The organism is Micromonospora sp. IBHARD004, assembly GCF_052814115.1.
Genome location: NZ_CP199934.1, coordinates 4322534 through 4550879, shown reverse-complemented (window position 1 = coordinate 4550879; position 228346 = coordinate 4322534). Strand labels below are relative to the sequence as shown.

General features: G+C 70.7%; 209 protein-coding genes, 13 pseudogenes and 1 riboswitch. Of the genes and pseudogenes, 118 read left to right on the top strand and 104 right to left on the bottom strand.

Features of this window, described 5'->3' with window-relative positions:
- Positions 1 to 256 precede the first annotated feature (256 nt).
- The 3 genes from ACTWO6_RS22165 (at position 257) to ACTWO6_RS22155 (ending at position 2736) form a co-directional block, all read left to right on the top strand.
- The gene (locus ACTWO6_RS22165; RefSeq protein ID WP_446215726.1) at positions 257 to 604 is read left to right on the top strand and encodes a YciI family protein; all 348 of its coding nucleotides are present in this window, start codon (positions 257 to 259) and stop codon (positions 602 to 604) included.
- Entirely contained in the window at positions 598 to 1806 is a 1209-nt protein-coding gene (locus tag ACTWO6_RS22160; RefSeq protein WP_446215725.1) for an RNA polymerase sigma factor, read from the top strand. Before ACTWO6_RS22165 ends, ACTWO6_RS22160 begins: the two co-directional genes overlap by 7 nt.
- Before the next feature lie 462 nt (positions 1807 to 2268).
- Positions 2269 to 2736 carry a hypothetical protein gene (locus ACTWO6_RS22155; protein WP_446215724.1) on the top strand — a complete coding sequence of 156 codons (468 nt, stop codon included), beginning with the start codon at positions 2269 to 2271 and terminating at the stop codon, positions 2734 to 2736.
- A gap of 183 nt (positions 2737 to 2919) precedes the next feature.
- On the opposite strand, the gene ACTWO6_RS22150 is transcribed toward ACTWO6_RS22155, so the two are convergent.
- From ACTWO6_RS22150 to ACTWO6_RS22140, 3 genes are all read right to left on the bottom strand, one after another.
- Positions 2920 to 3594, bottom strand: coding sequence for a cytidylate kinase family protein (locus tag ACTWO6_RS22150; RefSeq protein ID WP_446215723.1), 675 nt, complete (start codon positions 3592 to 3594; stop codon positions 2920 to 2922).
- Positions 3595 to 3751: 157 nt separating this feature from the next.
- The gene (locus ACTWO6_RS22145; RefSeq protein ID WP_446215722.1) at positions 3752 to 4930 is read right to left on the bottom strand and encodes an ankyrin repeat domain-containing protein; all 1179 of its coding nucleotides are present in this window, start codon (positions 4928 to 4930) and stop codon (positions 3752 to 3754) included.
- Complete coding sequence (locus tag ACTWO6_RS22140; RefSeq protein WP_446215721.1) at positions 4927 to 5775, bottom strand: hypothetical protein; 849 nt, start codon at positions 5773 to 5775, stop codon at positions 4927 to 4929. The genes ACTWO6_RS22145 and ACTWO6_RS22140 overlap by 4 nt, the downstream gene beginning before the upstream one ends.
- On the opposite strand from ACTWO6_RS22140, the gene ACTWO6_RS22135 reads away from it, so the two are divergent.
- Positions 5776 to 6117 carry a hypothetical protein gene (locus ACTWO6_RS22135; RefSeq protein WP_446215720.1) on the top strand — a complete coding sequence of 114 codons (342 nt, stop codon included), beginning with the start codon at positions 5776 to 5778 and terminating at the stop codon, positions 6115 to 6117. It abuts the gene before it with no gap.
- Positions 6118 to 6290: 173 nt separating this feature from the next.
- Here ACTWO6_RS22135 and ACTWO6_RS22130 read toward each other — a convergent pair whose 3' ends face one another.
- Together ACTWO6_RS22130 and ACTWO6_RS22125 are read right to left on the bottom strand one after the other, a co-directional pair.
- Positions 6291 to 6593 carry a hypothetical protein gene (locus tag ACTWO6_RS22130; RefSeq protein ID WP_446215719.1) on the bottom strand — a complete coding sequence of 101 codons (303 nt, stop codon included), beginning with the start codon at positions 6591 to 6593 and terminating at the stop codon, positions 6291 to 6293.
- Positions 6594 to 6809: 216 nt separating this feature from the next.
- On the bottom strand, positions 6810 to 7694 hold the full coding sequence (locus ACTWO6_RS22125) for an aminoglycoside phosphotransferase family protein (protein WP_446215718.1): 885 nt from the start codon (positions 7692 to 7694) through the stop codon (positions 6810 to 6812).
- A 320-nt stretch (positions 7695 to 8014) separates the two neighbouring features.
- On the opposite strand from ACTWO6_RS22125, the gene ACTWO6_RS22120 reads away from it, so the two are divergent.
- Positions 8015 to 9103: a hypothetical protein gene (locus ACTWO6_RS22120; RefSeq protein ID WP_446215717.1), complete on the top strand. Its 1089-nt coding sequence runs from the start codon at positions 8015 to 8017 to the stop codon at positions 9101 to 9103.
- A 795-nt stretch (positions 9104 to 9898) separates the two neighbouring features.
- The gene (locus ACTWO6_RS22115; protein ID WP_446215716.1) at positions 9899 to 10258 is read left to right on the top strand and encodes a hypothetical protein; all 360 of its coding nucleotides are present in this window, start codon (positions 9899 to 9901) and stop codon (positions 10256 to 10258) included.
- 667 nt (positions 10259 to 10925) lie between these two features.
- Here the strand turns inward: ACTWO6_RS22115 and ACTWO6_RS22110 are convergent.
- The 6 genes from ACTWO6_RS22110 to ACTWO6_RS22085 form a co-directional block, all read right to left on the bottom strand.
- Complete coding sequence (locus tag ACTWO6_RS22110; protein WP_446215715.1) at positions 10926 to 12254, bottom strand: TolB family protein; 1329 nt, start codon at positions 12252 to 12254, stop codon at positions 10926 to 10928.
- A gap of 620 nt (positions 12255 to 12874) precedes the next feature.
- On the bottom strand, positions 12875 to 13207 hold the full coding sequence (locus ACTWO6_RS22105; protein ID WP_446215714.1) for a hypothetical protein: 333 nt from the start codon (positions 13205 to 13207) through the stop codon (positions 12875 to 12877).
- Between the two features lie 318 nt (positions 13208 to 13525).
- Entirely contained in the window at positions 13526 to 13864 is a 339-nt protein-coding gene (locus ACTWO6_RS22100) for a hypothetical protein (RefSeq protein ID WP_446215713.1), read from the bottom strand.
- A complete protein-coding gene (locus tag ACTWO6_RS22095) occupies positions 13836 to 14618 on the bottom strand; it encodes a hypothetical protein (protein WP_446215712.1) in 783 nt (260 codons plus the stop codon). The genes ACTWO6_RS22100 and ACTWO6_RS22095 overlap by 29 nt, the downstream gene beginning before the upstream one ends.
- A 108-nt stretch (positions 14619 to 14726) precedes the next feature.
- A complete protein-coding gene (locus ACTWO6_RS22090; protein ID WP_446215711.1) occupies positions 14727 to 15419 on the bottom strand; it encodes an ATP-dependent DNA ligase in 693 nt (230 codons plus the stop codon).
- Positions 15420 to 15422: 3 nt separating this feature from the next.
- Complete coding sequence (locus ACTWO6_RS22085) at positions 15423 to 15569, bottom strand: hypothetical protein (RefSeq protein ID WP_446215710.1); 147 nt, start codon at positions 15567 to 15569, stop codon at positions 15423 to 15425.
- Positions 15570 to 15775: 206 nt separating this feature from the next.
- Here ACTWO6_RS22085 and ACTWO6_RS22080 point away from each other — a divergent pair, with 206 nt between their 5' ends.
- Positions 15776 to 16396, top strand: coding sequence for a DinB family protein (locus tag ACTWO6_RS22080; protein ID WP_446215709.1), 621 nt, complete (start codon positions 15776 to 15778; stop codon positions 16394 to 16396).
- A 28-nt stretch (positions 16397 to 16424) separates the two neighbouring features.
- Positions 16425 to 17528 carry a phospho-N-acetylmuramoyl-pentapeptide-transferase gene (gene mraY, locus ACTWO6_RS22075; protein ID WP_446215708.1) on the top strand — a complete coding sequence of 368 codons (1104 nt, stop codon included), beginning with the start codon at positions 16425 to 16427 and terminating at the stop codon, positions 17526 to 17528.
- An 83-nt stretch (positions 17529 to 17611) separates the two neighbouring features.
- Here mraY and ACTWO6_RS22070 read toward each other — a convergent pair whose 3' ends face one another.
- The gene (locus tag ACTWO6_RS22070) at positions 17612 to 17848 is read right to left on the bottom strand and encodes a hypothetical protein (RefSeq protein ID WP_446215707.1); all 237 of its coding nucleotides are present in this window, start codon (positions 17846 to 17848) and stop codon (positions 17612 to 17614) included.
- Between the two features lie 159 nt (positions 17849 to 18007).
- Here ACTWO6_RS22070 and ACTWO6_RS22065 point away from each other — a divergent pair, with 159 nt between their 5' ends.
- Complete coding sequence (locus ACTWO6_RS22065) at positions 18008 to 19387, top strand: TolB family protein (protein WP_446215706.1); 1380 nt, start codon at positions 18008 to 18010, stop codon at positions 19385 to 19387.
- A gap of 192 nt (positions 19388 to 19579) precedes the next feature.
- Here ACTWO6_RS22065 and ACTWO6_RS22060 read toward each other — a convergent pair whose 3' ends face one another.
- A complete protein-coding gene (locus tag ACTWO6_RS22060; RefSeq protein WP_446215705.1) occupies positions 19580 to 20482 on the bottom strand; it encodes an aminoglycoside phosphotransferase family protein in 903 nt (300 codons plus the stop codon).
- A 284-nt stretch (positions 20483 to 20766) separates the two neighbouring features.
- Here ACTWO6_RS22060 and ACTWO6_RS22055 point away from each other — a divergent pair, with 284 nt between their 5' ends.
- From ACTWO6_RS22055 to ACTWO6_RS22030, 6 genes are all read left to right on the top strand, one after another.
- Positions 20767 to 21174: a VOC family protein gene (locus tag ACTWO6_RS22055; RefSeq protein WP_446215704.1), complete on the top strand. Its 408-nt coding sequence runs from the start codon at positions 20767 to 20769 to the stop codon at positions 21172 to 21174.
- A 323-nt stretch (positions 21175 to 21497) separates the two neighbouring features.
- On the top strand, positions 21498 to 22055 hold the full coding sequence (locus ACTWO6_RS22050) for a dihydrofolate reductase family protein (RefSeq protein ID WP_446215703.1): 558 nt from the start codon (positions 21498 to 21500) through the stop codon (positions 22053 to 22055).
- A 353-nt stretch (positions 22056 to 22408) separates the two neighbouring features.
- Positions 22409 to 23323 carry an IS5 family transposase gene (locus ACTWO6_RS22045; protein ID WP_446215702.1) on the top strand — a complete coding sequence of 305 codons (915 nt, stop codon included), beginning with the start codon at positions 22409 to 22411 and terminating at the stop codon, positions 23321 to 23323.
- Positions 23324 to 23556: 233 nt separating this feature from the next.
- Complete coding sequence (locus ACTWO6_RS22040; RefSeq protein WP_446215701.1) at positions 23557 to 24165, top strand: dihydrofolate reductase family protein; 609 nt, start codon at positions 23557 to 23559, stop codon at positions 24163 to 24165.
- Positions 24166 to 24218: 53 nt separating this feature from the next.
- Entirely contained in the window at positions 24219 to 24542 is a 324-nt protein-coding gene (locus ACTWO6_RS22035; RefSeq protein WP_446215700.1) for a YciI family protein, read from the top strand.
- Complete coding sequence (locus ACTWO6_RS22030) at positions 24539 to 25768, top strand: RNA polymerase sigma factor (protein WP_446215699.1); 1230 nt, start codon at positions 24539 to 24541, stop codon at positions 25766 to 25768. The genes ACTWO6_RS22035 and ACTWO6_RS22030 overlap by 4 nt, the downstream gene beginning before the upstream one ends.
- 235 nt (positions 25769 to 26003) lie before the next feature.
- Here ACTWO6_RS22030 and ACTWO6_RS22025 read toward each other — a convergent pair whose 3' ends face one another.
- Complete coding sequence (locus ACTWO6_RS22025) at positions 26004 to 26132, bottom strand: ATP-grasp domain-containing protein (RefSeq protein WP_446220731.1); 129 nt, start codon at positions 26130 to 26132, stop codon at positions 26004 to 26006.
- A gap of 22 nt (positions 26133 to 26154) precedes the next feature.
- Positions 26155 to 26394, bottom strand: a complete 240-nt coding sequence (locus ACTWO6_RS22020) for an ATP-grasp domain-containing protein (protein ID WP_446215698.1) — start codon at positions 26392 to 26394, stop codon at positions 26155 to 26157.
- 284 nt (positions 26395 to 26678) lie between these two features.
- On the opposite strand from ACTWO6_RS22020, the gene ACTWO6_RS22015 reads away from it, so the two are divergent.
- The gene (locus ACTWO6_RS22015; protein ID WP_446215697.1) at positions 26679 to 28040 is read left to right on the top strand and encodes an MFS transporter; all 1362 of its coding nucleotides are present in this window, start codon (positions 26679 to 26681) and stop codon (positions 28038 to 28040) included.
- A gap of 270 nt (positions 28041 to 28310) precedes the next feature.
- On the opposite strand, the gene ACTWO6_RS22010 is transcribed toward ACTWO6_RS22015, so the two are convergent.
- From ACTWO6_RS22010 to ACTWO6_RS21995, 4 genes are all read right to left on the bottom strand, one after another.
- On the bottom strand, positions 28311 to 28703 hold the full coding sequence (locus tag ACTWO6_RS22010) for a hypothetical protein (protein ID WP_446215696.1): 393 nt from the start codon (positions 28701 to 28703) through the stop codon (positions 28311 to 28313).
- On the bottom strand, positions 28703 to 30427 hold the full coding sequence (locus tag ACTWO6_RS22005) for an alkaline phosphatase D family protein (RefSeq protein WP_446215695.1): 1725 nt from the start codon (positions 30425 to 30427) through the stop codon (positions 28703 to 28705). The genes ACTWO6_RS22010 and ACTWO6_RS22005 overlap by 1 nt, the downstream gene beginning before the upstream one ends.
- Before the next feature lie 98 nt (positions 30428 to 30525).
- Positions 30526 to 30678 (bottom strand): hypothetical protein, encoded by a 153-nt coding sequence (locus ACTWO6_RS22000; RefSeq protein ID WP_446215694.1) that lies wholly within the window; start codon positions 30676 to 30678, stop codon positions 30526 to 30528.
- A 137-nt stretch (positions 30679 to 30815) separates the two neighbouring features.
- Positions 30816 to 31130 (bottom strand): hypothetical protein, encoded by a 315-nt coding sequence (locus ACTWO6_RS21995; RefSeq protein ID WP_446215693.1) that lies wholly within the window; start codon positions 31128 to 31130, stop codon positions 30816 to 30818.
- Positions 31131 to 31140: 10 nt separating this feature from the next.
- On the opposite strand from ACTWO6_RS21995, the gene ACTWO6_RS21990 reads away from it, so the two are divergent.
- Positions 31141 to 31380, top strand: coding sequence for a BON domain-containing protein (locus tag ACTWO6_RS21990; protein WP_446215692.1), 240 nt, complete (start codon positions 31141 to 31143; stop codon positions 31378 to 31380).
- A 144-nt stretch (positions 31381 to 31524) separates the two neighbouring features.
- Here the strand turns inward: ACTWO6_RS21990 and groL are convergent, their stop codons facing one another.
- The 3 genes and pseudogenes from groL to ACTWO6_RS21975 all read right to left on the bottom strand — a co-directional run.
- Positions 31525 to 33096: a chaperonin GroEL gene (groL, locus tag ACTWO6_RS21985; RefSeq protein ID WP_446215691.1), complete on the bottom strand. Its 1572-nt coding sequence runs from the start codon at positions 33094 to 33096 to the stop codon at positions 31525 to 31527.
- A 288-nt stretch (positions 33097 to 33384) separates the two neighbouring features.
- Positions 33385 to 33471, bottom strand: a pseudogene (locus ACTWO6_RS21980) (IS5/IS1182 family transposase); the annotation flags it as partial.
- A gap of 202 nt (positions 33472 to 33673) precedes the next feature.
- Positions 33674 to 34383, bottom strand: a pseudogene (locus ACTWO6_RS21975) (IS6 family transposase); the annotation flags it as partial.
- Positions 34384 to 34481: 98 nt separating this feature from the next.
- Here ACTWO6_RS21975 and ACTWO6_RS21970 point away from each other — a divergent pair.
- A complete protein-coding gene (locus ACTWO6_RS21970; protein ID WP_446215690.1) occupies positions 34482 to 34721 on the top strand; it encodes an integrase core domain-containing protein in 240 nt (79 codons plus the stop codon).
- 185 nt (positions 34722 to 34906) lie between these two features.
- Here the strand turns inward: ACTWO6_RS21970 and ACTWO6_RS21965 are convergent, their stop codons facing one another.
- From ACTWO6_RS21965 to ACTWO6_RS21955, 3 genes are read right to left on the bottom strand one after another with little or no spacing between them, the layout of a single operon-like run.
- Positions 34907 to 36646 carry a multicopper oxidase family protein gene (locus ACTWO6_RS21965; RefSeq protein WP_446215689.1) on the bottom strand — a complete coding sequence of 580 codons (1740 nt, stop codon included), beginning with the start codon at positions 36644 to 36646 and terminating at the stop codon, positions 34907 to 34909.
- Positions 36643 to 37095 carry a DUF6220 domain-containing protein gene (locus ACTWO6_RS21960; protein WP_446215688.1) on the bottom strand — a complete coding sequence of 151 codons (453 nt, stop codon included), beginning with the start codon at positions 37093 to 37095 and terminating at the stop codon, positions 36643 to 36645. Before ACTWO6_RS21960 ends, ACTWO6_RS21965 begins: the two co-directional genes overlap by 4 nt.
- Positions 37096 to 37104: 9 nt before the next feature.
- Entirely contained in the window at positions 37105 to 38094 is a 990-nt protein-coding gene (locus ACTWO6_RS21955) for a carboxymuconolactone decarboxylase family protein (RefSeq protein ID WP_446215687.1), read from the bottom strand.
- 144 nt (positions 38095 to 38238) lie between these two features.
- Here ACTWO6_RS21955 and ACTWO6_RS21950 point away from each other — a divergent pair, with 144 nt between their 5' ends.
- Positions 38239 to 39369: a sensor histidine kinase gene (locus tag ACTWO6_RS21950; RefSeq protein ID WP_446215686.1), complete on the top strand. Its 1131-nt coding sequence runs from the start codon at positions 38239 to 38241 to the stop codon at positions 39367 to 39369.
- Positions 39366 to 40028, top strand: coding sequence for a response regulator (locus ACTWO6_RS21945; protein ID WP_446215685.1), 663 nt, complete (start codon positions 39366 to 39368; stop codon positions 40026 to 40028). Before ACTWO6_RS21950 ends, ACTWO6_RS21945 begins: the two co-directional genes overlap by 4 nt.
- Positions 40029 to 40889: 861 nt before the next feature.
- On the opposite strand, the gene ACTWO6_RS21940 is transcribed toward ACTWO6_RS21945, so the two are convergent.
- The gene (locus ACTWO6_RS21940; RefSeq protein WP_446220868.1) at positions 40890 to 41144 is read right to left on the bottom strand and encodes a hypothetical protein; all 255 of its coding nucleotides are present in this window, start codon (positions 41142 to 41144) and stop codon (positions 40890 to 40892) included.
- Between the two features lie 188 nt (positions 41145 to 41332).
- Complete coding sequence (locus tag ACTWO6_RS21935) at positions 41333 to 42193, bottom strand: SAM-dependent methyltransferase (RefSeq protein ID WP_446220730.1); 861 nt, start codon at positions 42191 to 42193, stop codon at positions 41333 to 41335.
- Between the two features lie 758 nt (positions 42194 to 42951).
- Between ACTWO6_RS21935 and ACTWO6_RS21930 the strand changes: the two genes are divergently transcribed.
- From ACTWO6_RS21930 to ACTWO6_RS21890, 9 genes and pseudogenes are all read left to right on the top strand, one after another.
- A complete protein-coding gene (locus ACTWO6_RS21930) occupies positions 42952 to 44247 on the top strand; it encodes an ABC transporter substrate-binding protein (RefSeq protein WP_446215684.1) in 1296 nt (431 codons plus the stop codon).
- A gap of 104 nt (positions 44248 to 44351) precedes the next feature.
- Positions 44352 to 45335 (top strand): carbohydrate ABC transporter permease, encoded by a 984-nt coding sequence (locus tag ACTWO6_RS21925; protein WP_446215683.1) that lies wholly within the window; start codon positions 44352 to 44354, stop codon positions 45333 to 45335.
- On the top strand, positions 45332 to 46207 hold the full coding sequence (locus ACTWO6_RS21920; RefSeq protein ID WP_446215682.1) for a carbohydrate ABC transporter permease: 876 nt from the start codon (positions 45332 to 45334) through the stop codon (positions 46205 to 46207). Before ACTWO6_RS21925 ends, ACTWO6_RS21920 begins: the two co-directional genes overlap by 4 nt.
- 37 nt (positions 46208 to 46244) lie before the next feature.
- Entirely contained in the window at positions 46245 to 48560 is a 2316-nt protein-coding gene (yicI, locus tag ACTWO6_RS21915; RefSeq protein ID WP_446215681.1) for an alpha-xylosidase, read from the top strand.
- A pseudogene (locus ACTWO6_RS21910) lies at positions 48557 to 49299 on the top strand (family 1 glycosylhydrolase). Before yicI ends, ACTWO6_RS21910 begins: the two are co-directional and overlap by 4 nt.
- A gap of 47 nt (positions 49300 to 49346) precedes the next feature.
- Entirely contained in the window at positions 49347 to 50360 is a 1014-nt protein-coding gene (locus ACTWO6_RS21905) for a LacI family DNA-binding transcriptional regulator (RefSeq protein WP_446215680.1), read from the top strand.
- A gap of 254 nt (positions 50361 to 50614) precedes the next feature.
- The gene (locus tag ACTWO6_RS21900) at positions 50615 to 53566 is read left to right on the top strand and encodes a glycoside hydrolase family 3 C-terminal domain-containing protein (protein ID WP_446215679.1); all 2952 of its coding nucleotides are present in this window, start codon (positions 50615 to 50617) and stop codon (positions 53564 to 53566) included.
- Between the two features lie 239 nt (positions 53567 to 53805).
- Positions 53806 to 55404, top strand: a pseudogene (locus ACTWO6_RS21895) (beta-galactosidase); the annotation flags it as partial.
- A gap of 192 nt (positions 55405 to 55596) precedes the next feature.
- Positions 55597 to 56010 carry a DinB family protein gene (locus tag ACTWO6_RS21890; protein ID WP_446220729.1) on the top strand — a complete coding sequence of 138 codons (414 nt, stop codon included), beginning with the start codon at positions 55597 to 55599 and terminating at the stop codon, positions 56008 to 56010.
- A 137-nt stretch (positions 56011 to 56147) separates the two neighbouring features.
- Here ACTWO6_RS21890 and ACTWO6_RS21885 read toward each other — a convergent pair whose 3' ends face one another.
- Positions 56148 to 57077 carry an alpha/beta fold hydrolase gene (locus tag ACTWO6_RS21885; RefSeq protein ID WP_446215678.1) on the bottom strand — a complete coding sequence of 310 codons (930 nt, stop codon included), beginning with the start codon at positions 57075 to 57077 and terminating at the stop codon, positions 56148 to 56150.
- Positions 57078 to 57721: 644 nt separating this feature from the next.
- Here ACTWO6_RS21885 and ACTWO6_RS21880 point away from each other — a divergent pair.
- The 5 genes from ACTWO6_RS21880 to ACTWO6_RS21860 all read left to right on the top strand — a co-directional run bounded on the left by ACTWO6_RS21880 (position 57722) and on the right by ACTWO6_RS21860 (position 60223).
- Positions 57722 to 58753: a ScyD/ScyE family protein gene (locus tag ACTWO6_RS21880; RefSeq protein WP_446215677.1), complete on the top strand. Its 1032-nt coding sequence runs from the start codon at positions 57722 to 57724 to the stop codon at positions 58751 to 58753.
- A gap of 296 nt (positions 58754 to 59049) precedes the next feature.
- Positions 59050 to 59496 (top strand): ankyrin repeat domain-containing protein, encoded by a 447-nt coding sequence (locus ACTWO6_RS21875; RefSeq protein ID WP_446215676.1) that lies wholly within the window; start codon positions 59050 to 59052, stop codon positions 59494 to 59496.
- Positions 59496 to 59876 carry an ankyrin repeat domain-containing protein gene (locus ACTWO6_RS21870; RefSeq protein ID WP_446220728.1) on the top strand — a complete coding sequence of 127 codons (381 nt, stop codon included), beginning with the start codon at positions 59496 to 59498 and terminating at the stop codon, positions 59874 to 59876. Before ACTWO6_RS21875 ends, ACTWO6_RS21870 begins: the two co-directional genes overlap by 1 nt.
- On the top strand, positions 59822 to 59992 hold the full coding sequence (locus ACTWO6_RS21865; RefSeq protein WP_446220867.1) for a hypothetical protein: 171 nt from the start codon (positions 59822 to 59824) through the stop codon (positions 59990 to 59992). Before ACTWO6_RS21870 ends, ACTWO6_RS21865 begins: the two co-directional genes overlap by 55 nt.
- Positions 59993 to 60016: 24 nt before the next feature.
- Complete coding sequence (locus ACTWO6_RS21860; RefSeq protein WP_446215675.1) at positions 60017 to 60223, top strand: hypothetical protein; 207 nt, start codon at positions 60017 to 60019, stop codon at positions 60221 to 60223.
- A 236-nt stretch (positions 60224 to 60459) separates the two neighbouring features.
- Here the strand turns inward: ACTWO6_RS21860 and ACTWO6_RS21855 are convergent, their stop codons facing one another.
- The 6 genes and pseudogenes from ACTWO6_RS21855 to ACTWO6_RS21830 all read right to left on the bottom strand — a co-directional run bounded on the left by ACTWO6_RS21855 (position 60460) and on the right by ACTWO6_RS21830 (position 66095).
- Complete coding sequence (locus tag ACTWO6_RS21855; RefSeq protein WP_446215674.1) at positions 60460 to 60861, bottom strand: DUF805 domain-containing protein; 402 nt, start codon at positions 60859 to 60861, stop codon at positions 60460 to 60462.
- A 199-nt stretch (positions 60862 to 61060) separates the two neighbouring features.
- Positions 61061 to 61381, bottom strand: coding sequence for a hypothetical protein (locus ACTWO6_RS21850; RefSeq protein WP_446215673.1), 321 nt, complete (start codon positions 61379 to 61381; stop codon positions 61061 to 61063).
- A gap of 367 nt (positions 61382 to 61748) precedes the next feature.
- Positions 61749 to 61847, bottom strand: a pseudogene (locus ACTWO6_RS21845) (IS5-like element ISFal3A family transposase); the annotation flags it as partial.
- Positions 61848 to 62549: 702 nt separating this feature from the next.
- Entirely contained in the window at positions 62550 to 63344 is a 795-nt protein-coding gene (locus ACTWO6_RS21840) for an HAD family hydrolase (RefSeq protein WP_446215672.1), read from the bottom strand.
- A 589-nt stretch (positions 63345 to 63933) separates the two neighbouring features.
- Positions 63934 to 65622: an MFS transporter gene (locus ACTWO6_RS21835; protein WP_446215671.1), complete on the bottom strand. Its 1689-nt coding sequence runs from the start codon at positions 65620 to 65622 to the stop codon at positions 63934 to 63936.
- Positions 65623 to 65663: 41 nt separating this feature from the next.
- Positions 65664 to 66095 carry a MarR family winged helix-turn-helix transcriptional regulator gene (locus ACTWO6_RS21830; protein ID WP_446215670.1) on the bottom strand — a complete coding sequence of 144 codons (432 nt, stop codon included), beginning with the start codon at positions 66093 to 66095 and terminating at the stop codon, positions 65664 to 65666.
- Between the two features lie 431 nt (positions 66096 to 66526).
- Here ACTWO6_RS21830 and ACTWO6_RS21825 point away from each other — a divergent pair, with 431 nt between their 5' ends.
- The 9 genes from ACTWO6_RS21825 (at position 66527) to ACTWO6_RS21785 (ending at position 74660) form a co-directional block, all read left to right on the top strand.
- Entirely contained in the window at positions 66527 to 67288 is a 762-nt protein-coding gene (locus ACTWO6_RS21825; protein WP_446215669.1) for a DeoR/GlpR family DNA-binding transcription regulator, read from the top strand.
- The gene (locus ACTWO6_RS21820; RefSeq protein ID WP_446215668.1) at positions 67285 to 68229 is read left to right on the top strand and encodes a 1-phosphofructokinase family hexose kinase; all 945 of its coding nucleotides are present in this window, start codon (positions 67285 to 67287) and stop codon (positions 68227 to 68229) included. Before ACTWO6_RS21825 ends, ACTWO6_RS21820 begins: the two co-directional genes overlap by 4 nt.
- Positions 68230 to 68291: 62 nt before the next feature.
- Positions 68292 to 69476 carry a mannitol-specific PTS transporter subunit IIC gene (mtlA, locus tag ACTWO6_RS21815; protein ID WP_446215667.1) on the top strand — a complete coding sequence of 395 codons (1185 nt, stop codon included), beginning with the start codon at positions 68292 to 68294 and terminating at the stop codon, positions 69474 to 69476.
- Positions 69477 to 69481: 5 nt separating this feature from the next.
- Positions 69482 to 69790 (top strand): PTS lactose transporter subunit IIB, encoded by a 309-nt coding sequence (locus tag ACTWO6_RS21810; protein WP_109943748.1) that lies wholly within the window; start codon positions 69482 to 69484, stop codon positions 69788 to 69790.
- The gene (locus ACTWO6_RS21805; protein ID WP_446215666.1) at positions 69783 to 70250 is read left to right on the top strand and encodes a PTS sugar transporter subunit IIA; all 468 of its coding nucleotides are present in this window, start codon (positions 69783 to 69785) and stop codon (positions 70248 to 70250) included. The genes ACTWO6_RS21810 and ACTWO6_RS21805 overlap by 8 nt, the downstream gene beginning before the upstream one ends.
- The gene (locus ACTWO6_RS21800; protein WP_446215665.1) at positions 70250 to 71290 is read left to right on the top strand and encodes a zinc-dependent dehydrogenase; all 1041 of its coding nucleotides are present in this window, start codon (positions 70250 to 70252) and stop codon (positions 71288 to 71290) included. The genes ACTWO6_RS21805 and ACTWO6_RS21800 overlap by 1 nt, the downstream gene beginning before the upstream one ends.
- A 42-nt stretch (positions 71291 to 71332) precedes the next feature.
- Positions 71333 to 71614: an HPr family phosphocarrier protein gene (locus ACTWO6_RS21795; protein WP_446215664.1), complete on the top strand. Its 282-nt coding sequence runs from the start codon at positions 71333 to 71335 to the stop codon at positions 71612 to 71614.
- Positions 71607 to 73280, top strand: a complete 1674-nt coding sequence (gene ptsP, locus ACTWO6_RS21790) for a phosphoenolpyruvate--protein phosphotransferase (protein ID WP_446215663.1) — start codon at positions 71607 to 71609, stop codon at positions 73278 to 73280. The genes ACTWO6_RS21795 and ptsP overlap by 8 nt, the downstream gene beginning before the upstream one ends.
- Positions 73281 to 73607: 327 nt before the next feature.
- Positions 73608 to 74660, top strand: a complete 1053-nt coding sequence (locus tag ACTWO6_RS21785) for an FAD-dependent oxidoreductase (RefSeq protein WP_446215662.1) — start codon at positions 73608 to 73610, stop codon at positions 74658 to 74660.
- Between the two features lie 12 nt (positions 74661 to 74672).
- Here the strand turns inward: ACTWO6_RS21785 and ACTWO6_RS21780 are convergent.
- Positions 74673 to 74825: pseudogene (locus ACTWO6_RS21780) on the bottom strand (IS6 family transposase); the annotation flags it as partial.
- A 358-nt stretch (positions 74826 to 75183) separates the two neighbouring features.
- Here ACTWO6_RS21780 and ACTWO6_RS21775 point away from each other — a divergent pair.
- Positions 75184 to 77244 (top strand): NPCBM/NEW2 domain-containing protein, encoded by a 2061-nt coding sequence (locus ACTWO6_RS21775; RefSeq protein ID WP_446215661.1) that lies wholly within the window; start codon positions 75184 to 75186, stop codon positions 77242 to 77244.
- 148 nt (positions 77245 to 77392) lie between these two features.
- On the opposite strand, the gene ACTWO6_RS21770 is transcribed toward ACTWO6_RS21775, so the two are convergent.
- The 4 genes from ACTWO6_RS21770 to ACTWO6_RS21755 are packed head-to-tail and all read right to left on the bottom strand — an operon-like array spanning position 77393 to position 82540.
- Positions 77393 to 79492, bottom strand: coding sequence for an alpha-galactosidase (locus ACTWO6_RS21770; RefSeq protein ID WP_446215660.1), 2100 nt, complete (start codon positions 79490 to 79492; stop codon positions 77393 to 77395).
- On the bottom strand, positions 79489 to 80313 hold the full coding sequence (locus ACTWO6_RS21765; RefSeq protein ID WP_446215659.1) for a carbohydrate ABC transporter permease: 825 nt from the start codon (positions 80311 to 80313) through the stop codon (positions 79489 to 79491). The genes ACTWO6_RS21770 and ACTWO6_RS21765 overlap by 4 nt, the downstream gene beginning before the upstream one ends.
- Complete coding sequence (locus tag ACTWO6_RS21760; protein ID WP_446215658.1) at positions 80310 to 81248, bottom strand: carbohydrate ABC transporter permease; 939 nt, start codon at positions 81246 to 81248, stop codon at positions 80310 to 80312. The genes ACTWO6_RS21765 and ACTWO6_RS21760 overlap by 4 nt, the downstream gene beginning before the upstream one ends.
- Positions 81248 to 82540, bottom strand: a complete 1293-nt coding sequence (locus ACTWO6_RS21755; RefSeq protein ID WP_446215657.1) for an ABC transporter substrate-binding protein — start codon at positions 82538 to 82540, stop codon at positions 81248 to 81250. Before ACTWO6_RS21755 ends, ACTWO6_RS21760 begins: the two co-directional genes overlap by 1 nt.
- 146 nt (positions 82541 to 82686) lie before the next feature.
- On the opposite strand from ACTWO6_RS21755, the gene ACTWO6_RS21750 reads away from it, so the two are divergent.
- The 7 genes from ACTWO6_RS21750 (at position 82687) to ACTWO6_RS21720 (ending at position 88815) form a co-directional block, all read left to right on the top strand.
- Positions 82687 to 83445, top strand: a complete 759-nt coding sequence (locus ACTWO6_RS21750; protein ID WP_446215656.1) for an SDR family NAD(P)-dependent oxidoreductase — start codon at positions 82687 to 82689, stop codon at positions 83443 to 83445.
- 34 nt (positions 83446 to 83479) lie between these two features.
- Positions 83480 to 84193 (top strand): FadR/GntR family transcriptional regulator, encoded by a 714-nt coding sequence (locus tag ACTWO6_RS21745; RefSeq protein WP_446215655.1) that lies wholly within the window; start codon positions 83480 to 83482, stop codon positions 84191 to 84193.
- A gap of 51 nt (positions 84194 to 84244) precedes the next feature.
- Entirely contained in the window at positions 84245 to 85408 is a 1164-nt protein-coding gene (gene dgoD, locus ACTWO6_RS21740) for a galactonate dehydratase (protein ID WP_446215654.1), read from the top strand.
- Between the two features lie 293 nt (positions 85409 to 85701).
- A complete protein-coding gene (locus ACTWO6_RS21735) occupies positions 85702 to 86307 on the top strand; it encodes a hypothetical protein (RefSeq protein ID WP_446215653.1) in 606 nt (201 codons plus the stop codon).
- Positions 86304 to 86924 (top strand): bifunctional 4-hydroxy-2-oxoglutarate aldolase/2-dehydro-3-deoxy-phosphogluconate aldolase, encoded by a 621-nt coding sequence (locus ACTWO6_RS21730; RefSeq protein ID WP_446215652.1) that lies wholly within the window; start codon positions 86304 to 86306, stop codon positions 86922 to 86924. The genes ACTWO6_RS21735 and ACTWO6_RS21730 overlap by 4 nt, the downstream gene beginning before the upstream one ends.
- A complete protein-coding gene (locus tag ACTWO6_RS21725; RefSeq protein WP_446215651.1) occupies positions 86921 to 87910 on the top strand; it encodes a sugar kinase in 990 nt (329 codons plus the stop codon). Before ACTWO6_RS21730 ends, ACTWO6_RS21725 begins: the two co-directional genes overlap by 4 nt.
- Before the next feature lie 17 nt (positions 87911 to 87927).
- A complete protein-coding gene (locus tag ACTWO6_RS21720; RefSeq protein WP_446215650.1) occupies positions 87928 to 88815 on the top strand; it encodes an SMP-30/gluconolactonase/LRE family protein in 888 nt (295 codons plus the stop codon).
- 78 nt (positions 88816 to 88893) lie between these two features.
- Here ACTWO6_RS21720 and ACTWO6_RS21715 read toward each other — a convergent pair.
- A pseudogene (locus tag ACTWO6_RS21715) lies at positions 88894 to 89106 on the bottom strand (hypothetical protein); the annotation flags it as partial.
- A 2-nt stretch (positions 89107 to 89108) separates the two neighbouring features.
- Here ACTWO6_RS21715 and ACTWO6_RS21710 point away from each other — a divergent pair.
- The 3 genes and pseudogenes from ACTWO6_RS21710 (at position 89109) to ACTWO6_RS21700 (ending at position 91314) form a co-directional block, all read left to right on the top strand.
- Positions 89109 to 90151 (top strand): annotated as a pseudogene (locus ACTWO6_RS21710) (P1 family peptidase).
- Between the two features lie 7 nt (positions 90152 to 90158).
- On the top strand, positions 90159 to 90416 hold the full coding sequence (locus ACTWO6_RS21705; RefSeq protein WP_446215649.1) for an SAM-dependent methyltransferase: 258 nt from the start codon (positions 90159 to 90161) through the stop codon (positions 90414 to 90416).
- Positions 90388 to 91314: an acetamidase/formamidase family protein gene (locus ACTWO6_RS21700; protein WP_446215648.1), complete on the top strand. Its 927-nt coding sequence runs from the start codon at positions 90388 to 90390 to the stop codon at positions 91312 to 91314. Before ACTWO6_RS21705 ends, ACTWO6_RS21700 begins: the two co-directional genes overlap by 29 nt.
- Positions 91315 to 91493: 179 nt before the next feature.
- On the opposite strand, the pseudogene ACTWO6_RS21695 reads toward ACTWO6_RS21700, so the two are convergent.
- The 7 genes and pseudogenes from ACTWO6_RS21695 to ACTWO6_RS21665 form a co-directional block, all read right to left on the bottom strand.
- Positions 91494 to 92174 (bottom strand): annotated as a pseudogene (locus ACTWO6_RS21695) (class I SAM-dependent methyltransferase); the annotation flags it as partial.
- Positions 92175 to 92275: 101 nt separating this feature from the next.
- A complete protein-coding gene (locus ACTWO6_RS21690; protein ID WP_074308580.1) occupies positions 92276 to 92479 on the bottom strand; it encodes a cold-shock protein in 204 nt (67 codons plus the stop codon).
- 194 nt (positions 92480 to 92673) lie between these two features.
- Positions 92674 to 93093 carry an oxidoreductase gene (locus ACTWO6_RS21685; RefSeq protein WP_446215647.1) on the bottom strand — a complete coding sequence of 140 codons (420 nt, stop codon included), beginning with the start codon at positions 93091 to 93093 and terminating at the stop codon, positions 92674 to 92676.
- Between the two features lie 109 nt (positions 93094 to 93202).
- Positions 93203 to 94186: a glycine betaine ABC transporter substrate-binding protein gene (locus ACTWO6_RS21680; RefSeq protein ID WP_446215646.1), complete on the bottom strand. Its 984-nt coding sequence runs from the start codon at positions 94184 to 94186 to the stop codon at positions 93203 to 93205.
- Positions 94187 to 94247: 61 nt separating this feature from the next.
- A complete protein-coding gene (locus ACTWO6_RS21675) occupies positions 94248 to 95030 on the bottom strand; it encodes an ABC transporter permease (RefSeq protein ID WP_446215645.1) in 783 nt (260 codons plus the stop codon).
- Positions 95027 to 96268, bottom strand: coding sequence for a betaine/proline/choline family ABC transporter ATP-binding protein (locus tag ACTWO6_RS21670; protein ID WP_446215644.1), 1242 nt, complete (start codon positions 96266 to 96268; stop codon positions 95027 to 95029). Before ACTWO6_RS21670 ends, ACTWO6_RS21675 begins: the two co-directional genes overlap by 4 nt.
- The gene (locus ACTWO6_RS21665) at positions 96268 to 97026 is read right to left on the bottom strand and encodes an ABC transporter permease (RefSeq protein WP_446215643.1); all 759 of its coding nucleotides are present in this window, start codon (positions 97024 to 97026) and stop codon (positions 96268 to 96270) included. The genes ACTWO6_RS21670 and ACTWO6_RS21665 overlap by 1 nt, the downstream gene beginning before the upstream one ends.
- Positions 97027 to 97598: 572 nt before the next feature.
- On the opposite strand from ACTWO6_RS21665, the gene ACTWO6_RS21660 reads away from it, so the two are divergent.
- Entirely contained in the window at positions 97599 to 97871 is a 273-nt protein-coding gene (locus tag ACTWO6_RS21660) for a zinc-binding dehydrogenase (RefSeq protein WP_446215642.1), read from the top strand.
- Positions 97872 to 98043: 172 nt separating this feature from the next.
- Here the strand turns inward: ACTWO6_RS21660 and ACTWO6_RS21655 are convergent, their stop codons facing one another.
- From ACTWO6_RS21655 to ACTWO6_RS21645, 3 genes are all read right to left on the bottom strand, one after another.
- Positions 98044 to 98763, bottom strand: coding sequence for an RNA polymerase sigma factor SigF (locus ACTWO6_RS21655; protein WP_446220727.1), 720 nt, complete (start codon positions 98761 to 98763; stop codon positions 98044 to 98046).
- A gap of 608 nt (positions 98764 to 99371) precedes the next feature.
- Entirely contained in the window at positions 99372 to 100595 is a 1224-nt protein-coding gene (locus ACTWO6_RS21650) for a PP2C family protein-serine/threonine phosphatase (RefSeq protein WP_446215641.1), read from the bottom strand.
- Between the two features lie 68 nt (positions 100596 to 100663).
- Complete coding sequence (locus ACTWO6_RS21645; protein WP_446215640.1) at positions 100664 to 101470, bottom strand: alpha/beta fold hydrolase; 807 nt, start codon at positions 101468 to 101470, stop codon at positions 100664 to 100666.
- Between the two features lie 498 nt (positions 101471 to 101968).
- Here ACTWO6_RS21645 and ACTWO6_RS21640 point away from each other — a divergent pair, with 498 nt between their 5' ends.
- On the top strand, positions 101969 to 102661 hold the full coding sequence (locus ACTWO6_RS21640; protein WP_446215639.1) for an alpha/beta fold hydrolase: 693 nt from the start codon (positions 101969 to 101971) through the stop codon (positions 102659 to 102661).
- 60 nt (positions 102662 to 102721) lie between these two features.
- Here ACTWO6_RS21640 and ACTWO6_RS21635 read toward each other — a convergent pair whose 3' ends face one another.
- The 8 genes and pseudogenes from ACTWO6_RS21635 to ACTWO6_RS21600 form a co-directional block, all read right to left on the bottom strand.
- Positions 102722 to 103237: a sigma factor-like helix-turn-helix DNA-binding protein gene (locus ACTWO6_RS21635; protein ID WP_446215638.1), complete on the bottom strand. Its 516-nt coding sequence runs from the start codon at positions 103235 to 103237 to the stop codon at positions 102722 to 102724.
- Positions 103238 to 103338: 101 nt separating this feature from the next.
- A complete protein-coding gene (locus tag ACTWO6_RS21630) occupies positions 103339 to 104199 on the bottom strand; it encodes a zinc metalloprotease (protein ID WP_446215637.1) in 861 nt (286 codons plus the stop codon).
- A 297-nt stretch (positions 104200 to 104496) separates the two neighbouring features.
- On the bottom strand, positions 104497 to 105012 hold the full coding sequence (locus tag ACTWO6_RS21625) for a zinc ribbon domain-containing protein (RefSeq protein WP_446215636.1): 516 nt from the start codon (positions 105010 to 105012) through the stop codon (positions 104497 to 104499).
- 43 nt (positions 105013 to 105055) lie between these two features.
- Positions 105056 to 105313, bottom strand: a pseudogene (locus ACTWO6_RS21620) (hypothetical protein); the annotation flags it as partial.
- A gap of 176 nt (positions 105314 to 105489) precedes the next feature.
- Positions 105490 to 110991, bottom strand: coding sequence for an ATP-binding protein (locus ACTWO6_RS21615; protein ID WP_446215635.1), 5502 nt, complete (start codon positions 110989 to 110991; stop codon positions 105490 to 105492).
- Between the two features lie 533 nt (positions 110992 to 111524).
- Positions 111525 to 112082, bottom strand: a complete 558-nt coding sequence (locus ACTWO6_RS21610) for a hypothetical protein (protein ID WP_446215634.1) — start codon at positions 112080 to 112082, stop codon at positions 111525 to 111527.
- Entirely contained in the window at positions 112079 to 112921 is an 843-nt protein-coding gene (locus ACTWO6_RS21605) for an ABC transporter permease (RefSeq protein WP_446215633.1), read from the bottom strand. The genes ACTWO6_RS21610 and ACTWO6_RS21605 overlap by 4 nt, the downstream gene beginning before the upstream one ends.
- The gene (locus ACTWO6_RS21600; RefSeq protein WP_446215632.1) at positions 112918 to 113889 is read right to left on the bottom strand and encodes an ABC transporter ATP-binding protein; all 972 of its coding nucleotides are present in this window, start codon (positions 113887 to 113889) and stop codon (positions 112918 to 112920) included. Before ACTWO6_RS21600 ends, ACTWO6_RS21605 begins: the two co-directional genes overlap by 4 nt.
- Positions 113890 to 114065: 176 nt before the next feature.
- Between ACTWO6_RS21600 and ACTWO6_RS21595 the strand changes: the two genes are divergently transcribed.
- The 3 genes from ACTWO6_RS21595 (at position 114066) to ACTWO6_RS21585 (ending at position 117299) form a co-directional block, all read left to right on the top strand.
- Positions 114066 to 114743 carry a response regulator transcription factor gene (locus ACTWO6_RS21595; protein ID WP_446215631.1) on the top strand — a complete coding sequence of 226 codons (678 nt, stop codon included), beginning with the start codon at positions 114066 to 114068 and terminating at the stop codon, positions 114741 to 114743.
- Positions 114744 to 114792: 49 nt separating this feature from the next.
- Entirely contained in the window at positions 114793 to 116106 is a 1314-nt protein-coding gene (locus tag ACTWO6_RS21590) for a sensor histidine kinase (RefSeq protein WP_446215630.1), read from the top strand.
- A gap of 437 nt (positions 116107 to 116543) precedes the next feature.
- On the top strand, positions 116544 to 117299 hold the full coding sequence (locus ACTWO6_RS21585; RefSeq protein WP_446215629.1) for an AfsR/SARP family transcriptional regulator: 756 nt from the start codon (positions 116544 to 116546) through the stop codon (positions 117297 to 117299).
- Positions 117300 to 117372: 73 nt separating this feature from the next.
- Here ACTWO6_RS21585 and ACTWO6_RS21580 read toward each other — a convergent pair whose 3' ends face one another.
- The 3 genes from ACTWO6_RS21580 to ACTWO6_RS21570 all read right to left on the bottom strand — a co-directional run bounded on the left by ACTWO6_RS21580 (position 117373) and on the right by ACTWO6_RS21570 (position 124366).
- Positions 117373 to 120495 carry an efflux RND transporter permease subunit gene (locus ACTWO6_RS21580; RefSeq protein ID WP_446220726.1) on the bottom strand — a complete coding sequence of 1041 codons (3123 nt, stop codon included), beginning with the start codon at positions 120493 to 120495 and terminating at the stop codon, positions 117373 to 117375.
- Between the two features lie 105 nt (positions 120496 to 120600).
- Positions 120601 to 121080 carry a hypothetical protein gene (locus ACTWO6_RS21575; RefSeq protein ID WP_446215628.1) on the bottom strand — a complete coding sequence of 160 codons (480 nt, stop codon included), beginning with the start codon at positions 121078 to 121080 and terminating at the stop codon, positions 120601 to 120603.
- Between the two features lie 64 nt (positions 121081 to 121144).
- A complete protein-coding gene (locus tag ACTWO6_RS21570) occupies positions 121145 to 124366 on the bottom strand; it encodes an efflux RND transporter permease subunit (protein ID WP_446215627.1) in 3222 nt (1073 codons plus the stop codon).
- Positions 124367 to 124447: 81 nt separating this feature from the next.
- On the opposite strand from ACTWO6_RS21570, the gene ACTWO6_RS21565 reads away from it, so the two are divergent.
- Positions 124448 to 124600 (top strand): erythromycin esterase family protein, encoded by a 153-nt coding sequence (locus ACTWO6_RS21565; protein ID WP_446215626.1) that lies wholly within the window; start codon positions 124448 to 124450, stop codon positions 124598 to 124600.
- Positions 124601 to 124824: 224 nt separating this feature from the next.
- Here ACTWO6_RS21565 and ACTWO6_RS21560 read toward each other — a convergent pair whose 3' ends face one another.
- The 6 genes from ACTWO6_RS21560 to ACTWO6_RS21535 all read right to left on the bottom strand — a co-directional run bounded on the left by ACTWO6_RS21560 (position 124825) and on the right by ACTWO6_RS21535 (position 130479).
- Entirely contained in the window at positions 124825 to 125025 is a 201-nt protein-coding gene (locus ACTWO6_RS21560) for a hypothetical protein (protein ID WP_446215625.1), read from the bottom strand.
- A 7-nt stretch (positions 125026 to 125032) separates the two neighbouring features.
- The gene (locus tag ACTWO6_RS21555; protein WP_446215624.1) at positions 125033 to 125470 is read right to left on the bottom strand and encodes a hypothetical protein; all 438 of its coding nucleotides are present in this window, start codon (positions 125468 to 125470) and stop codon (positions 125033 to 125035) included.
- 386 nt (positions 125471 to 125856) lie between these two features.
- Entirely contained in the window at positions 125857 to 126942 is a 1086-nt protein-coding gene (locus ACTWO6_RS21550) for a glycosyltransferase family 2 protein (protein ID WP_446215623.1), read from the bottom strand.
- A gap of 4 nt (positions 126943 to 126946) precedes the next feature.
- Positions 126947 to 127492: a phosphotransferase family protein gene (locus tag ACTWO6_RS21545; RefSeq protein WP_446215622.1), complete on the bottom strand. Its 546-nt coding sequence runs from the start codon at positions 127490 to 127492 to the stop codon at positions 126947 to 126949.
- A gap of 744 nt (positions 127493 to 128236) precedes the next feature.
- Positions 128237 to 129547, bottom strand: a complete 1311-nt coding sequence (locus ACTWO6_RS21540) for a hypothetical protein (protein ID WP_446215621.1) — start codon at positions 129545 to 129547, stop codon at positions 128237 to 128239.
- Entirely contained in the window at positions 129544 to 130479 is a 936-nt protein-coding gene (locus tag ACTWO6_RS21535) for a glycosyltransferase family 2 protein (protein WP_446215620.1), read from the bottom strand. Before ACTWO6_RS21535 ends, ACTWO6_RS21540 begins: the two co-directional genes overlap by 4 nt.
- An 895-nt stretch (positions 130480 to 131374) precedes the next feature.
- Between ACTWO6_RS21535 and ACTWO6_RS21530 the strand changes: the two genes are divergently transcribed.
- The 9 genes from ACTWO6_RS21530 to ACTWO6_RS21490 all read left to right on the top strand — a co-directional run bounded on the left by ACTWO6_RS21530 (position 131375) and on the right by ACTWO6_RS21490 (position 140732).
- A complete protein-coding gene (locus tag ACTWO6_RS21530) occupies positions 131375 to 132598 on the top strand; it encodes a multidrug effflux MFS transporter (RefSeq protein ID WP_446220725.1) in 1224 nt (407 codons plus the stop codon).
- Between the two features lie 94 nt (positions 132599 to 132692).
- Positions 132693 to 132956 carry a hypothetical protein gene (locus tag ACTWO6_RS21525; RefSeq protein WP_446215619.1) on the top strand — a complete coding sequence of 88 codons (264 nt, stop codon included), beginning with the start codon at positions 132693 to 132695 and terminating at the stop codon, positions 132954 to 132956.
- 141 nt (positions 132957 to 133097) lie between these two features.
- Positions 133098 to 134447, top strand: coding sequence for an MFS transporter (locus ACTWO6_RS21520; protein WP_446215618.1), 1350 nt, complete (start codon positions 133098 to 133100; stop codon positions 134445 to 134447).
- Positions 134448 to 134979: 532 nt separating this feature from the next.
- Positions 134980 to 135702: an AfsR/SARP family transcriptional regulator gene (locus ACTWO6_RS21515; RefSeq protein ID WP_446220724.1), complete on the top strand. Its 723-nt coding sequence runs from the start codon at positions 134980 to 134982 to the stop codon at positions 135700 to 135702.
- A gap of 345 nt (positions 135703 to 136047) precedes the next feature.
- Positions 136048 to 136182 (top strand): hypothetical protein, encoded by a 135-nt coding sequence (locus ACTWO6_RS21510; protein WP_446215617.1) that lies wholly within the window; start codon positions 136048 to 136050, stop codon positions 136180 to 136182.
- On the top strand, positions 136179 to 138458 hold the full coding sequence (locus ACTWO6_RS21505; protein WP_446215616.1) for an FAD-dependent oxidoreductase: 2280 nt from the start codon (positions 136179 to 136181) through the stop codon (positions 138456 to 138458). Before ACTWO6_RS21510 ends, ACTWO6_RS21505 begins: the two co-directional genes overlap by 4 nt.
- The gene (locus ACTWO6_RS21500) at positions 138455 to 138775 is read left to right on the top strand and encodes a putative quinol monooxygenase (RefSeq protein WP_446215615.1); all 321 of its coding nucleotides are present in this window, start codon (positions 138455 to 138457) and stop codon (positions 138773 to 138775) included. Before ACTWO6_RS21505 ends, ACTWO6_RS21500 begins: the two co-directional genes overlap by 4 nt.
- On the top strand, positions 138772 to 139998 hold the full coding sequence (locus ACTWO6_RS21495; protein ID WP_446215614.1) for a cytochrome P450 family protein: 1227 nt from the start codon (positions 138772 to 138774) through the stop codon (positions 139996 to 139998). The genes ACTWO6_RS21500 and ACTWO6_RS21495 overlap by 4 nt, the downstream gene beginning before the upstream one ends.
- A gap of 80 nt (positions 139999 to 140078) precedes the next feature.
- The gene (locus ACTWO6_RS21490; protein WP_446215613.1) at positions 140079 to 140732 is read left to right on the top strand and encodes a TcmI family type II polyketide cyclase; all 654 of its coding nucleotides are present in this window, start codon (positions 140079 to 140081) and stop codon (positions 140730 to 140732) included.
- Positions 140733 to 140940: 208 nt separating this feature from the next.
- On the opposite strand, the gene ygiD is transcribed toward ACTWO6_RS21490, so the two are convergent.
- Complete coding sequence (gene ygiD / locus ACTWO6_RS21485) at positions 140941 to 142026, bottom strand: 4,5-DOPA-extradiol-dioxygenase (RefSeq protein WP_446215612.1); 1086 nt, start codon at positions 142024 to 142026, stop codon at positions 140941 to 140943.
- 169 nt (positions 142027 to 142195) lie between these two features.
- On the opposite strand from ygiD, the gene ACTWO6_RS21480 reads away from it, so the two are divergent.
- The 6 genes from ACTWO6_RS21480 to ACTWO6_RS21455 all read left to right on the top strand — a co-directional run bounded on the left by ACTWO6_RS21480 (position 142196) and on the right by ACTWO6_RS21455 (position 147949).
- Positions 142196 to 144271: a heavy metal translocating P-type ATPase gene (locus ACTWO6_RS21480; protein WP_446215611.1), complete on the top strand. Its 2076-nt coding sequence runs from the start codon at positions 142196 to 142198 to the stop codon at positions 144269 to 144271.
- 202 nt (positions 144272 to 144473) lie between these two features.
- Positions 144474 to 144875: a TOBE domain-containing protein gene (locus ACTWO6_RS21475; RefSeq protein ID WP_446215610.1), complete on the top strand. Its 402-nt coding sequence runs from the start codon at positions 144474 to 144476 to the stop codon at positions 144873 to 144875.
- 11 nt (positions 144876 to 144886) lie between these two features.
- Positions 144887 to 145654 carry a molybdate ABC transporter substrate-binding protein gene (modA, locus tag ACTWO6_RS21470; protein WP_446220723.1) on the top strand — a complete coding sequence of 256 codons (768 nt, stop codon included), beginning with the start codon at positions 144887 to 144889 and terminating at the stop codon, positions 145652 to 145654.
- Positions 145655 to 145693: 39 nt separating this feature from the next.
- Entirely contained in the window at positions 145694 to 146485 is a 792-nt protein-coding gene (locus ACTWO6_RS21465; protein WP_446220722.1) for an ABC transporter permease, read from the top strand.
- Positions 146482 to 147543: an ABC transporter ATP-binding protein gene (locus tag ACTWO6_RS21460; RefSeq protein WP_446215609.1), complete on the top strand. Its 1062-nt coding sequence runs from the start codon at positions 146482 to 146484 to the stop codon at positions 147541 to 147543. Before ACTWO6_RS21465 ends, ACTWO6_RS21460 begins: the two co-directional genes overlap by 4 nt.
- A gap of 118 nt (positions 147544 to 147661) precedes the next feature.
- Positions 147662 to 147949: a hypothetical protein gene (locus ACTWO6_RS21455; RefSeq protein WP_446215608.1), complete on the top strand. Its 288-nt coding sequence runs from the start codon at positions 147662 to 147664 to the stop codon at positions 147947 to 147949.
- Between the two features lie 15 nt (positions 147950 to 147964).
- Here the strand turns inward: ACTWO6_RS21455 and ACTWO6_RS21450 are convergent.
- Positions 147965 to 149653 (bottom strand): annotated as a pseudogene (locus ACTWO6_RS21450) (sulfatase-like hydrolase/transferase); the annotation flags it as partial.
- Positions 149654 to 149886: 233 nt separating this feature from the next.
- A pseudogene (locus tag ACTWO6_RS21445) lies at positions 149887 to 150612 on the bottom strand (CDP-alcohol phosphatidyltransferase family protein); the annotation flags it as partial.
- Between the two features lie 91 nt (positions 150613 to 150703).
- Between ACTWO6_RS21445 and ACTWO6_RS21440 the strand changes: the two are divergent.
- The 7 genes from ACTWO6_RS21440 to ACTWO6_RS21410 all read left to right on the top strand — a co-directional run bounded on the left by ACTWO6_RS21440 (position 150704) and on the right by ACTWO6_RS21410 (position 156400).
- Positions 150704 to 151681, top strand: coding sequence for a dehydrogenase (locus ACTWO6_RS21440; protein WP_446215607.1), 978 nt, complete (start codon positions 150704 to 150706; stop codon positions 151679 to 151681).
- Positions 151682 to 151684: 3 nt separating this feature from the next.
- Positions 151685 to 152083 carry a 6-pyruvoyl trahydropterin synthase family protein gene (locus ACTWO6_RS21435; RefSeq protein WP_446215606.1) on the top strand — a complete coding sequence of 133 codons (399 nt, stop codon included), beginning with the start codon at positions 151685 to 151687 and terminating at the stop codon, positions 152081 to 152083.
- Positions 152084 to 152086: 3 nt separating this feature from the next.
- Positions 152087 to 153124, top strand: coding sequence for a glycosyltransferase family 4 protein (locus ACTWO6_RS21430; protein WP_446215605.1), 1038 nt, complete (start codon positions 152087 to 152089; stop codon positions 153122 to 153124).
- Positions 153121 to 153933 (top strand): methyltransferase domain-containing protein, encoded by an 813-nt coding sequence (locus ACTWO6_RS21425; protein WP_446215604.1) that lies wholly within the window; start codon positions 153121 to 153123, stop codon positions 153931 to 153933. Before ACTWO6_RS21430 ends, ACTWO6_RS21425 begins: the two co-directional genes overlap by 4 nt.
- Positions 153934 to 154022: 89 nt before the next feature.
- Positions 154023 to 154994, top strand: coding sequence for a lysylphosphatidylglycerol synthase domain-containing protein (locus ACTWO6_RS21420; protein WP_446220721.1), 972 nt, complete (start codon positions 154023 to 154025; stop codon positions 154992 to 154994).
- Positions 154995 to 155060: 66 nt separating this feature from the next.
- Positions 155061 to 155714: a GTP cyclohydrolase II gene (locus tag ACTWO6_RS21415; RefSeq protein ID WP_446215603.1), complete on the top strand. Its 654-nt coding sequence runs from the start codon at positions 155061 to 155063 to the stop codon at positions 155712 to 155714.
- Entirely contained in the window at positions 155711 to 156400 is a 690-nt protein-coding gene (locus tag ACTWO6_RS21410; RefSeq protein ID WP_446215602.1) for a RibD family protein, read from the top strand. Before ACTWO6_RS21415 ends, ACTWO6_RS21410 begins: the two co-directional genes overlap by 4 nt.
- A gap of 7 nt (positions 156401 to 156407) precedes the next feature.
- Here ACTWO6_RS21410 and ACTWO6_RS21405 read toward each other — a convergent pair whose 3' ends face one another.
- The 6 genes from ACTWO6_RS21405 to ACTWO6_RS21380 form a co-directional block, all read right to left on the bottom strand.
- Positions 156408 to 157517 carry an FUSC family protein gene (locus ACTWO6_RS21405; RefSeq protein WP_446215601.1) on the bottom strand — a complete coding sequence of 370 codons (1110 nt, stop codon included), beginning with the start codon at positions 157515 to 157517 and terminating at the stop codon, positions 156408 to 156410.
- Positions 157518 to 157646: 129 nt separating this feature from the next.
- Positions 157647 to 158399 carry an amino acid ABC transporter ATP-binding protein gene (locus tag ACTWO6_RS21400; RefSeq protein WP_446215600.1) on the bottom strand — a complete coding sequence of 251 codons (753 nt, stop codon included), beginning with the start codon at positions 158397 to 158399 and terminating at the stop codon, positions 157647 to 157649.
- A complete protein-coding gene (locus ACTWO6_RS21395) occupies positions 158396 to 159193 on the bottom strand; it encodes an amino acid ABC transporter permease (protein ID WP_446215599.1) in 798 nt (265 codons plus the stop codon). Before ACTWO6_RS21395 ends, ACTWO6_RS21400 begins: the two co-directional genes overlap by 4 nt.
- Positions 159194 to 159229: 36 nt before the next feature.
- On the bottom strand, positions 159230 to 160087 hold the full coding sequence (locus tag ACTWO6_RS21390; protein WP_446215598.1) for an ABC transporter substrate-binding protein: 858 nt from the start codon (positions 160085 to 160087) through the stop codon (positions 159230 to 159232).
- 102 nt (positions 160088 to 160189) lie between these two features.
- Positions 160190 to 160321, bottom strand: coding sequence for a hypothetical protein (locus ACTWO6_RS21385; protein ID WP_446215597.1), 132 nt, complete (start codon positions 160319 to 160321; stop codon positions 160190 to 160192).
- Between the two features lie 32 nt (positions 160322 to 160353).
- Positions 160354 to 160465: riboswitch (SAM riboswitch) on the bottom strand.
- A 154-nt stretch (positions 160466 to 160619) separates the two neighbouring features.
- A complete protein-coding gene (locus tag ACTWO6_RS21380; RefSeq protein WP_446215596.1) occupies positions 160620 to 162170 on the bottom strand; it encodes an NAD(P)/FAD-dependent oxidoreductase in 1551 nt (516 codons plus the stop codon).
- 331 nt (positions 162171 to 162501) lie between these two features.
- Here ACTWO6_RS21380 and ACTWO6_RS21375 point away from each other — a divergent pair, with 331 nt between their 5' ends.
- The 3 genes from ACTWO6_RS21375 to ACTWO6_RS21365 are packed head-to-tail and all read left to right on the top strand — an operon-like array spanning position 162502 to position 166114.
- Entirely contained in the window at positions 162502 to 163779 is a 1278-nt protein-coding gene (locus ACTWO6_RS21375; protein ID WP_446215595.1) for a hypothetical protein, read from the top strand.
- A gap of 44 nt (positions 163780 to 163823) precedes the next feature.
- On the top strand, positions 163824 to 164396 hold the full coding sequence (locus tag ACTWO6_RS21370) for a PadR family transcriptional regulator (protein WP_446215594.1): 573 nt from the start codon (positions 163824 to 163826) through the stop codon (positions 164394 to 164396).
- Positions 164393 to 166114 carry an acyl-CoA dehydrogenase family protein gene (locus ACTWO6_RS21365; RefSeq protein ID WP_446215593.1) on the top strand — a complete coding sequence of 574 codons (1722 nt, stop codon included), beginning with the start codon at positions 164393 to 164395 and terminating at the stop codon, positions 166112 to 166114. Before ACTWO6_RS21370 ends, ACTWO6_RS21365 begins: the two co-directional genes overlap by 4 nt.
- 222 nt (positions 166115 to 166336) lie before the next feature.
- On the opposite strand, the gene ACTWO6_RS21360 is transcribed toward ACTWO6_RS21365, so the two are convergent.
- Complete coding sequence (locus ACTWO6_RS21360) at positions 166337 to 168880, bottom strand: hypothetical protein (protein ID WP_446215592.1); 2544 nt, start codon at positions 168878 to 168880, stop codon at positions 166337 to 166339.
- Entirely contained in the window at positions 168877 to 170211 is a 1335-nt protein-coding gene (locus tag ACTWO6_RS21355) for an SWIM zinc finger family protein (protein WP_446215591.1), read from the bottom strand. Before ACTWO6_RS21355 ends, ACTWO6_RS21360 begins: the two co-directional genes overlap by 4 nt.
- A gap of 224 nt (positions 170212 to 170435) precedes the next feature.
- Between ACTWO6_RS21355 and ACTWO6_RS21350 the strand changes: the two genes are divergently transcribed.
- A complete protein-coding gene (locus tag ACTWO6_RS21350) occupies positions 170436 to 170978 on the top strand; it encodes a GNAT family N-acetyltransferase (RefSeq protein WP_446215590.1) in 543 nt (180 codons plus the stop codon).
- 7 nt (positions 170979 to 170985) lie between these two features.
- Here ACTWO6_RS21350 and ACTWO6_RS21345 read toward each other — a convergent pair whose 3' ends face one another.
- Positions 170986 to 171390 carry a maltokinase N-terminal cap-like domain-containing protein gene (locus tag ACTWO6_RS21345; RefSeq protein WP_446215589.1) on the bottom strand — a complete coding sequence of 135 codons (405 nt, stop codon included), beginning with the start codon at positions 171388 to 171390 and terminating at the stop codon, positions 170986 to 170988.
- A gap of 78 nt (positions 171391 to 171468) precedes the next feature.
- Between ACTWO6_RS21345 and ACTWO6_RS21340 the strand changes: the two genes are divergently transcribed.
- Complete coding sequence (locus tag ACTWO6_RS21340; protein WP_446215588.1) at positions 171469 to 171879, top strand: type II toxin-antitoxin system Phd/YefM family antitoxin; 411 nt, start codon at positions 171469 to 171471, stop codon at positions 171877 to 171879.
- A gap of 46 nt (positions 171880 to 171925) precedes the next feature.
- Here the strand turns inward: ACTWO6_RS21340 and pgi are convergent, their stop codons facing one another.
- Complete coding sequence (pgi, locus tag ACTWO6_RS21335) at positions 171926 to 173560, bottom strand: glucose-6-phosphate isomerase (RefSeq protein ID WP_446220720.1); 1635 nt, start codon at positions 173558 to 173560, stop codon at positions 171926 to 171928.
- A 337-nt stretch (positions 173561 to 173897) separates the two neighbouring features.
- Here pgi and ACTWO6_RS21330 point away from each other — a divergent pair, with 337 nt between their 5' ends.
- The 3 genes from ACTWO6_RS21330 to ACTWO6_RS21320 all read left to right on the top strand — a co-directional run bounded on the left by ACTWO6_RS21330 (position 173898) and on the right by ACTWO6_RS21320 (position 176691).
- Complete coding sequence (locus tag ACTWO6_RS21330; protein WP_446215587.1) at positions 173898 to 174947, top strand: aldo/keto reductase; 1050 nt, start codon at positions 173898 to 173900, stop codon at positions 174945 to 174947.
- Positions 174948 to 175028: 81 nt separating this feature from the next.
- Entirely contained in the window at positions 175029 to 176102 is a 1074-nt protein-coding gene (locus tag ACTWO6_RS21325; RefSeq protein ID WP_446215586.1) for a hypothetical protein, read from the top strand.
- A gap of 49 nt (positions 176103 to 176151) precedes the next feature.
- On the top strand, positions 176152 to 176691 hold the full coding sequence (locus tag ACTWO6_RS21320) for an RNA 2'-phosphotransferase (protein ID WP_446215585.1): 540 nt from the start codon (positions 176152 to 176154) through the stop codon (positions 176689 to 176691).
- A gap of 62 nt (positions 176692 to 176753) precedes the next feature.
- Here ACTWO6_RS21320 and ACTWO6_RS21315 read toward each other — a convergent pair whose 3' ends face one another.
- The 4 genes from ACTWO6_RS21315 to ACTWO6_RS21300 all read right to left on the bottom strand — a co-directional run bounded on the left by ACTWO6_RS21315 (position 176754) and on the right by ACTWO6_RS21300 (position 179859).
- Entirely contained in the window at positions 176754 to 178055 is a 1302-nt protein-coding gene (locus ACTWO6_RS21315; RefSeq protein ID WP_446215584.1) for a molybdopterin-dependent oxidoreductase, read from the bottom strand.
- Positions 178056 to 178187: 132 nt separating this feature from the next.
- Complete coding sequence (locus tag ACTWO6_RS21310) at positions 178188 to 178703, bottom strand: NUDIX domain-containing protein (RefSeq protein ID WP_446215583.1); 516 nt, start codon at positions 178701 to 178703, stop codon at positions 178188 to 178190.
- A 40-nt stretch (positions 178704 to 178743) separates the two neighbouring features.
- On the bottom strand, positions 178744 to 179274 hold the full coding sequence (locus ACTWO6_RS21305; protein ID WP_446215582.1) for a DUF2199 domain-containing protein: 531 nt from the start codon (positions 179272 to 179274) through the stop codon (positions 178744 to 178746).
- Between the two features lie 18 nt (positions 179275 to 179292).
- A complete protein-coding gene (locus ACTWO6_RS21300; RefSeq protein WP_446215581.1) occupies positions 179293 to 179859 on the bottom strand; it encodes an NADAR family protein in 567 nt (188 codons plus the stop codon).
- Between the two features lie 119 nt (positions 179860 to 179978).
- On the opposite strand from ACTWO6_RS21300, the gene ACTWO6_RS21295 reads away from it, so the two are divergent.
- Positions 179979 to 180341: an ADP-ribosylation/crystallin J1 gene (locus tag ACTWO6_RS21295; protein ID WP_446215580.1), complete on the top strand. Its 363-nt coding sequence runs from the start codon at positions 179979 to 179981 to the stop codon at positions 180339 to 180341.
- Between the two features lie 38 nt (positions 180342 to 180379).
- Here the strand turns inward: ACTWO6_RS21295 and ACTWO6_RS21290 are convergent, their stop codons facing one another.
- From ACTWO6_RS21290 to ACTWO6_RS21280, 3 genes are all read right to left on the bottom strand, one after another.
- Complete coding sequence (locus tag ACTWO6_RS21290) at positions 180380 to 181021, bottom strand: SRPBCC family protein (RefSeq protein ID WP_446215579.1); 642 nt, start codon at positions 181019 to 181021, stop codon at positions 180380 to 180382.
- A complete protein-coding gene (locus ACTWO6_RS21285) occupies positions 181018 to 181380 on the bottom strand; it encodes an ArsR/SmtB family transcription factor (RefSeq protein ID WP_446215578.1) in 363 nt (120 codons plus the stop codon). The genes ACTWO6_RS21290 and ACTWO6_RS21285 overlap by 4 nt, the downstream gene beginning before the upstream one ends.
- A 274-nt stretch (positions 181381 to 181654) precedes the next feature.
- On the bottom strand, positions 181655 to 182023 hold the full coding sequence (locus ACTWO6_RS21280; RefSeq protein WP_446215577.1) for a peptidoglycan recognition protein family protein: 369 nt from the start codon (positions 182021 to 182023) through the stop codon (positions 181655 to 181657).
- A gap of 13 nt (positions 182024 to 182036) precedes the next feature.
- On the opposite strand from ACTWO6_RS21280, the gene ACTWO6_RS21275 reads away from it, so the two are divergent.
- From ACTWO6_RS21275 to ACTWO6_RS21260, 4 genes are all read left to right on the top strand, one after another.
- Positions 182037 to 182393, top strand: coding sequence for a hypothetical protein (locus tag ACTWO6_RS21275; RefSeq protein ID WP_446215576.1), 357 nt, complete (start codon positions 182037 to 182039; stop codon positions 182391 to 182393).
- 160 nt (positions 182394 to 182553) lie between these two features.
- Positions 182554 to 182904, top strand: coding sequence for a YciI family protein (locus ACTWO6_RS21270; RefSeq protein WP_446215575.1), 351 nt, complete (start codon positions 182554 to 182556; stop codon positions 182902 to 182904).
- Between the two features lie 18 nt (positions 182905 to 182922).
- Positions 182923 to 184134, top strand: a complete 1212-nt coding sequence (locus tag ACTWO6_RS21265; RefSeq protein WP_446220719.1) for an RNA polymerase sigma factor — start codon at positions 182923 to 182925, stop codon at positions 184132 to 184134.
- Positions 184131 to 184967: an SMP-30/gluconolactonase/LRE family protein gene (locus ACTWO6_RS21260; protein WP_446215574.1), complete on the top strand. Its 837-nt coding sequence runs from the start codon at positions 184131 to 184133 to the stop codon at positions 184965 to 184967. Before ACTWO6_RS21265 ends, ACTWO6_RS21260 begins: the two co-directional genes overlap by 4 nt.
- A gap of 115 nt (positions 184968 to 185082) precedes the next feature.
- Here the strand turns inward: ACTWO6_RS21260 and ACTWO6_RS21255 are convergent, their stop codons facing one another.
- Complete coding sequence (locus ACTWO6_RS21255) at positions 185083 to 185811, bottom strand: TetR/AcrR family transcriptional regulator (protein WP_446215573.1); 729 nt, start codon at positions 185809 to 185811, stop codon at positions 185083 to 185085.
- Complete coding sequence (locus ACTWO6_RS21250) at positions 185808 to 187022, bottom strand: acyl-CoA dehydrogenase family protein (RefSeq protein WP_446215572.1); 1215 nt, start codon at positions 187020 to 187022, stop codon at positions 185808 to 185810. The genes ACTWO6_RS21255 and ACTWO6_RS21250 overlap by 4 nt, the downstream gene beginning before the upstream one ends.
- A gap of 125 nt (positions 187023 to 187147) precedes the next feature.
- On the opposite strand from ACTWO6_RS21250, the gene ACTWO6_RS21245 reads away from it, so the two are divergent.
- The 8 genes and pseudogenes from ACTWO6_RS21245 to ACTWO6_RS21210 all read left to right on the top strand — a co-directional run bounded on the left by ACTWO6_RS21245 (position 187148) and on the right by ACTWO6_RS21210 (position 195019).
- Entirely contained in the window at positions 187148 to 187900 is a 753-nt protein-coding gene (locus tag ACTWO6_RS21245) for an SDR family NAD(P)-dependent oxidoreductase (protein WP_446220718.1), read from the top strand.
- Positions 187901 to 188124: 224 nt separating this feature from the next.
- Positions 188125 to 188952, top strand: coding sequence for an ABC transporter ATP-binding protein (locus tag ACTWO6_RS21240; protein WP_446215571.1), 828 nt, complete (start codon positions 188125 to 188127; stop codon positions 188950 to 188952).
- A 98-nt stretch (positions 188953 to 189050) separates the two neighbouring features.
- Positions 189051 to 189665, top strand: a pseudogene (locus ACTWO6_RS21235) (ABC transporter ATP-binding protein); the annotation flags it as partial.
- A gap of 28 nt (positions 189666 to 189693) precedes the next feature.
- Positions 189694 to 190572, top strand: a complete 879-nt coding sequence (locus tag ACTWO6_RS21230; protein WP_446215570.1) for a branched-chain amino acid ABC transporter permease — start codon at positions 189694 to 189696, stop codon at positions 190570 to 190572.
- Positions 190569 to 191699 (top strand): branched-chain amino acid ABC transporter permease, encoded by a 1131-nt coding sequence (locus ACTWO6_RS21225; protein ID WP_446215569.1) that lies wholly within the window; start codon positions 190569 to 190571, stop codon positions 191697 to 191699. The genes ACTWO6_RS21230 and ACTWO6_RS21225 overlap by 4 nt, the downstream gene beginning before the upstream one ends.
- 51 nt (positions 191700 to 191750) lie before the next feature.
- A complete protein-coding gene (locus tag ACTWO6_RS21220; RefSeq protein ID WP_446215568.1) occupies positions 191751 to 193022 on the top strand; it encodes an ABC transporter substrate-binding protein in 1272 nt (423 codons plus the stop codon).
- A 165-nt stretch (positions 193023 to 193187) separates the two neighbouring features.
- On the top strand, positions 193188 to 193814 hold the full coding sequence (locus ACTWO6_RS21215; protein WP_446215567.1) for a TetR/AcrR family transcriptional regulator: 627 nt from the start codon (positions 193188 to 193190) through the stop codon (positions 193812 to 193814).
- 251 nt (positions 193815 to 194065) lie between these two features.
- Complete coding sequence (locus ACTWO6_RS21210) at positions 194066 to 195019, top strand: DUF559 domain-containing protein (RefSeq protein WP_446215566.1); 954 nt, start codon at positions 194066 to 194068, stop codon at positions 195017 to 195019.
- A gap of 19 nt (positions 195020 to 195038) precedes the next feature.
- Here ACTWO6_RS21210 and ACTWO6_RS21205 read toward each other — a convergent pair whose 3' ends face one another.
- Positions 195039 to 195455: a MarR family winged helix-turn-helix transcriptional regulator gene (locus ACTWO6_RS21205; RefSeq protein ID WP_446215565.1), complete on the bottom strand. Its 417-nt coding sequence runs from the start codon at positions 195453 to 195455 to the stop codon at positions 195039 to 195041.
- Positions 195456 to 195533: 78 nt separating this feature from the next.
- Between ACTWO6_RS21205 and ACTWO6_RS21200 the strand changes: the two genes are divergently transcribed.
- On the top strand, positions 195534 to 197327 hold the full coding sequence (locus ACTWO6_RS21200) for an ABC transporter ATP-binding protein (protein WP_446215564.1): 1794 nt from the start codon (positions 195534 to 195536) through the stop codon (positions 197325 to 197327).
- Between the two features lie 54 nt (positions 197328 to 197381).
- Here the strand turns inward: ACTWO6_RS21200 and ACTWO6_RS21195 are convergent, their stop codons facing one another.
- Positions 197382 to 197855, bottom strand: a complete 474-nt coding sequence (locus ACTWO6_RS21195; protein ID WP_446215563.1) for a hypothetical protein — start codon at positions 197853 to 197855, stop codon at positions 197382 to 197384.
- 98 nt (positions 197856 to 197953) lie between these two features.
- On the bottom strand, positions 197954 to 198910 hold the full coding sequence (locus tag ACTWO6_RS21190; protein WP_446215562.1) for a hypothetical protein: 957 nt from the start codon (positions 198908 to 198910) through the stop codon (positions 197954 to 197956).
- Positions 198911 to 199007: 97 nt separating this feature from the next.
- On the opposite strand from ACTWO6_RS21190, the gene ACTWO6_RS21185 reads away from it, so the two are divergent.
- The 3 genes from ACTWO6_RS21185 to ACTWO6_RS21175 all read left to right on the top strand — a co-directional run bounded on the left by ACTWO6_RS21185 (position 199008) and on the right by ACTWO6_RS21175 (position 201016).
- Complete coding sequence (locus ACTWO6_RS21185; RefSeq protein ID WP_446215561.1) at positions 199008 to 199691, top strand: VOC family protein; 684 nt, start codon at positions 199008 to 199010, stop codon at positions 199689 to 199691.
- A 298-nt stretch (positions 199692 to 199989) separates the two neighbouring features.
- Positions 199990 to 200763, top strand: coding sequence for a VOC family protein (locus tag ACTWO6_RS21180; RefSeq protein WP_446215560.1), 774 nt, complete (start codon positions 199990 to 199992; stop codon positions 200761 to 200763).
- A gap of 127 nt (positions 200764 to 200890) precedes the next feature.
- Positions 200891 to 201016, top strand: a complete 126-nt coding sequence (locus ACTWO6_RS21175) for a hypothetical protein (RefSeq protein ID WP_446215559.1) — start codon at positions 200891 to 200893, stop codon at positions 201014 to 201016.
- A 45-nt stretch (positions 201017 to 201061) separates the two neighbouring features.
- Here the strand turns inward: ACTWO6_RS21175 and ACTWO6_RS21170 are convergent, their stop codons facing one another.
- Both ACTWO6_RS21170 and ACTWO6_RS21165 read right to left on the bottom strand, forming a co-directional pair.
- Entirely contained in the window at positions 201062 to 201352 is a 291-nt protein-coding gene (locus ACTWO6_RS21170; RefSeq protein WP_446215558.1) for a hypothetical protein, read from the bottom strand.
- Positions 201349 to 201549, bottom strand: coding sequence for a hypothetical protein (locus ACTWO6_RS21165; protein ID WP_446215557.1), 201 nt, complete (start codon positions 201547 to 201549; stop codon positions 201349 to 201351). The genes ACTWO6_RS21170 and ACTWO6_RS21165 overlap by 4 nt, the downstream gene beginning before the upstream one ends.
- A 23-nt stretch (positions 201550 to 201572) precedes the next feature.
- Here ACTWO6_RS21165 and ACTWO6_RS21160 point away from each other — a divergent pair, with 23 nt between their 5' ends.
- Together ACTWO6_RS21160 and ACTWO6_RS21155 are read left to right on the top strand one after the other, a co-directional pair.
- Complete coding sequence (locus tag ACTWO6_RS21160) at positions 201573 to 201731, top strand: hypothetical protein (protein WP_446215556.1); 159 nt, start codon at positions 201573 to 201575, stop codon at positions 201729 to 201731.
- Between the two features lie 50 nt (positions 201732 to 201781).
- Positions 201782 to 201970, top strand: coding sequence for a hypothetical protein (locus tag ACTWO6_RS21155; protein ID WP_446215555.1), 189 nt, complete (start codon positions 201782 to 201784; stop codon positions 201968 to 201970).
- A gap of 41 nt (positions 201971 to 202011) precedes the next feature.
- On the opposite strand, the gene ACTWO6_RS21150 is transcribed toward ACTWO6_RS21155, so the two are convergent.
- From ACTWO6_RS21150 to ACTWO6_RS21140, 3 genes are all read right to left on the bottom strand, one after another.
- On the bottom strand, positions 202012 to 203142 hold the full coding sequence (locus ACTWO6_RS21150; protein ID WP_446215554.1) for a hypothetical protein: 1131 nt from the start codon (positions 203140 to 203142) through the stop codon (positions 202012 to 202014).
- A gap of 46 nt (positions 203143 to 203188) precedes the next feature.
- Complete coding sequence (locus tag ACTWO6_RS21145; protein WP_446215553.1) at positions 203189 to 204094, bottom strand: hypothetical protein; 906 nt, start codon at positions 204092 to 204094, stop codon at positions 203189 to 203191.
- Between the two features lie 238 nt (positions 204095 to 204332).
- Complete coding sequence (locus ACTWO6_RS21140; protein ID WP_446215552.1) at positions 204333 to 206054, bottom strand: hypothetical protein; 1722 nt, start codon at positions 206052 to 206054, stop codon at positions 204333 to 204335.
- A 438-nt stretch (positions 206055 to 206492) separates the two neighbouring features.
- Here ACTWO6_RS21140 and ACTWO6_RS21135 point away from each other — a divergent pair, with 438 nt between their 5' ends.
- A complete protein-coding gene (locus ACTWO6_RS21135) occupies positions 206493 to 207254 on the top strand; it encodes a hypothetical protein (protein WP_446215551.1) in 762 nt (253 codons plus the stop codon).
- Positions 207255 to 207325: 71 nt separating this feature from the next.
- A complete protein-coding gene (pglW, locus tag ACTWO6_RS21130) occupies positions 207326 to 211753 on the top strand; it encodes a BREX system serine/threonine kinase PglW (protein WP_446215550.1) in 4428 nt (1475 codons plus the stop codon).
- Position 211754: 1 nt separating this feature from the next.
- On the opposite strand, the gene ACTWO6_RS21125 is transcribed toward pglW, so the two are convergent.
- A complete protein-coding gene (locus ACTWO6_RS21125; protein ID WP_446215549.1) occupies positions 211755 to 212639 on the bottom strand; it encodes a hypothetical protein in 885 nt (294 codons plus the stop codon).
- 137 nt (positions 212640 to 212776) lie between these two features.
- Positions 212777 to 213304 carry a hypothetical protein gene (locus ACTWO6_RS21120; RefSeq protein ID WP_446215548.1) on the bottom strand — a complete coding sequence of 176 codons (528 nt, stop codon included), beginning with the start codon at positions 213302 to 213304 and terminating at the stop codon, positions 212777 to 212779.
- 60 nt (positions 213305 to 213364) lie between these two features.
- Here ACTWO6_RS21120 and brig1 point away from each other — a divergent pair, with 60 nt between their 5' ends.
- Together brig1 and ACTWO6_RS21110 are read left to right on the top strand one after the other, a co-directional pair.
- Positions 213365 to 214252 (top strand): anti-phage DNA glycosylase Brig1, encoded by an 888-nt coding sequence (gene brig1 / locus ACTWO6_RS21115; RefSeq protein ID WP_446215547.1) that lies wholly within the window; start codon positions 213365 to 213367, stop codon positions 214250 to 214252.
- Positions 214249 to 215094: a hypothetical protein gene (locus ACTWO6_RS21110; RefSeq protein WP_446215546.1), complete on the top strand. Its 846-nt coding sequence runs from the start codon at positions 214249 to 214251 to the stop codon at positions 215092 to 215094. The genes brig1 and ACTWO6_RS21110 overlap by 4 nt, the downstream gene beginning before the upstream one ends.
- Positions 215095 to 215104: 10 nt before the next feature.
- On the opposite strand, the gene ACTWO6_RS21105 is transcribed toward ACTWO6_RS21110, so the two are convergent.
- Positions 215105 to 216139, bottom strand: coding sequence for an ADP-ribosylglycohydrolase family protein (locus ACTWO6_RS21105; RefSeq protein ID WP_446215545.1), 1035 nt, complete (start codon positions 216137 to 216139; stop codon positions 215105 to 215107).
- 276 nt (positions 216140 to 216415) lie between these two features.
- The gene (locus ACTWO6_RS21100; RefSeq protein ID WP_446215544.1) at positions 216416 to 216709 is read right to left on the bottom strand and encodes a DivIVA domain-containing protein; all 294 of its coding nucleotides are present in this window, start codon (positions 216707 to 216709) and stop codon (positions 216416 to 216418) included.
- Positions 216710 to 217024: 315 nt separating this feature from the next.
- On the opposite strand from ACTWO6_RS21100, the gene ACTWO6_RS21095 reads away from it, so the two are divergent.
- From ACTWO6_RS21095 to ACTWO6_RS21075, 5 genes are all read left to right on the top strand, one after another.
- Entirely contained in the window at positions 217025 to 217264 is a 240-nt protein-coding gene (locus tag ACTWO6_RS21095) for a winged helix-turn-helix domain-containing protein (protein WP_446215543.1), read from the top strand.
- Between the two features lie 72 nt (positions 217265 to 217336).
- On the top strand, positions 217337 to 220909 hold the full coding sequence (pglX, locus tag ACTWO6_RS21090; RefSeq protein ID WP_446215542.1) for a BREX-2 system adenine-specific DNA-methyltransferase PglX: 3573 nt from the start codon (positions 217337 to 217339) through the stop codon (positions 220907 to 220909).
- A 51-nt stretch (positions 220910 to 220960) separates the two neighbouring features.
- Positions 220961 to 222211, top strand: a complete 1251-nt coding sequence (locus ACTWO6_RS21085) for a hypothetical protein (RefSeq protein ID WP_446215541.1) — start codon at positions 220961 to 220963, stop codon at positions 222209 to 222211.
- Between the two features lie 122 nt (positions 222212 to 222333).
- The gene (locus ACTWO6_RS21080) at positions 222334 to 222573 is read left to right on the top strand and encodes a DUF7008 domain-containing protein (protein ID WP_446215540.1); all 240 of its coding nucleotides are present in this window, start codon (positions 222334 to 222336) and stop codon (positions 222571 to 222573) included.
- A 9-nt stretch (positions 222574 to 222582) separates the two neighbouring features.
- The gene (locus ACTWO6_RS21075) at positions 222583 to 224145 is read left to right on the top strand and encodes a hypothetical protein (protein ID WP_446215539.1); all 1563 of its coding nucleotides are present in this window, start codon (positions 222583 to 222585) and stop codon (positions 224143 to 224145) included.
- An 843-nt stretch (positions 224146 to 224988) separates the two neighbouring features.
- On the opposite strand, the gene ACTWO6_RS21070 is transcribed toward ACTWO6_RS21075, so the two are convergent.
- From ACTWO6_RS21070 to ACTWO6_RS21060, 3 genes are read right to left on the bottom strand one after another with little or no spacing between them, the layout of a single operon-like run.
- Positions 224989 to 225654, bottom strand: a complete 666-nt coding sequence (locus ACTWO6_RS21070) for a YdcF family protein (protein WP_446215538.1) — start codon at positions 225652 to 225654, stop codon at positions 224989 to 224991.
- Entirely contained in the window at positions 225644 to 227719 is a 2076-nt protein-coding gene (locus ACTWO6_RS21065) for a hypothetical protein (protein WP_446215537.1), read from the bottom strand. The genes ACTWO6_RS21070 and ACTWO6_RS21065 overlap by 11 nt, the downstream gene beginning before the upstream one ends.
- A gap of 16 nt (positions 227720 to 227735) precedes the next feature.
- Positions 227736 to 228104 (bottom strand): hypothetical protein, encoded by a 369-nt coding sequence (locus ACTWO6_RS21060; protein ID WP_446215536.1) that lies wholly within the window; start codon positions 228102 to 228104, stop codon positions 227736 to 227738.
- Positions 228105 to 228346: the final 242 nt, after the last annotated feature.

Sequence of the window (228346 nt, the reverse complement as noted above, 5' to 3'; positions counted from 1 at the left end):
CTTTTGAGCCCGCGCTTATGGGCGGGTGCACGCTTCTGCCGCGTAGCGCTCGTCACGCAAGGTAACCAGCTCAGGGGTGCACGCATCCGGACGTGCCGATGAGCGTGCACTATGCGCCTGTGTGAAGCGTGGACGATGATCGCCTACCGAACGGCCTTGCTCTGATCGGGGCCGGATCGAGTTTCGACGTCGAGGTGTCGATTTCGCGGCTCGCCGTTCGTCTTACTGCGAATCTGGTACCGACGAGGAGGTAGCGATGAAGTACGTCATGCTCATCTACCAAGGCCCGGCGCTCGAACGGCAGTCCGCGCTCACCGAGGAGGAGCAGAAGCAGGTCTACGCCGACTACCAGGGGATCAACCAGACACCGAGTGTCACCACCGTGCCGCCGCTGGGACTCGCCGAGAACGCGACCACTGTGCGGGTCGAAGGAGGCAAGACCCTGACGACCGATGGCCCGTTCGTCGGGATGAAGGAGGCCGTGGGCGGTCTGTTCATCCTCGATGCCGACGACATCGACGCGGCCATCGAGGTGGCCGCTCGCGTCCCGGCGGCACGTTATGGCGGAGCCGTCGAGATCCGGCCCTCGGAAGTGTATTGGTAACGGCACTCGACGAGATCTTCCGCGACGAGTGGGGACGCGTTCTGGCCACCCTCATCGGCGTCCTCGGCGACTTCGACCTCGCCGAGGACGCCGCGCAGGAGGCATTCGTCATCGCCGCCGATCATTGGCCACGCGACGGCGTGCCAACCAACCCGCGCGCCTGGCTGATCCGCACGGCGCGTAACCGCGCCACCGACCACATCCGCCGCGACCGAGCTTTCGCCGCCAGGCTCGGCCTGCTCGTCGCTGCCCAGGAGGTCGAGATGCCCGTGGACACCACCACGTTTCCCGACGAACGCCTGGAACTCATCTTCACCTGCTGTCACCCGGCGCTCGGCATCGAGGCGCAGGTCGCGCTCACGCTGCGTACCCTCGGGGGCTTGACTACCGACGAGATCGCCCGCGCCCTGCTCGTCCCGGAGCGCACCATGGCGCAGCGTCTCGTGCGGGCCAAACGCAAGATCAAGGCGGCGGGAATCCCGTTCCGGATCCCGCCGGATCACCTGCTCCGCGAGCGTCTCGACGCCGTACTCACCGTCGTGTATCTGATCTTCAATGAGGGTTACGGCGGTCGCGACGAGCTCGCGGCCGAGGCGATCTGGCTGGGACGTGCACTGACCGAACTGCTTCCCGACGACCCCGAGGTTCGCGGGCTCCTGGCGATGATGCTCTTGCACGACTCCCGCCGCGAGACGCGGTTCAACGACGGCGAATTGGTGCTGCTCGAAGATCAAGATCCGTCACGGTGGAACACCACGCAGATCGCGCAGGGACGCGCCGAACTCGACCAGGCGATCGCTTTGGGCGGCCGAGGGCCCTACGTCCTCCAGGCTGCGATCGCCTCGCTGCACGCCGAGATGCCGTGCGACTGGGCGCAGATCGCCGCCCTGTACGGCGAGCTCACCCGCCTGACCGCATCGCCGGTCGTCGAGCTGAACCGCGCCATCGCCGTCGCCGAGACCGAAGGACCACAGGCCGGTCTGCGTATCGTCGACGAACTCGGTCTGGATGACTTCCGCTACCTGCACTCAACTAGGGCCGAACTGCTGCGACGGCACGGGCGCACCGATGAGGCGCGCGACGCCTATCGACGTGCGAGGGAACTCACCGAGGACGGAGCCGAACGGCGCTTCCTCGAACGCCGGCTAACGGAACTTGCCAACAGAACAGATTCCGGTAGCGACCCGGCGGCACCGGAGTGAGTCCTGACCAGGGTCCTGGCCTAGCGCCAGTTGCCGACCAGCCCTACGCCCCCTTCCCGGGTGACCGGCGACATCGCCGCACCTGTGTCGGTGCGGCGTCGGATGCCCACCCTTGTCACCGAACACCCCGCGCCTCCCGGCCGGCCAAACCGGGCACCGCCGATCATCGCATCCGGATCTGCCGCCGACCGCGCGCGCCGCGATCGGCAGCGCTGCCGCCCTGAGCGCGATCGCAGAGGATGTACGCAACGGAGGAGACCGCGAGGAGTATGAGCTCTGCGGGATCTGGGTGCCGCCCACAGGACCAGCACGAAACCAGTTCTCGCCCCATCGCCGCGCCGTTTTTGTGCGGCCCATCAACGAGCCGGGAGAACTCGCGGCCGTAGATCACCCGGTGGGACTGCCGGTCGAACAGGTAGCCCAGCGCCCTCGGCCACCCTGATCTCCTGGCACTACCTCTCGTTGCGCCACACAGACGTGCCGGGCCTGCCAGCTTGGCCGGCCGACCGTGTCCACCTCGTCGGGATTCGGGCCACGTGCTCGTGGACCCTCCACGCAGGCATCGACGACTACGGCCGCTACCACAGCGAAGCCATCACGTACGACGAGCCGCCCGCCGCCGAGGAAGAGGAGACCTACCGCTCGCTGGAGGTACCCGGCTTTGGGTTGGGCTCGGTGGAACTGCGGCCCTACGACGCGGACCTCGTATATTGCAACGGCCACATCCAGATCACCCCTGGTGTTGTCGGCACTGCCGGCGGCCCGCCGATCGGCCTCTACGCGAATCCGTCCTGCCCCTCCTGCGGCCGGCTGATGTTCCACGTCGTCTCGGTCGAGAACCGGATCCGCGAGTACGGCGACGGCTGGCGCAGCCTTTTCATCTGCGAGGACTGCCAGACCGTGTCCTGCAACGCCACGGGATGGAACTGACCCCCGCCGTCATCGCGCGATTTCTGCTCCTTACGGCTGTCCCGTTCTTAGGTCAGGTGCACGGTTCTGCCGATGGTCGTACCTCGGCCAAGGTCAGGTGCACACATCTGCCGCGGAGCGGGCACTACGCAGCGTCACAGCCGTCTGCGCGACCGGCGCCCGGACGTGCCGAATTGAGTGCGGTCAGTGTGTTTGCGTCTCCCAGACCGGCTGCTGGGGCTCGTCGTTGTGCACGATGATGTCGACGTGATCGGTCGGGCGGGCCGTAGCGAAGTAGAGCTGTTGGGAGGGGATGTAACGCTCGCGCCAGCGCCGTTCGACTTCGGCCCGAGATGACACCTGGCGCTCTCGGATCACGGCACGCTTCACGGTCTTGTCGAGCGCGGTCGACACGAAGATGCGCAGGTCCCACCGGTCAATCAGTTCCGGGCGCATGAGGAAGACGCCGTCGAAGACGAGCACGGCGTCGGCGGGGGCAGTCGTGACCGGGGGGGACAGCGCGGTATCCGTGGTGCGGTCGTAGACCGCGTGTTGGAAGCGTCGATCTCCGCCTGGGCCGAGCGGATCGAGCAGAACCCGGTTCAGCGCGTCGTAATCGTGGGTGTCGAAGTAGCAGCCTTCGGCCGAGTACTCTCCGCGCGGATAGCGCTGTGCCCGGGGGAAGAGGAAATCGTCGATCGTCGCGCGGATGACGTCGCGGCCCTGTGTGCGCAAGACGACGGCCAGCTCGTCGGCGAGCGTGGTCTTGCCTGCGGCGGGCGGTCCGTCGATGGCAACCCGCGTCGGGTGTGCGACTGTGACGGACCCGACTGCCTCAGCCAGGCGGCCGAGCATCTCGTCGCGGGTGCCTTGGTCCATGTCCTGCCCCCCGCTCGGCCGACACCCGCGGGAAACCCGATGACCGTTTCCTGGACCCGCGTTCCTTCTGGAAGTCTGCGCCGGACCGTGCTCAGTTGATCCTCAGCCGTCAGCTCCTACCGACATCGAACTGCTGTAGATGGGGCCCTGGCCCGGGCTAACGCCCGAGCTGCCGGTTGAGTTCCTCAAGCAGATCGACGATCTCCAACCTGGTGGTAGCAGCGGGCAGGACCCGTGTGGTGCCGTAGGCTAGCTCGACCAACGCCGAGCGTGTGGCAGCGAGTTCGTCTGCGGTGACATCCAACTGGTACCACGATGCGTTGGGGGCCGGCACGACCTCGTTGCGCAGCCGCAGGGCAACGGCCCGCGCCGTATTGGCGTCGACGCCCGTGCGAGTTGCCCACTCGTCGTCGCCGAGGTCGTCGAGAACGATGACGATGACGTTCGCCAATTGGTGCAACATCTGCGGGTCACTGGTGAGCCGGACACTCGTCGGGAGGATCCGGACGACGGTGCGGGTGATCGGCACGTCGTCCAGGCCGGCGTGGTGCTCGCCCAGCATGAACTGGACGTTCTGGTGCTGCCAGCCGCGCGCCAGTTCCAGGGCGGTCGTGCCGTCGGTGCTGACCGTGTCGATGGCGGTGCCGGCCAACAGCAGGGCGGCGATGACCCGTTGTTCGTTGCGTTCGACCGCGTGCATCAACGCTGTCCGCCCTTGCTGGTCGCGGGTGTCCACGTCGGCGCCGGCCTGCAGGAGCACGTCCACCGCGGCATGATCTCCTCGCCGAGCGGCGATGACGATCGCTGGCGTGCCGTCGGACCGCTGCTGGTTGACGTCCGCGCCGTTCGCTAGGAGAAGGCGCAGGACCGCAGGTGCGACAGGTCGCATGACCGCGGTGATCAGAGGCGCCTCCTCGCCTGGGTGTGGTGTTGCCCCCGCTTCGAGCAGCACCCGAAGCGTGGCAAGGGCCGCCGGTCGAGGGCGGTGCCGTGTATAGGACACGGCCTCCGTCAAGATGCTCGTCCTTGTCGTGGATTCCGCCGGAAGGGCTCCGTGGGCGATGAGGTACTGCACCACGTCCGCGTGTGCTTCGAGCATGGCGACGCGCAGCGGCGTCACGTGAAAGGTACCGAAGGGTCCGATGCGGGCGCCGGCGTCCACCAGCAGGCCGACAACTCCCAGCCTGCCGCTGCGGGCTGCCTCGATGAGCACCGACCCTTGGTACCGGCTCACCGCGGCATTCGGGTCCGCCCCGTCAGCGAGGGCCTGTGCAACGGCCACCTCGTCACCGGCTTGCACCGCCTCGATGAGTTGCTGATCGGCAGCATGGTTCATCGATCATCACCTCCCGTCAGGTCAGCGAACGCGCGTAGGTGCAGTCGCGCCGCCACGTTGTCGGCGAACCAGACGAAGAAGTCGCTGGTCGAGTCGAGGCCCGCGCGGACCGTGTCGCACCAGTCGGGCCGGTCGAGCACCGTGAGGTACTGCTGCACGATGCGGTCACGCTGCTCGGTGGTGCACCCGCATCGGTTCGAGGGCTTGTCCGTCAGGTGGTCGGCGATGACCGCGGCGTCGACGTACCGGTTCACCGTCGGCGCCTGCCGGGCAAGGTGAGCCGCATGTGCAGCCAGGACGATGGGTGCCGGTGGATAGTGCTTGAGGGTAATGCCCATGCCACCGCAGTCAGCCATGACCTTCAGGAGTCGGCCGGTGTGGTCGACCAGGTCATCGTCGACCTCCGTGCTGGTAATCGCATCGTGCAGGTGGGCTGTGGTGGCGACCTGGCCAGCGAAATAGCCGTTGAGGAAGTCGCCGTCGCAGGCGTGGCGCAGCAGCCACGACCGCGAGGCATAGCCGCCGTGGCGGCATAGCGCCTCGACGATGTAGACCCGACCCCAGCCCGCGACACGCTTGGCCAGCCACAGCAACGCTTCCCCGCCTCCGCGGCGGCGTTGCAGCGCCTCGGCGGCCAACGCCCCGAATCGGTTCGACAGCAGGCCGATGGTTTGGATCAGCGGGATATCATCTTCCGCCCAATCCGTGGCCAGCAGCGCAAGCCCGACCGTCGCGGCGCAGCGATCCGTACTATGCCGCACCAGCCACCGGCCGGTCTGCCGCACTCGCTGCCGGTCCGCCCGCAACGCCGCAGCGGCGATGTGCTCGTTGCGGTGGATCGGCACGTGGACGACGTGGAACGCGTCGGCAAGTTCGCTTGGTGGCGCATCGGTCTTGGCGAAGTGCCTGTCGAGGATGGCGGCGACGTCGGCGCCATCGAGTCGCCGATCTTTCTGGGGCTGGGGTCGCGGCCGCCGACGGTGGAGCTCGTCGTCTGGATACGGCTCGCCGTCACGCGGCAGAACGCCGTCAGGATTTTGCTGATGGAGACGAAGGGCGTGAGCGAACAGAGTGGTCTGGGGTCCGAGCGGTCCGGGCTCGGTCGTCACGCTCACCGGCGGACGGAGGACTCGATTCTCGCGATCATGGCGGCGATGATGCCGCCCCAGACCCGCCTGAGCAAGTAACGCGCGCCGCGTCAAGCATCTTCGAGCCAGTGATTGACACCCGAGGAAAGTGCAAGTGACTGTGCGTAATGCTGATTATGGTACCGATCGCTGCGGAGATGTGCTGATCTGCAGCTGAGCGGGCACGCTGGCTAGGCGTCGTCCTCCTCGTCGAACGGCTCGTCACTCCACCGTCACCACGCCTCGTTACCGTCGATGTGGAGAAGGAATTCAGGGACCTGGCGACCCTCCGGGTGCCGAAGCGTCACTGCGTTCCGGATTGCCTCGTACGCACGCTCCCAGGACTCGACGTCCTCATCAATGCCATCGAGTAGCCGCAGTTCCTCAGCGAAGAGTGGTCGGACCTCCGCGAGCCCTTCCCTCGGGTCGACACGAGCGTTCAGCCACGGGAAGTCGCCGCCAGTCACGACGAGATCAGCAAGTACCCGGCCGTCGCGCTGGTGTAATGTCCATGTGCCGCTGTGATGATCTACCACGATGGCACATTAGCTACTGCAGGTCGCTGTGTAGTCGCGGCGCCCATTCCACCGGCTGTCGCGCAGCAGGCTGGCGCGGGCGACGGCCGGGGCCGCCCACTCGCAAGGTGGGCGGCCGCGCTGCTCGCCCAGCGTCAGCCGGCCCAGCTTCGCGGCCGGGCTTTCGACGCTGCCGTCCGGGGCGTCGCCCGACGGTGATCGCGTGGGCACCGCAGGTCAGTCGTGGCGGTGACGCACGATGTAGTCGATGTAGCGGATCGTGTCCTCGCGGTCGTCCTCGCTGATCGAGTCCCATAGGTCCTCCAGCCAGTAGAGCGAGCCCGACAGCATCCAGGCCCACCCGCGCACCCAAGTCGCCTCGTCGAACCCGAGCGCCTCCCGGTAGGCGGCCCGCGCGCGGGCATCGAACAGGCTCCAGCCCGGCCGCACCTCGACCGCCGGATCGCCGCGGCCGAGACCGCCGAAGTCGATCACCCCGGTGAGCCTGCCCCGGTCGACCAGCAGGTTGCCTTCCAGGAGATCACCGTGCAGCCATACCGGCGGTCCGGGCCACTCGTCCGCCGCCATTGCCTCGTCCCACGCCGCGGTCACCGCTCGCCCGTCGATCCGGTCGCCCAGCGCCGCGATCGACCGGCGGGTCAGCTCGTCCCGCTGCACCAGAGGTACGCCGCGCTGGATCCCCTCCTTGACTGGCCCGTCCATCGGGTCGATCGCGATCATCGCGCGCACGAAGCCGGCGAGGTCGACGGCGAGGCCGACGAGGTCCTGCCCGGCTTCCGGATTGCGCCCGTCCAGCCACGGGACGACCGTCCACGGCCACGGATAGTCCCCGCCCGGCCGGCCGACCGCGATCGGCACCGGCACCGGCACCGGCAGATGCGGTGCCAGCCGCGGCAGCCAGGTCGCGTCGGTCGCCACCTGGTCGACCGCCCACTGGGCCCGCGGCAGCCGTGCCGTCAGGGAATCACCCAGCCGGAACAGCGCGTTGTCGGTGCCGTTCAACGGCTGCGGAACGATCGGCAGGTCCGACCATTCGGGGAACTGCTCGTCGATCAGGGCGCGTACCTGCCCGACAGCGACGACGATCTCTCCAGGGCGCATCGCGCGACCGTAGAACCCGCTCGATCATCCTGCCAATCGAATTCGGACCACGCCGAACCGCGCGCCGGATCGATCGCTTGTACCGCGGCCTCGGCCTCGGCGTCGGCGGCGAACCCGCCGGGTCCGCCGTCGGTGTGCATCCGACCGGCGAACACCTCGGCTGCCTCGCCGTCGTACCGACGCGATGGAGCGGTGTCGAACAAAGGACGGTCGGGATGCCGGCGAGCCGGCTATTCATGTCGAGTTGACCTCGCTGCCGCGCGACACTTACCGAGTCATGATCAACTACGGGATTCGATTCGGGCTTCTATACTCGCCCGGTGATCGAGGGATGGTCGGTTGTCCCGGAGCGGGCGGCGGTGGATGCTGCCGGCCCGAACGCCGAGGTTGCGCATGGTGATGGGGTCACTTTCGCGTACGGGGCCGACGCTCTGGTCGTGATCGTCGACGCTGGAGACCGGCCCCATGGCAACGCTGTCGACGACGCGAACACACTGATGCTGCGGGAGCCGTTGCCCAGCGAGGCGACTGAGTGGATAAGTTCGAAGAACAAGTCCAATCAGCCGCTTCTGGGCTTTGTCAAGATGGCCGATGGCTGCCTGGCTCTCGGTGAGCTCTACCAGGCCACCAGCACCTACCGCGGGATGGACCCGTACACGGGGGAAGAGGGGTCCCTCGCGTCCGCCATGCTGACCTGGGACGAGCGGCTTCCCCCCGAACTGCTGGACACGGTGCGGCCGACGCCGGCGCTACCGCTACCCGGTATCGACTGGCTGGACGATGTGCCGCAGGACCTGACCCGGGCACTGCGGTCCTTCCTGACTGCTTGGTATGCCGATGTGCCGGTGGCACCGGCCACACCCCACCGTGCGGCTATGAAACTTCCGCCCCCGTTGCTGGCCTTCCACGACATCGCCGCTGGCCGCGAGGAGATCCTCGGCCGGCAGGACTTCATCGAGCCACTCGACGAGATCGAGTACCTCGAAGACGAGCCGCTGGTGGTCTTCGCGGCCGAGAATCAGGGCGTCTGGGTGGCGTTGATCGACCCCACCGAGGATGATCCGGTCGTTTGGTACGACGGCGGCCCGCAGCGGCTGCGCGAGCGGGAACGCCTCAGCGGCTTCCTGCTCCAGTTCGCCCTCAACGAAGCGGTGAGCACCTCACCGTTCACCGGCTTCGCCACGGTCACCCCGGAGTCGCTGGACCGGTTCGTCGAGGATCTGGTTCCCGTTCCGCTGCAGCCGATGCGGGTACCTGGCGACCCGACGCGCCATTGGGTGGCTCCCGGACTGGTCGCCATGGCCGCCGACTACGGCGAGAGTGGCATCTGGCTGAGCGTCGGCAGCAGGCAACGCTCAGCCCTGCGGCCCCTACGCTCTCGCCTCGACTGGGAACACTTCAACGGCTAGCCAACATCTGCTGGGCCATTTTCATCCTGAGTAGCCGGCGTCCTCTGCAGCTTGCAGGACAAGGATGACCTGCACGACAGGACGGCTAACGACCCGGACGAACGCGCAGCCGGGAGCGACAGGCGGCAACGGTCGCCAAACCGTCACGACGTTCGGGGCGGAGTAACTTCTCGCCGCAGATAACCGACGCAGGCCGACCGCGGCCGACTGCAAGAAGAGAACGCCCAGCACCGGCGCCCATCAGGCTGAGACGAGGCCACGGGCAATCGTCACCCAGCACGGCCAGCGACAGTCCCGGGGCGGCGGGACGCAACCAAGCCGTGTGCACGAGGAGTCAAAGCGGCGTTAGCGTGGGACACGTGTCGCAGGCCTCCTGGTTGGCGGAGCGGTTCCTAGACAGCTCCACTCCACAACCGGAGGCCTTCGTCGGTCAGGGCAGTACACCTAGGCGCCGCAGGCCGTCGATCGCAGGCTCGAACCGCACGTCCCCGCTGGTACGGCGGTTTCACGAGGGATGGACAAAGTCGGTCCATTAGCTCAGCGTTTGCCTGTCGGATCAGTGACAAGGTGACTACTCGCCGTTGACAGGGTGCTTCCGAGGTGACCACCGTCGATGGTGTTGGCGGGCATTCGCCCGGCAGGCCCCATCGATTGAACGTGCGCCATTCTTAGGGGCGCTTCGCCTCGCCGAAAAGGAGGCAAAGTCATTTCAGCCCACTGATTACGGCGATTCTCGTCGCTCCTGTGGGCGCCGTTGGCAGCGGTCCCGCCGACCACGAGGAGACTCTCCGGCTGTTGGACACCGGTGCCACCATCGACGCGTTCCTCAACGGGGGCGACCCGAGTCACACCGGCGACCGGGAGGTCTTCCGTGACACGCTTGTCTGGGCCAAGGATCAGAGTCCTGCGGGCAAGGCGGAAGGCCACTGCACAGTGATCGAAGCTTCCACCGCGACGACGACCTGCACGATCGTCACAACCTTGCAACATGGAACCATTACCACCGAAGGCGTTGGCATTTTCGTACCAGGCGCCACCAGCATCGCGGCGATAACCGGGGGCACCGGCGCCTACGAAGGCGCCAAGGGCCATGCCACCTTCCTGTTCAACCCCGCCGCTCATTCGCCGGTGACCTTCGTCCTGTCGCTGCGCTGACTGGGTTGTCACCGCGGATCGGAGTCCGGGCCGGCCCGCGGCTCCGCGCGCACATCGGCGCAGGTGCGGCACCGGATGACCAGGTGGCCGCCGCAGCGGCACGGCCACCAGTCGCGCACCGGGGTGGTCGCCGAGCCGCCGGCGTAGCCGTGCCCGTTGTGGCACTGCTGCGGCTCGTCGCCGACCAGCTCGCGGGCCTGGCGGGGTACGGGAAGGCGACCACGTGCGGGTCGGCGCGGGCCCGCGCGACCAGGCGGCGCAGGTCGGCGGGGGAGTCCACGACGTGCTCGACCACAGTCACACCGGCGGGCGAGTTGTCGGACCGATCCCAGCGGATCGTGAGGTGCCAGCGCGTTCGCCACTCCACGGGGCCAGGTTATCGAACAGGCGTTCGATCAGGTGGCGGCAGGGGAATCGTTGGGTCCTCCACGCGGAGACGCTGGAGCTTGGCCGGCAGGTCCAGCTCCAGCCTCTCTACACCAGCGGCGGCGGCTTTGGACGCGGGGTGTCCACGAGCATAGGTAGCAGTCGTGCGAGCGGTACTCCCGAATCCGGTCCGCGTACCGGCCGCCGAGACAGCTCCGGGGGCGTTCCGGGCGGCGAGGGTGCGCCGCCGCGTGGGCGGCGCACCCTCGTTGGTGCTGCGGGCGGCGCTTGGGCCGTGTCGTCAGGTACCGAGGTCTCGGAGGAAAACGTCGTTCGCGCCATTGGTGTCGTTGGGCACGAGGTTGGTCGCGACCCCGCCGAAGAAGATGAGCCGGCCGTTGGCGCTGATCGTCGGGCCGCCGGTCTGGCTGTCGCCCTGGGTTCCGGCGGTGGAGACGCTGATCCGGGTGGTGGTGCCAGCCACGCGGTCCCGGAGGTAGACGTCCCACAGGAACCCGTTGCTATCGCCGGCTGCCAGGTTCGTTGCTCCCGAGTCGAAGACGACGTAGCGGCCGTCCGCGCTGATCGCCGAGGTATAGCTGTCCAGGTTTGCTTGGGCGCCGCCGGTCGCGACACTGATCCTCGTCGTGGTGGCGGCGACTCGGTCCCGCAGGAAGATGTCATAGCGGCCGTTGGTGTCGCCGGCCACCAGGTTGGTGGCGTAGGAGTAGTAGGAGACGTACCGGCCGTCGGCGCTGATCGCGGGGCGGTAGCTGTCGCTGTTCGCTTCGGCGCCGTTGGTGGCGTAGCTCAATGCGCTGGTGGTGGCGGTGGCGAGGTCGCGGACGAAGATCTCGGAACCGTTGTAGGTGGGCGGCGTCGTCATGTTGGGCGCCGTTGAGGTGAACGCGACGTAGCGTCCGTTGGCGCTGATGGCGGGCTCGCGGCTCTCTCCATAGGGGTCGCCGCCTGTGGTGGAGACGCTGATTCGGGTCGTGGTCGCGGCGATACGGTCCCACAGCATGATGTCCGGGGACCAGTTGTTGTCGTCCGGCACCAGGTTCGTCGCCCACGAGGTGTAGGCGATGTAGCGCCCGTCGGCGCTGATCGTCGGCTCGTAGCTGGGGTAGTCGCCCTCGGCGCCGGCGGTGGAGACGCTGAGCCGGGTGGTGGTGCCGGTGGTGCGGTCGCGGAGGAAGACGTCGTCGGAGAAGTTGGTGTCGCCCGGCACGAGGTTGTTGGCGTCCGAGACGAAGGCGACGTAGCGGCCGTCGCTGCTGATGACCGGGTCGGTGCTGTTGCCGGTAAATTGGTCGCCGGTCGCCTGGGCGCCGCCGGTCGCGACGCTGACCCGTTCTGTGGTGCCGGTGGCCCGGTCACGGACGAAGATGTCCGAGCGGTCGTTGGTGTCGCCGGGGACCAGGTTGGTGGCCTGCGAGGTGTACGCGACGTAGCGCCCGTCGGGACTGATCGCGGGGCCCCCGCTGTGGTTGTTGGCCTGCGCCCCGCTGCTGGAGACGCTGATCCGGGTGGTGGTGGGCGCTGTGGCGGCCGCGGGGACGGCGTGGATTCCCACGAACGTCACTGTGGTGGTCGTCAGGATGGTGAGCCCGATGCGTAGATTCCTCATGTCGGCTCCAAGGACAAAATTTCCGATGTTCAAGGGGGCATGCTCTCGCCCTGTTCGTCCACCACGAAGCTGCCGTTGGTCTGGTCGTCCGTGGTCTTGTGCTTGTGCCTCTGCGTCGACATCTGGCGAGAAATTTTGGCCCCGCGTTCACAGATGGTCGAGTGTTCGGCGCACGCGCAGTAGCGATTGTCGGTGGCGTGGTTGCGGTCCAATCGCTATTCTTTGCGGGCCTTCAGTGCCCGGACGCAGGCCAGGATGGTCCTGCTGTCGGCGCAGGTCAAGGCCTATCCGACCCAAAATGAGGGGAGCGACAGCCGGAATCAGCATCTGACACAACGCCGTTTTCAGTCACGCGTCGGTGAGCGCCCGGAACCCCTTGTCCCGCAAGGGGTTCGCCAGATTTCCCGTCGCCACCACCGCTGTTCCAGGAACTCGATCAGGTCACTTTCGAATACCAATGCGGATTAGCGGATCTGTTGCGGCTGAAGAGCAAAGCGACGGATCCACATGTAGCCTGACTTGCCTAATGACATCATCATGTCGGATCACATCAGGCATTTATAGTGCGCAACTGTTGTTTTCGGCACGGGGCTAGTCCGTTGAGCGGACCAACCGTGGGGTCACGCCGGCTGCACCTGCACGGCGCTGCACATCCGGCAGAAGTGGACCAGGTGCCCGCCGCAGCGGCACGGCCACCAGTCGCGCACCGGCCGGGTTGCCGACCCGGCGAGGTAGCTGTGCCCCCGCCGGCAGCGGTCCGGCTCATTACCGACCAGCTCGCGGACCTGGCGGTACGGGAAGGCGACCACGTGCGGATCGGCGCGGGCGGCCTCGACCAGGCGGCGCAGCTCGGCGGGGGAATCGACGACGCGCTCGACGACGGTCACGCCGGCCGGGCTGTTGTCGGCCCGGTCCGAGCGGATGGTGATGTGCCATCGGGTGCCCCACTCCACCTGGCCAGGCTATCGAACAAGTGTTCGATCAATTGGTAGCCGGGGGATTCTCGGAGTCCTCCATGTGACGCTGGAGCACGGTCCTCAGGTCCAGCTCAGGCCATCCGCTTAGGACGCGGTGCCCCAGGAGGGAAGGGGGCCACGATGGCAATCGGCGACACCGGGTTGGAGCCCCTCATCAGCCGACACGGACCACCTGCTCACACCCACCATGGTGGTCAGCTCGCCGGGAACGGCCCAGCGCGTGATCGGCCGGCGCCTGGCGTGCTCCGCCAAGCGGTAGGCGCGCTCGTCAACGTCGGTGAGCCGCTGATCGGCTCAGCAGCTCCAGTCGCCCCAGCGCCAGACCTTCCACGTGGCCCTAGGCCTACCGTGATACTCGCAGCCAGCGCTGCCACCTCCTGTGCTGACTGTGCCGCCTGTGCCGTCGCCGCCCGGCTGGTCCTCGTACGGCTGCTGGACGTAGCAGAGGCCTGTCTTGCCAGAGCCGGGCTTTCCGTTCGGCGGCTCGCCGATAGCGTCGGTAAGTGTGCTCGATGCGTAGCTGCGGGCGCCGCCGGCATCATCCGGCCCGAACAGCGAGCTATCCCACTTCTCCACGTAGTAGTCGCGCGCCCGGCCAACGTCGTCATAGGCGTGCCACATGGCGACGTTCACGGGGTTGGCGTTTCGCGCCATCCGGCGCGGCCAGCGCCGCCTCCTCGTAGCTGGAGTGCGGAAGCGACACGAGCGCATCGGCGATCGCCTGCCCAGGATCGAACGCCTCAACCTCAGCCCACAGTGCGTCAGCCTGCGCCGTCCGCTTGGTGTTGTCGAGCGCAACGCCGTTCTTGTACTGGGTTCCGCGTAGATCGCTAATCTTGTCTCGCTTTGCCCCAAGTTGAATGAACACCTTGGCGTAGGTGGTGCACCACTTGGCCGGCGTCATCTTGTGCCCGGCCGGTATGGCTAGTGCCGTTGGCGCAGGCGCCGCCGCGGCCGGGGCGGAGGTGCTGGTGGTGACGGCCGGGATGTCGCTGCTGGCGGACACGTCGGTCTTCTTGCCGTTGTCGCTGGCCAGGCCGATCACCATCGACCCGCCGCAGCACAGCACGACGAACGCACCGACGCCGATGAGGGTGGGGATCAGCCAGGGCCGCTTGCGGGCAGCAGGCGCCGCCGGCGCGCCGGGTTGCTGCCATCCGCCGGGCCGCTGAGGGTACTGGCCGGGCCGCTGAGGGAACTGGCCGGGGGGCGGAGGGTACTGCCCGGCGGGCACCTGCGGGAACTGGGCGGTCGGCGGCATCGGCTGCTGGCCCGGAGCCGGCGGCTGGTTCTGGGCAGGGTCGTAGGGGTGGTCATTTTGGCGGTGGTCTCCCAGGTCTGCATTCGCGCTGCCCCGTACTGAGCGCAATGCTTCCAACGTTGTCATAGGGTCTCCACAGGCACAGTCCCGCGGCCGTCCCGTCGTATACGCCGGTCAGCTCGGCAAACACCCGATCTGATGATCCGGCGGTCGGACGTTGAGCCACCCGCATGTTCACGCCCCGGCCGCGGCGTCCCAGAACGGATCGGCCTCGTCGCCGAGCAGCAGCCGCACGTCGTACACCGACAGGTCCAGCCGCGGGCGCACGTACCACACCCGGTGGCGCCAGCGCCGGTGCTCGAAGGCGGTGTCCACTTCGATCTCAGCCACCACCGTCGGCTCCACCTGCAGGTAGCGCAGCGGCTCGGGTCGGTCCAGCTGCCCGCTCCAGCTCGCGGGCAGCGGCTGCGGCCAGGGGTGCGCGACGATGCCCCGGCGCTGCAGCCGGGGTGGGGACAGCAGCGGCGGGAGTTCCCGACGCTGGGGCATCGTCAGCGGGTGGGTGCGACAGGTGTAGCGCAGGTGTCCCCGTCGATCGAACCGGCCGAGGAGTAGGGTGCTCGGGTTGCCGAGGCTGCCGGTCACCCCGCCGACGATCGCCTCGGTCGCCGCGCGCACCCGGAACTTCTGCCAGCCGCGCCGGCCGGGCTCGTACCGGCCGTCCAGCCGCTTGACGACCACACCCTCGATCCCGGCCGCGGTGTAGGTGGTCAGCCACTCCCCGACCTCGTCCATGTCGGTGGTCTGCGGCGTGAGGGTCAGCTGCGCGGGCACGGCCTCGAGCAGCTCCGCCAGCCGGGCCCGTCGCTCGAACAGCGGCGCGTTGATCGCGACGTGGCCGCCGGCGTCGGCGAGCAGATCCCACATGACCTAGTGCGCCGGGTGTTCCCGCGCCATCATCAGCAGGCCCCGTCCGGCGGTGATCCGGCGCTGCAGCCGGGCGAAGCTGGTCCTCCTTCGCTCCCAGACGATCAGCTCGCCGTCCAGAATCACCCCCGGCGGGAAGGTGCAGCGCACCGCCCGGGTGATGTCAAATGGTGACGTCGGTTATCAGAACTGTCCGAATGCCTGTCGTATGGCTATCTCCGCGGCTTCGGACACAAGTTGAACCTCGGGCCTGGCGCTGCAAGATCGTCGTCGGATTCGGGTCGGCGAGTTACGAACCACGGCGCCGTGAGGTCCAGGGCTGCTCCGCCTGCCGTCGGATGGCAAGATCGTGTCTCGTGATCGATACTTTCGCTAAGGACTATCTGCACGGCCGGCTCAGGTCGATACGCCAGGCGCTGGTCTGGAAGCTCGAGGGCCTGTCCGAGTACGACGTCCGGCGTCCTTTGACGGCGACGGGGACCAACCTCCTTGGCCTGGTGAAGCACTTGGCGACCCTGGAGGCCTGGTATTTCGGTGAGGTCTTCGGCCGCCCGTTCCCGGAGCCGCTGGGGCGATGGCAGGACGCGGACGGCAGCGACCTGTGGGTGACCCCGGGCGAGACCCGCGAGCAGATCATCGACTTCTATCAGCGTGCCTGGGGGCATGCGAACGCGACGATCGAAGAGCTTCCCATCGACGCGCCTGGCCACGTGCCGTGGTGGTCGCGGCCGGACGTCAAGCTGTTCAACATCATGGTCCACGTCCTTCAGGAGACCACCCGGCATGCCGGACACGCCGACATCCTGCGTGAGCAGCTCGATGGCCGGACCGGGGTGATGGCTGAGTACGAGGAGCAGATCGACACGGCGGCCCGGGAGGCGTACTGGGCGAAGATCGAGCGGACTGCGCAGGAAGCGGCCGGCGGCTCGCATCATGCCGACCTATCCGACACGCATTGCGCGGTGGGGACGCCGTGAGAAATCCGGATCTCGTGGAGGTTCGCCCGTGAGGGCGGTCATCGTCGCGGCCGCGGTCGCGTTCATCATCTCCCTGTTCGGCACGCCGGTGGCGATTCGCGTCTTCACCGCGCTCAAGGCCGGCCAGCCGATCCGATCCATCGGGCTCGCCAGCAACCAGGGCAAGAAGGGCACGCCCACGATGGGCGGCGTCGTCTTCATCGTGGCGACCGTCTTCGCCTACGTCGCCGGGCATATCGCCCTGACCACCCTGCCCGAGCGGCAGATCGCGCAGGAGGGGCCGACCATGACGGCCCTGGTGCTGCTCGGGCTGTTCGTCTTCTGCGGCGCGGTCGGCTTCTTCGACGACTTCCTCAAGGTGCGCTGGCGCAACTCCGACGGACTGTCCGCCAAAGGCAAGCTGCTCGGCCAGGCGATCGTCGGCGGCGGGTTCGGCATCGCCGCGCTCTACGTGCCGAGCACCAACGGCCAGACCGTGGCCAGCGAGCACATCTCGCTCATCCGCGACATCAGCTGGCTGAACGTCGGCAAGGTCGGCGCGGTCATGGTCTTCGTCTTCGTGATCATGGCGATGTCGAACGGCGTGAACCTCACCGACGGCCTCGACGGCCTGGCCACCGGCGCGTCGATCCTGGTGCTCGGCGCGTACGCGCTGATCGGCTTCTGGCAGTACCGGCACTGGTGCGCCGACGACGCGTACGCCCGCGTGAACGACTACTGCTACCAGGTCCGGGATCCCCTGGAGATCGCCATGATCGCGGCGGCGGCGGCCGCCGCCTGCGTGGGCTTCCTGTGGTGGAACACGTCCCCGGCGCGGATCTTCATGGGTGACGTGGGCTCGCTCGGGCTCGGCGGCCTGATCGGCGGGCTCGCGGTGGCAACCCGCACCACGCTGCTTTCGATCATGATCGGCGGGCTCTTCGTCATCATCACGACGACCTGGGTGATCCAGATCGTCTCGTTCCGGACCACCGGTAGACGTGTCTTCCGGATGGTGCCGTTGCACCACCACTTCGAGCTGGCCGGATGGAGCGAGGTCAATATTGTGGTCCGGTTTTGGATCGTGGCCGGCGTCTGCGTGGCGGTCGGCCTGGGCCTGTTCTACTCGGATTTCTTGGCGGTCGTTGGATAAAAGCCACGCGACAAGCCTGTGTCGTGCCACCGACGGTGATCCGCCGGGCAGCCTGGTTCCCCACCTGGGTGCCAGCATCGCCGTCAGCGTTGGTCGGTGGGATCAACTCGTTGCGGACGTGAGCGGTTGCTGACGTCGGCGGCGTAGCTGGCCCAGTCGCCGGCGGAGATCTGTTGCCAGCGGACGGCGGAGTTGACGCTGATCCCAAGCGTTCGGGCGAGGATTGCTGCGGGGATTTCGGTGGCGAGTTGGAATAGTGCGGTGCTGCGGGCCTGGTTGGGTCGGATACCGAGCTGGTTCAGTCGCTGCTTGAGTTGCATGGAGCCACTACTCGCGTGACGCGTAGTTCAGCGGCGCACTGCCCCTGGGCGCGCGGTCTGCGGCAGATATGCGCATCCGATCAAGCAGCGAGATCGTTCCCTCTGGCGTTGTTGTCGAGATTGGGACGGCCTGCGAGGACGCCGCAGCCATGCTGCGGCGTGTTGCGGCAGCGGTTGGCCGCCGTAGTAGTTGATCGATACTGTGCGTCGGTGGCCCGTGCACAGCTCACCGCCGAGTTGGTGGTTGACGGTCGTGTTCCGCAGGCATTGGCGCTGTCGCCGGACGGCAAGTGGGTCGCCTACGTGGTCGCCCCGGTCGGGCGGGCTGGTGATCACCCCGTTAGCGAACTCTGGGTCGCCGCCGTCGACGGGACCGGGTCGCCGCGACGATTGACTTCGGGTGAGGCGTACGAATCGGCGCCGCGGTGGGCCGCGGATTCGCTGCTGGTCTACTTTCTCTCCGACCGGGCCGAGCGTGGCACGGCGCAAGTACACCGGGTCGGGCTGGTCGACGGTGTCGTGGAGGCGGTCACGTCCTGGTCCAGTGGGGTGTCAGGTCACCTCCCGCTGGCCGATCCCGACCTGGTCGTCGTGATCGCAGCCGATGAACCGTCCGCTGAGGACGAACGTCGGGACAGGGAGCGCGACGACGCTCGGGTGTGGGGTGAACGCGTACGCCCGGACCGGCTGCGGCTGCTCGACGTACGGAGCCGGGAGGTCCGGACACCGGATGCGTTCGGCGATCGCCATGTCGTCGAGGTGGCCCAGCGGCCCGACGATGGAACGCTGGCGGTCCTCACCTGGTCGACCCCCGACGTGGACCCGGGCCTTGTGGAGCCCGGTCTGCACCTGCTCGATCCGGACAGCGGCGTGACGCGGGACCTCGGACCGGCCGCGGCGGACGCGTCGTCGCTCGTCTGGTGGTCCGCCGACGACGGCTTGCACCTGGCATATGTCGCGAAGACCCCGCCAGCTCTGGTGGGCGGACACGCGGTTCTCGATGTCGCCGTACCGGTGAGCGGGCCGGTGGGCGAGCACCGTAACCTGACCGCCGGCACGACCGGCTGCCCGAGCAACCTGGTCCAGGTCGACACCGGTCCGCCGCTGGTGCTGGTCGCCGACGGGCTCGATACCGCGATCCACCGGCTCGATCCGGCCGGGCCCACCCTCGTCGAGGTGTCCCGAGTCGACGGCCTCGCGACGTCGTTGACCACGAACCGGCACGGTGACGCCGTCGCGGCGGTGGTCAGCACGTCCTACGAGCCCGGAAACGTCCACGCCGGCCCCACTTGCGGGCCGCTGACGAGGCTGACCGACCTCAGGTCCACGGCGGCGCAAGAAACCCTCGGTCCCGCCTTCATGTCCTACGTCCTCGTGCCCCAGGAGCACGACACGCGCTTGCTGCTCAAGGTCGTCATGCAGACCACCCGCTGGGCCGCCCTCGGGCTGTCCGTCGGCGACCTGATCATGGCTCGACGTCGGCTACTGAACCTGAAGCAACTCGCCGAGCGCCACCACCAGGGCACGGCCAAGGATTGAGGATCAGCCTCATCGGCATGTCAGTGCGCTGACGGCGCCGACTTGCCGCAACTGCGTAGCGCGCGGATCGCGGCAAATCCGCACGTCTCGATCGTGGTGCAGGGAAGTTGGGTTGGGTGCCCGACTTCCCAGGTCTCGAAGTGGGTGCGCGGGTCCGCCGAGCGCGCGTAGCCACTCGGCTGGCAGTGGCACTCACGCCAGTTCGGCGATCACTGCGCGGACCATTCGGCGGCCGTGCTCGGCCATTCGCGGGAAGGTATGCCGGTAGTAGTCGATGCCGGTCAGCGACGGTGCGAGGGCCCAGCCGCAGGCGCGGCGCCAGGTAGCGTCGTCGTACTCGATTGCCTCCCGGTAGGCTTCCCGGGCCGCGCCGGTGAAGGTCCATAGCGCCGGAGCCACGTCCGGCGCCGGATCGCCGACACCGAGTGCGCCGAAGTCGATGACCGCAGCCAGTCGGCCGCAGTCGGTGATCAGGTTGCCCGGCTGCAGATCACCGTGGATCCATACGGGGTCCCGGTCCCAGTCAGGAGCAGCCAGGCAGGCGTCCCAGGCCGCCTCGGCCGCGGTCACATCGAAGCCGTCGTCATGCTCGGCGAGCCGGGGCAGCACACGGCGGACGCCTTCATCGGCGTGGAACAGGGCGGACCCGCGGGAACCCGGTGGCTTGAACGGACCTCCGGCCGGATCCACCCCGTGCAGGGCGCGAACGAAGGCTGCCACATCGCGGGCCAGGAGTACGTCGTCGCAGCCAAGCCTGGGAGGCGTGCTCCCCACGACCCACGGCACCACGGTCCACCGCCACGGGTACCCCGCGCCCGGCTCGCCCACATGAAGCGGAACTGGAATCCGCACAGGCAGGTGGGACACCAGCAAGGGCAGCCACCGCGCATCAGAATCGGCCTGATCGACCGCCCCGGCAATCTTGGGCATACGGGCGACGAGTTCGTTGCCGATCCGAAAGAGTACGTGGTCGGTGCCCTCCAACTCGTCGGGTAGGGGTGTCACGGGAAGGTCCGCCCACTGCGGGCACTGGGCCGCCACCAGGCGGCGCACCTGCCCGACGGTGGCTCGGATCTCGTCATCATGGATGGGCACGGCGGGCACGGTAATGCGGTTAGGCGGTGTGGTGCCAACCGATTAGGTGTCCAGCACCGACGCACCCGAAGGACTACAGCGCTGACCGCGGTTCGCGGGTGCTAACGATCGAGCCACAAGGAGGAACCATCGGATCGTGCGCGAGGTAGGTCGGGCCCGCGACCGTCGAGGATCCCGGACCGCGACGCACTCAACTCGGCAGATCCGGTCGTTCAGCGACCGGTGAGCCGGCGCCCTGATCACGGCAGAAGCGATCGCCGACTCCCTGGAAGAACCCCGGCAGCGTGGGCGATATTCTCGCATTCTCGATGGACGTGCTCTGTCAGGATCGGCGCATGGCGAACGTCTGGTCCGGTGTCACGATCGACTGCCTTGACCCCGAGCGGGTAGCCCGATTCTGGAGCGCCCTGCTCGGTCGCGAGCCCGGCCCGTCGCAGGAGGGCTGGGTCTACCTCGGCGAGCGAGGTGACCCGCAGCCGCGGCTGGTGTTCCAGCCAGTGCCTGAGCTCCAAACAGGCAAGGTGCGGATTCACCTCGACATCTCCGTTGACGACATCGACGAGGCCATGACGGCGGTCATCAATCTCGGTGGCCGGTTCACCGGTGAGCGGCACGACTACGAGGAGGGTGTGGTCGTCGTCATGGCCGACCCGGAGGACCACGAGTTCTGCCTGGTCGAGTACTACGGCTAACGGCGGCGCGCGGACGCACGCTCATCGGCATGTGCGTATGCCGGCCGAGTCGGCACTCCGTGACGCCGCGTAGCGCGCGGATCGCGGCATGTGCGGACGACTAGGCCGTGTTTCGTAAGGCGCGCAGCCATTGGTTGATGGCGGCGATGGTGAGGGTGGCTTCGTAGCGGACGGCGAGTTGTCGTACCTGGTGGCCATGGCGCGGTGCTGTTTGAGCTGGTTGATGCCGCACTCGACAGCGTGCCGCTGCCGGTAGACAACGGGATCAAATGCGGGTGGGGCTGCACCTTACCGACCTAGAAATGGCGTTAGACTCGCCGGCCATGGGACTCCTCACCTTCAGCCTCAACCTCACCCTGGACGGTTGCATCGACCACCAGGAGGGGATCGCCGACGACGAGACGCACGCCTTCTTCACCCGTCTCATGGACGAGGGCGGGGCAATGCTGTGGGGTCGCGTCACCTACGAGATGATGGAGAGCTACTGGCCGGCTGTCGCCCGCGGCGACGAGGAGGCGCCGCCGGCCATGCGCGAGTGGGCGGTCAAGCTGGGGGCCAAACCCAAGTACGTGGTGTCGTCGACGCGCAAGGACTTCCCGTGGACCAACAGCCACCACATCGCCGGCGATCTGCGCGAGGGCGTGCAGAAGCTCAAGGACGCGACCCCGGCCGGGGTCCTCCTCGGAAGCGGCAAGCTCGCGACCGAGCTCGACCGGCTGGACCTGATCGACGAGTACAAGCTGCTCGTCCATCCCAGGATCGCCGGCCACGGCCCGACGCTGTACCAGGGCGGGCTGCCCGGCACGCGCCAGCTCGAGCTGCTCTCGGCGAAGCCGCTCCGCAACGGCGCGGTGGCCATGCACTACCGCCGCGCGCGCTGAATCACAGGAGTCCATCGCCGCCAGCTCACCGGCAGCGCGGCGTCCTCCTCGCGCTCGCCGCGCAGCGCCGAACGACTCCTCGAAGGCGAGGACGGCCACCCCCCCTGGACACGATCCACAGAATAAGCCCCGAGCAGGCCGGTACCCGAAACCGGCAGACCAGCCACGGCCCGTCCCGACCAGCGCCAACATCAGCTTCCATCAATGCGAGCCGTCATTGATCCGTGGATCTAGGCCGTGTTTTGTAAGGCGGCTGGTGTCGTCGCGGCTCGCGGCGTGGCGGTGATAGATAGCTGAAGAGGTCTCCGGTATGTGGTTCAGCGACCAAGCAGAACGTCATAACCGGAGACCCCGTGCCGAGCGTAGCGGCAGCGAAGCGCCACGACCTGACTGACTCGCAGTGGGCGGTACTGCAGCCGTTGCTGCCTGCGCAGGCAGGTCACGGGCGGCCGCGCAGATGGGCCAACAGACAGATCATCGACGGGATCAGGTGGCGGATACGCACCGGGTCACCATGGCGAGACGTGCCTGAGTTGTATCCGCCCTGGCCGACGTTGTATCGGTGGTTCCGCCGGTGGCAGCGCGACGGTGCCTGGGCTCAGATCCTCGCCTCGTTGCAGGCCCGCGCGGACGCCTGCGGGTTGATCGGCTGGACGGTCAGCGTCGACTCCACCATCAGCCGGGCCCATCAACACGCCGCCGGTGCCCGACGCGACGGCGACATGCAGAAGGAACCGCCGGGCGGGATCACGCGGGAACCGGACGATCACGGGCTCGGCCGCTCCCGGGGCGGCTGGACCACCAAGACGCACCTGGCCTGTGAACAAGGCCGCAAGCTGCTGGCCGGGGTGGTGACCGCTGGGCAGCGCGGTGACAGCTCGCAGTTCATCGCGGTCCTACGCAAGATCAGGGTGGCCAGGACCGGCAGCGGTCGGCCGCGGACCCGCCCTGAGATCGTGCTCGCGGACAAGGCCTACACGTCCAAGGCCAACCGCGGCCATCTACGCACGCGCGGCATCCGGGCCTGTATCTCGAGCAAGGCCGACCAGGACGCCCACCGCAAAGCGAAGGGATCCCAAGGCGGGCGCCCACCCGCATTTGATCCCGTTGTCTACCGGCAGCGGCACGCTGTCGAGTGCGGCATCAACCAGCTCAAACAGCACCGCGCCATGGCCACCAGGTACGACAAACTCGCCGTCCGCTACGAAGCCACCCTCACCATCGCCGCCATCAACCAATGGCTGCGCGCCTTACGAAACACGGCCTAGTCAGGATCTTCGTGATCGGTCGATCTGGTCCAGGAGCCCTTCCGCGCTGGGCGTGCTTGAGGAGGCGGAGCGCAGTCGCTGCGAAACTGTCGTGTTGTCGGAGCGATGACGACCGGCGTCCCGGAAAATTCTTCAAAGAAGTCCGGGAGGGGGTGTCGGATCGGGGCGGTGGTGTTCGTAGCTGGGGTGAGGCCGCCCACAAGGGGCGGCGCCAAGGCAAAGGAACCGCGATCATGAAGCTGACGACCATGACCCAGGTCACCCTCGATGGAGTGATGCAGGGAAACGGCGCCGCGTCGGATGACCGCAGGAACGGATTCGAGCGCGGCGGATGGGCCCGGGGGGCGGGTGACGACGAGACCAGGACGTTCATCACGCAGACCTACCAGCGCGCCGACGCGTTCCTGTTCGGCCGGCGCACCTACGAGTTGTTCGCCGGCTCCTGGGGATCAATCGACCAGATGCGCGCACATCCCATCGGCGTGGCCTTGAACGAGGCCCCCAAGTACGTTGCCTCGACCACGCTCACCGCGCCGCGTTGGGAGGACACGACCGTTCTCCGCGGTGACCTCCCGGCGGCCATCAGTGAGCTGAAGGCCAAGCCCGGGGGTGAGCTGCAGGTACACGGCAGTGGCGCCCTGACCCGGTGGCTGCTGGAGAACGATCTGGTCGACGAGATGACTCTGATCGTGATCCCGGTGATCCTCGGCCAGGGCGCGAGACTGTTCCCGGAGACCGGTCCGGATCTTGCGCTCGACCTGGTCGAGTCGCGGGTCGACTCGAAGGGCGTGACGATCCAGGTCTACCGGCCGGCCGGGCGCCCGCGGTATGCAACGGCCTGAAGTCCCTGACCGCCGAACCACGCTGTCTTGACACCAGAGGAGATGATCTTCAGATGCAGTACCTGGTTTCCGTGATCGATGACAAGAGCAATCCCGGCAGCACGGACAGGCGGCCTGCCATCAGCGCGTTCAACGAACGACTGATCGCCGAGGGCTACTGGGTTTTCGCGGGCGGACTCGCGGACACCGACGCGGCCACCGTCATCGACAACCGGGGCGAGCAGGCGGTGTTCAGCGACGGGCCTTTCGTGGAGTCGAAGGAGTACCTCGCCGGCGTCTGGGTGTGGGAGGTCCCCGATCTGGATGTGGCGCTCAATCTCGCCGCCGAGGCGTCGAAGGTCTGCGATCGGAAGATCGAGGTGCGGCCGTTCCAGTGAGCGACGTCGAGGAGGCGGTCACCCGGGCCCACCACGACGAGTGGGCCCGGGTGGTCGCCTCGCTGACCCGGCGTTTCGGTGACCTCGACATCGCCGAGGAGGCAGCGGCCGAGGCGTTCGCGACCGCCGTGGAGCGGTGGCCGGCCGACGGCGTACCCCCCAACCCCGGCGCCTGGCTGACCACCACCGCCGTTCGCAAGGCCATCGACCGGATCCGGCGCGAGAACAAGCGCGACGACAAGCACAAGGAGGCTCAGATGGTGTACGACAACACCCCACCCGAGCCTCTCGGCGCCATCGACGACGACCGGCTGCGGCTGATCTTCACCTGCTGTCACCCGGCGCTGGCGATGGAAGCCCGCGTGGCGCTGACGCTGCGCATGCTCGGCGGGCTGACCGTGCCCGAGATCGCCCGCGCCTTCCTGGTGCGGGAGACCACCTTGGAGCAGCGGATCACCCGCGCGAAGGCCAAGATCAAGGCGGCTCGGATCCCCTATCGCGTGCCGGCCGCCGAGGATCTCCCGGCACGCGTCTCCGGCGTACTCGCCGTGCTGTATCTCGTCTTCAACGAGGGCTACCTGGCGACCGGCCCCGACACCGATCCCGTACGTCACGACCTGACCGCCGAGGCGATCCGGCTCACCCGCCTGATCCGCGCTCTGCTGCCGGAGGACGGTGAGGTGGCCGGGCTGCTGGCGCTGATGCTGCTCACCGAGGCCCGCCGCACCGCTCGGGTTTCGGCCAGCGGCGAACTGGTCACCCTCGACGAGCAGGACCGTGGGGCCTGGGACAAGGCGCTGATCGCCGAGGGTCACCGGCTCGTGCGCGAGCGCCTCGCCGCTGCCGGGGTGGCTCCGGGCCGCTACCAGATCCTCGCCGCGATCAACGCCGTGCACACCTCCGCCCGCGACATCCGCGACACCGACTGGTCGCAGGTCGTCGCCCTCTACGACCAACTCGTCCACCTCGACTCCTCGCCGATCGTCGCCCTCAACCGGGCCATCGCGGTCGCCGAGCTCGACGGACCGGAGGTGGCGCTGGCGGCCGTCGACCGTCTTGAGGACAAGCTGGCCGGCTATCACGCCTACCACGCGACCCGCGCCGACCTGCTGCGCCGGCTGGGCCAAAGTCAGCAGTCGCGCGCGGCCTACGACAAAGCCATCGAGCTGGCCGGCAACACCGCCCAGACCGCCAACCTGACCCGCCGCCGCGACCAACTGCGGTAGCGCCCACGAATCCCGATCGAAACCCCGCGCGCAGCGCCGGCCGGCCCCGACGCAATCAGATCGGCCCGATACCCGCATGGGATCGTCAGCTTCGACGGTCGGCACTGCACTGTCATCGGCACAACAGGACGCCGACCCGACCAAGCATCGTGACGTTGCGTAGCGCGCGACTCGCGGCAGAAGCGGATGTTCTCGGGGCTGTCCGCTCACCTAGTCTCCCCGACCAGTGCCGCAATCATCGCGGATGGTTCGATGCCGGCGGGCGGTCGCTGACCTGCCCGTCACCCACTTCCACGACCCGCCACACCCCATCGGCGCGCAGCGCCAGGTCCGCCGTCACCAGCGGCAGGTCCAGTGCGGCGATCAGGGGGGCGAGCCAGCCCAGGTCAATCTCGCCCGGCGGGTGGTCCTGCGGTGTAGTCGGGGTGCGGCCCGACCAGGACGCAGCGACCGTCCAGCCACCAGTCGTTCACCTCGGTCGAGGTGAACGCCTCGAACTCGCGTAGCACGAGCCCGCCGACGAAGTCATCCTCGCGCAGCTGCCGGAGCCGGCAGGCGGCCCGCCGCGCGGCGTCCCCATCTGCGATGTCCGCGATGAACGCGGCCTCGTTCCGGTAGTGCTTCATCGACTTCGTCCGCTCGTTCGAGGTGGACTTGGTGACCGCAGTCCACGTGGCGCGACCTTGAGCCGTTCGCCCAGCGCCGCGCGACACGCCTTCAGGTACGACACCTCGACGGCGGACGAAGCAGCGGCGATGACCAGCATGGTCGGCGTGGTCGACGGCGGGGTCACGGCCGGCCGGGCCTGTTCGGAGTGGGCGGTCCTGGCCGCGGGGATGCTGTAGCGCCACCGCCGCCGCGCCGGAAAATCGCACGACAATTGTCGTGAGGTTCCGGAGAATCCCCGGTGATGTTCGCCGCCGTCCTCCGCCGAGCGCGCCCCCCGTCGCCTCTCGCCGGCCAGCTCGCTGCCCAGTCACTCCTCTTCGCCCTCGGTGAGGGCACCTTCATGACCGGATCGGCGGTGTTCTTCACCAAGATCGTCGGGCTGTCCGCCGCCCAGGTTGGTCTCGGCCTGACGTGCGCCGGCATCGCCGCCTTCCTGGCCGCACTGCCGATGGGCAAGCTGGTCGACCGCTTCGGGCCGAAGAAGATGTGGGCCGTCAGCGCGACCGGGCAGGCGGCGATGTTCGCGGTGTGGCCGCTCATCACCGACTTCAAGGGCTACATCGCCATGGCCGTCGGCATGGAGGTCATCGGTGCCCTCGGCAACGCGGCGCACGGCGCGTACACGATCGACGTACTGCCGCCGGACGAGCGGGTGAAGTCGCGCGCCTACATGTACTCCGCACTCAACGTCGGCTTCACCCTCGGCTCCCTGATCGGTGGCTTCGCGCTGGCGTTCCACTCCAACGACGTCCTCCACGCGCTGCCCTGGTTCACCACCGTGGTCTTTCTGGTCAACGCCGCCGCAATCAGCCGGCTGCCGCGGGCCTCGCACGACGACCGCACCCCGCAGGACCGCAAGGTGAAGATCGCCGGGCCCGGACCGCTGCGCAACCCCGGCTGGCTCCTCACGACGTTCTTCGGCGGGGTCTTCTGGACCAACCAGGTGCTGCTCAACATCGTGATTCCGCTGTGGCTGGTGGAGGAGACCGACGCCCCGCGGGTGCTGCTGGCCTTTCTGTTCGGAACCAACACGGTGATGTGCATCTTCCTGCCGATGGCGGCGGCCCGCGGAGTCGAGGACGTGCCGACCGCGCTGAAGGCGATTCGGGTGTCGTCCACCTTCTTCGTGCTCTCCTGTCTGATCACGCTGGCGACCCACGACACCGTCGGCTGGGTCACGATCTCGCTGGTCTGGCTGGGTCACGTCACCGTGACCGGGGCTGAGCTCTACCTCTCGGCCGCCAGCTGGTCGTTCGAGGCCGAGCTGATGGACCCACGTCAGCGCGGCGCCTACCAGGGCGCCGCCGAGCTGAGCAGCACCCTGGGCCGGGTATGGGCGCCGGCGTTGTACACCTTCCTCGCGATGAACTGGGGCGCCGTCGGCTGGCTGGTGATCGCCGGCATCATAGTGGTGGCCACCATCGGCGTGCACCCGTCGACCCGGCTGGCGCGGCGATTCCTCGAGCAGCACGTCCCTGCCGAGGTGTTGGCAGACGCCCGTGCCTCCAGCCGCGAGCCAGAGGAGGGCATCGCGGCCGGGCCGCCCTCGCTCATCAACACCGACGAGCCGCTGCCCGAGTCCACCGGTGGCCTGATCCGCTAGGCCACGCCCTAGCTGACTTGACCGATTCCCTGAGTCACGGGCGGCGCGCGCACGCGCCGACTCCCGAACGGCGCCCTGCTGGTGACCCTCCTCGACGACCCGGTCGTCGTAGACCCGCTGCACTAGGAGGACATCCATGGCCGCTGGCTCAGGGCGGCCTGAGCTCCCCGGGGCAGCAGCACCTTAGGGCGCGGTCGGCGGCAGTTGAGTGCGCGACCGAACGGGCGCGCCGCGACCTTGTGCGCGCGGAACGCGGCATGGTCGAACGCCTCACCGCGTCAGGTGGGGACGCCCTCCGCGACGTGGGCTCGCTATCGGGATGGCGGCAGCGGGATTGGTCAGCCTGGTGGGGATGGGGCTGGTAGGCGTGGTAGCGGCGAACTCGCCTGGTGTGGTCGAGGCCACCCAACCATCGAGACCGGTCTCACCGGCCGGCGGCACGACCGGTACGGCCTGTTCCCAGAGCAGGTCGAACATTTCGGTCAGCGCGTCCAGCAACGCGCACTGGTGGACCACGAGCGCGCTGTCGACCAGCTGGTCCATCGCCAGAGGCAGGAGCGCCACCGAACTGTCGAAGACCGCGAGCTTCATCGGCACCTGCGGGTGCACGCGCGACGTCTCACCGGCGTCGGCGGCGCTTGCCTTGAGCCGATCACGCGTCACTAGACCCTGATGGCCCCCGGCTGGCGGTCGTGGATCAAGAACGAGGCGAACGTCGTCGCGGCCGCGTCGGCCCGGCTGACCGTCGGCACCATCCGCAGGTCCGTCCGCCACTCGTCTGCGTTCAGCCGGCAGGTGACGTAGCCACGGCGGTCGCCGTCGAAGAACTTGATGTGCGGGTTCCACTTCATCATCGGACCGTAGTACGGCCCGTAGACCTCGTCGTCACCATTGGTGGTGATGGAGGTACCGACGAACTCCGTTGCCACGACCGGGGACTCAGGCCTGTCGAAGTCGCTCTTGATGTCGTTAACGAAAGTTGAGTGCCAGTCGCCGGCGACCATGACGGGGTTGCGCACCTTGGCCGAGGTGAACGTGTCGGTGATGGCCTTCCGCGAGACTGGGAAGCCGTCCCACGCGTCATGCCAGAGTATGTCGCCGGTCGGGCCATCGTGGTCAAGGCGCGCCATCATCACGCTCGTCGCGATGACGTTCCACCGGGCCTTCGACTCGCGCAGCCCGCCGAGCAGCCACTTCTCCTGGCTCTCACCGAGCATCGTGCCCTTCGTCGGGTCGTTGCCGGCGTCGCATGATGGCGCCTCGCCCCAGCCGCACGGCGGCGAGGTGCGGTACTGCCGCGTGTCCAGTACGTCGAGCTGGGCCAGGCGGCCCCAGTTCGACCGGCCGTAGAGCTTGAGCGAACCGTCCTTGCGCGGCAGCGATCGGCGGCGCACGGGCTGGTGCTCGTACCACGCCTTGTATGCCGCGGCCCGGTACGCGCTGATCGTGCCGTCGTACGCCCCGACGTAGTCGTTCTGCACCTCGTGGTCGTCCCACGTGACCAGCCACGGGAAGCGGGCATGTGCGCGCTGCAGGTCCGGGTCGGACTTGTACAGCGCGTACTGCATCCGCCAGCCGTCGAGGCTCTGCGGCCCGTTGCGCAGCACGTCCGGCGTCGCCGATTTGCGCATACCGCCATCGGCCGGAACCCCGTACTCGTACACGTAGTCACCGAGGTGGACCACCAGGTCGAGGTCCTCCTCGGCCATGCTCCGGTATGCCGCGTAGAAGCCGTGCGACCAGTCCTGGCAGGAGGCGAAGGCAAAACTCAACGACCCCAGCGGGCCCTGCTCGCGAGGCGCGGTGCGGGTGCGGCCTACATCGGAGACGTCGCCGCGATAGCGGAAGCGGTAGTAGTACTCCCGCCCCGGCAGCAGCCCGTCGACCTCGACGTGCACCGAGTGCGCCAACTCGGGCAGGGCCGACACCGTGCCGTGCTTGACAACTGTCCGCATGCCCGCGTCCAGCGCGACCTGCCAGTCCACCGGCACCGGGCGGCTCGGCATGCCGCCGTCGGGGCTGAACAGCTCCGGTACGAGCCGGGTCCACAGCACCACGCCCTCCGGCATGGGGTCGCCTGAGGCGATTCCAAGCTTGAAGGGGTACTCGCCGCTGCGGATGCGCGGCGCTGCGAGGGCGGTGCCCTCGAGCGGCACCTGGCTCACGGCGGCCAGCCCGGCGACGGCACCGATACCGACAAGGAAGCGGCGACGTTCCAGGCCCGACAGGGCGGAAGAGTTCGCGGTAGGGGGCATGTCGCTACCCCAACGGCCGCCGCCAACCGTCAGGCATCTCACGGGTAGCGCCGACGTGACAACTCGACAAAAGCGGACCAACGACGTTGGCCGGCCGGCACCGCCACGCGGCCGGCAAGCTTTCGACGACAAGGAAGACGAACTATGAGCCCACCAGCCATACCCATGCTCATGTCGCCGTCACCGGCGAGGTGAGGTGCTGCTCGACAAGATCTGCCGCCGCAACGGCATCACGCAGCGGCTGACCCAGCCCGCGTCACCGTGGCGAACCGGCCGGCGGGGGAGTCCTGCCGCAGCATCTCGGTCGCCCCGAGCGAGATCGCGAGGTCGGCCGTGGCGGCGCAGTCGTCGACGGCGAAGTAGACGCTCCACACCGACGGCATGGGGCCCCATTCGGGCCGGATCTGCATCGCCCCGGCAACCGGCCGCCCACCCGCCTCAACAAGCGTGGTAGAACTCGTCCCCGCCGCGGTTCCGGGAACTGGCCACCAACCTGGGGCCGCTGAACCTCTGACCGGTTTCAGTCGACGCGCAGGCTCACCAGCGCGCCGGTCAGCTCCTGTTCGGCGTACTGGCGGGGGTCCCGGTCGGCGACCATGACCAGGTAGGCGTCCTGCCCGGTCGGCACCCCGCGGACGGAGAACCAGAATCGACAGGTGCCGTCAGTGAGCGCGCGCGGGTCGGTCAGCCTCCCAACGGCCAACCCGCCTGTGGTCGTGATGAGCACCGGAGCACCGTCGGTGACGTCGGCGTGGGCGTCGGTGCCGGCGCAGCCGCCGTGGCCGTCCCTGGTGAAGGATGCGCCGTCGCCGAGCATCACTGCGCCGGAGACCACGAAGGTACCGGTGGTCGGCCGGCTCGTCGCGACCACTCCAGCGTCCGACGATCTGAAAGCCGCGATCGACGGGGCGATCCTGCGCAACGCCCAGCTCGACTCCCACCAGATCAAGGCTGATGTCAACGGCGCGGAAGTGACGCTGCGCGGATCCGTGCGATCGTGGGCCGAACGCCGTCAGGCCGAGAACGTGGCCTGGTCAGGTTCCGGCGTGACCAGCGTCAAGAACCATCTCACCGTCACCGCCTGATCCCGGGTCCACCCCCCGTCCCTGACGGCACTACAGCTCAATCCCTTGACGGGGCCGGCCAGTGCGGCACGCAGCCGCACTGGCCGGCCCCGGTCTGTGACAGCCCCGAAGGTCGTCGCTGCCCGGCAAGCCGACGCCGGGCGTCTATGGCTTGTCGGCGATGAGTACCTCGGTGGTCAGGAACAATGCGGCGATCGACGCGGCGTTCTGCAGCGCGGAACGGGTCACCTTGGCCGGTTCGACGATACCCGCTTTGATCATGTCGACGTACTCGCCGGTCGCAGCATCGAGGCCGTGGCCGGCGGGAAGTGAGTTGACCTTCTCTGCCACCACGGCGCCCTCAAGGCCGGCGTTGCTGGCGATCTGCTTGAGCGGCGCGGTCAACGCGACCCGCACGATGTTCGCGCCGGTGGCCTCGTCACCGGCAAGGTCGAGCTTGTCGAACGCCGTGACCGCGGCGTTGGCCAAGGCCACACCGCCGCCAGGGAGTAGGCCCTCTTCGATGGCGGCCTTGGCGTTGCGGACGGCGTCCTCGATGCGGTGCTTGCGCTCCTTGAGCTCCACCTCGGTGGCCGCGCCGACCTTGATCACCGCGATGCCGCCGGCCAGCTTGGCCAGCCGCTCCTGCAGCTTCTCCCGGTCGTAGTCGGAGTCACTGTTGTCGATCTCGGCGCGGAGCTGGGCGACCCGGCCGGCGATCTGCTCCACGTCACCGGCACCGTCGACGATGGTGGTCTCGTCCAAGGTGGCGACCACCTTGCGGGCCCGGCCGAGCATGTCGAGGGTGACGTTTTCCAGCGTGAGACCTACGGTGTCGCTGACGACCTGACCATTGGTGAGGACGGCAAGGTCGGCCAGCATGGCCTTGCGGCGGTCACCGAAGCCGGGTGCCTTGACAGCCAGCGACGTGAAAGTGCCACGGACCTTGTTGACGATCAGGGTTGCGAGAGCCTCGGCCTCGACGTCCTCGGCGACGATGGCCAGCGGCTTGCCCGCCTGCATGACCTTCTCCAGGATCGGGAGCAGGTCGGTCAGGTTCGAGATCTTGTTCTCGACGATGAGGAAATACGGGTCGTCGAGAACGGCTTCCATCCGTTCGGTGTCGGTGACGAAGTAGGGCGAGATGTAGCCCTTGTCGAAGCGCATGCCCTCGGTGAGCTCCAGCTCGAGGCCGAAGGTGTTGCTCTCCTCGACGGTGATGACGCCTTCCTTACCGACCTTGTCCATCGCCTCGGCGATGAGTTCACCGACGCTTGCGTCGGCGGCGGAGATGGACGCGGTGGCCGCGATCTGCGCTCTGGTCTCGACGTCCTGGGCCTGGTTACGTAACGCCTCGGTCACCGCGGCCACGGCCTGCTCGATGCCGCGCTTGAGCGCGATCGGGTTCGCGCCCGCGGCGACGTTGCGCAGCCCCTCCCGTACCAGGGCCTGGGCCAGGACGGTGGCCGTCGTGGTGCCGTCGCCGGCCACGTCGTCGGTTTTCTTGGCGACTTCCTTGACCAGCTCGGCACCGAGCTTCTCGTAGGGGTCGTCGAGCTCGATCTCCTTGGCGATGCTGACACCGTCGTTGGTGATGGTCGGCGCGCCCCATCTGCTGTCCAGCACGACGTTGCGGCCCTTCGGGCCCAGCGTCACCTTCACCGTGTCGGCGAGGATGTTCATGCCACGTTCGAGGCCGCGACGGGCGTCTTCACCGAATGCGATCAACTTGGCCATCTGCGTCGTCCTCTACTCGTCGTGCTGACATGCAGCACTGATCGGACCGACCTGCGATGACTTACGCGCACGCCCCACCAGAGGGCTCATCCCAATCGGCTAGCACTCGCACAGGGCGAGTGCTAACTACGGTTTAGCACTCGCCACCTGAGAGTGCAAGGCACACGAAGATCAACCTCCCCGTGGTCGGACCCCAACACCCGGTCGACCACTCCGACACGATGCGGGGCGTCGCCGCCCCGGCCGCCATCGACGAGACACACCCCGATCTGCCCTGACTTGGGCGCCCAGACGCTGCCACACGCCCGCGGCGTGCCGCTCGGCCAGCCGCCGCCAGCACGTCATGCCCGAACCGAACCCGAGTTCTTGCGGCAGGAGGACGTCGCGAGGGGCGGGTCTCGTCAACAGGGCGTTGCGACCGCAGAATAACGGGGTGACTTCGGAAGCCGCCCTCGACGAGGTGCTGCGCAGCGCCGCCCGAGTTCGGGTGACCGATGGCGGGGTGTCGGGTGGGCGCTGTTGCGTCGCGGGCCAAGGGAGATGGCGAGCCCGTTTCGGGTCCGCGGTCAGATCGGTGGGCCAGCTCGGTGAACGCGGCAGCGACCCTCTTCGCGGGCGGGACATCGCCGGAAAGTTCGTAGTGGCCGCGTCGTAAGTTCTGCATGAAGGCGTGTCCGGCGATGATCACTTGTGCGGTCTGGTCGGTCCGAGTCCGCGCATGGGTCGTAGCCGGTGTTTGAGCTGGCTGTGATCGGCCTCGATCGGATTGTTCGCGTGCCGCTCGACGTGGTGCCAGGCCGAGGGGATCCAGTCGTCGAGCACGGCGGGGTAGACCGGGGCGGCGTCGGTGACGACCTCGCTGGGCGTCACCTTCAGCATCCGCAGCGCCCGCTGGAAGAACCGCCGGGCCGCGGCGGCATCGCGGCGGGCCGAGACGAGCACGTCGATGACCTGCCGTGCTGGTCGATCGCGCGGTAGACGTACCGCCACACGCCGTTGACCTTGACGTAGGTCTCGTCGACGAACCACCGGTCACCAGGCGAGTGGCGGGCGAACCGGGCCACGTCGGCCAGCAGCGGCGTGAACCGCTGCACCCACCGGAACACGGTGACGGGGTCCGACGTCAACACCGCGTTCGATGAGCAGCTCCTCCACGTCTCGGTACGAGAGGCAGTACCGCAGGTACCACCGGACCGCGACGACGATCACCTCGGACGGGAAGCGGAACCCGGTGAACGCCGACTTCGGTGGCGAGGGCGACGAAGGCTGGACAGCGTCACCCGTCAAGCCTGCCTCGGCCCCTGGGATCCGGCAGCGCAACAGCGCCCCAATACAGCAGCGGCGCCTTCGCCGACGCCTGCCGCCACCACCGCATCCGCCGCTCCATGGGCCGGATCGGCTCGTCGTACGACAACGCCCTGGCCGAGGCGTTCTTCGCCACCCTCAAGCGTGAACTCGACGTCTACCGCCGACGGTGGGCAACCGAGGCCGCCGCCCGCCGCGACGTGTTCCGGTGGATCGCCTTCTACAACCACCGACGCCGCCACTCCGCGCTGAGCTACCTCAGCCCCGCCGACTACGAACAAACCTTCGCACCGACTACGCTGCACCAGATCGCGGCATAACCCGGTGTCCACATCCCCGGGGAACCTCACAAGATCAGCCGAACGCCGGTCGAGGACCTCAATGGGGTTTACTTCTGCCGCGGTGCTGTCTTGGAGCGGATAGCGAGTCTTCAGAATGGTCCTGGACCAGGTCCTGCCACGCCTTCGAGTCACCTGCAGCGGTCACCCGTGTTCACAACGGCGGATCACGAGTACATCAGGTGCAGCGTCATCCCGGCGTCGGCGTGCGCCAGGTTGTGGCAGTGGTTGGCCCAGGTTCCGGGGTTGTCGGCCCGGAACGCCACCTCCCAGACGTCGCCGGGGCGTATGTCGAACGAGTCCAGCCACAAGGGACTCCCGGTCGCCGGCGTTCCGCTGCGGGTCAACACCAGGACGTGATGCCCGTGCAGATGCCACGGGTGCACCACCAGTGATCGGTTCACGATCGTGAACTTGACGATGTCGCCGCGGCTTACGACCTGAGACGGGATGTCCGGATCGGCCGCGCCGTTGACGGTGTGGGCGTACCGCGGAAACAGTCCGTGAAGGTCGAGGCCGCGGTCGAGAACGAGGGTGAACTCCCTGTCAAACCGGGACCACGGCACCGGAGAACGGACGCCGTAGGTGAGCGGATCCAGCACCGGCCACGCGCCGGTCGCCGCTGACACCGGTCCGGTCGAGTAGACCGCCCGTCCGTCGACGAACAGCGCCACCGGCGTGGCGGGCGCGGTGAACACCAGGTCGTAGCGTCCCCCGGCCGGGATCAGCACGGCGGTGTCCACAAGCGAGGTCGGGCCCTGCAGGTCGGATCCGTCGATCGCGGCGACTCGGAACGGGGTCCCGGCCAGGGCATACCGGTGCGTCGTGCTGTCGGTGTTGATCAGCCGCAGCCGCACGGGCACCCCCGCCTCGACCGGCTCGGCTCGCGGTGCGGGCAACGGAAGGCCGGCCAGCGTGTGCACCGGCACCGTGACGTCGACGCCGGCCACCGGCGCCGGGCGCACCACCAGGACGCCGTAGAGCCCCATCCGCACGCCGACGTCGGATACCGCATGCGTGTGGTACCAGTACGTCCCGGCCTGATCGGCGCGGAACCGATAGACGAACTCCTGTCCGGGCAGCACCGCCGCCTGCGTCACGCCGGGCACCCCGTCCTGACTGTTCGGCACGTCGTATCCGTGCCAGTGCAGCGTGACGCCCCGCGCGATGTCCCGGTTGCGCAGCGTCACCTCAAGGACGTCGCCGACGGTGGCGGTCAGCTCCGGCCCGGGAACCTGCCCGTTGAACGCCCACGCCACGACGTCACGGCCGCTCACGCTCACCGTGGCGGTCCCGGCCGTCAGGGTGAACCGCCTGGTCGGTTCGCCCGCGGTCCGCGCATCCCGATATTCGTGATCATGCGGTACGCCGGGAGCAGCGCCCGGGGTGGCGGCCAGCCCGGTTCCGGTCACCAGCGCCGCGACCGCCACCGCGAGGGCCGTCCGGGACACCGTCGGGGACGGGCGCGCGCCGAGAACGCGCCACGACACCGCGGTCGCCGCGACGGCCCCGGCGACCGCGAGCAGCCCCGCGCCCGCCGACGCCGGGTAGCCGTGCAGGACCGTGACGAGCAGGCCGCCGCTAACGGCGTACCCGGCGAAGAGGAGCGGGACCGCGACGGACCGGATGTCGCCCGAAGCCCGCAGCAGCCGCGGCCCGGCGACGACCACCGCCGCGAGCGACAGCGGGGCGGCGATGAGGACCTTCTCCGCCGCGAACCACCAGCCGGCACGGGCGAGCGCGGTGATCGTGATCGCGCGGGCGAGCGTGGCGAGCAGCGCGAACGCGGCCAGCCCCAGTGCGAGCGGACGGCGCCGGGCAGCCGACCCGGCGCCGCCGCCCAGCCACCCGGCGGCCGCGAGGACCGCGATCACGAGGTCGGCCGCGAGCAGCGAGCCGACGGTCATGCCGGCTCCCCTTCCCGGACGGGCACGTGGGTGGCGCCGGTCGGCGCCGGGCGAGCCAGCTTTCGCGCTGCCTGGCTGACGCTGACCACGACGTGCACCGCGACGATTCCGATGAGGGCGTGCAGCCCGGCGATGGTGAGGCCGAACGGAGTACTGGCGCCCGCGGCGTCGGTGGACCCGTTCGCGAGCGCGGCGACGAGCGCCTGCACGACGACGAGGCCGAGCGGCAGCACCGCCAGTCCGACGAGCCGGCCCGGTGCCTTCGCCAGCACGGCGAGCAGGATGGTGAGCAGGGTGAGGACGGGGATGATCGCCATCCCGTTGATGCTGTGCAGGGCGTAGGCGCCGTCGCCCGCGGGCTTCGTGAACGCGCCCACGGCGGCAAAGAGGAACTGCAGGACGAACGAGACGAGCAGCAGAGTGCTGACGATGACGAAGGCCTTGCGCATGGTGACCTCCTAGAGATGAGCCGGGGTCAGTGCCCGGGCGACGTGATCGGTGGCCGTGATCGCGCCGTACGCGACCAGCCGCACCAGGTCGGCGTCGGCCGGATGGGAAAGCCGCCAGAGGGCGACGTCGCCGACGCTGATCGCACTGGGCGCGAACGCCGCCAGCAGCGCGATCCGCGTCCCGATGCGGTCCGCCCCGGGCACGTCCCGGACCAGATCGACGGCCCAGTCTGCGGGCCGGGCCGGGAACTTTCCGTTCTCCCAGCGCACGGTGGCCGTGACGGTCTGGCGAGCGACGTCGCCCAGCAGGTCGCCGCCTCGCATGGCGGCGTTCCGCAACGACGCGTACGCGACGCCGACCGGGCTGTCCCCGGCCCAGGCCGGTGGCGCCGTCGTGCCGGCGTCGAGAAGCGGCAGACCGCGGCCCGGCTCCTTCGGCTCTCGGGCCGCCTTGGCGTAGAGGCGGCCCCCGACCGACCGCACCGCGCGCGAGCGCTGCAGGCCGCCGGGCAGCAGATCCGGTTCGAGCAGCGCCGAGACGACCCGGTTGATGAAGTGGAAGGCGAGCAGGGTGCCGGTGACCTCCGGGCGGTACGGGCTGGTCCAGACGGCGGCTTTGGGGCTGCGGCTGGCCTCGGCCCAGGCGACGAGCTCGGCGTGCCTCGGCTCCGGTGGCGTCCCGCCCCGGGCGATGGCCTCGGCCAGCTCGTGCTCGCTCAGCGCGTGCAGCAGCATCACGTGGGCGTCGACGCAGAACCGGCAGCGGTTGGCCCGGGACACCGCCGACGCGACGACCTCGCGGTCGACCCGGGACGCGTCCCCGGCGAGCAGGGCCTCGCGCATCAGCGCCCAGGTCGCGGCCAGCACCTCCGGCACGGCCGAGAGCACCTGGAAGGTGGGCAACGGCCCGAGGAACTCGTCGCGCAGCTGTTGGTAGACCTCCGCGGTGAGACCGGTCGCCGCCTTCGCGGGAGTGGGGGTGAAGAAGCGGTATGTCATGGGCTCGATGCTTGCCTCGGCGGGCCGGGAAAACGTCGTGCCGCCGCAGACACTTGCCCCGCCGCCGATACCGCGTCCGCAGTACGCCTCATCTACTGCGCGCGCGGGATGCTCCGCTGACGACGGCCGTTCTACAGTGCGACCATGCGCCGCGATCTGCCGTACGCCCTCAGCGGTCTCGCCCTCGGCGTCCTCCTGCTCGGCAACGCCGTGCTCGCGCCGGACGCCGCAACGGTGCGGGCGCTCGACGTCGCCCTGATCCTGGTCATGGCGGCGGCCCTGGCTGCGTGCCGGCGGTACCCGGTGGTGGCGTTGATCGCGGTGACCGCCGCCATGCTGGCCCTCCACGTCCGGGTACACCCCGGGGTGTCCGCCGCGTTCCCCGTCCTCGGCGCGGTCTACCTCGCCGCCTGGCGGGGGCACCGTTCGGCCGCCGCCCTGGCCAGTCTGGTCTTCCTTGGCGGCTTCCTGGCCCGCGACATCTCGGTCGCGCCCGCCGGCCGGCCCGGCCAGCAGATCGTCGAGCGGACCGCGCTGCTGCTGGGCTGGTTCGTCGCGGCCAACGTCGCCGGTCTCGTCGCCCGGCAGCGCCGGGCGTACCTGGAACAGGTCGAACAGCGGGCGGTCGAGGCCGAACGCACCCGCGAGGAGATGGCGTTGCGTCGCGCCGGGGAGGAGCGCCTGCGCATCGCCCGGGATCTGCACGACTCGCTGACCCACAGCATCTCCGTGATCAAGGTGCAGGCCGGGATCGCCGTGCACCTGGCCCGCAAGCACGGCGAGGAACCGTCGGCCACGCTGCTGGCGATCCAGGAGGCCAGCAGCGCCGCGATGCGCGAACTGCGGGCGACGCTGGACGTCCTGCGCTCACCCGCCGACGGGGACTGCGTCGGGCTGGCCCGGGTGGGCGAGCTCGCCGAGCGGACCCGGACGGCCGGCGTACCGGTGCAGGTGACCGTCACGGGTCAGCCCCGGGACCTGCCCGCCGAGGTCGACCAGGCCGGGTACCGGGTCGTCCAGGAGGCACTGACCAACGTGGCCCGCCACGCCGGCCCCGCCACCGCGCAGATCCACGTGGGGTACGCCCCGGCACAGCTGACCGTCTCGGTGACCGACGACGGCCAAGCCTCGCCGGTCCGGCTGGTGACACCCGGCGTGGGCCTGCGCGGCATGCGGGAACGGGTCACCGGACTGGGCGGCACGCTGCACGCCGCCGCCCGCGACGGCGGCGGGTTCGCGGTACAGGCCACGTTCCCGCTGGACGGACCCGCGTGATCAAGGTTCTGCTCGCCGACGACCAGGCGCTGATGCGGGCCGGATTCCGGGCCCTGCTCGACGCCGAGGACGACCTGAAGGTCGTCGGCGAGGCCACCGACGGCGCTTCGGCTGTTGACCTCTCGCGACACCTGCGGCCGGACGTCGTGCTGATGGACGTGCAGATGCCGGGACTCGACGGCATCGAAGCCACCCGGCGCATAGCCGCCGATCCCGACCTCGCCGCGGTCCGCGTCCTCATCCTCACCAACTACGGGCTCGACTCCTATGTCTTCGCCGCACTCCGCGCGGGCGCCAGCGGGTTCCTCCTCAAGGACGCCGACCCCGCCGACCTGCTGCAGGCCGTCGCTGTCGTGGCTCGCGGCGACGCGCTGCTCGCCCCGGTGGTCACGCGTACGCTCATCGGCGAGTTCGTCGCCGGCCCGCCGCCGGCCGACCCGGCGGCCGGACGCGACGTGCTGACCGCCCGCGAACAGGAGATCGTCGAGCTGGTCGCCCGAGGACTGAGCAACAACGAGATCGCCGAGCGCATGGTGATCAGTCCGTTGACCGCCAAGACACACGTCAACCGGGCGATGACGAAGCTGCACTGCCGCGACCGTGCCCAGCTGGTCGTGTGGGCGTACGAGTCGGGGCTGATCACGCCGCGTCGCCGGTGACACCACATCGTCGTGCTCGGGCGACAACGGCGGTGCGACGGTATCGTCCGGTTCGGTCATATCCCCGTGCTGGCCGACGGCGTCTAACTCGTGGAAGAGGCCACGACGAACCTGTGATCCTAGGCCCGGTTGCACGCGCTTCTTTGGCGGATGACCTGCGGGACGAGCACGGCCGCGGCCGACCGGCACCAGCCCGGTGCCGGCTCCGAATGGGGGGAGCAGATTGGGAGCAGCCGGGTGCCCTGAACGGCTCCGAACGGCGTCCAACCGCACGGAACAGCACTCAACTGCACCCACCCCTACCAGCAGGTTCTCATTTCCGCAGGTCAGAGTCGGTGCAGCGTCCTGTTGAAGACCGAAGTGGTCAGGTTTCGCTGCTCCCAGGACGGCTCGCGCCAGCCGGTGTCTCGGGTCGCCTAACGCCGGGGCGGCAGGCGCGGTGTAGATCGATGTCTAGCGTTGTGGGCGGCCGTGCCGGAGTCGACGGCGGCTCCGTCATCTGAGACTCCGATCCCACGGGTACCGCACTGACCAGGCCCTTCTGGTTGGAGACCTCTTCGGCGGCTCCGAAGAGCTCACCCTGGTCGTTCTGCAACGAACCGCGTCGGACTGGGAGTCACAATAGGCGCCGCTTCGGCCGGTGCTTCGGTGGCGACCTGACAGCGTAGCGTTGATGCCGTGCCCCCGAGCGAAGAGTGGCTAAGGGCCTCACTGGGAAGAGCGATAGTCACGGCGTGTACGGCCGATGAGGGGTAGAGGTCGGCGGCGCCGCCGCGTACGGTCCGGTGCCCGTCGCCGGTGCGTGGCCGGGCGTCCGCCGGCGCGCCCGCGAAACCGGGGATCCACACGTCGGCGCAAATCTCATTCGCCGAGCCCGTCGCCGCCAAGCCGAACGCGTTTTCCCCGGCCCCCATCGGGAGGTGCAGCAGGGCGGCCATGAACGGTCGTTCGCTGGGGGAAAAGCCGCGGCCGGGTCTTGCCCAGCTGTCGCTCAAGGACCGTGATCTGGTGGCGCAGCGCCAGGACCTCCACGTACTTGTCCCGGTCGCTCATCGAAAGCAGGCGCAGTAACGCGAACGCGTTCGTCACACCGAGATAGGCCAGTCGAAGCAGCACAGCCGATCATCATGCCGCGGGTGGGGGAGAGACAGTCGGGAGAGGACCCGGCTCCTGCCGCCCCGTCAAGATCCGCTTACCGCTGCTCCCACCCGGGCGGATGAGGTTTTCGGCAAGGGCAACGCCCACCGCCGAGAGACCAGTTCAGGATGCCAACGAAGCAGCATCTCTCTGCGGTGCCGAGTCGGTCAGGGTTTGCGGGCGACGCCGCCGTAGACGGAAGCGTCGGCGGCGGACGGGCGCGGCTGCGGCTCGTTTTCGGCCCGCCACTCTGCCACCGGACCGATCCCCGGAGGCGCCAGCTCGAGCCCGTCAAAGAAGCGGGCGAACTCATCGCGACTGCGGAACCGGATCGGGCCGTGCCGGCCGCTGGTGGCAGCGGCGTCGGCCTCCCTCTTTTCCTCTGGCGGCATGAGATCGGTGGTCACGTTGGTGACAGCCAAATAACTGCCCGATGGCAGCGCGTCGAGCAGCCGGGTGACGATCCCGTACGGGTCCTCAGAGTCGACGATGAAGTGCGTGATCGCGATCAACATCAGCGCCACCGGTTGGGACAGGTCCAGGGTGCGCAGCAGGTCCGGATGATTGAGGATCTTCTCCGGCTCGCGCAGGTCGGCGTCGATGTAGGCGGTGGCGCCTTCGGGAGAGCTGGTGAGCAAGGCGCGGGCGTGGGACAGCACGATCGGGTCGTTGTCGACGTAGACGATCCGCGAATGCGGGGCGATGGACTGTGCGACTTCGTGAGTGTTGTTGGCGGTCGGGATTCCGGTCCCGATGTCGAGGAACTGCCGGATCTCCGCCTCTTCGGACAGGAAGGAAACGGCGCGGCGCAGGAAGTAACGGTTTTCCAACGCGGCGATGCGGACGGCGGGGAAGGCTGCGGCGATCGCGTCGCCGGACTCCCGGTCGACCTGGAAGTTGTCCTTGCCGCCGAGCCAGTAGTTGTATCGGCGGGCCGGATGCGCCACCGACGTGTCGATCCGCGATGACGCCAGCTCCGCGGCGACCGGCGAGAATCTCGACTCTTCGCTGCTCACAGGTGCCTCCATTGGCTCTGATGTCTGCCGAGCCGGACGCGGCGGTCCCGACCGGTCCACTTCGGCCACGCGCCCTCATCGTAGTGCCGACCCGTCCCACGGTGCCCACCCGCGGCTGCACCGCCCGCTGCCTCGCCGGTGGTGCGTCTCCCCGCCGGGCCCCCTTGGGTCAGGGCTTTCCGTCGATCGACCGGCCGAGGTGGTTCCGGCGGCAGGAGCCAGGTCTGGTGAACCTGGGTCGATGATTCCGGAGGGCTGCTTCAGCGCCGCGGTGTACCAGGCACGCAGCCGCTCGGGGTCGGTGCTGGCGAGCAACATGCTGTCCAAGCTGGGTGACGCCGTCGTTTCCTCCTTCGTGCCCCCGGCTCGGGACGTCGCTGTTGTGGGTGCTGTCACGTGTACGGACCACTCGCATCGTGAAAACCCATCGGGCGACCGAGTTGGGAGCCGAGCCGCCGGCAAGATCCTTTGTGGAAGCGTTCCCACACAATGTTTCCGCAGGTCAGTGCCGATTTCGATGCACTTTCGGGCAATCACTTGCGGGTGACCCCATTGTGTCCGGCATCACAGAGGCTTAACATTTGGCTAATCGAAGCGATTCGACGATGCGGTTCGACGGCACGCCCGATCCATACCCAGGGGAGGGAGTGCGATGTCAGCGACACCCCTATGCCTCCGGGTACGGGCGGCCGGCTCGGGGGAACCACAGGTGCCCGCAGGCTCTCGGGCGCGACCTGACGTGAGACTTCAGACCCCCTTGGAGGAACCCGATGTTCAAGAGAAGTAGGCGTGCGGCGCTGCTGGCGGCGCTCGCCGCGGGAAGCCTGGCGTTGACCGCCTGCGGCGGCGGTGACGACGGCTCGAGCGGCTCTGCCAAGGAGCTCAAGCTCTGGCACTACGAGGGCCCCGACAGCGCGATGGGCGTGGCGTGGAACCAGGCCATCAAGGAGTTCGAGGCCTCGCACCCCGGCGTGAAGGTCAAGTTCGAGGAGAAGGGCTTCGAGCAGATCCAGAAGACGGCGCCCATGGTCCTCAACTCCAAGGATGCTCCAGACATCATGGAGTACAACAAGGGCAACTCCACCGCGGGCCTGCTGTCCAAGCAGGGGCTGCTCACGGACCTGACGCCGCAGGTGACTAAGCGAGGCTGGGACAAGCTGCTCGGCCCGACCATTCAGACCACCGCCAAGTACGACGCGAAGGGCGTCATGGGCGGTGACAAGTGGTTCGGCATCCCGAACTACGCCGAGTACCTGCAGGTCTACTACAACAAGGACATGTTCGAGAAGAACAACCTCAAGGTCCCCACCACCTTCGACGAGTTCGTCACGGCGCTCGACACCTTCGCCAAGAAGGGGATCACCCCGCTCAGCAACGCGGGCGCGGAGTATATGGCGCAGCAGTACCTCTACCAGCTCGCGCTGACCAAGGCCGACCAGACCTGGGTCAACAACTTCGAGCGCTACACCGGCAAGGTCGACTTCCACGACGCAGCCTGGACCTACGGCGCGACCACCTTCGCCGACTGGGTGAAGAAGGGCTACATCGCCAAGAACTCGGTGAGCATCAAGGCCGAGGACGCGGGGACCACGTTCATCTCCGGCAAGTTCCCGATGATGTTCTCCGGCAGCTGGTGGTACGGCCGGTTCCAGAAGGAGATCAAGAACTTCGAGTGGGACACCTTCCTGTGGCCCGACACCAACCTGACCCTCGGCTCGAGCGGCAACCTCTGGGTGGTTCCGCAGGGCTCCAAGAACAAGGACCTGGCCTACGACTTCATCGACATCACGATGAAGAAGGGCATCCAGAACACGCTCGGCAACAACGGCGGCGTGCCGGTGGCCGCCGATGAGGCGGGCGTCACCGATGCCAAGAGCAAGGAACTGATCAAGAACTTCACCACCCTCACCGGTAAGAACGCCCTGGCGTACTACCCGGACTGGCCGGTGGCGGGCTTCTACGACACGTTCGTGACGCAGACCCAGAAGCTCATCAACGGCAGCGTGACGCCCGACAAGGTCCTGACCGACCTGCAGAAGGCCTACGACAGCGGCCTGCCCAAGTGACGGCCGACTACTAGAGATCTGAGAAGCATCCTCATGGGAGCAGTGCGCCCGCCTGCGCACTGCCCCTGCGAGGCGGCGAAAGGCCCTCTCGTGAAAGGCACGGCATGACACGACCAGCGAGCGCGACACCGGCGTCGCCACCGGTGGCGGGGCGGCGGCCGCCACCCACGCCACCGAAGCCCCCCCGGACCGGGCGATCGCGTGATCGCGCGGCGTACTGGCTCTACCTGCTCCCCGGACTGCTGCTGTTCGTCGGCGTCATCGGCGTGCCGTTCATCATGAACATCGGCATCAGCTTCACCGAGTGGCCGGGGATCGGCACTCCCAAGTGGACGCGCCTGGACAACTACAAGGCGCTGTTCTCGGACGGGGAGTTCTGGGCTTCCTTCCGCAACAACGTGGCGCTGATCATCGCGATGGCGATCATCCCGACGTGTATCGGGCTTGTGCTTGCGGCGGCGCTCACGGACTTCATCGGTAAGAAGTTCGGTCCGCGTACGGCCAGCGTGCTGCGCGCCTGCATCTACCTGCCGCAGCTGCTTCCCGTCGTGCTCGTCGGCATCGTGTGGAGCTGGCTTCTGGCTCCGGATAACGGCGCCGTCAACGAGATGTTCAAGGCCGTCGGCCTGGACTCACTCGCACACGACTGGCTGGGTGACCCCAAGACCGCCATATGGAGCGTGATGGTGGTCATGGTCTGGATCCAGATCGGCTTTCCCCTGGTCATCTTCATGTCGGGTCTTCAGCGGGTCGATCCCTCGCTCTACGAGGCGGCTGAGATCGACGGCGCGTCGTGGTGGCGGCGGTTCTGGCACATCACGATCCCGCAGATCCGGCCGGAGACCTTCGTGTGCCTGCTGTGGTGCACCATCGCCTCGCTGAAGGTCTTCGGGCACATCTACGTACTCACCAAGGGTGGGCCCGGCGGGGCGACGAACGTGCCGGCGTACTACTCGTTCCAGAACTTCTTTGACAAGACCGAAGTGGGCTATGGGTCGGCGATCGCCACCATTCTCACCCTGATCATCGTGGCGCTGACGGTCGTCTTCCTGCGCGTACAGAGCAAGGACCTGGGGGAGGAGCAGTGACCGCTACTTCGGTCGAACCACCAATCAAGGCGCCCATCAGAGCGAGGCGACGGCGTGACCCGTCGAATTACGTCGTCCTGGCGGCGCTGATCGTGCTCGTCCTCGTGATGCTGATCCCCTTCGTGATCGTTGTCTTCAACGCGCTGAAGACCCCCGAGGAGTACTCAACGAACGGTCCGCTCGCCGTACCCGATGGCATCCATCTGCAGGGCTTGAAGGACTTCTGGGAGCGCGTCGCTTTCGGCGAGAAGCTTCTCAACAGTGTCATCATCAGCGGCTCTGTCGCCGCCTTCGCGGTGATCCTGTCGGTTCTGAACGCCTACGCCCTCGGCATCGGCCGGATCAAGGGCCGGCTATGGATTCTCGTCCTGTTGCTCATGGCGAACACGCTGCCGCAGGAGGCGTTGGTATACCCGCTTTACTACCTGTCGAAGCAAGTGGGCCTCTACGACAGCCGCCTTAGCGTGATCATCATCTTCACCGTTATCCAGAGCGCCTTCGGGACCTATCTCCTGTCGTCGGTCCTCGGTTCCTTCCCGCGGGCGTTGCTCGAGGCGGCGCGGATGGACGGGGCGAGCACGTGGCAGGTGCTGTGGCGGATCGTCGTCCCGGTCACCCGCCCGACCGTCGCCGTGCTGCTGGTCTTCTTCTTCATCTGGACCTGGAACGAGTTCCTGATCCCGCTCGTGTTCCTGACTTCGAATGAGAACCAGACGGTCTCGGTTGCCCTGGGTGTTCTGCAGGGCCAGCGACTCATGGACGCCACGATGTCGAGCGCCTCGGCACTGCTCGGCATCATCCCGACGGTCATCTTCTTTCTGATCTTCCAGCGGACCCTGACCCGCGGCCTGACAGCGGGCGCGATCAAGTGAGCTCAGCCCCTTCGAGCGTGAGAGGTACTCCCCGTACATGAAGTTCACCGATGGCTACTGGCTGATGCGGGAGGGCGTGCATGCCGTCCACCCGGTCGAGGTTCTTGACGCGACGACCGGGCCCGGATCCCTGACGGTGCACGCGCCCGTCAAGCGGATCCAGCATCGAGGTGACCTGCTCGAGGGTCCGGTCGTCACGATCGCGTGCACGAGCCCCGTGCCGGAGGTCATCGGTGTCAAGATCACCCACTTTGCGGGAGAGGCGCGACGGCCGGAGTTCGAGCTGCAGGACGGGCCCGCCGAGGTGGAGATCTCGGTGGACGACGAGGCCGCTGTCCTCACCTCGGGTGAGTTGTCCGTACGGATCGACCGGGGCGACCAGTGGCGCGTCGACTTCCTGGCCGACGGTCGTACGCTCACCACGAGTGGATCGACGGCCATGGCTGTCATCGACACCGACGACGGCAAGCACTACGTGCGGGAACAGCTGGATCTCGGCGTCGACCACCACGTCTACGGGCTGGGTGAACGCTTCGGGCCGCTGGTCAAGAACGGCCAGGTCGTCGATGTCTGGAACGCCGATGGCGGCACCGCCAGCGAGCAGGCATACAAGAACGTCCCGTTCTTCCTCACCAACGCCGGCTACGGCATCTTCGTCAACCACCCCGGGCATGTGTCCTTCGAGGTCGCCTCGGAGGCGGTATCGCGGGTGCAGTTCAGCGTCGAGGGCCAGTCGATGGAGTACTTCATCATCTACGGTCCGACGCCGAAGGAGATCCTGCGCAAGTACACCGCGCTGACCGGGCGTCCCGCGCGGCTGCCCGTGTGGTCGTACGGCCTGTGGCTGTCCACCTCGTTCACCACGTCGTACGACGAGGCGACGGTGACCAGCTTCATTGACGGGATGGCCGAGCGGGATCTGCCGCTGTCGGTCTTCCACTTCGACTGTTTTTGGATGCGCGAGTTCAACTGGTGTGACTTCGAGTGGGATCCGAGGACCTTCCCCGACCCGCCCGGGATGCTCAGGCGGATGAAGGAGCGGGGACTGAAGATCAGCCTGTGGATCAACCCGTATATCGCGCAACGCTCGCCGCTGTTCGCGGACGGTCAGTCCAGGGGCTACCTGCTCAAGCGGCCGAATGGGGACGTGTGGCAGTGGGACCTGTGGCAGCCGGGGATGGCGGTGGTCGACTTCACCAACCCTGAGGCCCGGGAGTGGTACGCCTCGAAGCTGGACGCGCTGCTCGACATGGGCGTCGACTGTTTCAAGACCGACTTCGGCGAGCGCATCCCGACCGACGTGGTGTACTTCGATGGCTCCGATCCGGAGCGGATGCACAACTACTACACCTACCTCTACAACCAGACGGTGTTCGACCTCCTCCGTAAGCGCCGCGGAGAGGCCGAGGCGATCGTCTTCGCGCGTTCGGCCACAGCGGGCACCCAGCAATTCCCGGTCCACTGGGGCGGCGACTGCGAGTCCACCTTCAAGGCGATGGGTGAGAGCCTGCGCGGCGGCCTGTCGCTCGGGATGTCGGGTTTCGGCTACTGGAGCCACGACATCGGGGGCTTCGAGGGAACCCCTGACGCCGCCCTGTTCAAGCGGTGGATCGCGTTCGGCCTGCTCTCCTCGCACAGCCGGCTGCACGGCAGCCACTCCTACCGGGTTCCGTGGCTGTTCGACGACGAGTCCGTCGACGTGCTCCGGCTGTTCACCAAGCTGAAGCTGCGGCTCATGCCGTACATCACCGGAGCGGCGCGGCAGGCCTGCACCGAGGGACTGCCGATCATGCGGGCGATGGTCGTCGAGTTCCCCGACGATCCGGCGTGCACGCATCTGGAGCGGCAGTACATGCTCGGCGACGATCTGCTCGTCGCACCCGTGTTCTCCGAGAGCGGTGAGGTCTCCTACTACGTGCCCGAGGGGACGTGGACGCACTACCTCACGGGAGAGCAGGTCGCCGGGCCACGGTGGGTCCGCGAACGTCATGGCTTCGACAGCGTGCCGCTGCTCGTACGACCCGGTGCGGTGCTTCCGGTCGGCGCGGTCGACGACCGGCCCGACTACGACTACGCCGACGGTGTCACGCTGCGTGTGTACGAGTTGCCCGACGGTGCCCATGTCGCGACCGCGATCCCGGCGCCGACCGGGGAGACCGCTGCGACGTTCATGACCTCCCGCGAGGCGGACGTCGTACGGGTCGAGGCGACCGGCGCCGCAACAGGCTGGCGGGTCCTCCTCGTCCGTGTACGGTCGGTCGGGTCCGTCGAGGGGGGCACGGCCACCGAGCACGAACAGGGCGTACTCGTCCAGGCCGCAGAGGACACGCTTGTCGTCAGGGGGGTCGCATGAGCGCGAACACGAGCACGGTCTTCCCGGAGGGCTTCCTGTCGGGCGCGGCCACTGCCGCGTACCAGATCGAGGGCGCGGTGGAGGAGGACGGCCGGACCGCGTCGATCTGGGACACGTTCAGTCATACGCCAGGCAAGGTGCTGGCCGGTGACACCGGCGACGTGGCGACCGACCATTATCACCGGTGGCAGGAGGACGTCGAGGCGATGAGCGCCTTGGGCCTGGGCGCCTACCGGTTCTCGATCTCCTGGCCGAGGGTGCTGCCGCAGGCGGACGGGCGCGGCGACGGCACGGCCTCGCCGTGGGTGGGGTGTGACGACGTCGAGTTCGTCCAGCAGCCCGGGCCCTACACGGAGATGGGCTTGCCCATCGATGCGACCGGGGTGGAAGAGTTGCTGCTGCGGCTGCACCGCGACCACCGGGGCTGCCATTGATGATCACTGAGAACGGCGCCGCGTTCGACGACCGGGTAACCCCGGAGGGACGGGTGCACGACGGTCGCCGGGTCGCATATCTGCATGACCATCTTGAGGCGCTCGGCCGGTCCATCGACGCCGGAGTGGGTGTACGAGGCTATTTCGCCTGGTCCATGCTCGACAAGTTCGAGTGGGCGTACGGCTACTCAAAGCGTTTTGGCATCATCCATGCCGACTACGAGCCGCAGCGGCGCACGTGGAAGGACAGCGCCTTCTGGTATCGGGACATCATCTCCGCCCATGCCATTGTGTCGGAGGTGTGACCCGTTTAATATTCAGTTAATCGAAACGCTTCAAATAGGGGTGGTTCGTGGTCAAGATCACTGACGTGGCGCGCCATGCTGGCGTGTCGCCGAGCACGGTCTCCTATGTGCTGAGCGGCAAGCGTTCCATCTCAGAGGAGACCCGGCGCCGGGTGGGGGAGAGCATCCGGGAGCTGGGCTACCGCCCGCACGCGGGGGCCCGCGCGCTGGCGAGCAATCGCTCGAACGTGCTCGCGTTGGTGATCCCGTTGCGTTCCGGTATCCACGTCCCGGTTGTGATGCAGTTCGCGGTCTCCGTGGTGACCACGGCCCGTCGGCACGATCATGACGTGCTGCTGCTCACCCAGGAGGAGGGCGAGGAAGGGCTGCGCCGGGTCGCCGGCAGTTCCCTGGTCGACGCGCTCATCGTGATGGACGTCCAGATGCGCGACGCGCGCATCCCGTTGCTGCGCACCTTGGACCGGCCCGCGGTGCTCATCGGCTTCCCCGCAGAATCCGCCGGGCTCACCTGCATAGACCTGGACTTCAAGGCGGCTGGTGAAGTCTGTGTCGACCATCTGGCCGATTTCGGGCACCGCTGCGTAGGGCTAATCGGTTCACCGTCCGAGGTCTACGAGCGGGAGACCGGGTTCGCGCAGCGGACCGCGGACGGTTTCATGGCCGCGGCCCGCCGCTATGGCCTCACCTCGACGCTGCACCCGTGCGAGGCGACTCCCGACGCCGCCCGTGCGATGGTCGCGACGCTGCTCGACGAGCACCCTGACCTGACCGGGGTGGTGGTGCACAACGAGCCGATCGTCGCACCGATCGTGGACGCGTTCCGGCGGGCCGGTCGGCGGGTTCCCGACGACCTGTCGGTGGTCGCCATCTGCCCCGACGAACTCGCCGAGCACGCCGAGTTGCCGCTCACCTCGGTCGCCATCCCGGCCGAAGAGGTGGGGAAACGGGCCGTCGAACTGCTCATGGAAAAGCTGGACGGGCATGAGGTGCCGGAGGCAACGCTGCTGCCGCCACGCCTGACTCAACGCGCCAGCACCGCCCCGCACGTCAACGAAGTTTAAGGAGAACGGGACGAAATAATGTCTGTTATTGAGCGGATTCGAAACGCTTCGACTCTTGCGCTGATGACACACTTTGCCGATTGGTCGTCCGCATTAGATAACTGCTGACGGCCAACAGGAATATCGGGCGATGGGCTCAACAGTTTCAGTGAAGTGCTTCACCTATCGAGGAGGACACAATGAAACCCACCCATCGGGCGGCCCGTTCACCGGGCCGATTCCGCAGATCACTGGTACCGACCATGATCACGGCCGTGCTGGCCCTGGGTCTGGCCGCCCCGGCGAACGCCCAGGAGAGCTACCCCTTCCAGAACCCGGATCTCTCGTTGAGCAAGCGGGTCGACGATCTCCTCGGGCGACTGACCCTGGATGAGAAGATCTCGCTGCTGCACCAATACCAGCCGGCCATCCCCAGGCTGGGCATCAAGGCCTTCAAGACGGGCACCGAAGCGTTGCACGGCGTCGCATGGACCAGCGACGCCTCCGGCAACCAAGTGCTGGCCAAGGGCACGGTGTTCCCGCAGGCCATCGGGCTGGCCAGCACGTGGGACCCGGAGCTGATCAAGCAGGTCGGCCGGGCGACCGGTGTCGAGGCGCGCGGTTACCACGCCACCAACGATGAGCGGATGCTGTGGGGCCTGAACATGTGGGCCCCGGTCACCAACCTGCTGCGCGACCCCCGCTGGGGCCGCAACGAGGAGGGTTACTCCGAGGACCCGACGCTGACCGGCGCGATCGCCACCGCGTATGGCAAGGGCCTGCAGGGCGGCAATCCCAAGTACCTACTGACCGCGCCGACGCTCAAGCACTATCTGGCGTACAACAACGACGACGGACCCGCCGGCTCGGGGCTGGACCGGGACACCACCGACTCGCAGGTACCCGAGCGCGTGCTGAACGAATACGACCGGGAGGCGTTCCGGCCGACCCTGGCGGCCGACGCGGCGACCGGCGTGATGACCTCCTACAACCTGGTCAACGGGCGGCCCGCGACCGTCAGCGCGGACCTGAACACGGTGGCTCGCTCGTGGACCAAGAAGCCGCTGTTCCACGTTAGCGACGCCTACGCGCCCGGCGGCCTGAGCGAGTCGCAGAAGTACTACGCCAACGACACCGAGGCGTTCGCCGCCGTCGTCAAATCCGGCAACGACAGCTTCACCATCGGCAACGGCGACAACAGCAGGACGGTCAACGCGATCAAGAACGCCCTGGCGCAGGGGCTGCTCACCGAGGCCGACATCGACGCAGCGGTGCGCGACGCCCTCAGCATCCGGGTCCGGCTCGGCGAGTTCGACCCCGACGGCGGCCCGTACGCCAAGATCACCTCGTCGGTGATCGGCAACACCGCGCACAAGAAGCTGGCCCGGCAGACCGCCGCCGATGCACAGGTGCTGCTGAAGAACTCCGGGATCCTGCCCCTCGACGCGGCCAAGACCAAGAAGGTCGCCGTGGTCGGCCCGCTGGCCAAGGTCCTCTACCGGGACTGGTACTCCGCGGAGCTGCCGTACAAGGTCACCCCGGTGGACGGTATCAAGGAGCGGCTCGGCTCCTCCGGCACCGTGACCGACAGCGAGGGCGCCGACCGCATCGCGCTCAAGGACGTCGGTTCTGGTAAGTACGTCACTGCGGGGACCGGTGACGGCGGTGCGCTGCTCAAGGCGACTGCCGCCACGGCGGGCACTACTGAGCAGTTCGACGTCTTCGACTGGGGCCAGGGCATCGTCACCCTACGCGCCGTCGCCAACGGCAAGGTCGTCGGGCGCTACAACTGGGGCTCCAACTTCGCCAACGACCAGTCTGAGCCCAACGGCTGGTTCGTCCAGCAGATCTTCAAGCTGGAGAAGCAGGACGACGGCAACTACCTGCTCCGCTACGCAGGCTACGAGAAGGCCTACGGCTGGGCCGATCCGTCGACCGTCTACGCGAAGGTCGCCGACGACGGCACCTTGCAGCTCTCCACCAAGGCGGACGCCACCAAGTTCTCCAAGGAGGTGGTCAGCAGCGGTGTCGATGAGGCGGTCAAGGCCGTGACGGGTGCCGACACAGCGGTGGTGGTGGTCGGCAGCAACCCGTGGATCAATGGCCGTGAGGACCACGACCGGACCACCATGGCGCTCGCGGAGGGCCAGGAGGAGCTCGTCAAGGCGGTGCGTAAGGCCAACCCGAACACGATTGTGGTGGTGGAGAACAGCTACCCGACCACCCTCAACTGGGAGCAGGCCAACGTTCCGGCCATCCTGTGGACCACGCACGCGGGGCCGGAGACCGGGCATGCACTGGCCGACGTGCTGTTCGGCGACGTCAACCCGTCCGGGCGGCTGACCCAGACCTGGTACAAGTCCGACGCCGACCTGCCGAGCATGTTCGACTACGACATCATCAAGTCCAACCGGACCTACCTCTACTACCAGGGCACCCCGCTCTACCCGTTCGGGTCCGGCCTGTCGTACAGCACTTTCAGGTACGGCACGCCACGGCTGTCGGCCGGCCAGGTCGGTGCCGGCGGCACCGTCACGGTGAGCGTCGATGTCACCAACACCAGCAAGGTCGCCGGAGACGAGGTGGTCCAGCTCTACACCCACCAGCGGACCTCCCGCGACAAGCAGCCGGTCAAGCAGCTGCGCACCTTCGCCAAGGTGCACTTGGGCGCGGGCCAGACCAAGTCCGTGCAGCTCCGGCTGAAGGCGGCCGACCTGGCGCACTGGGACGTCACCCGCGGCAACTGGGTGGTGGAGTCGTCCTCCTATGACGTGCTCATCGGCTCCTCCTCCGCCGACATCCGCCAGCGGACGACGCTGCGGGTCAACGGTGAGAAGATCCCCGCCCGGGACCTGTCGAAGACGACCCAGGCGATTACATTCGACGACTACTCCGGTGCCAAGCTCGTCGACGAGTCCAAGGCGACCGGCACCGCAGTCGGCGGCGCCACCGGCGACTGGATCAAGTTCGCGGACGCCGACCTCGGCTCTGGACTGAAGGGCTTCAAAGCCCGGACGGCGAAGGCCGACGCGGGCGACGGGTCGGTCCAGATCCGGCTCGACGGCGCGAACGGCCCGGTCGTCGGCACCGTGAGCGTGCCGTCCACCGGAGACAAGTACACCTACCGGGACGTCACCGCCGCGGTCACCGGAGCCACCGGCCGGCATGACGTCTACCTCGTGTTCAGCGGAGACCTCCGGCTGAGCACGTTCTCCTTCACCAAGTAGTCGCAGACCGGTGCCCCGCCCCCCTCGGGGGTGGGGGCGGGGCGCCCCCATCGGCCCATCGAGAACCGGCGTCCTCGACCTGGAGTTCGTCCCCAGGTCGGCGACGCCACCATCTCCGCCATCACCGCCACTCAGATCCCCGCGCCAGTAAACGACAGGACCACTTCTGCAAGATCACCACCCAGTTGTCGTGATCTTGCAGGGGTACCCCTGGTCCCACCCTCGAAAGGAATGTAGGCGTGAGAGGTAGCTCCCGAAGATCGGTCTCGATCCTGCTCGCCATCATCACCGCGATCGCTGCTGTGCTGACGGTGACCGTCTCGGCGGCGACCGGGGCCACGGCGAAGGACCATCAGGTCACCTATGACAGGTACTCGCTGAAGGTCGATGGTCAACGAGTCCTGCTGTGGTCGGGGGAGTTCCACTACTTCCGGCTGCCCAGCCCCGATCTGTGGCGCGATGCCCTGGAGAAGATCAGGGCCGCCGGGTTCAACGGTGTCTCCCTCTACTTCCACTGGGGCTATCACTCGCCAAAGGCGGGAGTCTATGACTTCACCGGGGTGCGGGACGTCGACAAGCTGCTCAGCATCACCGAGGAGTTGGGCCTCTATGTCGTGGCACGGCCGGGGCCGTACATCAATGCGGAGACCACCGGCGGCGGCTTCCCGGCGTGGCTGAAGAACGTGCCGGGCCGGGCGCGCTCCAGTGATGCGGGCTACACCGCCGCCTACCGGGACTGGCTGAGTCATATCAACCCCATCCTCGCCAGGCACTAGATCACCCGCGGCGGCTCGGTCATCGTCTACAACGCGGAGAACGAGTACGCCGCCAACACCGATGCCGCCTATATGGAGGACATCCAGAACAAGGCGCGCGAGGACGGCATCGACGTACCGATCACGCACAACCAATGCTGCGACGCCTCCTGGACCCCCACCTGGGCCTCGGGGCAGGGGGCGGTACAGATCCCCGGAGTGGACGACTACCCGCAGGCCTTCAACTGCTGCACTCCGGACGTCTGGGGTACGTGGGGGCCGGGCATCACGGAGCGGCTCCGCGATGATGCCCCGGTCTACGCTGCCGAGTATCAGGCCGGGTCCATCGATCCGAACAACGCCGGATACGAGAAATGCCGCGAATTGACCGGGTCGAACTATATGAAGGTCTTCTACAAATCGAACCTCATCACCAGCGGCGCGACGATGTTCAGCTACTACATGGCCTTTGGCGGCACCAACTGGGGCTGGCTGCCCCAGCCCAACGACGTCGGCACGTCCTATGACTACGGTTCGGCGATCACCGAGAATCGCCAGCTCACCACGAAGTACGACGAGTTCAAGCGGCAGGCCTACTTCGTCACCTCGGTGTCGCCGCTGACGAAGACCGACCCGGCCACCGCGCCCGTCTCGGACAACGCCGCCGTGCACACCGAGGCCCGCGCCAACCCCGACACCGGCACCCAGTTCGTCCTCGTTCGCCACGCGGACCGTACGACGTCCGCCGACGAATCCGCCAACCTGGCGTGGACGGCGCCGGACGGCGCCTACACAGTGCCCGTGCGGGTGAAGGGCCGCGACGCCAAGGTCCTGGTGGCCGGCTACGACCTGGGCGGCCAGCGCCTCGCCGTATCCAGTTCCGAGATCCTGACCCACGCGTACATCGGCGGCCGGGACGTCGCGGTGCTGTACGGCACGGACGGCGTGGCCGGCACGGCGGTCCTGCGCTACTCCTCGGCGCCCACGGTCAAGGTGCTAGAAGGTTCCGTGGCGTCGTCGTACGACTCCGGCAACCTGAAGCTCGACTACACCCACAAGGGTCTGGCCAGGGTGTTGATCACCGGTGGTGGACGACGCCCGCTGCTGCTCCTGCTCGGCACCGATCAGGAGGCGGCGAAGTTCTGGCGGGCCGACACCGGAGCAGGCCCAGTGCTGGTCCGCGGCACCTCACTGGTGCGGTCGGCGAAGGTCTCGAGCGACATCGTCGACCTGCGCTCCTGGACCCTCAGCCGGCGCGGCCAGAGTTCTGCGCCGATGTCGATCGGCGCAGGCGAATTCACCTTGGACTACGCCAGCCCGCCACACGACCGCGCGCCGGTCACCACGATCGCCTGGCGGCTGGCGCACCTCATCGACGTGTTCGGGCCACCGACCGCACCCCACTTCGATGGCTCGCTTGCTGGTCACCGGGCCGTCGCCTACCCGGGCACCGCCGAGGCAGCACTGCGCCAGCTCGACGACGGGCACGATGCGTGGATCCGCGATGTCCGCCACCTCGGCGCAGCCGGATTAGCTCAGCCGCAAGGCGCCATCTCACCGCCGGAGTACGCGGATGCACCGATGGCGAAGCTCATCCTGCACGTACACCGCGAGGTCATTCACCACGGCGCCGAGGTATCCCTGCTGCGGGACCTCTATCTATGGAAAGGCAGCCGAGGTCACCTATGACGTCCCGGTAGTCGTTCCGATCTGGTGCACGCTCATGGCACCGCGATCAGCTCGCCACAGAGCGTGCTCGGGCCGCTGGGTGCCGGTATCCGCTCGTGCCGGGAGCAGTGCGACGCTGGCTGCGCAACCCGAGTTGGTCAACCGGCGGCCAGAACCTCTCGTAGCCTCGCTGCGAACTCTTCGGGCTTGCCGGCGTAACCGAACTGACCACCGAGGAAGCCGCCGTGATGGCTCGGGAACACCGTGGCTTCCTGGCCGAGCAGGGCCGCGGTGCCGACGGCCGTACGCGCGGTGTACGTTCCCGCCGACTCCTCGCCGACCGCGATCACGATCCGGGTCGGTGCCGCGGTGAGCGCCCCCGCGTCGGGGCGGTAGTCGCTGATCGCCCACGAGTTCTTCGACAGCAGCGGATCGTCGCGGGTGCCGTCGTCGTCGGTCGGCAGGCCGAACATCACCGGGTCGGGCTCGGGCTGGGCAAAGTAGGCGTCGGTGAACTCGCCCTGCCAGGACGTCATCGCGATGAACGCGGCCATGCCCGCGCCGGTGCCCTTCGCCTGGTACGCCTCGTGGAAGGCGGCCCGGGCGCGTTCGGCGGCCGCGGCGTCGGGTAGCACGGCGTTGATCGGCGGCTCATGCGCCACCAGCGTGACGACATCGCCAGGGTGGGTCGCGACCAGTTCGAGCGCGGTCACTGCACCGCCGCTGCTGGCGAACATGTCGACCGGACCGGCGCCGAGCGCCTCGACCAGAAGGTGCAGGTCGGCGGCCTGATGCTGCGGCGTGTGATCGGACCGGGCGTCCTTGCGGATGCTGCGGCCCAGGCCGCGCGGGTCGTAGGTGACGACCGTGCGGTCCGTGAAGTGGGCGGCGAGCGAGTCGAAGCCTTCCGCTGTCATCGGCTGGCCGATCATGACCAACGCGGGACGTCCGCCGACTGGTGGGAGCGGGCCGCGAACGTCGTAGACCAGGTCGACGCCCGGTAGGGCGAGGGTATGTGTCTGCGTCTTCGTCATGACGCTAAAACTACGGCCGGCGGTACTACACGCGCGGTAGCGACCGGCGATCATCCGCGGCGAATCAGTGCGCTGCCAGGGAACCCAAGATCAGGTGTACTTATCTGCCGCGATCAGGGCGCCGGCTCTCCGGTCGCTGAACGACCGGATCTAGCCGATGAGCGGGAGCGAAACGGCCTCCCAGCTTTTCCCGTCTGCGGCCGCCACCGAGGCCGAGTCCCTGCTGTCAGTTCTCGAGAGCAGCTGGCGGACCTTCGTCTGGAAGACGTCGGGTCTCGACGAAAGGTCTGCGCGCGACCACGGCTGCCAGTGCGATAACGCTCGGCGTTTCGTGAGGCATGTGGCCTAGGTCGAGGCGGACTGGCTTGCGGTCAAGCTCGCCGGCCAGGAGAGCGGAGCCCCTTGGGGCGCCGCTGATTAGCCGGAAACGCCATCTCCCACGCGGCCCGCGCCCGCGGGCGCCCACCCGAACAGCCATCGCCACCGCCCTAGTTGGCCAGCTACAGGCACCTCGCCGACGGCGTCGTACCCCTCCTTGCGGCCCTTCTTGAGGTCGGCACTGTCTGAATCGTGACCGATACGGAACCGCAGGTCCTACGTGCAGTGACAATTGCCCGGCGCGATGGGCGCGCCACGGGGGGACAAGTACGTCCAACAGGGGGTCAAGCATGGTACGAAGACGTTCACACGCGGCCGTCGTGGCCGTCGCGGCCATGGCGTTGGTGTTGCCTTCGGCGACGCCCGCGGCGGCCGCAACCGCATCCGCCCCGATCGTCGACGGGCTGGCCGGGCCGCTCCAGTTGGCGGTGGGTAGTGACGGGACGGTCTACGTCTCCCAGTCCTTCGCGGGGAAGCTGACGGCGGTGGGAAAGAAGGGTACGACCGACCTCGTGTCGACGCCCGGCGCGGAGATCGCGGGTGTTGCCGCGGACGGGCCGGGAACGGTGACCTTCACCACCAGTGGTGAGAGCGAGGACGGATTCTTCGCCGAGGTGAGGCGCGTTCTGGCCAGCGGGAAGGTACGGGCTCTCGGCGATGTCGGCGCGTATGAGGCAACCGCCAACCCGGACCAGGTCAACAGCTATGGCTTCCAGGGGCTCGCACCGGGGTGCGCGGAGCAGGTGCCGGCGGAGATCGGCGGCGATCCCTACCCCGGGATTGTCGAGTCCCACCCGTACTCCGTCGCGATCCTGCCGGACGGGTCGCGCATCGTCGGCGATGCGGCAGGTAACGATATCGTCCGCGTCGCACCCAACGGCAGAATCAGCACGGTCGCGGTGCTGCCGCCCCAGCCGTTCGTAGTCACCGCAGAGGTCGCTGCCGGCATCGGGCTGCCCGAATGCACCGTCGGCAAGACCTACAACTTCGAGCCGGTACCCACGGATGTCGAGCTCGGTCCGGACGGTCTGCTCTACGTGTCGAGCCTGCCCGGCGGCCCGGAGGATCCGAGCCTCGGCGCCCGAGGCTCGGTCTACTCGGTCAACCTCGCCACCGGTCACGTCGCGGAGGTCGCCGGGGGCTTCCTCACCGCGACGAACCTCGCCGTCGCTCCCGACGGCACCATCTACGTCGCGGAGATGTTCGGCAATCGCATCTCCACCGTCTCTGCTGGCGGTGCTGAGCCGTTTGCAGAAGTGCCGACCCCGGCCGCACTCGAGTGGGCCAACGGAAGGCTGTACGCAACCGTCGATGCCTTCGGTAACGGGTCGGTGGTGACCTTCACGCCCTGAGGTCGTCGCCCAGGGACTCGACGCCTTGCTGCTGACTGGATCGTGGCGGCAGCGGCGCGTGAGCAGACCCCGCCGCACATGCGGCGGGGTCTCGCATGTGGACCCGCGCCCTGCCAATTGACTTCGACGCCGACCCGGACTGGGAATGGCGTACCGGGGCGCTGGGTCGGTCCTGAAGTTGCTACGCGGTATGGCGAGACGCTGTCGAGCGGTCGCGCGAGCTGGTGGCTGAGGCCATTGAGGAGCGCGGGCTCCACGGACCGGCGTCCTTCACCTGGCCGGACGGTCGTACACCCATGGATCATGACGTCGTTCGGAGACTCGTCGATGCCGTGAACGCCGGCGATGATGCTGGCGTGGAAGAGGCCCTGACCCTTGGCGCCGACCCGAACGTCACGGCTGGCCGGTTCCGCGGGCCTGTGTTGTCCCTGGCCGCCGGCAGCGGCCACCTGCGAATCGTCCGCCTGCTGCTGGACGCTGGTGCCTCCGCCGGATCCACTGATCCGCATATGTGGTCCCCGCTGCGTGCCGCCGTATGCGAAGCCCATCCCGACGTTGCCGAGCTGCTCATCGAGCGCGGGGCGCTCGCGGCAGAGCCGGTTGTACGTGGCAGCGTGTTAGCCAATGCAGTCGCCTACGCCAGCACCGGCCACGGCCGGCGGCGCTTAAGACGCTGCGCCTGCTGTTGCGAACTGGGGCCAGCGCAGCGCCGGGCGAAGAGGCGCCCATCGTCGGCGCGGTGATGCGGCGCGCGGCGCCCGCGGTGCTACGGATCCTGTTCGATCACGGCGCAGACCCGAACCAGCGCCGTTCGGACGAAACCCCCGTCCTCGTCCTGGCTGCCCGCCGCGGCGACCACGCCGCCGTAGACGTTCTGCTGCAAGCAGGTGCTGACATCGATGCAGGCGACGCGCTGGGACGGACGGCGCTGATGCATGCCGTCGAGCGCGACGAACGAGCAGTCGTGGCCGTTCTCCGGCTCGCAGGCGCTGACACCGAAAGGGCAACACCGACGGCGCGACGGCCCTGGAGCTGGCCAGAGGCTGGCAACGGCAGAACATCCAGTTCATGTTGGGTGAGCGCATCGTCGGCATGGACGACGTACCCATCGCCCGCACCGTGATACGGCTCAACCCGACCGGCCACCAGCTACCGGGCGACCCCAGCATGTTCCGGCTGTGGGCGCAGGTGATTGAACACGTCGTGGACGACCTGGGGGACGACGAGTGGAACATATGAACCGGCACAGGCTCCGAGGACGCGTTGGGCTTCGCGAGACGGCTCCGCAACCAGCCGGTGCCGGCGTCTGGCGCCTCATGGCACATCCTGGATGTCACGTCTGATGAGCTTGCGACCGCGCGGGCAGCGCTGCTCGAGCTTGCCTACGGCACTCCAACATTGCCGGATGGGATCAGCCAAGACGAAATCACAGACCTGTTCGAGGAGCTCGAACGTCAACTCGGCCGGTGAACCCAGCCAATGCAGCGAGCTTGGCAGCTCAGTTTCGGGCAGCGAGTTAGCCAGTTGCCACGTCGGTCTGGCCGACACCGCCCGCGCCAAAACATCCTCATTTGCTGCAGATCGCGAGGCGGCGCCCGCCCGGTCCGCTCCGGGCAAGAGTTGGCTGGCCGGTGGTGAGGCAAACCGGCCAGCCTGCTCCACTCGAAGCTGGCAAGCGCCGCCAGGCGGTCAAGATTTTGGGATGGTCACGCGATGCTGGGCACGGGCAGCGGCCGCTCCTTGGGGTTGGCGCCGAAACGGTTCGTCCCGGGCGTGCTGTCCAACACAAAGAACACCAGCAGGACGATGGCGCCCACGATCGGCACCAGTCCGATCAGCAGCCACCACCCCGACCGGTCGGTGTCGTGCAAGCGTCGCACCCCGACCGCCAGCGTCGGCAGCAGCAGCGCCAGGTTGACGATGATGCCAATGACACCGGTGGACCCGCGCGACCCGAGAGTCGTTCCCAGCACACCATCCAGGATGGCAGCGGCAAGACCGACAAGGACGGTGAACAGGGCGAACCACCAGTACTCAGACCGGCGGGCCCGACCCGTGAAGCCGACGTACTGAGTAAGAACCGACCTGATCGCGGCAGTGAAGGACATAACTTTCTCCGGTCTCTCGAGTGGGAGTCGCAAGGTCGTCGCGGACGCAGCCAAGCAGATCGCCCCACCGGGGGTCAACGGCCGAGCAGCCGTCGACGAATAGAAGCCGCCACGCCAACAAGACGAACATCCGCATCTGCCGCTGCCAGCGCGTCCGAGACGACCGGATATGCCGAATTGAGGACGTTATGGCGGACGCCTAGCGGCAGGCGACAACGGGATCGGCTCTCGGCCAACGCTCGACGTCATCTCCTGCCCGCAGGTATGCCGCGTCCGGATCCGACGTTGAGAGCCAGAGCTCGAGTTCGCCGTTGCGATATCCGGTGTCGCGGGCATCATCAGGCAGGTCGGTGGCGATCGCCAGTTTGTCGCGAACCCCATAACCGATGACCCCGTCGGGGTCACGGATGAACTGGCGGATCTCGGCGGTCGACTGAGAGACGGTGCCCAGCGGCCACCCGAGGTGCATCATCACCGCGCTCTGCCAGTCGCAGTGATCCGGTCCGGCGATGCTGTTCAACTCCCGTCCGTCGACCGGACGGCTTCCCGTGGTCCACGTCGGGCCCGGGTAGGGCTGCGGAGGGGAGAAGTATTACGCGACCGACCCTCGCGTCGACGACGTGTCGTCACGTTCGTCTACAGCAGGTACGTGCGGGCGGACCTCGCGCTGACCCCCGCGGCCGGCGGGGCTGCAGGCAGTAAGCAGCACCAGACTCAGGCCGGCAGCGAGGAGACGCATCATTCCACTGTGACGGATCGCTGGCGACACGGGTTCCATCCGGCGGGGCGTGGCCATCCTGTTCTGCCGCTGACCGCGCAGTCGTGCCGAATTGAGTGTGCGGAGCCGCGCTGCCACCGGCGCGCACAGGTGGGCGGTCGGAGAAGCATCGCCGCCGGCCGTTGACTTTCTTGTTCGCGTCGTAGCCGCGGCTGGTTCGCGGTACGGTGTCGGCGCCCTTGACGCTATGGGAGTCGATGATCCCGGCCGACGCGTCTTCGGCTGTGCCCCTTACGTTGGGAGCAGTTTGGGAGCACCGGCTGTGGTGCTACGTGTGCCGGCTCGCGATGTGGTGGGTAGACGAGCTGCCGCGGCGTGGACGTTCCGGTCCGCCCAGCTTCGGAATTGTCGTTGTCCGGCTGTCTACTGGGTTGGTGGCCTGCTCTCGGTGGTCTCTCGTGGCCTCAGCTTGCCCCTGCTGTCCTGGCCCAACGGCACGCCGGGTCGCTCCCCACGACCGCCGGCGAGAGCGTCGCCGACCCCTGGCTTGCAAAGATCACGCGACCTGTCGGCAAGTGTCGGCCGCCCTCGCTGACCTGCACCGCGCGTCGGCCGGCGCCGCTCTCGTCCGCCGCTGGTCGGTGGGCTTGGCTGTACCGGTGGCTGTACGGCAGCATCTGAGCCGTAGATTCCCAGACCGCTTCCAGCACGTCCGGTGCGGTCCGAGATCCCGTTGTCGTCGCACGCTCGGCAAGTCACTGGGTTCGGTTTCGTCCGGCCCAGTTCGCCTCACTGGCTCCCACAACTGGGTCCAGGCGAAGACTTCTATGGTTCGTCAGGCCCGCCGTACGACGTCTCGACCTCGCTCGGCCAGGTTCGCCGGACCAGCTGCAGCCGGTCGCGGTGATCGGTGAACCACCCCCCGGGCAGGCGGAGAACAGGTCCATGCCCTGCCCAATGATCGTGGAGGTCAGCCCTCCGGGCCGATCACCCGCTCCCGGCGCAGCCAGTCGGCGAACCCGTCTCCGTCGACGCCGCCGGTGATGTCGCCCGCCGCCACGAGCACCTCCGGGTGCGCGTTCGCCATCGCGACACCGAGCCCGACGACGGCGAACATCGGCAGGTCGATCGGCATGTCGCCGAACGCGACGGCGCACTCGGGCGGCACATCCAGCGCGGCGAGGGCACGCAGCACTCCGCTGGCCTTGTCGATGCCGGCCGGCGCCACCTCGACGACCCGGTCGCCGGCTTGGCCGAAGGTCGCGACGACCGGCGTGGTGCCGACGGCGGAGAGCGCGGTGATCAGCGCGGGCGGGTCGAGACCGGGATGGCAGACCGCTGCCACGCACGCGTCGACTTGGTGCAGCCACCGGCGCTCCACCACCGCCCGCGGTCCGAAGTGGTCGGCTCCCCGGAGGGCCCGGTAGGCGGCGGTCATGAACCAGGCCCGGCCGTCGTAGACCGCCAGCTCCGCCTCCGGCAGCTGCCCAGAGAGGCGGTCGAGCAGCCCGGCGAGGGTCGTATGCGGCATCCGTTCCTGCCAGAGGAACTGGTCGCCGACCGGGTCGTACCCGATCGCGCCGGTGCAGCAGACGGCGACGGTGACCAGCGGTGCCAGGCTGCCCAGCGCGCGCATCCCCGCCGGAGTCCGGGCGGTGGCGGCCACCAGCGGGATCCCGGCCGCCCGCAGCGCCCGACAGGCCGCCAAGGTCGCCTCGCTCACCGTGCCGTCGGCCCGAATGACCGTGCCGTCCAGATCGGTCACCACGGCTCGTACGTCGCGTCGCCCGTCCACCATCCGAATCCTGTCACGTAGGCTCGCGAAACGGGTGCCCGCCGAGATGGCTCATTCGCCGTCGCGCAGATCGACCCTTGCAGTGGGCCGATCAACCCTGCCTACGGTGACCCCGGACTTCACCTCGGGGACCGCCGCCGTGCCCGGCGCCTTGCTGGCAGCGGTCGCCTTGATGGTCGGTTTTCGTTGGCGGGGGCAGCCGTCCCAGTAGGCCAACGCCACGCCGGCGGGGTCCAGGGCGGAGCGACTCCCCAACGATTTACGTGGAGGCGATTCGACGGGTGCAGCAGGAGGCGGCGGACCGGCTCGGCTGGTTCTGGGTTGTCACGTGACTCCCTTCGGGCTCGGTTATGGAGCGGTTGCTGTGTCGAAGAGTTGGACGGCCTGGGATGTAGTGGTCGATGTCAACACGGGGGCGCCGGCAGATGGTGGCGACTCGGCCGAGTGCGCCGGGCGGAATCGCACCGGTTGCTCGCGCTGCGATGCCGGGGCCTCGCTTGAGCCCATCGCCTGCCTCCGATTGTGCTTCTGCTGCGCAGCTCGTGCAGCGACGCCGCCGTCAAGCTGTCAACCGGTGCGGCGCTTTGCCGGGTTCAACGAGTACGACCGGGCGGGCTGCGGTGCGGGTCACCGCGGTGGTGAAGCTGCCGTCGGCGAACTGGGCCACCGGCCCGCGCGGGGACCGGCCGACCGCGATGACGCGCGCGTCGACGTCGTCGGCGTGCTGAGCGAGGACCCGACCTGCAGCGGCGTGGTCGCCGACGCTGGCGAGTACCTGACCGGTGGCGGCGATGCCCTGCGCGGCCAGCCGGTCGAGGTGGCCCAGGACCGCGGAGTGTGCCTGCTCGGCGTCCTCGGCGTCGATGGCCAGTTCCTCGACTACGGCGGTCTCGCGGACGTGGACAACCTCCAACGGGCGGCCGGCGTCGCGGGCGATTGCGGCGGCCGCGTTGACGATCTTGGCGGCGTCTTCGGTGGCGCCGACCGCGACGATGACAGGCTGGTACCCAGCCGGCGGTTCGGCCCCGACGCGCTGCAGGCTCGGGCGCACCGTCTCCCCCTCGACCATGCGCTTCTCGGCCGCGGCGACCAGCTTGTGGCCGGAGGCGAGAACGACGATGGCCAGGATGAAGGCGACGCCGCCGAGGTAGAAGGGGACGCTGAGGTTGGTGGCGTCGGCGAGCTTGCCCGCGGCGAGTGGGGCGAGGCCGCCGCCGATGAACCGGACGAAGCCGTACGCCGAGGAGGCGACCGTCCGCTCCACCGGCGAGACGAGCATGACCGCCTGGGTGGTCAGAGTGTTGTTGATGCCGATGAACGCGCCACTGACGATGACCGCGCCGATGACCGCCGCCGGGGTGTTCACGCCGATCGCGATGATGGCCATGACGATGCCGAGGCTGAGCAGGTTGACGTAGAGCACCGGCGCGGTGCCGAACCGCCCCTGCAGCCGCGGGGCGAAGAACACGCTGAAGGCGGCGACCAGCAGGCCCCAGCCGGTGAAGACCAGGCCGAGCTGGTGGGCGTTGAGTTCCATGGGGTACGGCGCGTAGCCGAGCATGGTGAAGAATCCCCAGTTGTAGAGCAGCGCCATGATGCCCATGGTCAGCAGGCCGCGGTGCCGCAACGCCTTGAGCGGCGCGGCCAACGATGTCTTGTGCTCTGGCTTCGGCAGGGCCGGGACGAACGCGACGGTCGCGACGAGGGCGATGAACATCAGCGCCGCGACGCCGAAGAACGGCCCGCGCCAGCTGATGCTGCCGAGCTCGCCGCCGAGCAGTGGCCCGACCGCGATGCCGAGACCTAGCGCGGTCTCGTACAGGATGATCGCCCCGGCGAAGCCGCCGCTGGCCGAGGCCACGATGACGGCGAGGCTGGTCGCGATGAACAGGGCGTTGCCCAGGCCCCAGCCGGCGCGGAAACCGACAATGCCGCCGATCGAGTTCGACGTGCCGGCGAGCGCGGCGAACACGACGATGAGGATCAGGCCGACGACCAGTGTGAGCTTGGCGCCGATGCGGCTGGATACCCAGCCGACTACCAGCATCGCGACCGCGGTCACGACCAGATAGCTGGTGAACAGCAGCGACACCTGGCTCGGCGTGGCGTGCAAGCTGTCGGCCAGTGCGGGCAGGATCGGATCGACGAGCCCGATGCCCATGAACGAGACGACACAGGCGAACGCCACGGCCCAGACGGCACGCGGCTGCTTGAACGGGCTCGGGGCCGTCCCATGTGATGCGGTCATTTTCAGGTTCTCCTGGCGGTGGTGTTTGTCGATGCGCGTATTCAGTCGGACGCCCGGGCCTCGACGAGCCGGGCGAGCGCGGGTAGTGCGGCGGCGATAGCGGCCTGATCCTGCGGATCGAGTCGGTCGAGCATGTGCTGCAGGGCGTCGGCGCGCTCCGCACGCCGGCGCCTGACGAGGTCGAGGCCAGCGTCGGTCGCCTCCACCAGCACGGCGCGGCGGTCGTCGCTGTTCGCGGTGCGGCGCACCAGGCCCTCGCGTTCCATGCGGGTAACCAGCTGCGTCATCCCTGGCTGGGAGACGCCCTGGGCGTGAGCCAGCTCCGTCAGCCTGTGGGGTCCGTCACGTCCGAGACGGTTCAGCGCGGACGAGGCTGCCGTGCTGAGACCGCCGGCGGTGGAGACCTGGCGGATGAGCGTCACGAGGTGCTCGAGCACCACAACCAGGTCAGTGCCGGAGGCATTCGAGTGCATAACCCCATTATGCATAACCTCCTTATGGATATAGCGAGCCGGCCTGCAAAAGTGACTTGGAACTCAGTTCCCGGGTCCTACGGCCGGGTCTTTCCCAAGGGCGAGCGGCCTAGTCCAGGTGGGGTGCGTTTGCGCAGGCAGTGGTAGCAGCCGTACGGACGGTCGCCTACTCCGCGAACGCCTCGTACCGGTGCGGCAAGTGATGCGGATCCTGGCGCCCGACCAGCGCCTCCAGGGCGCGAAGCGGCACCGGGATCACCCCATCTCGCCCGCAGCTCGCCAGTATGTGCCGAGATATATCGATCTGTTCCTTATCCGAGGTGCCGATTCGGTCAAGCTTGCGCAGTTAGCGGGTGAGACCCCTTGACGGCCCAACACGATCGGGCGTAAACACAGAGGAAGTCACATCGAAACGGCGGTGAAACCAAGCGATGTACGCCGAGGAACGGCAGCAGGAGATCCTGCGCAGAGCCCGGGCCCAGGGACGGGTCGACGTCATGGTGCTGGCCGAGGAACTGGCGGTGACCAGCGAGACCATCCGGCGGGACCTGACCGCGTTGGAGCGTGCGGGGGTGCTGCGCCGCGTACACGGCGGCGCGATCCCGGTCGAACGCCTTGGTTTCGAGCCGGCGCTCGCCGCCCGGGACGCGGTGCTGACCGCGGAGAAGGAGCGCATCGCCAAGGCCGCGCTCTCCGAGGTCCCGGAGGAGGGGGCGATCATCATCGACGCCGGCTCGACCACCGGGCGGCTGGCCCAGGTGCTGAACACGGAGCGCGAGCTGACCGTGATCGTCAACGCCCCGCCACTGGCCACCCTGCTGGCCGCCCGACCGAACCTCAACGTGATCATGCTCGGCGGCCGGGTCCGGAGCCGAACCATGGCGACGGTCGACGACTGGGCCATGCAGGCGCTCTCCCAGATCTACGTCGACGTGGCCTTCATGGCGACCAACGGCTGCTCGGTCGAGCGCGGGCTCACCACGCCGGATCCGGCCGAGGCCGCCGTCAAGCGGGCGATGATCGCCTCGGCCCGGCGTACGGTTCTGCTCGCCGACCACACCAAGTTCGGCGACGACTACCTCGCGCGCTTCGGCCGGCTCGCGGACGTCGACCTCATCATCACCGACACCGGGCTGAGCGCCGCCGCCGCAGGCGAGCTGCAGCACGCCGGTCCGGAGGTGATCCGGGCGTGATCCTCACCGTCACCCTCAACCCGAGCCTGGACCGGGCCGTCGCGATCGAGTCCCTGGTGCGGGGCGACGTGCTGCGCGCCGCACCCGCACACCTCGACCCGGGCGGCAAGGGGGTCAACGTCTCCCGGGCCCTGCTCGCCAACGGCGTGCCGTCACGGGCGGTCATCCCGTGCGGCGGCCCCGAGGGGGAGCAGCTGGTGCGGCTGCTGGCGGCGGAGGGCGTACCCATGATCGCCGTACCGATTGCCGGCCGGACCAGGTCCAACATCACGCTGGCCGAACCGGACGGCACGATCACGAAGATCAACGAGCCTGGCCCGGCGCTCTCCGGCGCCGAGCTGAAGGCGGTCGTCGAGGTGGTGCTTTCCGCCGCCGGCTCGGCCGACTGGGCGGTGGTCTGCGGCAGCATCCCGCCGTCCCTGCCGGTCGAGGAGTTCAGCGAGCTCTGCTCCCGACTGATCGACGCAGGCGTCCCGCTCGCAGTCGACACCAGCGGCCCGGCGCTGGTCGCCGCGGCGGCCGCGGGAGCGTCGCTGATCAAGCCCAACCGGGAGGAACTCGCCCAGGCCACCGGGCGGGCCGTCAATTCGACCGAAGACGTCGTCGTCGCCGCCCAGCAGCTGCGCGCCCTGGGTGCAAAGGCGGTGCTGGCCAGCCTCGGCGCCGAGGGCGCCGTGCTGGTCGACGAGGACGGCGTCGTCACCGGAATCGCACCCGTCGCCGAGCCCCGCAGCAACGTCGGGGCCGGGGATGCCCTGCTCGCCGGCTTCCTGGCCGGCGGTGCCGCCGGGGCAGAGGCGCTCGCCGAGGGCCTCGCGTGGGCCGCGGCGGCGGTCAGCCTGCCGGGCAGCCGGATGCCCCGGCCGGGCGACCTGCGCCGCGACCACGTCCACATCCACCACCGGCCGGACCTGGTCCGGCAACTGCTCACCCGGGACTGACTGACCCAACCCCCAACCCCCACCACCGGCAATTCAGCCGGCAGTCGAACAGGAGGTCTCCCATGGCCACGGATTACACCCCCGCCGTCACGGGTACCGGCATCAAGGCAGGGATTCAGCGGGTCGGCGGCTATCTCGCCGGCATGGTCATGCCCAACATCGGCGCGTTCATCGCCTGGGGTCTGATCACCGCGCTCTTCATCCCCACCGGCTGGATACCCAACGCCCACCTCGCCCAGCTCGTCGGCCCGATGATCACCGTCCTGCTACCGGTGCTGATCGGCTACACCGGTGGCCGGCTGGTGCACGGCCAGCGCGGCGCCGTCGTCGGTGCCGTCGCCACGATGGGCATCGTGGTCGGCAGCACGGTGCCGATGTTCCTCGGCGCCATGATGGTCGGCCCGCTCGCCGCGTACCTGGTCAAGCTCTTCGACAACGCCTTCGAGCACCGCATCAAGGCCGGCTTCGAGATGCTGGTCAACAACTTCTCGGCCGGAATCATCGGCGGTGGCATGGCGCTGGTCGGGGTCTGGGTGATCGGCCCGGTCGTCCGTTCCATCACCAACCTCGCCGGTCACGGTGTCGACTGGCTCGTCGGGCACAACCTGCTGCCGGTCGCCTCGGTCCTGGTCGAGCCGGCGAAGGTGCTCTTCCTCAACAATGCGATCAACCACGGCGTTCTCGGCCCGCTCGGTGTCGCGCAGGCGACCGAGACGGGCAAGTCCATCCTCTTCATGATCGAGTCCAACCCCGGCCCGGGCCTGGGGCTGCTCCTGGCCTTCCTGTTCTTCGGGCCCCGCACGCTGCGCCCGAGCGTGCCGGCCGCGATCATCATCCACTTCCTCGGCGGCATCCACGAGATCTACTTCCCGTACGTGCTGATGAAGCCGCGGCTCATCCTCGCGATGATCGCCGGTGGGGCCGCCGGAGTCACCACCTTCATGATCACCGGTGCCGGCCTGGTCGCCACCCCGTCACCGGGAAGCGTCTTCGCCTACGCCGCCGTCACGCCTCGTGGCGGCTGGTTCGGAGTCGTCCTCGGCATCCTCATCGCGGCGGCGGTCACCTTCTTCGTGGCGGCGGCGTTGCTCGGCTTCGGTCGACTCAACGGCGACGCCCAGGCGGAACAGCCGGGCACCGGGGACGCCGAGGCCACGGTCCCGCCGGGCGGCGAGGTGGCGGCCGCGCCGCGCCAGACTTCCGGGGCGGCCGCAACCGCTAACTCCACCGCAGTTTCGGAGGCGTGAAGCAGATGAGCACGATTCAGGGAAGCGACATCCACAAGATCGTGGTGGCCTGCGACGCCGGGATGGGCAGCAGCGTGATGCTGGCCAGCCAGCTGCGCAAACAGCTCAGCAAGCACTCGGTGGCCGTGGAGCACACCCAGGTCGATCACATCCCCGCCGACGCCGATCTGGTCGTTGTGCACACCGGGCTGGCCGCACGTGCCCGGGCGAACGCGCCCGAGAAGGTCATCGTGCCGTTCCAGGTGTTCATCGGCGACCCGGCGGTGGCGAAGGTTGTCGCCGCGGTCAAGAACGGCGGCGCGGTCGATGGCTGAGGTGGCAAGCGGGGACCTCGCCGCGCTGCTCGACCGCCGGGCGATCCGGCTCGACGAGACCGCCGCCAATCTTGAGGACGCGATCCGGCGCAGCGGTGCGGTGCTGGTCGAGATCGGGGCCGTCGACCCGTCCTACGTCGAGGCGATGCTGGCGCGGGAGCGGTCGGTCTCGACCTACATGGGGGAGGGGGTGGCGATCCCGCACGGCACGCTCGCCGGCAAGGACGCCGTACGCCGTGACGCGCTCGCGGTGCTCCGCTTCCCCGCCGGCGTGGACTGGGGCGGCGAGCAGGTCGTGCTCTGCGTGGCGATCGCCGCCCGCGGCGACGGTCACGTCGCACTCCTGGCCCAGCTGGCCGAGGTCCTGCTGGATCCGGAGCGGGCCCGGGCGTTGCGCGAGGCCACCGAGGCCGACGAGATTCTCCGGCTGCTCACGCCGGTCGACGAGGAGACAGACTGATGAAGGTTGTTCGCTTCCATGCTCCGGGTGATGTGCGGATCGAGGACGCACCCGAACCGACCCCGGGACCGGGAGAGGTCAAGATCCGGGTACGCAACTGCTCCACCTGCGGCACGGACGTCAAGATCTGGCGATTCGGCCATCACCACATCGACCCGCCGCGGGTGATGGGCCACGAGGTCGCGGGCGAGGTCACCGAGGTCGGCGCCGAGGTGACCGGCTGGCAACCCGGTGACCGGGTCCAGGTCATCGCCGCGATTCCGTGCGGGCGGTGCGACCAGTGCCGCCGCGGCCGGATGACCGTCTGCCCCAACCAGGAGTCGATCGGCTACCACTACGACGGCGGCTTCGCCCAGTACATGATCGTCCCGGCCAAGGTGCTCGCCGTCGACGGCCTGAACCGGATCCCGGACGGGGTCAGCTTCGCCGAGGCGTCGGTGACCGAGCCGTTGGCCTGCGTCCTCAACGGTCAGGAACTGGCCCGGGTCGGCGAGGGTGACGATGTCGTCGTCATCGGCTCCGGCCCGATCGGCTGCCTGCACGTACGGCTCGCCCGGGCCCGCGGCGCCACCCGGGTCACCCTGGTCGACCTCAACCGGGACCGGCTGGACATGGCGGCGGCGCTCGTCGCGCCCGACGCCACGGTCTGCGCTGCGGAGACCGACCCGGTCGACGCGGTCCTCAAGCTGACCGACGGCGCCGGCGCGGATGTCGTCATCACCGCGGCAGCCTCGGGGGCGGCGCAGGAGCAGGCACTGCAGATGGTCGGCCGCCAGGGCCGGATCAGCTTCTTCGGCGGCCTGCCCAAGGACAAGCCGGTCATCGCCCTCGACGCCAACCTGGTGCACTACCGCGAGCTCACCATCGTCGGCGCCAACGGGTCCAGCCCGGCGCACAACAAGGCGGCGCTGCAGCTGATCGCCAGCGGTGCGGTGCCGGTCGCGGATCTGATCACGGACCGGCTGCCGCTGGAGAACGCCCTCGAGGCATTCGACATCGTCTCCCGCGGCGCCGGCATCAAGGTCACCATCGAGCCCTGACCGGCTCGGATCCACCCGGATCCATCACCCCTAGGAGTCGTCATGCCCGAACGCACCGTCCCCGTCGGGTCGACCAGCGGGCTGCACGCCCGCCCCGCCGCCATCTTCGTTGCGGCCGCCGCCGCCCAGCCCGTCGCGGTCAGCGTCCGGCGGCCGGGCGGCCGGCCGGTTCCCGCCCGCAGCATGCTCTCGGTGCTGTCACTCGGTGCGACCCACGGCACCGAGCTGATCCTCGCCGCCGAGGGCGCCGGGGCGGAGGCCGCCCTGGACGCGCTCGCCGACCTGCTGCGCCGCAACCTCGACGAGGAGCCGGTCGATGCCTGAGCGGCTGACCGGCATCGGGGTCAGCCCCGGCGTGACCGCCGGTCCGCTGCTGCGGGTGGCCCCGGCGCCCCGGCTGCCGGAGCCGACCGCCGTCGCCGTCGCCGACGTCGAGGCGGAGCTGGCGCGGGCCGACTCGGCCCTCGCCGCGGTCGCCGCCGAGCTGCGCCGCCGCGCCGATGCGGCGCGGCGGCCGGAGGCGGCCGAGATCCTCCGGGCCCAGGCGATGATGGCCGAGGACCCGGTCCTGCACGAGACTATCGCCGACGTGATCCGGGGCGGTCGGGACGCGGCGCACGCGATCGCCGACGCCTTCGCCGAACACCGCCGGGCGTTCCAGGCGGCCGGCGGCTACCTCGCCGAGCGGGTCACCGACCTGGACGACGTCCGGGACCGCGCGGTCGCCGCGAGCCTCGGGCGGCCGATGCCCGGCGTCCCGGCCCCGGGTCACCCGTACGTGCTGGCCGCGCGCGATCTCGCGCCGGCCGACACCGCGGACCTCGACCCGGAGCAGGTGCTCGCACTGGTCACCGAGGCGGGCGGCCCGACCAGCCACACCGCCATCCTGGCCCGGTCACTCGGCCTGCCCGCGGTGGTCTCCTGCGCCGGCGCGCTGAGCGTGCCCGAGGGAACGGTGGTCCGGGTGGACGGCGGTTCCGGCGAGGTGCTCACCGATGTCGATGAGGCGCTCGTGACGGCCACTCGCGCCGCGGCGGCCGCCCGGCGCGATCGAGCCACCCCGAGCCGGGGACCCGGCCGCACCGCCGACGGGCACGCGGTGAAGCTGCTGGTGAACATCGGCTCGGCGGCCCAGCTGCGCGGCGACGAGGCCGCCGGGGCCGAGGGCGTCGGGCTTTTCCGTACCGAGCTGCTGTTCCTCGACCGCAGCACGGTGCCCGGCCTGGACGAGCAGGTTCGGGCGTACGCCGAGGTCTTCGCGGCGATGGCGGGCCGCCCGGTGGTGATCCGGACGCTGGATGCCGGCGCCGACAAGCCGCTGCCCTTCCTCGACCAGGCCGGCGAGCCCAACCCGGCCCTCGGCGTCCGCGGTCTGCGGGTCGCCCGACGCCGACCCGAGGTGCTCCGGACCCAGCTCGAAGCGATCGACCTGGCCGCCCGGCGGACCGGCGCCGACGTCCGGGTGATGGCGCCGATGGTGGCCACCGCCGCCGAGGCCCGCGAGTTCGCCACGATCGCGCGCGCCGCCGGCCTCAGCAACGTCGGCGTCATGGTGGAGGTGCCGGCGGCGGCGCTGCGCGCCCCGCATCTGCTCGATCAGGTCGACTTCCTCAGCATCGGCACCAATGACCTGAGCCAGTACGTCTTCGCCGCCGACCGGCAGTGCGGCGACCTGGCTGAGCTGCTCGATCCGTGGCAGCCGGCGCTGCTGCAGCTGATCGCCGCCTGCGCGACCGCCGGGGGCGCAGCCGGGAAGCCGGTCGGCGTCTGTGGTGAGGCGGCCGCCGATCCGCTGCTCGCGGTGGTGCTCGCCGGCCTCGGCGTGACCAGCCTGTCGATGTCACCGCGGGCCCTGGCGCCCGTGCGGGCGGCGCTGGCCGCGCACACCCTTGCCGACTGCGCCCGACTGGCCAAGCTCGCGCTGGCCGCCGAGGATGCCGAGCAGGCACGTGCCACCGTCCGGAGCGAGGCCAGGCCGGTGCCGGACTGATCCGGCAGCTCGCCGGAAGCAGTCGGAGATCTCCCGTGTGAGACGATCTCCGACGGCTGTCTTGGCCGGCCACCTGAAGCAGATCGCTCGATTCCGCTGCCGCAAGTAGCGCCGGACGTGACAGCCGCGTACGTGCTGGGATCCTGGAGCTGATCCGCCGCGACCCGGTCGAACTCGACCAGGTCGGCGCCGTGGTGGACGACGTCGACCGCCGAGTCGCCGCCGAGAATCGAGCGGGCCAGGGCCGGGTTCGGCGGGTACGTCCGGGCGGTGTGACATCCATCGCCCGTGGGAAGGCCCGGGTGAGCCTGAGACGTTGTCCGGCACATGCCGGAGACGGATGTGGTGGTTATCGGGGCCGGACAGGCGGGGCTGTCCAGCGCGTACCACCTGCGCTCCTCCGGTCTTGACTTCGCCGTGCTGGACGCCAACCCGGCACCCGGCGGGGCCTGGCAGCACCGGTGGCCGACGCTGCGCATGGCGACCGTGCACGGGATCTTCGACCTGCCTGGCATGCGCTTCACGCCTCCGCCGCCGGACGAACCAGCCGCCGACGCGGTGCCGGCCTATTTCGCCGCCTTTGAGAGGGAATTCGGCATCGACGTGCAGCGGCCGGTCGCCGTTACGGCCGTCCGGAACGCCCGCGACGGACGACTCCTCGTCGAATCCGACAACAGCACCTGGACCACCCGGGCACTGATCAACGCCACTGGCACGTGGACCCGGCCGTTCGTGCCGTACTACCCGGGACAGGAAACGTTCCACGGGCGGCAGCTGCACACCGCCCACTACCGGGGGCCGGCGGAATTCGCAGGGAAGCGGGTGGTTGTCGTCGGGGGCGGAACGTCGGCCGTGCAGCTCCTGGTCGAGATCGCCGACGTCGCGGCGACGACGACCTGGGTCACCCGCCGGCCGCCGGTGTTCCGGCACGGGCCGTTCACGCCGGACTACGGACGCGAGGTGGTCGCCAAGGTGGAGGCACGGGTACGGGCCGGTCTGCCCCCGGGAAGCATCGCCAGCGCGACCGAGCTGTCGTGGACACCCCAGCTGCTCGAAGCCCGGGAACGCGGTCTCCTCCTACGCCGGCCGATGTTCGACCGGATCGTCCCCGACGGCGTCCAGTGGCGCGACGGCGCGGCACAGGACGTGGACGTCATCCTCTGGTGCACCGGCTTCCGGCCGGCGCTCGACCACCTGGCCCCGCTGCGGCTGCGGGGGCCCCGCGGCGGCATCGTCGTGGACGGCACGCGGGTGGTCGCCGACCCCCGGATCCACCTGGTCGGCTACGGGCCGTCAGCGAGCACAGTCGGCGCGAACCGCGCCGGGCGGGCAGCGGTCCGCGAGCTGCGCGCGCTTCCACGTGACGCGGTCACCCGGTGAGTGGCGAGCGAACCGGGCGGCGTCGGCCAGCAGTGGGGTGAACCGTTGCACCCATCGGTAGACGGTGACGTGGTCGACCTCGACACCGCGCTCAGCCAGGAGTTCCTCCACGTCCCGGTAGGACAGGTTGTAGCGCAGGTCCCACCGGACCGCGACGACGATCACCTCGGATGGGAAACGGAACCGGGTGAACGCCGACTTCGGCGGCGACCAGGGACGACGAGGACTCGACCGCGTCACCCGTCAAGCCTGCCTCGGTCCCTCGACACGGGCAACGCAACAGACCCCGCGGCCCTGTCGCGTTCCTGTGTGCACGGGGAGGGACGACTCCCCAGGTAACTCATAATTTAGGAATTAATATTGACACGCGCCGGTAACCCGCTGCAGGATCCTGGAAACAACCACAGGCGCGCGGGCATGGCCGGTCCGGCGACCGGCGCACCCTCCAACATGGAGTGGTGTGGCACGTCCACGATCAAGACGGGCCGGCACGCCTGATCGCTCGGGCAGCAAAGGATCCGATGTGAAACGACATCTCACCGCCCTGATCGCCCTCACGGCCGGTCTGCTGGTCGTGCCCGCACCCGCCCACGCCGCCGGCACGCAGCCGGCGGCGCAGCAGGTGCTCAGTCCCACGCCCTACCAGGGTTGGAACACCTACTTCGGTCTCGGTGGCAACTTCTCGGAACAGTCCGTGCGGGAGGTCGCCGACGCCCTGGTCGCCCGCGGCCTGGCCAAGGCCGGCTACGACATCGTCTGGCTGGACGGCGGCTGGCAGGACCCGGAGCCACGTACGGCCGCCGGCGACCTGCAGGCCGACCGGTCCCGCTTCCCAGACGGGCTGAGGCCGCTGGTCGACTTCATCCACTCCAGGGGGCTGAAGGCCGGCATCTACACCGACGCCGGGCCGTACATCCCAGGGAAGTGCGGACTCGGCAGCTACGGCTACTACCAGCGCGACGCCGACCAGATCGCCGCCTGGGGGTTCGACGCGGTCAAGGTGGACTTCCTCTGCGGGATCGCCGCGAACCTCGACCCGAAGACCGTCTACACGGAGTTCGCGCAGGCGCTGCGGAACAACGCCAGCGGGCGCCCCATCGTCTTCAACCTCTGCAACCCGGTAACCTCCCCGGACTGGGGCAACTACCCGGCCGAGCAGCAGTCGACGTACTCCTGGAGCTACGCGCCGGCGATCGCGCAGTCTTGGCGGACCTACACGGACGTGGGTTTCGTCGGCGACATCAAGTTCAAGGACGTGCTGCGTAACTATGACGCGAACGCGCGGCACCCCGAGGTCGCCGGGCCGGGGCACTTCAACGACCCGGACTACCTCGGCCCTGAGCTGGGGATGAGCGACGAGGAATTCCGTACCCAGATGACGCTCTGGGCGGTGGCCGCCGCGCCGCTGGTGATCGGCAGCGATGTCCGCAAGCTCAGCCAGACCTCAGTGGACATCCTCACCGACTCCGACGTGCTCGCGATCAACCAGGATCGCGCGGGTGTCCAGGCCGTCCGGGTCGGGTCCGCCGGAACGACGGAGACATGGGTGAAGCAGCTGGCCGACGGCTCGCGGGCAGTGGTGCTGCTCAACCGCGGCGACACGCCGAAGATCCTGACCACGGAGGCCTCGTCACTCGGCCTGTCCGGGTCGCGGTTCACCGTGAAGAACGCGTGGACCAACGAGGTCACCGAGAGCGCCGGCACCATCAGCGCCGCGGTCGCGGCCCACGGCGCGGCGCTGTTCCGGATCGAGTCGAACCACGGCCTGCCCGGTGTTCCGCACGTGACCGCCGGCCTGCCGCAGGTGACGCAGGTCGGTGGCGAGGCGACGCCGGAGGGAACGGCGCCGGTGCTCGCCGGTGGCGACGTGGCGCGGGTCGAGGTCGCGCTACGCAACGACGGTCTGCTTCCGGTGCTGGCGCCGCAGGTCACGCTGGCGGTGCCCGCCGGGTGGTCGGTCCGCTCGCTCGACCGCGCGCCGGTCCTGTTGGCCCCGGGCAAAGCCGCCACCTCTGCCTTCTCGGTGACCCTTCCGGCCGCCGCCGTTCCCGGTGCCGCCACGCTGATCGCCACCACGTCGTACGACGTGATCGGGAAGGGACGGCTTCGGCAGGAGACGAGCACGGGGGTGGTAGTCGCGCCGGCGCCACCGGACGGCGATGTCGTACTGTCGCACCACACGTGGATCAGTGCCACCAGCGGGTGGATGAGCCCGACGGTCGACCTGAGCGTCGGTGGCTGGTCGCCGATCAGCATGCTCGGCCAGGTCTACCCGACCGGCCTCGGCGTGGCGTCGCCGTCAACGGTCCGCTACTACCTTGGCGGCGACTGCAGCCGGCTGACCGCGACCGTCGGCATCGACGACGCGGTGCGCAACGTCGGACCCGAGGGTGGGACGTCGACCTTCCAGGTGATCGGCGACGGCCGGCTCCTCTTCGACAGCGGCCTGCTGACCCGCGACGACATCCGCCAGTTCGACGTCGACCTGACCGGCGTCCGGGTGCTCGACCTCCTGGTCGGTGATGCTGGCGACGGCGGCTACAACGACCGCGCCAACTGGGCCGGCCTCAACGCCACCTGCTGACCGCGCTCGGCCGCACCCAGGTGATGCTCCACCTGGGTGCGGCCGACGTCCGCAGGCGGGGGCAGGCCGTGGCTACCCATCGTCCTGCCTTTCGCGGTGTGGTTGCGGCCCGGGGTGGGGAGATGGCTTGAGCGGCGGACAGAAGGCGTCAGGCGCGCCGGAGCACGACGAGTTCGGCGTCGTGCTCGGCGGTCCACCGCACCGGCAGGCCGACCGCGGTGAGGTGGCTGCCGGAGTAGCGCTGTTCGCCGTGCCGGTAGACGCCGGCCGGGTCGATGCCGGCAAGCGGCAGCCGGACCGGGCGGGACGGCAGCAGGCCGGTGCCGTCGAGTCGGCCGGTGTGCCAGGCGAGGACCACAACGGTATCGGCGTCGGGGGAGGTGTATTGCACAGCGCAGCGGGGGTGTCCCGGGTCTCCGATCAGATGCACGGTGCCGTGCGTGATGACGTTCCGGATCTCCTTGTACCGGGCGATCCAGATTGCCGCCTCCGTGCGTTGGTCCGGGGTCCAGTGCCGGATGTCGGCGCCGATGCCGAGCACCCCGGCCATCGCGAGGACGAACCGGAACGCCAACGACCGGGGACGCGGGTCGAACAGTCCAGGTGAGTCGGTGACCCACGAGCTGAGCAGGTGCGGGGCGTTGGCGTGCAGGAAGCCGTACTGGATGGCCAGTCGGTCCAGCGGGCCGGTGTTGTCGCTCGGCCAGAAGACGTCGGCGCGGGCCGCCATGGCGAGGTCGGTACGGGCGCCGCCGCCGGCGCAGGCCTCGATCAGCACGTGCGGGTGGTCGCGACGCAGTTGCTCGTAGATCCAGTGCAGGTTGGCGACGTGCGCGCCGTCGAGATCGACGCGGCCACCCGCCCCGGTCCCCGCCGCCCAGCCTCGGCCCGGCTCGGTACGTGGTCGGTTGAAGTCCCACTTGAGGTAGTTGATGTCGTGGCGGCGCAGCAGCCCGTCCACGGTGGAGTGGACGAACTCGGCCACCTCGGGCCGGCCCAGATCGAGCAGGTACTGATTGCGGATCGGGGTGAGCGGCCGTCCCTGGATCCCGTAGACCCAGTCCGGGTGCTCGGCGTAGAGCTTCGAGCGCGGGTTGACGCACTCCGGCTCGACCCAGAGCCCGAAGTTGAGCCCCAGGGCCCGGACCTCCTTGATGAAGGCGTCGAACCCGGCCGGGAACTTCGCCGGGTCCGGCGTCCAGTCCCCCAGGCCGCCGGTGTCATCGTTGCGGCCGACGAACCAGCCGTCGTCGACCACGAAGGTCTCCACGCCGATCTCCGCGGCGATGCGGGCGAGGGCGAGCTGGTTCTCCGCGTCGACCGCGAAGTACGTTGCTTCCCAGGAGTTGTAGAGCACCGGCCGCGGCGTGAGTCGGCCGCCGGCGAGCTGGCGCTGGTACCGGTGCCAGACCCGGGCCAGGCCATCCAGCCCGTCCGGACTGTAGGCGCCGGTGACCGCCGGCAGCGTGAGCCGGCCACCGGGCGGCAGGTCCAGCGACCCGTCGACAAGGCGCCGGCCGGCCCGCACCCGGGTCAGGCCGCCGGTGTCCCGCTCCGCGGTGATCTCCCAGGAACCGGTCCAGTCCAACGCCACACCCCAGGTCGAGCCAGCCGGCTCGGCCTGGTCCCGAACCGTCAGCCAGGGGACGTACGCGTGCCCCGGCACGCCCTGCGCGCTGCCGACGGTGAACACGCCGTGCTCGAGGTCGACGTGGTCGAGCTGGAACTCCTGGGCCCACTGTCCCCACTGGTAGCTGAGCCGGGCGCCATGCGCGGTCGGTACGCAGAATCCGGCGGAGCCGGCTCGGACGAGTCGCAGCGGCTCCGACCCGGCGTTGGTCAGCTCTACCCACCGCCGTACCACGTCGGTACCGGGCGGCACCTGGTAGTGCAGCACCGCACGCAGGCCGGTGACCGGGTCCGCGAAGGTCACGGCCAGTGCCCGGTCGTCGCCGTCCGCGTCGACGTAGCTGACGGAGACCCGGCGGTCGCCGGCGGCGGTTTCCACCACCAGGTCGGCGCCCGTGAACGGGCGGGCCGCATCCGTGGCGTACTCGATCGGGGCGGCGTCCCCGGCCGTCAGGAACGGAACGGGCCCGGTGTACTCCACCGGCGACGGGCCCTCGCTGACCCCGTGCGGACCCCAGGCCACCAGTTCGAGCCAGCGTCCGTGCTCCGGTACGGCCACCGTGTACTCGATGTGCGCGCCGCGCAGCGTCCACCGGGCGTCGTTGCCCGCGTCGCTCACTTGACTGCTCCGATTGCAAGGCCGGACACGAAGTGCCGCTGGAAGCGGAGGAACACCAGCACGGTCGGCACCGCCGCGATCACCGTGCCGGCTGCGATGACGTTCCACGAGGAGACGAACTGCCCTTGGAGGCCGAGCAGCGCGGGGGTGACCGGCATCCGGTCGTCGGTGCGCAGCACCGTGATCGCCCAGAGCAGGTCGTTGAAGATCCAGGTGAAGGAGAGCGCGCCGAGGGCGGCGAGCGCCGGCCGGGTCAGCGGGAGGACGATCCGCGCGAAGATCTGGGCCGGCCCGGCGCCGTCGATGGCGGCCGCCTCCTGGATCTCGTTCGGCAGGTCACGCATGAAGCCGTGCAGCACGAACGTGTAGAAGCCGAGCCCGAAGCCGACCTGCACGGCGATCAGCGCCCACAGAGTGTCGTAGAGGCCGGTCAGCTCGCTGAACTTGCTCACCGGGATGAGCAGGATCTGCGGCGGCAGCAGGTTGCCGGCGAGCATGAGCAGCAGGATGGTGCGACGACCGGGTATCCGGTAGCGGCCGAGGGCGAAGGCCGCGACCGCGGCCAGGGCCAGGCTGAGCAGCACCGACGGTACGGCGACCAGCATGCTGTTGATCAGCGCCTGCAGTTCCCCGCCGTCGGTCCACGCCTGTCGGTAGGTGTCCAGCGTGAACGAGTGCGGCAGGCTGCCGACGCCGTGGGCGGCGATGTCGTCGAAGGTGCGCGTCGACATGACCACGACCCAGAGGATCGGGGCCAGCCAGAGCAGCGCCACCAGACTCATTCCGACGTGGAAGGCGCCGGTCCGGAGTGCGCGGGTCATGCGTCGTCCTCCCGGAACGCACGGACGAGGTAGCCGAGGATGACGGCGAGCGCCAGGATGAAGATCACCACGGCGATGGCGGAGCCGTAGCCCAGCCGCAGACTCTGGAACGCGGTCGAGTACATGTACGTGCTGAGCAGCTCGGACGAGTGGTAGGGACCGCCCTTGGTCAGCGCCCAGACGATGTCGAACGACCGCAACGAGTCGATCACGATGATCGAGAGCACGACCGCGTTGACGCCGCGCAGTTGGGGGACGGTGACGTGCCAGAGCCGCTGCCAGTTGTTGGCGCCGTCGGTCCGGGCGGCCTCGTGCAGCGCCGGGTCGATCGCCTTGAGTCCGGCGAGGTAGAGCACCATGATGTACCCGATCTGCCGCCACAGCGCGGGCAGAATGACCGCGTAGAGCGCGGTCTGCGGGTCGGCCAACCAGGGGCGGACCAGCTGTTCCAGGCCGACCGCGCGCAGGATCTGGTCGGCGATCCCGTCGGGCTGGTAGAAGACCCGCCACACCAGCGCGGTAACCACCAGCGAGAAGACCACCGGCGTGAAGAGCGCGGCCCGGTAGAAGCCGATCCCCCGGCGCTCCCGCTGCAGCAGCAGCGCCATGCCGAACCCGCCGACGACCGAGAGACCGCCGAAGAGCACCAGCCAGATGACGGTGTTGAGCAGGGCTCCCCGGAAGACCTGGTCGCCGGCCAGTTCCCTGAAGTTGGCGAGGCCGATGAACTGCGGCGGCGTCATGCCGTCCCATCGGGTCAGCGAGAAGTAGAAGCCCTGCAGGGCGGGCCAGAAGACCCAGATGGTCTCGACCACGAACGGGACGAGTACGAACGCCACCAGCAGCGGCGACAGGCGCGTGGCCGGCCGCCGCCGCGGGCGGGTGTCCGCCGGGCGCCGCTGTTCGCGGGCACCGGCCGGGGCGAGTGCGGTCATCAGCCCTTGAAGACCTTCTCCGCGCTGGCCTGCCACTCGCTCAGGATCGCGTCGATCTGGTCCGGCTTGTCGATGAACTTGGTGAGCGCGGTGTCCGCGGTCGGCTGCAGCGAGTCGCTGGAGTCGCGGTTGAAAAACTGCGTCAGCTCCTGGGCGCTCTCCAGCATCGCCTTGCCCTTGGCGACCAGCGGCCGGTCGGCCGCCTTGGCCTTCGGATGCGTCGGGAGCACGATCCCCGCGCTGTTGGCGATGTACGCCTCCTGCGCCTCGGCCGAGGCCGCGTAGGTCAGGAAGGCCTTGACGCTGGTCGGGTTCGCCGTCTTGGCGCTGGCGAAGAAGCCGTCGGTGGGCGCCTCCTCGGCCACCGGCACCGCCGGATCGATGATCGGGAACCGGAAGAAGTCGATGTCGTCGATGGCCTCCGTGGACGCGGCGTCGGCGAAGAACGTGCCGATCAGGAACATGCCCGTCTTGCCCGCCAGCAGCGCGGTGGTCGCCTCCTGGAACGGGTACGCCTTGCCCTTCGGGTCGAAGTACGGCAGCACCTCGCGCCAGCGGGTGAAGACCGCCTTCACCTTCGGGTCGTCGAAGCGCTGCTTACCGGCGAGCAGTTCGCGGTGGAACGGGGCGCCGTTGATCCGGATGTTGAGGTAGTCGAACCAGGCCGACGCCACCCACGGGGTGTCGCCGAGGCCGATGCCGATCGGGGGGATGCCCTTGCCCTTCAGCGTCTGGCAGAGCGTGAGGAACTCGGCCCAGGTCTTCGGCTCCTGCACCCCCCACTTGGCGAAGTGGGACTTGCGGTAGAAGAAGCCCCACCAGTAGTTGGTCATCGGTACGAAGACCTGCTTGCCGGTGGCGTCGGTGGAGAGGGAGCGCAGTGACCCGGGATACTCGGTCAGCCCGTTCCAGACGTCGGAGACGTCGAGCAGCAGCCCCTTGCGGGCGTAGTCGTTGGCGACCGAGCCGGCGTACCAGGTGTACAGGTCCGGCGGATTCGCCGAGGTCAGGTAGGTCGGCAGCTGGGTGCGGTAGGTCTCGGAGGCGATGGTGTTGAGCGTCGCCTTGCCCTTGTTCAGCTTGTTGAAGTTTTCGACGACCTTCTCCATCGCCGTCTTGGCCTGGGGCGAGGAGAGGTTGGACTGCAGGGTGATCGCGCCGGCGCCGTTACCGCCGCTGGAGGTGCTGGCGGAACTGGCGCAACCGACCAGGCTCGTGGCGCCGAGCGCGCCGAGGCTGGCGAGGCCGATGTGCCCAAGGAACCGGCGACGACTGGGGTCGTGGTCGCTCATGGGAGTGTCCCTTCCTCATCGATACGATGCGTGACGGTCGCGGTGTGTCGGTCCTGTAAACGGTGTGAGCAGAGGTTGCATCCACGGGCGACAACTGTCAAGATTTCTTCGTAATTAATGTTTTGATCTGCGAGTTTCGGCGGGCGGTGAGTCAGCACGTGCGACGGCTGGAAGGCAAGGTTGCCCTGGTCACAGGCGCTTGTGGAGGTATCGGTGCGGCCACTGCGCGGCGTCTGGCCGCCGAAGGCGCGGCCGTCGGCCTGGCCGACATCCGCGACCCCGGACCGGTAGCCGAAGAAATCACCGCCAGCGGTGGACGGGCACACTCGGTCATTGCGGACGTCGCCGACGAGGCCGCCTGGTCCAGCGCCGTGACCGCGTTCCGGGAGCACCTCGGCCCGGTGGACATCCTGGTCAGCAACGCCTACTTCAGCGAGGTGGCGCCCGCCCACCAGACCAGCCGCGAATCGTGGGACCGCCAGCTCGCGGTGAGCCTGACCGGCGGCTTTCTCGGCGTCCGGGCGTGCCTGGACGACCTGCGCGCCGGCCGCGGCGCGGTCGTGCTCGTCTCGTCCGTGCACGCGCTGGTCGGACTTCCCGGACACCCGGCCTACGCGGCGGCCAAGGGCGGCCTGGTCGCGCTCGGTCGCCAGCTCGCCGTCGAGTACGGCCCCGAGGTCCGGGTCAACACCGTCCTGCCGGGCCCGATCTTCACCCCGGCGTGGGACCGAGTGTCCGAAGAAGACCGAGAGCGTAGCGTCGCGCAGACCGTGGCCGGCCGGTTCGGCACGCCGAATGAGGTGGCCGCCGCGGTGGCCTTCCTCGCCTCACCGGACGCCGCCTACGTGACCGGCGCCAGCCTGGTGGTGGATGGTGGCTGGACCGCAGTGAAAGCCTCGGCCTGACAAATCGAACCAACGGACGAAAAGGCGCAGAGCATTGGCACAGTACGCACGCCGCGGTGTCCACGGTCAGACCGTCGAGGTCATCGCCCGGCGCATCCTCGCCGGCGAGATCGCCGAGGGCGCCACCCTGAACCTCGCCGCCCTGCAGGAGGAGCTCGACGTCAGCCTCACGGCGTTGCGGGAAGCGCTCAAGGTCCTCACCGCCAAGGGCATTGTCGACGCCCGGCAGAAGCGCGGCACGTTCGTGCGACCCCGGACGGACTGGAACCTGCTCGACGGCGATCTCATCCGGTGGCAGTTCGCCGAGGGGGCCGGTCAGCACCTGCTCGACCAGCTGCACGAAGTACGCAGCATCGTCGAACCGGCGGCGGCGCGGCTCGCCGCGCTGCGGGCCACCGAGGCCGACCTCGCCGTCCTCGACAGCGCGCTGGACGAGATGTCGGCTGCGGCCGACCCGACCGCCAAGGTCCACGCCGACCTGAGCTTCCATCGTGCGCTGCTCGCCACCACCCACAACGAACTGCTGGAACGCATGGAGGTGGTGATCGAGACCGGGCTGGCCGAGCGGGACCGGCTGGTACACGGAGTGGCCCGGCACGACGACCCCGTACCCAGCCACCGGGCGGTGGTGGAGGCGATCCGGGCCAACGATCCCGGTGGCGCCGAGCAGGCCATGCGCGGCCTGCTGGACAAGGCGGTCCGGGACGTCCAAAAGGTACGCGAACGCAAACGAGGCGACAGCGAGTGAGCATCGGCCGTCTGCGGCCAGCGGAGCGCAGCGAGCCGGTAGCCGAGCAACATGGCAGAGAGGCACCTGGTGAAGATCGACCGAATTGAGACCTTCCTCATTCCGCCGCGGTGGCTGTTCTGTCGGGTGGAGACTGACGAAGGGCTGGTCGGGTGGGGCGAGCCCGTGGTGGAGGGCCGGGCCGAGGTGGTCCGCAGCGCCGTCGACGTGCTCGCCGAGTACCTGATCGGCGAGGATCCGCTCCGGATCGAGCAGCATTGGCAGGTGCTCACCAAAGGCGGCTTCTATCGGGGTGGGCCGGTGCTCTCCAGCGCCGTGGCCGGCCTCGACCAGGCGCTGTGGGACATCGCCGGGCAGGCGTACGGCGCCCCGGTGCACGCGCTGCTCGGCGGAGCGGTCCGCGACCGGGTCCGCATCTACTCGTGGATCGGCGGCGACGAGCCGGGCGAGGTGGCCGACGCGGCCGCCGCACAGGTCGCTGCCGGAATGACCGCGATCAAGATGAACGCCTCCGGTCGCCTCACCGCCATCCCCACGTCCGCCGAGGTCGCCGCTGTGGTACGCCGGGTCGCCACCGCGCGCGAGGTGCTTGGCGAGGAGCGGGACATCGCCGTCGACTTCCACGGCCGGGCCACTGCCGCGGCGGCCCGCCGCATCCTGCCGGAACTCGCCCCGCTGCGGCCACTCTTCGTCGAGGAGCCGGTCGTGCCGGAGCAGAGCCACCGGCTGGCCGACATCGTCACCGCCTCGCCGGTCCCGGTCGCCACCGGCGAGCGGCTCTTCGGCCGGCACGAATTCCTCGCTCCACTGCAGGCCGGCGTGGCGGTGGTCCAGCCCGACCTGTCCCACGCGGGGGGCATCTCGGAGGTCCGCCGGATCGCGGCGATGGCGGAAACCTTCGGTGCGGTGCTGGCGCCGCACTGCCCGCTCGGGCCGATTTCGCTCGCCGCCAGCCTGCAGGTCGCGTTCGCCACGCCCAACTTCCTGATTCAGGAGCAGAGCATCGGCATCCACTACCACGAGGGTTCGGACCTGCTCGACTACCTGGTCGATCCGGAGCCGTTCCGGTTTGTCGACGGGCACCTGCGCCGACCGGAGGCGCCTGGTCTTGGCATCACCATCGACGAGGCGGCGGTGCGTGCCGCCGCTCGCCAGGGTCATGCCTGGCGTAATCCCGTCTGGCGCCACGACGACGGCTCGTTCGCCGAATGGTGAGCCCGGTCGACGGCGGGTCTGTCCCACCCGCGGGGCAGGTGCCGTCGGGCACGGTCGATGTTCCGTTGCGGGTCGTAACTGACGACCGGCAGGGCGGACGGTGGACCAGCCTGGCCGGCGCCGGCCGCGAGTGGCTCTGGCGTGGTACCGCCACCGGTCGTGACCGAGTCAGCCCGGGCGATGCGTTCGTCGACGCGGGCGGCCTGGAAGAGTGTGTGCCAACGGTACGCGGCACGCCCGACCACGGGGCCGCTTGGTCCCGCCGATGGCGGTCGGTCGGCTCGGGCAGAGCCGTGGTCGAGTGCCCCGACTTCACGCTCACCCGGCAGCTCACCGAGCAGGCCGGGGGAGTGGTGGCCCGCTACCGGCTACTGGCCGCCCCGGGATACCGGTTCGTCTGGGCCGCGCACGCCCTGCTCGACCTGTCACCGGCAGCCCGGCTGCTCGCTCCGGCAGGCACCCCCACCCGGCTCTACCCGGAGGCGGACGAAGAGGTCGCTGACGGAACGTGGGCGGCCGGCAGTCGCTGGCACACCGCGCCCTGGCCCATCTCGCCCGGACTGCCGCTGGACCGGCTCGGCCCGGACGACGGCACCGCGCTCGGCGCCATTCTGGTCGGCTGCCCCGACGTGCAGGTGGTAGATGGCGCCGACACGCTACGGCTGCGTCTCGACTGTCCCGGCCAGCCTCGATCCACGGCGCTCTGGCGGAACCTGCGCGGCTGGCCGGTGCCGAGGCCGTACCGCAGCATCGGGGTCGAACCGATGCTCGGCGCGGTCTTCGACCTGGGCGAGGCCGACCCCGCCGGCGGTGACGCAGCGGTGGTTCCGGCCGGCGGCGAGGTCGACTGGCAGCTCACCATCTCCGCCCATCGATCGTCCGGAGGCGACCACCGTTGAACCTGCTCGACACCCTGCGCACCCACCGGCTGCTGGCGATCGTGCGTTCCGACGATCCAGACGCCGCCTTGGCCGCGGTGCTGACCCTGGCCGACAGCGGCGTCAAGCTGATCGAAGTGTCGTTCACCAGCACCGACGCACCAGGTGTGCTGCGCCGGGCGCGCGCCGCGCTCGGCGCCGACTACGGTCTGGGTGCCGGTACGGTGCTCACCGTCGACGAGGCCCGGCAGGCCGCCGCGGCCGGCGCCGGTTACCTGGTGACCCCGGCGCTGGCGCCGAGCCTCGCCGAGGCGGGTCGACTCGGGCTGCCGGTGCTGACCGGCGCGCTGACCCCGACCGAGGTGGTCCAGGCCAACACCGGGGGCGCGACGGCGGTCAAGCTCTTCCCCGCCTCGCTGGGTGGCCCGGATTATCTGCGTGCCCTGCGCGACCCGTTCCCGCGTACCCCGTTCGTTCCTGTCGGCGGCGTGGACGCCGAGTCCGCCCGCGGCTACCTCGACCGGGGCGCCATCGCGGTCGGCGTCGGCACACCGCTGCTCGGCGACGCCGCCCGCGGCGGTGACCTGAGTGCGTTGCGCGGGCGGGCCGCCGACTTCCTCGCGGCGGTCGCGGCATGACCGGCTACGCCCTCACCCCGGACCCCAGGTTCGACGGCGGTTCCGGCATCGACGTGGTGACGCTAGGTGAGACCATGGCGTCGTTCCGGGCCGCCACGCCGCTTCGGCTGGGCGGTACCGTCGGGCTCTCCGTCGCCGGCGCCGAGTCGAACGTGGCGATCGGCCTGGCCCGACTCGGCCACTCGGTACGGTGGATCGGCGTCACCGGCGCGGACGAGCTGGGCGAGTTGGTCCGCCGTACGCTGCGCGCGGAAGGAGTCGACCTGAGCCTGGCCCGGATCGACCCGGACGCCCCGACCGGGCTGATCCTGTTCGAGGCCCGGATTGGCGACATCAGCCGGGTCAGCTACTACCGGACCGGCTCGGCCGGCTCGCGGCTCGGCCCGAAGGATGTGGCGCCCGCGTTCGCGGCGCCCGCGCGGGTGCCCCGGATCCTGCACGTCACCGGCATCACCGCCGGCCTCGGCGAGCGGCCCTGTGCCGCCGTGCGGGCGGCGGTCGACGCGGCCCGGGCCGCTGGCGCACTGGTCTGCCTGGACGTGAACTACCGGCACCGACTCTGGCCCGTCGATCGGGCCGCCCTCGCGCTCCGCCCGTTGCTGCCTTCGGTCGACCTGCTCGTCGCCTCCGACGACGAGCTGTCCGTGTTGAGCGACGACCCGGATCCGGTCACGGCCCTGCGGGCGGCCGGCGTATCCGAGGTGGTGGTCAAGCACGGTGGGCAGGGCGCCACCAGCCACACCGCGCAGGGCAGCGTGCATCGACCGGCCCGTACCGTCCCGGTGGTGGATGCCGTCGGAGCCGGCGACGCGTTCGTGGCCGGCCTGCTCTCCGCCACGCTGGACCAGCTCGACGTTTCCGGCCGGCTCGACCGGGCCGTCACCACCGGGGCGTTCGCCGTCGCCAGTTCGGGGGACTGGGAAGGACTGCCCAACCGGGCCGAACTGTCGCTGCTCGACCACGCGCCCGGTACGGCCGTGCGCTGACGCCTTGGGAGGAATTGATGCGGCTCACCGAACCGACCCCGTGGAGCGCCGACCGGTTCGAGCTGGGCGAGGGTGCCCGCTGGGTGGACGGGCGTCTGATCCTCGTGGATCTGCTCGCCGGCCGGCTGCTGGAGACCACCGGCGACAAGCCCGGGCCGCTGCGCGAGCTGCGCCGGCTGGACGCGCCGCTCGGCGCGGTGGCGCCGGTTGCCGGGGCGGCCGGTGACTGGCTCGCCGCCGTCGGCACCGGCGTCGCGCTGCTCACCGGTGCCGACGGCTACCGGCCGGTGGCCGACCTGGAGAGCGGCAACGCGGCGCCGGCCCGGATGAACGACGCGGTCGCCGACCCGCACGGGCGCTTCTGGGCCGGAAGCATGGCGCAGGACACCACGCCCGGCGCGGGCACCCTCTACCGAATCGCCCGCGACGGCGTGCCCGTGCCCGCTGTGACCGGCTTGACCATCACCAACGGACCGGCGTTCGACGCCGAAGGGTGCACGATGTACCTGGCCGACACCGCCCGTGGCGAGGTGGATCGGTTCACTGTGGACCCGCGCACCGCCGAGCTTTCCGGCCGCGAGCCATTCCTGCGGCTGGCCGCCGCGGAGGGCGCCCCGGACGGGATGACGGTCGACGCGGCCGGTCACCTCTGGGTGGCACTGTGGGGTGGGTACGCGGTGCGCCGGTACCGCCCGGACGGCAGCCTGGAGCGCGAGCTGCGGCTTCCGGTGGCCCAGCCCACCAGCGTCTGCCTCGGCGGCCCACAGCTGCAGCGGCTCTTCATTACCAGCGCCCATTACGGGCTGGCGGCACGCGGGCCGCTGGACGGTGTCCTGCTCGCCATCGACGTCGACGTTGCCGGGACCCCCGCCCGTGCAGTTGACCCTTTCGAAAGACGTTCTTGATCTTCGGGCGGCGCCAGGCGCATGCCCCCAGACGTGGTCCCAGTGGCGGTGGGTGTAGACCAGCCGGCGTGGTGCCGGCAGCCCGGCCGCCTCGATCGCCGCACGTATCCGCCGGGCGACCGCGGGGCTGTTGCCGGCGTCGACCAGCACGCTGCCCGACTGGTCCGCGCTGACCGCGACCCCACCCTGGATGTGTCCTGGTCCTCGTCGTGCGGATACCACCACACCCGGCCGGCCAAATTCCGCAACGATCCTCGCATCGCCGGGCTGTAACAACGACGACAGGAGCATTCATGAACCCGCTTAGTTGCCGCGCCCGCGACCTCGGGGTCGTCGTCGGGCCGCTGCCCACCGGGCGGCACAACGCGATCACCGATGTCGCCGGGACCCTGGTCGGGCACACCACCATCGACGACGGCGTCGACCTGCACACCGGTGTCACCGCCGTCGTGCCGAGCCAACTCGGCCCCGGGCGGTGGACTCTGCCGGCCGCCGTGTACTCCGGCAACGGCTACGGGAAACTCGTCGGCTCAACCCAGGTGGACGAACTCGGCGTGCTGGAGTCGCCGATCGTCCTGACCGCTACGCTGTCCGTGTTCCGGGCCGCGGACGCGCTGCTGGGTTACCTGATGGACCGCCGGCCGGACGGCTTGTCGTTCAGCCCCCTGGTGGGCGAGACCAACGACGGCCACCTTTCGGACATCCGCCGCCGCCCGATCACCAGGGAACACGTGCTCGCCGCCATCACCCAGGCGTCCGGCGGACCGCCGGCGGAGGGCTGCGTCGGGGCCGGCACCGGCACCACGGCCCTGGGCTTCAAGGCCGGCATCGGCACCTCGTCGAGGACGGTGCGGGTGGCCGACCGTGCGGCGACGGTCGGCGCCCTCGTCCAGTCCAACTTCGGCGGAGTGCTGACCGCCCTCGGCGTCCCGCTGCCGGCCGACGAGCTGATCCCGGACGCCGACCGGACCGAGCCGCCCGGCAACTCGTGCATGATCGTCGTGGCCACCGACGCGCCCCTGGACGCCCGGCAGCTCGGACGGGTCGCCCGGCGGGCGGTCTTCGCGATGGGTCGGGTCGGGGCGTCGTACAGCAACGCAGCGGCGACTACGCGATCGCGTTCAGCACGGCACAGCCGGACCAGCCACCCATCCCCGACGGGGAGATCAACCCGGTCGTCGCCGCCGTCCTGGACTCCGTCGAGGAAGCGCTGCTCAACTCACTCTTCACCGCCGCCACCACCACCGGTGCGGGCGGTCGTACCAGTCACGCCATTCCACCCGGAGCGGTGATCCGACGGTTGTCGGCGGCCGGCCGGCTGGCGGCGCGAAGCTGATCCGGCGGTGACCGTGTCGTTGCTGCCGCCGGGCCCGGTTGCCCAGGACGTCGCGCCCAAGTCACCGATCGTCTACGTGGACAACGACCCGACGGTCCTCGTGCACGCCCGGGCGCTGCTCGGCAGCACAACCTCCGAGGGAGTCACGGCGCCGTCCCGAGGCGGACTGCTCGCCACGCCCGAGGGGGGATGTCACGCATCTACCCCGTCCCGGGAACAGCAACTAGCCTGCGCAGATGCGACACACCCTCGCACCTGGCGATAAAACCCTGCACGGCCATTTCTCCCCCGACTTCCCACCGGTGCTCACCATCGACCCCGGCGACACCGTCACCTACCGCACCCTGGACTGCTGGTGGTCGGCCGGCCCGTACCCCGGCGGGCGAAACCGGGAACGGCCCCGGGCACCGCAATACCAGCCCGACCACGGACACGCGCTGATCGGTCCGGTTGCGGTCCACGGCGCCCGCGCCGGCCAGACCCTCGAGGTACACATCGACGCGATCGTCCCGGCCACCTGGGGAACCACCGTGGCCGGCGGCTGGCCGAGCGGTTTCAACCAGCGGTACGGCGTCGAGGAGGAAGGGGTGGTGCACGCCTGGGAACTGGACCCGGTGGCCATGACCGGCCGCAACCAGCAAGGCCACACGGTCGCGCTGCGTCCCTTCATGGGGGTGCTCGGCATGCCGCCGGCCGAGCCGGGGCGGCACTCGACGGTCCCGCCCCGACCCTGCGGCGGCAACCTGGACTGCAAGGAATTGACCGCCGGCAGCACCCTGCTGCTACCGATCCCGATCGACGGGGCACTGTTCTCAGTCGGGGATGGGCACGCCGCGCAGGGGGACGGGGAAATCGGCGGTACCGCGATCGAGTGCCCGATGGACGAGGTGACCCTGACCTTCAACGTCCGCGACGACTTCCCGGTCACCGGCCCCGTGGCCCGAACCGCGGACGCCTGGCTGACACTTGGCGTCGGCGCGACCCTCGACGACGCCACGTTCATGGCCGTGAACTCGATGCTGACCCTGATGCAACGGTTGTACGACGTCAGCCGCCCCGACGCGGTGGCGCTGGCCAGCATCGCGGTCGACGTACGGGTGACGCAGATCGTCAACCAGACCGTCGGCGCGCACGCGGTGCTCCACAACGGCGCGCTGCGCTGAGCCGACACAACGGCCGGCTCCACCGATGCTCACCACTGTTCTCCATGCACACAGGCAGCCTGCAGCCCGCGCAGTTCCGCCGGCTGGTGCGCCTGGTCGCCGGGCGGGGCGGGGACGCCATCGCTGACGGCCGATATGCCGGGTGGCGATCCTGCCCGGTCGTCCACCTGGTCGCGTCGTGGCTTGAGCACGCTCGTCAGGTGAAGCTGCGCGTCTTCCGGAGCGCTGCTCACCGGCACCTCGTAGGTCGCCACCCGCTCCAGCCAGTCATGCGGCACGTGGCCCCGGTCCGGATCGCCGACGAGGACCTGACCGCCATTCGCCACGACACGGGCGAGGAACGGCAGCATCCGGGCCGCCACAGACGGGTGGTAGAGCGCGTCACCGGTCAACACCACATCCACGCCGTCACCGTCGCCGTCAAGCAGGTCACTCGACGACAGGGTCAGGTCGACGCCGTTGGCGTGGGCGTTGGCACTGATTGCCGCGATCGAGTAGGGGTCGATGTCGTTGGCGGTGACACCGGCGGCGCCCGCGATCGCCGCGGCGATGGCGACCAGTCCGGAGCCGGAGGCGACGTCGAGGACATGGCGACCGGCCACGGTGTCCGGGTGATCGAGGATGTAACGCGCGAGAGCCTGTCCGCCGGTCCAGGCCGACGCCCAGAACGGCGGCGGGAGGACGTGCCCCGCCTCGGCTTCGAGCCGGGCCCAGAGGACGATCGCGTCCTCGGCCATGACCAGTCGCACCTCTGGCACCAGCGGCACCGGGGCCAGCCGGAGCCGATCGATGCTGGCTGTCCCGGGCGCGCACTCGGGGGCGGACAGCGCGTACAACACCAGCGGTTCGAGGCCGGGCACGACCGCGGCGTCGGAACGGACCGGTATTCGCCGGGCCGTGGTCTTAGCCGCCGCCGTGGCGACGGGCGAGACCTCGTCGCCACGGCTCGGCGGAGTCAACGTCAGACCAGACGGATGTTAGCGGCCTGAAGCCCCTTCTGGCCCTGCTCGACGTCGAACTCGACCCGCTGATTCTCGTCCAGGCTGCGGAACCCGCTCGATGAGATGGCGGAGAAGTGGGCGAAGACGTCCGCGCCGCCGCCATCCTGCGTGATGAAGCCGAAACCCTTGTCCGCGTTGAACCACTTGACTGTACCGAAGGCCATGTCTTCTCCTCTGAGTAGTTTATGGAGCCACGTACGGCCCCGGTTGTCGCCGCTGCTCGTCCGGAAGAACCGGCAGAACAAATAGCGCCCGGCGGGTTGGATACCCACCAGGCGCTGGCAAAGTATGCGACAAACCAAAGCTTGCAACCCGCTCACGCTAGCACGGGCGCGCCGCCCGCCCGGTGTCCTGGCTGTCAGCGCTGACCGCGCCGGCTACCAACCCGAGTGCCGGAAGAGAACGCCGCCGCGCCCTGCGGCGCGGACGTGGTTTCCGAAGAGAGCTTCGACGTTTGGCTGCAGTCGATGGCGATTCCCGCCGACGCGGCGGACTCACCGCTGGAGTGGCTCACGGCCCTGGCGGTGAGTACGGCGAGGGCGCCAGCTCGGACATCCCGCCGACCAGCGCCCTCACGCGGCTGCGTTCCTTCGGTGATGATCAGTCCCGCGGAGGCGCGCTGACCGTAATGGGTCGCCGAGATCTGCTGCGGCACCTGACGCTCGCCGGCACGGTTGCGCGTCCGTGGTGCCATGGCGATCCGGTCGGCCAGTTCGAGCTTGCCGACCGTGACCGGGCTGAACAGGGTTGTCATCGTGTCCGCTGCGTCGGCCTCCATCGCGGTTCGCATCTCTTTTCTGGCCTGGCGGCGATCAGACCATCGACCTGGACGGCTACGACCGCGAGCGGCTCCCCGGGCCCGGGGAGCCGCTCGCGGTCGCGGGAGATCAGGCGATGAAGCCCTCTTCCTTCAACCAGTCCGCGGCGACCTGCGCCACCGGCTCGCCCTTGACGTCGACGCGCTCGTTGAGCTTGCGGATGGTGTCGTCGTCGAGCTTGGCGGTGATCGGCTCAAGGATCTTGGTCAGGCTCGGGTACTTGGCGGCAGTTGCGCCGTTGACCGTCAGCGCCGGGTTGTAGATCGGGAAGAAGTTCTTGTCGTCCTCCAGGACCACCAGGTCGAGGTTGCTGATCCGGCCGTCGGTGGTGAACACCTCACCGAAGTTGCAGGACTCGCCCTTCTTCGTCTCGGTGTAGACGACCCCGGTGTCGACGGTCCTGATGTTGGACCTCGGCACGTTCAGGCCGTACATCTTGGTCATGCCGGGCCACCCGTCGTTCCGCCCGGTGAACTCGCTCTCCAGGCAGAAGGTCGCGTCGGCCGGCTTGCTCTTGGCGAACGCGGCGAGGTCGGACAGGGTGCGGAGGTTCCACTCCTTGGCCTTCTCCGCGCGCACCGCCATCGCGTAGGTGTTGTTGGCCGGCGCGATGGGACCCCACACGACCTGGTTCTTCTCCTTGTCCTCCTTGACCACCGCGTCGTACTGGTGCTTCGAGTCGGGGATCGGGTCGGTGTGGTTCAGGTAGGTGATCCAGGCGGTGCCGGTGTACTCCCAGTACACGTCGACATCCCCGGCGAGCAGGGCCTTGCGGGCGTTGACCGATCCCTTGATGTTGGTCTGGTCGGTCACGTTCGCGCCGGCCGCCTTAAGCGCCTGCATGGCGATGTGGCCGAAGACGATGTTCTCGGTGAAGTCCTTGGAGCCGACCACGATCGTCTGGCCGGCGAGCGCGTCGTCCTGCTTGATCGACCCCGCACCGACAGCCACCTGCCCACCGGAGTCCTCCGTGGTGACCGAGCAACCGGCCAGTGCCAACGTGATGAGTGCGGTGCCGGCGGCCAGCCGGGAAAGGGGCATGCGGGTACGCATCAAGGACCTCCACGACGCACGGGGCGTCGATTGGGGAAAAGGGACGTGGATGATCTGTGGATCAGTCGAGCCCGGGCGGCCGGAGCAGATCGGCGATCACACCGCCGAGCCAGTCCAGCATCAGGGCGAGAGCGGCGGTGAGTACCGCACCGGTGATCAGGATGGGATCACGCTGAAGCTTGATTCCGGTCACGATCAATCCGCCGAGGCCGCCCGCGTCGATGAAGATGGCGAGCGTGGCGACCCCGACCGCGAGGACGAGCGCGGTCCGCACGCCGGCGAGAATCACCGGTACCGCCAGCGGCAGCTCGACCCGGAGCAGCACCGCGAGCGGGGACATGCCGATGCCCCGACCCGCCTCGATCAGATGTCGGTCGACCTGGTCGATCCCGGCGATCGTGTTACGCAGCACGGGCAACACCGCATAGGCCACCAGCCCGATCAGCGCGGTGCCGGTGCCGATGCCCAACCAGATGCTGAGCAGCACCAGCAGCCCGATGGCCGGCATCGCCTGGCCGATGTTGGCCAGAGCGGTGATGAACGGTGCGAGCCAGCGCAGCGCCGGCCGGGTGAGCAGGACGCCGGCGCTGACCGCGATCATCACTACCAGCAGGGTGGTGATCAAGGAGATCGAGACGTGCTGGCGGGTCACCTGGAACAGCTGCCCGGCGTTGAGCGAGCGTCGCTCGATGTCGTCCAGGGCAAGCGAGCTCACCCAGAGGTACGTGGCGAGCAGCACCGCCGCGAGCACCAGCGGCATGGTCGCGTGCCGGCGCAACAGGCCCCGCCACCGTGAGGGCGGGGCGTCCGCGAGCTGACCGGAGCCGACGGTGCCGACGCTCATGGCGTCTCCCGATCCGCCGCCGACCGGGCGCCACGGCGCTGCGCGGGCACCGCATCGGCGCTCGGCCCGTCCGCTGGCTCCGGCGCCTCCGCCACCGGCCGATCGCGGCGCCGCTCAGCCTCGCGCATCTCACTGATCGCCCGCATCAGCCGGTCGATGGTCACCGTGCCGCGGTACCGGCCGGCGTCGTCGACCACGACCGCAGCACCACTGCTGCTGCTGAGCATCGCGTCGAGCGCGTCGTGCAGTGTGGCACGAGGTTCCACCACGGTGGCCGGTCCGCCGATGCCGCGCAGGCTCTCCTGATGCGGATCCAGGTCCCGGGCGATGATCCAGTTCACCGGGCGCCGCTCGCTGTCGACGCTCAGTACGGCCCACTCGCCGGTCTCGTCCAGCCGGCGCAGCGCCGACGTCGGCGAGTCATCCAGCCCGACCAGCTCGGCCTCGTCCCAGTCGACCGCGTCGACCCGGCGCAGGTTGAGCTGTTTGAGTGAGGCGCCGGCACCGATGAACTGGGCGACGGTCTTGTCCGCGGGGTTGCTCAGCAGCCGCTCCGGGGTGTCGAACTGCCGGATGCTCGATCGGTCGCCGAGCACCGCGATGCGGCTGCCCATCTTGATCGCCTCGTCGAAGTCGTGCGTGACGAAGACGATGGTCTTCTGCAGCTTCTCCTGCAGCCGGAGGAACTCGTTCTGCAGCCGGTCCCGGGTCAACGGATCGGTGGCGCCGAACGGCTCGTCCATCAGCATCACCGGCGGATCGGCAGCCAGCGCCCGGACAACCCCGACGCGCTGTTGCTGGCCGCCGGAGAGCTGCCGTGGCAGGCGGTGCCGGTACTCGCCGGGCTCCAACCCGACGAGGTGCAGCAGCTCGTCGACCCGGGCGTCGATCCGCTTGCGGTCCCAACCGAGCATTTTCGGCACCAACCCGACATTGGTCGCCACGCTCATGTGCGGGAAGAGCCCCACCTGCTGGATGACGTAGCCGATGCGCCGACGCAGCTCGGTCGGGTTGAGCGAGGTGACGTCGGATCCGTCCACCAGGATCCGCCCAGAGGTGGGCTCGATCAACCGATTGATCATCTTCATGGTGGTGGTCTTGCCGCAGCCCGAAGGGCCGACCAGCACGACTATCTCGCCGCGCCGGATGGTCATCGAAACGTCTTCAACCGCAGGGGCCTTCTGTCCCCGGTAGAACTTGCTGACCTGTTGCAGGTCGATCATCACGTCAGCGGTCATCATTGACCTCCCTGGGTGGTGGACGGGGCCGCGACAGCCGGCGCGCCGGCGAGCGCCGCGACGGAGTCTGGCTGCCCGGCCGGGCGCGGAGCGCTCGACCTCGTGCGGGGCCACCGGGTGCCTCGACCGCTCCGGCTCAGCATCCCGAGCAGGCCCAGGCAGAGGTCCACGACGAGGGCGAGGACGACCACGCCGAGCGTGCCGATCAGGGCCTGGTTCAGCGAATTGACGCCGCCGAGGTTGGCCAGGCCCGAGAAGATCTGGTTGCCCAAGCCCGGCCCACCGACGTACGCGGCGATCGCCGCGATGCCCATCGTCATCTGGGTGGCGACCCGGATACCGGCCAGGATGACCGGCCAGGCCAGCGGTATCTCGACCGTGCACAGCGACCGTACCCGGCTCATCCCGATGCCGCGGGCGGCCTCGGTCAGCGCGGGGTCGATCTCGGTCAGTCCCACCACCGTGTTACGGATGATCGGCAACAGGGCGTAGAGGGTCAGCGCGACCAGCGCGGGGAGGTACCCCAGGCCCAGTGGAGTGATCAGCAGGCCGAGCAACGCGAACGAGGGAATGGTCAGCACAGCAGCGGCGACCGCGACGGCGATTCCCCGGGCGCGCCGGTGGCGGTAGGTGAGGACGGCGATGGAGGTGCCGATGAGCGTCGCCAGCGCTACCGCCATCAGCACGAGCGTGGCGTGCTCGATGGTCTGGGCGACCAGCAGGTCCCGGCGGCTTTCCAGGTATTCGAAGAAGGTCATCTGACAGGTCCTATCGGCGGCCGGCAGGCCTCCGGCCAGAGGTGGTCGCGACGGTGCTGGACCCGCCATGGCCGGACAATCATCACATTTCGGGCATAGACATTCGGCAATGGCCCTCCGTGTGGGACGTGGAATCGATGGGAGAAATCACCGGGGAGGTTCTGAGCGGCACGCCGACCGGCGACACGGGGTCGGACGCCCCCACCCACCTCGTCCATCTCCTCCTCGAGAGACGAACCTGCATAGATGCGATCATGCGGGGGGTGCAACGATACGTCACGGGCTGCGCGTCAGTTCGGCCGACCCGAGGCCGGGGCCTGCAATGATCTCTGCGGGAGTCCCTGACGAGCCACCCGACAGACCCCGCCCACTCGGCCGGACATACCGCGGACCGTTCTACCCGCCCCAGCTCTGTCTCGCCCGGCCCGTGGCCGCCGACCTGCGCCTGGCAACGCATCACCAGCCAGTACCCCAGGCGCTTCGCCCACTGCGCATGGGTCCGCACCGTCTGGCAGACAGGATGACAAGGGCTGGGTAACGACGTCAGCATCTCGGCCCTGCACTTTGGAGGCGTGTTCGTCCACTACGGCCGCTCCGGCGGGTCCATCCCCCCGATCAACCTGTGGGAGCAACCTGACGGGATCCACCTCGTCCGCGTCTTCGGCAACGCCGCGCACGAATCGATCGACCAGCGGCGCAGCCGCGCCCTACAAGTCATGAAATGGATCGAAGACGGCACCCTAGACATCCTCATCGACCGGACCTACCCGCTGGAGGACGCCGCCAGAGCGCATCGCGACCTCGAATCCCAAGACACAGTAGGAAAGCTTCTACTCTTGCCCTGAACACACACAGCGCAGTGGGACGAGGATCTCCATGTCAATCCCCTCGAAGTGTGGAGACTTCCGCTACGCGGCCGTGGAGCCGTTGGACTGGTTGTGCGCCGTGCTCCCGTGGCCGGGCCACCGGAAGGCATGCGGGCAGCGGTGGCGTCCGGGCTTACGGCGGGGCGGGTGGTCAGCAGGTGTCAGTGAGGTGCACCCGCAGCTTGGCCAGCGCCCGCGATAGCAGCCGGGAGACGTGCATCTGCGAGACGCCGATCTGCGCGGCAATCTCGCTCTGGGTGAGGTTGCCGTAGAAGCGCAGGGTGAGGATTTTCTGCTCGCGCTCGTCGAGGGTGGCGAGGGCCGGGCCGAGGGAAACGCGCAGCTCGGCGATCTCGAACTCGCCGTCCTCGCCGCCGAGCATGTCGCCCAGCTCGGTGGCCCGGTCGCCGTCGCCGGTCGGGGTGGACAGCGACACCGCATTGTAGGCGCGGGCACCCTCCAGGCCCTCCAGGACCTGCTCCTCGGTCAGCTTGAGGTGGGCGGCGATGTCGGCGACCGTCGGCGAGCGGCCGAGGGTCTGCAGCAGCGTGCTGTTGGCGTCGGAGATGGCCAGCCGCAGCTCCTGGAGCCGGCGTGGCACGCGGATGTCCCAGGTGCGGTCGCGGAAGTGCCGCTTGAGCTCGCCGACGATGGTCGGGATGGCGTAGCCAGCGAAGTCGACGCCGTGGGAGGGGTCGAACTTGTTGACTGCCTTGATGAGGCCGAGCGCGGCGGTCTGCACCAGGTCATCGGTCGGCTCGCCGCGGCCGCTGTAACGCCGGGCGAGGTGGTTGGCCAGCGGCAGCCATGCCTCGATGGCCCGATCCCGCATCGCGGCCCGGGACGGATGGTGGGCCGGCATCGTAGCCATGACCTGGATCAGCTCGTTGGCCGTGGACTCCGCCGGCGACGTGACCCTGCTGTGCGGGCTGACGGCTTGCTGCGTGACGGTGGTCATACGGATCCCTCCGAGTCTGTCCGGGCGATTCGAGGAGGTCGAGTCGCCCGCAGCAGCACGGTAGCCCGTATGGCCCTCAAAACCTAACCGAAAGGTTGATGCGCTTGTATCGCATGCTTTTTCTTGCCTCCGCCGCCCGGTCGTGCCAGTGGCCCGCGTTGGGGCCGCCGAGGGAAGGTTGAGGCATCGACGCCCTGTGGGGCCGGGAGTCGTGCGGGTGTGGCCGCCACGCTCGCTAACCGCCAGTGCCACTCCGATCAGCAGGTGGGTCAACGGTTGTGCCGACGGCTCCAGCACCGGCACTGGCCGGGCATGGCCAGGCCAACGGCGCAGCTGACCCGACATCCCGGACCGGGCCGGTGCCGATGGCCCGCTAACTCACCAATCCTCAGATGGAAGACGAGATCCAATCCCTCGCCGCCGAGGCCGGCCTACCGGGTCGATGAGGCAGCCCGGCGCCTGCGCTTACACCAGCCCGCCGTGACGCGGCCCGCGGCGTCCCTTCGCCGATGAGACGTCCCTCATGGACGGTTCGGTGCGGGCGCCGACTCTTTGTCAGTGGAATGACTGTGTGGGGCGCTGATGGCCATGACGGCGGTGTCGTCGGTGAGCCCGGCGCCGAAGGTACCGAGTAGGTCGATGACAGCGGCGACGGCGCCGGCGGCGTTGGTGGGTGCGAGATCGGCGGCGAATTGGGCGAGGGCTGCGGCTCCGTAACGGCCGTCGGAGGTTTCGCTGCTGGCGGTACGGGCCTCGGTGAGTCCGTCGCTGTAGAGGAGCAACGTGTCGCCGGGGTTCGCTACGACGGTGGTGTTGGTGTATTGAGTGGTCGGGAAGGCCCCCACAATGCGGCCCTTCGTGCGTTGGTAGTTGGCGGAGCCGTCGGCCTGTAGCAGCAGGGGTTCGGGGTGTCCGCCGCTGGCGATCACCGCGGTGAACCCGCCGATGGCCGGTGTGGGTGTGAGGATGCCGAAGACGACAGTGCAGTAGCGGGCGTCGGCGCGGTATTCCTGCCAGAGCACGGTGTTGAGGTTGTGCAGCACGGCGGCGGGGTCGGGGTTGTAGACGGTTGCGGCGCGCAGGGTGTAGCGGGCCAGCGCGGTGACGGCGGCAGCTTCGACGCCTTTGCCGCTGACATCGCCGAGAAAGAATCCCCAGCGGCCGTCGTCGAGGGGGAACAGGTCGTAGAAGTCGCCGCCGACTTCGTCGGTGGAGGCCATCCGGTAGTACGCGGCGGTTTCCAGCCCGGGCGGAGTTTGCAGAACGGCCGGGAGCAGGCTTCGTTGCAGTTTGCTGACGAGTTGCCGTAGTCGTTCGTCCTCGCGTTCGGCGGCCCTGCGGGCGCTGAGGAGCTCTCGTTCGTAGGCGCGGCGTTCTCTGGCGTCGAAGACGGTCGTCCGGATGAGCTGGGGTTGGCCTTCGCTGCCGGCCTTGACGATGGAGGTGACGAGGACCGGCATGCGTGAGCCGTCCTTGGTGCGAAGTTCGAGGGAGATACCGCCGATCTCGCCCTGCATGGCCAGCATGGGTGCGAAGTGAGTTTCATAGTAGATGCGACCCCCGCCGGTGAGCAGGTCACTGAAGCGGCGCCGGCCGACGAGTTCCTCGCGGGTGTAGCCGAGCCAGGCCAGCATGGTGCCGTTGATCTTCGCAATGGTGCCGTCCAGGAGGGTGGACAGGTTCCCGCAGGGCGCGTTCTCGTACAGGTCTTCGAGGTTGTCTTCCAGCAACGCGGGGAAGCCCACCTCGCTCGGCCCGGCGCTCCCGTCATCGCTTCGACCTCGGCGGTGAGGATCACGCCCGGTAGCTGCGGTCATCGGTAGGCGGCCCTGATGAACGACGTGATCGCTGCGGCCGTGGCCTCCGGCGCGCTCAACTGCGGGCAATGCCCGGTCGCGTCCAAGGTGACCAGCCGACTTCCGGCGATCTGCGCGTGCACGAACGCGCCGACTTCAGGCGGCGCGATGGCGTCCTGGGAGCATTGCAGGATCAGGGTGGGAACGCTCACCGCGGCGAGGTCGGCACGGTTGTCGGACAGGAACGTGGCCCGGGCGAACACCTGCGCCATTGCGGGGTCCGTCCGGCAGAAACTTGCCGTCAGCTCTTCCCCCAGCTCCGGCCGCTCCGGATTGCCCATGATTAGGGGAGCCATGCTCGACGACCAGCCGAGGTAGTTGCTGTCGAGCGACTCAAGCAACTCGTCGATGTCACCACGAGTGAAACCGCCTCGGTAGTCTCCGTCATCGATGTAGCACGGTGACGGGGTGACCAGGACAAGTGCGGAGAAACGGTCCGGTTCGCGGTTCGCTGCGAGAACTCCGATGCTCGAACTGACCGAGTGTCCGACGAAGATCGGCTGCTGAAGATCCAGGTCCTGGCAGATGCCCAGCACATCATCGGCGTAGCCGTCCAGGGAGGCGTACCGGTCGGCGTCCCAGGCCGCCGGATCAGCCTTGCCTGATCCGACGTGGTCGAATAGCACCACCTGGGCCCATTGTTCCAGTTCGCTGGTCACGTAGCGCCACATCTGCTGGTCGCAGCCGAAGCCGTGCGCGAGCACAACGGTGGGGCCGTCCTCGCGACCGGCCAACACCACGTTGTTGCGGTTCCGCACACGCATTCACCTATCTTCCATCACCGACACGTTGGGGCCAAGTTCCCGCTCACCTGGCAAACGTTGCGTGCGCAATAGGCTGCGAGCCGGGTGGGGACTGGCCGAACTTTGTCCTGTCGTCAACGCCGGCGGAAATTTGACCCCTCTGTTCTGCCCGGCCAGTGACCACGGCAGAAGGCGGGTCCCTGTGCCCGCGGCTGAGGCCAGCGAGCCGCGCCTGGCTGCCCCCATGATCCATCGGAGCGACGGAGGCGAGGTGCCGTTCACCGGTAGTCACGTCGCGGCCGTGGCACGCCGGGATCCAATAGGTTGACTGTGAATAGATCAACCCGAACGACCAGAGGCCCTGTGACTGAGGCCGCGTCGGTCCCGGGTAGTGATGGGGGATCGCAAACACGCGCGGAAGGCTGTAAGGCTGCCATGAGCTCTGCACGATCACCTTCAGAGCCCCTTTATTTCACCGAGCGCGGATCGGGGCCGCCCCTCCTGCTCGTGCATGGGTTGATGGTCACCGGCGAAATGTTCGAGCCGGTGACAGAGCACTTCGCGACCCGGCATCGCGTGATCGTTCCCGACCTGCGTGGCCACGGGCGGAGCCGGGACCTTCCGCCGCCGTACGCGGTCACGCAGCTTGCAGCTGACCTGTCCCAACTGCTCGACCATCTGGGCATCGACTCCACCGCCGTGCTCGGCTATTCGCAGGGCGGCGCGATCGCTCAGCAGTTGGTCCTCGACTTCCCCGAACGATGCGACCGCCTCGTGCTCGCTTGCACCTTCGCGTTCAACATGGCGACCTGTCGCGAAAAGGTGGAGGGCCACCTCCTGCCGCTGGTGCTCCAGATCCTCGGCATGCGGCTGTCGGCGAAGTTGGTCGTCTCACAGGCGACGCCGCAGCTCGGCAGGGCACGTGCCGACTGGCTCGCCGGGCTCATGGCGGACCAGGACCGCAAGTTGATGGTGTCCGCCTGGAGGGAGACGATGGCGTTCGACAGCAGGCGCCGGCTGGCGGAGATCGCATGTCCGACGCTCGTCATCGCCGCTTCGAACGATCAAGCGGTACCGATCCACCACGCGAAGATGCTCCACGACGGTGTGGCTGGTTCCCAGCTGGTCGTCATCGACGGTGCCGACCACGCGCTCATCTGGACCCACTCCGACGAGTTCGAGCATGTGACAGACGGTTTCCTCGCGACCTGATCGGGCCAGGTCCGCGGCCAGATGGGGTGCCTCATCGAGGGAGCGTATGACGCTGTGCGGCTACCGAGCGAGGGCCGCCTCGGCGTCGAGCCACGCCAGCTTGTGCGGGTTGAGGATCGCGTAGATTCGGGTGATCCGGCCGTTCTCGACGGTCAGGCTGACCGCGGCGGCGACCTCGCCGTCGATGTCGATCAGGGCGCCGGGCGCGCCGTTGAGCCACACCGGGGTGCTCGTGAGCTCCGCGGACACCTTGGTGGCTCCGAAGGCGAGGACCGCGGCGAGCTTGTCTGCGCCCTCGATCGGCTTCCGCGCGGCCGGCACCAGACCCCCGCCGTCGGAGACCAGGACGACGTCGGGCGCGAGCACAGCCATCAAGCCCTGCACGTCACCCGTGGTGAGCGCGGCGCGGAACTGCTCCACGACCTGCTGCTGCTCGGTGCGGCTCACCTCCATCCGCGGGCGCCGCGCGGCCACGTGTCGGCGCGCCCGGTGCGCGATCTGCCTGACCGCTGCGGAGGACTTGCCCACGGCCTCGGCGATCTCGTCGTGCGGCACGTCGAACACCTCGCGCAGCACGAAGACCGCGCGGCGGTAGCGCTTCGGTCTGCGTATACGAAAGGGTTGACGAGCCGCTGGCCGCGGCCCGTCAACCCCGACACGTGCCCACCAAGGCTTGGCTACTTGACGCCACCGGCCCGGAATGCAATCCAGGCGTCGCTCATCCGGTCCGCCTGTCCTGCGGTGAACATGTTCATGCAGGAGTCCTGCGTGTAGTCCATGAAGTTGTGGATCGGGTCCAGCCCGGGTGCCGTGCAGGTGTCCGCGCCCACCGGGCAGTTGAACTGCGGCGCCGCCTCCCGCGGAGTGTCCGCGACGTAGTCGCCGGAAGCGGAGCACCCGTGCGCGAAGGTGTGCTCCAGCATCAGCCAGTGCCCGACTTCGTGCGTCAGCGTGTCACCCAGGGCGTACTTGCCCGCCGTTCCGCCCGGCATCGACTCATCGAGCATCACCACGCCGTCGATGTAGTCCCGGCCGTTGTTGTAACCCTTCGGGAAGTACGCCCAGCCGAGGAGCCCGCCGCCGATGTTGGCCGCGTACACGTTCAGGGTGCGGGAGTCGCCGGTGTACAACGCCTGCTTCATGTCCCGCTCGTTCTTGCCCGGCACGACCGTGTACCAGTCGCTGTTCACCGTCCACGTCGTGTCGACGAGAGAGAAGCGGAACGGCGTGTCGGAGGCGTTCGCCGCCGTGCGGCCCGCGAACGAATCGTTGAGCACCGTCATCTGCGCCGCGATCAGGGTGTTCCACCTGTTCGTCTCGGCCGCGCCGAGGGGGTGGTCGGAGATCATGTGGAAGATCGTGGGCACGGTGGTGCTGCCGTTGGGCAGGCGCGGCGAATCCTTGATCACGCCGTAGGCGTTTGCCTCATTCTTGGAATACAGCTCCGGCTCCTGTGCGGTGGCGCCCTCGCTCACCCGCGCCGCGCTGTGCCCCTCGGCACCCGGCTCACAGGCCGCAACACCCGCGGAGGCGGTCACGGACGCTGCCGTACCCACCGCCGCGGAGGCTCCACCGGCCGCCAGGAATGTTGCAGCGGTAGCGGTCAGGGCTGCCAGTTGGAACGTCGATCTCCTGCGCATCGTTGCACCTTTCACATATGGGGGATGGATGGGTCACAGAGCGGAATGGACGAGGGTCGCCGCGACAAGGTCACCGACATCGTCGTCCCGTTATAAGAACACGCCATTGGCGTTGACAACAGGCCTCAAGATCGGGACCGCATCGCCAGATCCCGACCTCGCCGGAGCGCGCCCACCCCGCTAGTGCGGTGTCCACTAACGTTCACCGGGTTTCCGGTGGGTGTTGTGGATCCTCGCCTTGAGGGGCGAGCGACTCCCCACCGGTTGGTGGGGCGGGCCTCCGCGGGCCAACTGATCCTCGCGCCGCCCTGGTGGGCGGCGGGGGTCACGTCGGGACCGGCCGGCACCGGGGAGATGCCGGCCGGCTCGACGGTGCGTGACCACCTCCGGCAGCACAATCGCTGTCGGGGTGGTGGATCCGCCGCCCGGGACACGGGTGGCGATGCTGGCCGCCGCGACCAGGTCACGGTGCCCGGAGAATGCGCAGTGCGGGCAGGACAGGGTCCGCCCACGAGGTTTCGGTACACGTTTGCGGCAGGCGGGGCAGGTCGACGAGGTGCCGCGTTCGTCGACCAGCCGGACGGTGATCCCGGCCAGCGTGGCTTTGTCGGTGAGGACCTGCAGGAGCCGGCCGATCTGCCACTGCCGCAACCGCAGGTTGTGTCGCCGCCCGGCGGGGATGTCGAGCACCCCGCCGGGGATCCCCGACATGCAACACACCGACCCGCTGCTTTACCGCCCAGGAAACAACCGTGCGGGCGGCCTCATGCTGGGCCTGACACACCCGCCGCCGGTGCTGGCCCTCCACCCGACGGGCCCGACGCCGGTACTGCCGCCACCGCCGCGACCCCTTCTGGCCCGGCTTCGGCGCCCGCCGTGCCACGGCACGGCGGCGGGCCTTGGTGTCGGCCAGGTGCACGCGGTGCTCGGCGCGGATCGCCCGCCCCGACACCAGCAGTGCCTCCCCGTCGGGGCCGGCCACGGCGTAGGGGTGGATGATCCCGAGATCCACCCCGGCCACCCTGCCGGGGTCCGGTCCCTCACCCGGCGGGTAGACCACCACCGGCACCTCGGCGGTCACGTCGAGGAACAGGCGGCCACCTTCACACAGCAAAGCCTTGGCGGTGTCGGGGGTGCAGACCGCCCCGGCATCCTCCGCACCGACGCGCCTACGCGCCGACAAGCAGCTCAGGTCCTCCGCACCTCGCTTAGCCGAGGGCGGGGCAAACGTAGCCGGGACTCGATGGCCCCGATGATGCGCGGACGCAGTTCCGCGGCGCGGATGACGGCGTCCACGGAGCCGACCTCGACGGCGCGCTGGATGTTGTGAACCCGGTCGAACTCCGTGGCCACCTCGCCGAGCCTCTCCGCGCGGACCGACGAGCGGAGCTCGTCGAGTTCCGCGGTCAACGCGGCACGGTCGGCGCCGGAGGCGGCCGCAGCGCGGGCCTCCAGGTCCCGCACGCGGGGGTCGGCCGCAGTGCGGGCGTCGACGTCGCTGGAGAACACCACCGCGGCGGCGGGAGCACCGCCGAGCACCGAGGCGAACGAGCCTTCCAGCGCCAGCACGGTCATGTTGGGGTTCAGCGCCTTCGAGAACACCACGAACGCGCCGCCGTGGTATCGCGAGATCACGCAGAACACGATGGGCCCGCGGAAGTTCACGATCGCCCGGCCGATCTCGGCGCCGTACTCCAGTTGCAGCTTGCGCATCGACTCGGGTGAGCCGTCGAAGCCCGACAGGTTCGCCAGCACCACCAGCGGTCGGTTGCCGCTGGCCGCGTTGATCGCCCGCGCGGCCTTCTTCGACGACCGCGGGAACAGCGTGCCCGCGGTGTAAGTGTCCGGGCCGTCGGTGGGCGGGAACCCACGCCGGGGCACCGCCCGTGACTCGATGCCGAGCAGGCACACCGGGATGCCGCCGAGATGTACGTCCTGCACCACCGCGGTCTCCGCGTCGGCCATGCCCGCCCAGCGTTCCAGCACCGGGTGGTCCTGGTCGGACAGCGCCCGCATCACGGTCCGGATGTCGAACGGCTTCTTGCGGTCCGGGTTGGCCTCGGCGGAGAAGATCTCGCCGACGGTGGTGAAGTCGCTGCCGGCCACGGCATGCGGGAAGTCGGAGATGTCGCGGTCGGTGGCGTCGGTGGTGGTCGCCCGCCGCGGCACGTCCTCGCCGGGCGCGACGTACGTGTGGTCGTAGTGCGACATCAGCACGTCTCGCGCGGCGGGAAGGTTCGGCGCCCAGTACTGCGCCTGCCCGTTCGGGCCCATCACCCGGTCGTAGCCGCCGATGCCGAAGTTGTCTTCGGCGGACACGCCACCGGAGAAGTCGAGCGACTGCTTGCCGGTGAGCACCATCGCCGAGTCCGGCGTCATCACCAGGACGCCCTTGGTGTGCATGAGCATCGTCGCCTCGGCATTCCAGTACGGCTGCGCGCCGACGTTGATGCCCGCGACCACGATGTTGATCTCACCGCCGTCCTGGGTGAACTCGACGATCCGCTTGAGTGCCGCGGCCACCCAGTCCATGTTCTCCGTGCCCGACGTCATGGAGATCCGGGCGCCGGCGGACAGCGCGTACCACTCCAGCGGCACCCGCATCCGCCCGGCCAGGTCCAGCGCGGCGATCACGCGGCGGCACTCCGGCTCGGACAGGGCGCCGAGCGACTTCGTGGGGTCGCCGAGCAGCACGACCCGGGTGACGCCCTGCGGGTGCCGCGGGGTCGGCGTGGTGACCACGCCGGCGACGATCGCGGCGGTGTTGCGCCCCTTGGGCCGGTCGACCGGCACCAGCGCGTGGTCGTCGTCGAGGTCGTGCTCGACGAAGTGGCCGAGCAGGCCGGTCAGCTCGTACGGGTACACCGTGTTGCGGCTGCTCGCGCGCAGCACCTTCTGCCGGTAGTCGTCGAGCGGCTCGACCGGCTCGACCGGTGGCTCGCCGACGGTCAGCTCGGCGCCACCGGTGGCGCCGAAGGCGATTCGTACGGCGATCTTGGCCAGTTCGCCGGTGGTCCGGTCGCGCTGTCGCGCGATGAACAGGATCTCCTCCAGCCCGGCGCCCGCGGTCGTCGGGCGCACGCGCCCGGCGATCATCTCCATCTCCTCGCGGGTGAGTTCGCTCGGCGGCCAGACGTAGATCACGATCCGGTTGGTGTTGAAGCGTTTCCGCGACCCTCGCCGGGACTGCGCGCGGCGGATCGAGTCGAGGCAGGCGGCGACGGTGTCCTCGGTCGTCGGCAGCGCGACCAGCCGGCCGTCGTGCTCGCGCAGCTCGGTCAGGTCGCGCACCTGCGCGAAGGCGACGAGACGCTCGTCGGACGGGTTCTCCCGTGCCACGCACTGGAAGAGGTAGACCTCCTCGTCCGACGACGGGAGCCGGGTGAGGTCGAACTTGTGCAGCCGCTTCAACTGCATCCGCTGTGCGATGTACGGGTGCAGGCCGCGGATCAGCCGCTCCTCGGCCATCCCCGTGCTCGACGGGCGGAACGTGAAGTGGTGGTGCATCACCGCTCCGCCGCGGCCCGCGACGGTGGTCGTGACTCTGCGGACCTGGTGCGGCAGCGGGTGCGCGTTGATGACCTCGAGCAGCGCGGCCACCGTCGCGTCGAAGTCCTCCGGCTGGTTCTCCCAGGCGAGGTAGATGTCGGCGTCGATGGCGTCCTCGCCGCTTGCCAGCTCGGCGAGCCCGCGCAGGGCGCTGCCCAGCGCGTCGAAGCTCACCGCGGCGGAAACCACGCTCGAGTCGGCGCGCTCCGTGACCACGAAGGTGCAGCCCGCGACCTCGCGGCTGCGGACGCTGGTGAGCGCCTTGTTGCCGTAGTACCGCCGGGTCAGCACTTCCAGCATGACCGCGTTGTCGAGGTGGTCGTGGACGAGCCGCTGGCCGAGCAGCCGAACCAACGGCTCGGTGCTGCGTACCATCTCCGTGATGCGCTCGGCGCGGTCCGGCGCCTCTGGGTGCGCGTCCAGGTGGCGCAGGTGCTTGCGGACCTCGGCGTAGACGCGGGCGCGGTTGCGGCGCAGCAGCGGCTGGGCGAACCAGGCGAACACCACGCCGCGGGCGAGGTCGGCGACCACGGGGAAGCGGACCTGCGTCGCGGCCACCAGCCGCTCCAGCGCGAGGCCGGCGGGCTCGCGCAGCGTCTCGTCCGGCGGCGACTCCCGCAGCCACGCGCGCAGCAGCGTCGCGACGACCGTGGCGTCGGCGGACGCGCGTTGCTGGGCGAGGAAGATCCGGAACACGGCGGCTTCGAGCTCGGGGGAGCGCTCCAGGTCGGTGACACCGTAGTGCCCGAGCGCCTTGGCGAGCTTGGCCTGGAACGAACTCGGCAGTCCGGCCCGCTCGACGTCGAGGCTCTGCAGGTAGGTGTGGAAGTACTCGCGGGCGCTGTGCAGGTGGACGTCGTCGCCGCCGTCCTCGCCCGTGGGCCGGTTGCGGCTCAGCTCGGCGAGGTCGGCGAACACGTTGACGAGGTCGAGTTCCTCGGCGAGCGGCCGGTGGCCGTCCTCGGTGGCGGCCCGACGCGCGGCGAGGTAGTCGTCGAGCACCCGACGGTCGTCGTGCGGGTCGACGTCGAAGCCGAGCAGCAGCCCGCGCAGGTCCTCCTGGCCGCGCGTGGCGCGCTTTCGCGCGGGGATCTCCTCGGGCGCGGCGGGCAGGTCCAGCTCGACGGACGCGGCGGCCGGGCCGTCCGCGCCCTCGTCGGCCTCGTCGGCCAGCGGCTCCAGCCGCAGCAACGGTGCGCCGGCCTCCACCTGGCTGCCCACGGAGACGGCGCATTCCTTCAGCCGCGCCTTGAACGGCGCCCGCAGCACCGTCTCCATCTTCATGGCCTCCAGCACCAGCACCGGCGCGCCCGCCTCGACCTCGGCGCCTACCTCCAGCGGCGTGGCGACGACCAGCGCGGGCATGGGTGAGCGGACGACACCGCCCTCGTCGCGGCTGACCCGGTGCGTCACGCCGTCCACCTCGACCAGGTGGATCGGCCCGTGCGTCCCGGTGAGCAGGCGGTATCGGACGCCGTTGACGACGATCTGCCCGGTGTGCCGGTCGAAGCGGTCAAGCTCGACGTCCGCGGTGCGGACGGCACCGCCCGCTTCGATGCCGACGCGGAACCGGTGCGCGCCGACCCGCGCCACGCGCACGCGGTAGCTGACGCCACGCAGCTTGAGGTCCAGCGCTCGGCCACTCTTGTGCTGCACCTGCGGGCGACCGCCGAACGCCGTCGACAGCAGCCGCTGCCGCTCGACGCGTTCCTCCTCCTCGTACGCCTCGATGACGGCGGCCGCCAGCGCGACGGCGGAGTGCCGGTGCGCGACGAGCCTGCCCGCGCCGCGGACGCGGTCGATCCAGCCGGTGTCCGCGCTCGCGTCGATCACCTCGGGCTGGTCGAGCAGGTCGAGCACGAAACTCTTGTTCGTGGCGCCACCCTCGACGATCACCGTGGTGTTCGCCATCGCCCGGCGCAACCTGCCGAGCGCCTCGTCGCGGTCGCGACCGTAGGCGATGATCTTCGCGATCATCGAGTCGAAGTCGGCGGGGATGGTGTCACCCTCGCTGACGCCGGTGTCCACCCGGATGCCCGGTCCGGCGGGCAGGTCCAGCCGCGCGATACGGCCCGGGGAGGGCGCGAAGTCGCGGTCGGGGTCCTCGGCGTTCAGCCGGGCCTCGATGGCGTGCCCGCGCTCCACCGGCGGCTCGCCTTCGAGCCGCCCGCCCGCGGCGACGTGCAGCTGCGCCTTGACCAGGTCGAACCCGGTCGTGGACTCGGTGATCGGGTGCTCGACCTGCAGGCGGGTGTTGACCTCGAGGAACGCGAACAGCCGGTCGCCAGGGTGGTAGAGGAACTCGACGGTCGCCGCACCCCGGTAACCGACCGCCACGGCAAGCCGCTCGGCCGACGTCTTGAGCTCGGCGGCCTGCACCGGGCTGAGGACCGGCGACGCCGACTCCTCGATGACCTTCTGGTTGCGCCGCTGCACCGAACAGTCGCGGACACCGAGCGCCCACGCGGTGCCCTGTCCGTCGGCGATCACCTGGACCTCGACGTGCCGGGCACCGGTGACGAGGCGCTCCAGGAACACGACGCCGCTGCCGAACGCCCGCGCCGCCTCCTGGCTGGTGCGCTCGTACGCGTCGGCGAGCTCGGCCTCGTTCGTGATCACGCGGATACCGCGCCCGCCGCCACCCGCAGTCGCCTTCAGCATCAGCGGATAGCCGATCTCGGCCGCCGCCGCCAGGGCGGCGTCCAGGGTCTCGACCGCGCCACGGCTCCACGGCGCGACCGGCACACTGACCTCCTCGGCGATCAGCTTCGCGCCGATCTTGTCACCGAGCTTGCGCATGGCCTCCGCGCTCGGCCCGACGAAGGTGACCCCGACCTTCTCGCACAGCTCCGCGAACGCCGGGTCCTCTGCGACGAAGCCCCAGCCGACCCACGCGGCGTCGGCCCCGGTCTCCACCAACGCGCGCTCCAGGGCCTTCAGGTCCAGGTACGGGCGCGCGGACGCGGGACCGAGATCGTAGGCGATGTCCGCCTCACGCACGAACGTGGCGGTGCGGTCGACGTCGGTGTACAGGGCGACGGTCTCGATCCGGGTCCCGGTCTCCGCGGCCAGCTCTTGGACCGCGTGGATGAGCCGCATCGCGGCCTCACCACGGTTGACGATGGCGACACGGCTGAACACCCGACCGACCCCTCCGGTAGACCCACGATGTACGCGCCGCGAGACCCCGGCCTCCGGCAGTGATCACCTTTCCGCCTGCCCGCTGGCAGCACCATGTCGTAACCACCGAACCCTAGGCGGCACCTTTGTAGGAACCGAACAAAAATTTTTGGCCGCCCACGCCTCTGGTTAGGGCGGGTGCGAACGGCAGTGGCCCGTTTGGCTGCGGTCGATGTTGCTCGCCGTGCTCTTGAGCATCGCGGCGGTGATCTTCGCCGTCGCATCACCCGGCTGAGCTGGCAGACCGAACACGAACGGGTAAAGCCGTCGACTGGGCCTCCTCGTCGATGCGGCACCGGCGCCCGCGCGATCCCATCACCAGCGCCTTGACCGCGGCTTCTGGCTGGGTGACCTCTTGGGCGGCCTCGAAGAGGCCCGCCTGTCAGACGGTGCTGAAACCGGTCCTGGATGCGGCCGGACGCCCCACCGGCGTCGACCTCGCGCCGGGATAACTGCGGCTCGGCAACCCTGGATCCGAGGGTGAGTTCCTCCTGTCAACTCGTACGCCGAATGCGGTATCTGGCAGCTGCGGCCACCAGACCGAGCACGACCGGAACGACGATGGCAACCGGCAGCGAGCCCGCTGCGGTCAGGGTCCGCTTTCCGGCCACCGTCACGTGTACCGGCTGGCTCACCACCAGCGGGCCGGTACCCGCCGTGGAGTCGCCGCCGGGCATGAGCACGACGTAGACGTCGAAACTGCCGGTGTTGACGGCCTGGAACTGCCAGGACAGCGACGTGCTGCTGCCCGGCGCCACCGGCGGAACTTCCCGGGTCACGTCCGCCGACCAGTCCTCGAGGTCGACGTAGACGCCGTCCAGGCTCGCGACGTTGAGGTGGGCCACCAGCCGGTCGGTGGGTGCGCCACCAGAGTTGACCATGCGGGACTCAACCGTCAACCTCTCGCCAACGACGGTGTTGATCCGGCTCTGGTCCAACACCACCTCGACGGCGCCGGGCAGCGGCGGCGGAGCGGCTGCCGCCGAAGCGGCCAGGCCGACGGGAGCCGTCAGCGCCAGCAGCAGCCCGGCGAGTGCGAACCCTGTCTTCATTCTCCGCTCACCCCTCCATACAGCCGGACGATCCGGGCGCCGGCGGCAACCAGGACGCCCCCGGCCATCACCGCGGTGAGAAGCGGCGAGGCCACGTAGGACAGGTCCCGCGTCCAGGCGTGCCCGTTGACGAGCACAGCCGTCAGGTAGTGCAGCGCCGCGTCGACCGGGTTGAGCCGGACGAGGACGTCTCCGAACCAGCCCCTCGGCGTGCCGCCGGGCAACTGGGTCGGCGCGAAGAACGCCAACAGCAGGAACAGGCTTATTGCGAGGCTGACCTTGTTGGAACTCGAAATGGCACTGATCAGCAGACCGAGCGCGGTGAGCGCGACCGCCAGCAGCGTGCCGACGAGCAGGCCCAGCAGCAGCGCCTGCCCGACGATGGACACTCCGCGTCCGAGCACCCACAGGTACGGCACGCTCACGACGAAGGTCGCGAGCCAGAGCGACAAGGCGGCGGCCATCTTCCCCAGCACGATCGCCCGGCGGGAGACGGGTGCGAGCAGCAGGCTCTCCAGCGTGCCCCGCTCCCGCTCCCCGCTGATCGCGTCGGCGCTGACCACCAGCGTGACGAGGACGCCGATCGCCACCGCAACCTGCAGGGTGAGGTTCACCGCCTCACGCTGCTCGAGGAAGTTGAGCACCTGATTGGTACCGGCAAGGTAGGTCATGACGCTCAGGACGACGCTGAACGCGAAGACCAACATCGGGCCGCGCCCGCTCACCCACAGATCGCGGCACTCTTGTTCGGCGACGACCCGCCAACCCGGGCCATCGCCGCGAACCCCGCCCGCGCTGGGTTCGGCGTTCCGGACCCGCCCCCGCAGACCCGTCGTCATCGGACACCCTCCCCGGTCATAGCTAGGAAAGCGTCGCTGAGCCGCGCGCCTTCGACCTCGAAGGACAGGACCGGCACGTCGGCGCTCAGGACCGCCCGCAGTGCTGCGTTCATCCCGGTCTCCGTGCCGCCCTGGTCTGCGGCCGGCCGTCCGGTCAGGGTGATCCTGAGGATGTCGGGACGTTCGTCGGCGGGCTCTGTCGTCAGGTCGGCCACGCCCGCGAGCGCTTGCCGGGCTCGACCGATCAACTCGATCGGTACGCGCATCTGCGCGTACTGCTGGGTGGGGACGGCGCGGGTGACCTCGCCGAAGGTGCCGGAGACGAGGAGCTTTCCCTTGTGAAGGATCAGCACGCTCGTGCAGATCTCCTCGACGTCCGGAAGGGTGTGGGTGCTGAGGATGACCGTCGCTCCTCTGACCACCGCGATCTCGCGGACGATCGCCAGCATCTGACGTTGCCCGGCCGGGTCGAGCCCGAGCGTCGGCTCGTCGAGGAATACGACAGCGGGATCGTTGACCAGCGCCCGTGCGATACCCAGGCGCTGCCGCATGCCGCGGCTGTACGTGGAGATCCGCGACGAGCCACGCTCGGCCAGGCCGACCTCTGCCAGTAGCCGCTCGGCGACCCGCGCGGCGTCCGGACGGGCGTGGCCGAACAGCCGCGCGTGGTAGCGCAGGTACTCGTCGCCCGTCTGGTGTCCGGGATAGCCGCTGCTTTCCGGCAGCACGCCGATCCGCCGTCGAATCTCGCCCGGCCGGGTGCAGGGAACACCAGCCACCGAGAACTCCCCGCTCGTCGGCGCCAGCACCGTGGTGAGCAGTCGGATGGTGGTCGTCTTGCCCGACCCGTTCGGCCCGAGCAGTCCCACGACCTCGCCTTGTCGTGCCGTGAAGCTCAACCCGTCAACCGCCGTACGGTCCCCGAACCGCTTGGTGAGCCGCACCGCCTCGAGCTGCACGCTGGCCATGAGCGTCCCCTTCTCTCGCCGTGTGCGAGGTGGCGGCGCGCCACCCGCGGTCCGTTCGACCAGGACGTCATGGCGACTGTACGGCGGGTTGGCTGAAGACCGGCTGAACGCGGAAGCCGGCGGTCTGCGTCGGCGGCTTCAGCGGGCAGTAAGCCGGCGAGTGGCACACTTGGGGAGTGCGCATCCTCGTGGTCGAGGACGACAAGCACCTCGCCCGGTCAGTCAAGCGTGGCTTGGAGGCCGAGGGGTTCGCTGCTGAGGTCGCACTCGACGGCATCGACGGCCTCTGGCGGGCCACGGACGGCGACTTCGACGTCATCGTTCTCGACATCATGCTTCCCGGCAAGAACGGCTTCCAGGTGTGCGCCGAGTTGCGTGAGGCCGGCAACTGGACCCCGATTCTCATGCTCACGGCCAAGGACGGCGAGCTGGACGAGGCGGAAGCTCTCGATACCGGAGCCGATGACTACCTGTCCAAGCCGTTCTCCTATTTGGTCCTGGTCGCCAGAATTCGGGCGCTGCTGCGCCGGGGTTCGCGGGAGCGCCCGGCCACGCTGAATGTCGGCGACCTGCGGCTCGACCCCGCCGCCCACCGGGTCTGGCGTGGGGAAACGGAGGTCTCACTCACTCCGCGCCAGTTCGCCCTCCTCGAGTTCCTCATGCGGCGTCCGGGCGAAGTGCTTTCCAAGGGCACCATCCTCGACCACGTCTGGGACTTCGCGTTCGACGGAGACCCGAACATCGTCGAGGTCTACGTCCGGCACCTACGCAGGAAGATCGACGAGCCGTTCGGTCGATCCGCGATCCAGACCGTCCGTCTCGTCGGCTACCGACTGGACCCCGATGGCGGCTGAAAACCCCCGGCCTCGGGCACGCCTCACGACGATGCGCGCCCGTACCACCGTGGCCGCCACGATCGTCGTCGGTGTCGCCCTCGTGGTCACCGCCGTGAGCCTGGTGGTGCTTCTGCGTGGTTCGCTGGTCGAACGCGTCGACGACATCGCGAGGGTACGTGCGCACGACGTCGCGACCCTGGCCCGCCAGGGCACGCTCCCCACGGAGCTGGCCGTCGAAGGTGACGACGGCAGCATCGTCCAGGTCGTGGCCGGCGACGGCCGGGTCGTGGCCGCCACCGCCGGACTTCGGCGCGGTCAATCTCTCGCCCGGTTCCGCCCTCCCGGGGCGGGGTCCGAGGTGCGCACAGTCGACGGCCTTCCGTTCGGCGAGGGCGGCAGCTATCGGGTCATCGCGCTGCCGACGGCCACGCCGGAAGGACCGGCGACCGTCTACGTTGCCGCGAGTCTCTCCCCGGTCGATGACGTCGTCGATGTTCTCCAGGGCGCCCTTGCCACCGGTGCTCCACTGCTGCTGGCACTCGTCGCCGTCACGACCTGGACGGTCGCGGGTCGCACCCTGCGGCCGGTGGACGCCATTCGGGCCGAGGTCGCCGACATCTCCGAACGCTCCCTCGACCGGCGCGTGTCCGTGCCGGCCACGGACGACGAGATCAGCCGACTCGCGGGCACGATGAACATGATGCTCGACCGGTTGGACGCGGCTGTCGAGCGTCAACGTCGCTTCGTCGCGGACGCCTCGCACGAGTTGCAGACCCCGCTCGCCGCGGCGCGCACTGATCTGGAGGTCGCGCTCGCCCACCCTGACCGCACCAAATGGAACGAAACCGCCGCCGACCTGCTCGCGGCGAACCGTCGCATGGAGCGGCTGGTCCGGGACCTGCTGTTCCTCGCACGGGCGGACGCCGGCGTTCCCCGCCCCCCAGCCCGTCCCGTCGACCTCGACGACATCGTCCTGGCCGAGGCGGCCCGGATCCGTGGCAGCGGCCACCTGCGGGTCGACACCGGCGCGGTCTCGGCGGCTGCCGTCGACGGCCGTCGCGACGACCTGACCCGGGCCGTACGCAATCTGTTCGACAACGCCGAGCACTATGCCTCGTCCCTGATCAGGGTCGAGCTCGGCAGCGACGACCGCCGGGTCACGTTGATCGTCCACGACGACGGGCCGGGGATTCCGCCCGCGGACCGGAAGCGCGTCTTCGAGCGATTCACGCGCCTCGACGATGACCGGAGCCGTCGCACGGGCGGCACCGGTCTCGGTCTGGCCATCGCGAGAGAGATCATCGACGCACACGGAGGCTCGATAGACGTCGAGGACGCGCCTCGCGGTGCACGGTTCGTCACCCGCCTACCTGCGCGCTAATTGACCGCCTTGCTGGGAAAAACCCGGCGAATCCCCCTTTATGGCAAAAGCACTTTTGTGAGGAGGGCAAGGCGGGGCACGTGTACTTGCCTGTTGCGGAAATGCGCGTCTTGGTAGGCAATGAAATTGTGGTGCTGGTGACCCGAATTCTGATGATTACTCGCTTTTACCCGCGAACACAGAGTGAATCGGCCTCTAATGTCACAAATTAGCTTAAACCTTGACATTCATATGCATATTCTGTTATATCCTAGTTTAGGTGCGTTCGTTCGGCTGGCTTGGCGAGTGCACACCACTTGTGAGTTGGTGTCGACGGAATGCAGAGAACGGGGCCAATCGACCGATCAACCGTTTCATCACAAGCATCGACGGCCTGGATCCGAGACCCTGCGCAGCGAGGCGGAGGAGGTGTAGACGCATCACGGGGGGAGGGGGTTGTGGACTTCCGGCTCTTGGGGGCAGTGGAGGCATGGGCGGGGGATCGACAGGTCGATCTCGGGCCACGCCAACAGCGGCTCATGCTGGCGATCCTCGCGCTGAACGTGAATCAGCTTGTGCCGCTCGACCGCCTCGTTGACCTGACATGGCCTGAATCGCCGCCACAGACCGCTCGTCATGCGATCCACGTCCGCGTCTCGCAACTGCGCACCGTCCTGGCCATGGCCGGTGCGGACCGTGAAGGCGTAAAGATCACCACGCGCGGCCCGACCTATGTCCTGCGGGCCGACCCGATGAGCGTGGACGCCCACCGCTTCCGCGCCCTGCTCGCCGGGGCTCGTCTTGAGACGGACGACCTGGAGAAGGCGGCGATGTTGCGGCGCGCGCTCGATCTGTGGCACGGACCCCCGCTGGCCGACGTGGCGACCCCGCGAGTCGAAGATCTGTGCCGGGGGCTGGAGGAGGCGCGGTTGACGGCTGTGGAGGAATGGTTGGACGCGCAGTTGCGGCTCGGCGGGCACGAGGCCGTCCTCGACGAACTCGCCGAGTACGCCGGGCAGTATCCGTACCGGCAACGACTGCTCGCGCAGCTCATGCTCGCCCTGTACCGCGCCGGCCGCGCCGCCGACGCGCTGGTCGCTTACCGGCTCGCGCGGAGCCGGCTCGTCAACGAACTCGGACTCGACCCATCGCCGCAACTGCAGCGGCTGGAGAGAGCGATACTTCGCGGCGATCCTGCGCTTGACCTGCCATGACCGCAGCGGCCCGGCGGACCCGTCGGCAACCACGGCGATTCGTCGTAGCTGGGCCGAGAGTCCGCCGGACCGGTCAGGCATGGGACCTTCCGGACCGCAGGGCCGTGGGCCATACCCGCCCTGCAAGCGGCCGGCGCGTGGACGAATCCTTGGGTCGGCCGAAACGCAGATAGAGCGACGGGAGGACAAACAGGTTCAGCAGCGTCGAGGTGAACAGGCCACCCAGAATCACCACCGCCATCGGGTGTTCTATCTCGTGACCGGGCAGGCTGCCCTCGATGGCCAGGGGAACCAGGGCGAGTCCGGTCGCCAACGAGGTCATGAGGATCGGCGAGAGTCGCTCCCTCGCGCCACGGAGGACGAGGTTTCGGCCGAAGCTTTCCCCTTCCTCCCGCTCGAGATGCTGGAAATGGTTGATCATGAGAATGCCGTTGCGCGCGGCGATGCCCAGCACGGTGAAGAATCCCACGAGCGAGCCGAGCGAAAGGATGCCGCCACCGACGTATGCCGCGAGGATCCCGCCCACCAGAGCCATGGGCAGCGTGAGGAGGACGAGGAACGACAGCCGCCAGCTGTTGAAGGCGGTGGTCAGCAGGAAGAGGATCCCGATCACCGCGACGCCGGCGAAGAGCCGCAGCCGGTCCTGGGCGCTCGTCGCCTCCTTGTACTCACCGAGCAGTTGTGGGTGGTAGCCGGGCGGGAAGTCCACCGTCGCCAGGCGGCGCTCAACCTCGGCCGCGACGTCGCCCAAGGCCTTCCCCGCGGCCACATTGGCGCCCACATTGATGTACCGCGATCCATTTTCCCGCAGGACCTGGTTGGGCGTGGGCACCATCTTGACCTCGGCCAGCTCGCCCACGGGGACCTTGCTCCCGTCCGCAGCGTCCATCAGGAGGTTACGGACGCTCTCGATGCTGTACCGGGCACTCGGCACGCTCCACACGTGCACCTCGGTGTTCTTGCCGTTCCGCCAGATGTCGCCCGCCTCCTCGCTGGCGATGAACGTGGCGGCCGTTCGGCGTACGTCGCCGGGCTTGATCCCGTACCGGGCCGCCTTGGCCAGGTCGACCTGGACATCCACCTGAGGAACCGAGGTCTGCAGCGTCACGTGTTCGTCGATGATGCCGTCGATCCCGGCGATGAGGTCCTTGACCTCGTTGGCCTTGTTGCGAAGCACGTCGAGGTCGTCGCCGACGATGCGGACGATGATGGAGTCGCTGGAGCCGGTGAGCACCTCCTTCGTGCGCTCCTTCAGATAGGTCTGCACATCGCGCTGCAGGCCGGGATAGCCGTCGACCACCTTCTGCACGGCGTCATGTGTCTTGTCGTAGTCGACCTTCGGGTCGATGCTGATCCAGTTCTCGGTGAAGTTCAGGCCGACGACCTCGTCGGCCAACGTGCCCTGCCCGATGTGGGCGCCGAAGTTCCGGACCCCGGGGATCGCCCGCAGTTCCCTGCTGACCTGTTCCGTGATGCGGACACTCTCCTCACGCGAGGTGCCGGGCTGGGTCACCCAGTGCATCAGGAAGTCCCGCTCCTTGAACGCGGGGAACAGGTTCTGTCCCAGCATCGGTACCACCATGACGCCGCCCGCCAGGACGAGTACGACGGTCGCGTAGGCGACGGCGGGACGCGGGATGATGCGTGCCAGCACCGCCGCGTAGCCGCGCTGGAGCCAGCGCACCAGCGGCGATTCCCGCCGCTCGACCGGTGACCGGGCCAGCAGCATCAGGGCGAGCGCCGGGATCACCGTCAGGGCCACCAGCAGCGAGGCCAGGATGGCCAGCCCGTAGGCGAACGCCATGGGCCGGAAGAACGAGCCGGTGAGCCCGGTGAGCAGGAAGATCGGGACCGTGCTGACCAGGATGATCATCGTGGCCTGGACGATCGGACCACGGACCTCCACCGACGCGTCGAGGACGATGGCGGCGGTCGACTTCGTGCTGCCCGCTCGCCGGTGCTGGCGGATGCGGCGGACGATGTTCTCAACGTCGATGATGGCGTCGTCGACGAGCACGCCGAGGGCGATCACCAGCCCGGCCAGGATCATGGTATTTATGGTGGCCCCGGTCCAGTGCAGGACGAGTCCCGCCGCGACGAGGGAGAGCGGGATCGAAATGGCGCTGATCAGCGCGACCCGCCACTCGAAGAGGAAGAGCACCAGGATCAGGACCACCAGGATGAATCCGATGACCATCGCCCGACCGAGGTTCTCGACCGAGGTCTCGATGAAGGTCGCCGGCCGGAAGATCTCGGTATCGACGTCGAGGCCCTGCATGCCGGGCGCCATCTCCTTCAGCGCCGCCTCCACCCCGCGGGTCACCTCGAGGGTGTTGCCCCAGGGCAGCTTCTCGACGATGAGCATGAGGCCGGGGCCGTCGTTGATGACCGCGTCCCCCGTGAGCAGGGACGGCGGCATGATGTCGTCCGTGATGTAGGCGACGTCCTTCAGGTAGACCGGCTTGGCGCCCCTCGGCACCTCGATGGGGATCTCGGCCAGTTGCTGCCCGGTCAGGGCGGGCAGTTGGTGCTGCACCTGGAGCCGCTGGTTGGCGGTGTCGACCCACCCGCCGGTGCCGATCTCGAACCCGCCGTTGAACTTCAGCTGACCCACGTCCACCGCGTCTCCGGCGGCCTCCATGACCTGGGCCAGCGTGACGTTGTGCTGCTTCATGAGCTCGGGATCGACGAGGGCCTGCTTGACGTGCCACCGATCGCCCCAGATGGCCACGTTCGCCACCCCGGGTACCCGCATCAGGCGGGGCCGGACCGTCCAGTAGGCCTGCAGCGCCATGTCGACGTGGGCGGCGTCGGACTTGTCCGCCTGGGATATCCCGATCTTCATCACCCGGCTGGTCGACGACAGCGGTTGGATCATGAAGGGGGCGTTGGCCCAGCGCGGCAGTCTGGGAGTGATGGCGGTGAGTCGCTCCTGGATCAGCAGGCGGGCCGCCATCAGGTCGGTCCCGGGCTTGAAGATCAGGATAATCGAGGAGAGCTGGGAGACCGACTTGGAGCGCATCACGTCCAGGCCCTCGATCCCGGTGAGCCCCTGCTCCAGCGGGACGGAGACAAGCTCCTCGACGTCCTGCGCGGACAGTCCGATGCAGATCGTCTGTATCTCCACCCGGGGCGGCGCGAACTCGGGGAACGCGTCGACGGGCATGTCGCGAATCTGTAGGACGCCGAAGAACATCAACATCGAGGCCCCGACAACCACGAGGAACCGGAGCTTCAGACTCGTTCCAATGATCCAACGCATCATGGTGTGGGGTCCCTACCCTCGTAGCGACTGGATGGACTACTTGCCGACCCCGAGTTCGGCGCCCCAGAGTTCGATAGCGCCGGTGGTCACGATCGTGGTCCCCGCCGGCGGTGCCTGCGCAAGGAACGCGTCGGTCCCGCGCGCCCCGCCCACGGTCGCCACCACGACCTTCTCCCGGACGTAGGTCAACGGCTGAGGAACCGTGTAGACCCAGGCCACGCCGTTCGGGTCGTAGAGCACTGCTGAGTACGGCACGACGGTCGCCGGCGTGCCTGCCGACGGGCTCGGCCCGACCGGCGACGGGGTCGGCCCGACCGGCGGTGCGGTCTGCGCCGCGCCGATCGTGACCGTCGCGATGCCCACCCGGCGCGCCGCCTGCTCGGTCAGCGTCACCTTCTTGACGTCCTTGCCCGGCATCGCCTCGACCCTGGCCGGGCTCTCCTTGTGGCCACCCGAGGTGTTCGAGGCGGGCGTCGCGCAGGCCGCCAAGCCCAGCGTGATCAGGATCGCTGCCATCCACCGACCACTGTGTCGCATGTGGTCGCCTCCTTGTCTGTGCATGGGACTCTCCTGGTTCCGATCAGGCCGGAGCCGGGCTTGAAGGGGTTACCTTGCCCGTCGCACCGGGTTCTGGCCTGGGCGCGGGTATCGATCCGGCCCGAGGCTCCGACCCGGCCACCGATGGAGACCGGACGGCGAACCGCAGATACAGCACGGGTAGGACGAGCAGGTTCAGCAGCGCGGTCGTGACCAGGCCACCAAGGATGATCAGGGCGAGCGGGCTCACGATCTCGAGGCCGGAGACGCCGCCGTAGATCACCATGGGAAGCAGAGCCAGCCCCGCCGCCAGGATGCCCGTCACGGCCGGGATGAACTGCTGCCGTGACCCGCGCTCGACCAGCTCGGCACCTGGCGGGTGGCCTTCCTCTTCCAGCCGCTGGTACCGCATGATCTGCAGCGTGCCGCCCCGAACGGCCATGGCCAGCACGGTGAGCAGCCCCAGCAGCGCGACCACCGAGACGGCCGACCGGTCGATGGCCGCCAGCAGCAATCCGCCCGCCAGTGCCGTCGGCAGGAGCAGGAAGTACAGCGACGCCACCCGCCAGCTACCGAAGCCGGCCTGCAGCAGGAAGAAGATCAGGATCACGGCGCCGATCACGAAGGCCCACACCCGGAGGTCTGAACTGGCCCGTGCCTGCCCCTCGCCGAGCACCTCCAGATGGTGCTCACGGGGGAAGGTCACCTGCGCGAGCCGGTCCTTGACCTCGCTCGTGACGGCACCCAGACCACGCCCGCGCACGTTCGCGACGACGTCCATGCTGCGGGAGACCTGGTCGTGTGTGATGACCTCCGGCTTCGCCACGATCCTCACGTCGGCGACGTCAGCCAGGCGCACCTGGGTCGGGCCGCCGCGCGGGCCACCGACCGGCGCGTCGATCAGCAGGTTCTGGATGGTGGACATGTTCTGGCGCACCGCGGGGACGCCCCACACGACGACCTCGAACACCTTCTGGTCGTCGAAGAGGTTGCCCGCGACCGTGGACGAGACGAGGGTGGCGGCCGCCCGGCGCACGTCGCCCGGCTTGAGGCCGTACTTCGCGGCCTTGGCGACGGAGACCTCGATCTCCACCGTCGGCGCGACCTCTGCGGTCCGTACCCGTGGTTCGGCGACGCCGTCGATGGCGGCGATGATGCCGAGGACCTCCTGGGCCTTCTCGTTGAGAACCGCGTAGTCGTTGCCGTAGACGCGCACGATGAGGTCCTCCGTGGCACCGCGGGTCACCACCTCCCGGATCCGCTTGTCCGAGTAGGTGATCACGTCGCTTTGCACCCCGGGATAGCCGTCCACCACCTGCTGCACGGCGGCCAGGGTCCGGCCGTAGTCGGCCCCCGGGTCGACGCTGAGCCACACCTCTCCCGAGTTCATGTTGACGACCTGGTCCGACGCCAGTGCCCGCCCGGCGTGCGCGCCGACGTTGCGTACTCCCTGGACGGCCCGCAGTTCGGCACTGAGCGCACCCGTGATCCGGTTCATCTCCGGTCGGGACGTGCCGGGCGGCGCCTCCCAGGTGATCAGCAGGTCCCGCTCCTGAAGCGTCGGGGACAGCGGCCGCGAGCCGAGGAACGGCAGCGCCGCCAGGCCCGCCACCACGAGGAGGCCGACCACGGCATAGGACCAGACCGGCCGGCGGAGCAGCCGGGGCAGCAGCCCGCCGTACGCCCGCTCCAACGCCCGGGCGAGCGGCGACGGGCCGTGCTGCAGTGACGACCGGGACAGCAGGAGCGTGGCCAGCACGGGGGCGACCGTCAGCGCGACCACCAGCGAGACCACCGTGGCGGCCAGGAAGCCCTGGGCGACCGGGGTGAGGAACGCGCCGCGCACCCCGTCGAGGATGAAGAGGGGCACGACCGAGATCGCGGCGATCAGGGCTGCGACCAAGAGCGGGCCGCGTACGTCGAGGATGGCTCCCCGGATGGTGTCGGAGAGGGGCTCGTCGGAGCCATCCTCGCGGCGCTGCCGCAGCCGTTGCCTGACGTTGTCGACGGCGATCACCGCGTCGTCCACGATGATGGCGAGGGCCATCACCAGCCCCGCCAGGGACAACATGTTGAGGGGTACGTCGAACCAGGACAGCACGAGCACCGTAACCGCCACGGAGGCTGCGATGGTCACGAGACTGACCAGCGCGGTGCGCCAGCTGAACAGGAAGGCACCGAGCACCAGCAGCAGGAGGATGGCGCCGAGGATCAGGGTCGTGGTCAGGTTGTCGACCATCTTCTCGATGAAGGTGGCCGGCCGGTACACCGTCGTGTCGATCTGGACGTTCGGCATGGCGGGTCGCAGCTCGTCGAGTGCCGCCTCCACGTCCCGGGTCACGTCCGCGACCTTGGCGCCCGGGAACCGCTCCACCACGAGCATGAGGCTCGGAGCGTCCTTGACGACCGCGTCGCCGATGAGGAGCTGGTGGTCCTCGACGATCTGGGTGACGTCACCCAGCAGCACCCCGCGGTCCTCGGCGCCCTGAACGGTGACCTTGCCGAGATCCGCGGCGGTCTTGATCGGCTGGTTGTGCTGGATCTCGATCCGCTGGTTGGCGGTGTCGATGAAACCGCCCAGCCCGGGTGTCGAGGCCTCCACGAAGGTCAGCGGCGAGACCCACAGCGCGTTGGCCGACGTGCGCAGGACCTGGTCCAGCGTGACGCCGTTCTGCATCAGCTTGGCGGGATCGACCTGCACCTGCAGCTGCCGGTCGCGGAACCCCCAGATGGCCACGTTGGCCACGCCGGGGACGCTCAGCAGGCGGGGCACGATCGTCCAACGCGACAGCAGCGACATGTCGATCAGTGAGCGATCCTGGGACGACAGACCGATCATCATGAGCCGACCGGTCGACGAGAGGGGCTGCACCACCAGCGGCGGCCTCGACGAGGCGGCAGGCAGCATGGCGACCATGGTCAGGCGCTCCTGCACGACCTGCCTGGCCCGGATCGGGTCGGTGCCCGGCTCGAACGTCATCTCCATCGACGACAATCCCGGGAGCGTGCGGGACTCGAGCTTGGCCAGCCACGGGATCCCGTTGAAGAACTCGTTCTCCATCGGGTTGGTGATCAGATTCTCCACCTCCTCGGCGGAGAGCCCGAGCGCCTCGACCTGCACGTCCACCCGCACCGGCCCGAACTCCGGCAGGGCCTCGACCGACGTGTTGCGAAGCTGTACGAACCCGACGGCCATCAGGGCGACGGCGATGGCGAGCACCAGCCGTTGATATTTGACGCTTGACCCGACGATCCACCGCATCATGGCCCGAGACCTCTCAGTTGGAGTTCATCGGTCTGCCGACCAGGGTCAAGATTGACGCCGCCCGCTCACGCTCTGCTCACAGTGGGCTCACACGTCCCTCAGGCTGACCGGCCCGACCTGCTCACCGACGAGCTGGACCATCGGGCGGTCGGGGTGGTCTACCACCCGGAGCGGGAACGGCTGGGCAACTACGTGCCGACCGTTCTGGGTGACCGCTACGACGCCTTCTGCTGATTCGACGCCACCCAGGGAGTGCGCCCCCTGCACCGGCGCCACGGTGATGTAGACGAGGACGCTCACCGCCCGCAGGATGCTCGGCCCGTCCCAGACGACGAGGGCGAGGACGCCGTCGCCGGCGAGGAGCGTCACCAGCGCCGGCCACGGCGTACGCGACGGGGAGTCCGCCGGCGAGGAGGCGGCCCGTGGATCGGCATCGATCTCAAACTCGACGACTTCGGTCACTGGTCGCCCCTTCCGCTGTTACCGAGGACGTAGATCCTCGCCTCCGGATTGGTGTAGACGAGCCGGAACTCTCCTGAGTCGACGATCTGGCGTTCCAGGTCCGGGCCCCATCCCCGCGGCTTGCCCAGGAACGACTCCGCGAAGACGTACCGCCCCTTCGTCATGATCAGGTAGGCGCCCTTCGGGTTGCGTCGCATCTCTTCCTCAATGGCGGGGATCGTGGTCGGCCCGAGGTCCTCGCCGATGGGTCGGTACCGGTACCGTCCGATGCCCTGCGCCCGCCAGGGGACGTTGGAGGTCACCGAGACGAACGAGACCGCCTGCCGGGGCGTGCGCGTAGAGCCACTCGACGGCCCGATGGTCGGCCGGCCGTACCTGCTCGAAGGCCTCGTTCCCGTACCGGGCGCCGAAGAACGCGCCGATGAGGACGGTGCTCAGCGAGCCCGCCGTCAGGGCCGCGAGGACGCGACGCCGCGCCGGCCACACGGGGACCAGCAGCGCGGCCAGGAGGATCGCCATGAACGGCAGGGCGAAGGCGTAGACCCGAAGTAAGATCTCGCCGCCGTAGCTCTGCATCGCCAGGAGGAGGAACGGCGCCCCGGCGAGCGTCAGGAGCCCCAGGTCGCCCTGTCTCCGGCGCATCCGCCGCCACGCGCCGACGGCCGCCAGCCCCAGACCGACACGGTGAGGACGAGTCGCAGAGGCGGGCGGCGAGCGCCCAGTACGCGATGCCGAGCAGCGAGCTCACCGCCGTGTTGAGCATCAGCGCGTAGACGTTGCCGTTCAGCGGGTCGCGCAGGTGCTGGCGCAGCCGTACGCCGATCGGTTCGGCGACGGTGCCGACGCCGGGAGCCGCGCGACCGACCGACGCGTCGGCGGTCCCGGCTCGTTGGGCGCTCACGAGGGTCACCCTCCTCCCCGTCCCTGGTGCGCTCTCCCTGCCGTCACGAGGTCGGCTGACTCAGCCGCGGACGCGCGCTGTGCACCAGGTGGCGGGCCCGTCGGTACGCGCGCCAACCCCGGGTGCGCTACCGGGTGCCGTCCGGGCCACCCGTGTCGGGCACGTCGGGCAGTCCCTCGGAGAGCTCGACGGTGAGCACCCGTACCGGCACCGGACCCGCCGGGCGCCGGGGGGCGGGCCCGCCGACCGCCTGGGAGGCGCGCAGGGCCTGGGCCGAGACGTAGCCCGCGGCGGTCACGAGCAGCCCGGCGACGATCGCCCCGGACCGCAGCAGCCCGGCGCGGTCGCCGGCGCGGACCTGACGCAGCCCGCGCCGTACCCCTGCCGGGAGCGTGCGGCGGGTGTACGTGCGCTCCGTGGCGAGCCCGGCGTCGCTGCCCACCAGCCGGGCGACGACGGCCTTGGACCGCCCCTCGGAGAAGCAGCGCTGCCGGAAGTAACGCCAGGTCGCCCGGTCGACGGTCACCCGGTGCCGGACCCGGGCCGCGGGCTCGTAGAGCACCACGCCGTCCGGTTCGAGCTGCCGGATGCGGATGCAGAGCTCCGTCTCCTCGCAGCCGACCGGCGTCCTGCCGACCCGACCGAGTGCCGGGTCGAAGCCGGCGGTGCGGTCCAGGACCGACCGGCGGAAGGACATGTTGCACCCGATCACGTTGCGGACGGGGGCGACCTCCGTGGGCTGGCCGGTGAAGCTGCACCCGACGACCCAGTCGAACTCGGCGGGCAGCCAGCGCGGCCGTTTCTCCTCCCAGGCCGGTACGGCGTGGCCACCGACCGCCAGCACCCGCTCGTCCCGATAGTGCGGCAGCAGCCGGGCCAGCCAGTCGGGCTCGGCCTCGGCGTCGTCGTCGAGAAAGGCGACGATCTCGCCGCTCGCCTGGGCCAGCCCGGTGTTGCGGGCAGCCGAGAGGCCGCGCGGGCCGGTGCTCGGCACGACGGTCAGCTCGGGGAACGTGGCGCGCACCCGCTCCAGCAGCGCCGGGTTGTGGTCGACGACCACGACGACCTGTGCCGCCGGTACGTCCTGCACCAGCGCGGAGCGGACCGCCCGGACGATCTGCGGCCACCGCCGCTCGGTGTAGACGCAGATGACGACGGTGACGGTCAGCGCCACCTCGGGCCCGGCCGGCGCCTCGGGTTCGAGGACGGCCACCAGCTCAGACGTTGACGAGGACGCGTTCGACGTTGCCGCGGATCCAGCGTGGATCGTCATGGTCACCTTCCGAGTCGATGAAGAGCAGGATGTGGCGCAGCCAGTAGAGGAGCAGGGCCGGTCGTGGCGGGATGCCGTCCAGCCAGGCGGCGGCCTCGCCGGCGGGGACGTCGAGCGTCCGGGCGATGCCGTGCCGCAGCGCGTGCACGACGATCTCGCCGAGTTCCTCGCCGCGGGCCAGCCGGCGGGCGAGGACGTGCAGGTGCAGCAGGTCGTGCAGGGGGAGCTGACGGGCCGAGGCGCGGTCCCAGTCGACGATCCCGGTCACCTGCCCGTCGGGCGAGGTGGCCAGCAGGTTGCCGGGCCAGAAGTCGCCGTGGATCCAGCAGGTGTGCACGGTGCGGCCGACGAGGGCGGCGACGAGTTCCTCCCGCAGCCGCCGGGCCGTGTCGAGGAGCCGGTCGCGTTGGGGGTGGGTGGCGGCGTGCCGAGGAGCACGACGATCGCGGCGACCGGTCGCCCCTCGTGGTATGCGGCGTAAATCCGGCAACGGGAGCCCAGCGTGGCCGAGACGGTGCGCAACTTCCGGTGCGGCTCCCGTCGGGCCGCCAGCGGCCGGGCGAGCGGGAGCGGGAGACGGTCCCGCCGCGCCCAGCGGTCGACGGACTCGCTGTAGAGCTGGTGGAAGCGGCGACCAGACGGCCCTCGGCGTCACGCTCCACGACCACGCCGGCGCGCTCCGCCCGGCGGATCTGGTTGCGGGTGTCGCTGCGGAACCGCTTGCGCCAGACCTCGTCGAAGCCGCCGTCGAGGAAGAGCGTCTGCGTCATCCGCTCCTGGCGCAGCACGCTCGCCGGCACCACCGCGTCCCGGGTCCCGGCCGTCGCCGGGTCGGGGCGGACCAGGGTGCTCAGCACGCGCCGCTGCGCCAGGTCGGCGACCACCATGCGGACGTCATCCGGGCCGACCTCACCGCCGTCGCAGACCAGCCCGCCCGGTCCCCAGCCGACCGGGAGCCCGAAGTCCGTCGCGAGGATCGGACCGAGCCCCGGGCGTCGTACGAGCGGAAGGTCAAGGCGCCTTCCGTCGACGGTCTCGTAAAGCCGCGAGACGCCCTCGTAGCCTTCGACCGTGCACACGCAGCGGAGCCAGGTCGGCGTCTGGCTGGGCAGGGCGGTCGGTGCGGAGGCGAGCACCTGCTCCCACACGTCGACCGGGGCTGGACTCGTCACCCGCGGCGGCCGCGGGTCGCCGGGGGCCGGCCCGAGGCGGGGCTCGAGGCTGGTCCCCGCGCTCACGACGTGCCCAGCCGGAGGTCGGCGTGCCAGTAGCGCTGGGTGGCGTCGTTGCTGGCCATGACCACCATGCCGGTGGCGCTGGTGACGTCCTGCTTGGTGGTCGTCACATTGTTCAGGTTGGGTGACGTGGCGTCCCTGATGACCGGGGTGCCGCGGCCTTCGGAAAAGGCGATGGCGTCCATCGGGGAGCTCTTCATGAAGATCGTTCCCGGGTAGCCTGAGTAGGGACAGCCACTGTCCGGCGCGGTCATGAAGACGTACAGCGTCTGCTGTTCGGAGTCGAGCAGCAGGACCGGCCGGGTGTGACAGTCCCTGATCCGCCCGACCGGATAGCTGGACCAGTCGCCGGTCGACGGGTCCCGGGCGAGCAGCATGATCAAGGGCGCCGAGGACGTGGCGGCGTCGTCGTCGAGCCCCGTCTTGACGGCCGCGAAGACCCGTCCGGAGCCGTCGGCCTGCAGTGCCTTGAGGTTGATGTGATCGTCGGCCCTGTTCGGGCCCTGGACCGCCGTACGAGTGACGTCCCAGGTGGAGCGCGACGTGCCGTCGGTGTGCTCGGCGAAGTACATCGCCGACGCCGCCTGGTTGCTCCACATCACGCCGGTGCGGCCGCCGCCGAAGGTCACCACCGCCGAGATGTCGTCGCTGGACAGGTTGGCGGCCGCGGCGACCGGAAGCACAAACGGGGTGCCCCAGACCGCGTCCCCGCCCGTCGTGTTGTTCACGTAGACCTTCGAACCCTGGGTCCAGGTCGCCCAGAGCACGCCCGTCGAGTCCTTGTCGATGGTCAGGGTCTCACTGGAGTAGTTGGTGATCTGCACCGGGAAGCCGGTGTCACGGGTGTAGGTCTTCGTCGCGGCGTCGTAGCTGAAGCGGTAGAGCCGGGCCGGGTTTCCGGACGCCGCGCCGGTCGAGGAACTGGCGCGCACGTGCGAGGAGACGTAGAGCCTGGTGCCGTCCCACAGCACGTCGGAGCGGGTTTTCGGCCGGTTGTCGACGATGGTCCCGGTGTCGACCCACTGCTGCGTGGAGCGATCCAGCCGGAAGATGTGGTGGGTCTGGCTGCTGGTGTGGAACAGCACCGCCCACCAGGCGCCGTCGTTCCACCACAGCTTGCTCTCCGGCTTCTCGCCGGTCGCCGCCGAACCGTCGCCGGAGGTGGCCGGACCGACAAAGCCGATGTCGCCGGGGGCGGCGCCGGCCGGTGTGGAGAGCCCACCGGGAACGGGTGCGGCACCGAACAGCACCCCGGCCAGCAGGGCGAGGGCGAAGCTGCCACGCGTCACCCGGGCACGCGGACGCATCACGAGCTGGTCACCTCACTGAGTGCCGGACCGGCCGGCTTGGTCGTCAGGGGCTGCCACCGGTGCAGCACCCGGTGGTCGATCGGGTCCACCACCGGTCGAGGGCGCCGTACGAGCCGCTCCCGGACCAGGGTCCGGAGCACCCGCTGACCGTCCCGGAAGGTGCGCAGGTTCGAGGTGCCGCAGCGGCGTGGGAGTTCGTTGCTCGGCACCTCGGCGATGCGCAGGTTCGCCTTCAGCGCGTGGACCACGAGTTCGGTCTCGATCTCGAAGCCGTGCGCGGTCAGGGCGAGCGCCGGCAGGCAGTCGCGGCGGAACGAGCAGAAGCCGTAGCACAGGTCGGTGAAGTGGACGAGGAACAGGCTGTTCGTCAGCCGCACCAGCATCTGGTTTCCCGTCCGGCGCAGCGGGGTCAGGTCGGTCGATCCGCCGCCCGCCAGGAACCGGGAGCCCTTGACGAAGTCGTAGCCGTTCATGAGCGGGGTGACGTAGCAGTGGATCTCGGCGGGATCCATGCTGCCGTCAGCGTCGATCATCACGATCAGGTCGCCGGTGGCCGCGGCGAACGCCACCCGCGCCGCGTCACCCTTGCCCCGGCAGTTCTGCGTCACCACCACGATGTCCGGCCGGACGGCGCGGGCGACCTCGACGGTACGGTCCGACGAGTGCCCGTCGACGAGGACCACCTCGTCCACGGTCGGCGGCATGCGCTCGAGCACCCACCTGATGTTCTTCTCCTCGTTGAGCGTCGGGATGACCACGCTCACGGTCTGTCGTTCGGGACCGACGTTGCCGACCGCGGTGTCGCTCTCCGGGCGTTCCCGCATCCGCAGGATGCTCAGTGGCCGGTCATCATGGCCCGGCGGTGGCGCCGTGAGTGGCGGCGCGGACAGCAGGCTGGGGACGTGCGTGTCGATGTCCCGGTTCAGTGTCACCGGATCCCCCTTCCCAGGGACGCCGCGAGACCGTTCCGTGGTGGCGAAGTCGGTCTTCCTCGTACCGCCAGCGGTGACATTGGATGTGCCTGCCATCAGCCCCTCTTCCCCCCGTGAGCCCGCGCATGGTCGGGCCATGTAGTACGAAAATGTCCGAATTGCCCGCCCTCTTGGACCGGGATGAACAGGAGGTAAACCTAACATCGGGCAGGGGTGAACACGCCGGACTTATGTGATGAATCGGTGGATTCCGGACGACGCTTCGGGCGGATGGACCCAACGGCACCCTCGCCTAGGTCCGGCTCCGCGTCTTCCCAGCTCAGAGGTGGTTTTAGCGCCCGCTTCAGCCAACCGCACGCGGCATTGAACGGCAGTCAACGGCAATCTATATCGCCTGGTAGGGGGCTATCCGCAGGTCAGCGCGACGAGGAACTGGCGGGCGTTCAGGCCTTGCTGGTGGGTGCAGCTTCGCGAGGTGGTCACCGCGTCTGAATCGCTCACCCGGCCCGGGCGGTCAATGAGGCTCCGACCAGCAACGATGCGGACGCTCTGGTGGCCGTGACCGCCCAGCGGGTAGCGCTGCTGCCGCTCCGGGCGTTGGCTGCGCCTGCGGGAAGATCCCCACCGAGGGACTGCGAGGGCGCTGGCGCCACAGGCGGCTGAGGATGCTCCGCTGGTCGGCCTGTCAGGGCCATCGCACCGCCGCCGCTCGACTGTGACCTGAGATACCTCCCGGTTGACGGGGAATCAGCTCACCGGATCCGGGCTTGGAGCCGAATGTGACTCCTGCACTGTTCTCCGCCCGGCTGCGCGACGAGCAGTCGGCGGCGACCCGATGACCGCCACCGTCGACGCCCCTGAGGGTCCGGCAGCTCCGCTGACGCCGGGCGACCTGATGAGCCCCCGACAACGCCTGCGGCTCGTCCTCGTGCTCGGGTCGCTGATCGCGGTGGGTCCGCTGACCATCGACATGTACCTGCCCGCGCTTCCCGCGATCGTCGCCGATTTCCAGACCACCTCGGCGGCGGTCCAGCTGACCCTCACCGGCACGCTGGCGGGCCTCGCCCTCGGCCAGTTGCTGATCGGTCCGCTGTCCGACGCCGTCGGCCGGCGCGCGCCGCTGATCGCCGGCATCGCGCTGCACGTCGTGGCGTCGGTGCTCTGCGTCATCGCACCGAACATCGCCGTTCTCGGTGGATTGCGGGTGGTGCAGGGCCTCGGCGTCGCGGCGGCCTCGGTGGTCGCGATGGCCGTGGTCCGCGACCTGTTCAGCGGCGCGGAATTCGCCAGGCTGCTCTCCCGGCTGCTGCTGGTCATGGGGGCGGCGCCGGTCCTCGCTCCGACCCTCGGCGGCTGGCTGCTGCGCTGGACGGACTGGCGCGGCGTGTTCGTGGCCCTGGCCGCCTTCGGTGTGCTGCTCGTCGTGGTGGCCGCGCTCGGCCTCCGCGAGACGCTGCCGGCCGATCGGCGCCAGCGTGGCGGGGTGGTCGCGACGGTGGTCGTGTACGGCTCGCTGCTGCGGGACCGTACGTTCGTGGGCCTGGTTCTGGTCGCCGGGCTGGCCATGGCGGCGTTGTTCGCCTACGTGGCCGGGTCGTCGTTCGTCCTGCAGCAGCAGTACGGGCTGGACGAGCAGCAGTTCGGGCTGGCCTTCGGCGCGGGCGCGGTCGGGCTGATCGCGGCGACCCAGTTCAACGTACGGCTGTTGCGCCGGCACTCGCCGCAGCGCATCCTCGTCTCCGCCCTGGGCGTGGGAACCGCGGCCGGTTTGGCGCTGCTCGCCTTCGCCGCGACCGGGCTCGGCGGGCTGCCGAGCCTGCTGGTGTCGTTGTGGGTGGTGCTCGCGGCGGCGGGCCTCGCGATGCCGAACGCGCCGGCCCTGGCCCTGTCCCGGCACGGGGAAGCGGCCGGTACGGCCTCCGCTCTGCTCGGCGCCGTCCAGTTCGGCGTCGGCGCGCTGGCCGCGCCCCTGGTGGGCGTGCTGGGCACCGGCGCGGTGGCCATGGCCCTCGTCGTCGCCGGTGGCATGGTGGCGGCGATGGCGGTGCTGCTCGTGGTGGTGCGGCCGGCCCGGCTCGCCGACCTCGAGCCGGACGCGGTGATCGTCGCAGCGCACTGAGGATCGTCACGCCTCCCAACGGGCCGCACACGCCGCCGCCAGGGTGGCCGGCTCTCCGCTGCCGCTTCAGGGCGGCCGCCGCGCCCGTTCGTCAGTGACCGTCGCGAAGCACTTCCTGGCGTCCGGCGGCGGTCCGGGGAGGGTGGCCACAGCCACTAGGAAGCACACCGCGCTCGCGGTAGTGCGCTCGCAAGGGCTCGGCCGTTTCCCGGTGGTGCTGAAGCAACTGCGGGAACTGCCGGCGTCGCTCGATCGTCCAGTGCGTGGTCACCACTGTGTCGCGACCCCGATCGATCTCGTGCTCGGTCAACGTCACCTCAATCACCGCGTTGGGCTCATGACCGTGTCGTTCCAGTAGCTCGGCTTGGACGAGCTCGAGAGTCTCCTTCGGCTCCGGTCCGCGCCAATCCTCAAGGCGCCCGATGGGTTGGCTTCGTCACGCGCAGGCAGATGATGGGACCGGTGGCTGCCGGTCCCACGCCGGGCGGAGGTGTTGGTGGTGACGCAGACGGACGCTCGGCGGGAGGCGCCCGGTGACGGTCGGTTGGTGGTTGCGTGGCATGCCGTAGCGCCGTACCGGCCGCTGATGGCGCTGATGCTGGTCAGTTCGACGGCGTCGTTCGCGGCACTCGGTGTGCTGTCGTTGTTCGCGCGGGACGAGTTGGGCGCCTCGGACACCATGGCGACGATCAATTTCGCCGTCGTCGCCCTGGCCGGCATGGCCATGATGCTCACAACGGGCCACGTCTCCGACCGGGGCGGCGTCCGGCGCGTGATCATCTCGGCGAGTCTCGCGTGGCTGGCCACCGGCTACGCGATCCTGGCGAGCGTGCGGTCGTACCCGGCCATGCTCGCCGTCGGGGTCGTCTTCTTCTGCGCGGTCGGCGTCCCCAACGTGCAGCTGATGGCCTACACCCGGGACCTCGTTGAACGCCGGAACGACACCGCCACCTCCACCGCTGTGATCGCCGCGATGCGCATCGTGCTGTCCATCGGTTCGTTCACCGGCTTCGGCATCGGAGGTCTCGGTCTGGCCTATCTCGGGCCACGCCCGCTCTTCCGGGTCGTTTCGGTCGTCTGCCTCGGCTGTCTGGCGCTGTCGTGGTACCTGCTGCGAGGGGGCGACACCATCGCCGCCGCGACACGGCGCCCGGTCACGGGTGAGGACATCGGCGACAGGGATGGTGTCCGGACGGGGACGGCCGGTGGTCAGCGGCTACTGCTGATTCTCGCGGTCGTGATGGTGCTGTTCTCCAGTGGACGCATCATGCTGCTGTCCCAGTTGCCGATCCTGATGCGCGTATCCCTGCACGCCCCGCTGCAACTGACCGGGCTGGCGCTGGCGCTGCCACCGCTGTGCGAGCTGGTACTCATGCCGATCATGGCGTACGCGGCCGTGCGGTGGGGACGCGGCAAAGTGTTCCTGGTGGGCGGTGCCGCGAGCGTGGCCTACTACGGCGGCCTCGTCGTCATCACCACACCCGGGCAGCTGATGCTGCTGCAGATCGGCTACGCGCTGTTCGGCGCGGCCACGGTCATGGTCGGCATCGACCTCGCGCAGCGGCTGATGGTGGGGCGTGCCGGCACGGCGACGTCGATATACCTCAGTCACGAGAACGTGGCGGCCATCAACGGCAGTCTCGTGGCGACCGTGTCGGTTGCCACGCTGGGACACCAGGTCGGCTTCCTCGTCCCGGCAACGCTGTGTCTGGTCGCCCTCGCGCTCGCCGCGTGGGCCTTCGCCCGACATCCAGCGGCGTTCGACCTTCGTCGCAGGCCACCACCGCTGCCTGGCACCGTCTCCCAGGCGCAGCGAAGTCGTCCGCATCACGACGAAGAACTTCGCTAGATTCAGAGCCCGCAAACCACACGCCGCGCGCCGGGAATCAGACAGGGAGCGTGCGGAGCACTGCCAGACAGACCAGCCGACGCGCCCATCGACGTCGCCCAACAGGAAACCGTTGTCTCCAGCACGAACGTCGCGGAGGGCGACCCGAGTCCGGCGGCGGGACGCGGGCGTCAACGGGCCGTCACCGGAAGCGCATCGGCGTCGGCGCACGATGACGCTGGAGTGACGCCGATCCCGCAGACTCCCAGCTGAGGCGAGCGGTCCTCGGGCAGCTCACGCTCCATCCCATCGGTCCGGGCGGCGGTCGGACGGCCGACCGCGCATCGACGCGGTGTGGTGACGATGACGACGTTCGTCATCCTCAACGCGATGTCGTCCGCGGTCCGGGCGCCAGCGGGCCGCCCGACAGTGGCGTCGTGGACCCGCCACTCCGCCAGGGCGGCTCTCGCCGACCAGGGTCCCGGTGCAGGGGGGTTCGATCGTGACCGCTGAGGAGAGGTTGTCCACGACAGGCAGCACCCGACCACAGCCGGTGTCCGACGTCCAGCCGAGGGTCCGCCTCCTGCTGCTCGGCGGCTTCCGGCTGCTGCACGGCGGGCGGGCCGTGGTGGTGCCGCGCGGCCTGCAACGCAGCATCGCCCTGATCGGGCTGCGCCCGGGGGCCAGCCGTACCCAGCTGGCGGCCCTGCTGTGGCCGGAGGTGTCGGAGGAGCGCGCGCTCTCCTCGTTGCGGACGGCGCTGTGGCGGCTGCGCCGGGATCCGATCTGCCCGGTGGTCACCGTCGGCGACACCGTCCGGCTGCACCCGGTGGTCGACCTGGACGTCGACGAGCTGGCCAGGGTCGCCGCCCGGGTGAGCCAGGGTGGTGACCCGCGCCCGGCTGCGGCGGTCCTCGCCGCCGGGCGTCACGACCTGCTGCCCGGCTGGTACGACGACTGGGTGCTGGTGGAGCGGGAACGGCTCAGACGGTTGCGGCTGCACCTGCTCGACGAGCTGGCCCGGGCCCACCTGCGCGGCGGTGAGCACGGCGAGGCGTTGCAGGCCGCGCTCGAGGCGATGGCGGCCGATCCGCTGCGCGAGGCGCCGCACCGGCTGGTGGTCGCGACGCACCTGGCGGAGGGCAACGCGTACGAGGCGCTGCACGCCTTCCTGGCCTACCGCGATCTCCTGCTGCGCGAGCTGCAGCTCGAACCGTCCGCGGCGATGTGCGCGCTGATCAGCGACGTGCTCGCGCCGGTCCACGTGCCGGCGTAGCGGCGCCGGCCCGGCCCGTCGCGGACCGTCCCCGGCCCGGTCGGACCCGCCTGTCGCGCGCCGCCGGAACCGCTGGTGGCTGCCACCGGGTGTCCTCCCAGGACGGAACCGCCCCGCTCCCGGCGATGACGACGCTCGATGCGTTGCCGCGGGACTCCACTGTGCCCGGGCCCGTCCCCGCGGCGTCAACGACCGTGGACTCGACACCGGTCGCCGGTGACGGCGGCGTGACGCGTCGTCCGGCAGGGTCGCAGCACGACGTGGTCGTGGTCCGGGCGGCACCGGTGGGGGCCCTTGCCGCACCAGGAGAAAGCACCTCCGCGGGGATCAGGAAGGAGATCCGTGATGATCCGCAAACTGCTGCTCGTCGTTCGCGAGTCCTGCCGGATGGCTGTCGACGTCTTCCTGGTCAGTGCGCGCGGCCACGGCGGGTTCATCAGCCCGATCGTCTCCCGCAGGCGATCGAAGGAGAATCCATGATCAGGGCGATGGCCCGGCTACGGGTGGGCCCGGGGTGCGAATCCGCCGTCGAATCCGCGTGGCGAACGGCCGCCGGTCAGATCGGCCGGCTCGCCGGCAGCCTCCGGCGGGAGCTGCTGCTCGACGCCAACGATCCGCGCTCGTTCGTCGTCGTCACCGAGTGGGCCGACGAGTCCGCGCTGCACGACTACGAGAACGGACCGGTGGCCGCGCGCTTCGCCGAGGCGATCCGCCCCCTCCGCGAGCCATCCGGGGCGGAGAGCTACCGGGTGATGCGCAACCCCGACGGCACGGGATCGAAGATCTTCGTGGACGTCGAGCTCACCGTGCCGGCCGACCGGCTGGCCGAGTTCGAGCGCGGGTACGCCGAGGTCACCGCACGGATGGCCGAGGTGCCGGGGTACCTGCGCGAGGACCTGCTGCGCGAGCCCGGTTCGAACGTCCACCACATCTTCGCCGAATGGCGCGGCGAGGCGGAGTTCCACCGCTGGATCGGCAACCCGGCACACGCGCAGCAGGAGGCCGGGCCGATCGCGCCGTTCCTCCTGGACATCCGGCGCCGCCTCTTCCACGACGTGGCCCATCCCGAGAACAGCCGAGAACCGAGCACGGGCAGGGAGATCGACGTGCACACGACAACGGACGTACTCATCGTCGGAGCAGGGCCCACCGGGCTGACCGCCGCCGTCGAGCTGGCCCGGCGCGGCATCGAGTGCCGGGTGATCGAGAAGCAGGCCACCCCGCCCGCCCAGGCCGACAAGGCGATCGGCATCCACTGCCGCACGATGGAGATCTGGGCGGACCAGGGCATCGTGCGGGAGGCGATGGACGCCGGGATCTGGCTGACCGGGAACATGGTGTTCGTCAACGGCGTGCAGACCCATCGGATGAGCTGGGAGCTGCCAGAGCTGCCGTACGCGCACCTCGGCCTGCCCCAGTACGAGACCGAGCGCATCCTCACCGAACGGCTGGCCACCCTCGGCGTGCGCCCGCAGCGCGGCGCCGAGCTGATCGCGTTCACCCAGGACGACGACGGCGTGCTGGCCACCGTCGCGACCGCCGGCGGCGGCGCGGAGACGGTACGCGCGAAGTACCTGGTCGGCTGCGACGGCGCGCACAGCAGGGTCCGCGAGCTGCTCGGGCTGACGTTCTCGGGTGGGCTGGGCCGGTTCCCGCAGCTGTTCATGCTCGGTGACGTGGACGTGGACTGGGACATGCCGGAGGGCCACCTGCTCCGGTTCATGCACGAGACCGACGGCCGGATGGACGGGATGCTGGTCTGCGTCCCGCTGCGCGGCGAGTCCCGGTACCGGATCGCGACGCTGGCGCCGCCCCGGTTCTTCGCCCAGACCGGCGGGAAGGACGCCCCGCCGGGGTTCAGCGAGGAGCTCGCCGAACCGACCCTCGCCGACATCCAGGCCGCGATCGACCACCTGGCCCCGCCCGGCACCCGCGCGTCGAACCTGCGCTGGTCGTCGGTCTTCCGGATCAGCCACGGGATCGTGGACCGGTACGGCGCCGGCCGGGTGTTCGTGGCCGGCGACGCGGCGCACCTGCACCCGCCCGCGGGCGGTCAGGGCATGAACACCGGGATCCAGGACGCCTGGAACCTGGCGTGGAAGCTGGCGCTGGCGGTGCGGGGGATCGCCGCGCCCGGGCTGCTGGACAGCTACGAGACCGAACGGCGCCCGGAGGGCGAGGAGATCGTCGGGCGCGCGGTGCGGATGGCCTTCACCGACGAGCTGGACCGCAACGACCTGAAGCGGCAGTTCCTGCAGGAGATGTCCATGTTGCTCAGCTACTCGGACAGCCCGCTCGTCGGCGAGTCGCTCTCCGCTCCGGACGCCCTGCGGGCCGGCCCGGGGCCCGGCGACCGCGCTCCCGACGTCGGCGGCCTGCAGCGGCGGGGCGTCGGGCACCCGCTGCGGCTGCACGAGCTGACCCGCGGCACCCGGCACACGTTGCTGGTCTACGCGGACGGCTCAGCCGACGAGGGGACCGTGGCCGCGGTGGGGAAACTGTGCGCCGACGTCCGCCGGCAGACGTCCGGCCAGATCGACGTGAACCTGCTGCTCAGCCCGGAAGCCCGAGCGCCGTGGCTGCTCGACCCGCCGGTGGTGCGGGACGCCGGGGGCGAGTTCCGGGCCGCGTACGGCGTCGCCGGCACCGCGCTGTACCTGGTTCGCCCGGACGGGCACGTCGGGTTCCGCAGCCAGCCGATCGACGCCGACGCGCTCAGCAAGAACCTGCAACTGGTCTTCGGAGGCGGGCGATGACGACCGTACGGACCGTGCTCGCGATGCGTACCAGGGCGGGCTGCGAGGAACGGTTCGAGGCGGAGTGGCTCTCGGCGGCCGAGGAGATCCGCACGCTGGACGGCTGCCTGCACCAGGACCTGGTCCGCGACGCCGACGACCCGCGCAGCTACCTGATCATCAGCGACTGGGCGGACCGCGAACGGCTGGACGCCTTCGGCCGCAGCGAGCACCGCGACCGGCTGCTGCGCATGATCCGCGAGCTTCGCGAATCCGCGCAGCGGCACACCTACCAGGTCCTGCACAGCGTGCGGAGCGAGCCCGAGGAGTCGCGATGACCGATGATGCCGTACCCGCGTCGGAGCTCTACACCGACGAGTTCGCCGCCGACCCCTACCCCGCGTTCGCGCGGCTGCGCGCCGACAAGCCCGTGTGCCCGGTCAGCTCGCCGCGCTTCGACTCGTACCTGATCACCCGCTTCGACGACGCCAAGGCGGCGCTGACCGACCCCCGGCTCTCCAAGGATCTGTACGGCCCCGACCAGCACTACCTCCGGATCTTCGGGCCGAACTCGGAGGGGTTGAACAAGAACATGCTCAACTCGGACCCGCCGGAGCACACCAGGCTGCGCCGGATCGTGTCGCAGGCCTTCGCGCCGCGCCGCATCGAGGCGCTGCGACCCCGGGTGGCGCAGACCGTGGACGACCTGCTCGACAAGATCGTCCCGCAGGGCCAGTCCGAGCTGATGCACGACTTCGCGATCCCGCTGCCGATGAGGGTGATCGGCGAACTGCTCGGGATCCCGGAGACCGACCACGACCGGGTCCTGGACTGGACCCAGGTGATCAGGACGTCCGGGTCGTCCGGCCGTAGTCCCCAGGAGGACCGGGCGGCCGTGCAGGAGGCCCAGCTGCGGCTGCACCACTACTTCGCCGACCTGGTGCAGGCCAAGCGCGCACACCCCGCCGACGACATGATCAGTGCGCTGATCGAGGCCTGCGACCACGACGGGAAGCTCTCCGAACCGGAGCTCGTCACCACCTCGTTCCTGTTGCTGTTCGCCGGGCACCAGACCACCGCGGACTTCATCGGCAACGCGACGGTGGCCCTGCTGACCAGTCCCGACCAACTCGAACTGCTCCGCGCCTCACCGGAGTTGCTGCCCTCGGCGATCGAGGAGCTGCTCCGGTTCGACGGCCCGTTGCCGGTGGCCAGCCCCAGGATCGCCACCGAGGACGTCGAGTACCAGGGCGTCCACATCCCGCGCGGGTCGATCGTCGGCGTGGTGATCAATTCGGCGAACCACGACCCGGCGCACTTCGCCGACCCGGACCGGCTGGACATCTGCCGCGAGCGCGGCCCGCACATCGGCTTCGGTCACGGCGTCCACTACTGCCTGGGGGTCTCGCTGGCCCGGATGGAGGCGCAGATCGGCATCGGGGCGCTGCTGCGCCGGCTACCGGACCTGCGCCTCGGGGTGCCGGTCGCCGAGCTGCGCCGGCTACCGGCGGCGTCGCCGTTCCGTGGCCTGCTGGAGCTTCCGGTCCGGTTCACCGCCTGACCCGCCAGAGCGGCCGCTCCGTTCGCCCACAAGAGATCACTGTCCACTCAGTCACCGTCAAACTCATCCGAGGAGCAGTCATGGTCTTCCGAAACGTGATCGTCTGTCACATGGTTCCGGGCAGTGAGGGCATCGTCGGCGATGTCTTCGGCTACTACGACAAGACGACCCGGCCGCAGGACCTCGGGGTGATCGGGCGGATCCTGCTCTCCCACGAGGACCTCTACATCCACGTCATCGAGCGCGACCAGGACCCCAAGGTGTCGGGCCAGACCCGCGGGCTGCCCGCGTTCCAGAAGATCGCCGAGGCCATCGCCCCGTACGTGACGCCGTACCCGAGCTACTGGAAGAACCCCTCCGACTCCGTCGCCAAGGAGTTCTACCGCTGGGTGCCGGACGGTGAGGCGTCGGTGGAGACGACGCTGATCGTGATCATCGGCCGGATCAAGCCCGGCGCCGAGCCCGACGTCGCGCGGATCTTCGCCGAGTCCGACGCCGGGTCGCTGCCGGTCCAGCTGGGCATCACCGGGCGCTGGCTGTACTCGATCGACGACGTCTACGTCCACCTCCTGGAGCAGGACGCGTCGATCGCCGAGGCCGCTCGGGAGAACCACGACAAGAAGCCGGCCTTTGCCAAGATCATGGCGGACCTCAGCCCGTTCATCAGCCCGTACAACCCGGAGGCCTGGCGCGGCCCGGCCCGGGAGTTCTACCGCTGGCGCGCCGACAGCTGACCGCCGCGACCCGCGGGCTCCGGGTCGCCAGGTCGGCTTTCCAACACGTCGACACCGTGCCGTCGCCGGCGGCATCGTGCTGCGCCGATCAGGCCGGCGATCCGGTGGCCGCGGCGGCCGTCTCGGCCGAACTGCACCGGCTCGGCGCCGGGCCGGTGCAGCGGTGAAGCCCGCCGCCGACGGCGCCGGCGGCTCGTGCGGGCCGCGGTCAGATGTTCGCCGAGTCCGCCGGCACGTCGGCCGGCAGCGAGGGCGCGCCGGTCGCCGGCGCCGCCGGCCGGCAGCTGAGCCCCACGGTGTACGCGGTCATCGAGAGCGATCCGTACGCGTACCCGTCGACCAGCACCTCCGGGCGGCCGGCGGCGGTGTCGGCCAGCCCGGCCAGGTACAGCAGCGGGATGAAGTGGTCCGGCGTCGGGACGGCCAGGTCGTAGTCGCGGTGGCCGTCCAGCCGGGCCGCCTCGGTCGGCGCGCCGAGCAGGATCTCCCGGGCCGCGTCGTCGAAGCGCCGCGCCCAGTCGAAGCCCTCGTCGGTCAGCCGCGGGTCCACCCCGCCCAGGTTGTGCACCACGTTGCCGCTGGCCACGACCAGCACCCCGCGCTGTCGCAGCGGCGCGAGCCGGGCCCCCAGGTCCAGGTGGTAGTCCAGCCCCTTGAACGCGTTGATGCTCAACTGCACCACCGGGACGTCCGCGTCGGGGAAGGCGTGCGTCAGCACCGACCAGGTGCCGTGGTCGATGCCCCAGGAGTCCACGTCGGCGCCGACCCAGGTGGGGTGCACGGCATCGCTGATCTCCTCGGCCAGCTCCGGCAGCCCCGGTGCCGGGTACTCCAGGTCGAACAGTTGCCGCGGGAAGCCGTAGAAGTCGTGGATGGTGCGGGGTCGCGGCATGGCCGTGACGGCGGTGGCGCCGATGTACCAGTGCGCGGAGACGACCAGGATCGCCCGGGGTCGCGGCACCGCCCGCCCGAAGTCCCGCCACGCGGTGGTGTACCGGTTGACCTCGAGCGCGTTCATCGGGTTGCCGTGGCCGAAGAAGGCCGCGGGCATCACCGTCTCCGTCGTCTGGCTGCTCATGCCGCTCCCCGGGGCCGACCGTGCCCCGAGGCTAACCCGGACCGCCCGCCGATGTCCCGGCGACGGAGGGCTCTCCGGGGTGACCAGCCGGGGGCCGAAGACCCGGTCGGCCCAGGCGGCCGCGCCGGCCGTCCCGGCGAGGCCGACGGTCGCGGCGGGACCGGCGAGCAGCCGCCGCCGGTTGACCCCGGGTGACGCCGCCCGCGGAGTTCCCATCGCCGTCTCCTTCCGTGCTCCCGACCTCGACATTGCTCCGGTCCGGGCCGGTCGGACACGGAAGGATGGCCGTTGACCAGGGGTCGAAGTTCACTACCCCACGGGGGTACCCCGGAAGCATTGTCTTATACCCCTAGGGGGTATATGGTGCCCGTGGAGGTGGAGTTCGATGGAACACGAACACCGGACGCCCGAGCACCAGGACGCGGTGAAGGGCGGGCCCCACGGCCACGGCGGCGGGCACGACAAGCACGCCGGGCACGATCCCGAGCAGTTCCGGCGCAAGTTCTGGCTGAGCCTGGCGTTGACGCTGCCGATCGTGGCCACCAGCCACATGGTGATGGAGTGGTTCGGCTACTCGATCGACTTTCCGGGCATCAGGTGGGTCGGCCCGGTCCTCGGTTCGGTGGTCTTCTTCTACGGCGGCTGGCCGTTCCTCGTCGGCGGCGTCCGGGAGGTGCGGGACCGCACGCCCGGGATGATGCTGCTGATCTCGGTGGCGCTCGTGGTGGCGTACGCCGCCTCCGTCGCCACCACTCTGGGCGCCTTCGACCTGGACTTCTGGTGGGAGCTGGCGGCGCTGGTGACCATCATGCTGCTGGGGCACTGGCAGGAGATGAAGGCGATCGGTCAGGCGCAGGGCGCCCTGGCCGCCCTCGCGGCCCTGCTCCCCGACGACGCGGAACGGGTCGACGACGGCGAGGTCCGGCGGGTGCCCCTCGCCGAGCTCCGGGTCGGTGACGTGGTGCTGGTCCGCTCCGGCGGCCGCGTCCCCGCCGACGGCCGCATCGTCGACGGCGCCGCCGCACTGGACGAGTCGATGATCACGGGGGAGTCCCGGCCGGTGTCGCGCGCCGTCGGGGACCGGGTGGTCGCCGGCACCGTCGCCACCGACTCCGCCCTGCGGGTACGCGTCGAGGCCGTCGGCGAGGACACCGCCCTCGCGGGCATCGGCCGGCTGGTCGCGCAGGCGCAGGCCTCCAGCGGGCGCGCCCAGGTGCTCGCCGACCGGTTCGCCGCGCTGCTGTTCTACGTCGCCGCGGTCGCCGCGGTGGTCACGTTCCTCGGCTGGGGGGTGGCCGGCAACCTCGACCAGGCGGTGGTGCGGACGGTCACCGTGCTGGTGATCGCCTGCCCGCACGCCCTCGGGCTGGCCATCCCGCTGGTGATCGCCCTGTCGACGGCGCTGTCCGCCCGGGCCGGCATCCTGGTCAAGGACCGTCTCGCCCTGGAACGGATGCGGACGGTCGACACCGTGCTGTTCGACAAGACCGGCACCCTGACCAAGGGCACGCACACCCTCGCCGGCGTGGCCGCGGCCGACGGGCTCGGCGAGGACGAGGCGCTGCGGATCGCGGGAGCGGTCGAGGCCGACAGCGAGCACCCGCTGGCCCGGGCGCTGGTGCAGGCCGCGGAGGACCGCGGCCTGCGGTCCCGGGCCCGGGACTTCCGGTCGCTGACCGGCCGGGGCGTCCAGGCGGTCGTCGACGACGCCACCTGGGCGGTCGGCGGCCCGGCCCTGCTGCGGGAGCTCGGGGTGGCGGTCCCCGACGAGCTGACCAGAGCGGCGGAGGGCTGGTCGGCGCGGGGCGCCGCGGTGCTGCACCTGGTCCGGCTGCCGCAGGGCGGCCGGCCGGAGGTGGCCGCCGGCTTCGCCCTAGAGGACGAGGTCCGGCCGGAGGCCCGCGCCGCGATCGCGGAGCTGCGCGAGCAGGGGGTGAAGAAGCTCGTCATGATCACCGGAGACGCCCGGCCGGTCGCCGAGGCGGTCGCCGCCGACCTGGGCTTCCGCCCCGGCGTGGACGAGGTCTTCGCCGAGGTGCTCCCCGCCGACAAGGACAAGGCGGTCGCCGACCTCCAGGCCCGTGGCCTCATCGTGGCGATGGTCGGCGACGGCGTGAACGACGCCCCGGCGCTGGCCCGCGCCGACGTGGGGCTGGCCATCGGCGCCGGCACCGACGTGGCGATCGAGTCGGCCGGGGTGATCCTGGCCTCCTCCGACCCGCGCGCCGTCACCGGCGTGATCCGGCTGTCCCGGGCGTCGTACCGGAAGATGCTCCAGAACCTGGCCTGGGCCGCCGGCTACAACGTGGTGGCCATCCCCCTCGCCGCCGGCGTGCTGGCCTGGGCCGGGATAGCGCTCAGCCCGGCGATCGCCGCGGTGCTCATGTCCGCCTCCACCATCGTGGTCGCGCTCAACGCGCAGCTGCTCCGCCGGGTCCGCCTGACCCCCGATTCGCAGTGACGGCGGGGACGCCGGGGCCCGGTCCGGGCCCCGGCGTCGCCGACTCCGCCCGCCGCCCACCGGCCGGTACGGCGTCGACCCGCCCCACCGGCGGACCTCCGGCCGCCGCCCGCAGGCGCGGTCCATCCTGGGTCTGCCGGCTTGAGGATGCCAGGGATCAAGCGGCTTCCTCATCGCAGGTGCGGTCCGTTAGGGTGACCGCGTGACGGTGTTCCGGATCGGCGAGGCCGCCGAACTGCTCGGCGTCAGTTCCGACACGGTCCGCCGCTGGATCGACGCCGGCCGGCTGGCCGCCAGCCGGGACGACCACGGTCACCGGGTCATCGACGGCGTCGACCTGGCCGCGTTCGTCCGTGCCCCGGGGCACCCGGAGCTGTCGTCCGCCCGCAACCGGCTGCGCGGGATCGTCACCGCGGTCGTCAAGGACACGGTGATGGCGCAGGTCGACATCCAGGCCGGGCCGTTCCGCATCGTGTCGCTGATGAGCCGCGAGGCCGTCGACGACCTCGACCTGACGGTCGGATCGGTGGCCGTGGCCGTGATCAAGTCGACGACCGTCGTGGTGGAACGCGCCACCGCCCCCAGGGGAAGGACCAGCCCGTGACCGTACGGTGGATCCGTGCCGCCCTCGCCGGGGTGGCCGCGCTGACCCTGGGCCTGGCCGGCTGCGGCGGTGGCGGCGCGCCCGCCGGCAAGGCCGGCGGCGGGCGGGTCACCGTCTTCGCCGCCGCCTCGCTGACCGAGACCTTCACCCGGCTCGGCAGGGACTTCGAGGCCGCCCACCCCGGCACGACGGTGACCTTCAACTTCGCCGGCAGCTCGGCGCTGGCCAACCAGATCACCCAGGGCGCCCCGGCCGACGTCTTCGCCGCCGCCTCACCCGCCACCATGCGAACCGTGACCGACGCCGGCGAGGCCGCGGAGAGCCCGGTCATTCTTGCCCGCAACCAGCTCGTCATCGCGGTGCCCCGGGGCAACCCCCGCCGGATCAGCGGCCTGGCCGACCTGACCCGGCCCGGGGTGAAGGTCGCGCAGTGCGCCGAGCAGGTGCCGTGCGGGGCGGCGGCGCGTACGGCGCTCGACGCGGCCGGCGCCCGACTCACCCCCGCCACCCTGGAGCAGGACGTCAAGGGCGCGCTGGCCAAGGTGAAGCTCGGCGAGGTCGACGCCGCGCTGGTCTACCGCACCGACGCCCGCGCCGCCGGGTCCGACGTGGACGCGGTCGAGTTCGCCGAGTCGGCACGCGCGATCAACGACTACCCGATCGTCGTGCTCAAGCGGGCGGGCGACCCGGCCGCCGCCCGCGCCTTCGTCGACCACGTCCGTTCCGACGCCGGCCGGGCGGTGCTCACCGCCGCCGGATTCCAGCCCCCGCAGGCGTAGGTGCCGGCCCGCGACACCGCCGCTCGGGCGGCCCGCCCGATGCGGCGGCCCCGGCGCCGGGTGCCCCTTGCGCTGCTCCTGCCCGCCGGGCTCGGGCTGCTCTTCCTCGTCCTGCCGCTGGTCGGGCTGCTCGCCCGCGCCCCGTGGACCACCCTGCCGCAGCGGCTGGCCCAGCCCGGCGTGCTCACCGCGCTGCGGCTCTCCCTGCAGACCGCCACCCTCGCCACGCTGCTCTGCGTCGTCCTCGGCGTGCCCCTGGCGTGGCTGCTGGCCCGGCTCGAGTTCCCCGGCCGACGCCTGGTCCGGGCACTGGTCACCGTCCCGCTGGTGCTGCCCCCGGTGGTCGGCGGGGTGGCGCTGCTGCTGGTGTTCGGCCGCCGCGGGCTGCTCGGTTCCTGGCTGGACGCCACCTTCGGGGTGACCCTGCCGTTCACCACCACCGGGGTGGTGCTCGCCGAGGCGTTCGTCGCCATGCCGTTCCTGGTCATCGCCGTCGAGGGCGCGCTGCGCGGCGCGGACCCGCGCTACGAGGAGGCCGCCGCCACCCTCGGCGCCGGCCGCTGGATCACGTTCACCCACGTCACCCTGCCGCTGGTCGCCCCCGGCGTCGCCGCCGGGGCGGTGCTCTGCTGGGCGCGGGCCCTCGGCGAGTTCGGCGCCACCATCACCTTCGCCGGCAACTATCCCGGCCGGACGCAGACCATGCCGCTCGCCGTCTACCTCGCCCTGGAGACCGACCTGCCGGCCGCGATCGTGCTCAGCCTCATCCTGCTCGCCGTCTCCGTCGCCATCCTGGCCGGGCTGCGGGACCGCTGGGTCGGCGCCCCGTGACCGCCCCGCCCCTGCTGGACGCGCACCTGGTCGCCGACCGGGGGGCCTTCCACCTCGACGTCCGGCTGCGGATCGCCGGCGGCGAGGTCGTCGCGCTGCTCGGCCCGAACGGCGCCGGCAAGACCACCGCGCTGCGGGCGCTGGCCGGCCTGGACCCGCTCACCGACGGCCACCTCACCCTCGGCGGTGTCGACCTCGACCGCCCCGACCGGCGGCGCTGGGTTCCGCCCGAGCGGCGCCCGGTGGGCGTCGTGTTCCAGGACTACCTGCTCTTTCCGCACCTCAGCGCGCTGGACAACGTCGCGTTCGGCCCCCGCCGGCACGGCGCCGACCGGCGGGCCGCGCGCGACCGGGCGCAGGGCTGGCTGGCCCGGGTCGGCCTGGCCGAGCAGGCCCGCCGCCGGCCCCGGCAGCTCTCCGGTGGGCAGGCCCAGCGGGTCGCCCTCGCCCGGGCGCTCGCCGTCGACCCGACCCTGCTGCTGCTCGACGAGCCGCTCGCCGCCCTGGACGCGGGCACCCGGCTGGACACCCGGGCCGAGCTCCAGCGGCACCTCGGCGGCCACTCCGGCGCGACGCTGCTGGTCACCCACGACCCGCTGGACGCCTTCGTGCTCGCCGACCGGCTGCTCATCGTCGAGCACGGGCGGGTCGTCCAGGAGGGCGACGCGGCCAGCGTCACCGCCCGGCCGCGCACCGACTACGTGGCCCGGCTGGTCGGGCTCAACCTGCACCGCGGCCGCGCCGACGGGCACACCGTCCAGGTCGGCGAGCTGACCCTCACCGCGGCGGACCGGGTCGTCGGGGACGCCTTCGTCGCCTTTCCGCCCGCCGCGGTCGCCCTGCACCCGGCCCGACCCGACGGCAGCCCCCGCAACGTCTGGCCGGCCACCGTCGGCGGGGTGCAGCGGCACGGCGACAACCTGCGGGTCCAGCTCGACGGCCCGATCACGGTCGCCGCGGACGTCACTCCCGCCGCGGCGGCCCACCTGCGGCTCGCTCCCGGCCAGCCGGTCTGGGCGGCGGTCAAGGCCGCCGAGACGCACGCCTACCCGGCGTGACCGGGGGCGACGGCCCGGCGTGACCGCCGTCTCGTGGACGCCGCCGCCCCGCTGAGGGAGGTTTGACCTGGTCCTGACGGGTCAGTCAGACAGAGAGCGACGACGAGAGGGGTTCGGCGTGCCCGACACGACACAAACCCGGTCCAGCCGCGACGCCGTCCTGCCGGACGACGTGACGGACCCGCTGCTGTGGCGGGCGGCGTACGACGTCGCCGCCGCGCACGAGCCGGACGAGGAGGGCCGGTGTCCCAGCCTGCTCTGCGGCCACCAGAGCGCCCCGTGCGAGCCGATGGTCAACGCCCGGCGGGCGATGCGCCTGGCCCGCGCCGGCACGTCGGCCGGCCGGGGGTCCGAACCCCGGGAGACGCCGGCGCGGCGGGCGCGGGACCGCCGCGCGGCGGCCTGACCGGCGCCGGACCGGTCACCGGGCGCCCTGCGGGCCGAACGCGGTGAGGAAGCGGTCCCGGAAGGTGTCCATCCGCCACACCGGGGCCCGCGGCCCGGGCCGCAGCCCGTCCTGCCAGCCCCAGCCGGCGATCCGGTCGAACACCTTCGGGTCGTGCGCCACCACGGTGATCGGCACGTCCCGGCTGGCGCCCTCACCGGTGACCGCCGCGGCCGGCTGGTGGTCGCCGAGGAAGACCAGCACCAGGTCGTCCCCGCCGTACGTCAGCACGTAGGAGACCAGGGTGTCGAGCGTGTACTCGATGGAACGCCGGTAGTCGGCGCGGATCTGCCTGGCGTCGCGCTGCACCACGTCCCGGCTGCCGCCCGTGCTGGTGGCGGCGTCGTGGAAGATCGAGCCGTCGCCGACCGCGTCCCAGCCGACCTGCTTCGGGATGGCCGACCAGGGGGAGTGGCTGGAGACCAGCGGGATCTCCGCCATCAGCGGGGCGTGCGGCCGGTCCCGCTCCAGCCGCTGGAAGGTGGCGAGGGTGTACTGGTCGGGCATCGGCGCGTAGCTGAACTTCGGGCCGCGGTAGGCCAGCTTCTCGGCGTCGTAGTAGCGGTCGTACCCGAAGAACTTCCCCTCCGGCCAGGGCTGGGTGGCCGCCGGCATGACACCCACCGTCTGCCAGCCGGCCCGGTGGAACGCGCCGTTGAGGGTCAGCCGGTCCCCGGCCAGCAGGTCCCGGTGGCGCTGGTCGTTGTCGATCCAGAGCCCGGAGAGCAGCGTGGCGTGGGCCAGCCAGCTCCCGCCGCCGAAGGTGGGGGAGGTGAGGAAGCCGCTGCGGGCGTCGTATCCGGCCGCCCGCAGCCGGCGGTAGCCGTCGTCGAGCACCGCGTCGACCTGCGGGGCGAACTCCGGGTCCTCGACCGCGTCCCGGCCGTAGCTCTCCACGAATGCGACCAGCACGTCCTTGCCGCGCAGCCCGGTCAGCAGCCCGTCGCCGGGGACTTCCCGGAAGGCGTCGGTGGCCGCCTCACCGGCGAACGCCTCCCGGTCGTGGAGGCCGGCCCGCACCTGGCCGGCGTGCGCCGCGACCAGCGTGGTCGCCTCCCGGTCCGCGACCGGCACGCCGGGGGCGAGCCGCACCCCGAACACGGCGCCGACCAGCCAGAGCACGGCCAGCGCCGCGACGGCGCGGACCGTGGCGGGGCGGTGCCGGACCACCAGCCGGGTCAGCCGCAGCACCGACAGGGTGAGCAGGACGAACAGCGCGGCGGCGAGGAGCAGCACCCCGGCCGCCGCGGCGACCGCGCCGCCCCGGCCGACCGAGTCGGTGAGGAAGCCGAAGCCGTCGTCGAAGAGTCCCCAGTCGAGCAGCACGTCGAACGGCCGGTCGCGGGCCACGAAGAAGCCCATGTCGAGCAGCTTGAGCACGGTCAGCAGGCCGAGCGCCAGACCGAGCGCCACGGCCACCGGCCGGCGGGCCCGGGCCGGCAGGACGAGCAGCAGCGCGACGGCGACCAGCGCCTCCACCGGGATCCGCAGGAACGCGCCGGGCCGGAGCCGGCCCAACTGGTCCGGTGCCACGAGCGCGGCCAGCACCAGCACCGCGGCGAGCCCGGTGAGGGCGCCCGCCACGACGCGGCGGCCCCGGGTTGCGACCACCGTCGAGGGGGCGCCGTCGTCGTCCGCCGGTGCCACTGCCGGTCGGCGGAAGCGCGTGAAGAGTGACAATCTCGGTCCTTCCTGCGGTGCCCGGCGTGCTGGCTGTCGTGCCGGTCGGCTCAGACCGGCTGGTGGGCCGTCCACCGGGCCGCGGCCGGCTCGCCGGTGGCGGCGACGTGCGTGGCGCGGGTGACGGTGACCCGCATGGCGCGCGGGACGGTGACGGGCCGGACGGGCACGTGCCGGACGGTGACGTGCCGGACGGGCACGTGCGGCACGGTCACGTGCGGAACCGGGACGGTGGCCGGCGGGACGGGGACGGCGGCGGGGCGGTGCCACCACAGCCAGGCGACGTCGTGGCCGAACGACTCGACCAGCATCGCCAGCGCGCCCGCCACCAGCACGGTCGTCGCGGCCGGGGGCAGCGCGGCGGCGGACGCGGCGGCCAGCACGACGCCCTGCGCGGCCGCGACGACCTTGCGCCAGTAGCGCGGTGGCAGCGCGCCGCGCATCCAGGGCAGCAGCCAGCCCGCGACGACGAAGGCGTACCGCATCCCGCCGATGGCCAGCACCCAGCCGCCGACGGCCGGCGCCAGGTGGACGCTGAGCACCAGGATCAGGAACGCGTCGACCTCCATGTCGAACCGCGCGCCGAGGTCGCTCGCGGTCCCGGTGCGCCGGGCCACCCGGCCGTCGACCGCGTCGAGCGCCAACGCCACGGCGGTGAGCGGGACCAGCACCGCCACCGGCGCCGGCCGCGACCAGGCGTCCACCGTCAGGGCCAGCACGCCGCCGACCAGGACCGCCCGGGTCAGGGTCACCCGGTCCGCCGGGCCGAGCGCGTCCGCGCCGGCCGCCCGCAGGCCGCGCAGCAGCAGGCCGCACAGGGTCGCGCCGTAGGCGAGGCCGGCCAGCCAGCCCGCCGCGCCGAGCCCGACCGTGCCGGCCAGCCCCGCCAGCAGGACGAACTGGGCGATCAGCCCGAGTACCGGGCCATTTCGAACCGTGGACACCCTGCCTCCGTGTCTATGATCGACAACCCTGCCACTCAACACGGGAAATTCGGCCGTCCGGTTCGGTCCGGATGCGGAAAGAGGGAAATTCGTGACTCGCGACGCCCGCGCCTTCTGGCTCCGCGCCCCCGGCGAGGGCGAGATCCGGTCGGTGACCCTCCCCGCCCCCGGCCCGGACGAGGTCCTCGTCCGCACCCGCTACTCGGGCGTCAGCCGGGGCACCGAGACCCTGGTCTTCGCCGGCCGGGTCCCCGCCGATCAGTACGCCACCATGCGCGCCCCGTTCCAGGAGGGCGACTTCCCGGCCCCGGTGAAGTACGGCTACCTCAGCGTCGGGGAGGTCGAGGAGGGGCCCGACGCGCTGCGCGGGCGGACCGTCTTCTGCCTCCACCCGCACCAGAGCGCGTACGTCGTGCCGGCCGACGCGGTGGTGGTCGTACCGGAGGCGGTGCCGGCGGCCCGGGCCGTGCTGGCCGGCACGGTGGAGACCGCGGTGAACGCGCTCTGGGACGCCGCGCCGCTGGTCGGCGACCGGGTCACCGTGGTCGGTGGCGGCATGGTCGGCTGCTCCGTCGCCGCCCTGCTGGCCCGCTTCCCCGGGGTCCGGACCGAGCTGGTCGACGCCGACCCGGCGCGGGCCGGGGTGGCCGCCGCGCTCGGCGTCGACTTCGCCCTCCCCGCCGACGCCGCCGTCGGGCGGGACCTGGTGGTGCACGCCAGCGCCAGCGCCGACGGCCTGCAACGCTCGCTGGAGCTGCTCCGCCCGGAGGGCACCGTGCTGGAGCTGAGCTGGTACGGCGACCGCCCGGTCACGCTCTCCCTCGGCGGGGCGTTCCACTCGCGACGACTGCGCATCCAGAGCAGCCAGGTGGGTACGGTGTCGCCGCGGCGGGCCGACCGGAGCTACGCCGACCGGCTGGCGCTGGCCCTGGACCTGCTCGCCGAGCCGACCTTCGACGCGCTGCTCACCGGCCGGTCCCGCTTCGCGGAGCTGCCCGACGTGCTCGACCGACTGAGCACGGGCCGGCTGCCCGCGCTCTGCCACCTCATCACCTACGACGGGGAGTGATCCGTGTTCAGCGTGACCGTCCGTGACCACATGATGATCGCCCACAGCTTCACCGGCGAGGTCTTCGGACCCGCCCAGCGGCTGCACGGCGCCACCTTCGTCGTCGACGCCACCTTCCGCCGCCCCGACCTCGACGCCGACGGGATCGTCGTCGACATCGGCCTGGCGACCGAGCAGCTCAAGGCCGTCCTGGGCGAGCTGACGTACCGCAACCTGGACGACGAGCCCGACTTCGCCGGGGTGAACACCACCACCGAGGTGCTGGCCCGCACGGTCGCCGACCGGCTCGCCGAGCGGGTGCACGCCGGCCGGCTCGGCGACGGCGCGCGCGGCCTGGCCGGCATCACCGTCACCCTGCACGAGTCGCACGTCGCCTGGGCCAGCTACGAGCGGTCGCTGTAGCGGATGGCCACGGTGCACGTGGTGCTGCCGGGCGACATCGACGATCCGGCCACCCCCAGCGGCGGCAACGGCTACGACCGCCGGGTCTGCCGGGGGCTCGCCGCGGCCGGCTGGACCGTCCGGGAGCATCCCGTGCCCGGTGGCTGGCCGCGACCGGGGGCGGGGGAGCGGGCCGCCCTCGCCGGGGTGCTCGCGGGGCTGCCCGACGGCGCGCTGGTGCTGCTCGACGGGCTGGTCGCCTCGACCGTGCCGGAGGTGCTGGCGCCGCAGGCCCGCCGGCTGCGCCTGGTGGTGCTCGTGCACCTGCCGCTGGAGACCGACGCCGAGGCCGAGGCCCTGGCCGCCGCCACCGCCGTGGTCACCACCAGCGAGTGGACCCGCCGCCGGCTGCTCGACCGGTACGCCTTCCCGGCCGGTCGCGTCCGGGCGGCCCCGCCCGGGGTGGACCCGGCGCCGGAGGCCACCGGCTCGCCGGCCGGCTCGGCGCTGCTCTGCGTCGCGGCGGTCACCCCGCACAAGGGCCACGACGTGCTCGCCGCGGCGCTGGCCACGGTCGCCGACCTGCCCTGGACCTGTGACTGCGTGGGCGCGCTGACCCGGGATCCCGGCTTCGTCGACCGGCTGCGCGGGCAGCTCACCGGCGCCGGCCTCACCGGCCGGATCCGCCTGGCCGGCCCCCGCACCGGCGCGGCCCTGCACGACGCGTACGCCCGGGCCGACCTGCTGGTGCTCGCCTCGCGGGGGGAGACGTACGGGATGGTGGTCACCGAGGCGCTGGCCCGGGGCGTACCGGTGCTGGGCACCGACGTCGGCGGGCTGCCCGAGGCGCTCGGGCGCGCCCCCGACGGCAGCCGGCCCGGCCTGCTCGTGCCGCCCGACGACCCGGACGCGCTGGCCGGCGCGCTGCGCCGCTGGCTCACCGACCCCGCGCTGCGGGCCCGGCTGCGCCGGTCCGCCCGGGACCGGCGGGACACCCTCACCGACTGGGCGGTCACCTCGACCCGCCTGGCGGCCGTACTCAAGGAGGCGACGGCGGCATGACCACACTCCCGCCCGACTTCGCGGGCTGGCTGCGGCTGCGCGAGCCCGCCGACGCCGCGGCCCGCGCCACCGGACTGGTCGACGTGCTCCGCCGCCGGCTGACCGGTGACCGGCCGCTGGTCGTGCACGACCTGGGCACCGGGACCGGCTCGATGGCGCGCTGGCTGGCGCCGCTGCTGCCCGGGCCGCAGCACTGGATCCTGTACGACCGGGACGCCGGCCTGCTGGACCGGGCCGCCGCCGACCTGGTCGACGCCGCCGCCGACGGCAGCCCGGTCACCGCCGAGACCCGGCGCGCCGACATCACCCGGCTGACCGCCGCGGACCTCGCCGGCGCCGGCCTGGTCACCGCGTCGGCGCTGCTGGACATGCTCACCGCCGAGGAGGTCGAGCGGGTGGTGGCGGCCTGCGCCGGGCATCCCACGCTGTTCATGCTCACCGTGGTCGGCCGGGTCGAGTTCACCCCGGCCGACCCGCTGGACGCCGAGTTCGCCGCGGCGTTCAACGCGCACCAGCGCCGTACCGTCGACGGCCGCGCCCTGCTCGGGCCGGCCGCGGTCGAGGCCACCCGGGCGGCGTTCACCGGGCGGGGGATCGAGGTGCTGGTCCGGCCCAGCCCGTGGCGGCTCGGCCCGGAGCAGGCGGCGCTGACCGCCGAGTGGTTGGCCGGCTGGCTCGACGCGGCCGTCGAGCAGCGGCCGGAGCTGGCCGCCGCGGCCGGGGCGTACCGGCGGCGGAGGCTGGCCGAGGCGGCCCAGGGCCGGCTGCGGGTGCTGCTGCACCACGCCGACCTGCTGGCCGGCGGGTGAACCGGACGGCCCCGCCGTACGTGACACCAGGTGGACTGAGGGAGGACCGCTTGTCGCACGCGACCATCGCCGCGCCCGTCGTACCCCCGGTGGCGACCGCCGCGTCCCCGGCCGCGCCGGCGGCGAGCCCCGCGGCCCGGTCGCCGTGGGCCTGGGTCCGCACGCTCGGTGGGCTCGGGGTGCTCGCCGCCCTGGTCTGGTGGGTGGGCACCGGGCCGTTCCTCGACGGGCTGCGGCTGATCGACGGCCCGGCGCTCGCCGCGGCCCTCGCCATCGGCCTGGTCACCACCGTCTGCTGCGCCTGGCGGTGGGCGCTGGTCGCGGGCGGCCTCGGCGTGCGGCTGCCGATGGGCGCCGCGGTGGCGCACTGCTACCGCGCGGTCTTCCTCAACTCGACCCTCCCCGGCGGGGTGCTGGGCGACGTGCACCGCGCGGTGCGGCACGGCCGGGACGCCGGCGATGTCGGCCGGGGCATCCGCGCGGTGGTCTGGGAACGCACCGCCGGACAGGTCGTCCAGCTCGTCATCGCCGTGGTGGTGCTGGCGGCGCTGCCCTCGCCGGTCCGGCCGTACCTGCCGGCGGTGACCGGCGCGCTGCTCGCCGCCGGGCTGGGCCTGGCCCTGCTCGCCCGGGCGGCGCCCCGCTCCGGCGCGTCCCGGTGGGGGCGGGCGCTGCGCACCGCGGTGGCCGATGTCCGGTCCGGCCTGCTTGCCCGGCGCACCTGGGTGGGCGTGGTGGTCGCCTCCGCCGTGGTGGTCGCCGGCCACCTGGCCACCTTCGTGGTCGCGGCGCGCACCGCGGGCGCCGACGCGCCGCTGTCCCGGCTGGTGCCGCTGACGCTGCTGGCCCTGCTGGCGATGGGGCTGCCGGCCAACGTCGGCGGGTTCGGCCCGCGCGAGGGGGTCGCCGCGTGGGCCTTCGCCGCCGCCGGCCTGACCGCCGCGCAGGGCGTCGCCGCCGCCATGGTGTACGGCGCGCTGGTGCTCGTCGCGAGCCTGCCCGGCGCGGCCGTGCTGGTGGTGCGCCGGTTCCGGGCCACGGCGGCCAGCACCGATCGCTGACCGCGCCTACCGTGGACCTTGGTGTGCGCTGCCGGCGCGTCCGGCCGCGCCGGACGGAGGAGAGCAATGGACGAAGCGCTGCCGGTGGCGACGGTCCGGAACCAGGTCACGGTCCCCCTGCGGTTCCCCGACGGGTACGTCACGACCGCCCGGGTCTTCTCGTTCGACGGCCTGGTGGACGGCCGGGAACATCTCGCGTTCGGCCTCGGCGACTGGGCGTCGACCGTGGACGGGCAGGCCACCGGTGGGCCGCCGCCCCTGGTCCGGCCGCACAGCGAGTGCCTGACCGGGGACGTCTTCGGCAGCCAGCGTTGCGACTGCGGCCCGCAGCTGCGGGAGGCGGTCGAGCGCATCGCCGAGGCCGACGGCTTCCTGCTCTACCTGCGCCAGGAGGGGCGCGGCATCGGCCTGTACGCCAAGCTCGACGCGTACGCCCTGCAGGACGCCGGCCTGGACACGTACGAGGCGAACCTGGCGCTGGGCCGGGGCGCGGACGAGCGCGACTACACGGTCGCCGCGCAGATGCTGGCCGCGCTGGGCGTGGCCCGGGTCGCCCTGCTCAGCAACAACCCGGGCAAGGCCGACCAGCTCGACCGGCTCGGCGTGACGGTGGCCGAGCGGGTGCCGACGGGCGTGCACCTCTCCCCGGCCAACGCCGGCTACCTGGCGGCGAAGGCCAGCCGCGGCGACCACGCCCTCGACCTCCCGTTCGTGCCGTGACCGGCCGGCCGTACGTGCTGCTCAGCTGCGCGATGTCGATCGACGGGTACATCGACGACGCCTCGGCCGAGCGGCTGCTGCTGTCCAACGCCGACGACCTGGACCGGATCGACGCGGTCCGGGCCGGCTGCGACGCCATCATGGTCGGCGCGAACACCGTCCGGCTGGACGACCCGCGGCTGCTGGTGCGCTCCGACCGGCGCCGGGCCGAGCGGCTGGCCCGGGGCCTGCCGCCGTCCCCGGTGAAGGTCACGGTCACCGCCAGCGGGGACCTCGACCCGACGGCCCGCTTCTTCACCATGGGCGAGGCGACCAAGCTGGTGTACTGCCCGAGCGGCGCGCTGGAGAAGACCCGGGAGCGGCTGGGTGAGGTGGCGACCGTGGTCGACGCCGGCGAGCCGGCCGGCCCGGGTGCGGTGCTGGCCGACCTGGCCGCGCGGGGCGTACGCCGGCTGATGGTCGAGGGCGGCGGCGCCGTGCACGCCCAGTTCCTCAGCGCCGGCCTCGCCGACGAGCTGCACCTGGTGGTCGCGCCGTTCTTCGTCGGCGACGGCCGGGCGCCGCGCTTCGTCGGGGACGGCCGGTTCCCCTGGCACCCCGGCCGGCGCGCCCGGGTGCTGGAGGTTCGCCAGATCGACGACGTGGTGCTGACCCGGTACGCCCTCTCCGACCGCTGCGGCGGGTGAGCGCCGGTCAGACCGCCGGCAGGCCGAGCGCCTCGTCGACCCGGGTGAGCACCGCGACGTCGTCCTCGCCCACGCCGCGCAGCAGGTCGATGGCGGTGGCCCGGATCTGCCCGACGATCATCACAACCGGGAGCGGTGGGTCGGAGTCGAGCAGCTCGGCGCCGATGCGGACCGCCTCCAGGGCCGCCTCGTCGGCCCGGCCGACGTGCCGGTCGGCGTCGTCGTGGCCGGTCAGGTCGGTGGCGAGCGCCGCGCCGGCGGCGCGTACCGCCTCGGCGAGCGCGCGGATCGCGGCGCCCAGCTCCGGCGGCGTCGCCGTGTGCAGCCGGGTCAGCGTGCTGGCGTTGCGGGCCAGCACCCGGATGTTGCGTACGGCGTAGTCGAGCTGCCGGGTGGTGGCCTCGACCTCCTCGATCTGGCCGAGGTGCCGGCGGCGGCGGACCCGCAGCCGCAGGGTCTCGCCGCAGGCCTGGACGGCCTTCCGCAACCGCTCCACGCAGCCGTCCACCTGGCGGGCGCGGTCCAGCGCGGCCTGGGCGGCCGTCTCGTCGCACCGGTCGAGGGCGTCGTCGATCCGGTCGAGCAGCTCGGCCAGGTCGGTGAAGGTCTGCCGGGCCTCGGTGACCAGCGGCGCGAGCGGGTCGCGGGCCGTCACGAGCTGGCTCGCGGCGAGCGCCACCGCGCCGCCGATCAGCGCGTCGACGAAGCGGAACGGCACGAACTCGCCCTTCGGGGCGGCCACCACGACCAGGTAGAGCGCGGAGACCGCGGTCTGGATGACCAGCGTGCTGCTCGCCCCGGCGGCCACCGTGATGCCGAGGGTCAGCAGCAGCACGATCAGCATGGTCCCGGTGCCCGGTCCGAGCGCGTGCACCATCAGGTCGGCGATGAGCACGCCGCCGGCCACGCCGAGGATCAGCTCGATGGTCTGCCGGATCCGCTGCCCCCGGGACTCGCCGAGGACGATCAGCGCGGCGCTGGGCGCGAAGAACGGGTCCGGGTGCCCGATCAGCCGCGCCGCGATCAGCCACGCGACGGTCGCGGCGAGCGCGGCCTCGACGACCGGGATCCAGCCGTCCCGCAACCGCCCGACGGCGGCCTTCCACCAACCTCGCACTGTCCGCACCCTCTCCAAGCGGACCGGCGCACCACCGGACCGACGATTCCGGCCACCCGGGCTTCTACCCGGGAAGTTGATCGTCGTAACGGGACAGACGCTTTCGCGGCCGGCGAGTGGAGGGCGGGGTCAGAGCACCTGGGAGAGGAAGCGGCGCAGCCGGGGGTGCTCCGGGGACTCGAAGATGGCGGCCGGCTCGCCGGCCTCGAGGACCACGCCGTGGTCCATGAAGGCCACCGTGTCGGCGACCTCGCGGGCGAAGCCCATCTCGTGGGTCACCACCACCATGGTCATGCCGCCGGCGGAGAGGTCCGCCATCACCCCGAGCACGCCCTTGACCAGCTCCGGGTCGAGCGCCGAGGTTGCCTCGTCGAAGAGCATGACCTGCGGTTGCAGGGCCAGGGCGCGGGCGATCGCCACCCGCTGCTGCTGACCGCCGGAGAGATGCGCCGGCCGGGCGTCCGCCTTGCCGGCCAGGCCGACCAGCTCCAGCTGGGTCCGCGCGAGCTGCACCGCCTCGTCCTCGGGCAGCTTCTTGAGCCGGCGCAGCGCGAGGGTGATGTTGCGCAGCACGGTCATGTGCGGGAAGAGGTTGAACTGCTGGAAGACCATGCCGATCAGCTGCCGCAGGGCGTCCGGGTCGTCGCTCAGCACGCTGCGCCCGTCGAGCAGGACGTCGCCCCGGTCCGGCTCGATCAGCCGGTTGACCGTACGCAGCAGAGTGGACTTTCCGGAGCCGGACGGCCCGATCACGCACGCCGTCGCGCCCCGGGGCACGTCCAGGTCGACGCCGCGCAGCACGCGGTTGGCGCCGAAGGCGAGGTGGACGTCGCGGACGCCGAGGCTGACCGAGGTGGCGGTGGTGGTGGTGGTGGTGCTCATCGGGGGTCCTTCCGTCCGCTCGTGGGCAGCGCGGCCTCGCCGGCCAGCGCCAGCCCCGCGTCGTCCTCGGCGTCGTCGGGCGCGGCGGTCGCCCGGCCCTGGCGCAGGCGCCGGTCGATCGCGTTGACGGCGTGGGTCAGCGGGATGGTCAGGGTCAGGTAGAAGAGGCCGGCCAGCAGCAGCGCCGACTCGTTGCCGGTGGTCGCGGCGTGGTCCTGTCCGATCCGGAACAGCTCCCGCTGGCTGGCGACCAGACCGAGGAAGTAGACCAGGCTGGAGTCCTTGATCAGCGCGATCAGCTGGTTGACCCAGGCCGGCAGGACCCGGCGTACGCCCTGCGGGATGATCACCAGCCGCATTGCCTCGCCCCAGGGGAGGCCGAGCGCCCGGGCGCCCTCCAGCTGCGCCGCCTCGACGCTCTGGATGCCGGCGCGGAAGATCTCCCCGATGTAGGCGGCGGCGATCAGCGACAGCGCCAGGATCCCCAGGGGATACGGGTTCGGCCCCCACGCCTGCATCCCGAGCGGCGCCAGGCCGACGCCGATCAGCAGGATGGTCGCCGCCGCCGGCAGGCCGCGGAACACATCCGTGTAGACCCGAGCCGGCCACCGCAACCAACGGGTACGCGAGATGCCGGCGACGGCCAGCAGCATGCCCAGCATCGAACCGAGCAGGGCGGCGGTGATCGCCAGGATCAGCGTGTTGGGCAACCCGACCGTCAGCATCTCCGGCAGCGCCTGCCGCATGGAGTCCCAGTCGAAGAAGGTCTCCCAGAGGGTGCTCAGTGGATCCATGTCACCGTCCGCCCTGCTCGTGTCCGTCGCTCGGGATCAGGAAGCCGCCGAGGCCGACGGCGCCGGGACGCTGCCGCTGCCCGGCTTGAAGTCGGCCGGGACCGGCCGGCCCGGGTAGTACTGCGCCTGGAGCTCCGTCCAGGTGCCGTCGGCGATGACCTCGTCCAGGCCCTTGTTCAGCGCCTCGCGCAGCTTGTCGTTGCCCTTGGCGAACGCGTACGCGGTCGGCGCGGGACTGAGCTGCTTGGCGGCAACCGTGATCTTGCCGCCGCTGTCCGCGGCGGACTTCTCGCCGATCTCGGCGGGGGCGATCCACGCGTCGGCGGTGCCGGCCTTGAGCTGGTTCAGCGCCCCGTTGTAGTCGGGCACCCGCACCGGGTTGAGGTTCTTGCCGGTGGCGTAGTCGTCCTGCACGGTGCCCTGCACGACCACCACCCGCTTGCCGGCGAGCTGGTCGAAGCTGGTGATGGGGGAGCCGGCCGGCACGTCGAGTCCGAAGTAGCCGAAGTCGTAGCCGTTGCCGAAGTCGACGGTCTTCTGCCGCGCCTCGGTGATCGTGATCGACGAGCTGCCCACGTCGAACTTGTGGTTGTTGACCTGCGACAGCAAGGCCGAGAAGTCGGTGCCGACGAACTCCACCTTCAGGCCCGCCCTGGCGGCGACCGCGGTGAGCAGATCGTTGTCGAAGCCGGTGAACTTCCCGTCCTTCAGGTACACGTTCGGCGGGGCGTCGGTGAGCGTGCCGGCGCGGAGCACACCGGGCTGGAGCAGGCCGTACGGGTTGGCGGCCTCGCTGGTGGCGGCGTCGTCGCCGCAGGCGGTGAGGCCGGTCGCGGCGAGCACGGCGGCGGCGCCGAGCGCGGCGACTCGGGTCAGGGCAGGAAGGAATCGCACAGGTGTCTCCAGGGTCGCGTGGCGGCGTGGACGCACGCCGCCGACGGCACGCCCGGGGCGGGCGAGCCGGAGTGGGTGGTTCGAGGAAGGGGGTGGTGGCGCTCAGCGCGCGTCGGCGCGGCGACAGCGGTCGCTGCACACCCGCATCAGGTCGACGTGCCGGCGCTTGACCAGCGCGAAGCCGGCCGGGTACGCGACATCGTCGGTGAGCGGGGCGCGAGGATGAGCAGACATGGTTCCCTCGGGTCGGTGATGACCTGGGTACCAGGCCACGCTTGCACCGGCGTGCTGCCGGTGCCTGGTCTTCACCCGGGGCACCCCACCGCGGAGGAGGGTTGCCGGCCAGCGAGCCGGGGCTTGACGCTGGCGCTCATGACCTGCCGAGAAGGCTAGCAGCAGCGCCGCCCCGATCGTCCAGTCGTTATGACCACGCTCACGTGCGCTCGTTACCGGCCGCCGGATCGGCCGGGGCGGACGCGGGATGCCCGTCGGGCGACGGCCCGCGCAGGGAAGGCCGGCGGGTGCCCTCGGCTCAGGGCCGGCGCGCCGCCACGGGCCTGGCCGTCGCGGTCTTCGTGACCCGTCCGTGCCCGACCGGGTGGGCGGGCACGATCGGCGCGTCCCGTCCGCTGCCGTGCCGCCCGTCCGCGCTGGGCGTGGCGGCCCTCTGCTCGTGGTAGTCCTGCTCCACGTTGACCGTCCAGACGTCGTGACCGGCGCCGTGGGCGATGTTCTCGGCGGTCAGCATCGCGGTCAGCATCGAGTGGTCCTGGTTGTTGTACCGGTGCATGCCGTTGCGCCCGACCGGGTGCACGTTGGGCACCTCGCGGGCCAGCCAGCCCCGGATGACGTCCACGTTGTGCTGGTACCGCTCGTCGTACACCGGGTACGCCTTCGGCATCCGGACGACGTGGCCGGCCTCCACGCAGCCCGGCCGGACCAGGCCGAGCCGCTCCAGCTCCGCGGTGGCGAGCGCGATCAGGTCCGCGTCCGGGGTACGCCACATCTCGTCGTCCTCGAAGACGAAGTACTCCAGCCCCAGGCAGGTCCGCCCGTCCTTGACCAGGTACGGCGACCAGGAGCCGAAGTTCTGGATCCGCCCCACCTTCGCCGCCGGGTCGTGCACGTAGATCCAGTTGTCCGGGAACGAGAACTCCTCCGGGACGACCAGCGCGACGGTCAGGAAGTCCCGGTAGCGCAGGTCGTCGGCGGCGGCCAGCACCACCGGCGGGGCGGCCGGGCGCATCGCGCGGACCAGCGCGGAGATCGGCATCGAGGAGATGACGTGGTCGGCCGGCTCGGTCCGCTCGCCGTCGGCGTCGGCCACCGTCACGCCGGTGGCGCGCCGGGCCGCCGGGTCGCGGTGCACGGCCGTCACCCAGGTGCCGGTACGCACCGAGCCGCCTCGCTTCTCCACCTGCTCGGTGCAGCGTTCCCACATCATCCCCGGCCCGTGCTTCGGGTACTGGAACTCCTCGATCAGGCTGGTGACGTCCTTCCGGTTGCGCCGGGGGAGGAGGGCGTTGAGCACCGCCTTGGACAGCGACAGGTTCTTGATCCGCTGGGCGGCCCAGTCGGCCTGCAGCTGGTCGGCCGGCATTCCCCAGACCTTCTCCGTGTACGTCTTGAAGAAGATCGAGTAGAGCCGCCAGCCGAACCGGGCCGACACCCAGCCCTCGAAGTGCGACTGGTCCTTCGGTGGCCGCAGCCGGGCCCGACCGTACGAGCCGACGCAGCGCAACGCCTCGACGATGCCGAGGTTGCGCAGCGCGTTGCCGGCGTTGAGCGGGTAGTCGTAGAGCGCGCCGCGGTAGTAGATGCGGCTCATCCGCGGCCGGAGCAGGAAGTCCTCGTCCGGCAGGATCTCGTGCCAGAAGTCCTCGACCCGGGACACCTTGGTGAAGAACCGGTGTCCGCCGATGTCGAAGCGCCAGCCGTCCCGCTCCACCGTGCGGCTGATTCCGCCGACCACGTCGTCGGCCTCGAAGACCCGGACCGGCTCGCCGTGCCGGAGCAGCTCGTAGGCTGCGGTGAGCCCCGCCGGCCCGGCGCCGATGACGACGGTGCCGTTCTTCTCGCCCATGCTCTCCGAGCCCTCCGCCGCCGTCCGGTCAGTTGCGGCAGCGCGGTTACCCGGTCTGCCCAAGATCTCACCTGCCCGTGCGGCGCGATTCTCGCCGCTCCCCGGCCCGTCCGCCGCCCCGCCTCCGCCGCCCGCGCCCGTCCCGGTCCTCCGCGAGATCGACGCCGGCTCGCCGCCATCGCGCCATCAGGCGCCGCCGGACCCCGCAACGTCGGCGACGTGCGGACGATCGCCGCCCGAGGGCAGGTGTCAACGGTCGGGGAGCGGGAATGCGGGGCGACGGTTCGCGCCCCGGGGGGCGGTCGCGGGCGGGGCGAGGCGTGGGGGACGGATGGTGGACGGGCGAGCGGCCGGCGTGGCCGGCGGTCCCGCCACGGAGAGGCCGGAGCTCCGGGTCCGGGTTCGCCGCGCTGGCCGAGGCCTGTCCCGGCTCGCCGCCCGGGTGCCCGCGCCGTGGGGCTTCGTGCTGGCGGTCTTCGTCGGGTCGAAGGTCGTGCTCAGCCTGGTCGGCGTGATCGCGCTGAGCGCCTGGGACGGCGTGCCCGGCGCGCCGCCCGCCGACGAGATGATGATGCGGGACCAGCAGGACGCCGTCTCGCCGTACCGGTGGGTCTCGCTCTGGTTCGCCTGGGACTCGTTCCTCTACGACCACCTGGCCCGGCTCCCGCTGGACCGGCCGTGGCGGGACTTCGGCTTCCCGCTGCTCTACCCGTTCCTGGCCCGGCCGGTCGCGCCGCTGCTGGGCGGGCACACCGCGTGGGCCCTGCTGCTGATCAGCAACCTCGCCCTGATCTTCCAGCTCTACTACGCCCACCAGCTCGGCGCCCGGCTGCTCGGCGCCGACGCGACGGGCGGCGATGACCCGGCGGCCGGTCGGCGGTTCGTGCGGTACCTGCTGCTGCTGCCGACCGCCTTCCTGTTTCAGGCGGCGCTGACCGAGTCGCTCTTCCTCTGCCTCGCGTTGGCCGCCTTCTGGTACGCCGAGCGGCGGCGCTGGCTGCTGGTGGGGGTCGTCGGCTATTTCCTGGCGCTGAGCCGCTCGGTCGGCTTCCTGGTGGTCGTCCCGCTCGCCCTGGTCCTGCTGCGCCAGCACGGCTACCGGCTCGACCCCCGTACGCTCCGGCGCTACCTGCGTCGGGGCTGGCCGCTGCTGCTGGTGCCGGCCGGCTGGCTGACCTTCATGGCGTTCTGCCGCTGGCAGTCCGGCGACTGGTACGCGTACAAGCACACCCAGGAGCGGGGCTGGGGGATCAGCGTGCAGAACCCGTTCCGGGTGGCGTACGCGGCGCTGACCGGGGAGAACAGCGCCGACGCCCTGCGGGTCTGGTGTGCCGTGGCCGTCCTGGTGGTCGTGCTGGCCGGGCTGCGCCGGGCCGAGCTGCCGTACCTGGTCTACACGGTGATCGTGGTGCTGGTGCCGCTGTCGATGGGCCCGCCGGTGCACAAGAGCCTGCTGCGCTACCTGCTCGCCGCGTTCCCGGCCGGCCTGGTGCTGGCCCGCTGGGCCCGCCGGGCCACCCTCGACACCTGGCTGACCGCCGCGCTCGCCGTGCTCCAGGGGGCGCTCTTCGTGGTCTGGCTGACCTACTGGACGCACTTCGTCATCTGAGCCCTGTCTTGCTATGCAACGAGTTGCATAGCAGGATGCTCGGCATGTCGTTGGAGCACGCCATCCTGGTCTCGCTGCTGGAGCGGCCCGCCTCCGGGTACGAGCTGGCCCGGCGCTTCGACCGCTCGATCGGCCGCTTCTGGACCGCCACCCACCAGCAGATCTACCGGGTGCTCAAGCGGATGGCGGCGGACGCCTGGATCGTCGGCGAGGAGATCGGCCAGGACGGGCTGCCGGACAAGAAGGTCTGGTCGGCGACGCCGGCCGGCCGGGCCGCGCTGATCACCTGGCTGCGCGCCCCCGTGCAGCCGGAGGCGGTCCGGCACGAGCTGGCCGTCAAGATCCGCGGGGCCGCGTTCGACGACCCCGCCGGCCGCGCCGCGCTGGTCGCCGAGGTCGAGCGGTACCGCGCCGACCACGAGGCCACCCTCGCCGGCTACCTGGCCGGCGAGCGCCGCGACTTCCCGGACCCCGACGCGCTGGACGCCCGTGGGTCGCTCCAGCACGTCGTGCTGCGCGGCGGCATCGCGTACGAGCGGATGGTGCTGGCCTGGCTCGACGACGTCCTCGCCACCCTCCGCGACCTCGACCCCCCGACCAGGAAGGCGACCCCGTGACCGACCCGCTGCTGCTCAACCCGCGCACCTACGACCCCGCCCACCTCGACGAGCCCTCCCGCCGGCTGCTGCGCGCCACCGTCGACTGGTTCGAGCAGCGCGGCAAGCAGGCGCTCGTCGACAGCTACAACCGGCGCGACTGGTACGGCGACTTCCTCGACTTCGCCGCCAAGGAGGGCCTCTTCGCCACCTTCCTCACCCCGGCCGCGGACGGCGGCGGCGACCCGGACAAGCGCTGGGACACCGCGCGCAACGCGGCGCTCAGCGAGATCCTCGGCTTCTACGGCCTCGGCTACTGGTACACCTGGCAGGTCACCGTCCTCGGCCTCGGTCCGGTCTGGCAGAGCGGCAACGCCGCCGCCCGGGCCCACGCGGCCGAGCTGCTCGACCAGGGGCACGTGATGGCGTTCGGCCTCTCCGAACGGCCGCACGGCGCCGACATCTACTCCACCGACATGGTGCTCACCCCGGACGGCGCGGGCGGCTTCCGGGCCACCGGCGGCAAGTACTACATCGGCAACGGCAACGTCGCCGGGCTGGTCTCCGTCTTCGGCCGCCGGGCCGACGTCGAGGGCCCCGACGGGTACGTCTTCTTCGCCGCCGACAGCCGGCACCCGGCCTACCACCTGGTGCGCAACGTGGTGAACGCGCAGATGTACGTCAGCGAGTTCCGGCTGGAGGAGTACCCGGTGCGCGCCGAGGACGTGCTGCACACCGGGAAGGCCGCCTTCGACGCCGCGCTGAACACCGTCAACGTCGGCAAGTTCAACCTCTGCACCGCCTCCATCGGCATCTGCGAGCACGCCATGTACGAGGCGGTCACCCACGCCCACAACCGGGTCCTCTACGGCAGGCGGGTCACCGACTTCCCGCACGTCCGCCGGGAGCTGACCGACGCGTACGCCCGCCTGGTCGCGATGAAGCTGTTCAGCGACCGGGCGGTCGACTACTTCCGCTCGGCCGGCCCGGACGACCGGCGGTACCTGCTGTTCAACCCGATGACCAAGATGAAGGTCACCACCGAGGGCGAGAAGGTCATCGACCTGCTCTGGGACGTGATCGCCGCGAAGGGATTCGAGGCCGACACCTACTTCGACAAGGCCGCCAAGGACATCCGGGGGCTGCCGAAGCTGGAGGGGACGGTGCACGTCAACCTGGCGCTGATCCTCAAGTTCATGGCGAACTACCTGTTCCAGCCGACCGGCCACCCGCCGGTGCCGACCCGTCACGACCCGGCCGACGATGAGTTCCTCTTCCGGCAGGGCCCGGCCCGCGGCCTCGGCGCGATCCGCTTCCACGACTGGCGCGCCGCGTACGACGCGCATGCGCAGGTGCCGAACGTGGCCCGGTTCCGGGAGCAGGCCGACGGGCTCTGCGCGCTGCTCGCCGCGCACGCCCCCGACGAGGCGCAGCAGCGCGACCTGGACTTCCTGCTCGCCCTCGGCCAGCTCTTCGCCCTGGTCGTCTACGGCCAGCTGATCCTCGAGCAGGCCGAGCTGACCGGCCTCGACGCAGACCTGCTGGACGAGATCTTCGACCTCCTGGTCCGGGACTTCTCCGGGTACGCCACCGAGCTGCACGGCAAGGCGGCCACCACGGAGGAGCAGGCCGCCTGGGCGCTGGCCCACGTCCGGCGCCCGGTGCGGGACGCCGAGCGCACCGCCCGGGTCTGGGAGCGGGTGGCCGCGCTCTCCGGGACGTACGAGATGCGCCCCTGACCGATCCGCCTCACCGCCCGGTTCCTGTTCTTCCCGCTACGAACCTGATGACGTGAACGGATCAACTCGGCGCGATCCGTTCACGTCGTCAAGTTCGTAGAGACAAGCGGGGATCCGGTCGTCCGGCCCGGCCGACCGCCCCGACGCTTTGCGCCCGCTCTGCCGGGCCGGCCCCGGAGTGCACGCCCGCGTCCCGGCTCGGCCGGCCCGCGTCGCGGCCCGTCAGCCCAGCGCGGTGGTGAGCCGGCGGGCCTCCGTCACCAGCCGGCTCCCGCCGCCCCGCGCCACCACGTCGGCCAGGCCCGGCACCTCGATCCGTACCCCGGTCGCGGTGGCGGTCTCCGCGGCCAGGGTGAGCAGGTCCGGGGTGCCCCGGGGCGGCGTCGGCGCGGCCAGCAGCGCCGGCAGCGCCGCGGCGAGCAGCCGCCAGGTGCTCAGCCGGGCACCGGCCGCGACCGCGTCGCGCAGCGGGGTCGCCGCCCGGGCGGGCGTCACCTGGCCGTCCGCCGCCAGCGCGCCGAGCTGCACGCCCACGGCCGGCGCGTCCAGGTCCCCGGCCGCCGCCAGCATCAGCAGGGCGTCGAGCGTGGCGACCCGGTCCACCTCGTGCCGGGCGCACAGCCCGTACGCCAGCGCCAGGTCGAGCGCCGGGCCGCCCGCGCCCGTGCACTCGGCCAGCACCGGCAGGACCGTGGCACCCTCCCGCAGGTCCTCCTGCGCCGCCTTCGCGACCTCGGCCAGCAGATGCGCGGCGACCAGCCCTCGGTCCCCGGGCAGCAGGGCCGGCCACAGGTCGCCCCAGCCGCCGTGCCCCCGTCCGACCAGGTGCGCCGGCACGGTGAGCAGCCCGAGCGGGTCGGCCACGCCGTCGGGTGGGGTGGTGGCGACCACGGTCCGCCGTTCCGGCATGCGGTCGTACCGGAAGTCGTAGTCGCCCATCCGCTCCCGCCGGCCGACCGTCACCACCCGGTGGACCGGTGCCGGGAGGACGTCCCCCCGAAGCCAGCCGGCCAGCTCGGCGCCGGCCGGCGTGCCGAGCGACGCCGCCCGCGCCGCCAGCGCCTCGTCCACCCCGGCGGGCAGCCGCAGCAGCGCCTGGGTGAGGTCCCACCGCCAGACCGGGCGGCCGCCGAGGGCGGCCAGCCGGTCGTACAGCGCGGTCGGGTCGAGGGCGCCGGTGGCCGAGGTGGGCACGGCGAGCAGGCCGGGATCGTCCCGCCCGTCCAACCGCTGCCCGATCTCGGCGAGCCGGGCGCAGTACACCTGCGCCAACGCGGACCGGCGGGGCGGCTCGCCGGCCGGCCGGCCCCGGAACGGGCGCAGCGCCCGAGGGCGGGACTCGGTGAGGATTCCGGCCCACTGGTCGCGGCGGGTCGCCGCCTCGGCCGGGGCGGCGGCGGCCAGCAGGACCCCGTGCAACTGGGCCGACAGGTTGAACACCGCCCACGGGTGGTCGAAGGCGCCGACCTGGTGGCGTTGCAGCACCGGCAGCAGCGCGGGCTCCAACCGGTCCCGGTCGGTGGTGCCCAACCGGACCAGCCCGTCGAGGACCCGCTCGACCGCCAGCGCCGGCCAGCGCCGGCCGAGCAGCGCCGACACCTCCTCGACCAGCTCGTCCACCTCGGCGATCGGGGGCGGGACGGCCGCCGCCGGCGCCGGGGGAGGCAGCTCGTCGCCGGCCACCGTCACCGCGACGGAGCGGACCGGCCGGTGCCCGTGCCGCTGCGCCAGCGCCACCGCCCGGTCCCGCAGGTCCGCCGCCGGGTGTTCGGCGGCCACCGCGAGCGCGGCGGCGATCTCCGCCGCCCGGTCCGGCTGCTGCCGGGCGAGCTTGTCCAGCCAGGACAGCTGCGCCCGCACCAGCGCCTTCTCCGGCCGGGTCAGCACCGCCCGGGCGGCGTCCAGCAGGGACTCCAGCTCCAGGGCGTCGCCCGGGTCGCGCAGCGTCCGCAGCGCCGTCGTGGCGACCGGCCCCGGCCCGTCGGCGAGCAACCGCAGGTACGCGCTCGCCCGCGCCGCCACCTCCTCCGGGGTCGGCGTCAGCAGGTCGTGCAGGGCCAGGAACGGGCGCAGCGCGACCGGCCGGTCCCCGCGCAGCAGCCGACCGAGGACCCCGTCCAGCAGGACCGCCCGGTCGACCCGCCCCTCCGCCGCCAGCGCGGCCAGGGCCCGGGGTGCCGCCTGCCGGTCGCCGCCGAACGTCAGGTCGGCTCCGACGCCGTCCACCTCGAACAGCCGGGGCAGCAGCACGTCCAGGAACGGGTCGGCGCGCAGCCGGTCGAGCAGGGGTGGCTGCTGCTGGCCGGAGGGCCGCTGCCACCACATCGCGTACGCCCAGCCGGCGACGAACGCGTCCCCGGGCGGCGGCGCCACCTTCTCCGCCAGCAGGAGCCCCGCCGTGAAGTGCCAGCCTTCCCACGGCTCGCTGCGGCGCATCCGGTCGGCCAGCTTGTACGCCAGGTCGGCCAGCCAGGTCACGCCCCGCTGCCGGGCCACGGCGACCACCGGCTCCGGGTCGGCGTCCCGCAGCATGACCGACCGCCGGCCGAGCAGCGCCGCCGCCTTCGTCGCGGTGCTGAGCGTGCCGACGGCCGCCAGCGCCAGCGCGGTCGCCTCCTTCCCCCACCACCAGTTGTCGCGCCGCCGCCGGACGTGGGCGACCAGTTCGTCGCCGAGCGCCCGGCGGGCCGGCTCGTCCAGCCCGTTCAGCACCGACCGGACGGCGCGCACGTCGCCCCGGATCAGGGACTCGAAGAAGTCCGTCACGCCCCCACCTCCGCCGGCGCCGCCACCATCGACACGGCCAGGGCGTGTTTGCAGGGCCCGCGCTGCCCGCGGTGCCGCCCCCACCACCGGCAGGAGCAGGTGTACGCCCCGTCCGGCAGCCGACGCACCCGGTAGACCTCGTCGCCGCTGCGTACCGTGGCGTATTCGCCCTCCCGGGCGACCGCGCCGCGCTCGACCAGCACCCGCGCGCCGACCAGGCGCGGGTTGTCCCGCTCGGCCCGCCCCGCGTCGTACGGCATGACCCGGTGGAAGTGCCCGCCCTCGGCCACGTCGTAGCCGACCCGCCCGGCGGTGCCGAGCTGGGCCAGCGCGGCGCGGACCCGGTCGTCGGGCAGCCCGGCCGCGTCGGCGAGCGCGGCGACGTCGATCGTCGGGTCCCAGGAGAGCAGGGCGCCGACCAGCTCCGCGTCGTCGACCACCTCGTCACCGGCGAGCGCGAGCAGGGCTGCTCCCTCACCGGAGAACCCCCGGTACGGCTCGGGGGAGAGGGTCAGCGACAGCCGCAGCGCCCCGGTGTCCAGCACCCAGGTGCTCGGCACGGCGGGGGAGCCGGCCCGCACCGGCGGCCCGTACACCCGCAGCGTGCCCGCGTGCCGGAGCAGGCCGCGCAGCGCCGCGAGCCGGCCCGCGCCGGCCAGGCAGACGGCGCCCGGCACGGGTCGCGAGGTGAGCCGGAGCGTACGCCCGGCGGGCACCGCCCAGAGCACCGAACGGGCGGTGCCGCCGGGTAGCCGGCGCAGGAAGGCAGCGGCCCCCGCGGCGGGGATCTCGGCGCGCGGCTCGAACGCCGCGGTGAGCACCTGCACCTCGGCGAAGCCGCGCAGCCAGCGCCCCGGTAGCGGGACCTTCCGCTCCACCACCGCGCCGTCCATCGTGGACATCGTCAGGTCGTCCGGGCCGACGGCCACGTGCAGCGGTTCGATCCCGCCGACCCGGGCCAACGCCTCCCGCAATGGCGGGTTGACGTCGACGTTGGTGGTGCCGTGCCCGACGACCTCGCCGTCGAAGCCGGCCGGTAGCACGTCCATCCGGGCGTACACCCCGCAGCAGCCGGAGAAGGACTCGAAGCGCAACCGGTCCCGGCTGCCCGTCACCACCGGGTCCAGGCTCGCCGGGCTGACCGGCTGGTGGTAGCGGGTGCGAGCCACCTCGGCGACGGCGAGCAGCCCGGCGGCCGCCGCCGCGGGGGTGGTGAGGAACCCGGAGAAGAAGCGCGGGTTGGCCGCCGGGCCGCCGCAGGTCTGGAGGTCGAGACCGGCGGCGCGCAACGCGGACGGCTGGAGGTATCGGTACGTCTGGACGGCGTTCACGGCGCACACGGTAGGACGACCGACCGACATCCCAACACCGTTCCTTTCCAACAGCAGGAGTGCTCCGACGCCGACGGACGGTGGCGGGTGTCCGCCCTGCCCGCCAAGCCGACCACCGTCCGGCTGTGGGGCGGACGTGCGACTTACCGCCGGCTGACCGCAGGCCCGCCGGTGCTCCGGATATCCGGTGTGCGCGTCGGCGGAAAGCGCATTAGGTTGCTCGGATGTTCGCTCTTCCCCTGACCGACGGCGCCGAGCTGCGGCCGCTCGAACCGTGGCGCTCCGACGAGTTCCTCGCCAACCTCGACCGGTGCCGGGAGCACATCTCCCCCTGGGTGGGGGCGTCCTTCGTGGCCACCGACGCCGATTCCGCCCGCAAGGTCCTGCAGAACTACGCCGACCGGTGGGCCCGCGACGACGGCGGGATCTGGGGCATCTGGCAGCGCGGCACCCTGGTCGGCGGCGTTCTCTTCGTTTCCTTCAACACCACCGCCGGCGTCTGTGAGGCCGGCTGCTGGCTGGAGGCCGGCGCCGAGGGGCAGGGCCTGGTCACCCGCGCTGCCCGCGTGATCATCGAATGGGCGATCCGGGAGCGCGGCATCCACCGGGTGGAGTGGGTGACGAAGGCCGGCAACGACCGCAGCATCGCCGTCGCCCGGCGGTTGGGCATGCGCCGCGACGGTGTCCTCCGCGAGGCGGCCCCGGGGCCGACCGGCCGGGCCGACATGGAGGTCTGGTCGGTGCTGGCCCCGGAATGGAAACCCTGACGCGCTGCTACACCGTCTCGCCGGCGTCGGTCGCGGCCCGGAGCACCGCCAGGCACCCGTCGACCGGCGTGGAGTCCGGCCCGTCCGGATGCCAGGTGCCGGTCAGCACGCCGAGCGCGTCCGCGTCGCGCGGCTCCCCACCGGGGGTGAGCACCCGACGCAGCTCGATCCGGACCGACTCCGCCGACAGCGGGTCCGCCGAGAGCCGCCGGCCGCGCGCCTCAGCCGGGCCGACCCCGCGCTTCCCGCTCGGCTCGGAGACGCCCCCGGTCGCCACCAGTCGCAGCAGCTCGGCCACCCACACCGGGTCGGCGGTGGCATCGTGGATCCAGCGGGTGCCCAGGACGCTGTGCCCGGCGGTGGCCACCAGCGCCGCGTCGTCGAACGGCGTGTCCCGGTAGGTCAGCGGCACCTGGTACAGGGTGGACCGGACCTTACCCGCTGCAGTACGCGGCGGAATTCTGTCGTACCCGGACGTGAACATGTGTCCATGGCTGCCCCCGCACTGGCCGACCGGTCCCCCCAGCCGCGCGCCCTGCCGCTGCGCGAGGTCCGCACCCGGCTCACCCAGCTCGTCGCCCTGGCCGAGCTGACCGACACGGTCACCGTGGTCACCCGCGACGGCGACCCCCGCCCGATCGCCGCGATCGTGCCCGCCTCCGCCGCCCGCACGGCGACGCAGACCCGGGCCGACTCCGAGCGGATCGCCGCGATCAGCGCCGGCTGGTCCCGTCGCCTGGAGGAGCAGCACCGGCAGAGCAGCCGGCGGCACGCCGCCGAGCGGCGTGCGCTCGTCGACGCCCTCGCCGAGGTCTGGGCCGAGCTGGACCGCCGCGCCCCGGCCGGCGACCCGGCGCTCGCCCGGCTCCGCGCCGCCCACGCCGACCTGCTGCGCGACTGAGCCGGCGGCGGCGACCCCGACCCCGGGGCCGCCGCCGGCGTACGCGTCAGTCCCGGCCGCGCTGCGCCCGGTAGCGGCGGATCAGCGCGGCGGTGGAGGAGTCCACGTCGCCGAGGTCCGGGCCGGTCCCGGTGAGCTTCGGCGCGAGCTGGTTGGCCATCACCTTGCCCAGCTCGACGCCCCACTGGTCGAACGGGTTGATGTTCCACACCGTGCCCTCGGTGAAGACGATGTGTTCGTAGAGGGCGATCAGCTGGCCGAGGGTGGCCGGGGTGAGCTTCGGCGCGATGATCGAGGTGGTCGGGTGGTTGCCCGGCATCACCCGGTGCGGCACCACCTCGGCGGGAGTGCCCTCCGCCTCGACCTGCTCCCGGGTGCGGCCGAAGGCCAGCGCGGCGGTCTGCGCGAAGAAGTTCGACATGAACAGGTCGTGCATGTCGCCCAGGTCGTGGTTGGGCTGGCTGAACGCGATGAAGTCGGCCGGGATGAGCAGCGTCCCCTGGTGGATGAGCTGGTAGAAGGCGTGCTGGCCGTTGGTGCCGGGCTCGCCCCAGAAGATCTCCCCGGTCGGGTACGTGACCGGCCTGCCGTCGACGGTCACCGACTTGCCGTTGCTCTCCATGGTGAGCTGCTGGAGGTACGCCGGGAACCGGTGCAGGTACTGCGAGTACGGCAGCACCGCGTGGGTCTGCGCGCCGAGGAAGTCGGTGTACCAGACGTTGAGCAGGCCGAGCAGCGCCGGCAGGTTCCGCTCGACCGGCGTGGTGCGGAAGTGCTCGTCGACGGCGTGGTAGCCGGCGAGCATCTCCCGGAACCGGTCCGGTCCGACGGCCAGCATGACCGACAGGCCGACGGCCGACGGCAACGAGTACCGGCCGCCCACCCAGTCCCAGAAGCCGAACATGTTCTCCGGGTCGATGCCGAAGTCGCGGACCCGCTGCTCGTTGGTGCTGACCGCGACGAAGTGCCGGGCGATCGCCGAGTCGTCGGCGTCCAGCCCGGCGAGCAGCCAGCGGCGCGCCTGGTCGGCGTTGGCGAGGGTCTCCTGGGTGGAGAACGTCTTGCTGACCACGATGAACAGCGTGGTCGCCGGGTCCAGGTCGGTGGTCTTGTCATGGATGTCGGTGGGGTCGATGTTGGAGACGTACCGGCAGGTGATGCCGGCGTCCCGGTAGGCCTTCAACGCCTCGTACGCCATCACCGGGCCGAGGTCCGACCCGCCGATGCCGATGTTGACCACGGTGGTGATCCGCTCGCCGGTGTACCCCCGCCAGGTGCCCGAGCGGACCCGTTCGGCGAAGGCGGCCATCCGGTCGAGCACGGCGTGCACCTCGGCGACCACGTCCTGCCCGTCCACCACCAGCTTCGCCTCAGGCGGCAGCCGCAGCGCGGTGTGCAGGACGGCCCGGTCCTCGGTGGAGTTGATGTGCGCGCCGGAGAACATCGCGGCGATCCGGTCGCTCAGCCGGACCCGCTCGGCGAGGGCGGTGAGCAGGGCCAGCGTCTCGTCGGTGACGAGGTTCTTGCTGTAGTCGACGTGCAGGTCGGCGACGTCGCCGGTGAGCCGCTCACCCCGCTGCCCGTCGGCGGCGAACAGCTCCCGCAGGTGGGTGCCGCGCATCGCCTCGGCGTGCTTGCGCAGGGCCTGCCATTCGTCCGTGTTGGTGACGTCCACAGCCATCGGGTCGATCTTCTCCTTCACGACGGGTCTGTCAGCGGGTCGTCATCGCGCCCGCTGCCGGCGACTCCACCAGCCTGCCACCCGGGGCGGGCCGGCGCGACGCGACCCGACATCGCCCACCCCGTGGAATCTTCCGCGGGGTTGCCCGGGCGACACGCGGTCGGGACGCCTGTTCGACACGCCGATGTTCGAGCTGCAGGCCGCCGGCTACCTGGCGGGGGCGGGCGACGCCACCGGCTGACCAGTGCCGCCTTGACCTCGAGTGCACTCGAATTCCTAGGTTGGCCGGACCGGCCCCGCCGCCCGGCAAGCGCGGCGCATTCCCTCGGGAGGACTCATGCGTTACCGCGTGCTCGGCGGCACCGGCATCGAGGTGAGCGTCCACTGTCTCGGCACGATGATGTTCGGCGCGGTCGGCAACCCCGACCACGACGACTGCGTCCGGATCGTCCACGCCGCCCTCGACCAGGGGATCAACTTCGTGGACACGGCCGACATGTACTCCGCCGGCGAGTCGGAGGCGATCGTCGGCCGGGCGCTGCGCGGCCGGCGGGACGAGGTGGTGCTCGCGACCAAAGTGCACTTCCCGATGGGGAAGGGGCCCAACCGGGGCGGCAACTCCCGGCGCTGGATCGTCCGGGAGGTCGAGGAGAGCCTGCGCCGCCTGGACACCGACTGGATCGACCTCTACCAGGTGCACCGGCCGGACCACACCACGGACGTCGAGGAGACCCTGGGCGTGCTCAGCGACCTCGTCCGGGCCGGCAAGATCCGGGCCTTCGGCTGCTCCACCTTCCCGGCCGAGGAGATCGTGGAGTCGCACCACGTCGCCGAGCGGCGGGCGCTCGGGCGGTTCCGCACCGAGCAGCCGCCGTACTCGATCCTGGCCCGGGGGATCGAGAGCGCGGTCCTGCCGGTCTGCCAGCGGTACGGCATGGGGGTCCTGGTCTGGAGTCCGCTCGCCTCGGGGTTCCTCTCCGGCCGCTACCGTCCGGGCCGGGCGGTCGACCTCACCGCCGGCCGGGCGGCCCTCACCCCGGCCCGGTTCGACCCGGCGATCGCCGGCAACGCGGCGAAGTACGCCGCGGTCGAGGAGTTGCTCGCGCTCGCCGACGAGGTCGGCTGCACGCTGCCCGAGCTGGCGGTGGCGTTCACCGTGGCGCACCCGGCGGTCACCTCGGCGATCATCGGCCCGCGCACGATGGAGCAGCTGGAGGGGCTGCTCAAGGGCGCTGCGCTCACCCTCAACGACGCCGTCCTCGACCGGATCGACGAGATCGTCCCGCCGGGGGTGAACCTCTACCAGCCGGACGGGGTCTGGGCGCCGCCGGTGCTGACCGACCCGGCCCGTCGCCGGCGTCCGCTGCCGGACCGCGCCGCTGCCTGAGCCGGCCGGACGCGCCGCCCCGGCCGCCGGGTGGCGCGGGACGCTGGACGCCGCCGCCGGTCCTCGGGCAGGATCCCCGGGATGCCCCAGCCGACGTTCCGCCGCGCCGGCGTCGCCCTGGCCGCCCTGGCCGTGCTCGCCGCCGGCTGCACGACGCCGGACCGTACGCCCGTCGCCGCGCCCGGGACGGCCACCCCGGCTCCGACCGGGGCGGTGGCCGGCACGCCGGCCGCGCCGACCCCGGCCGGCTCCGGGCGGGTCGGCTTCGGCGGCCGGCCGCGTCCGGTGGCGCGGGCCTGCCCGGTGCTGCCGGCCGACAACGTCTGGCACGCCGACGTCTCCCGGCTGCCCGTGCACCCGCGGTCGTCGGCGATGGTCGGCGCGATCGGCGCCGGCGCCACCGTTCACCCCGACTTCGGCTCGGGCAGCTGGGCCGGAGCGCCGATCGGCATCCCGGTCACCGTCGTCCCCGCCGGGCAGCGGCGGGTCCCGGTCACCTTCTCCTACGCCGCCGAGAGCGACCCGGGGCCGTACCCGATCCCGCCGGACGCGGCGATCGAGGGCGGGCCGCGCGGCGACGGCGACCGGCACGTCATCGTCTGGGACCGGACGGCCTGCCGGGCGTACGAGCTCTTCGACGCGCACCCGGCCGGCGGCGGCTGGCGGGCCGGCTCCGGGGCGGTCTTCGACCTCCGGTCGAACCGGCTGCGCCGGGCGGGCTGGACCTCCGCCGACGCGGCCGGGCTGTCGATCCTGGCCGGGCTGGTCCGGTACGACGAGGTCGCCGCCGGCCGGATCGACCACGCCGTCCGGGTCACCGTGCCGCGTACCCGCACCGGCTGGACGTGGCCGGCGACCCACTCCGCCTCGGACGCGTCCGACCCGGCGCTGCCGCAGCTCGGCCAGCGGCTGCGGCTCAAACGGTCGGTGGACGTCTCCCGGCTGCCCCGGCAGGCCCGGATCGTCGCCGAGGCCATGCAGCGGTACGGCCTGATCGTCGCCGACCACGGCTCGGCGTGGTTCCTCTCCGGCGCGCCGGACGAGCGTTGGGACAACGACGCGCTGCGGACGCTGGGCGGCCTGCGCGGCAGCGATTTCGAGGTGGTCGACGCGTCCGGGCTGATGGTCGGACCCACCTCGGGCGCCACGCGCTGACCGGCGATATCCGTCGACTGGCGCCACGCGTGTGGGCCACACTGTCGCCGTGGATCATCGCGACCTGGTCCGGGTGAGCAAGAAGATGTCCCTGGCGCTGCGGCACCGACCGGACCGGTTCGGGCTGGCGCCGGACCCGGCCGGCTGGGTGCCGGTCACCGACCTGCTCGCCGCGCTGCGGATCAGCCGCGCCGTTCTCGACGAGGTGGTGGCCGGCAACGACAAGCAGCGCTTCGCCGTCGAGCGGGGCGCCGACGGAGTCGACCGCGTCCGGGCCAGCCAGGGGCACTCGATCCCGGTCGACCTCGGGCTGGCCCCGACGCCACCGCCGGACCGGCTCTACCACGGCACCAGCGCCGCGGTCGTGCCGTCCATCATGGCCGAGGGCCTGCGTCGCGGCGGCCGGCACCACGTCCACCTCTCGCCCGACGTGGAGACCGCCCGCCGGGTGGGCGCCCGGCGGGGTGGCCAGGTGGCGATCCTCACCGTCGACGCTGCGGCGGTGGCCCGGGACGGTCACCTCTTCTACCGCAGCGCGAACGGCGTCTGGCTCGCCGACGCCGTCCCCGCCGCCTACCTGACCGGCTGACCTCGCCCCGCCCGCCCGAAGCGTTGCCGCGGCGGCGCGCCGGACGGGCGGCGGGTCGCGGGTCAGGCCACCGTCACCGGGTGCCGGACCACGCCGTCGAAGAGGTACCCGAAGTCGTTGTGAGCGGCGGTGTCGGGCTGGCCGGCCCCGGTCACGTCGGTGGCCCGGGCGCGCAGCGTCCAGCGGCCGGGGGCAGGCGGCCGCCAGACGGCGGTCCAGCGCTGCCACGCCCCGCCCTGGTCGGCGGCGACCAGCTCGGTGGGGCGCCACTCGTCGTCGCCGGTGCTGACCTCGACCCGGGCGATCGGCCCGTTGCCGGACCAGGACCGGCCGTGCAGCAGCACCTCGGCGCCGGCCGGGATGCGGGCGTCCCAGGCCAGCTCGAAGGCGCTCTTCACCGACTGGGCGGCCAGCACCCCGCCGCCGTCCGGGTGCCCGGGGCCGAACATCCGGTAGAGCTGGGTGTTCCAGGGCGAGAAGAGGGGAGTGGCGGAGACCTCGACGGCTCCCACCCACTTGATCGAGGAGATGCCGATCCAGCCGGGCACCAGCACCCGCACGGGGAAGCCGTGGTCGGCGGGGAGCGGCTCGCCGTTCATCTCGTACGCCAGCAGCACGTCGTCGAGGGCCTTGCCGACCGGCAGCGGCCGGCGTACCCGGCCGAGGTTCACCCCGCCGGTGACGTACTCCGGGTCCAGCCCCTCCGGCATCACGTCGACCGCCGCGTCGGTGAGGCCGGCCAGCCGGAGCACGGTGCCCAGTCGTACGCCCCGCCAGCGCGCGACGCCGACCCCGCCGAGGCCCCAGGCGACCCCGGGGGAGGCGGCGCCCTGCTGCTCGATGAAGAAGCGGCGCCCGTTGCCGGCGCACTCGACCAGCGCGGTGCCCTCCTCGGCGGGCAGCCTCCGCAGGTCGGTGAGGCTGAACTCGATCGGGTCCCGCCGGGTCGGCGCGCCGCGCAGCCCGGTGCCGAAGAGGCGCAGCCGCCAGGTCTCGGCGTCCAGCCGGGGCGTCACGGTGTGGTTGCGGACGAAGAACCGGTCGTTGGGGACGACGTGCCCCTGCCCGGCCATCGCCTCCCACCGCATCTCGGCGTTGGTCTCCAGCCGGCGGAACAGCTGCGGCGGCAGCGGCTTGGCGATGGGCGCCGCGGCGGCACCGGCTCCGGGGTCGACGCCGACCGGGGCGGGGGTGACGGCGACCGGTTCCCGCTCCTCGGCGGCGGCGGTGACGGCGGCCATGGCCGTGCCCAGCTCCAGCAGCTCCTGGCGGGAGACCCCGTCGCAGCGGGCCTCCCCGGCGAGCCACTGCCGGGTCCGGTGGGCGTCGTGCTCGATTTCGTCCGGGGAAAGCGGGCGTGACACGGGGCACCTCCGGGCTCGGCGACGTTGCATTCCTATTCAATCAGTGGAAATAGCCGTCGATCAGAGCGGTGGTGGCCCCTCAGGTCGCGCCGATCAACATCACCACCCCGGCGGTCACGGAGCGGGACGGGATCAGACCGGGGGCTGGCCGGCGAAGAAGTCGGCCAGCGCCCGGGTGTGGGTGGAGAAGGCCAGCTCGACCGGCTCGGTGAGGACCAGCCACTCGGTGGCCTCCTCGGTCGGCGCGGACGGCGGCAGCTCCCCGGCCGCCCGCTCGGGCAGCACGCCGAAGACCATCATGGTGCCGCCGGCGGGCGCCCCGTGCACCGCGAAGAGCCGCGCCTGCGCCGGCTCGGCCAGCAGGCCGGTTTCCTCGCGCAGCTCCCGGACCAGCGCCTCCGACCACTCCTCGCCGTACTCGATGAACCCGCCGGGCAGCGCGAGCTGGCCACGGGCCGGCTCGATGTCGCGGCGGACCACCACCACTCCCAGGCCGGTCGCCGTGCGTACCGGCAAGATTGCCACCGCGACCGGCAGCGGGTTGCGCCAGACGGTCTGGCCGCAGTCCGCGCAGACGCGCGGCCAGCCGGCTCCGGCCGGGTAGGCCGTGCCGCAGTACGAGCAGTGCGAGTGCGGTGCGCCGGTCACGCCGCAGCACGTTACCCGCCGGGCCGGCGGAGCGCTCCCGTCACCCGGCCGGCTCGGGGCGCGTCTCCGGGTGCCGGAGCTGCTCGGCGATCCGCTGGACGTCCGCCATGGTCATGCCGGTCCGCTGCGCCACCGCGAGCGGGTGGTCGGTGGGCTCGACCTCCACCGCCGGCTTCTCGCCCACCGGCCGGGTGTGCACGTGGGTCTTGAGCTCCAGGGTGCTCACCCCGTAGAGCGGCAGCTCGGTGGAGAGCCAGCCGAAGTAGGGCGGCTCCGACTCCCGGCCCGGGGTCTCCCACAGCTGCACGGTTCGGCCGAAGTTGGCGGGGCTCAGCGAGACCCAGACTCCCCAGGAGAACGTCCCCTCCGCGTCCCGCAGGGGGATCTCGAGGCTGCCCTGGACGAAGAAGTGCTCGCCGCGGATGACGCAGAGGTCGGGGGTCAGCTCGCTGTCGTCGGCCGCCGCCAGCTCCTCGGACCAGAACGCGGGCGCCTGGGTGCGGTAGGAGAGCGGCAGGTCGTCGTGCCGCCGGCCGCAGGTGACGCAGGTGTATCCCGGAGTGTCGTGCACCGGCCCGACCCTAGCCGATCACTCCCGGCCGCGTCGGTCGCGCAGGACGGCGCGTGCCTCCATCAGCGCGAAGCCGAGCAGGTTCGCGCCCCGCCATTGGGTCGGGTCGTCGGCCCGCGGGTCGTCGGCGGCCAGGCCGACGCCCCAGACCCGGTCCACCGGACTGGCCTCGACCAGCACGCGGTCCCCGGTGCCGAGCAGGTACGCCGCCAGCTCGTCGTGTTGCCCGAACTTGGCGACGCCGCCGGCCACCACGATGTCGTAGCGGTGCGCCACCCAGGTCGCCTCGTCGAAGCCGAGCACCTGCCGGCCGAGGGACTTGACCCGGTGCGGGTGCGCGGTGGCGAGGATCCGCTCGGCGATCCCGGTGTCCCCGAAGAGGGTCGCCTTGTGCCACATCATCCAGTGCTCGGCGGTGGCGTACGTCCGGCCGCCCACGGCGAACGGCGCCGGCCACCACTGGCTCAGGCAGCCGGCGCCGACGCTGCCGTCGCGCTGCGGCCGGTGCCCCCAGAAGTGCAGGTACTTCACGCGCCGTCCACCCTGGACGGTCTCGACGAGGTCGGCGACGGATCGTGGCGACATGGCCGACAGTCTGCCGGAGGGCATCGACAACCCGCCGCCGCGTTTCCCGCCGGGCGAAACGGTTGGTGAGGCGGCGATCCCAGCCGGTAGCGTGCGTCGACCGAGGGGAAGGGGAGACGATGGAGACCACCACGCTGTGGCGGCCGACCGGGCCGCAGGAGCTGGCCCTGGTCGAGGCGTCCGGGTGGCGGGCCTGGCCGCCCCGGCTGCCGGACCAGCCGGTCTTCTACCCGGTGCTGAACGAGGCGTACGCGGTCATGATCGCCCGGGACTGGAACGTGCCGGCCTCGGGCGTCGGCTACGTGACCCGCTTCGAGGTGGAGCGCGACTTCGCCGCGCGTTACCCGGTACGCCAGGTGGGCGGCCGGGACATCCTCGAACTCTGGGTGCCCGCCGAGGAGCTGGAGCTGTTCAACCGGCACATCGTGGGCCGGATCGAGGTCGTCCATGAGTTCCGCGCCGACCCGGCCACGTCCGGCTGAGCGGGGCGCCCGGGTCACCGGGCGCCCCGCGCCGCGGGTCAGGAGGCCGGCACCCCGGTGTACGCGGCGGTGGTCCGCTGCGCCGCCGCCCGCGCCTCGTCGGCCGGGGTGCCGGCCGCCACGCTCGCCTCGCACCAGCGCTCGCTGCTCAGCGTCATGAACCGGCGGCCCTCGTCGGAGCCCATCCAGGCGGCGGCCTCCGCCGGGCCGACCCCGCTGCCGTCGGCCGCCAGGTGGGAGGCCAGGCCGAGCAGGCCCATGTCCCAGCCGACGCCGGTGGCGCCCGGCCCGAACTCGGCCCAGCGCTCGTCGTCCACGTGCGCGACGTGCTCCAGCTCGAACCGGGTACGTCCTTCGCCCGCCGGGCTGAGCCGCACCTCGATCCAGCTCACCTCGCCGCCGTACTCCCAGGTCGCGGCGAAGCCGTGCGGCGGGTCGCAGCGCTCGACGGTGCCGCCCGCGTTGCCCTCCAGCTGGTAGCGGCCACCCAGCCGCAGCTCGCCGGAGATCGGCAGGAACCAACGCGGGATCCGCTCGGCGCTGGTGCAGGCGTCCCAGACGTCCTCCAGCGGCGCGTCGTACGTCTGACTGATGATGCTCACGCGCGCCTGCCCGGCGGGCAGCGTGCGGCTGCCGACGGTGCGTTCGACGGAGCTGATCTGTCCGGTCACGTCGATCATGGTGTTCTCCTCTCGTCGGGGCCGCCCTCGCGCAGCCGCCGCTCCCGCCGGCCGCGGGCCAGTTCGGTGGCGAGCGCCTCCAGCGGTGGGGTCCAGAACCGGCGGAAGTTGTCCAGCCAGGCGTCGACCTGGCGGAGCGGCTGCGGGTCCACCGCGTAGAGGCGGCGGGTGCCCTCGGGTCGTACGGTCGCGAAGCCGTTGTCGCGCAGCACCCTGAGGTGCTGCGACACGGCCGGTTGGGAGATGCCGAATTCCTGTTGGACAGCCGCGCTGAGGCTGCCGGCGGTCTGCTCGCCCTCGGCGAGGAGTTCCAGGATCCGGCGGCGGACCGGGTCCCCGAGGACGTCGAAGGCGTGCACGACCTCTTTCTATCAGATGCAGCTTATATAAGCGAGCAGTGGCAGTCACCCTGGTCGGCAGGTGGGGGCGGGCGGCAGGGGAGCGGGGTGGGTCCGGACCGCGCTACGAAGCTGATGACGCAGCTGAATCACCACGGCCGCGATTCGTTCACGTCATCAGCTTCGTAGCGTCGGCGACGTGCCACTGCCGCGCCGCATCGGCGGGTCGGCCCGGGCTGGCCGCCCATCGCCGTCGCGCAGCTGCGCCGACCCAGTGCGGGCACGCCGGCCGTGGTCAGCCGAGCCGGGCGGCCACCGCGCTGCGCAGCTCGGGGAGCCGGTCGTGCAGCAGCCCCGGGCACTGGGTGTTGTTGAAGTCCTTGTGGCCGTAGATCTCGGTGGCCTGGATGGCGTACTGCTGGCAGGTGAACGCGCAGAAGAGCACCAGGCTGTCCCAGAGCGCCTGCGGCGGCTGCACGTCGAGGTAGATGCCCTCGTTCTCGATGCCGATGGCCTGGCTGTTCTGCCCGACGCAGTGTGCGCCCTGGACCATGGTCTGCCCGTGCAACAGCGCGTAGAGGCTGCCGTGCCGGCCCTCGGTGAGGTACCCGCCGCGGCTGTTGGTGAAGTGCTGCCCGGAGTCGAGCCAGCCGCTGGTGTCCATGTGCAGGTCCTGGATGTCCCGGGAGTTGGCTCTGCACCACGGTCACCGCCGACGACGGCGGCCGGGCGCCCCAGGTGGCGCAGTTGGCGATCACCGGCTGGTCGACGCGGGTGGCGACCGCCCGGGCGCTCCGGTCGCCGGTGAGCTGGCCGAGGGCCGTGACGCCGGCGGCGGCGCCGAGCAGGACGGCGCCGCGCAGCACGGTCCGCCGGGGTACGGGGACGGACATCGGGACCTCCTCGAAGGGACGGTCCGGTGGCGGGCCGGGCGGCCCGCCACCGGCGGCGGTCAGCAGGGTCCGTTGCAGGCCAGCACCTTGAGCCGGTCCCAGGTGCCGTTCCACACGTTCTGGTCGCCGGTAGATACATAGAAGATTTTCGCTGCGCTGCGGTGTGGCGCGGCTCAGCCGGCGAGGGCGGCGAGCACGTCCGCGGAAATCATCCCGGCCGGCGTGTCGATCCGGCGGCGGCCCGTTCGTGTGGAGGGTGAAGGGGCCGGCGACGGACCGGCCGCCGGGCGAGGAGGAGACCGTGAAGCAGTACCTGATCAGCATGTACCAGCCGACGGGCGAGGGGATGCCCGACCCGGAGTTCCTGGCCGAGGTGATGCGCGAGGTCGACGCCATCCACGACGAGCTGGTCGAGGCCGGATCGTGGGTCTTCGGCAACGGGCTGCACGCCCCGGAGACCGCCACCGTGCTGCGCCCGAAGGGGGAGGAGGTGCTGGTCACCGACGGGCCCTACCTCGAGGGCAAGGAATACCTCGGCGGTTTCACCATCATCACCGCGCCCGACCTGGACGCCGCCCTGGAGTGGGGCCGCCGGTACGCCCTGGCGACCACCCTGCCGATCGAGGTGCGCCCGTTCCAGGGCGAGGTCTGACCGTCGCCGATGCCCGAGCTGACCGACGTCGAGCGGGTGTTCCGCGCGGAGTACGGCCGCGCGGTCGCCGTCCTGGTCCGCGTCCTCGGCGACATCGACCTCGCCGAGGAGGCGGTCCAGGAGGCGTTCACCACGGCGGTCGGCCGCTGGCCGGTCGACGGGCTGCCGCCGAGTCCCGCCGGCTGGATCATCACCACCGCCCGGAACCGGGCGATCGACCGGCTGCGCCGCGAGGCCACCCGGGCCGACCGGCACGCGCAGGCCGCGCTCCTGTACGCCCGCGAGGCACCGGCCGAGGAGGGACCCGTGCGCGACGACCGGCTCCGCCTGATCTTCACCTGCTGCCACCCGGCGCTGGGCGCCGCCGCCCGGGTCGCGCTGACCCTGCGGCTGCTCGGCGGGCTGAGCACGGCCGAGATCGCCCGCGCCTTTCTGGTGCCGGAGCCGACCATGGCCCAGCGCCTGGTCCGGGCCAAGGCGAAGATCCGGGACGCCCGGATCCCGTACCGGGTGCCCCGCGACGCGGACCTGCCCGACCGGCTCCGGGCGGTGCTGGCCGTCGTCTACCTGATCTTCAACGAGGGGTACACCGCCAGCTCGGGGGAGCGGCTGGTCCGCGACGAGCTGTGCGCCGAGGCGGTCCGGCTCGCCCGGCTGCTCACCGAGCTGATGCCGGACGAGCCGGAGGTGCTCGGGCTGCTCGCGTTGCTGCTGCTCACCGAGGCGCGCCGGCCCGCCCGCACCGGACCGGCCGGCGCTCTGGTGCCGCTGGCCGAGCAGGACCGCGACCGCTGGGACCGCGAGCTGATCGCCGAGGGGCAGGCGCTGGTCCGCCGCTGCCTGCGGCGGGGCCGGCCCGGGCCGTACCAGATCCAGGCGGCGATCAACGCGGTGCACAGCGACGCGGAGACCGCCGCGGAGACCGACTGGGGTCAGATCGTCGCGCTCTACGACCAGCTCGTGACGGTCGCCCCCGGCCCGGTGGTCGCGCTTAACCGGGCGGTCGCGGTGGCCGAGGTGGCCGGCCCGGCCGCCGCGCTCGCCCTGGTCGACGACCTCGACCTGGCCGGCTACCACGTCTTCCACGCCGTCCGCGCCGACCTGCTGCGCCGGCTGGGCCGCACCGGGGAGGCCGCCCGGGCGTACGACGCGGCGATCGCGCACACCGACAACACCGCCGAGCGGGAGCACCTGCGGCGGGCCCGCGACCGGATGGGGAGGCACCGATGACGGCACCACGGGTACTGGTGGACGGGCTGGCCTTCGGGGAGTCGCCGCGCTGGCACGACGGGCGGCTCTGGCTGGCCGACTGGGGGGCCGGGGAGGTGCTGACGGTCGACGCCGACGGCGGGACCGAGGTGGTCGCCCGGGTCGCCGGCCTGCCGATCTGCCTGGACCGGCTCCCCGACGGGCGGCTGCTGGTCGTCGCCGGCGGCCCGGGGCTACTGCTGCGCCGGGAGCCGGACGGCGTGCTGACCCCGTACGCCGACCTGCGGTCGCTGGTGGCGCACCCGTGGAACGAGGTGGTGACGGACGCCCGGGGCAACGCGTACGTCAACACCATCGGGTTCGACTTCCCCGGGGGCGAGTTCGCGCCGGGCGCGATCGCCCTGGTCCCGCCCGACGGGCCGCCCCGGCTGGTGGCCGACGGTCTCGCCTTCCCCAACGGCATGGCGCTCACCCCGGACGGCGGCACGCTGATCGTCGCCGAGTCGTACGCCGCCCGGCTCACCGCGTACGACGTCGCCGCCGACGCCTCGCTGACCGGTCGGCGGGTCTGGGCGGACCTCCCCGGTGCCGCGCCGGACGGCATCTGCCTCGACGCCGAGGGCGCCGTTTGGTACGGCGACGTGCCGAACCGCTGCGCGGTGCGGGTGGCCGAGGGCGGCCGGGTGCGGGACCGGGTCGACCTGGACCGGGGCTGCTTCGCCTGCGCCCTCGGCGGGCCGGACGGCCGGACGCTGTTCCTGGTGGTCACCGAGTGGTCCCCGCGGGCGCTGGCCGGCGGCCCCCGCACCGGTCAGGTCCGCACCCTGACCGCCCCCGCCCCGGCGGCCGGCTGACCACCGGGCGGCGACGTCGAGGAGCCGGTCGGGCGCTGGAGCACCTCGGCCAGCTCGGCGCGGACGGGTTCCCCGGGCTCCGCCGTCCCGGATCCCGGGGGCGGCTCCTCGTCGCTCACGGGTTCTTCCTGGCCGGGCTCGGCCCGGACCGCTGGGTGTCGCTGCCGGCCGGCCGCCGCCGCCCGGGCTCGGCGGGGAGCGGCGCGACCGGCTCCGGTCCCGGTGGGCGCAGGCCGCCGAGGAAGAGCGCGACGAGCTGGTGGCCGACCTCGGCGAAGGTCAGCGGCCCGTCGGGGTGGAACCAGGTGTGCGTGTTGCCCAGGGCGCTGAGGAACGCGTGGGTGATCACGGTGGCGGAGAGGTCGGTGCGCACCACGCCACTGGCCTGCCCCTCGCGCACCAGGTCGCGGAACAGGTCGTGGTAGCGCCGCCGCTCCCGGCGGGTCGCCTCGGCCTGCTCGTCGTCGAGCAGGTGCGCCGACCGGGCCCAGACGGTGAGCTCGTCGGCGTGCTCGGCGGTGTGCTCCACGACGTCGAGGGCCGCCGCGCGCAGCCGCTCCTCGACCGGTCCGGCGCCGTCGGCGATCTCCCGCAGCCGCTGGGTCTGCTCGGCGAGCAGCTCCCGGTAGATGCTGGTGAGCAGCTCGGACTTCGACCCGAACCAGTGGTACAGGGCGCCCTTGGTGACCTCGGCCGCGGCCACGATGTCCTGCACGCTCGTCGCCTCGTAGCCGCGCCGGGCGAAGAGTTCGGTGGCGGCCGCGACGATGCTGCGCCGGGCCGAGCCGCGTGGCGCCCGCCGCCGCCCGGGCGGGGCGGGCGGCTCGGTGGTCGCCACGGTCACCGCGACTCCAACTGCCGGCGGATCTCGCGCCGGGCGACGTCGCGTACGTGCACCTCGTCGGGGCCGTCGGCGATGCGCAGCGTGCGGGCGCCGGCGTACATCGAGGCGAGCGGGACGTCGTCGGAGACCCCGGCGCCGCCGTGCACCTGGATCGCCCGGTCGAGCACGTCGAGGGCGACGCGGGGAGCGATCACCTTGATGGCGGCGATCTCGGTCCGCGCGGCCTTGGCGCCGTACCGGTCGATCATCCAGGCGGCCTTGAGGGTGAGCAGTCGGGCCTGCTCGATCGCCATCCGGGACTCGGCGATCTGCTGCTGCACCACGCCCTGCTCGGCCAGCTTCCGGCCGAAGGCGACCCGGGAGGCGGCGCGGTGCACCATCAGCGCGAGCGCGCGCTCGGCCAGGCCGATGGCCCGCATGCAGTGGTGGATGCGACCGGGCCCGAGCCGGGCCTGGGCGAGGGCGAAGCCGCCGCCCTCCTCGCCGAGCAGGTTCGAGGCCGGCACCCGGACGTCGGTGAAGAGGACCTCGCCGTGGCCGTGCTGGTCGTGGTAGCCGAAGACCGGCAGCGAGCGGACCACCTCGACCCCGGGGGTGTCCACCGGCACGAGGATCATCGACTGCTGGCGGTGGGTGTCGGCCGTCGGGTCGGTCTTGCCCATCACGATCATGATCCGGCAGCGCGGGTCGGCGATTCCGGTGGTCCACCACTTGCGGCCGTTGATGACGTACGAGTCGCCGTCGCGTTCGATCCGGGTGGAGATGTTGGTGGCGTCGCTGGAGGCGACGTCCGGCTCGGTCATCGCGAAGGCGGACCGGATCTCGCCGTCGAGCAGCGGGCGCAGCCAGCGCTCCTGCTGCTCGGCGGTGCCGAACATGTGCAGGATCTCCATGTTGCCGGTGTCCGGCGCCGCGCAGTTGATGGCCTCGGGGGCGAGCTCGATGGAGCGGCCCGTCAGCTCGGCGAGCGGGGCGTACTCCAGATTGGTCAGTCCGGAGACGGCGGGCAGGAAGAGGTTCCACAACCCCCGGCGGCGGGCCTCGGCCTTCAGGTCCTCGACGACGGCGGGCAGGTGGTGCAGCTTGCCGGCCGCCGCGAGCTCGGCCCGCTGCGCCGCGTAGACCGGCTCGGCCGGGTAGACGTGGTCGTCCATGAACTCCTGGAGTCGCTTCAGGTGCTCGGCCCCGCGTGCGGTCGGTTCGAAGTCCATGGCTGCCTCCCCATTGACGCGGATGTCGGCGGCTCGCTACCGTCGCCGGACGCCGAACATACCGGCTGGTCGGTATGCCGTCCAGGGTGCGGCGCCGCGAACGTGAGGAGTCCCAGGTGAGCGTGATGGACCGGTTCCGCCTCGACGGGAAGGTCGCCGTGGTGACCGGCGCCTCCTCCGGCCTGGGGGTGTCGTTCGCCCGCGCGCTCGCCGAGGCCGGCGCCGACGTCGTGCTCGGCGCCCGCCGGGTCGAGCGACTGCCGGAGACGGGGGCGCTGGTCGAGGCGGCCGGCCGCCGGTACGCGGCCCGCGCCACCGACGTCAGCCGGCCCGAGGACTGCGAGGCCCTGATCGCCACCGCCGTCGAGCACTTCGGACGGGTGGACGTGCTGGTCAACAACGCGGGGGTCGGCACCGCCGTCCCCGCCACCCGGGAGACGCCGGACCAGTTCCGCGCCGTCGTCGACGTCAACCTGATGGGCAGCTACTGGATGGCGCAGGCCTTCGCCCGGGCCGCCACCAACGGCGGGGCGATCGTCAACATCTCCAGCGTCATCGGCCTGCGCCCCGGCGGCATCCCGCAGGCCGCGTACGCCTCCAGCAAGGCCGGCGTCATCGGGCTGACCCGCGACCTGGCCGCCCAGTGGACCGGCCGCAAGGGCATCCGGGTCAACTGCATCGCCCCCGGCTTCTTCCAGTCGGAGATGAGCGACCAGCTGGAGCCGGGCACCTTCGAGATGGTCAAGGCACTGGCGCCCGCCGGCCGCCTCGGCGAGCACGAGGAGCTCGCCGCCACGCTGATCTGGCTGGTCAGCGACGCCTCGTCGTACGTGACCGGAGCGACCGTGCCCGTCGACGGCGGCCTCGTCATGCCGTGACGCCTGCGGCCGGGAACGCTGCACGGCGAGTGCAACGGCTGCGTCCCCGGCCGTCCGGGTTCGTGAACAAAAGTCCCCATACGACACTCCGATGTCACAGCGTCGTAACGAAAATATCGACGCCGGCCGCTTGATCGATACACTCCCGGTGTAACAACCAGCCCCATGCTTCGCCCGAGTCGCCCAGCGCATCCCCCGCCGCCGCGTCTTTGCAAGAGGTGAAGATGAGCCCTCCACCCACCGACGGAATCGATCTGGCCCTCCAGCACGTCGGCGTGCGCTTCGGCGGGCTGGTCGCCCTCGACGACGTCTCCCTGCGGGTGCCGCCCGGCCGGATCGTCGGCGTGATCGGCCCCAACGGCGCCGGCAAGACCACCCTGTTCAACGTGGTCTGCGGGTTCGTCCCGCCGACCAGCGGTGCGCTCACCCTCGACGGCCGGCCGTTCCGGCCCCGCCCGCACCGGCTCACCCGCCTCGGCATCGCCCGTACCCTCCAGGGCGTCGGCCTCTTCCCGGGCCTCAGCGTCGTCGAGAACGTGATGGCCGGCGCCAGCCACGCCGCCGGGGCCGGCTTCGCCGCCGCCCTGTTCGGCCTGCCGCGCAGCGACCGCGACGAACGGCGGCTGCGGGACGAGGCCCACGACCTGCTGGCCGAGCTGGGCGTCGCGGAGCACGCCGCGGCGGCCCCCGCCACCCTGCCGTACGCCGTCCGCAAACGGGTCGCCCTCGCCCGCGCGCTGATCGCCCGGCCCCGCCTGCTCCTGCTCGACGAGCCGGCCGGCGGCCTGAGCGCCGAGGACATCACGGAACTGGGCGAGCTCGTCACGGCGCTGCCCGGCCGGGCGGGCGGGGCCTGCTCGATCATGCTCGTCGAGCACCACATGGACCTGGTGATGTCCGTCTGCCACGAGATCGTGGTGCTCGACTTCGGCCGGGTCATCGCCGCCGGCACACCCGAGCAGGTGCGGGACGACCCACTGGTGACCGAGGCGTACCTCGGCGCCGACGTCTCGGCCGGGGCCGCGGCGCCGGGCGCGGGGGCCGGCTCGTGAGCGCCCTGCTGGAGGTGGAGGCGCTCAGCTCCGGCTACGGCCAGGTCCCGGTGCTGCGCGACGTCACGCTCAGCGTGCCCGCCGGGACCGTCGCCGCCGTGCTCGGCGCCAACGGCGCGGGCAAGACCACCCTGCTGCGCACCCTCTCCGGCCTGCTCCGACCCACCGGCGGGCGGGTCCGCTACGACGGCGCGGACCTGCGCGGCGTACGGGTGGAACGCCTGGTGCGGCGCGGCCTGGCGCACGTGCCCGAGGGGCGCGGCATCGTCGCCGAGTTGACCGTCGAGGAGAACCTGCGCCTCGGCGGCCTGTGGCGCCGGGACCGGGCCGACGCCCGCCGGGCGCAGGACGAGGTGTACCAGCTCTTCGAGCCACTGGCCCGGCGGCGGCGGCACGCCGGCCACCAGCTCTCCGGCGGGGAACGGCAGATGCTCGCCATCGGGCGGGCGCTGATCGCGCGCCCCAGATTGCTGCTGCTCGACGAGCCCTCGCTCGGGCTCGCCCCCCGGGTGGCCGCGCAGATCATGGCGCTGCTGCGCCAGCTCTGCGACAGCGGCGGCCTGACCGTCCTGCTGGTCGAGCAGAACGTGCGCAGCGCCCTCTCCGTCGCCGACCAGGGCGTGGTGATGTCCCTCGGGCGGGTCGTGATGGCCACCCCGGCGGCGCAGCTACGCGACGACGCCACCCTCCGGCACGCCTACCTCGGGTTCTGACCGCCCGCCACGTAGGAAGGATCCGCGCTTGGACCGCTTCTTGTTCCTCACCTTCGACGGACTCGCCACCGGCGCCGTCTACGCGGCGTTCGCCCTCGCCCTGGTGCTCATCTGGCGGGCGGCCCGTCTGGTCAACTTCGCGCAGGGCGCGATGGCGGTGGCGACGGCCTACGTCGGCTACGCCGTCGTCTCCGCCACCGGCTCGTACTGGCTCGGCCTCGGCGCCGCCGTCCTCGCCGGCCTGGCGCTGGGCGCGCTGGTCGAGCGGGTGCTGATGCGCTTCGTCGGCCACGCCAACCCGCTCAACGACGTCATCGTCGCCCTCGGCCTGGTGCTGCTGATCCAGGCGGTGCTCGGCATGGTCTTCGGCAACGAGTACCGGCCGGCGGCCGCGCCGTTCGACACCGACGCGCTCTCCGTCGGCGGGGTCGCCGCGATGTCCCCGTACGACCTGTGGGTCCTCGGCGCGGTCCTGGCGGTCGTGGTGTCGCTCGGGCTGCTCTTCACCCGGACGCCGATCGGCCTGCGGATGCGGGCGTCCGCCTTCGCGCCCGAGGTGTCCCGGCTGCTCGGCGTCAACGTCGGTCGGATGCTCACGGTGGGCTGGGCGCTGGCGGCCGCGGTCGGCGCCCTCGCCGGCATGCTGGTCGTCCCCACCGGGCTGGGGCTGCACCCGCACGCGATGGACCTGGTCTTCGTCGTCGCGTTCACCGCCGCGGTGGTCGGCGGCCTGGACAGCCCGGCCGGCGCCGTGGTCGGTGGCCTGCTGGTCGGCCTGATCCTGTCGTACGTCACCGGCTACCTCGGCCCCGACACCACGCCGCTGGCCATCCTCGTCCTGCTGCTGGCGGTCCTGCTGGTCCGCCCCGGTGGGCTCTTCTCCAGCGTGAGAGCGAGGCACGTGTGACCGCGACCGAGGTCTCCCCGGATCCCCGGCCCACCGGGCCGTCGCCGCTGCGCCGGCTGCTGCCCGGCCCACCCGGCGCCGCCGGGGCGCGCGGGTCGACGCTGCTGCGTCACCTGGTCCTGGCCGTGCTCGCCGGCACGGCGGTCGTGCTGCTGACCAATCAGTTGGCGCCGTACCAGAATCTCCAGGTCGCCCGCGTCTGCGCGTTCCTCTGCGTGACCGCCGGCTACACCGTCCTGGTCGGGCTCAACGGCCAGCTCTCCCTCGGGCACGGGGCGCTGATGGCGACCGGCGCGTACACGGTCGCCCTGGTGCAGCAGGGCTTCGAGGAGAGGGCGGTGCAGGGCCGGTGGGTCCTGCCGCTGTCGCTGCTGCTCGCTGTCGTGGTGACCGCGGCGGCGGGCCTGGTCATCGGGCTGGCCGCCGCCCGGCTGCGCGGGCCGTACCTGGCCGGGGTCACCCTCGCCGTCGCGACCCTGGTCCCGGCGATCACCACGATCTTCACCGACGTGTTCAACGGCGAGCAGGGGTTGCGCTTCCCGATGGAGACGCCGCCGGCGTTCCTGGGCGCGTACTTCCAGCCGGAGCGCTGGCTGGCCTGGGTCGCGCTGCTCGCCGCGCTGCTCACGATGCTGCTGATGGCGAACCTGGTGCGCAGCCGGTTCGGCCGGTCGCTGCGCGCCGTCCGCGACGACGAGGTGGCCGCCCGGCTGGCCGGCATCCACGTCGCCCGCAACCAGGTGCTCGCCTTCGTGGTGAGCGCCGCCTGCGCCGGGCTCGGCGGCGGCGTGTACGCGGTGCTCACCGCGACCGTCGCCCCGGGCAAGTTCTCCCTCGACCTGTCGCTGTTCCTGCTGATGGCGATCGTGATCGGCGGGCTGGGCAGCCTCGCCGGCGCGGTCTGGGGAGCGGTCCTGCTGGTGGCGCTGCAGGACCTGCCGAGCCTCATCACCGAGACCTTCACCCTGCCGTCGGGCCTGGCCCAGCGGCTGGAGGGCAACCTCGCCCTCGCCGTGTTCGGTCTGATCCTCATCGTCGTCATGCTCGCGGCCCCGGGCGGCCTCCAGGGTGCCGCCCGCACGCTCACCGCACGTCTCCGGGCACGTCGCCGGGCCGCGCGCCGCTGATCCACCCCGGTTCCACCCCCGTTCGCCCCCGTCGCACCGGAATGGAGAACCATGCATCCCACCGCACGCCGCGCACTCGCGGCCGCCGCCGGCCTCGCCCTGCTGGTCGGCGCGTCGGCCTGCGCCAACGACGAGCAGCAGGCGGCCGAGAACGTCCCGGGCGTCACCGACACCGAGGTGGTGATCGGCACCCACCAGCCGCTCACCGGCCCCGCCGCCCCCGGCTACTCCCGGATCTCCGCCGCCACCAAGGCGTACTTCGAGCACGTCAACAGCAAGGGCGGGGTGAACGGCCGGAAGATCGTCTACAAGGTGATGGACGACGGCTACAACCCCGCGAACACCGACAACGTGGTCCGCAAGCTCGTCCTCGACGACAAGGTCTTCGCGCTCCTCGGCGGGCTCGGCACCCCCACCCACACCAACGTGCTGGAGTTCGTGAAGGCCCAGAAGGTGCCCGACCTCTTCGTCTCCTCCGGCAGCCGGAACTGGAACCAGCCCGACAAGTACCCGACCACCTTCGGCTGGCAACCCGACTACACGGTGGAGGGCAAGATCCTGGCCACCTTCGTGAAGCAGCAGTTCCCGGGTGCGAAGGTCTGCCACTTCGGGCAGAACGACGACTTCGGCCGCGACTCCCTCGCCGGGGTCGAGAAGATCCTCGGACCGGTGGCGGCCAAGCAGACCTACACCACCACCAACCAGCAGGTCGGACCGGCGATCGGGGCGCTGAAGGCGGCCGGTTGCCAGGTGGTGATCTCGGCGAGCATCCCCGGCTTCACCGCGCTGGCCATGGGCCAGGCAGCCGGCCAGGGGTTCAAGGCGCAGTGGGTGGTCTCCAACGTCGGCGCGGACTACACCACTCTCGCCAATCAGCTCGGCGACAAGAAGGTGATCCTGGAAGGGTTGATCGCCGACAACTACCTGCCGATGGCGAACGACGCGGCCGACCCGTGGATCCAGGCGTTCACGAAGATCCACCAGCAGTACAACGCGGCCAACCCGATCGACGGCAACGCCGTCTACGGCTACTCGATGGCGTACACCTTCGTGCAGGCGCTGCTGGCGGCCGGCAAGGACCTCACCCGCGAGAAGCTGGTCGAGGCGGTGCGCAAGGGCGGCTTCACGGGGCCGGGCCTCACCCCGTTCCGGTACAGCGCGGACGTGCACGCCGGCTACAGCGGCGTCCGGATGAACAAGGTGTCCAACGGCGTGCAGAGCTACTTCGGTCCGACCTGGACCACCGACGACGGTGACGGCGAGGTCAAGGAGTTCACCGGGACGCCGACCGCGCCGCCGGCGGACGCTATCCCGACGACCTGACCGGCGCGACCGCCGGCCACCGGGTCGGCGGGCCGGCCGGTACCGGGCCGCCACGGCGCTGTGGCGGCCCCGGTACCGGCGGCTTCCGGAGCACCCGGGGGGCGTCGCTAGGCTTCCGGTTCAGCTTCCTCCGGCACCGCCGGCCGTACCGACAGGGGACGTCACATGATCGACGTGGACGCCGACGCGCCGGCCCGGATGGACGGGCGGGCGGCGCGCGCGGAGCGCACCCGCGGGGCCATCGTCGAGGCGCACCTGGCGCTGATCGACGAGGGGGACCTCAAGCCCACCGGGGAGCGCATCGCCGAACGCGCGGGGGTGTCGCTGCGCACCCTGTGGACCAACTTCAAGGACATGGAGACCCTGTACGCCGCGACCGGGCAGCGGGTCCGGGAGCGACAGGAGGCGCAGTTCCGCCCGATTCCGCCGGAGTGGCCGCTCGGCCGGCGGATCGCCGAGTTCTGCGCCCAGCGGGTCGAGATGCTGGAGGTGCTGGCGCCCACGGCCCGCGCCTCGGCGCTGCGCGAGCCGTTCTCGCCCCAGTTGCGGCGCAACCGTGGGGGCGCCATCGCCCGGGCGCGCGGCGAGCTCGAGCTGGTCTTCGGCCCGGAGCTGACGCAGGCGGGGGAGGGGCGCGAGCAGCTGCTCGACGCGCTGACGGTGGCGAGCACCTGGGCGGCCTGGTCGATGATGCGCGACGCGATGGGGCTGGACGTCGAGGCGGCCCGGGCCATCCTGACGCGGACCGTCGGCGCGCTGCTCGTAGCCGCCATCGCCGCCAGCCTCCGCTAACCCACCCCGCCCCCTCCTGCGCCGCCCCCTTTGCTCTGCACCAACCCACGCGCGCCGCTCAAGCTCGCCCCATGATCGTCTGCACTCCAGGGGCGTGACACGCCGGGTTGAAGCACCGGGGATGTCAGAGGATCTTGTACGCCCCTAGCAGACCGAGCCGGAGGGTGAGGGGTGTCCACAGGGGGCGCGGCCGTCCACAGGAGCGGGCGGCCACGTTGCCGAACTGGTCCGCGCGGGTGACGGTCTGCGGCGTGAACGGTGTGCTCCAGTCGTTGGTGGACCACGGTGGCGGGCTGGTGACCCGGGCGCTGGCCGGCCAGGTCGTGCCGGAGTCGACGCTGCGGGCCGCCTGCCACGCCGGCCGGCTGCTCCGGGTGCTGCCGGAGGTGTACGTCGACACCCGCCTGGTCCCGCCCCGGCCGGACGCCGGCCTTCCCGTCCTCGCCCGCCTGAGTCCCGAGCTGGCTCGGCGCGCCGTGCTCGCCCATGCCGACGGGAGGGGTGCGTTGAGCAGCCTCACCGCCCTCGACCTGTGGGGTCTGCGCGGGCAGCCCCCGGGCGAGCCGGTGCACCTGGACGTGCCGGCCGACTCCGGGCTCCGCACCCGGCCCCAGCTCGTGGTGCACCACCGCCAGGGCTTCGCGGCGGAACCGCCGCACGTCGTCACCCGCCGCGGCCTCCCGGTCGTGCGGTTGGAACGCGCACTGGTGGACGCGTGGCCGCTGCTGCCTCCAGTCGACCGCCCGGCTCCCCTGATCCAGGCGGTCAACGATCGGCTGACCACGCCCGAGCGGGTCGACGCGGCGCTCGGGACCACACCGAAGCTGACCGGCCGGGCCGAGTTGCGGACGCTGCTCGCGAGGCTCACCGCCGGCTGCCGCAGCCCACTGGAGATCTGGGGGCACGACCATGTCTTCACCGGCCCCGACATGCCCGCCCTCCAGCGGCAGGTACGGATCCAAGCCCGGCGGCGCACCATCTACCTCGACCTCTACGCCGAACGCGAACGGGTCGACATCGAACTCGACGGCGCCACCACGCACGGCGATCGTCGACAGCGCGAGATCGACCTGAGGCGGGACGCGCTGTTGGCCACGCTCGGCATCCTGGTGGTGCGGTTCGCGCACCGCCGGCTGGTGCACGAAACCGACGAGGTACGTCGGGAGATCCTCGCGATCCTCGCCAGCCGTCGTCGTGACGACTGACCGGCGTGGGGGAGGGCGGTCAGTCGCGCAGCGTACGCAGGATGCGGGCCAGGTCGGTCCGGTCGGCCGCGCCGAGATCGCCGAAGAAGCGGTCCGCCTCGGCGTCCCGGGCCGCGCGGATGGCGGTGCCGACCCGGGTGCCCTCGGCGGTCGGCGCGACCAGGGTGGCGCGCCGGTCGTCGGGGTCGGGCCGGCGCTCGACGAGGCCGCGTTCCTCGAGCCCGTCGACCACCTCGGTGGTCGAGCGCGGGGCGATGTGCAGGTGCTCGGCGAGCGTGCTCAGCCGTACCGGGCCGTGCCGCAGCAGCACGGCCAGGGCCCGGGCGTGGCCGGGGTTGATCTCCCACGGTTCGAGGGTGCGGCGGGACTGGTGGCGCAGCCGGCGGGCCACCGCCCAGAACAGCTCGGCCAGGCTCTCCTCGTCGTCCCCGGTCACCGGAATACCGTAGCAGCTCTTCCTGTTGACCCCTCATGATGAGGTAACCTCAGCATGTCGACAGGAAGTGAGCGTCCCTTGGAAGCACCCCGTGCAGGCCGCGGTGGCGGCCCCCACACCGTCAGCGCCGCCGAGAAGGCGCAGGCCCGGCAGGTGTCGCTGCGCCGGGTCGGCCGGCTCTTCGCTGCCCACCGCGGTCAACTGGCCGTCGTCGTGGCGATCATCGTGGCGTCGTCCGTCATCGCGATGGCGTCGCCGTTCCTGCTCCGTGCCGTGATCGACCGGGCCCTGCCGGAGCGCGACCTGACCCTGCTGGTCTGGCTGGTCCTCGGCATGGTCGCCGTCGCGGCGGTGACGTCGGTGCTCGGCGTCGTGCAGACCTGGATCTCGACCCGGGTCGGGCAGGAGGTGATGCACCGGCTGCGCGCCGACGTCTTCGCTCACCTGCACCGCCAGTCGATCGCGTTCTTCATCCGCACCCGCACCGGCGAGGTGCAGTCCCGGATCACCAACGACATCGGCGGCATGCAGACCGTCGTCACCTCCACCGCCACCTCGATCGCGGCCAACCTGACCACGGTCGTCGCCACCGCCGTCGCCATGGTGGCGCTGAGCTGGCGGCTGTCCCTGGTGTCGCTGGTGGTGCTGCCCCCGGCGATCTGGCTGACCCGCCGGGTGGCCCGGATGCGCCGCGAGATCACCGCGCAGCGGCAGCGGGAGCTGGCCGACCTCAACGTGACCATCGAGGAGGGGCTGTCGATCAGCGGCGTGCAGCTCAGCAAGACCCTCGGCGCCGGGCCGAAGCTGGTCGAGCGGTTCACCGCCTCCTCGGCCCGGCTGGTCGACCTGGAACTCCGCTCCGAGCTGGCCGGCCGCTGGCGGATGGCCGCGATGAGCGTCATCTTCGCCGCCATCCCGGCGGTCATCTACCTCAGCGCCGGCCTCCCGGCGACCGCCGGCACCCTGAGCATCGGCACCCTGGTCGCCTTCACCGCCCTCCAGGGCGGGCTGTTCCGGCCGCTGATGGGGCTGCTCAACGTGGGCGTCTCGCTGACCGCCTCGCTGGCGCTCTTCGCCCGGATCTTCGAATACCTGGACCTGCCCGTCGAGGTCGACGATCCGGCCCGGCCGGTCGCCGTCGACCCGACCCGGGCGCGCGGTCACCTGCGCTTCGAGGACGTCACCTTCAGCTACCCGGGCAGCGACACCGCCGCCGTCGCCGGCGTCAGCCTGGACGTCCCGGCCGGCACCAGCCTGGCGCTGGTGGGGGAGACCGGCTCCGGCAAGAGCACCCTCGCCGCGCTGATCACCCGGTTCCACGACCCGGCCGCCGGCCGGGTCACCATCGACGGCGTCGACCTGCGCGACCTGCGCCTGGCCGACCTTGCCGCCGTCGTGGGCGTGGTCAGCCAGGAGACCTACTTGCTGCACACCACCGTGCGGGAGAACCTGCGGTACGCCCGGCCGGACGCCACCGATGCCGAGATCGAGGCCGCGGCCCGCGCCGCGCAGATCCACGACCTCATCGCCGCCCTCCCGGACGGGTACGACACGGTCGTCGGCTCCCGCGGCCACCGCTTCTCCGGCGGCGAGAAGCAGCGCCTGGCCATCGCCCGGACGCTGCTGCGCGACCCCCGCATCCTGGTGCTGGACGAGGCGACCAGCGCGCTGGACACCGAGACCGAACGCGCCGTGCAGCGCGCCTTCGACGCCCTGTCGGAGGGTCGCACGGTGGTCACCATCGCGCACCGGCTCTCCACCGTCCGGGACGCCGACCAGATCGCGGTGATCGACCACGGTCGGATCGTCGAGTCCGGCACCCACCAGAGCCTGCTCGACCGCGCCGGCCGGTACGCGGCGCTGGCCGCCTGACCGGGCCCGCCCCGACCCGCGCCGCTCGAACCGCCGGGCCGGGCCGCCCCGCGGCTACCGGCTGAGCGCGGCGCGGACGCGCGGGTCCGCCAGGGCGCGCGCCATCGCGGCCAGCATTCCGCTGGCGCAGAGGCCGGGCGCGCCGACCAGGAACTCCTCGCGCTCCATCCACTCGACCCGCTCGACGCCCGGCCGGTCCAGCAGCGCCTGGTCCAGAGTGCGCGCCGCGTCGTCGTCGTAGCACATCCGGGCCTCGTCGCCGAGCCACAGCCCCCAGTGGAACGGGCCGATGAGGTCCGGGCCGCTGTCCGTCTCGTCGTAGATCTCCAGCCACCGGTCGCGCGACTGCGCGGGCGTGACGCCGAGCGCAGACGCCTCGACGAGGTCCCGGACCGTCAGCGGCTCCAGGCCGCGCTCGGTGACCGGCAACGCCAGGCCGGCCAGCTCGTCGTCGTGCTCCGGACACGCGCAGTCGGGCCGCTGCGGCGGCGTCCAGTCTTCGCTTCCATGCCGGTCGATGAAGGCCATGGCGGGATCGTACGGGCGCCGCGTGGTCCCGTGGGGTCGCCGGGACGCCCGGCGGCCGAAGGCCCGGCGAACATCGAACGACGCCCCGCCCGGCCGGGTCAGGCGCCGGGTTGGTGCCGCCAGGGTCGGCCCTCGTCATCGGTACGCAGAAAGCTGCCGTCGCCGAGGGGTTCCAGGTCGTACGAATCCCGGGTCGGCGCGTCGAGTACGCCCCGGATCTCGCCCGTGCGGACGTCGACGAGGTGGTGCCGGTGCCACTCCTCCTCGGTCTCCTCGTCCTCGCCGACAACCGTGACGACGGCAATGTCCGGGTCGAGGTAGCCACCAGCCCACTCCACCATCGCGTCGCCCCACTCGTGGCCGAAGGCCGCCAACGGGATCCGGACCACCTCCGCGCCGTCCGGCCAGGTGTGGAAGGTGACGTCCTCCTGCTCGTGGTGCACGGTCATCACGTGCCGGCCGTCCGGTGCGAGGCTGACCACGACCCGGTCCTCCCACGGGTAGTCGGTCAGCTCGATGCCGGCCCCGGTGAGCCGGCCGCGGAACACCCGCGAGCCGTCCTGCCCCTCGCCGACGTCGAGCAGCATGTGCACACCGTCCGGCTCGGGGAAGTGCTCCGCGCCGTGGCCGACGCTCTGCAACTCGACGTCTGCCCGGACGTCGCCCGTCACCGTGTCGACCACCAGCCACCGGTCGAGCCCGTTGCCGCGCATGGCCATCCCGTCCGGCCGGTAGATCCACACGAGCCGCTCATCGAGCGAGAACTCGCACGAGGCCCGGGCGTTGACGAGTCCCTGTTCCGGGCGCGGTCCGAACTCCAGCCGCCAGACCTCCCTGCCGTCCCGGTCCACGCACCGCACGGCGTCCGTCGTCGTGTACACCGCCCGGCCCAGGTCGCGGGTCACCGTCAGGCCCTCGATCCGGCCGTCTTCGCCACTGAGGTCGAAGACCGCGTCCGGGCTGAGCGGGCCGGTCGTGGCCGGCGGGCGGGAGAGGTCGTACACGAACAGCCGCCCGCCGACGAGGCGGGTGTGCACCGGGAGGATCACCGTCATGGCCGGTGAGGGTAGCCGACCGGGGTGACATGAAGATCTTCCGGAAACCCGATCTCCAACACCTGAGTCGGAGGTCCGTCGTGGGTAGAGTGGCGCGGTGCATAACGGAGTGCAGGCTCAGGTGCCGGTGCTGTACGTCGCGGACGCCGACGCGGCGCGGCGGTTCTACGAGGTCTTCGGCTACTCCGAGCAGCGCTCCGGCGGCGAGGGCGAGTCCCACTGGTCGTACCTGCAGTGCGGCGAGTTGACCCTGCTGCTGGCGGCGGTGAAGCCGCGCCTGGTCACCGTCGAGCTGCCCCTGCTGATCTATTTCTACGTCGACGACCTGACGGCGACGCTCCAGCGGCTGACCGCCGCCGGGTACGCCGTCGAGCGGGTCGGCTACCCCGAGCACGCCCCGGGCGGGGAGTGCCGGACCGCCGACCCGGACGGCAACGTGGTGGTCTTCGGGCAGCGCCGGGCCGTACCCGGGCAGGCCCGGGTCGAGCAGCCCGGCGAGGCGCGCTTCTCGCTGATCCGCCAGGCCGCCGAGGCGGTCCACCGCCGGGGTGGCGCCCCGGCCCGCTGCCAGATCGGCGGCCCGCGCGGCGAGCCGTGCCCCGAGCCGGCCGAGGTGAAGCTCGCGGACTCGTGGGGCGACACCGTGTGGGGCTGCATGACGCACGCCGACGAGGCGCTGCTCAACGCCCGCGGCGCCTTCCTGGCCACCGAGGACGGGACGGGCCTCGGGCCGTTCCTCCAGGCGCGCCAGCCGCAGTCGGAGCGCGCCGCGCAGGGCTGACGCCCCGATCACCAGCGGGCTGCGGAGCTCGGTGAAGGTGTCTCGAGACCCCAGTTGAATGCGACAACGAGTGGATCGCCCTGCCGGACGCCTGGGTCGTCAACGTCCACCGCAGCGCGGTGGCGGCTTCCTGATGGTCGTCGGGATCGTCAACGGCGATCTTGTGGGGTTGACGTCTCGGATTAGTCAGCCGAGCCGGGAGGCACCACCCAGGCTGTTGGCTGACCGCGGCCAAGCGAACGCCACCGCGGCGCGCGACCGGCCCGGAAGTATCCGCCCGGTATGTCAGGATGGCGGCATGACGACACCAGAGTTCCCCAAGGGCACTCCGACCTGGGTTGACATCGGCACGACCGACATTCCGGGTGCCGTCGCCTTCTACACCCGGCTCTTCGGCTGGACACACCTGGATTTCGGACCCGACGCGGGCGGCTACGGAGCGTTCCTCAAGGACGGCCGGCAGACGGCCGGGATCGGCCCGGCGGCGGATCCGAAGCGCGGCACGTCCTGGGCGACCTATCTCGCTACGGACGACGCGACGGCGACCGCTGCCGCCGCGGAGGGCGCCGGCGCAAAGGTGATCATGGCACCGATGCAGGTGATGGACCAGGGCACCATGGCGGTCCTGCTCGACCCGACTGGCGCGTACGTCTCGATCTGGCAGCCCGGCAAGCACCGCGGTGCCGAGGTGACCGGCGAGCACGGCAGCCTCACCTGGGCCGAGCTCATGACGAGCGACATCGCGGCGAGCAAGGCGTTCTACACCTCCGTCTTCGGGGTCACGACGCGGGACGTGGCAATGGGCGGCAACGAGACCTACACGCTCATCGAGGCCGGTGGGCAGCCCGTGGCGGGAGCCATGCAGATCAGGCCCGACTGGGGACCGATGCCCTCGCAGTGGAGCGTCTACTTCGCCGTCGACGACTGCGACGCCACCGCGGACCTGGCCATCTCGCTAGGCGCGACGGAGAAGCTGCGGCAGGACTCGCCCGCCGGGCGATTCGCCACACTCACCGACCCGCAGGGTGGCGTCTTCTCGATCATCAAGAACGACCCGAACTTCTCCATGTGACGCCGTGGCCGGCCCACCGCTCCAGGTGGGCCGCCGCCACAGTGCCCCTTGAGCAGGTGCGAATCGCCGGCGTCGACACGCTCGTTGCCCCGTTCACTTCATCCGTCCGCCATGAGTTGACCGACCGTTGGGGGAGACTGACCAGCGCGCCGTAGTCCCCGGTGGCTGCTGGTGCAGCCTCTACGGGGACCCGTCCGGTCCCGACGCCAGCAACCTGAGCTGGGACTTCTTCCTCGCCCACCCCAAGCGCTGAGCATGCGCGGCGCGGCCGGGTCCCGTGCCCGGCCGCGCCCGTGGGTCAGGCGCCGGGCCGGTGGCGCCAGAGCCGGCCCTCGTCGTCGGTACGCAGAAAGCTGCCGTCGCCGAGCGGCTCCAGGTCGTACGAGTCCCGCGTTGGCGCGTCGAGGACGCCCCGGACCTCGCCGGTGCGGACGTCGACCATATGGTGCCGGTGCCACTCCTCCTCGGTCTCCTCGTCCTCACCGACGATCGTGACGACGGCCGTGTCCAGGTCGAGGTAGCCTCCGGCCCACTCCACCATCGCTTCAGGCCACTCCTGGCCGAAGGCCGCCACCGGGATCCGGATCACCTTCTCGCCGTCCGGCCAGGTGTAAAAGCGACGTCTTCCTGCTCCTGCTGCACGGTCATCAGCTGCCGGCCGTCCGGGGACAGTCCGACCACGACCCGGTCCTCCCACGGGTAGTCGGTCAGCTCGATGCCCTTCTCGGTGAGGTGGCCCCGGAACACCCGCGAGCCGTCCTGACCCTCGCCGACGTCGAGCAGCATGTGCCTGCCGTCGGGGGTTCCGCTTGGGCCAGGACGGCGGCCTGACAATCTATTCGCTTGGTATCGAGACGGTGGCCCGCGCCTGGGAGGCGAACCCGGACGGGCCGCCCGGGTCGTCGCTGATCACGCCTGCGAAGCCGGTGCGCGTACGCCTGATTGAAGCGCCCATCGAGCTGCGGTAGGACCACGACCATCGAAGATCCACTGGGCTGTGGCGCTCGACGGAACGGCCGTGGAAAACTCCCCGGCCGGCGTACCCGTCGGGGTGGTCGCCGGGCAGGTCACCGGGCCCGTCCCCGGATCGGTGTCGGCGGCGCTGTCCCTGGTGGAGTTGGCCGGCTCGGTGGACGCGGCCCTGGGCGACCCGGCGAGACGGCTCACCGAGGCCGACGCCGTGCTGGCCGACCGGCTCCCGACGTAGCACCTCGGCCGGGCGTTCCGTCGCTCGTCGCCCGCGGTCGCTCAGCGCCCGTTGGAGAGGACCGCCTTCCCGTCGACGACCCGAACGGTTCCACTGATGTCGAAGCTGACGGTCTCCTGCCAGGAGGCGCCGGCGCCCGAGGCGCGGATCACGGTCGCGGCGGCGACACCCTGGGCGGGACTCGTCACCGACACCCCGCCGTCCGCGACGACGGTGAAGCTCAGCTCCGGATACCGGACGATGGTCCAGGACACGAGCTTCACCGGCACGCTGCTGCTCGCGACGAACGGGCAGCCCGAGGGGGCCAGCTCGATGCGGCGCGCGCAGCCGTCCACATGGACCCGAACCTGCTGCTCGACGTCCTGGCGCACGTTCTCGCGGACCTCGACCGGCGAGAGCGAAGCGCTCGCACCGTTGGCGAACGCGATCACCGGCTCCGCCCGGTAGAGCGGATGCTCCGGAAGGGCGACCCGGTAGGCGCCCGGGAAGGCAACCAGGCTCCGCGTGGTGGTCATCGGCAGAGCGGCGCCCGCGACGACCAGCCGGCCGATCACCACGGACTCCAACCGGAGTTCGAGCAGCCCGTCCGTGATCCGCCACGACTGCAGCCCGCGCAGGCCCCGCTCGTTCACCAGCGGCAGGGTGATGGTGATCGGCGGGCCGCCGAAGTCGTAGCTGGCCTCCACCGTCGCGCTGGTGCCGGTCCAGTTCGTGCGCTCGATGGTCACGTTGCGCGGCGGGGTGTAGCCCGAGTTGTGCAGCGTGCCGTCCGTCAGCAGCGAGAGGTCCGCCCGCTCGTCGACCCCGGCGATGGGCCCTCGCTGCCCGATCGCGGAGCCCTCGGCGAGCAACCCCCGTGCCCTGGTCGCGTCCCGGTCGGCCAGCGCGTCGAAGTACGCGCGTACCGCCGCCTCCGGCCCGATGAACCGTGGCACCAGCCGCACCGTCGCCGTACAGAGCAGCACGAGCCCCACGACCGCGGTGATCAGCACGGCGGGCCAGATCCGGCGGGTGCCCGCCGGTGTCCTGAGCCGACGGGCGACGGGGACCGGGGCCGGTGGCGACCTGTGCGGGACCGAACCGGGCCGGGCCGGGCCGCACCGCGGGCAGGACGCCACGACGAGCGCGGAGCCGCAGAAGACGCAGTACCGGTGCGGCTGTTGCTGCTTCACCCGAACTCCTCGTTTTGACCTGCTGCGCTGCCACGACGGGTCGCGGTCAATGGCTGGGCACGAACACGGCCTTTCCGTCGACGAGGCGACCGAACCCGTACACCGAGAACGTCGTGCGGTAGGCGAAGTCCGGCGTGACCGAGGAGCTGGTCCGCCCGGTCACCTCCGCCTCCCCCGCTTCGCCGACGACCCATGCCTCCGCACCGCTGGACGTCAACTGCAGCTTCAATGTGGGGTAGTGAGTGATCGTCCAGCTGAGACTTGTGACAGGCCAGTCGCTACGGCCGCCGAACGGGCACCGGGGCGGCAGGAGTTCGCGGCTCTCGGCGCAGGTGTCCAGATATGCCCGCACCTGCGGCTCGATGGCCTCACGAGCGGAAGGTCGCAGGCGCACCAGAAGGCGGTCGGTCTCGGCGGCCCCCGCCCAGACGGTGATGGACGGCGCCTCGCGGATCGCGTTCCCCACCGGCACGATCCGGTACGCGCCCGGAAACACCACGTCGAGCCGCTCCTGGGTCGCCGGTACCGCGGCTCCGGAGACCAGGAACGTGTCCCACCCGGCGTCGTTCCGCGGCAACGCCATCGACAGGAGTCCGTTCTGGATCTTCCAGTCGGTGCGGTCGTCCTCGCGGGTCAGGGTGAGCTCGAACTGACGCCTCGCCTGGTTGAAGCGGTAGTCGACCTGCACCGTGCTGGTGTCCATGGCCGAGAACAACACCTCCGCTTCCACCTCGCCGGGTGGGGTGTATCCGGGGTCGCTCAGGATGCGGTCGGTCAGCATCGGCGGGGCGGCCGGCTTGCGCGAGGCCGGGTCGAGGAACGCCAGGGCCTTGTCGGCGTCCCGCTCGGCGAGCGCCTCGAAGTAGGCGCGGGCGACGTCGTCGGGGCCGTCCGGCAACCACCGTGGGCTCAACAACGGGACCGTGGCCACGACGAGGAGGACGACGGCCACGCCGATCAGGACCAGCGACCAGGGCCGGCGGAGCCGGGACAGTCGGCCGGCCGGACCATCGGCGGGCTGGTGTCCCGGCTGTCCGGCCCCGCACCGGAAGCAGAATCTCGGGCTGCCCGGCACCGGCGCGCCGCAGTACGGGCAGTACCGAGCGGGCTGTGCATCTGTCATCGGGACACCTTGCTGATTGGGGTGGCCAAAACGGTTGCCGCTCGTGCGGGTGCCGGATGCTTGCGCCTCAGCGCGGAACGAACAGGACTTTGTCGCCCGCGGCACGCCCATCCCCGTGGAGGAGGAACGACGTGTTCCCCGGAAGGACCTCGCCACGTGCGGTCGTCGCTGTCGCTTCGCCGACCCCGCCGACGACCTGTGCGTCCCCGGTGGACCCGAGCGTGATCTCAAGCGGCGGGTACCGGGTGATCCGCCAGGTGACGCGTGTCACGGGAGCAGAGCTGTAGGCCGAGAAGGGGCACCCCTTCGGCATCAGTTCCGTGCTCGCGGCACACCTGTCGAGGTACGCCCGGACCTGTGTCTCGATCGACTCGCGCGCGCTGTCCCGCATGCGTGTGCGGAGAACGCCCCCCTCCTGGGCGCCCGCGTGCACGGTGACGGGAGCCGTCACCTCCCGGATCGGATGGTCTGGCAGTGAGACGAGATAGGAACCGTGGAACACCGCTTCCAGGAGACCGGCCGGCGCTCGCGTGCCCGCGATGACGAGCGCCTCGAACCCGTATTCACCGGAGGGCGGCGGCAGCTGGGGCAGATAGTTGATGCTCCACGGCCGCCGCTCGCCGCCGCCCCCGTCGCGGATCAGCATGAACCCCGTCTTCTGCCGCTTGCCGTCGAGTTCGTACTCCCCAGCCATCTCGGCGACGTCATCGTGTACGTCCATCAGCGTGATCCGGAGGTGCCGGGGCGGGTGATATCCGGGATCGCGCAGGGCTGCTCCGCTGGTCAGCATCGCCGGCGCCCGGTTCGCGACATTCATGGCGAGCAGCGATCGGGCCCGGTCGGCATCACGGTCCGCGAGCGCCTCGAAGTAGGCCACAACGGTGTCGCGGGGCGACATGGGGGACGTCTGCCGATGGAATGTGACCGCCGCGACCAAGGCGACGCCAGCCGCGAGGGCCGCGATGATGCGCCACCGGCGCCGCCGGCCGGGCCGATCGCGGAAGAGCCGGCCCGCTCCGGCGGTTTCCGCGCCGAACGGGGGCTCCTGCTGAGACAGGCCGCACTCGCCGCAGTGGGCCGCGTCCGCCGGGACGAGTTCCCGGCAGCGCGCGCACCGGGGGCCGTACTGGGGCGGACGTCCCGGCGGCCGTGCTGGTTGCGGCGGGCCGACCGGGACGGGCGGGGCGACCGGCGGAGCCGTCCACCCGGGTGGGGCGACGGGGGTGCCCACGGCCGGCATCCGCACCGTGGCAGGGCCGCCGTCGGCCGGCACAGCAGCCGGCGCGAACCCGACGACGGACGCGGGTGCGGCGGGTGAGGGCGGGGGCGCGGCAGGTGTGGGCAGGTGTGGGACGGGGACGGGGACGGGCGCATTCTGCGGGAACGGCATGGCCGCCCGCTGCTCCCGTCGCTCGACGGCTCGCCGGACGAGCTTCACGGTGATGCCGATCAGGAGCCCGCCGAGGGCACCCAGCAGGCCACCCAGAAGGGCGCCGTTCGTCCGCGGCGACGAACTCTCCGCGTCGGCCTCCGTCGGGCCGTACGCTGCCACGCGCTTGACGGGAGTCACGGTGCTGTCGCTCACCCGGACCGCCGGGCCGGCCACCGGCCCGGCATCCACCGCCGTCGCGGCAGCACCGGCCCGGTGCGAGATGACGCCCGCGGTCGCGACGGCGCGATCGGCCGGCCCGGCGTGTGCGGGGGCCGCCCCGAGGCTGGTCAGCAGCACCAACTGGCCGAGCAGCCCGAGGCGAGCCAGCCACGGGCGCGCCGAGCGGTAGGAGAGCACGGATCCCCAACTCCTTGAGCGACAGGCGTCGCAGCCTATGGGAATCCGGCCGACGACGCTGACCCGGCTGGGGAACAGTACGACGGTCTCGTGACGCGTCGGGGGCGGCGGCATGCTCGCCGCCGCCGCCGCGCTGTCCGTCCGTCAGGCCGGCGAGCCCGTCACCGTGAGGAGACGGGTACGGCCGATGTTGTCGAACGAGCCGAAGCCGACCCGGCCCGAGCCGAAGGTGGTGTCCTTCGCGGTCATCAGCGGGTCCTGTGCCCGTCGACGTAGACGGCGATCTCGCCGGTGGCGGGCAGGTGCACCACCCGCACCTTGGGCCGGTCGGCGTCGGTGATCGCCGGGTTGGCGCCGCGGGGGCGGCCGGGGTCTCTGCTATATGATCATGCGCCGCTCGTCAGAATCGGCGCAGCGAAGCGCTCGGAGGGGGACCGAATGGCTTCGGTGGACAGGTTGTCACTCGCGGACCGCTTCGAAGACGCCTGGCGTGCTCTCGAGTCGCATCTTCGGCAGCAATGGCGTCAACATGCCGAGCACTCCGGCAAGGCACCTGACGCCGCCGGACTGACGGCCTGGGCGAGGGGGCAGAGCATCCTGACGAGTGATCAGGAGACTTTCCTGGACCGTTGTCGCGGTGTCCGTAACGCCTACGCTCACGTGTCGTTCGACGATTACTCGGGACCGGTCGCCTTTCCGCCGCGGCAAGTCGTCGAGAGGCTTGAGAAGATCCTGGGCGGCTTGCGTGATCCGAAGGCGATCGAGGATGTCGCCAGAAGAGCGGTGACATGCCTTCCGAGCACGCCCATGCAGGAGGCGCTGCGAATGATGCACCGTGGCGACTTCTCCCAGCTGCCGTATCGGCATGAGAGCGGAGAGTGGATGCTCGTCACTCGGGAGCAGGTCGGCCGCTGGGTGGAGGCGTACGCGGACAACGACGGACTGGCTCTGCTGGATCTCGCCGTACCGGTGTCGACACTGGCGGACGACCCCAAGGTCGGGCCGGTGGTGCCCCGTCGGCTGGCGCCATCAGCCTCGCTGGCCACCGCGTTGGCGGAGATCGAAGACGCCCTCCACCGTCCCGACGAGGCTGACGGTGGCTACCCGCTGGTGCTGGTGGTCGGACCAGGCGGGAAGCCCTCGGTACGCGTGCTTGCCGTCGATGACCTGCCGCGCGCCTACCGGGAACTGGGACGCTGAGCTTGCGCCCCTGAGGCCCGTGGTCCTGCCGGGCAGCCGGGCCCTGGCCGCTTGGGCCTAGGATCTTCCGCATGCAAGAGGGCCGGTGGACGACGATCACGCCGTCGCAGTTCGCGCACGAGCGGGAGGCGCTGGCGCACGTCCAGGCGCTGCTGCCGGACACCGAACCCTACCGGGCCTGGTCGAACTTCACCTTCACCGCGCAGACCGGTCACCCCTACGAGGTCGACCTGCTGGTCGCCGGCCCAGGCGGGCTCTACCTCATCGAGGTCAAGAGCCTGAACGGACGGCTGGTTTCCAGCGGCTCCAACTGGATCCTGAACGGGCCGAGCGGCACCCGCACCTTCGACAATCCGCTCCACCTAGCGGACATGAAGGCGAAGAAGCTCAAGTCGCTGCTCCAGGTCGCCGCCGCCCGCCGCAAGGGCAAGCCGGTCAAGATCCCCTTCGTGCAGGCGGCGGTTTTCCTGTCCAAGCCGGGGCTGCAGGTCGAGCTCTCCGACCACCACCTGCACGGCATCTACGGCCCTGATCCGGCGCCCGGCCACCAGCCGGGCCAGCTGCCGACCATCGGTTCGTTTCTGCAGCGCCCGCCGCAGGACGAGCGGCAGCGGGTCACCAAGGAGATGTCCGCGGCGCTGCCGGACCTGCTGAAAGAGATCGGTATCGCGCGCAGCCGCCGGCACTACCAGGTCGGCGCGTGGGAGCTGGAGACCCGACCGTTCGACGTCGGCCCCACCTGGCAGGACCACCAGGCCCGGCACCGCGACCTGGAGCGGGAGCGCCGCCGGGTCCGCATCTACCTGGTCGAGCGCAACGCGGTGCAGGCCGAGCGGGCCAGCATCGAACGCGCGGCGAAGCGCGAGATGCAGGTGCTGCACGGCATCAACCACCCCGGCATCGTCCAGGTCGACTCGATGGAGTCGCACGAGGCCGGGCCGGCGCTGATCTTCCGGTACGACCCCCGCTCGATCCGCCTCGACCACTACATGGCCCAGTACGGCGACCGCCTCGACGCGCTGAGCCGGCTCGCGATGATCCGCCAACTCGCCGAGACGGTGGCGTACGCGCACCGCCGGCGGTTGCACCACCGCGCCCTGTCGGCGCGCAGCGTGCTGGTCAGCCCGGGACGCCGACGGCGGGGTGGCAGCGAGGACGAGGCGTGGCTGACCCCCCAGCTGCAGCTCAGCGACTGGCAGGCGGCGACCCGCGGGGTCGACGGGAGCGGCGGGGGCAGCAGCGGCGACCCGGTCACCCTCTCCACGCACGCGGCCTCGCACATCGAGCGGTCCGCCGAGGCGTACCTCGCACCGGAGCTGACCGCGCCGAAGCCGGACGCGGTCGCGATGGACGTCTTCGGCCTCGGCGCGTTGAGCTACCTGATTCTGACCGGCCAGCCGCCGGCCGCGAAGCGTGCCGAGCTGCTCACCCGGCTGGCCCGGGACAACGGGCTGCGCGCCTCCGCCATCGCCGACGGGATCACCGAGTTCGCCGACGAGCTGATCCAGGCGGCCACCGCCCCGGTGCCGACCCAGCGCCTGACCACCGTGGCCGAGTTCGTCGAGATGCTCCAGGTGGTCGAGGAGGAGCTGACCGCCCCGCCGCCGGCGTCGGTGCACCCGGAGGAGCCGGAGCCCGAGCAGGTCGACCCCCTCGAGGCGCGCGGCGGCGACCGGGTCGGCGAGTGGAAGATCGTCCGCAGCCTCGGCACCGGCTCGACCTGCCGGGCGTTCCTCGGCTTCAACGAGCGCACCCGTCGGGAGGAGGTGCTCAAGGTTGGGCTCTCCGACGAGAAGGGCGCCCGGCTCGCGCACGAGGCGAGGGTGCTCGGCCCGCTCACCGACTCGCGGGTGATCCGGCTGGCCCGGCCGGAGCCGCTGCAGATCGGTACCCGCACGGTCGTCGTGCTGGAGCACGCCGGTGACCGCACCCTGGCCCGCAAGCTGCGCGACGACGGCCGGCTCACCGTCGACGAGCTGGAAACCTACAGCGACTACCTGTTCGGCGCCCTGGACTACCTGGAGGGGGAGGGCGTCTACCACCGGGACATCAAGCCGGACAACATCGCCATCCGGGTACGCCCCAACCGCACCAAGCAGCTGGTGCTCTTCGATTTCTCCCTGGCCGGCGTCTCGGTCAAGGAGATCACCGCCGGCACGCCCCGCTACCTCGACCCGTTCCTCGGCACCGCCAACCGGCCCGGCTACGACAAGCACGCCGAGTGGTACGCCCTCGGGGTCACCCTGCACGAGATGGCCTCCGGCGAGCTGCCCGTCTGGGGCGACGGCGGCACCGAGCCGCAGTTGACCGAGGGCCCGCCGGTGCTGGCCGTCGAGGCGTTCGACCCGGCGATCCGCGACGGGCTGGTGGACTTCCTCCAGCGCGCCCTGCACCGCGACCACCGCCAGCGGTTCGCCTCGCTCAAGGACATGCGCGACGCCTGGCAGCAGGTGTTCCGCCGCTCCGACGCGAGCGCCCCGGTCGGCACCGACCACCCCGAGATCGAGGCCGACGAGCCGGACGAGAAGGCCGCCGAGGCCGCCCGCGACGAGGCCGCCACCAAGGCGACCCGCGCGACGGCCCTGGAGGCCGCCGGGCTCACCCCGCGCGCGGTCTCCGCCGCCCACCGCCTCGACGCCACCACCGTCGGCGAGCTGCTCACCGTCGCCAACAAGCTCGCCCACCTGCCCGGCCTGGGCGCCAAGACCCGCCAGGAACTGCAGCGCCGGGTGAAGGAGTGGCGTGGCCGGCTGGGGGAGCGGGAGACCATTCCCACCACGCCCGCCGCCCGCAAGGCGGCGACGGAGGAGGTGGCCTCCGAGGCCGTCGCCGGGGACGGCGACGCCGATCTGGTACGCGTCGGACTGGACGCGATCGCCACCCTGCTCGTCCCGGCCAGCCGCAACCCCAACGACGTCGAGGCCACCCGGCTGGCGCTGCACCTGCCCGACGCCACCGGCGCTCTGCCGGACCTGCCGCTGTGGCCGCAGCACCCGCAGGTGGCCAAGCCGCTGGGCCTCACTCCCGCCAGGATCGCGCAGATCCTCGGCAAGCAGCGCAAACGCTGGCACGACCTCCCGGTGGTCGGCAGCGTGCGTACACAGATCATCGAGCTGTTGCGCGACGGCGGCCGGGTGATGGGCGTCGCCGAGCTGGCCGCGGCGCTGCTCGGCAGCCGCGGCTCGGTACGTACCGGGGATGGGCTGCGTCTCGCGGTGGCGGTCGCCGCGGTGCGGGCAGCCGTGGAGGTCGACGCGCTCGCCGACGAGCCGCGCCTGCTGCTGCGCCGGCATGCCCGCGCCGACATCAACGGCAAGCCGCACCCGCGCGGTGACCGGCTGCTGGTGGCTCTCGAAGCCGGCGAGGACGACGCGCCGGACACCCCGGCCGCGCCGGCGCTGCTCGACTACGCCGACGCGCTCGGCAAGGCCGCCGACAAGCTCGCCGCCAGTGAGGTGCTGCCCAGCCCGGCGACGGTGCTGCGTACCCTCGCGGCGGTGACCGCGCCCGGCGGTGCGGCCGACGCGATCGACGAGCGGCGACGGGTGCTGCTCGCCGCGGTGGCCTCGGAGCGGGCGGCCGCGACCGCGCGGCTGGAGCTCTACCCGCGCGACCTGGATCCGGTACGGGCGCTGCGACTGGCCCAGGCCGGTGTGGTGCCGCCGGCGACCTCGCCGGAGGCGGATCGCGGGCTGACGCCGGAGCAGGTGACCCAACGGGTGCGGACGCGCTTCCCGGAGCTGGACCCGCTGCCGCCGCACCCGAAACTGGACCGGCTGCTCGCCGAGGCCGGCTTCGAGCTGCGCTGGGACCGCGACAAGTACGTCCCGCCGCCGCCCCGCAACGCCTCGTCCTCCATGTCGATCATGCAGCGGCGCCCGTCGCTGACCGTGGCGCCGAGCCGGTGGACGGCCGAGTCGCCGGAGCTGGCGGCGGCGATGCGGGCCGAGGAGCGGCTGACCGGCGCGAGGTCCGCCGGCGGGTTCCGGGCGCTGACGGTACGACTGTCGCGGTACGGCGTGGCGCGGGAGGAGTTGGCCCGGCGCTTCGACGCTCGGCCGGTCAATGTGGCGGCCCGCTTCCTGGACCATTTGCACGCCCTGGTCGACGAGCACCCCAAGCCGACCTGGGAAACGGTGGTCGGCGCGGACATCGCGCCGCCGGGCTCCCGGGGGGCGATCAAGCTGGGGGAGTACGTCGAGCGGGCGTGGCAGTTGGCCGCGCCGGAGCTGCGCGCCGAACTGTCGGCCGAGGCGGGGCCGGTGCTGCTGCACGACGCGGCGGTGCTGGCGCGGTACCGGGCGATGGACCGGCTCTACGAGCTGGCCGACGCGGCGCGCGGCGGGGCCGGTGACGTGTGGCTGCTCTGCCCGATGGAGGACCCGGCGCTGCTGCCCAAGCTGGACGGTGCGGTGGTGCGGGTGGGCGACAACGAGTGGATCGCCCTACCCGATGCGTGGGTCGTCAACGCCCACCGCAGCGCCCTCGTCACCCCATGAACTAAGCCTGGATCGGAATGCCGTGGTCGCGGTCGTCGGTGAGGATCTCGAACAGGGCACGGTTCTCGGCGAGCAACGTCTCCTGGGCGCCCGTGGCGCGGTCGGTCACCTCCACCTCGCAACGCGCGATCTTGGTGTTGAGGCAGTGCTTCACGCCGCCCGGTGGATTCGGGTACGCCAGACCGACGAACGCCTCCGGTGGTGCCTCGATCCGTCCGCGCACCCGGGTTGACGGGGACTGCGAGGCGAAGTCCCAGGCGAAGTACCGGAAGCGGCCGGTGGCCCGGATCCCTTGCCACACCGAGACCAGGGAATGCTCCTGGCCTCGGTGGCGCAACACCAGCAGGGTGACCATCGGCGGGTTCACCGGGCCGATTCGGTTGCTCGCGGTGGCGACCTCCAGGAAGCTGTCCGGCGCGTCGTCGAAGCCGGCGACCTGCCCGAAGGCGTAGCGGTCGGTGTGCCGGCTGCCCCAGTTGTGATTCTGGCTGCCCACCCAGCCGTCGACGCTGACCCGGCGCTCGCCTACGACCAGTTCGCCGTCGTAGCGGGCCAGCGGACTGCCCACCAGGCTCTTCGCCTTCGGAAAGCCGCCCCGATACAGCCGTGGCGGCAAGAGGTAGAGCGGAGGCCGGTCGCTGGCAAACGTCAACTGCCAACGCACGTCGTCCACCGCGCCTGTCAACGCCCCAGGCCCCAACGTGGCGTCCCCGATCCGCACCGAGAACGCGCGCTGATGGAAGTCGCATTCGGCAATCGGGCGTTCCTGTTTCGCCACGACGTGCTGCCCGGTCTCACCGTCGAACAGCACGAACCACAACTCGCCGATCGCGTCGGCCGGGCGACCTGTCGGACTGAAGATGGTGTAGCGGATCCAGAACGCCAACGGTCGGGTGGGATGGTTGGCCCGCTGGTAGAAGCTCTCGTAGTGGCCGGCGAGCTGGCCCGGCTCGTACTGTGCCCAGTTGACCTGCTGCGCCACCAAAGGGTCCGGCCGCATCAGTCGCTTCCTTTCGGTGGCCGTTAGGCGAAGAGCGACAGCAATGCCGTCTGCTCCGGTGCCAGGGGCAGCGGCGCACTCGGACCGGCGACCGGGAAGATCTGGGCGGCTTCGAGGTCACCCCTGCGGATGCTCGTCGCGACGCCGATCTTGACGCCTCGGCCGGTCAGGGTTTCGAGCAGGAGGCGGGTGTCGAAGAGGTACGCCGCGGATATCCGCCACTGGTGGTGCCGCACGGCCCCGAGCGGTCGCGGTGGGCCACTGAAGACCAGGTAGAGGTCGCACAGATGCGGGCTGATGTCGATGCCGGTGAACGCGTCGCCGTAGGTCTTGACGTTGACCGTTTGGCCGGCGAACGGCCCGGACCTGAACGTGCCGTCGTGGCCGGCCTGGGTCGCGATGCCGGCGAGATCGATGTCGAACACCTGCGCGGCGATGAACTCACCGATGTCGCCCTGCCGGGCCGACCGCCCGGTCAGCGTCGCGATCCTGGCGTCAAGGTCATCGCGGGCGCGTAACAACGCCGCGAGCTGGTGCAGTTCACCGGTCACGCCGCTGATTCTTCGCGTTTCGCACTGGCTTCGCCAGTGCCCCATCGCTAGGTTTTCGTCATGACGACCTCTGCACGGGAGCGGGTTGCCGCCTTCTGGGACGCCCACATTGCGGCGTGGCTCAAAGGTAAAGACCAACTACCGTCACGGGTGTTGGACTGGTTCGACTCCTATGTAGGCGTCGGTCCCGGCGAAGCGACCCGTGAGGGTTTTCCGGAGCCGTATCACGGTGACCTCCTCGGCTTGGAGCACACACCGCGGATGGTGGTGCTCGGGCTGAACCCCGGCGAGTTTCGTCCACGCTTTCAGGCGCGGGACGGCATCTTCGCCAAAGAGATCGAGCAGCACGGCTCGTACAGCAGGTGGACCACGACATGCCCGTACAACCGGCCACGGTGGACCCTGCCGCACGAGATGGGTCGCAATCGGTACTACCAGGCGCGCCTTGGGTTCACCCGCCGGTGGCTCCAGGATCCGAGCGCCGACCACCGTGAACTGTTGATCTTCGAGTGCTACCCGTGGCATTCGAAGTCCATCACGGCTCCGCTGAAGCCGCCGCCAGAGGTCATCGAGGAGTTCGTGTGGCAGCCGATCGCGGAGCTGCCGGTACAGGATGTGTTCGCGTTCGGCCGACCGTGGGATGACATCGCCCAGGCGCTCGGGCTACGGGAGGTGGGCAAGCTGGGATTCGGCGGTACGGACTACGGGTCAGCGGTGCACAGCCGGGCGGTGCGCATCTACGGGCTGTCCTCGGGGCAGCGGCTGGTGGTCGAGTGGCATTCCGGCGCGGCTGGGCCGCCGAGCGCCAAGGAGACCGCGCTTCTCCGCGATGCTCTCGTCAAAGCGGCGAGTGAAGGCCGTAGCGAATCAACGACGCCTCGCCCCAGGGCGGGAGCCTCCAGCGATCGGGCCCTCAATCCGGCGTCAGCCAAGCAGCTGTCGACATGACCGTCGCCAGCGATACCGTCCTCACCGACAGGCGGATCGACAAGCTCGGTCAGTACATGGCTGAGCATGTCTTGGGACCATCCGGACAGTGCGTCTGCCCGAGGCTCGGCAGCTGCCGGCAGAGTGTCCTGGGCGGCCGCCACGCGGCTTCCCAACCGGACGCTGCGTTCGCCGCGGGGCAGCTGTCGCACGTCGGTCACCACTTCGACCTGATGATCAACGGGGTGCCGACGCGCACCCTGGTCATCGCCATGGAGACCGGACGTACGCGAGAGGGCGTGACGCTCAAGGAGCGCCACGCCGAGGTGATGCAGTCCGCCAGCCTGGCGTTCACCGCGCGGAACCCTCATATGCGCGGTGTCACCAGCGCCTTGCGGCTCGCCGTCGGGCGTGACCCCGGGGCCGATCGGGACGGCGAACACCTCCGCCTGGAAGGCGCCCGATTCCCGGTACACCTCTTCGATGCCTATGCCATGGCCAACATGCGGCTGTGCTCCGCCGTTGTCAACGGCACGACCAAGTCGCTGGGTAACGCGACGATGAGCCGGAACTGTGCCCCTCACATGGCAGCGACGATCACGATCCTCGAGCCGACCCTGTGCATCGTTCAGGGAGTCGAGGTCTACAAGGCGCTCACCGCGCTCATGAGCCGCCGTCGTCAGATCGCACCGCACCTTGAGCAGGCGCGAATCGCCGGCGTCGACACGCTCGTCGCCGCATTCACTCATCCGTCGGCCATGAGGTTGACCGACCACTGGGGGCGGCTGACCAGCGCGCCGTACCTGTACGAGACGGTGGTTCCCACGATCAGAACTGCATACCGGCTGATCACCGCGAGCTGAGTGTCTGGCTCTACCAGCACGGGTAGCGGTCCGACCAGTGGGGGTCGGTCGCAGGGGTATATCCAGTGCCCGCAGGGACATCGACGAGTTCAGTGACCAGGTCGCGGGCGAGAGTGTCGGCGACCCACGCCAGCTCCAGTCGGGAAACCAGTTCCACCGGGAGCGCGTCAAAGCCGTGCGACGTGCCGAGGAACGCGCCCGCCACGGCGGCGGCGTGGCCGCCGTCGCCGGCCGATGCGGCGAACAGCAGAGCCTCCTTCACCTGCTCGGGGCGCGGGAAGGAGGCGGCGACGTAGACCCCGCCGGTGAGGGCCGACGTCGCTCGGGCATCCGGCGCGAGACGCGTCAACACCGCCGCCTCCCGTGGCTGCGACCGTGCCAGGGCGAGCGCGGGTGCGAGGGACAGCTCTCCTGACAGCTGCGGATCGCTGGCACATGCCCGTTCGGCCAGGTCCACCGCGCGCGCCAACTCCTGCTTCTCGACGAGATTGGCGACGATGCCGGCGCCGAGCGCAGCAGCGGAGGCGGCTTCGGCCGCGTGCGTGCTGGCTGCGGCGATGGCGGCGGCCCACGCCGCCTGTGGGCACTTTCCGTGCAGGCCAGCAGGAAGAGACCGGATCAGCGCATGGGCGCCCGTGCTGGTGTTGTTGTTGCCCGCGAGCCCACCCGGCACCCGTCGTTGCAGGGCGGCGACGGTCGCTGGCGCCGAGCCGCGCCGTTCGGCCAGCACCGGTACGGCGGCCAGCCAGCCATCGGGCCAGTCGTGCTCCTGCCACCGTTCGATTCCCGCGATGCCCTGACCGGCCGCCCAGCGGTGATAGGCGTGCCAGATGATCCGGGGATAGCGGTAGTCGCCCATCCGATCCCGAACATCTGAGCGGATCATGCCGTCGACGGTGAAGCAGGCGAGCTGGCCGGCGCTGGTGGCCCGCAACAGTCCGCTCGGCGGCAGGGTGCCGCCCGTCGCGCGGAGCGCGTCACCGAGCATCAGCCCCAGCACGCAGCCCCGAGCGCTCGCCAACTGCTCCACGGCCACCCTGGTCATTCCGCGAAGCATAGGGACGGGTATCGCCGGAGCGACGCGGGGCCGGGGTGCTTGGGGCCGGGGCACGGCGGAGGCCGGCGAGCTGGACGTAGACCTCTCGCTTGGCGGTCGCCTGGCCGCGCCGGTTGATGACGTAGCCGGTCAGCCAGACCCAGCCGGCATACGTCGGCCGGTCGCAGACTGACACGACGCGGAACGTCAGGGCACGGTCACCGGCGAACTGCACCGAGGCCCGGCCGTCGATGATCAGCAGCTCGCCGGGGGAGGGGCGCACGGCTACCAGCGGCCCTCGTTGGTGTGGTACTCCTGCGGCGGCCGGCACTCCCGGGCGTGCATCGTCTGCCAGTCGCGCAGCGCCCGCTTGATCCGGTCGTTCTCCTGGCCGAGCAGGCGTACCTGCTGGTGCAGGTCGGTCAGCTCGTCGGCGACCAGGGCCTGGAACTCGCGTACCTGATCGGGGTCGGCGCCACGGCGGCGCGGGTCGAAGGTGCGGGTCCGCACCTCGTGTGGGGTCAACCGGGCCGGGCGACCGGTCCCGTAGAGCTGGCCACCTCGATACACCTGGGCCACGTCGGTCCTCTCCTGTGCAGGCGGGAGCGGGGAAGGTCTTTGCGGTGGGTCTGGAAGGGCGGGCCGTCCGCACGCCGGCCGCCGGCGGCCCGCCCGCTCCGCCGCCGCAGCTCTGATCAGCGGTACGACAGCGGAGCAGTCCGGTGGGTCGGGACGGGCACGCGCACCCGCCCCGACCAGGGGGATGAGCCGATCTCGTTGCCACGCGAGGAGCGGCTCGCGATCAACCATATATGCCTAAGTAGACGATGGCAACGCTCGGTTGTCTGGCCAGTGCGTGTCGTGATCAAATTGGCGTGCCACGCGAGGAGTGCCATGCCACAGACACCGGACTACATCCGGATCGCCGACGAGATCACGGATGACGTACGCAGCGGGAAGGTCCAGCCAGGGGACAAGCTGCCTTCTATCGCTGACATGTCCCATCGCTTTGAAGTCAGCTCGTCGACCATTCAGATGGTCTACGTCCGGCTGGAGGCGCTCCGGGTGATCCGACGGCATCAGGGCAAGGGCATCTTCATCACCGATCCAAAGACCTGGATGCGAAAGCCGTAGGTAGCGAGCGGACGGCCAGAACGGGCCTTACGGCTACCCCCGTCCCGTCGGCGGGACGACTAGAGTCGTCGCGTGATCGACCGGAAGCTGCTCTTGTCCGACCTGCAGAAGCAGGTCAAGAACCTGGAAAAGGACCTGCGGGAGCAGGCCGAGTCGGTCGAGGAGGTGCGCCTCAAGCTGCGCGGCGAGTACGACCACGCCTTGAAGGTTCGGCGTACCGCCGCCACCTGGGCGGCGTGGCGGGACGAACGGGTCACCCAGGTCGCCGTCGCCTGGGTGCTCGGCACCGTGTTCGTGCGCTTCTGCGAGGACAACGGGCTGCTCTCCGAGCCGTACCTCGCCGGGCCGGGGGACCGGCTGGTGCTGGCCGAGGAGGCTGAGGCGCAGTTCTTCCGCGATCGGCCGGAGCAGACGCTGCGCGGCTGGCTGCTCGAAGGCTTCGACGCGATCGCCAGCACCCAGGCCGGCCGGTCGCTGTTCGACCGGCGGCACAACCCGCTGTTCCAGATCCCGCTGTCGCACGATGCGGCCAAGGAACTGATCGGCTTCTGGCGTCGGCGCGGCGAGAGTGGCGGCCTGGTGCACGACTTCATGGACCCGGAGTGGGACACGCGCTTCCTTGGTGACCTCTACCAGGACCTCTCCGAGGCGGCCCGGAAGACCTACGCGCTGTTGCAGACGCCGGAGTTCGTCGAGGAGTTCATCCTCGACCTGACGCTCACCCCGGCGATCGACGAGTTCGGCCACGACGTGGTCAAGATGATCGACCCGACCTGCGGCTCGGGCCACTTCGTGCTCGGCGCGTTCCACCGGCTGCTTAAGCAGTGGGAGGAGCACGCCCCTAACCGTGACCCTCATGAGCGAGTACGGCTCGCCCTGGACGCTGTGCACGGCGTCGACATCAACCCCTTCGCGGTCGCAGTCGCCCGCTTCCGCCTTTTGGTCGCCGCCCTCCGCGCCTGCGGCACAAAGACTCTTGCGGACGCGGCTGGCTATGCGCTTCCCCTGCACTTGGCCGTGGGTGACTCGCTCATCAAGGCCCGCCAGCTCCTCCTCTTCTTCGATAGTGGTTTCGACGAGTTGGCCGACCTCCAGTACAGCACCGAGGACGTGCAGGAACACGCAGGCATCCTCGATGAAGGCCGATATCACGTCGTCGTGGGCAATCCGCCCTACATCACCGTCAAAGACAGATCTCTCAATGAGCTCTACCGCGAGATCTACAGCGCTTGTGCCGGTACCTATGCGCTGTCGGTGCCGTTCGCCCAGCGCTTCTTTCAACTGGCAAAGGCGTCCGGCGACGACGGGGGAGGGGCCGGTTACGTTGGTCAAATCACGGCCAACTCCTTTGCGAAGCGTGAGTTTGGCAGGAAGCTGATCGAAGGTTTCTTCGCGCACGAGATCGACTTGACCAAGGTGATCGATACGTCGGGGGCCTATATCCCTGGGCACGGAACGCCAACCGTGATTTTGGTGGGCCGGCGGCGCCTGCGGCGCCGAGCCGAGGCGGTACGGGCCGTCATGGGTATCCGAGGAGAGCCGAGCGCGCCAGCGGATCCAAGTCAGGGTTTCGTTTGGCGAGCGATCATCGACCAAGTGGACCGACCCGGATCGGAGAGTGATTGGGTCAGCGTTGACGACATCGACCGCTACCGACTGGGCCGTCATCCTTGGAGCCTTGGAGGCGGTGGGGCCGCCGTTTTGACGGAGGCGATCGAGGCCGTTACGGGCGAGGTGCTGACCCGAGAGATCGAAGCCCCAGTGGGACGAGCGATCCGCGCGGGCGCGGATGAAGCTTTCACGCGGCCCCTTAATCGCGCTCTGCGGACGATGGTCGATCCCGCTGCTCTGAGGCCGCTGATGATCGGTGAGACGCTGCGGGACTGGGACGCAAAGCCGGAAGATGCCATCTGGTATCCCTACGAGCCGTGCCTGGGCAAGGAGGGCCTCGCCGACGAGCTCTGGCCGTGGCGGCGTCTCCTCGAAGAGCGGCGGACCTTCCAGGGCAACATGGCGGCTGCTGGCCTTCAATGGTGGGCATACCACCAGCACACCGCCTCCGCTTACCGGACACCGTTGTCCATCTCCTTCGCGTTTGTGGCGACTCACAACCACTTCGCACTCGACCGAGGCGGGAAGATCTTCAACCGCTCGGCGCCGGTCATCAAGCTGCCAGAGGGAGCGACGGAAGACAGCCACCTTCGGCTGCTCGGGATTCTCAACAGTTCGACTGGCTGCTTTTGGCTCAAGCAGGTTTGTCACGACAAAGGGAGTCAGTCGGGCACGGGCGGCTTCATGCACGATGAGTGGGAACGGTTCTACGAGTTCACGGGGACTAAGCTGCAGGAGTTTCCTCTGCCTCCGGCGTACCCGCTGGAACTGGGCCGGGAGATTGACGGGTTGGCGCAGCGGCTCGCTGCGGTGACGCCGGCGGCGGTCGCGGCCTCTGGGGTTCCCACTCGCGAGCGGCTGGCCGCCGGCTGCGATGAGTGGCACTCGGTGCGGGCGCGGATGATCGGCTTGCAGGAGGAGTTGGACTGGCAGGTCTACTCGCTCTACCGGTTGCTGGATGAGGAGTTGACCGTCCCGGCCGGTTCGGTGCCGGGGTTGAAGCTGGGGGAGCGGGCGTTCGAGATCGTGCTCGCCCGCAAGGTGGCCGCAGGCGAGACCGAAACCGTGTGGTTCGCCCGGCACGGGTCGACGCCGATCACGGAGCTGCCGGCGCACTGGTCGGATGAGTACCGGGCGGTGGTGGAGCGGCGGATCGCGGTTATCGAGGGCAATCGCAACATCGGGTTGATCGAGCGGCCGGAGTGCAAGCGGCGTTGGGCCAGCGAGGGCTGGGACGTGATGCAGGCGAAGGCGCTGCGCGACTGGCTGCTGGACCGGTGCGAGGCGCGGGAGCTGTGGTACCAGCACGTCGACGGGCTGGAGCAGCCGCGTCCGCTGACCACCGCCCAGCTCGCCGACGAGCTGCGCCGCGACGCCGACGTGCTCACCGTCGCCAACCTCTACGCGCCCGGCCAGGATCTCGGCAAGGTGGTCGCCGACCTGGTCGCCGACGAGCACGTGCCGCACCTGGCTGCACTGCGCTACAAGGACCCCGGCCTGGCCAAGCGCGCCGACTGGGAGCACGTCTGGGACCTGCAGCGGCAGGAGGACGCGCTGCCCGACGAGGCGGCGAAGCGGGAGTTCCGCAAGCAGATCCCGGTGCCGCCGAAGTACACCTCGGCGGACTTCCTCAAAACCAGCTACTGGCGGCACCGGGGCAAGCTCGACGTGCCCAAGGAGCGGTTCGTGTCGTACCCGGGTGCCAGCCGTGACGGTGACCCGTCGCTGCTGGTCGGCTGGGCCGGCTGGGACCACCGCGAGCAGGCCCAGGCCCTGGCCACCCTGATCGTGGCCCGCGAGCAGGAGGACGGCTGGGCCGCCGACCGGCTCCTCCCGTTGGTCGCGGGGTTGCGCGAGATCCTTCCCTGGGTACGCCAGTGGCACGGCGAGTTCGACCCGGACTGGGGCGCCTCGCCGGCGGACATCTACGCCGGCTTCCTCGCCGAGACCACCAACCGCCTCCACCTCACCGACGACGCGCTGACCTCGTGGCGCCCGGCCAAGGCCACCCGTGGCCGCAGAGCTAAGCAGTGAACAGAGCAGAGATCGTCGCTGTTTACCCCTTCCGTACGTCAGGAGCCGACAATGGATAACGAGATTCAGCTGATCAGTGACGGCGATGGGCTGGCGGTCATCGGAGATCCGACGGCTGTCGAACGCTTCCTCGTCTCTGAGGGACTGCCGTCGAAGGACCTCGGACTGCCCCGGCTCGGATCTGTCCTCAGCGCCGGGGCTGCCGCCGCCCAGGCAGGTTCCGAGATTGCCGCCAACTCGGGTCGCTGGGTGCAGCTGACCAAGGAGTCCGCGCAGGTCGTCCATAAATACGGGCTGATGCAGAGCAAGACGCCGGGCATCAGCCACGCGATGGTGGGGCAGCCGGGCTCGATCAAGTCATGGCTCCAGATCTCAAAGGCGCCGGGGGCGATTGCGGGCAACCCGGCGATGTTGGCTGGTGCTGCGGGGATCATGGCGCAGGTTGCGATGCAACAGAGCATGAAGGAGATCACCGACTATCTCGCCACGATCGACGAGAAGGTCGACGATGTGCTCCGCGCCCAGAAGGACGCCGTGTTGGCCCGCATGATCGGAGTCGCCTTCGTCATCGAGGAAGCCATGACCATCCGAGAGAAGAGGGGCCGGGTCGACGAAGTCACGTGGTCGAAGGTGCAGGGCGCGCCAGCGACGATCGCAGAAACGCAGGCGTACGCGTTGCGTCAACTCGACGCGCTCGCGGAGAAGCTGGAGCGCAAGACCACGATCGGTGATCTCGCCAAGGCGGCCAAGGAAGCAGAGTCCAAGGGACAGGAGTGGCTCGCTGTCCTCGCCCGCTGCTTCCAGCTGCAGGACGCGATCGCCGTGCTTGAACTCGACCGGGTGCTGGACGCGTCACCGGGGGAGTTGGACGGGCATCGCCTCGGACTGAAGGCTGCCCGGAAGAACCGGCTGGAACTCATCTCACGGTGCACCGAGCGCCTGATGGCCCGGATGGACGCGGCCGCGGGCAGGGCCAACACCAAGGTGCTGCTGAATCCGATGGACTCCCCGGCTGTGGTGCAGTCGAGCAACCATGTCTCGATCGCCGTCGTCGACTTCCACGGGCGGCTCGGGATCGAGGGCGCTCGCCAGTCATCGGAGGCGAGACGATGGGCGGACGCGGCTATGGAGGTGAGGGACAAGGCACTCGAGACAGGAGCAGACGGCGTTGGTGCCGCCAGGCGCCTTGGCAACGAGACCCTCGGCCGGGCCAAGTGGGCGACGGGCAAGCTCTCCAGCCGGATCGCCGAGCGAACGCTCCGTCGGCGCGGGGACGACGAGGAACGCGACGAGAAGGACTGAAACCCCCAATTGCGGTGAGCCTGACAACTGAACCACCGACTCCTGGCCCCTTACCCGCCCTGCTCTTGAGGGCGGGTAAGGGAGACCCGTACGTGAGAAGTCTCGTTGCCGAGGAAGGCAGGATGGCATCACGACCCCCCTCCGGGTACCAGATGCTGCTCCCGCTGGTCGCGGGGTTGCGCGAGATCCTGCCCTGGGTACGCCAGTGGCACGGCGAGTTCGACCCGGAGTGGGGTGCCTCGCCGGCCGACATCTACGCCGGCTTCCTCGCCGAAACCACCAACCGCCTCCACCTCACCGACGAGGCGCTGACGTCGTGGCGCCCGGTCAAGGCCACCCGCGGCCGCAAGGCCAAGGCATAGGGCGGACCGGTGAGCCGTAAGCATCCGTCCGGCGGCGAGGTCGAAGACGCCGACCATGACGGGATCTTCGTCTGCGAACGCGCACGTAAGGGGGGCACGCAACAGGTAAGTCCCACCGTCGCGGTCGTCGATACTCGCTTTCAGCGGGAGACAGGCCACTTCGGCTTTGCCTGGCTGACCGAGGACGGCGAGCTGGGCACCGGCACGGACGATGCACTCGAGCTTCGCGACAGCTTGGTGCAGGCGATGTGCAAGGCCGCTATCGACCTCCTCGGCGGCGGCAAGCTGAACGTTCGCCTCGTCTGTTGGGGACCCAGGGCCGTCGCCCTGGTGCGCCACGTCCTTGACACCGGATCGGTACCCGACTCACCGGCCTTTCCGTTGTCTGAGCGTACGCGGGCGCTTCTGGCCGAGGTGATCGTTCACAGGCAACGCATATCCGTCCATGCCGAAACCTGTCAGCAGCTGCACCGGGGCGCGGCCGAGGCCGAGCGTCTCGCTGCCCTTGCGCTAAGTGAGGAACGCGGCCTGGAGACCAGCCCGCAGGTGCAGAACGAGGCAGGCGAGATCTCACAGCAGCTCAGCGACTCGACGGAACCTCCACTCCTCGGTCCCGACGCGGAGAGCGACCACGCGTGGTGGCTGACGAGTCGACCCGGCGGCGGTCAGCTGGTCTGGCAGACCGCGTTGTATCGGATGCACCTCGACGGTGGCTGGTGTGCCCTGCCCGAAGGGGAGCTGCCGGGGAAATGGGACCAGCGGCAACGGCTGCGGCTTCGCGTCGAGCACCATGACGGGGGGCGTCCCGGTCCCTTACCGGCGCAGGAGGTGACCCTGCGGCGCCGGGGCGGGCAGTGGGAACTCTCCGGCATCCACTGGCCGGAGGGGCTCCTTCCCGGTGTGCTCGTCACCTTCGAGCGGCCGCAAGGCACGATGCTTCTTACCGCGAGCACGACGCTGCTCCCCACCCCTGAACGCTTCGACGACCTGGAGCTCCGGCACCGGTACGACCCGCAGGTGGTGACCCGGGAGAACGCTCCCGGCTCCGACCAGGACCGTGAGGTGCCGGACCTGTCGGACGTGAGCTGGGTGCTGCGCGCGCTGCGTACCCTCGGCTACCTCAGCGTCGACGGGACCGCGACCCTCGCCGAGGAGGCACTGGTTCGCAACTGCCTGCGGCTCGGCATGCCGCGATCCCGCGCCGACCGGATCGGCCGGGCGGTGGAGCAGCTACTGCGCTCCGGGCGGATCGAGCGCGTCTCCGGCAGCCTCGACCAGCACGGTCGGCCGTGGCACCCGGCGCGCGCCGGTCAGCTCCCCGCCGAACTGCTCCGCTACGTGCCCGTAGTTGAGGCGATCGACCCATCGTTACGCCGCGGCGCCGAGGAAGCTGGGCTGGCGCAGCGTAGTGGCCACTGGGTCAATGGATTCGTTCGTCGACTGCCGCCCGGCGCGCAGGCGTCGGCGGACCAGATCGACCTCCATCGCGAGGCGGTGCTCAACGCCGAGGTGGTCGACCAGTCACTGCCGGAGGGCTACACCTTCGTACACCGCCACCGACGCGGCCGTTGACTACAGATCTTCCGAGCTCACAGCGGGTACTGGAAGTGTCGTCGCACCACCGGGCGGAAGCCCAGACAGCCTCGGCGTACCTGTGGTAAGCGTCGTAGCAGTCGCTCGACCGGAGGGCGGCCACCTGCGGATCACGTCTCGGATGCCGGTGAGGTGGCGGAAAGCCCTCTCACCCGACGTCGCCAGATCCGGCGTGCCGGACATGAGCAAACGCTCGCGCGCCTGGTAAAGCTCTGCCTCCACAACCGAGCGCCCGGCGGCCCGGCTGATCCGGCCGACCGACCCAATGAGCGAACAGCAGTTGGCGCACCGGTTCGCACAGCTGCTCGCCGCGTCGGTGTTCAGGGAGGTGAGCTCGTGGGAGGCGACTCAGCCGCAGGGTTCGCATGATCGTCACCAACGGGTTCTTCGGCGCGGGCGACGTGACGCACAGCGCCCGGCGGGCCCGCGTGCCTGCTCGTCGGCCGCCGATTTCTTGAGATTTGGGCCTATACCCGTGTGCCGCCGCGGCAGCCTGCAACTGCGAGGGGTGGCACACCACGAGGAACGGCGCCCGGGTGAAGGCGCACCGTCGGAGGCGTCGCCGCAGCGTTATGTGGAGCTCGACGCGCCGCGGCGGGTCCGGCCGTCGTTCGGACAACGGCTGGGGGACGGTGCTGACGGCCGTGGCCCTCCTGGTGCTCATCGGCATGGTCGTGGATTTCGTCCAGCGGCACGCCTACCTCGTCGGCGTGCTGGCACTCTTCCTCGCTGCGGCTGTCGTCGCCGTGCTCGCCAGAATGTCGAAGCAGCGCGCCCGCCAGCGGGTCGAGCAGGCCCAGAGGGACAGGCTGATCGCGGTCACTAGTGGTACTCGCTCATCCCGATCAAGCGAGCGGTGCGCCACAGTCGTGTCGCCCGACCGGTCGCCACGGAGACCGCGTGATCGCCGTTTGTCGGAAGACCCGTCACGACCAGTCGACTTACCCACGCGGCGAGCAGACCCTCGCTCTTTGCCTCGACTCCGGGAGCGACCACACCGAGGTACGGACGTCGCAGCGTTCGCGGAGCGATGATCGACATCATCCGTCGCAAATGGTCGGCTTGCGCGACGATCGCCACGGGCCGCTCATCGCCGAAGTGTCCCTCCGACTCAGAGCGGAGGAAGTTCGTCACCGTGTCTATCGAATGTCGCTCCACGTGGATGACCCGCTCCGCGACACCTCTGGCCACCAACTCCGCCTTCATGATGTCCGCCTCGGGCATGCCGCAGAAGGTCTCCGACGGTGAGTCCTCAGGTGACCAGGCCGTACCCCTGCAGTCCACTGGAGACTTGTATCCGGAGCAGACGATCGTGCCCGCAGCGCCTCTGGTGAACTCCTCGTAGAAGGAGTGAGCTGCGAGAACACGGCCCATGGCGTCAGGGCTCAGCCCGAATCCGTTGCTGTCCCGTCCACGACCCGGAACAAGAATGTGTGCAACGTCGTCCGCCGTCAAGCCCCTGGTGCCCGGCACGATCTCAAAGGCCATGACCAGCAACTCTCCGTCGGTCCGCCAGGCGGCCCGTGTAAGTACTCGCGAGGCAGTCCTGTAGGCGCTGGTGACGGAACTCGAAGTGATTTCCGTTCTTGCGAAGAATCCCCCCGTCGTGACACGCCCATAGGAAGGAGGCGAACCGCCACGGCAGGGCGTCCCGGAACATCAGCCAGAGATGGGCGACCTTGTAGCACGCCCATTCGTTCCAGAAAAACGCGGCGATGCTGGCTGCGGCGGGCACCGCGACGACGTTTCCGAGGGCGTTCGGGGGCATGGCAGCAAGGTAGTAGATCAGGTAACCGAGCACCAGGACGACACACGTCAGCAGGAACAACCCGAATCCCGATCGCCGGTCGTTTCGGATGACCTCGAGCGGATCCGCCGTCCTGGCCCCCGTTGTGGCATCCAACGATGGGTTCGCGCGAAGGACACCGGCAGCTATCCGCCCACCGGCCACTCCGGCAGCCACTGCGCCCAGCGTCGCGAACACCACCCCAATCAGCGACTGCCTCGGCGACAAGCCCAGGGACCAGTCCGGATGCTTCTCGACCCGCAGTCGGGTGAGGAAGCAGGCCGCATAGATGACCAGCACGTGTGGAGCCGCCCTCATCAACTTGGCCGCATGGAGGCGCAGATCACCGTTCTTGTTGACGCTCCGCTTGGCGAATCCCACCCGTGCGGGGTCGTCTGGGCCCCGAGAACGGCCCAAAGCGTATCCTCGAGTGAAGCCGAAACCGAAGAACAGCCCGGCCAGCAGGAACAGGGTCGACACTCCGGCGGAGATCCACGGGACTTCGGCGGCCAGACCGATCCCCACCCCGGCGATCACCGACAGAGCCAGCGCCAGGCGATACAGCGGCGCATAGTACCGGATCTCCCAGAACGCGATGATGCGGTGGGTCGCGTGGGCGCTGAGAAAACCCAGCCATCGTTCGGCGTCATGGGGCAGGAACTCGTTGACGGGGGCCACAGCGCCGCCCGGACTCGACACCCGGCGGGCAAAGACGGCCGAGACCAAGCCCCGGAGCAGGTGTTCCTCGATCGCAGACGCCGTGGGAAACCTCTCGCCGTCCAGAAGTTCTGTCGCGTCCTCCCGGGGTACCGTCGCGCCCAGTTGAGGTCTCATCGCGTAGACGCTCTTTGCCAGCCAGGCAATGAGGGGCGATGACAGGGCCAGGCTCACGGCGGAACCGCGTTGGGCCGCCACCCGCGATGAGATGACCTGCCACTGCCGCCGCTCGGGCTTCGGGGAGTCCAACAGGTAGCGTGCCACCTCGCCCGCTGCAACCGGCGTCAGTTCGATGACCTCGGCTGTGGGCAACGCGTGAAATAGAGCCAGGGCGTGGTCCCCTCGTGGAATACCCGTGAGAACAGCAGGCCGCTCACGTACGAATTGACGGATCGAATCGGCGGCCGAATAGCAGAGCCCTGGGTCAATCTCGTCAAAACCGTCGAAGACGGGGATGATGGCTCCATCTTCGAGTGCCGTCTTCAGACCGGCGACCTGGCCGTCCCCGCTCAGTCCGTAGCCGGTCCGGAGCACGTCCACCATCCACGGGATCAACCGGGCGCGCCGCGGGTTCCATGTCGACAGGGTGAAGAGGACGGGCTGCTTGTCAGTCTGTGCCCCGATCAGCTCCACCAACCGCGTCGCCAGAGTAGTCTTCCCGGACTGCGATCCGCCGATGACGACCAACTGCCCACCGCCGGCGACCAGGCTTCCCAGATCCTCGTCACTGACGAAGCCGCGGTGGTTGACGTCCTCGCCATCCTCGGTCTCACCCGATCGGCGCGACCAAGGAACAGCGATGAGTCCCCGGTCGGTCAGCTTCTGGACCTGCTCCGTCGTGGAGCGTGTGACGCTCGACTGCAGGTCCTGCAGGGCATCCTCAAGGTGGGAGGAGCGGGACGCGCTGCGTTGACCGGGCAGCCTGACGGGCGACGGGAGCCGGTCGAAGTAGTTGTACTGGATGTTGTGGTTGCCGACCTGGGCGCCACGAGCTCCCGGAAGATCGATTCCAGTAGCCCCTGTCGGCAGTTCCGATTCATCAGCCCCCACGCGCTGTATCCGATGCCTAGTGGAAGTTGTTTGTCTGAGTGCCGTGTTCACCGACCTGCACACCCCGGGCACCGCGCAGATCGACGTCGTACCTCGCCGCATGCCCGTCGAGCAGGGCGAGTAGCCGTTGTGCCACGGCCAGGACCTGGCCATCTTCGGCGACCCCCGACGCCACCAGGTCGTCACCAATTTGGGCTTGCCACACGCGTGACTCCACCTCATCGCCCTCGAGGGCGCGCGTAGCCTGCTCGCGATCGCGCAGCCGATGACCGAGCAGTCGCTTGAGCTCCGCATAGGCATCCTGAACGGCAGCGCTGGCGGTGTTCGTGATGCCCGCACCTGCGCCGGCAGCCAACGCCGCAACGATCAACTCGGTCCCGGACATCGGCACCCCGCCTTCTTGCAGACGTGACAGGACTTCATTATTGCCTCTTGCTGCCAACTGATCACAGTGCGAATCTGTCGTCGTTGACCGAGGACTTCCCAAGGGACGCACCTACGTGAAGCCGCACTACCGCAAGCGATGACAGTAGAAGACCGAACCACGACGGAGGCGATTGCATGTCCGACCTGACGGAGAAGTGAACCGGTGCGAACTGGTGTTGGACGACCCGGCAGTAGCGACGA

Bases quoted from the DNA above. Each gene is read 5' to 3' on its own strand.
- ACTWO6_RS22165 (WP_446215726.1), top strand. From the start codon at position 257: ATGAAGTACGTCATGCTCATCTACCAAGGCCCGGCGCTCGAACGGCAG.
- ACTWO6_RS22150 (WP_446215723.1), bottom strand. From the start codon at position 3,594: ATGGACCAAGGCACCCGCGACGAGATGCTCGGCCGCCTGGCTGAGGCA.
- ACTWO6_RS22145 (WP_446215722.1), bottom strand. From the start codon at position 4,930: ATGAACCATGCTGCCGATCAGCAACTCATCGAGGCGGTGCAAGCCGGT.
- ACTWO6_RS22125 (WP_446215718.1), bottom strand. From the start codon at position 7,694: ATGCGCCCTGGAGAGATCGTCGTCGCTGTCGGGCAGGTACGCGCCCTG.
- ACTWO6_RS22110 (WP_446215715.1), bottom strand. From the start codon at position 12,254: ATGAGGAATCTACGCATCGGGCTCACCATCCTGACGACCACCACAGTG.
- ACTWO6_RS22095 (WP_446215712.1), bottom strand. From the start codon at position 14,618: ATGACAACGTTGGAAGCATTGCGCTCAGTACGGGGCAGCGCGAATGCA.
- ACTWO6_RS22090 (WP_446215711.1), bottom strand. From the start codon at position 15,419: ATGTGGGATCTGCTCGCCGACGCCGGCGGCCACGTCGCGATCAACGCG.
- ACTWO6_RS22070 (WP_446215707.1), bottom strand. From the start codon at position 17,848: ATGCAACTCAAGCAGCGACTGAACCAGCTCGGTATCCGACCCAACCAG.
- ACTWO6_RS22050 (WP_446215703.1), top strand. From the start codon at position 21,498: ATGGGACTCCTCACCTTCAGCCTCAACCTCACCCTGGACGGTTGCATC.
- ACTWO6_RS22040 (WP_446215701.1), top strand. From the start codon at position 23,557: ATGAAGCTGACGACCATGACCCAGGTCACCCTCGATGGAGTGATGCAG.
- ACTWO6_RS22035 (WP_446215700.1), top strand. From the start codon at position 24,219: ATGCAGTACCTGGTTTCCGTGATCGATGACAAGAGCAATCCCGGCAGC.
- ACTWO6_RS22020 (WP_446215698.1), bottom strand. From the start codon at position 26,394: ATGAAGCACTACCGGAACGAGGCCGCGTTCATCGCGGACATCGCAGAT.
- ACTWO6_RS22015 (WP_446215697.1), top strand. From the start codon at position 26,679: ATGTTCGCCGCCGTCCTCCGCCGAGCGCGCCCCCCGTCGCCTCTCGCC.
- ACTWO6_RS22000 (WP_446215694.1), bottom strand. From the start codon at position 30,678: ATGCCGTCGGTGTGGAGCGTCTACTTCGCCGTCGACGACTGCGCCGCC.
- groL (WP_446215691.1), bottom strand. From the start codon at position 33,096: ATGGCCAAGTTGATCGCATTCGGTGAAGACGCCCGTCGCGGCCTCGAA.
- ACTWO6_RS21970 (WP_446215690.1), top strand. From the start codon at position 34,482: ATGGGCCGGATCGGCTCGTCGTACGACAACGCCCTGGCCGAGGCGTTC.
- ACTWO6_RS21965 (WP_446215689.1), bottom strand. From the start codon at position 36,646: ATGACCGTCGGCTCGCTGCTCGCGGCCGACCTCGTGATCGCGGTCCTC.
- ACTWO6_RS21960 (WP_446215688.1), bottom strand. From the start codon at position 37,095: ATGCGCAAGGCCTTCGTCATCGTCAGCACTCTGCTGCTCGTCTCGTTC.
- ACTWO6_RS21955 (WP_446215687.1), bottom strand. From the start codon at position 38,094: ATGACATACCGCTTCTTCACCCCCACTCCCGCGAAGGCGGCGACCGGT.
- ACTWO6_RS21950 (WP_446215686.1), top strand. From the start codon at position 38,239: ATGCGCCGCGATCTGCCGTACGCCCTCAGCGGTCTCGCCCTCGGCGTC.
- ACTWO6_RS21935 (WP_446220730.1), bottom strand. From the start codon at position 42,193: ATGGAGGCACCTGTGAGCAGCGAAGAGTCGAGATTCTCGCCGGTCGCC.
- ACTWO6_RS21930 (WP_446215684.1), top strand. From the start codon at position 42,952: ATGTTCAAGAGAAGTAGGCGTGCGGCGCTGCTGGCGGCGCTCGCCGCG.
- ACTWO6_RS21925 (WP_446215683.1), top strand. From the start codon at position 44,352: ATGACACGACCAGCGAGCGCGACACCGGCGTCGCCACCGGTGGCGGGG.
- yicI (WP_446215681.1), top strand. From the start codon at position 46,245: ATGAAGTTCACCGATGGCTACTGGCTGATGCGGGAGGGCGTGCATGCC.
- ACTWO6_RS21890 (WP_446220729.1), top strand. From the start codon at position 55,597: ATGTCGATCGGCGCAGGCGAATTCACCTTGGACTACGCCAGCCCGCCA.
- ACTWO6_RS21885 (WP_446215678.1), bottom strand. From the start codon at position 57,077: ATGATCGCCGGTCGCTACCGCGCGTGTAGTACCGCCGGCCGTAGTTTT.
- ACTWO6_RS21875 (WP_446215676.1), top strand. From the start codon at position 59,050: ATGGATCATGACGTCGTTCGGAGACTCGTCGATGCCGTGAACGCCGGC.
- ACTWO6_RS21870 (WP_446220728.1), top strand. From the start codon at position 59,496: ATGCGGCGCGCGGCGCCCGCGGTGCTACGGATCCTGTTCGATCACGGC.
- ACTWO6_RS21865 (WP_446220867.1), top strand. From the start codon at position 59,822: ATGTTGGGTGAGCGCATCGTCGGCATGGACGACGTACCCATCGCCCGC.
- ACTWO6_RS21855 (WP_446215674.1), bottom strand. From the start codon at position 60,861: ATGTCCTTCACTGCCGCGATCAGGTCGGTTCTTACTCAGTACGTCGGC.
- ACTWO6_RS21835 (WP_446215671.1), bottom strand. From the start codon at position 65,622: ATGACCGCATCACATGGGACGGCCCCGAGCCCGTTCAAGCAGCCGCGT.
- ACTWO6_RS21830 (WP_446215670.1), bottom strand. From the start codon at position 66,095: ATGCACTCGAATGCCTCCGGCACTGACCTGGTTGTGGTGCTCGAGCAC.
- ACTWO6_RS21825 (WP_446215669.1), top strand. From the start codon at position 66,527: ATGTACGCCGAGGAACGGCAGCAGGAGATCCTGCGCAGAGCCCGGGCC.
- mtlA (WP_446215667.1), top strand. From the start codon at position 68,292: ATGGCCACGGATTACACCCCCGCCGTCACGGGTACCGGCATCAAGGCA.
- ACTWO6_RS21810 (WP_109943748.1), top strand. From the start codon at position 69,482: ATGAGCACGATTCAGGGAAGCGACATCCACAAGATCGTGGTGGCCTGC.
- ACTWO6_RS21805 (WP_446215666.1), top strand. From the start codon at position 69,783: ATGGCTGAGGTGGCAAGCGGGGACCTCGCCGCGCTGCTCGACCGCCGG.
- ACTWO6_RS21800 (WP_446215665.1), top strand. From the start codon at position 70,250: ATGAAGGTTGTTCGCTTCCATGCTCCGGGTGATGTGCGGATCGAGGAC.
- ACTWO6_RS21795 (WP_446215664.1), top strand. From the start codon at position 71,333: ATGCCCGAACGCACCGTCCCCGTCGGGTCGACCAGCGGGCTGCACGCC.
- ptsP (WP_446215663.1), top strand. From the start codon at position 71,607: ATGCCTGAGCGGCTGACCGGCATCGGGGTCAGCCCCGGCGTGACCGCC.
- ACTWO6_RS21785 (WP_446215662.1), top strand. From the start codon at position 73,608: ATGCCGGAGACGGATGTGGTGGTTATCGGGGCCGGACAGGCGGGGCTG.
- ACTWO6_RS21765 (WP_446215659.1), bottom strand. From the start codon at position 80,313: ATGACCCGCGCACTCCGGACCGGCGCCTTCCACGTCGGAATGAGTCTG.
- ACTWO6_RS21760 (WP_446215658.1), bottom strand. From the start codon at position 81,248: ATGACCGCACTCGCCCCGGCCGGTGCCCGCGAACAGCGGCGCCCGGCG.
- ACTWO6_RS21755 (WP_446215657.1), bottom strand. From the start codon at position 82,540: ATGAGCGACCACGACCCCAGTCGTCGCCGGTTCCTTGGGCACATCGGC.
- dgoD (WP_446215654.1), top strand. From the start codon at position 84,245: ATGGCAGAGAGGCACCTGGTGAAGATCGACCGAATTGAGACCTTCCTC.
- ACTWO6_RS21725 (WP_446215651.1), top strand. From the start codon at position 86,921: ATGACCGGCTACGCCCTCACCCCGGACCCCAGGTTCGACGGCGGTTCC.
- ACTWO6_RS21720 (WP_446215650.1), top strand. From the start codon at position 87,928: ATGCGGCTCACCGAACCGACCCCGTGGAGCGCCGACCGGTTCGAGCTG.
- ACTWO6_RS21700 (WP_446215648.1), top strand. From the start codon at position 90,388: ATGCGACACACCCTCGCACCTGGCGATAAAACCCTGCACGGCCATTTC.
- ACTWO6_RS21690 (WP_074308580.1), bottom strand. From the start codon at position 92,479: ATGGCCTTCGGTACAGTCAAGTGGTTCAACGCGGACAAGGGTTTCGGC.
- ACTWO6_RS21685 (WP_446215647.1), bottom strand. From the start codon at position 93,093: ATGGAGGCCGACGCAGCGGACACGATGACAACCCTGTTCAGCCCGGTC.
- ACTWO6_RS21680 (WP_446215646.1), bottom strand. From the start codon at position 94,186: ATGCGTACCCGCATGCCCCTTTCCCGGCTGGCCGCCGGCACCGCACTC.
- ACTWO6_RS21675 (WP_446215645.1), bottom strand. From the start codon at position 95,030: ATGAGCGTCGGCACCGTCGGCTCCGGTCAGCTCGCGGACGCCCCGCCC.
- ACTWO6_RS21670 (WP_446215644.1), bottom strand. From the start codon at position 96,268: ATGACCGCTGACGTGATGATCGACCTGCAACAGGTCAGCAAGTTCTAC.
- ACTWO6_RS21665 (WP_446215643.1), bottom strand. From the start codon at position 97,026: ATGACCTTCTTCGAATACCTGGAAAGCCGCCGGGACCTGCTGGTCGCC.
- ACTWO6_RS21655 (WP_446220727.1), bottom strand. From the start codon at position 98,763: ATGGCTACGATGCCGGCCCACCATCCGTCCCGGGCCGCGATGCGGGAT.
- ACTWO6_RS21645 (WP_446215640.1), bottom strand. From the start codon at position 101,470: ATGCGTGTGCGGAACCGCAACAACGTGGTGTTGGCCGGTCGCGAGGAC.
- ACTWO6_RS21640 (WP_446215639.1), top strand. From the start codon at position 101,969: ATGGTCACCGGCGAAATGTTCGAGCCGGTGACAGAGCACTTCGCGACC.
- ACTWO6_RS21625 (WP_446215636.1), bottom strand. From the start codon at position 105,012: ATGTCGGGGATCCCCGGCGGGGTGCTCGACATCCCCGCCGGGCGGCGA.
- ACTWO6_RS21610 (WP_446215634.1), bottom strand. From the start codon at position 112,082: ATGAAGACAGGGTTCGCACTCGCCGGGCTGCTGCTGGCGCTGACGGCT.
- ACTWO6_RS21605 (WP_446215633.1), bottom strand. From the start codon at position 112,921: ATGACGACGGGTCTGCGGGGGCGGGTCCGGAACGCCGAACCCAGCGCG.
- ACTWO6_RS21600 (WP_446215632.1), bottom strand. From the start codon at position 113,889: ATGGCCAGCGTGCAGCTCGAGGCGGTGCGGCTCACCAAGCGGTTCGGG.
- ACTWO6_RS21580 (WP_446220726.1), bottom strand. From the start codon at position 120,495: ATGTTCTTCGGCGTCCTACAGATTCGCGACATGCCCGTCGACGCGTTC.
- ACTWO6_RS21575 (WP_446215628.1), bottom strand. From the start codon at position 121,080: ATGGCAGCGATCCTGATCACGCTGGGCTTGGCGGCCTGCGCGACGCCC.
- ACTWO6_RS21570 (WP_446215627.1), bottom strand. From the start codon at position 124,366: ATGATGCGGTGGATCGTCGGGTCAAGCGTCAAATATCAACGGCTGGTG.
- ACTWO6_RS21560 (WP_446215625.1), bottom strand. From the start codon at position 125,025: ATGCGACGCAACCCGAAGGGCGCCTACCTGATCATGACGAAGGGGCGG.
- ACTWO6_RS21555 (WP_446215624.1), bottom strand. From the start codon at position 125,470: ATGCGCCGGAGACAGGGCGACCTGGGGCTCCTGACGCTCGCCGGGGCG.
- ACTWO6_RS21530 (WP_446220725.1), top strand. From the start codon at position 131,375: ATGAGCCCCCGACAACGCCTGCGGCTCGTCCTCGTGCTCGGGTCGCTG.
- ACTWO6_RS21510 (WP_446215617.1), top strand. From the start codon at position 136,048: ATGATCCGCAAACTGCTGCTCGTCGTTCGCGAGTCCTGCCGGATGGCT.
- ACTWO6_RS21505 (WP_446215616.1), top strand. From the start codon at position 136,179: ATGATCAGGGCGATGGCCCGGCTACGGGTGGGCCCGGGGTGCGAATCC.
- ACTWO6_RS21500 (WP_446215615.1), top strand. From the start codon at position 138,455: ATGACGACCGTACGGACCGTGCTCGCGATGCGTACCAGGGCGGGCTGC.
- ACTWO6_RS21495 (WP_446215614.1), top strand. From the start codon at position 138,772: ATGACCGATGATGCCGTACCCGCGTCGGAGCTCTACACCGACGAGTTC.
- ACTWO6_RS21490 (WP_446215613.1), top strand. From the start codon at position 140,079: ATGGTCTTCCGAAACGTGATCGTCTGTCACATGGTTCCGGGCAGTGAG.
- ygiD (WP_446215612.1), bottom strand. From the start codon at position 142,026: ATGGGAACTCCGCGGGCGGCGTCACCCGGGGTCAACCGGCGGCGGCTG.
- ACTWO6_RS21480 (WP_446215611.1), top strand. From the start codon at position 142,196: ATGGAACACGAACACCGGACGCCCGAGCACCAGGACGCGGTGAAGGGC.
- ACTWO6_RS21465 (WP_446220722.1), top strand. From the start codon at position 145,694: ATGCGGCGGCCCCGGCGCCGGGTGCCCCTTGCGCTGCTCCTGCCCGCC.
- ACTWO6_RS21430 (WP_446215605.1), top strand. From the start codon at position 152,087: ATGGCCACGGTGCACGTGGTGCTGCCGGGCGACATCGACGATCCGGCC.
- ACTWO6_RS21425 (WP_446215604.1), top strand. From the start codon at position 153,121: ATGACCACACTCCCGCCCGACTTCGCGGGCTGGCTGCGGCTGCGCGAG.
- ACTWO6_RS21415 (WP_446215603.1), top strand. From the start codon at position 155,061: ATGGACGAAGCGCTGCCGGTGGCGACGGTCCGGAACCAGGTCACGGTC.
- ACTWO6_RS21400 (WP_446215600.1), bottom strand. From the start codon at position 158,399: ATGAGCACCACCACCACCACCACCGCCACCTCGGTCAGCCTCGGCGTC.
- ACTWO6_RS21395 (WP_446215599.1), bottom strand. From the start codon at position 159,193: ATGGATCCACTGAGCACCCTCTGGGAGACCTTCTTCGACTGGGACTCC.
- ACTWO6_RS21385 (WP_446215597.1), bottom strand. From the start codon at position 160,321: ATGTCTGCTCATCCTCGCGCCCCGCTCACCGACGATGTCGCGTACCCG.
- ACTWO6_RS21380 (WP_446215596.1), bottom strand. From the start codon at position 162,170: ATGGGCGAGAAGAACGGCACCGTCGTCATCGGCGCCGGGCCGGCGGGG.
- ACTWO6_RS21375 (WP_446215595.1), top strand. From the start codon at position 162,502: ATGGTGGACGGGCGAGCGGCCGGCGTGGCCGGCGGTCCCGCCACGGAG.
- ACTWO6_RS21370 (WP_446215594.1), top strand. From the start codon at position 163,824: ATGTCGTTGGAGCACGCCATCCTGGTCTCGCTGCTGGAGCGGCCCGCC.
- ACTWO6_RS21350 (WP_446215590.1), top strand. From the start codon at position 170,436: ATGTTCGCTCTTCCCCTGACCGACGGCGCCGAGCTGCGGCCGCTCGAA.
- ACTWO6_RS21340 (WP_446215588.1), top strand. From the start codon at position 171,469: ATGGCTGCCCCCGCACTGGCCGACCGGTCCCCCCAGCCGCGCGCCCTG.
- pgi (WP_446220720.1), bottom strand. From the start codon at position 173,560: ATGGCTGTGGACGTCACCAACACGGACGAATGGCAGGCCCTGCGCAAG.
- ACTWO6_RS21330 (WP_446215587.1), top strand. From the start codon at position 173,898: ATGCGTTACCGCGTGCTCGGCGGCACCGGCATCGAGGTGAGCGTCCAC.
- ACTWO6_RS21325 (WP_446215586.1), top strand. From the start codon at position 175,029: ATGCCCCAGCCGACGTTCCGCCGCGCCGGCGTCGCCCTGGCCGCCCTG.
- ACTWO6_RS21300 (WP_446215581.1), bottom strand. From the start codon at position 179,859: ATGTCGCCACGATCCGTCGCCGACCTCGTCGAGACCGTCCAGGGTGGA.
- ACTWO6_RS21295 (WP_446215580.1), top strand. From the start codon at position 179,979: ATGGAGACCACCACGCTGTGGCGGCCGACCGGGCCGCAGGAGCTGGCC.
- ACTWO6_RS21290 (WP_446215579.1), bottom strand. From the start codon at position 181,021: ATGATCGACGTGACCGGACAGATCAGCTCCGTCGAACGCACCGTCGGC.
- ACTWO6_RS21280 (WP_446215577.1), bottom strand. From the start codon at position 182,023: ATGGACACCAGCGGCTGGCTCGACTCCGGGCAGCACTTCACCAACAGC.
- ACTWO6_RS21275 (WP_446215576.1), top strand. From the start codon at position 182,037: ATGTCCCGGGAGTTGGCTCTGCACCACGGTCACCGCCGACGACGGCGG.
- ACTWO6_RS21260 (WP_446215574.1), top strand. From the start codon at position 184,131: ATGACGGCACCACGGGTACTGGTGGACGGGCTGGCCTTCGGGGAGTCG.
- ACTWO6_RS21250 (WP_446215572.1), bottom strand. From the start codon at position 187,022: ATGGACTTCGAACCGACCGCACGCGGGGCCGAGCACCTGAAGCGACTC.
- ACTWO6_RS21245 (WP_446220718.1), top strand. From the start codon at position 187,148: ATGGACCGGTTCCGCCTCGACGGGAAGGTCGCCGTGGTGACCGGCGCC.
- ACTWO6_RS21240 (WP_446215571.1), top strand. From the start codon at position 188,125: ATGAGCCCTCCACCCACCGACGGAATCGATCTGGCCCTCCAGCACGTC.
- ACTWO6_RS21220 (WP_446215568.1), top strand. From the start codon at position 191,751: ATGCATCCCACCGCACGCCGCGCACTCGCGGCCGCCGCCGGCCTCGCC.
- ACTWO6_RS21215 (WP_446215567.1), top strand. From the start codon at position 193,188: ATGATCGACGTGGACGCCGACGCGCCGGCCCGGATGGACGGGCGGGCG.
- ACTWO6_RS21195 (WP_446215563.1), bottom strand. From the start codon at position 197,855: ATGGCCTTCATCGACCGGCATGGAAGCGAAGACTGGACGCCGCCGCAG.
- ACTWO6_RS21190 (WP_446215562.1), bottom strand. From the start codon at position 198,910: ATGACGGTGATCCTCCCGGTGCACACCCGCCTCGTCGGCGGGCGGCTG.
- ACTWO6_RS21180 (WP_446215560.1), top strand. From the start codon at position 199,990: ATGACGACACCAGAGTTCCCCAAGGGCACTCCGACCTGGGTTGACATC.
- ACTWO6_RS21165 (WP_446215557.1), bottom strand. From the start codon at position 201,549: ATGCTGCTCGACGTCGGCGAGGGTCAGGACGGCTCGCGGGTGTTCCGG.
- ACTWO6_RS21135 (WP_446215551.1), top strand. From the start codon at position 206,493: ATGGCTTCGGTGGACAGGTTGTCACTCGCGGACCGCTTCGAAGACGCC.
- pglW (WP_446215550.1), top strand. From the start codon at position 207,326: ATGCAAGAGGGCCGGTGGACGACGATCACGCCGTCGCAGTTCGCGCAC.
- brig1 (WP_446215547.1), top strand. From the start codon at position 213,365: ATGACGACCTCTGCACGGGAGCGGGTTGCCGCCTTCTGGGACGCCCAC.
- ACTWO6_RS21110 (WP_446215546.1), top strand. From the start codon at position 214,249: ATGACCGTCGCCAGCGATACCGTCCTCACCGACAGGCGGATCGACAAG.
- ACTWO6_RS21105 (WP_446215545.1), bottom strand. From the start codon at position 216,139: ATGACCAGGGTGGCCGTGGAGCAGTTGGCGAGCGCTCGGGGCTGCGTG.
- ACTWO6_RS21095 (WP_446215543.1), top strand. From the start codon at position 217,025: ATGCCACAGACACCGGACTACATCCGGATCGCCGACGAGATCACGGAT.
- ACTWO6_RS21085 (WP_446215541.1), top strand. From the start codon at position 220,961: ATGGATAACGAGATTCAGCTGATCAGTGACGGCGATGGGCTGGCGGTC.
- ACTWO6_RS21080 (WP_446215540.1), top strand. From the start codon at position 222,334: ATGGCATCACGACCCCCCTCCGGGTACCAGATGCTGCTCCCGCTGGTC.
- ACTWO6_RS21070 (WP_446215538.1), bottom strand. From the start codon at position 225,654: ATGGCCTTTGAGATCGTGCCGGGCACCAGGGGCTTGACGGCGGACGAC.
- ACTWO6_RS21060 (WP_446215536.1), bottom strand. From the start codon at position 228,104: ATGTCCGGGACCGAGTTGATCGTTGCGGCGTTGGCTGCCGGCGCAGGT.